Origin of the sequence: Wolbachia endosymbiont of Culex quinquefasciatus Pel (genome assembly GCF_000073005.1) — a bacterium.
In the GTDB taxonomy this organism is placed as follows: Bacteria; Pseudomonadota; Alphaproteobacteria; order Rickettsiales; family Anaplasmataceae; genus Wolbachia.
In genome coordinates this window covers 1,038,215-1,268,900 of record NC_010981.1, presented here as the reverse complement: position 1 = coordinate 1,268,900, position 230,686 = coordinate 1,038,215, and the positions used below count along the sequence as shown (strand labels likewise).

209 protein-coding genes, 8 tRNA genes, 3 rRNA genes and 13 pseudogenes (2 of these 233 cut by a window edge) are annotated in these 230,686 nt (G+C 34.2%); 82 read left to right on the top strand and 151 right to left on the bottom strand.

Going from position 1 to position 230,686, the window contains the following annotated elements; genetic code table 11:
• The 33 genes from atpA to carA form a co-directional block, all read right to left on the bottom strand.
• A protein-coding gene (gene atpA / locus WP_RS05975) for a F0F1 ATP synthase subunit alpha (RefSeq protein ID WP_007302558.1) crosses the window boundary here: on the bottom strand, positions 1–1,452 show its 5' portion. It extends 90 nt beyond the left edge of the window; 1,452 of the gene's 1,542 nt are visible here — the first part of the coding sequence; its start codon is at positions 1,450–1,452; its stop codon lies off the left edge, out of view.
• Entirely contained in the window at positions 1,449–1,997 is a 549-nt protein-coding gene (gene atpH, locus WP_RS05970; RefSeq protein WP_007302557.1) for an ATP synthase F1 subunit delta, read from the bottom strand. The genes atpA and atpH overlap by 4 nt, the downstream gene beginning before the upstream one ends.
• Before the next feature lie 38 nt (positions 1,998–2,035).
• A complete protein-coding gene (locus WP_RS05965; protein ID WP_010404733.1) occupies positions 2,036–2,389 on the bottom strand; it encodes a YraN family protein in 354 nt (117 codons plus the stop codon).
• An 11-nt stretch (positions 2,390–2,400) separates the two neighbouring features.
• Positions 2,401–2,829 (bottom strand): 50S ribosomal protein L17, encoded by a 429-nt coding sequence (rplQ, locus tag WP_RS05960; protein ID WP_010404731.1) that lies wholly within the window; start codon positions 2,827–2,829, stop codon positions 2,401–2,403.
• Between the two features lie 7 nt (positions 2,830–2,836).
• The gene (locus WP_RS05955; RefSeq protein ID WP_007302554.1) at positions 2,837–3,904 is read right to left on the bottom strand and encodes a DNA-directed RNA polymerase subunit alpha; all 1,068 of its coding nucleotides are present in this window, start codon (positions 3,902–3,904) and stop codon (positions 2,837–2,839) included.
• 20 nt (positions 3,905–3,924) lie between these two features.
• Complete coding sequence (gene rpsK, locus WP_RS05950; protein ID WP_006012273.1) at positions 3,925–4,311, bottom strand: 30S ribosomal protein S11; 387 nt, start codon at positions 4,309–4,311, stop codon at positions 3,925–3,927.
• A gap of 24 nt (positions 4,312–4,335) precedes the next feature.
• The gene (rpsM, locus tag WP_RS05945; protein ID WP_007302553.1) at positions 4,336–4,704 is read right to left on the bottom strand and encodes a 30S ribosomal protein S13; all 369 of its coding nucleotides are present in this window, start codon (positions 4,702–4,704) and stop codon (positions 4,336–4,338) included.
• A gap of 59 nt (positions 4,705–4,763) precedes the next feature.
• Positions 4,764–5,405 (bottom strand): adenylate kinase family protein, encoded by a 642-nt coding sequence (locus WP_RS05940; RefSeq protein ID WP_007302552.1) that lies wholly within the window; start codon positions 5,403–5,405, stop codon positions 4,764–4,766.
• Positions 5,402–6,730: a preprotein translocase subunit SecY gene (secY, locus tag WP_RS05935; protein ID WP_007302551.1), complete on the bottom strand. Its 1,329-nt coding sequence runs from the start codon at positions 6,728–6,730 to the stop codon at positions 5,402–5,404. The genes WP_RS05940 and secY overlap by 4 nt, the downstream gene beginning before the upstream one ends.
• A gap of 3 nt (positions 6,731–6,733) precedes the next feature.
• Positions 6,734–7,204 (bottom strand): 50S ribosomal protein L15, encoded by a 471-nt coding sequence (gene rplO / locus WP_RS05930; RefSeq protein WP_007302550.1) that lies wholly within the window; start codon positions 7,202–7,204, stop codon positions 6,734–6,736.
• Between the two features lie 3 nt (positions 7,205–7,207).
• On the bottom strand, positions 7,208–7,720 hold the full coding sequence (gene rpsE, locus WP_RS05925; protein ID WP_007302549.1) for a 30S ribosomal protein S5: 513 nt from the start codon (positions 7,718–7,720) through the stop codon (positions 7,208–7,210).
• 12 nt (positions 7,721–7,732) lie between these two features.
• Positions 7,733–8,104, bottom strand: coding sequence for a 50S ribosomal protein L18 (rplR, locus tag WP_RS05920; protein WP_007302548.1), 372 nt, complete (start codon positions 8,102–8,104; stop codon positions 7,733–7,735).
• A 5-nt stretch (positions 8,105–8,109) separates the two neighbouring features.
• Complete coding sequence (gene rplF / locus WP_RS05915) at positions 8,110–8,655, bottom strand: 50S ribosomal protein L6 (protein WP_007302547.1); 546 nt, start codon at positions 8,653–8,655, stop codon at positions 8,110–8,112.
• Between the two features lie 16 nt (positions 8,656–8,671).
• Complete coding sequence (rpsH, locus tag WP_RS05910) at positions 8,672–9,067, bottom strand: 30S ribosomal protein S8 (protein WP_007302546.1); 396 nt, start codon at positions 9,065–9,067, stop codon at positions 8,672–8,674.
• A 22-nt stretch (positions 9,068–9,089) separates the two neighbouring features.
• On the bottom strand, positions 9,090–9,398 hold the full coding sequence (gene rpsN / locus WP_RS05905) for a 30S ribosomal protein S14 (protein ID WP_007302545.1): 309 nt from the start codon (positions 9,396–9,398) through the stop codon (positions 9,090–9,092).
• Between the two features lie 12 nt (positions 9,399–9,410).
• The gene (gene rplE, locus WP_RS05900; protein ID WP_007302544.1) at positions 9,411–9,947 is read right to left on the bottom strand and encodes a 50S ribosomal protein L5; all 537 of its coding nucleotides are present in this window, start codon (positions 9,945–9,947) and stop codon (positions 9,411–9,413) included.
• A gap of 6 nt (positions 9,948–9,953) precedes the next feature.
• Positions 9,954–10,271 carry a 50S ribosomal protein L24 gene (rplX, locus tag WP_RS05895; RefSeq protein WP_007302543.1) on the bottom strand — a complete coding sequence of 106 codons (318 nt, stop codon included), beginning with the start codon at positions 10,269–10,271 and terminating at the stop codon, positions 9,954–9,956.
• Complete coding sequence (gene rplN, locus WP_RS05890; RefSeq protein ID WP_007302542.1) at positions 10,271–10,630, bottom strand: 50S ribosomal protein L14; 360 nt, start codon at positions 10,628–10,630, stop codon at positions 10,271–10,273. Before rplN ends, rplX begins: the two co-directional genes overlap by 1 nt.
• 18 nt (positions 10,631–10,648) lie before the next feature.
• Positions 10,649–10,879, bottom strand: coding sequence for a 30S ribosomal protein S17 (gene rpsQ, locus WP_RS05885; protein WP_007302541.1), 231 nt, complete (start codon positions 10,877–10,879; stop codon positions 10,649–10,651).
• On the bottom strand, positions 10,872–11,075 hold the full coding sequence (gene rpmC / locus WP_RS05880; RefSeq protein WP_007302540.1) for a 50S ribosomal protein L29: 204 nt from the start codon (positions 11,073–11,075) through the stop codon (positions 10,872–10,874). The genes rpsQ and rpmC overlap by 8 nt, the downstream gene beginning before the upstream one ends.
• 11 nt (positions 11,076–11,086) lie before the next feature.
• Positions 11,087–11,500, bottom strand: a complete 414-nt coding sequence (rplP, locus tag WP_RS05875) for a 50S ribosomal protein L16 (protein ID WP_012482006.1) — start codon at positions 11,498–11,500, stop codon at positions 11,087–11,089.
• A gap of 11 nt (positions 11,501–11,511) precedes the next feature.
• Positions 11,512–12,132: a 30S ribosomal protein S3 gene (rpsC, locus tag WP_RS05870; RefSeq protein WP_007302538.1), complete on the bottom strand. Its 621-nt coding sequence runs from the start codon at positions 12,130–12,132 to the stop codon at positions 11,512–11,514.
• 39 nt (positions 12,133–12,171) lie between these two features.
• Positions 12,172–12,522, bottom strand: a complete 351-nt coding sequence (gene rplV, locus WP_RS05865) for a 50S ribosomal protein L22 (protein WP_007302537.1) — start codon at positions 12,520–12,522, stop codon at positions 12,172–12,174.
• Between the two features lie 9 nt (positions 12,523–12,531).
• Positions 12,532–12,816: a 30S ribosomal protein S19 gene (gene rpsS, locus WP_RS05860; protein ID WP_010404687.1), complete on the bottom strand. Its 285-nt coding sequence runs from the start codon at positions 12,814–12,816 to the stop codon at positions 12,532–12,534.
• A 3-nt stretch (positions 12,817–12,819) separates the two neighbouring features.
• Positions 12,820–13,644 carry a 50S ribosomal protein L2 gene (gene rplB / locus WP_RS05855; RefSeq protein WP_007302535.1) on the bottom strand — a complete coding sequence of 275 codons (825 nt, stop codon included), beginning with the start codon at positions 13,642–13,644 and terminating at the stop codon, positions 12,820–12,822.
• 1 nt (position 13,645) lies between these two features.
• Positions 13,646–13,933, bottom strand: a complete 288-nt coding sequence (locus WP_RS05850; RefSeq protein ID WP_007302534.1) for a 50S ribosomal protein L23 — start codon at positions 13,931–13,933, stop codon at positions 13,646–13,648.
• The gene (rplD, locus tag WP_RS05845; protein WP_007302533.1) at positions 13,930–14,544 is read right to left on the bottom strand and encodes a 50S ribosomal protein L4; all 615 of its coding nucleotides are present in this window, start codon (positions 14,542–14,544) and stop codon (positions 13,930–13,932) included. The genes WP_RS05850 and rplD overlap by 4 nt, the downstream gene beginning before the upstream one ends.
• Positions 14,545–14,546: 2 nt before the next feature.
• A complete protein-coding gene (gene rplC, locus WP_RS05840) occupies positions 14,547–15,269 on the bottom strand; it encodes a 50S ribosomal protein L3 (protein ID WP_012482005.1) in 723 nt (240 codons plus the stop codon).
• 9 nt (positions 15,270–15,278) lie between these two features.
• Positions 15,279–15,599: a 30S ribosomal protein S10 gene (gene rpsJ / locus WP_RS05835; RefSeq protein WP_012482004.1), complete on the bottom strand. Its 321-nt coding sequence runs from the start codon at positions 15,597–15,599 to the stop codon at positions 15,279–15,281.
• Between the two features lie 14 nt (positions 15,600–15,613).
• Positions 15,614–16,786, bottom strand: a complete 1,173-nt coding sequence (gene tuf / locus WP_RS05830) for an elongation factor Tu (protein ID WP_007301992.1) — start codon at positions 16,784–16,786, stop codon at positions 15,614–15,616.
• Between the two features lie 78 nt (positions 16,787–16,864).
• Positions 16,865–16,935: transfer RNA gene (locus WP_RS05825), tRNA-Gly, on the bottom strand.
• A gap of 4 nt (positions 16,936–16,939) precedes the next feature.
• Positions 16,940–17,021, bottom strand: a tRNA-Tyr gene (locus WP_RS05820).
• Between the two features lie 109 nt (positions 17,022–17,130).
• Positions 17,131–18,219 (bottom strand): glutamine-hydrolyzing carbamoyl-phosphate synthase small subunit, encoded by a 1,089-nt coding sequence (gene carA, locus WP_RS05815; protein ID WP_007302530.1) that lies wholly within the window; start codon positions 18,217–18,219, stop codon positions 17,131–17,133.
• Positions 18,220–18,421: 202 nt separating this feature from the next.
• On the opposite strand from carA, the gene WP_RS05810 reads away from it, so the two are divergent.
• Both WP_RS05810 and WP_RS05805 read left to right on the top strand, forming a co-directional pair.
• Positions 18,422–19,138 carry an SDR family NAD(P)-dependent oxidoreductase gene (locus WP_RS05810; RefSeq protein WP_007302529.1) on the top strand — a complete coding sequence of 239 codons (717 nt, stop codon included), beginning with the start codon at positions 18,422–18,424 and terminating at the stop codon, positions 19,136–19,138.
• Positions 19,139–19,270: 132 nt separating this feature from the next.
• Positions 19,271–19,738 (top strand): hypothetical protein, encoded by a 468-nt coding sequence (locus WP_RS05805; protein WP_007302528.1) that lies wholly within the window; start codon positions 19,271–19,273, stop codon positions 19,736–19,738.
• Between the two features lie 774 nt (positions 19,739–20,512).
• Here WP_RS05805 and fsa read toward each other — a convergent pair.
• Positions 20,513–21,157 (bottom strand): fructose-6-phosphate aldolase, encoded by a 645-nt coding sequence (gene fsa / locus WP_RS05800; protein ID WP_007302527.1) that lies wholly within the window; start codon positions 21,155–21,157, stop codon positions 20,513–20,515.
• 409 nt (positions 21,158–21,566) lie between these two features.
• Between fsa and WP_RS05795 the strand changes: the two genes are divergently transcribed.
• Positions 21,567–25,013, top strand: a complete 3,447-nt coding sequence (locus WP_RS05795; RefSeq protein WP_012482003.1) for a hypothetical protein — start codon at positions 21,567–21,569, stop codon at positions 25,011–25,013.
• 130 nt (positions 25,014–25,143) lie between these two features.
• Here the strand turns inward: WP_RS05795 and WP_RS05790 are convergent, their stop codons facing one another.
• The 3 genes from WP_RS05790 to pstC all read right to left on the bottom strand — a co-directional run bounded on the left by WP_RS05790 (position 25,144) and on the right by pstC (position 28,112).
• Positions 25,144–25,485, bottom strand: a complete 342-nt coding sequence (locus tag WP_RS05790) for a F0F1 ATP synthase subunit epsilon (protein WP_012482002.1) — start codon at positions 25,483–25,485, stop codon at positions 25,144–25,146.
• A gap of 5 nt (positions 25,486–25,490) precedes the next feature.
• Positions 25,491–26,927: a F0F1 ATP synthase subunit beta gene (atpD, locus tag WP_RS05785; protein ID WP_007302524.1), complete on the bottom strand. Its 1,437-nt coding sequence runs from the start codon at positions 26,925–26,927 to the stop codon at positions 25,491–25,493.
• A 96-nt stretch (positions 26,928–27,023) separates the two neighbouring features.
• Positions 27,024–28,112 (bottom strand): phosphate ABC transporter permease subunit PstC, encoded by a 1,089-nt coding sequence (pstC, locus tag WP_RS05780; protein ID WP_012482001.1) that lies wholly within the window; start codon positions 28,110–28,112, stop codon positions 27,024–27,026.
• Positions 28,113–28,219: 107 nt separating this feature from the next.
• Here pstC and rpmH point away from each other — a divergent pair, with 107 nt between their 5' ends.
• The 3 genes from rpmH to WP_RS05775 are packed head-to-tail and all read left to right on the top strand — an operon-like array spanning position 28,220 to position 28,997.
• Positions 28,220–28,354: a 50S ribosomal protein L34 gene (rpmH, locus tag WP_RS07230; RefSeq protein WP_010404613.1), complete on the top strand. Its 135-nt coding sequence runs from the start codon at positions 28,220–28,222 to the stop codon at positions 28,352–28,354.
• Positions 28,338–28,715, top strand: a complete 378-nt coding sequence (gene rnpA / locus WP_RS07225; protein ID WP_081439702.1) for a ribonuclease P protein component — start codon at positions 28,338–28,340, stop codon at positions 28,713–28,715. The genes rpmH and rnpA overlap by 17 nt, the downstream gene beginning before the upstream one ends.
• A gap of 60 nt (positions 28,716–28,775) precedes the next feature.
• On the top strand, positions 28,776–28,997 hold the full coding sequence (locus tag WP_RS05775; RefSeq protein ID WP_007302521.1) for a hypothetical protein: 222 nt from the start codon (positions 28,776–28,778) through the stop codon (positions 28,995–28,997).
• On the opposite strand, the pseudogene WP_RS07745 reads toward WP_RS05775, so the two are convergent.
• From WP_RS07745 to WP_RS05765, 3 genes and pseudogenes are all read right to left on the bottom strand, one after another.
• Positions 28,976–29,833 (bottom strand): annotated as a pseudogene (locus tag WP_RS07745) (IS66 family transposase); the annotation flags it as partial. The gene WP_RS05775 and the pseudogene WP_RS07745 overlap by 22 nt on opposite strands.
• Before the next feature lie 191 nt (positions 29,834–30,024).
• A 5S ribosomal RNA gene (gene rrf, locus WP_RS05770) occupies positions 30,025–30,131 on the bottom strand.
• Positions 30,132–30,198: 67 nt separating this feature from the next.
• Positions 30,199–32,963: ribosomal RNA gene (locus tag WP_RS05765) — 23S ribosomal RNA — on the bottom strand.
• 325 nt (positions 32,964–33,288) lie between these two features.
• On the opposite strand from WP_RS05765, the gene WP_RS05760 reads away from it, so the two are divergent.
• The 4 genes from WP_RS05760 to WP_RS05745 all read left to right on the top strand — a co-directional run bounded on the left by WP_RS05760 (position 33,289) and on the right by WP_RS05745 (position 37,141).
• Positions 33,289–34,359, top strand: a complete 1,071-nt coding sequence (locus WP_RS05760; RefSeq protein WP_007302520.1) for a methyltransferase domain-containing protein — start codon at positions 33,289–33,291, stop codon at positions 34,357–34,359.
• 48 nt (positions 34,360–34,407) lie between these two features.
• Positions 34,408–36,192 (top strand): ribonucleoside-diphosphate reductase subunit alpha, encoded by a 1,785-nt coding sequence (locus WP_RS05755; RefSeq protein WP_007302519.1) that lies wholly within the window; start codon positions 34,408–34,410, stop codon positions 36,190–36,192.
• Positions 36,193–36,249: 57 nt separating this feature from the next.
• Entirely contained in the window at positions 36,250–36,717 is a 468-nt protein-coding gene (ruvX, locus tag WP_RS05750; protein WP_012482000.1) for a Holliday junction resolvase RuvX, read from the top strand.
• A 166-nt stretch (positions 36,718–36,883) separates the two neighbouring features.
• Positions 36,884–37,141 carry a hypothetical protein gene (locus WP_RS05745; RefSeq protein WP_007302517.1) on the top strand — a complete coding sequence of 86 codons (258 nt, stop codon included), beginning with the start codon at positions 36,884–36,886 and terminating at the stop codon, positions 37,139–37,141.
• Here WP_RS05745 and WP_RS05740 read toward each other — a convergent pair.
• A complete protein-coding gene (locus WP_RS05740) occupies positions 37,131–38,003 on the bottom strand; it encodes an IS982-like element ISWpi16 family transposase (protein WP_007301954.1) in 873 nt (290 codons plus the stop codon). The two genes, WP_RS05745 and WP_RS05740, sit on opposite strands and share 11 nt — an antisense overlap.
• 136 nt (positions 38,004–38,139) lie before the next feature.
• Between WP_RS05740 and WP_RS05735 the strand changes: the two genes are divergently transcribed.
• Positions 38,140–39,078 (top strand): ankyrin repeat domain-containing protein, encoded by a 939-nt coding sequence (locus tag WP_RS05735; protein ID WP_231834403.1) that lies wholly within the window; start codon positions 38,140–38,142, stop codon positions 39,076–39,078.
• Positions 39,079–39,263: 185 nt separating this feature from the next.
• Here the strand turns inward: WP_RS05735 and ruvC are convergent, their stop codons facing one another.
• From ruvC to pheS, 13 genes are all read right to left on the bottom strand, one after another.
• The gene (ruvC, locus tag WP_RS05730; protein ID WP_012481999.1) at positions 39,264–39,761 is read right to left on the bottom strand and encodes a crossover junction endodeoxyribonuclease RuvC; all 498 of its coding nucleotides are present in this window, start codon (positions 39,759–39,761) and stop codon (positions 39,264–39,266) included.
• Positions 39,762–40,589 (bottom strand): cytochrome c oxidase subunit 3, encoded by an 828-nt coding sequence (locus WP_RS05725; RefSeq protein WP_007302514.1) that lies wholly within the window; start codon positions 40,587–40,589, stop codon positions 39,762–39,764.
• Between the two features lie 47 nt (positions 40,590–40,636).
• Complete coding sequence (locus WP_RS05720) at positions 40,637–41,296, bottom strand: TenA family protein (RefSeq protein ID WP_007302513.1); 660 nt, start codon at positions 41,294–41,296, stop codon at positions 40,637–40,639.
• A gap of 39 nt (positions 41,297–41,335) precedes the next feature.
• Positions 41,336–42,001 carry a TenA family protein gene (locus WP_RS05715; protein WP_007302512.1) on the bottom strand — a complete coding sequence of 222 codons (666 nt, stop codon included), beginning with the start codon at positions 41,999–42,001 and terminating at the stop codon, positions 41,336–41,338.
• Between the two features lie 109 nt (positions 42,002–42,110).
• Positions 42,111–43,277, bottom strand: a complete 1,167-nt coding sequence (gene metK, locus WP_RS05710; protein WP_007302511.1) for a methionine adenosyltransferase — start codon at positions 43,275–43,277, stop codon at positions 42,111–42,113.
• Between the two features lie 39 nt (positions 43,278–43,316).
• Positions 43,317–43,393: transfer RNA gene (locus WP_RS05705), tRNA-Ile, on the bottom strand.
• Between the two features lie 8 nt (positions 43,394–43,401).
• Complete coding sequence (gene rpmA, locus WP_RS05700) at positions 43,402–43,671, bottom strand: 50S ribosomal protein L27 (RefSeq protein ID WP_006012184.1); 270 nt, start codon at positions 43,669–43,671, stop codon at positions 43,402–43,404.
• 10 nt (positions 43,672–43,681) lie between these two features.
• Positions 43,682–43,984, bottom strand: a complete 303-nt coding sequence (rplU, locus tag WP_RS05695; protein ID WP_007302510.1) for a 50S ribosomal protein L21 — start codon at positions 43,982–43,984, stop codon at positions 43,682–43,684.
• Between the two features lie 218 nt (positions 43,985–44,202).
• Positions 44,203–44,664 carry an outer membrane beta-barrel protein gene (locus tag WP_RS05690; protein WP_007302509.1) on the bottom strand — a complete coding sequence of 154 codons (462 nt, stop codon included), beginning with the start codon at positions 44,662–44,664 and terminating at the stop codon, positions 44,203–44,205.
• A gap of 234 nt (positions 44,665–44,898) precedes the next feature.
• Positions 44,899–45,369 carry a P44/Msp2 family outer membrane protein gene (locus WP_RS05685; protein ID WP_007302508.1) on the bottom strand — a complete coding sequence of 157 codons (471 nt, stop codon included), beginning with the start codon at positions 45,367–45,369 and terminating at the stop codon, positions 44,899–44,901.
• Positions 45,370–45,604: 235 nt separating this feature from the next.
• Positions 45,605–46,165 carry a P44/Msp2 family outer membrane protein gene (locus tag WP_RS05680; protein ID WP_007302507.1) on the bottom strand — a complete coding sequence of 187 codons (561 nt, stop codon included), beginning with the start codon at positions 46,163–46,165 and terminating at the stop codon, positions 45,605–45,607.
• 60 nt (positions 46,166–46,225) lie between these two features.
• Positions 46,226–47,452, bottom strand: a complete 1,227-nt coding sequence (locus WP_RS05675; RefSeq protein WP_012481996.1) for an NTP transferase domain-containing protein — start codon at positions 47,450–47,452, stop codon at positions 46,226–46,228.
• Entirely contained in the window at positions 47,453–48,496 is a 1,044-nt protein-coding gene (gene pheS / locus WP_RS05670) for a phenylalanine--tRNA ligase subunit alpha (RefSeq protein WP_007302505.1), read from the bottom strand.
• A gap of 681 nt (positions 48,497–49,177) precedes the next feature.
• On the opposite strand from pheS, the gene WP_RS05665 reads away from it, so the two are divergent.
• From WP_RS05665 to WP_RS05655, 3 genes are read left to right on the top strand one after another with little or no spacing between them, the layout of a single operon-like run.
• Complete coding sequence (locus WP_RS05665) at positions 49,178–50,911, top strand: hypothetical protein (RefSeq protein WP_007302504.1); 1,734 nt, start codon at positions 49,178–49,180, stop codon at positions 50,909–50,911.
• Between the two features lie 40 nt (positions 50,912–50,951).
• Positions 50,952–51,548 (top strand): riboflavin synthase, encoded by a 597-nt coding sequence (locus WP_RS05660; RefSeq protein ID WP_007302503.1) that lies wholly within the window; start codon positions 50,952–50,954, stop codon positions 51,546–51,548.
• Positions 51,549–51,605: 57 nt separating this feature from the next.
• Positions 51,606–52,193, top strand: coding sequence for a CvpA family protein (locus WP_RS05655; RefSeq protein ID WP_007302502.1), 588 nt, complete (start codon positions 51,606–51,608; stop codon positions 52,191–52,193).
• Between the two features lie 130 nt (positions 52,194–52,323).
• On the opposite strand, the gene WP_RS05650 is transcribed toward WP_RS05655, so the two are convergent.
• Complete coding sequence (locus WP_RS05650; RefSeq protein WP_029237536.1) at positions 52,324–53,649, bottom strand: phosphomannomutase/phosphoglucomutase; 1,326 nt, start codon at positions 53,647–53,649, stop codon at positions 52,324–52,326.
• 129 nt (positions 53,650–53,778) lie between these two features.
• On the opposite strand from WP_RS05650, the gene WP_RS05645 reads away from it, so the two are divergent.
• From WP_RS05645 to WP_RS05630, 4 genes are all read left to right on the top strand, one after another.
• Positions 53,779–55,827 (top strand): coiled-coil domain-containing protein, encoded by a 2,049-nt coding sequence (locus WP_RS05645; RefSeq protein WP_007302500.1) that lies wholly within the window; start codon positions 53,779–53,781, stop codon positions 55,825–55,827.
• 193 nt (positions 55,828–56,020) lie between these two features.
• A complete protein-coding gene (locus tag WP_RS05640) occupies positions 56,021–57,550 on the top strand; it encodes an actin-bundling T4SS effector WalE1 family protein (RefSeq protein ID WP_007302499.1) in 1,530 nt (509 codons plus the stop codon).
• A 235-nt stretch (positions 57,551–57,785) separates the two neighbouring features.
• Entirely contained in the window at positions 57,786–58,493 is a 708-nt protein-coding gene (locus tag WP_RS05635; RefSeq protein ID WP_007302498.1) for a uroporphyrinogen-III synthase, read from the top strand.
• A complete protein-coding gene (locus WP_RS05630; RefSeq protein ID WP_007302497.1) occupies positions 58,493–59,275 on the top strand; it encodes an exodeoxyribonuclease III in 783 nt (260 codons plus the stop codon). The genes WP_RS05635 and WP_RS05630 overlap by 1 nt, the downstream gene beginning before the upstream one ends.
• Positions 59,276–59,312: 37 nt before the next feature.
• On the opposite strand, the gene WP_RS05625 is transcribed toward WP_RS05630, so the two are convergent.
• Entirely contained in the window at positions 59,313–60,263 is a 951-nt protein-coding gene (locus tag WP_RS05625) for a hypothetical protein (protein ID WP_007302496.1), read from the bottom strand.
• A gap of 755 nt (positions 60,264–61,018) precedes the next feature.
• On the opposite strand from WP_RS05625, the pseudogene WP_RS07985 reads away from it, so the two are divergent.
• The 5 genes and pseudogenes from WP_RS07985 to uvrC all read left to right on the top strand — a co-directional run bounded on the left by WP_RS07985 (position 61,019) and on the right by uvrC (position 67,823).
• Positions 61,019–61,959: pseudogene (locus tag WP_RS07985) on the top strand (IS5 family transposase).
• A 308-nt stretch (positions 61,960–62,267) separates the two neighbouring features.
• A complete protein-coding gene (locus WP_RS05605; protein ID WP_007302495.1) occupies positions 62,268–63,026 on the top strand; it encodes a hypothetical protein in 759 nt (252 codons plus the stop codon).
• Between the two features lie 44 nt (positions 63,027–63,070).
• Positions 63,071–63,910 (top strand): glycine--tRNA ligase subunit alpha, encoded by an 840-nt coding sequence (locus WP_RS05600; protein ID WP_007302494.1) that lies wholly within the window; start codon positions 63,071–63,073, stop codon positions 63,908–63,910.
• A gap of 3 nt (positions 63,911–63,913) precedes the next feature.
• Positions 63,914–66,022, top strand: a complete 2,109-nt coding sequence (gene glyS / locus WP_RS05595) for a glycine--tRNA ligase subunit beta (protein ID WP_007302493.1) — start codon at positions 63,914–63,916, stop codon at positions 66,020–66,022.
• Positions 66,006–67,823 (top strand): excinuclease ABC subunit UvrC, encoded by a 1,818-nt coding sequence (gene uvrC / locus WP_RS05590; RefSeq protein ID WP_012481994.1) that lies wholly within the window; start codon positions 66,006–66,008, stop codon positions 67,821–67,823. Before glyS ends, uvrC begins: the two co-directional genes overlap by 17 nt.
• A gap of 11 nt (positions 67,824–67,834) precedes the next feature.
• On the opposite strand, the gene WP_RS05585 is transcribed toward uvrC, so the two are convergent.
• Positions 67,835–68,326: a Smr/MutS family protein gene (locus WP_RS05585; RefSeq protein ID WP_007302491.1), complete on the bottom strand. Its 492-nt coding sequence runs from the start codon at positions 68,324–68,326 to the stop codon at positions 67,835–67,837.
• Positions 68,327–68,418: 92 nt separating this feature from the next.
• Here WP_RS05585 and rlmB point away from each other — a divergent pair, with 92 nt between their 5' ends.
• On the top strand, positions 68,419–69,186 hold the full coding sequence (gene rlmB / locus WP_RS05580; RefSeq protein ID WP_007302490.1) for a 23S rRNA (guanosine(2251)-2'-O)-methyltransferase RlmB: 768 nt from the start codon (positions 68,419–68,421) through the stop codon (positions 69,184–69,186).
• Between the two features lie 90 nt (positions 69,187–69,276).
• Here rlmB and WP_RS05575 read toward each other — a convergent pair whose 3' ends face one another.
• The 3 genes from WP_RS05575 to WP_RS07740 form a co-directional block, all read right to left on the bottom strand.
• Positions 69,277–70,587 (bottom strand): hypothetical protein, encoded by a 1,311-nt coding sequence (locus tag WP_RS05575; protein ID WP_007302489.1) that lies wholly within the window; start codon positions 70,585–70,587, stop codon positions 69,277–69,279.
• Between the two features lie 298 nt (positions 70,588–70,885).
• Positions 70,886–73,150 carry a hypothetical protein gene (locus tag WP_RS05570; RefSeq protein ID WP_019078546.1) on the bottom strand — a complete coding sequence of 755 codons (2,265 nt, stop codon included), beginning with the start codon at positions 73,148–73,150 and terminating at the stop codon, positions 70,886–70,888.
• A 29-nt stretch (positions 73,151–73,179) separates the two neighbouring features.
• Positions 73,180–74,349, bottom strand: a complete 1,170-nt coding sequence (locus WP_RS07740; protein ID WP_231834402.1) for a collagenase — start codon at positions 74,347–74,349, stop codon at positions 73,180–73,182.
• Between the two features lie 529 nt (positions 74,350–74,878).
• Between WP_RS07740 and WP_RS05565 the strand changes: the two genes are divergently transcribed.
• The 5 genes and pseudogenes from WP_RS05565 to WP_RS05545 all read left to right on the top strand — a co-directional run.
• Positions 74,879–74,951: transfer RNA gene (locus WP_RS05565), tRNA-Val, on the top strand.
• A 27-nt stretch (positions 74,952–74,978) separates the two neighbouring features.
• Positions 74,979–75,875: a cation diffusion facilitator family transporter gene (locus WP_RS05560; RefSeq protein ID WP_007302486.1), complete on the top strand. Its 897-nt coding sequence runs from the start codon at positions 74,979–74,981 to the stop codon at positions 75,873–75,875.
• Positions 75,876–75,930: 55 nt separating this feature from the next.
• Positions 75,931–77,742, top strand: coding sequence for a hypothetical protein (locus WP_RS05555; protein WP_007302485.1), 1,812 nt, complete (start codon positions 75,931–75,933; stop codon positions 77,740–77,742).
• A gap of 65 nt (positions 77,743–77,807) precedes the next feature.
• A complete protein-coding gene (locus tag WP_RS06940; RefSeq protein WP_007301954.1) occupies positions 77,808–78,680 on the top strand; it encodes an IS982-like element ISWpi16 family transposase in 873 nt (290 codons plus the stop codon).
• A gap of 12 nt (positions 78,681–78,692) precedes the next feature.
• A pseudogene (locus WP_RS05545) lies at positions 78,693–79,184 on the top strand (IS982-like element ISWpi16 family transposase); the annotation flags it as partial.
• 45 nt (positions 79,185–79,229) lie between these two features.
• Here the strand turns inward: WP_RS05545 and plsY are convergent.
• The 5 genes from plsY to WP_RS05520 are packed head-to-tail and all read right to left on the bottom strand — an operon-like array spanning position 79,230 to position 84,097.
• Positions 79,230–79,805 (bottom strand): glycerol-3-phosphate 1-O-acyltransferase PlsY, encoded by a 576-nt coding sequence (gene plsY / locus WP_RS05540; protein ID WP_007302484.1) that lies wholly within the window; start codon positions 79,803–79,805, stop codon positions 79,230–79,232.
• 12 nt (positions 79,806–79,817) lie between these two features.
• Positions 79,818–81,284 carry an alanine/glycine:cation symporter family protein gene (locus WP_RS05535; protein ID WP_007302483.1) on the bottom strand — a complete coding sequence of 489 codons (1,467 nt, stop codon included), beginning with the start codon at positions 81,282–81,284 and terminating at the stop codon, positions 79,818–79,820.
• Between the two features lie 2 nt (positions 81,285–81,286).
• Positions 81,287–82,624, bottom strand: a complete 1,338-nt coding sequence (locus tag WP_RS05530; protein WP_007302482.1) for an alanine/glycine:cation symporter family protein — start codon at positions 82,622–82,624, stop codon at positions 81,287–81,289.
• A gap of 22 nt (positions 82,625–82,646) precedes the next feature.
• Positions 82,647–83,417 carry a CDP-alcohol phosphatidyltransferase family protein gene (locus tag WP_RS05525; RefSeq protein WP_007302481.1) on the bottom strand — a complete coding sequence of 257 codons (771 nt, stop codon included), beginning with the start codon at positions 83,415–83,417 and terminating at the stop codon, positions 82,647–82,649.
• On the bottom strand, positions 83,414–84,097 hold the full coding sequence (locus WP_RS05520; protein WP_007302480.1) for a phosphatidylserine decarboxylase: 684 nt from the start codon (positions 84,095–84,097) through the stop codon (positions 83,414–83,416). Before WP_RS05520 ends, WP_RS05525 begins: the two co-directional genes overlap by 4 nt.
• A 234-nt stretch (positions 84,098–84,331) precedes the next feature.
• Here WP_RS05520 and WP_RS05515 point away from each other — a divergent pair, with 234 nt between their 5' ends.
• The 5 genes from WP_RS05515 to polA all read left to right on the top strand — a co-directional run bounded on the left by WP_RS05515 (position 84,332) and on the right by polA (position 93,385).
• Positions 84,332–85,195, top strand: a complete 864-nt coding sequence (locus WP_RS05515; protein ID WP_007302479.1) for an ankyrin repeat domain-containing protein — start codon at positions 84,332–84,334, stop codon at positions 85,193–85,195.
• 70 nt (positions 85,196–85,265) lie between these two features.
• Positions 85,266–86,498 (top strand): hypothetical protein, encoded by a 1,233-nt coding sequence (locus WP_RS05510; RefSeq protein WP_007302478.1) that lies wholly within the window; start codon positions 85,266–85,268, stop codon positions 86,496–86,498.
• Positions 86,499–86,719: 221 nt separating this feature from the next.
• Positions 86,720–89,092 (top strand): DNA topoisomerase (ATP-hydrolyzing) subunit B, encoded by a 2,373-nt coding sequence (gene gyrB / locus WP_RS05505; protein ID WP_007302477.1) that lies wholly within the window; start codon positions 86,720–86,722, stop codon positions 89,090–89,092.
• Between the two features lie 186 nt (positions 89,093–89,278).
• Positions 89,279–90,745: an Asp-tRNA(Asn)/Glu-tRNA(Gln) amidotransferase subunit GatA gene (gene gatA / locus WP_RS05500; RefSeq protein ID WP_007302476.1), complete on the top strand. Its 1,467-nt coding sequence runs from the start codon at positions 89,279–89,281 to the stop codon at positions 90,743–90,745.
• A gap of 111 nt (positions 90,746–90,856) precedes the next feature.
• Positions 90,857–93,385 (top strand): DNA polymerase I, encoded by a 2,529-nt coding sequence (polA, locus tag WP_RS05495; RefSeq protein ID WP_007302475.1) that lies wholly within the window; start codon positions 90,857–90,859, stop codon positions 93,383–93,385.
• Between the two features lie 237 nt (positions 93,386–93,622).
• Here the strand turns inward: polA and WP_RS05490 are convergent.
• Positions 93,623–94,058 (bottom strand): annotated as a pseudogene (locus WP_RS05490) (transposase); the annotation flags it as partial.
• A gap of 95 nt (positions 94,059–94,153) precedes the next feature.
• On the opposite strand from WP_RS05490, the gene WP_RS05485 reads away from it, so the two are divergent.
• Positions 94,154–95,026 (top strand): IS982-like element ISWpi16 family transposase, encoded by an 873-nt coding sequence (locus WP_RS05485; RefSeq protein WP_007301954.1) that lies wholly within the window; start codon positions 94,154–94,156, stop codon positions 95,024–95,026.
• Here WP_RS05485 and WP_RS05480 read toward each other — a convergent pair.
• The 12 genes and pseudogenes from WP_RS05480 to secB all read right to left on the bottom strand — a co-directional run.
• Positions 95,018–95,549, bottom strand: a pseudogene (locus tag WP_RS05480) (transposase); the annotation flags it as partial. The gene WP_RS05485 and the pseudogene WP_RS05480 sit on opposite strands and share 9 nt — an antisense overlap.
• A gap of 218 nt (positions 95,550–95,767) precedes the next feature.
• Positions 95,768–96,640 carry an IS982-like element ISWpi16 family transposase gene (locus WP_RS05475; RefSeq protein ID WP_007301954.1) on the bottom strand — a complete coding sequence of 291 codons (873 nt, stop codon included), beginning with the start codon at positions 96,638–96,640 and terminating at the stop codon, positions 95,768–95,770.
• 378 nt (positions 96,641–97,018) lie between these two features.
• Complete coding sequence (gene hemB, locus WP_RS05470; protein ID WP_007302474.1) at positions 97,019–98,017, bottom strand: porphobilinogen synthase; 999 nt, start codon at positions 98,015–98,017, stop codon at positions 97,019–97,021.
• Complete coding sequence (gene nuoH, locus WP_RS05465) at positions 98,010–99,035, bottom strand: NADH-quinone oxidoreductase subunit NuoH (RefSeq protein WP_007302473.1); 1,026 nt, start codon at positions 99,033–99,035, stop codon at positions 98,010–98,012. Before nuoH ends, hemB begins: the two co-directional genes overlap by 8 nt.
• Positions 99,019–99,468: a hypothetical protein gene (locus WP_RS05460; protein WP_012481992.1), complete on the bottom strand. Its 450-nt coding sequence runs from the start codon at positions 99,466–99,468 to the stop codon at positions 99,019–99,021. Before WP_RS05460 ends, nuoH begins: the two co-directional genes overlap by 17 nt.
• Positions 99,452–101,500 (bottom strand): NADH-quinone oxidoreductase subunit NuoG, encoded by a 2,049-nt coding sequence (nuoG, locus tag WP_RS05455; protein ID WP_007302472.1) that lies wholly within the window; start codon positions 101,498–101,500, stop codon positions 99,452–99,454. The genes WP_RS05460 and nuoG overlap by 17 nt, the downstream gene beginning before the upstream one ends.
• A gap of 5 nt (positions 101,501–101,505) precedes the next feature.
• The gene (locus WP_RS05450) at positions 101,506–101,718 is read right to left on the bottom strand and encodes a hypothetical protein (protein WP_006279675.1); all 213 of its coding nucleotides are present in this window, start codon (positions 101,716–101,718) and stop codon (positions 101,506–101,508) included.
• A gap of 257 nt (positions 101,719–101,975) precedes the next feature.
• Positions 101,976–103,472, bottom strand: coding sequence for a leucyl aminopeptidase (locus WP_RS05445; protein ID WP_044475428.1), 1,497 nt, complete (start codon positions 103,470–103,472; stop codon positions 101,976–101,978).
• Positions 103,473–103,568: 96 nt separating this feature from the next.
• Positions 103,569–104,210 (bottom strand): protocatechuate 3,4-dioxygenase, encoded by a 642-nt coding sequence (locus WP_RS05440; protein ID WP_012481990.1) that lies wholly within the window; start codon positions 104,208–104,210, stop codon positions 103,569–103,571.
• A gap of 166 nt (positions 104,211–104,376) precedes the next feature.
• Positions 104,377–107,517 carry a bifunctional proline dehydrogenase/L-glutamate gamma-semialdehyde dehydrogenase PutA gene (putA, locus tag WP_RS05435; RefSeq protein ID WP_007302469.1) on the bottom strand — a complete coding sequence of 1,047 codons (3,141 nt, stop codon included), beginning with the start codon at positions 107,515–107,517 and terminating at the stop codon, positions 104,377–104,379.
• 121 nt (positions 107,518–107,638) lie between these two features.
• Positions 107,639–110,260: an aconitate hydratase AcnA gene (acnA, locus tag WP_RS05430; protein ID WP_007302468.1), complete on the bottom strand. Its 2,622-nt coding sequence runs from the start codon at positions 110,258–110,260 to the stop codon at positions 107,639–107,641.
• Positions 110,261–110,266: 6 nt separating this feature from the next.
• Positions 110,267–110,770, bottom strand: a complete 504-nt coding sequence (gene secB / locus WP_RS05425; protein ID WP_007302467.1) for a protein-export chaperone SecB — start codon at positions 110,768–110,770, stop codon at positions 110,267–110,269.
• Positions 110,771–110,934: 164 nt separating this feature from the next.
• Between secB and WP_RS05420 the strand changes: the two genes are divergently transcribed.
• The 3 genes from WP_RS05420 to WP_RS05410 are packed head-to-tail and all read left to right on the top strand — an operon-like array spanning position 110,935 to position 112,933.
• The gene (locus WP_RS05420) at positions 110,935–111,594 is read left to right on the top strand and encodes a Tim44/TimA family putative adaptor protein (protein WP_007302466.1); all 660 of its coding nucleotides are present in this window, start codon (positions 110,935–110,937) and stop codon (positions 111,592–111,594) included.
• A complete protein-coding gene (dnaQ, locus tag WP_RS05415; protein WP_007302465.1) occupies positions 111,594–112,298 on the top strand; it encodes a DNA polymerase III subunit epsilon in 705 nt (234 codons plus the stop codon). The genes WP_RS05420 and dnaQ overlap by 1 nt, the downstream gene beginning before the upstream one ends.
• A gap of 35 nt (positions 112,299–112,333) precedes the next feature.
• Complete coding sequence (locus tag WP_RS05410; RefSeq protein ID WP_007302464.1) at positions 112,334–112,933, top strand: SCO family protein; 600 nt, start codon at positions 112,334–112,336, stop codon at positions 112,931–112,933.
• Positions 112,934–112,985: 52 nt separating this feature from the next.
• Here the strand turns inward: WP_RS05410 and rnc are convergent, their stop codons facing one another.
• The 19 genes and pseudogenes from rnc to WP_RS05320 form a co-directional block, all read right to left on the bottom strand.
• Positions 112,986–113,678 (bottom strand): ribonuclease III, encoded by a 693-nt coding sequence (rnc, locus tag WP_RS05405; protein WP_012481989.1) that lies wholly within the window; start codon positions 113,676–113,678, stop codon positions 112,986–112,988.
• Positions 113,679–113,770: 92 nt separating this feature from the next.
• Positions 113,771–114,838 (bottom strand): quinone-dependent dihydroorotate dehydrogenase, encoded by a 1,068-nt coding sequence (locus WP_RS05400; RefSeq protein WP_007302462.1) that lies wholly within the window; start codon positions 114,836–114,838, stop codon positions 113,771–113,773.
• A gap of 72 nt (positions 114,839–114,910) precedes the next feature.
• On the bottom strand, positions 114,911–115,708 hold the full coding sequence (locus WP_RS05395) for a hypothetical protein (RefSeq protein ID WP_007302461.1): 798 nt from the start codon (positions 115,706–115,708) through the stop codon (positions 114,911–114,913).
• Positions 115,709–115,815: 107 nt separating this feature from the next.
• Positions 115,816–115,887: transfer RNA gene (locus WP_RS05390), tRNA-Cys, on the bottom strand.
• 5 nt (positions 115,888–115,892) lie between these two features.
• Positions 115,893–116,783: a class I fructose-bisphosphate aldolase gene (locus WP_RS05385; protein WP_007302460.1), complete on the bottom strand. Its 891-nt coding sequence runs from the start codon at positions 116,781–116,783 to the stop codon at positions 115,893–115,895.
• 58 nt (positions 116,784–116,841) lie between these two features.
• Positions 116,842–117,840: a hypothetical protein gene (locus WP_RS05380; protein ID WP_007302459.1), complete on the bottom strand. Its 999-nt coding sequence runs from the start codon at positions 117,838–117,840 to the stop codon at positions 116,842–116,844.
• 56 nt (positions 117,841–117,896) lie between these two features.
• Positions 117,897–120,176 carry an AAA family ATPase gene (locus tag WP_RS05375; RefSeq protein WP_007302458.1) on the bottom strand — a complete coding sequence of 760 codons (2,280 nt, stop codon included), beginning with the start codon at positions 120,174–120,176 and terminating at the stop codon, positions 117,897–117,899.
• Positions 120,177–120,473: 297 nt separating this feature from the next.
• On the bottom strand, positions 120,474–121,700 hold the full coding sequence (locus tag WP_RS05370; protein ID WP_012481988.1) for a DEAD/DEAH box helicase: 1,227 nt from the start codon (positions 121,698–121,700) through the stop codon (positions 120,474–120,476).
• 34 nt (positions 121,701–121,734) lie between these two features.
• Entirely contained in the window at positions 121,735–121,986 is a 252-nt protein-coding gene (locus tag WP_RS05365; protein ID WP_007302456.1) for a cold-shock protein, read from the bottom strand.
• Between the two features lie 174 nt (positions 121,987–122,160).
• Positions 122,161–123,495 (bottom strand): TldD/PmbA family protein, encoded by a 1,335-nt coding sequence (locus WP_RS05360; RefSeq protein ID WP_007302455.1) that lies wholly within the window; start codon positions 123,493–123,495, stop codon positions 122,161–122,163.
• Positions 123,496–123,513: 18 nt separating this feature from the next.
• A complete protein-coding gene (gene atpG / locus WP_RS05355) occupies positions 123,514–124,386 on the bottom strand; it encodes an ATP synthase F1 subunit gamma (protein ID WP_007302454.1) in 873 nt (290 codons plus the stop codon).
• A gap of 166 nt (positions 124,387–124,552) precedes the next feature.
• Positions 124,553–125,772, bottom strand: a pseudogene (locus WP_RS05350) (tetratricopeptide repeat protein).
• The gene (locus tag WP_RS05345) at positions 125,769–126,500 is read right to left on the bottom strand and encodes a hypothetical protein (protein ID WP_007302451.1); all 732 of its coding nucleotides are present in this window, start codon (positions 126,498–126,500) and stop codon (positions 125,769–125,771) included. Before WP_RS05345 ends, WP_RS05350 begins: the two are co-directional and overlap by 4 nt.
• Positions 126,493–127,722, bottom strand: coding sequence for a lipoprotein-releasing ABC transporter permease subunit (locus WP_RS05340; RefSeq protein WP_007302450.1), 1,230 nt, complete (start codon positions 127,720–127,722; stop codon positions 126,493–126,495). Before WP_RS05340 ends, WP_RS05345 begins: the two co-directional genes overlap by 8 nt.
• Positions 127,723–127,838: 116 nt before the next feature.
• Complete coding sequence (locus WP_RS05335) at positions 127,839–129,140, bottom strand: sugar phosphate nucleotidyltransferase (RefSeq protein ID WP_012481987.1); 1,302 nt, start codon at positions 129,138–129,140, stop codon at positions 127,839–127,841.
• A 118-nt stretch (positions 129,141–129,258) separates the two neighbouring features.
• Positions 129,259–130,491, bottom strand: a complete 1,233-nt coding sequence (locus tag WP_RS05330) for a hypothetical protein (protein WP_007302448.1) — start codon at positions 130,489–130,491, stop codon at positions 129,259–129,261.
• A 76-nt stretch (positions 130,492–130,567) separates the two neighbouring features.
• On the bottom strand, positions 130,568–130,933 hold the full coding sequence (gene sdhD, locus WP_RS07215) for a succinate dehydrogenase, hydrophobic membrane anchor protein (protein ID WP_012481986.1): 366 nt from the start codon (positions 130,931–130,933) through the stop codon (positions 130,568–130,570).
• Positions 130,930–131,301 carry a succinate dehydrogenase, cytochrome b556 subunit gene (gene sdhC / locus WP_RS05325; protein WP_012481985.1) on the bottom strand — a complete coding sequence of 124 codons (372 nt, stop codon included), beginning with the start codon at positions 131,299–131,301 and terminating at the stop codon, positions 130,930–130,932. The genes sdhD and sdhC overlap by 4 nt, the downstream gene beginning before the upstream one ends.
• Positions 131,302–131,403: 102 nt before the next feature.
• Positions 131,404–132,907 (bottom strand): 16S ribosomal RNA (locus WP_RS05320).
• 153 nt (positions 132,908–133,060) lie between these two features.
• On the opposite strand from WP_RS05320, the gene WP_RS05315 reads away from it, so the two are divergent.
• Entirely contained in the window at positions 133,061–133,678 is a 618-nt protein-coding gene (locus WP_RS05315) for a hypothetical protein (RefSeq protein ID WP_012481984.1), read from the top strand.
• Positions 133,679–134,386: 708 nt separating this feature from the next.
• On the opposite strand, the gene WP_RS05305 is transcribed toward WP_RS05315, so the two are convergent.
• The 9 genes from WP_RS05305 to WP_RS05260 all read right to left on the bottom strand — a co-directional run bounded on the left by WP_RS05305 (position 134,387) and on the right by WP_RS05260 (position 139,896).
• Positions 134,387–134,530 carry a hypothetical protein gene (locus tag WP_RS05305; protein WP_007302443.1) on the bottom strand — a complete coding sequence of 48 codons (144 nt, stop codon included), beginning with the start codon at positions 134,528–134,530 and terminating at the stop codon, positions 134,387–134,389.
• A gap of 777 nt (positions 134,531–135,307) precedes the next feature.
• Positions 135,308–137,206, bottom strand: a complete 1,899-nt coding sequence (gene rpoD, locus WP_RS05295; protein ID WP_007302441.1) for an RNA polymerase sigma factor RpoD — start codon at positions 137,204–137,206, stop codon at positions 135,308–135,310.
• A 139-nt stretch (positions 137,207–137,345) separates the two neighbouring features.
• Positions 137,346–137,648 carry a cation:proton antiporter subunit C gene (locus WP_RS05290; RefSeq protein ID WP_012481982.1) on the bottom strand — a complete coding sequence of 101 codons (303 nt, stop codon included), beginning with the start codon at positions 137,646–137,648 and terminating at the stop codon, positions 137,346–137,348.
• Positions 137,645–138,064, bottom strand: a complete 420-nt coding sequence (locus WP_RS05285) for a Na(+)/H(+) antiporter subunit B (RefSeq protein WP_007302439.1) — start codon at positions 138,062–138,064, stop codon at positions 137,645–137,647. The genes WP_RS05290 and WP_RS05285 overlap by 4 nt, the downstream gene beginning before the upstream one ends.
• Positions 138,057–138,581, bottom strand: coding sequence for a DUF4040 domain-containing protein (locus WP_RS05280; protein WP_010404272.1), 525 nt, complete (start codon positions 138,579–138,581; stop codon positions 138,057–138,059). Before WP_RS05280 ends, WP_RS05285 begins: the two co-directional genes overlap by 8 nt.
• Positions 138,582–138,592: 11 nt before the next feature.
• Complete coding sequence (gene mnhG, locus WP_RS05275) at positions 138,593–138,865, bottom strand: monovalent cation/H(+) antiporter subunit G (protein ID WP_012481981.1); 273 nt, start codon at positions 138,863–138,865, stop codon at positions 138,593–138,595.
• A 6-nt stretch (positions 138,866–138,871) separates the two neighbouring features.
• Positions 138,872–139,117 (bottom strand): monovalent cation/H+ antiporter complex subunit F, encoded by a 246-nt coding sequence (locus WP_RS05270; RefSeq protein ID WP_012481980.1) that lies wholly within the window; start codon positions 139,115–139,117, stop codon positions 138,872–138,874.
• 29 nt (positions 139,118–139,146) lie between these two features.
• Positions 139,147–139,539, bottom strand: coding sequence for a DNA-directed RNA polymerase subunit omega (gene rpoZ / locus WP_RS05265; protein ID WP_007302435.1), 393 nt, complete (start codon positions 139,537–139,539; stop codon positions 139,147–139,149).
• A gap of 60 nt (positions 139,540–139,599) precedes the next feature.
• The gene (locus tag WP_RS05260) at positions 139,600–139,896 is read right to left on the bottom strand and encodes a helix-turn-helix domain-containing protein (protein WP_007302434.1); all 297 of its coding nucleotides are present in this window, start codon (positions 139,894–139,896) and stop codon (positions 139,600–139,602) included.
• Positions 139,897–140,748: 852 nt separating this feature from the next.
• Here WP_RS05260 and purE point away from each other — a divergent pair.
• From purE to WP_RS05215, 9 genes are all read left to right on the top strand, one after another.
• On the top strand, positions 140,749–141,249 hold the full coding sequence (gene purE, locus WP_RS05255) for a 5-(carboxyamino)imidazole ribonucleotide mutase (protein ID WP_007302433.1): 501 nt from the start codon (positions 140,749–140,751) through the stop codon (positions 141,247–141,249).
• Positions 141,249–143,078 carry a DNA mismatch repair endonuclease MutL gene (gene mutL / locus WP_RS05250; RefSeq protein WP_007302432.1) on the top strand — a complete coding sequence of 610 codons (1,830 nt, stop codon included), beginning with the start codon at positions 141,249–141,251 and terminating at the stop codon, positions 143,076–143,078. The genes purE and mutL overlap by 1 nt, the downstream gene beginning before the upstream one ends.
• A gap of 414 nt (positions 143,079–143,492) precedes the next feature.
• Entirely contained in the window at positions 143,493–144,518 is a 1,026-nt protein-coding gene (gene hflK, locus WP_RS05245; protein ID WP_007302431.1) for an FtsH protease activity modulator HflK, read from the top strand.
• A gap of 2 nt (positions 144,519–144,520) precedes the next feature.
• A complete protein-coding gene (gene hflC / locus WP_RS05240) occupies positions 144,521–145,393 on the top strand; it encodes a protease modulator HflC (RefSeq protein WP_007302430.1) in 873 nt (290 codons plus the stop codon).
• A 3-nt stretch (positions 145,394–145,396) separates the two neighbouring features.
• Positions 145,397–146,860 carry a DegQ family serine endoprotease gene (locus tag WP_RS05235; RefSeq protein ID WP_007302429.1) on the top strand — a complete coding sequence of 488 codons (1,464 nt, stop codon included), beginning with the start codon at positions 145,397–145,399 and terminating at the stop codon, positions 146,858–146,860.
• Between the two features lie 371 nt (positions 146,861–147,231).
• On the top strand, positions 147,232–150,708 hold the full coding sequence (locus WP_RS05230) for a collagen-like domain-containing protein (protein ID WP_007302428.1): 3,477 nt from the start codon (positions 147,232–147,234) through the stop codon (positions 150,706–150,708).
• Between the two features lie 4 nt (positions 150,709–150,712).
• Positions 150,713–152,029 carry a hypothetical protein gene (locus WP_RS05225; protein WP_007302427.1) on the top strand — a complete coding sequence of 439 codons (1,317 nt, stop codon included), beginning with the start codon at positions 150,713–150,715 and terminating at the stop codon, positions 152,027–152,029.
• A gap of 230 nt (positions 152,030–152,259) precedes the next feature.
• Positions 152,260–153,261 carry an AAA family ATPase gene (locus WP_RS05220; RefSeq protein WP_231834398.1) on the top strand — a complete coding sequence of 334 codons (1,002 nt, stop codon included), beginning with the start codon at positions 152,260–152,262 and terminating at the stop codon, positions 153,259–153,261.
• Positions 153,262–153,803: 542 nt separating this feature from the next.
• Positions 153,804–154,676: an IS982-like element ISWpi16 family transposase gene (locus WP_RS05215; protein WP_007301954.1), complete on the top strand. Its 873-nt coding sequence runs from the start codon at positions 153,804–153,806 to the stop codon at positions 154,674–154,676.
• A 259-nt stretch (positions 154,677–154,935) separates the two neighbouring features.
• On the opposite strand, the pseudogene WP_RS05210 reads toward WP_RS05215, so the two are convergent.
• Positions 154,936–156,025: pseudogene (locus WP_RS05210) on the bottom strand (alpha/beta hydrolase).
• A gap of 61 nt (positions 156,026–156,086) precedes the next feature.
• Here WP_RS05210 and terL (WP_RS05200) point away from each other — a divergent pair.
• Together terL (WP_RS05200) and WP_RS05195 are read left to right on the top strand one after the other, a co-directional pair.
• The gene (terL, locus tag WP_RS05200) at positions 156,087–157,484 is read left to right on the top strand and encodes a phage terminase large subunit (RefSeq protein WP_012481978.1); all 1,398 of its coding nucleotides are present in this window, start codon (positions 156,087–156,089) and stop codon (positions 157,482–157,484) included.
• A 122-nt stretch (positions 157,485–157,606) separates the two neighbouring features.
• Positions 157,607–158,128 (top strand): pyrimidine dimer DNA glycosylase/endonuclease V, encoded by a 522-nt coding sequence (locus WP_RS05195; RefSeq protein ID WP_007302421.1) that lies wholly within the window; start codon positions 157,607–157,609, stop codon positions 158,126–158,128.
• Positions 158,129–158,336: 208 nt separating this feature from the next.
• On the opposite strand, the gene trmB is transcribed toward WP_RS05195, so the two are convergent.
• Positions 158,337–158,981 carry a tRNA (guanosine(46)-N7)-methyltransferase TrmB gene (gene trmB, locus WP_RS05190; protein ID WP_007302420.1) on the bottom strand — a complete coding sequence of 215 codons (645 nt, stop codon included), beginning with the start codon at positions 158,979–158,981 and terminating at the stop codon, positions 158,337–158,339.
• 103 nt (positions 158,982–159,084) lie between these two features.
• On the opposite strand from trmB, the gene WP_RS05185 reads away from it, so the two are divergent.
• Genes WP_RS05185 through WP_RS05175 form a run of 3 tightly spaced genes read left to right on the top strand, consistent with a single transcriptional unit; the run spans position 159,085 to position 161,396 of the window.
• Positions 159,085–160,737, top strand: coding sequence for a 30S ribosomal protein S1 (locus WP_RS05185; protein ID WP_007302419.1), 1,653 nt, complete (start codon positions 159,085–159,087; stop codon positions 160,735–160,737).
• Between the two features lie 19 nt (positions 160,738–160,756).
• Positions 160,757–161,035, top strand: coding sequence for an HU family DNA-binding protein (locus WP_RS05180; RefSeq protein WP_007302418.1), 279 nt, complete (start codon positions 160,757–160,759; stop codon positions 161,033–161,035).
• 43 nt (positions 161,036–161,078) lie between these two features.
• The gene (locus tag WP_RS05175) at positions 161,079–161,396 is read left to right on the top strand and encodes a cell division protein ZapA (RefSeq protein ID WP_007302417.1); all 318 of its coding nucleotides are present in this window, start codon (positions 161,079–161,081) and stop codon (positions 161,394–161,396) included.
• Here the strand turns inward: WP_RS05175 and WP_RS05170 are convergent.
• On the bottom strand, positions 161,374–161,640 hold the full coding sequence (locus WP_RS05170) for a succinate dehydrogenase assembly factor 2 (RefSeq protein WP_019236875.1): 267 nt from the start codon (positions 161,638–161,640) through the stop codon (positions 161,374–161,376). The genes WP_RS05175 and WP_RS05170 overlap by 23 nt on opposite strands.
• Positions 161,641–161,739: 99 nt before the next feature.
• On the opposite strand from WP_RS05170, the gene rseP reads away from it, so the two are divergent.
• The 7 genes from rseP to ffh all read left to right on the top strand — a co-directional run bounded on the left by rseP (position 161,740) and on the right by ffh (position 172,498).
• Positions 161,740–162,855 carry an RIP metalloprotease RseP gene (gene rseP / locus WP_RS05165; protein ID WP_007302416.1) on the top strand — a complete coding sequence of 372 codons (1,116 nt, stop codon included), beginning with the start codon at positions 161,740–161,742 and terminating at the stop codon, positions 162,853–162,855.
• 7 nt (positions 162,856–162,862) lie between these two features.
• A complete protein-coding gene (gene bamA / locus WP_RS05160; protein ID WP_007302415.1) occupies positions 162,863–165,196 on the top strand; it encodes an outer membrane protein assembly factor BamA in 2,334 nt (777 codons plus the stop codon).
• The gene (locus WP_RS05155; protein WP_007302414.1) at positions 165,197–165,757 is read left to right on the top strand and encodes an OmpH family outer membrane protein; all 561 of its coding nucleotides are present in this window, start codon (positions 165,197–165,199) and stop codon (positions 165,755–165,757) included.
• A 4-nt stretch (positions 165,758–165,761) separates the two neighbouring features.
• On the top strand, positions 165,762–166,193 hold the full coding sequence (gene fabZ / locus WP_RS05150; protein ID WP_006014455.1) for a 3-hydroxyacyl-ACP dehydratase FabZ: 432 nt from the start codon (positions 165,762–165,764) through the stop codon (positions 166,191–166,193).
• 45 nt (positions 166,194–166,238) lie between these two features.
• On the top strand, positions 166,239–169,307 hold the full coding sequence (locus WP_RS05145) for a WPE palindromic element domain-containing protein (protein ID WP_012481976.1): 3,069 nt from the start codon (positions 166,239–166,241) through the stop codon (positions 169,305–169,307).
• Positions 169,308–169,610: 303 nt separating this feature from the next.
• Complete coding sequence (locus WP_RS05140; RefSeq protein WP_007302412.1) at positions 169,611–171,170, top strand: proton-conducting transporter transmembrane domain-containing protein; 1,560 nt, start codon at positions 169,611–169,613, stop codon at positions 171,168–171,170.
• Positions 171,155–172,498 (top strand): signal recognition particle protein, encoded by a 1,344-nt coding sequence (gene ffh, locus WP_RS05135; protein ID WP_007302411.1) that lies wholly within the window; start codon positions 171,155–171,157, stop codon positions 172,496–172,498. Before WP_RS05140 ends, ffh begins: the two co-directional genes overlap by 16 nt.
• Before the next feature lie 221 nt (positions 172,499–172,719).
• On the opposite strand, the pseudogene WP_RS07205 reads toward ffh, so the two are convergent.
• Positions 172,720–172,908 (bottom strand): annotated as a pseudogene (locus WP_RS07205) (transposase); the annotation flags it as partial.
• A gap of 99 nt (positions 172,909–173,007) precedes the next feature.
• Between WP_RS07205 and WP_RS06975 the strand changes: the two are divergent.
• Positions 173,008–173,880 carry an IS982-like element ISWpi16 family transposase gene (locus WP_RS06975; protein ID WP_007301954.1) on the top strand — a complete coding sequence of 291 codons (873 nt, stop codon included), beginning with the start codon at positions 173,008–173,010 and terminating at the stop codon, positions 173,878–173,880.
• Between the two features lie 2 nt (positions 173,881–173,882).
• Here the strand turns inward: WP_RS06975 and WP_RS05130 are convergent.
• The 3 genes and pseudogenes from WP_RS05130 to WP_RS05120 all read right to left on the bottom strand — a co-directional run.
• Positions 173,883–174,578 (bottom strand): annotated as a pseudogene (locus tag WP_RS05130) (IS982-like element ISWpi16 family transposase); the annotation flags it as partial.
• A gap of 171 nt (positions 174,579–174,749) precedes the next feature.
• Positions 174,750–175,451 carry an ABC transporter ATP-binding protein gene (locus tag WP_RS05125; RefSeq protein WP_012481975.1) on the bottom strand — a complete coding sequence of 234 codons (702 nt, stop codon included), beginning with the start codon at positions 175,449–175,451 and terminating at the stop codon, positions 174,750–174,752.
• Positions 175,444–176,226, bottom strand: a complete 783-nt coding sequence (locus WP_RS05120; protein WP_012481974.1) for an MlaE family ABC transporter permease — start codon at positions 176,224–176,226, stop codon at positions 175,444–175,446. The genes WP_RS05125 and WP_RS05120 overlap by 8 nt, the downstream gene beginning before the upstream one ends.
• A gap of 231 nt (positions 176,227–176,457) precedes the next feature.
• On the opposite strand from WP_RS05120, the gene rpmF reads away from it, so the two are divergent.
• From rpmF to WP_RS05100, 4 genes are all read left to right on the top strand, one after another.
• On the top strand, positions 176,458–176,640 hold the full coding sequence (gene rpmF / locus WP_RS05115; protein WP_006014434.1) for a 50S ribosomal protein L32: 183 nt from the start codon (positions 176,458–176,460) through the stop codon (positions 176,638–176,640).
• An 8-nt stretch (positions 176,641–176,648) separates the two neighbouring features.
• On the top strand, positions 176,649–177,686 hold the full coding sequence (gene plsX, locus WP_RS05110; protein WP_007302406.1) for a phosphate acyltransferase PlsX: 1,038 nt from the start codon (positions 176,649–176,651) through the stop codon (positions 177,684–177,686).
• A complete protein-coding gene (locus WP_RS05105; RefSeq protein ID WP_012481973.1) occupies positions 177,679–178,635 on the top strand; it encodes a beta-ketoacyl-ACP synthase III in 957 nt (318 codons plus the stop codon). The genes plsX and WP_RS05105 overlap by 8 nt, the downstream gene beginning before the upstream one ends.
• A gap of 93 nt (positions 178,636–178,728) precedes the next feature.
• Positions 178,729–179,601 (top strand): IS982-like element ISWpi16 family transposase, encoded by an 873-nt coding sequence (locus WP_RS05100; RefSeq protein ID WP_007301954.1) that lies wholly within the window; start codon positions 178,729–178,731, stop codon positions 179,599–179,601.
• Between the two features lie 77 nt (positions 179,602–179,678).
• On the opposite strand, the pseudogene WP_RS07200 reads toward WP_RS05100, so the two are convergent.
• The 4 genes and pseudogenes from WP_RS07200 to WP_RS05075 form a co-directional block, all read right to left on the bottom strand.
• Positions 179,679–180,535, bottom strand: a pseudogene (locus WP_RS07200) (IS630 family transposase).
• Between the two features lie 76 nt (positions 180,536–180,611).
• Positions 180,612–181,495: pseudogene (locus WP_RS07195) on the bottom strand (IS256 family transposase); the annotation flags it as partial.
• A gap of 244 nt (positions 181,496–181,739) precedes the next feature.
• Positions 181,740–182,195 (bottom strand): outer membrane lipid asymmetry maintenance protein MlaD, encoded by a 456-nt coding sequence (mlaD, locus tag WP_RS05080; RefSeq protein ID WP_007302404.1) that lies wholly within the window; start codon positions 182,193–182,195, stop codon positions 181,740–181,742.
• 2 nt (positions 182,196–182,197) lie between these two features.
• Positions 182,198–182,503, bottom strand: a complete 306-nt coding sequence (locus tag WP_RS05075) for an NADH-ubiquinone oxidoreductase subunit NDUFA12 family protein (RefSeq protein WP_007302403.1) — start codon at positions 182,501–182,503, stop codon at positions 182,198–182,200.
• Positions 182,504–182,567: 64 nt separating this feature from the next.
• On the opposite strand from WP_RS05075, the gene WP_RS05070 reads away from it, so the two are divergent.
• Positions 182,568–184,016 (top strand): proton-conducting transporter transmembrane domain-containing protein, encoded by a 1,449-nt coding sequence (locus WP_RS05070; protein WP_007302402.1) that lies wholly within the window; start codon positions 182,568–182,570, stop codon positions 184,014–184,016.
• A gap of 45 nt (positions 184,017–184,061) precedes the next feature.
• Positions 184,062–185,165 (top strand): rod shape-determining protein RodA, encoded by a 1,104-nt coding sequence (rodA, locus tag WP_RS05065; RefSeq protein WP_007302401.1) that lies wholly within the window; start codon positions 184,062–184,064, stop codon positions 185,163–185,165.
• A gap of 48 nt (positions 185,166–185,213) precedes the next feature.
• Here the strand turns inward: rodA and WP_RS05060 are convergent, their stop codons facing one another.
• The 8 genes from WP_RS05060 to mnmE all read right to left on the bottom strand — a co-directional run bounded on the left by WP_RS05060 (position 185,214) and on the right by mnmE (position 193,344).
• Entirely contained in the window at positions 185,214–186,455 is a 1,242-nt protein-coding gene (locus tag WP_RS05060; RefSeq protein WP_007302400.1) for an IscS subfamily cysteine desulfurase, read from the bottom strand.
• A 171-nt stretch (positions 186,456–186,626) separates the two neighbouring features.
• Positions 186,627–187,517 (bottom strand): ankyrin repeat domain-containing protein, encoded by an 891-nt coding sequence (locus WP_RS05055; RefSeq protein WP_007302399.1) that lies wholly within the window; start codon positions 187,515–187,517, stop codon positions 186,627–186,629.
• 121 nt (positions 187,518–187,638) lie between these two features.
• The gene (gene terL, locus WP_RS05050) at positions 187,639–189,072 is read right to left on the bottom strand and encodes a phage terminase large subunit (protein ID WP_012481972.1); all 1,434 of its coding nucleotides are present in this window, start codon (positions 189,070–189,072) and stop codon (positions 187,639–187,641) included.
• Positions 189,073–189,223: 151 nt separating this feature from the next.
• Entirely contained in the window at positions 189,224–190,096 is an 873-nt protein-coding gene (locus WP_RS05045; protein ID WP_007301954.1) for an IS982-like element ISWpi16 family transposase, read from the bottom strand.
• Positions 190,097–190,161: 65 nt separating this feature from the next.
• Positions 190,162–190,320, bottom strand: coding sequence for a hypothetical protein (locus WP_RS07575; protein ID WP_007302396.1), 159 nt, complete (start codon positions 190,318–190,320; stop codon positions 190,162–190,164).
• A 388-nt stretch (positions 190,321–190,708) separates the two neighbouring features.
• A complete protein-coding gene (locus tag WP_RS05040) occupies positions 190,709–191,713 on the bottom strand; it encodes an NAD(P)/FAD-dependent oxidoreductase (RefSeq protein WP_007302395.1) in 1,005 nt (334 codons plus the stop codon).
• Positions 191,714–191,883: 170 nt separating this feature from the next.
• A tRNA-Ser gene (locus tag WP_RS05035) sits at positions 191,884–191,968 on the bottom strand.
• A 47-nt stretch (positions 191,969–192,015) separates the two neighbouring features.
• The gene (gene mnmE, locus WP_RS05030) at positions 192,016–193,344 is read right to left on the bottom strand and encodes a tRNA uridine-5-carboxymethylaminomethyl(34) synthesis GTPase MnmE (RefSeq protein ID WP_007302394.1); all 1,329 of its coding nucleotides are present in this window, start codon (positions 193,342–193,344) and stop codon (positions 192,016–192,018) included.
• A 197-nt stretch (positions 193,345–193,541) separates the two neighbouring features.
• On the opposite strand from mnmE, the gene nuoI reads away from it, so the two are divergent.
• From nuoI to infC, 3 genes are all read left to right on the top strand, one after another.
• On the top strand, positions 193,542–194,024 hold the full coding sequence (nuoI, locus tag WP_RS05025) for an NADH-quinone oxidoreductase subunit NuoI (protein ID WP_012481971.1): 483 nt from the start codon (positions 193,542–193,544) through the stop codon (positions 194,022–194,024).
• A 185-nt stretch (positions 194,025–194,209) separates the two neighbouring features.
• Positions 194,210–196,111, top strand: a complete 1,902-nt coding sequence (gene thrS, locus WP_RS05015) for a threonine--tRNA ligase (RefSeq protein ID WP_007302392.1) — start codon at positions 194,210–194,212, stop codon at positions 196,109–196,111.
• A 12-nt stretch (positions 196,112–196,123) separates the two neighbouring features.
• The gene (gene infC / locus WP_RS05010) at positions 196,124–196,642 is read left to right on the top strand and encodes a translation initiation factor IF-3 (RefSeq protein ID WP_007302391.1); all 519 of its coding nucleotides are present in this window, start codon (positions 196,124–196,126) and stop codon (positions 196,640–196,642) included.
• Between the two features lie 22 nt (positions 196,643–196,664).
• Here infC and nuoF read toward each other — a convergent pair whose 3' ends face one another.
• Positions 196,665–197,918 carry an NADH-quinone oxidoreductase subunit NuoF gene (gene nuoF / locus WP_RS05005; protein ID WP_007302390.1) on the bottom strand — a complete coding sequence of 418 codons (1,254 nt, stop codon included), beginning with the start codon at positions 197,916–197,918 and terminating at the stop codon, positions 196,665–196,667.
• Between the two features lie 17 nt (positions 197,919–197,935).
• Positions 197,936–198,008: transfer RNA gene (locus tag WP_RS05000), tRNA-Lys, on the bottom strand.
• Positions 198,009–198,308: 300 nt separating this feature from the next.
• Between WP_RS05000 and WP_RS04995 the strand changes: the two genes are divergently transcribed.
• The 4 genes from WP_RS04995 to WP_RS04980 all read left to right on the top strand — a co-directional run bounded on the left by WP_RS04995 (position 198,309) and on the right by WP_RS04980 (position 201,079).
• Positions 198,309–198,384: transfer RNA gene (locus tag WP_RS04995), tRNA-Ala, on the top strand.
• A 200-nt stretch (positions 198,385–198,584) separates the two neighbouring features.
• Complete coding sequence (locus tag WP_RS04990; protein ID WP_007302389.1) at positions 198,585–200,030, top strand: magnesium transporter; 1,446 nt, start codon at positions 198,585–198,587, stop codon at positions 200,028–200,030.
• Between the two features lie 46 nt (positions 200,031–200,076).
• On the top strand, positions 200,077–200,520 hold the full coding sequence (locus tag WP_RS04985; RefSeq protein WP_007302388.1) for a hypothetical protein: 444 nt from the start codon (positions 200,077–200,079) through the stop codon (positions 200,518–200,520).
• 94 nt (positions 200,521–200,614) lie between these two features.
• On the top strand, positions 200,615–201,079 hold the full coding sequence (locus WP_RS04980) for a hypothetical protein (RefSeq protein ID WP_007302387.1): 465 nt from the start codon (positions 200,615–200,617) through the stop codon (positions 201,077–201,079).
• A gap of 75 nt (positions 201,080–201,154) precedes the next feature.
• On the opposite strand, the gene ccmE is transcribed toward WP_RS04980, so the two are convergent.
• From ccmE to WP_RS04945, 8 genes are read right to left on the bottom strand one after another with little or no spacing between them, the layout of a single operon-like run.
• Positions 201,155–201,547, bottom strand: coding sequence for a cytochrome c maturation protein CcmE (ccmE, locus tag WP_RS04975; protein WP_012481969.1), 393 nt, complete (start codon positions 201,545–201,547; stop codon positions 201,155–201,157).
• On the bottom strand, positions 201,531–201,668 hold the full coding sequence (locus WP_RS07570; RefSeq protein ID WP_007302385.1) for a CcmD-like small membrane protein: 138 nt from the start codon (positions 201,666–201,668) through the stop codon (positions 201,531–201,533). The genes ccmE and WP_RS07570 overlap by 17 nt, the downstream gene beginning before the upstream one ends.
• Positions 201,665–202,501 carry a biotin--[acetyl-CoA-carboxylase] ligase gene (locus WP_RS04970; RefSeq protein WP_007302384.1) on the bottom strand — a complete coding sequence of 279 codons (837 nt, stop codon included), beginning with the start codon at positions 202,499–202,501 and terminating at the stop codon, positions 201,665–201,667. The genes WP_RS07570 and WP_RS04970 overlap by 4 nt, the downstream gene beginning before the upstream one ends.
• Before the next feature lie 4 nt (positions 202,502–202,505).
• A complete protein-coding gene (locus WP_RS04965) occupies positions 202,506–203,891 on the bottom strand; it encodes an NADH-quinone oxidoreductase subunit N (protein ID WP_012481968.1) in 1,386 nt (461 codons plus the stop codon).
• Complete coding sequence (locus WP_RS04960; protein WP_012481967.1) at positions 203,888–205,330, bottom strand: complex I subunit 4 family protein; 1,443 nt, start codon at positions 205,328–205,330, stop codon at positions 203,888–203,890. Before WP_RS04960 ends, WP_RS04965 begins: the two co-directional genes overlap by 4 nt.
• 3 nt (positions 205,331–205,333) lie before the next feature.
• The gene (nuoL, locus tag WP_RS04955) at positions 205,334–207,181 is read right to left on the bottom strand and encodes an NADH-quinone oxidoreductase subunit L (protein WP_012481966.1); all 1,848 of its coding nucleotides are present in this window, start codon (positions 207,179–207,181) and stop codon (positions 205,334–205,336) included.
• The gene (nuoK, locus tag WP_RS04950) at positions 207,178–207,486 is read right to left on the bottom strand and encodes an NADH-quinone oxidoreductase subunit NuoK (protein WP_006012916.1); all 309 of its coding nucleotides are present in this window, start codon (positions 207,484–207,486) and stop codon (positions 207,178–207,180) included. Before nuoK ends, nuoL begins: the two co-directional genes overlap by 4 nt.
• Positions 207,477–208,064, bottom strand: coding sequence for an NADH-quinone oxidoreductase subunit J (locus WP_RS04945; protein ID WP_012481965.1), 588 nt, complete (start codon positions 208,062–208,064; stop codon positions 207,477–207,479). The genes nuoK and WP_RS04945 overlap by 10 nt, the downstream gene beginning before the upstream one ends.
• A gap of 186 nt (positions 208,065–208,250) precedes the next feature.
• On the opposite strand from WP_RS04945, the gene WP_RS04940 reads away from it, so the two are divergent.
• The gene (locus tag WP_RS04940) at positions 208,251–208,676 is read left to right on the top strand and encodes a WD_0964 family protein (protein WP_007302379.1); all 426 of its coding nucleotides are present in this window, start codon (positions 208,251–208,253) and stop codon (positions 208,674–208,676) included.
• 113 nt (positions 208,677–208,789) lie between these two features.
• A complete protein-coding gene (locus tag WP_RS04935; protein WP_007302378.1) occupies positions 208,790–210,703 on the top strand; it encodes an ATP-dependent helicase in 1,914 nt (637 codons plus the stop codon).
• A gap of 42 nt (positions 210,704–210,745) precedes the next feature.
• Here the strand turns inward: WP_RS04935 and WP_RS04930 are convergent, their stop codons facing one another.
• Both WP_RS04930 and WP_RS04925 read right to left on the bottom strand, forming a co-directional pair.
• The gene (locus WP_RS04930; protein ID WP_007302377.1) at positions 210,746–211,501 is read right to left on the bottom strand and encodes an alpha/beta hydrolase; all 756 of its coding nucleotides are present in this window, start codon (positions 211,499–211,501) and stop codon (positions 210,746–210,748) included.
• A 1-nt stretch (position 211,502) separates the two neighbouring features.
• Entirely contained in the window at positions 211,503–212,027 is a 525-nt protein-coding gene (locus WP_RS04925; RefSeq protein ID WP_007302376.1) for a c-type cytochrome, read from the bottom strand.
• 299 nt (positions 212,028–212,326) lie between these two features.
• Between WP_RS04925 and ruvA the strand changes: the two genes are divergently transcribed.
• From ruvA to WP_RS04905, 5 genes are all read left to right on the top strand, one after another.
• Complete coding sequence (gene ruvA / locus WP_RS04920) at positions 212,327–212,899, top strand: Holliday junction branch migration protein RuvA (RefSeq protein ID WP_007302375.1); 573 nt, start codon at positions 212,327–212,329, stop codon at positions 212,897–212,899.
• On the top strand, positions 212,896–213,885 hold the full coding sequence (ruvB, locus tag WP_RS04915; protein ID WP_007302374.1) for a Holliday junction branch migration DNA helicase RuvB: 990 nt from the start codon (positions 212,896–212,898) through the stop codon (positions 213,883–213,885). The genes ruvA and ruvB overlap by 4 nt, the downstream gene beginning before the upstream one ends.
• Positions 213,886–214,153: 268 nt before the next feature.
• Positions 214,154–215,368 carry a hypothetical protein gene (locus WP_RS04910; protein ID WP_007302373.1) on the top strand — a complete coding sequence of 405 codons (1,215 nt, stop codon included), beginning with the start codon at positions 214,154–214,156 and terminating at the stop codon, positions 215,366–215,368.
• A gap of 227 nt (positions 215,369–215,595) precedes the next feature.
• Positions 215,596–215,760 (top strand): hypothetical protein, encoded by a 165-nt coding sequence (locus WP_RS07565; protein WP_007302372.1) that lies wholly within the window; start codon positions 215,596–215,598, stop codon positions 215,758–215,760.
• A gap of 26 nt (positions 215,761–215,786) precedes the next feature.
• Positions 215,787–217,196: a hypothetical protein gene (locus WP_RS04905; RefSeq protein ID WP_007302371.1), complete on the top strand. Its 1,410-nt coding sequence runs from the start codon at positions 215,787–215,789 to the stop codon at positions 217,194–217,196.
• Positions 217,197–217,240: 44 nt separating this feature from the next.
• Here WP_RS04905 and WP_RS04900 read toward each other — a convergent pair whose 3' ends face one another.
• The 14 genes and pseudogenes from WP_RS04900 to WP_RS07980 all read right to left on the bottom strand — a co-directional run bounded on the left by WP_RS04900 (position 217,241) and on the right by WP_RS07980 (position 229,897).
• On the bottom strand, positions 217,241–218,482 hold the full coding sequence (locus tag WP_RS04900; protein WP_007302370.1) for a citrate synthase: 1,242 nt from the start codon (positions 218,480–218,482) through the stop codon (positions 217,241–217,243).
• A gap of 79 nt (positions 218,483–218,561) precedes the next feature.
• On the bottom strand, positions 218,562–218,831 hold the full coding sequence (gene rpsT, locus WP_RS04895) for a 30S ribosomal protein S20 (protein ID WP_007302369.1): 270 nt from the start codon (positions 218,829–218,831) through the stop codon (positions 218,562–218,564).
• 43 nt (positions 218,832–218,874) lie between these two features.
• A complete protein-coding gene (locus tag WP_RS04890; RefSeq protein ID WP_012481964.1) occupies positions 218,875–219,600 on the bottom strand; it encodes a lysophospholipid acyltransferase family protein in 726 nt (241 codons plus the stop codon).
• A gap of 56 nt (positions 219,601–219,656) precedes the next feature.
• Positions 219,657–220,643, bottom strand: a complete 987-nt coding sequence (locus WP_RS04885; protein WP_007302367.1) for a site-specific tyrosine recombinase — start codon at positions 220,641–220,643, stop codon at positions 219,657–219,659.
• Between the two features lie 371 nt (positions 220,644–221,014).
• Positions 221,015–221,650, bottom strand: coding sequence for an HdaA/DnaA family protein (locus WP_RS04880; protein ID WP_007302365.1), 636 nt, complete (start codon positions 221,648–221,650; stop codon positions 221,015–221,017).
• A gap of 18 nt (positions 221,651–221,668) precedes the next feature.
• Positions 221,669–221,830 carry a hypothetical protein gene (locus WP_RS07560; protein WP_012481963.1) on the bottom strand — a complete coding sequence of 54 codons (162 nt, stop codon included), beginning with the start codon at positions 221,828–221,830 and terminating at the stop codon, positions 221,669–221,671.
• Complete coding sequence (locus WP_RS04875; RefSeq protein WP_007302364.1) at positions 221,827–222,582, bottom strand: group II intron maturase-specific domain-containing protein; 756 nt, start codon at positions 222,580–222,582, stop codon at positions 221,827–221,829. Before WP_RS04875 ends, WP_RS07560 begins: the two co-directional genes overlap by 4 nt.
• 32 nt (positions 222,583–222,614) lie before the next feature.
• Positions 222,615–223,859 carry a group II intron reverse transcriptase/maturase gene (gene ltrA / locus WP_RS04870; protein ID WP_007302363.1) on the bottom strand — a complete coding sequence of 415 codons (1,245 nt, stop codon included), beginning with the start codon at positions 223,857–223,859 and terminating at the stop codon, positions 222,615–222,617.
• A 52-nt stretch (positions 223,860–223,911) separates the two neighbouring features.
• Positions 223,912–224,052, bottom strand: a complete 141-nt coding sequence (locus tag WP_RS07555; protein ID WP_019078704.1) for a hypothetical protein — start codon at positions 224,050–224,052, stop codon at positions 223,912–223,914.
• Positions 224,053–224,370: 318 nt separating this feature from the next.
• Positions 224,371–225,222, bottom strand: coding sequence for a reverse transcriptase domain-containing protein (locus tag WP_RS04865; RefSeq protein ID WP_007302362.1), 852 nt, complete (start codon positions 225,220–225,222; stop codon positions 224,371–224,373).
• 677 nt (positions 225,223–225,899) lie between these two features.
• A pseudogene (locus WP_RS04850) lies at positions 225,900–226,523 on the bottom strand (AI-2E family transporter); the annotation flags it as partial.
• Between the two features lie 131 nt (positions 226,524–226,654).
• On the bottom strand, positions 226,655–227,998 hold the full coding sequence (gene ltrA / locus WP_RS04845; RefSeq protein WP_007302360.1) for a group II intron reverse transcriptase/maturase: 1,344 nt from the start codon (positions 227,996–227,998) through the stop codon (positions 226,655–226,657).
• A gap of 500 nt (positions 227,999–228,498) precedes the next feature.
• Positions 228,499–228,960: pseudogene (locus WP_RS04840) on the bottom strand (AI-2E family transporter); the annotation flags it as partial.
• Positions 228,961–229,009: 49 nt separating this feature from the next.
• Positions 229,010–229,897: an alpha/beta hydrolase family protein gene (locus tag WP_RS07980; protein ID WP_425383939.1), complete on the bottom strand. Its 888-nt coding sequence runs from the start codon at positions 229,895–229,897 to the stop codon at positions 229,010–229,012.
• Between the two features lie 101 nt (positions 229,898–229,998).
• Between WP_RS07980 and ispD the strand changes: the two genes are divergently transcribed.
• Positions 229,999–230,686 carry the 5' portion of a 2-C-methyl-D-erythritol 4-phosphate cytidylyltransferase gene (gene ispD, locus WP_RS04830; protein ID WP_012481959.1) on the top strand. It continues 518 nt past the right edge of the window, so only the first 688 of its 1,206 coding nucleotides appear in the window; its start codon is at positions 229,999–230,001; the stop codon falls past the right edge of the window.

The following is a 230,686-nucleotide window of genomic DNA, read 5'->3' as shown; positions in this document are numbered from 1 at the left end:
TAAAACTCCAGGGTGAACAGTTTGAAAATAATTGATAAGATCACACTCGAACCTATTGATGTTGCTCACCTGTACCTTATTTAATTGACCATACAGATTAGAAAAGATATACATAAGCAATACTTGCTCTTCTATTTGCATAGGTGAATACTGTTTTTGCTTTAATAATTCAATAAGGTATTTACCTTTGTTTAAGGACAATTGAACAGTAGCATCAAGATCAGAACCAAATTTAGCAAAGTCTTCCAGTTCTCTATATTGGGCCAAACTCAGCTTTATAGAACCAGCAACTTTTTTCACAGATTTCAATTGTGCAGCAGAGCCAACCCGAGAAACCGATAAACCTATATTCACTGCAGGGCGAAATCCTTTGTGAAACAATTCAGACTCAAGAAAAATTTGTCCATCGGTAATTGAAATCACATTAGTTGGAACATATGCAGATACATCACCAGCCTGAGTCTCAATAATCGGCAAAGCAGTCAAAGATCCCTGTCCTTTTTCATCAGACATTTTGGCAGCTCTTTCAAGCAAGCGAGAGTGTACATAGAATATATCTCCAGGATAAGCTTCACGACCAGGAGGACGTCTGAGCAATAAGGACATCTGCCTATATGCCACAGCATGCTTAGATAAATCATCATATACCACCAAGCAATGCATTCCATTATCACGGAAAAATTCTCCAATAGTGCAACCGGTATAAGGTGCTAAAAATTGCATAGGCGCGCAGTCAGATGCGCTAGCCACAACTACGGTTGTATACTCTAATGCTCCACTTTCTTTTAGCTTATTCACCACTTTTGCTACTGTCGAAATTTTTTGTCCAATAGCAACATAAACACAGTAAATTTTTTGATTTTCGTTTACCTCATCATTAATCTTCTTCTGATTGATAATAGTATCAATCGCAATAGTGGTTTTACCAATTTGTCTATCGCCAATAATTAATTCACGTTGCCCTCTACCTATAGGAATCAACAAATCTATAATTTTAATTCCTGTCTGCAGAGGTTCATGCACAGATTTACGGTCAATAATACCTGGCGCTTTAGATTCTATATACATTTTGTTCTTGGCTCTAATTTCTCCGCCATCGTCTATAGGATCGCCTAATGCATTTACAACTCTCCCTAATAATTCATGACCTACAGGCACCTGTACAACATCACCACTACATTTTACAACGTCCCCTTCTTTTACATCACGGTCATTGCCAAGCACAACTATTCCAGCTGTATCATGATCTAAATCAAGAACTATTCCTTCTACACCGCTTGCAAAAGATACCTTTTCACCAAACTTTGCTTTTTCCAGCCCATAGACCAATGTGATACCATCGGTTACTGAAATTACTTCACCTATATTTTCTCGTTTTATAGGATTATCAAATGTCTCAACCTTCTCTTTTATTATGTTTACTACTTCAGAGGCATTTATGCTATTCTTCATATACAATTCCTTATTTTCAACATTTCCATTTTACTCAAATCAACCAATCTATCCAAATAACTCTTAAGCGAAGCATCAATCACGTTAAAACCATACCTAACTACAAAGCCACCTAGTATAGAAGGATCAACCACATGACTGACTTTTATTATTTTACCAAGAAAGTTCAAAGATTCAGTAATTATTTTTATATCAGGTTTCTTTAAAATCTCTGCTGATTTTATAGTAATTTCCAATTCATTTTCACTTTCCCTTACAAGATTTAAGAATTTTTCTAATATAAGGATTAATAAACGGGAGCGCTTGTTTGCAAGTGTAACCATAATAAATTTGACTAAGTTTTCACTCAAGTTCTCCTTTATAGAAAGTATCGCTTCTTTTTTGTGCAAAAGAGAAACCATAGGATGAGATAGATACACAAAAACATCTTGATCTTTAAAAAAAGCTAACAAAAATTCTACTTCTTTTCTTATAATACCTAATCTGCTTCCTGAGACATGAAACAGTGCTCTAGCATAAGATGAAACTAAATTATTGTTTTTCATATTCAATTACCTGTTCTAGTAAATCTAAATTATTTTAGCTACCATTGTTCAATCCAAGCATTTTTTATATAAATAGGTCTTCTCCTTAAGGAAAGAAAACATAAATCATATCTGACTGAATAATCTAAAAAATCAAGATTTTTACTTAAGAAATATTTAGAAGAATTTATAATAGACTGACACTGAAAATGAGATATCGGTACTTCTTTTCCAAATAAACTTGTTTTAACTTCTATAAAAATCAGCTCCCTTTTTTTAGATACAATTAAGTCAATTTCACCCAACTTACAACGGAAGCGACGTTTTATAACATTATAGAATTTCAGCTTTAAATATATCGAAACTAACAATTCTCCAAAGTAACCTACAAAATAGCGTAACCTACTTACCATAAAAAGAATAATTAGCTTTGTGTAACTACTTTGCTTCCTTTTTTATTTTTACTATAAATCTCACCTTTTGCTGAAATATCTCTATCAACTAGCTCTATCACTGCCATTGGAGCGCAATCACCCTTTCGAGTACCAAATTTTATTATTCTAGAATATCCACCTTTACGGTCTTGATAACGATTAGCTAGAACGCTTAATAATTTATCAACTACTAACTTACTATTATGAAGACGTGAAAGCAAAAGCCTTCTACCATGTAAAGAATCGTTATTCTTAGCAATTGTAATAAACTTTTCCACATATGGACGAAGTGCTTTAGCCTTTGGTAAAGTAGTTACAATCTGCTCATGATTAATTAACGAGATAGATAGATTCTTTAACATTGATAACCTATGCTCGGTACAACGAGACAGTTTATTTTTCTTTATTCCATGTTTCATATACTACCTAATCCTCATCAGTATGTTGTTTAGCCAGTTCATCTATATCCTTAGGCGGCCAATTTGGTATATTCATACCCAAAGACAAACCTGAATTATTTAAAATTGCCTTGATTTCATTCAAAGACTTTCGGCCAAAATTAGCAGTTCTTAACATTTCAACTTCCGTCTTTTGCACAAGATCACCTATATAAGTGATATTTTCATTTTTCAGACAGTTATGAGATCTAACAGATAATTCCATTTCATCTACTTTACGCAATAGAACAGGATCATAGCCCAAATCTTTAGCACCACTAGACAAAGAAACTTGCGATTTTTTATAACTCATATCAGAACTAATAAAAGGCTGAAATTGCTCCTGTAATATTCTTGCAGCATAGTCAACAGCTTGACTTGGAGAGATTGTACCATCAGTTTCAATTGACAATATCAGCTTATCTTTATCAGTAACTTGACCAACACGACTATTCTCTACTCTATACGAAACCCTCTCAACAGGACTATATAAAGCATTAACTGGAATAAAACCAATTAAATCTTGTTCATTCATAGACTTTAAAAATTCATTTTCTTTATATTTATTTACAGAAAGATAACCTTTTCCACTAGCAATATATATAGTAATGTTAAGCTCCACATCTTGACCTAGTGTACATATCACCAAATCTTTATTAACAATAGAGCATTGGTCATCAGTTTCTATCATTCCAGCTAATACTTGACAAGGCCCTTTAGCGCTCAAATTTAAGCACTTATTAGACGTGTTATTTAACTTACATCTCAACATGCCCATATTTAATGCTATATCAGTTATGTCTTCCCTAACTCCTTGGATCGAAGTAAATTCATGATTCACGCCTTCAATTTTTATTCCATAAACAGCACTACCGCGAAGAGAAGACAACATTACACGCCTTAATGCATGACCCAACGTTAAAGCAAAACCACTTTCCAAAGGTTCTAGAACTATATCACTTTTTTTACTTGAATCACCTGATATTACCTTAATCGCATTAGGCTTAGTTAATCTATCTAAATTTCCACAGAAAGAGACATTATCACTATAATACATACAAAAACCTTCCAAATATCCTATACTCTTCTTTTTTTCCTTAGTCTACACCCATTATGAGGTATCGCCGTTTTATCTGCAATTGAAGTGACAGTCAATCCACAATTCCGAAGTGCTTTAACTGCAGCTTCTGCACCAAAACCAGGACCACGAATTATTACAGAAACAACCTTCATACCAAATCTCTCTATTACTTTCTTCGCAGCAGAATCGGCAACCTTACCTGCAGCATAAGGTGTGGATTTTCTCGAACCAGAAAAACCACATGCACCAACAGAAGTCTGGTAAAGCGTATTACCACAAACATCAGTCACATTTACAAAAGTATTATTAAAAGTTGCACGAATATGGACAATACCAGTAATAAACCTTTTTGTATTCTTACCAACCGTTTTAACTTTTTTCATAAAAACTCACGATAATAACAAATTTTATTTTTTTCCAGCAATAGGCAATTTAGATCTGCCTTTACGAGTTTTAGCATTAGTATGGGTTCTTTGTCCCCTCACAGGCAAACCTTTTCTATGCCTTAATCCTCTATAGCAACCGATTTCCATTAAAGATTTTATATCCATAGCTACTTTTTTTCTGAGCTCACCCTCTATGACATATTTTTGCCTAATAAAACTACTAATTTTCTCTATATCTTCATCTTGTAATTCTAAAACACGCTTACGCTCATCAATTTTACAGCTACGACAAATTATATTCGCAGTAGTAATACCTATACCATGTATATAAGTTAATGCAAAAGGAACACACTTCTTCACTGGAACATTTATGCCTGCAATACGTGCCACTGATACCTCGATACTTTATTAATAATAACTCTTAATTTATACCATAAAACAACTTATAGTCAAATCAAATTACAAGAAATTTTACTTTCAATCTCTTGCATTACTCTATCAACACTCAAATTAGCGTTAATTGTTAACAACTTGTCCTTATAATACTCGCGCAAACCCTCTATCTGAGAATGATATTCTCTTATCCTCTTATTAATTGCAAGCATATTAGCATCATCAATTCTCTTCTCCAATCTCGTACTTTTACATTTAGCACAAGTAGTATTCTTAAAAGAAGATATACTATATATACTTTTACAATCCAAACAAGTAAGACGATCTTTTAATCTATCAATTGCAATATTATCGTCAAGCTGCAACTCAATTACAAGATCAACATCCCTATTGCATCTTTTTTGCAAAACTTGAGTTAAAAAATGAGCTTGATTTAAATTTCTTGGAAAACCATCTAACAAAAAATCACCATCTATTAATGCAAGCTGGTCACACAATAATTTACATATAACTTCATCTTGAATTAAATTACCAGATTCAACAGTATCCTTTATTCCTTTACCTAATTTACTCTCACTAGATATAATATTCCTTAATAAATCTCCTACTGAAACTAATTTAAAATTATACTTTGCTATTAACAAACTGGACTGAGTACCCTTACCAGAGCCAGGAGGACCAAAAATTGTAATAATCACTTTAGTCTCCTTGTTTTAGACTCATATTTCTTTATCCAACTATCGTACCTATTTGAAAAAACATAAGATTGTACTTGCATAATAGTATCAGTAATAACGTTAACTATAATCAGCAAGCTCGTCCCACCAAAAATAAATGGTATATCATAATGATACCTCATAATTTCAGGTACAGTACATATTACCACCAAATACGCAGACCCAATAAATGTTAATTTAAAAACTATATCTTGAAGATAATCAGAAGTATGTTTTCCAGGCCCTCTACCAGGAATAAAACCACCATTTTTCCTAAGAAAATCAGCATTTTCCTCTGGATTAAATATAAAATTGGTATAGAAAAAATTAAAAAGCACTATGAGTATTAAGTAAGTTATAATGTACATCACTTTATTTGCCATAAAGTAGTTTAAAATAAAATCAGCAATGGCATGACCTTTATAGAAATTTGCAATTGAAATAGGCGTTAATAGAATTGCGTTAGCAAAAATAGTTGGTATTACACCAGATAAATTGATCTTCAATGGAATGTAAGTAAAATCATCATTATGTAATTTTTTAAACTGTTTTTTGGGATATTGAACAATTACCTTTCTATAAGAAGATTCTGTAAAAATGACTAAAAGGAGCAGTAAAAAAAACAATGCTATAACAAAAAGGGTAATGAAAAATGACATACTACCATTTTTATTTAATGTTAGCAGAGATGATAAAGCATTATGTAATTCAGATGTTATGCCAGTAAAAATGATTAATGAGATACCATTTCCTATACCGCTCACACTGATCCGCTCACCAAGCCATATTAAAAATATAGTTCCACCTAAAAGGCTAAAGACACCTATAGTACGAAACATAATACCAGGTTCAACTACAACTAATACCCCTTCTCTATTCATTCTTTCTAACCCTATTAAGATCGTAATTGATTGAAAGATACAAAACACTATAGTCATATAGCGTATATAAGAGTTCATCTTTCGACGTCCCAACTCTCCGTCATTTTTAATTTCATTGATTCCTTTAACGGCAGAAGATAATAATTGCATAACTATGGATGCAACTATGTATGGCATAACGTTTAACGCCAAGATCGTCATTCTAGCTAAAGCGCCACCAGAAAATAAATTAAATACTCCAAAAACACCAGAACTCTCTTTTGGAAATATATCATTGATTATATCAAGATTAATTCCAGGAATAGGAACATAAGTGCCTAAACGATAACAAACTAAAGCCATTAGAGTAAAAAATATACGCTTTAGTAAATCACTTTTATATAACAGCGTAGAATCCAAACTATTAAATGCAAATTTACTGTTCATGATTTACGATAGTATTTCTACACTACCACCAACTGAAGCTACAGATCTTTTTGCAGCTTCTGATGCAAAATCAACATGAAACACAAATTTTTCCCTTAATTTACCCTTATTAAGAAGTTTGATTTTACTTTTAACAGATCTGATAAAACCTAACTTATGCAGTAGCTCCTTATCTATGATAGAATCCTTGACTATTTTTTTAGCTTCCATTAAGCACTGTACATCCCCAACATTAAATATAGAGTATAAGTTTTTGCGTATAGGCTTAAAACCTCTTTTAGGTAAACGAGTATATATAGACTGCTGTCCACCTTCAAAACCATTTATAGAAACGCCACTTCTCGCTTTCTGCCCTTTATGCCCCCTACCGGATGTTTTACCTTTACCACAACCAATACCTCTACCTAATAATTTAGGCTTCTTTTTCTTAGATAATTTGGTAAATATAGAATTTAATTTTACAGCATCATTCATAGTTTACCTATTTCCAACTATCTCACTAATCTTTTTACCCCTCTTACCTGCCACTTGGCGAGGAGATAACATAACATCAAAAGCCTTAAATACTGCACATATAATATTATGAGGATCATTTGATCTAGTAGACTTAGCTACCACATCCTTTATACCTAATACCTCAAAAACCGACCTCATTGCTCCACCAGCAATAATACCTGTTCCAGCTCTTGCAGCTCTTAAAACTATCTCACCAGAACAGAATTTAGCTTTAATATCATGATGTAAAGTTCTACCTTCACGTAAGTACACCCTAATCATCGACTTCTTTGCAGCATTTAAAGCTTTCACTCTTGCTTCAGCAACCTCTGCGTGTTTACCTATTCCACATCCTACCCTACCCTTACCATCACCAACAACAACCAAAGTTGAAAATGAAAATCTTCTACCACCTTTAGTAACCGTTGTTACCCTTCGGACTGAAACCAAAAGTTCTGATAAATCATTATTATTTTGTAAATTCTTTACAGCCATATTTAAAACCTTCTAAAATTTAAATCCAGAGCTTCTTAAAGCCTCAGCAAATTGAGAAATCAATCCTGTATACTTATATGCTCCCCGATCAAAGACGAACCGCTGCTGCAATTTTGTACTAGGCAGACGCTCAATCAATAAAGAAGAAACCTGTTTTATAGTTTCAGCATTAACCCTACCTTTACATACATTCCTAATTTTATCATCCAAAGTAGAAGCAGAAGCTAGGGTTGTTCCTTTTGCATCGTTAATCAACTGAACATAGAAATGTTTATTAGACTTAAATATGGATATACGTAAACGCCCAGCGCTCTTATCGAGCTTCGCTCTATTACGAAGTTTCCTTTTTTCATAGCTACTTAAAAAATTATACAATCTTTTCATTTTAATTACTTCTTTTTATTTACAACCTTACGCAGCATAAATTTGCCTTTTATTACAATACCCTTACCTTTATAAGGATCATATTTTCTAATTTTGCATATATCAGAAGCCACCATATAGACTTTTTGCTTATCCATACCGCGAATCACTAAATGAGTTGGCTTTATACACTTAATCTCAACGTCTTTAGGCACTTTATACTTAATATTATGACTATAACCAAGATATAAAGTCAAATACTTATCATCACATTCTGCTTTATACCCCACACCATTAATCTCAAGATCAACAGAAAAATCATTAACCATACCGTTAATCATGTTATTAATATTACTTCTATAAGTGCCCCATATAGATTTTATTTTATCATAATCATCCCTGCCTTGATCAACAGAAAGTAACAATTGATTATCAACTATCTGACACAGAATGCCACTACACAAGTTCAGCTCTTTTTCTGCCCTAACACTTCTTATTAATACCCTACCATTATTATATTCAACTGAAAGATCAGCAGGAATATTGATAGGTGCGGCACCTATACGAGACATACATTTCTCCTATCATTTAAAATACACGACACAAAACTTCTCCACCAACTTTTAATCTACGTGCATTATAATCGGTCATCACTCCTTTCGGTGTAGATATAATAAAAATTCCAAGACCATTATATGCTTTAGAAATGTCCTTACACTTAGAATAATAACGACAACCGGGCTTTGATACCCTAGCTATATCATTAATCACAGGTGATTTATCATAATACTTCAACTGCACAACAAGGGAAGGGATACTATCACTCTCTTGCTTTTCATAATTAAGAATATACCCTTCCTCTTTTAAGATCTTCAATATAGAAGAATTCACTTTAGAGAATAGGACTCTTGTTTCCCTATGCATTGCCAATTGAGCATTACGTATTCTTGTTAAAAAATCACCAATACCATCAGATAACGACACTATTACACTCCTTATATCACATTTACCAACTAGATTTTGTAACCCCTGGAACTTGTCCAAAAGAACACAAATCACGTAAAACAATCCTACATAAACCAAATTTTCTATATACTCCTCTCGGCCTACCAGTTAAAGCGCATCTATTCCTAATTCTGATTTTAGAAGAATCTCTAGGCAATTTTTTAATCAGCTTACTTTGAGCTGCAAACCTTTTTGCAATAGATAAATCCTTATTATTCATTATAGATTTTAATTCTTCCCTTCTCTCCCTATATTGATCGCATAACTTTATTCTACGAAGATTCTTCTGTATCATGGATTTTTTTGCCATATATATTTTCTCTCAATTATCAAAAAAAGGGAATTTAAGAGCCAGTAATAATTCCTTTGCTTCCTTATCACTAACTGCACTTGTTATAATATTAATATCCATACCTCTAATTTTACTTATTTTATCATAGTCTATTTCTAAAAATGATATATGCTCCTTGATACCAAAGGAAAAATTACCATGACCATCAAATTGCTTCACACTAAACCCTCTAAAATCTTTTTCCCTTGGCAAAGCAATATATATTAATCTTTCTAAGAATTCATACATTTTGTTTCTACGCAAAGTCACTTTACAACCTACAGTTGCACCTTTTCTAATTTTGAAACCAGAAATAGATTTTTTTGCAAAGGTTAACACAGGCTTTTGCCCAGCAATCGAATGTAGATTATCAAATGGCTCATTTATCGCTTTATTGTCCGTAGCAGCATCTCCAACGCCCATATTGATACACACCTTGACAAGTTTAGGCACTTGCATTACATTGCTGTAATTAAACTTATCCTTTAAGGATTTTACTATATTATCTTTATACAATTGTTTAAACATATCAACCTAATCTATCACTTCTCCAGAAACTTTTGCAAAACGCACTTTTCTACCATCTATAATCTTAAATCCTACTTTAGTTGGAGTTTTATACTTAGGATCCAATATTGCAACATTGGATACATCAATAGCTAACTCTTTATTGAATATACCACCACCACTACCAGCTCTTGGTTTAGTATGTCTCTTACACACATTTACGCCAGAAACAACTACTTTCTTTTTAGCATTACGTATTATAACTTTGATTACCTTACCAATTTTTTTCTTATCTTTACCAGTTAAAACTATAATATCATCACCACTTTTTATTTTAGCACTCATTATAAAACCTCATCAGCTAATGACATTATTTTCATAAAAGAACCAGATAATAACTTTTTTACTGGACCAAACACCCGAGTGCCAAGTGGTTCACCTTGATCATTAATTAAAACCACAGCATTGCTAGAAAAACGAATTACAGAACCATCAGATTTCTTAACACTATTTTTTACTCTAACAACAACTGCTTTATATACTTTTCCTTTTTCAACTTTACCTTTTGGGTTAATAGACTTAGTAGATATAATAATCGTATCACCTACAGATGCAGATTTCCTACCACCTAACAAGCCAATACAAAGCACTGCACGCGCACCAGAATTATCAGCTACTTCTAACAATGTATTTTTTTGAATCATATAAATACCTATTCCTTTTTAGCTATTGATAACAACCCATTTTTTAGTAACAGAAATAGGCTTATGTTCCTGTATTAAAACCCTATCTCCCTTTTTGCAACTATTATTCTCATCATGTGCTGTATACTTCTTGTATTTTTTAATAACTTTTTTATACAGCCTATCCTTATACACTTGTAACACCGAAACCTTTACAGTCTTATCAGAGTCAGCCTTAGTTACGACACCATAAAAAACCTTCTTAGGCATTTTTTCCCTCTCTCTTTCTTCTATTTAATACAGTTAGACTACGAGCTATGCTCTTTCTTATTAAGCTGAAACGCGAAAAATTGTTGCACTGGCCAAGTTTTTTTTGAAAAGCCAAATTAACAAATTCTTTCCTCAAATTCACAAGAAGTTCATGTAATCCTTGTGAAGATTCTGATTCAAATTTAACTATATCCATTGCAACTCCATTCAATTATGATTAGATATAAATTTACACTTCATAGGAAGCTTAGCAGTCGCTTTTTCAAGGGCCAATCTTGCTAAATGCATGGGAACATCACTACTAATTTCAAACAAAACCCTACCGGGCTTAGCTTTAAATACCCAAAATTCAATACTACCTTTCCCTTTACCCATACGTACATCTGCTGGCTTTTTACTAACCGGGGTATCAGGAAAAATTCTTATCCACACTTTACCAGAGCGTTTTAACGTTCTAGATATTACGCGCCTTGCAGTTTCAATATGCTTAGACTGAACCTTACCTACTTCCATAGCTTTTAATCCATAATCTCCAAAAGACAGCGTGCTACCACCCTTAGCATTACCCTTGATTCTCCCCTTAAATACCTTTTTATATTTACTCTTTTTGGGAACAAACATTTCAATATACCTTAACTACCAACATAAACCCAAACTTTAACTCCTATAATACCGCATATAGTCTTCGCTTCACAAAAAGCATAATCTATATTAGCACGCAAAGTGTGTAAAGGCAAACGACCTTCTTTGTACCATTCAGTACGAGCTATTTCAGCTCCGCCAAGACGCCCAGAGCAACTTACTTTAATACCCTCAGCACCCATCTTCAAACAATTTTGAATAGCTTTTTTCATCGCTCTTCTACATGAAATCCTTTTTTCTAGCTGATGTGTAATACTCCTTGATATTAAAACTGCATCTATTTCAGACTTTTTAACTCCTACTACATTCACTTCAACACTACTTTCTACTTTTTTAGCTATTTTTTGCTTTATCTTCTCAACATCCAAACCTTTCTTACCTATTATAACCCCAGGTTTAGAAGAATGTATTATTACAGACACTAAAGTAACTGTACGCTCTACAGTTACTTTAGAAATACCAGCATGCTTAAAGGATTCATTTATATAACTGCGAATAAATAGATCTTGATGCAATTTCTGTTTATAATCGTCCGTAGCACACCAAACAGAATCCCAGGTATTACTATTTATTTGCAATCTAAATACTTTAGGATTAACCTTCTGTCCCATATTTTTACACTTTCCTTATTAATTTTCCATTTCTATAAATCATACAATTTCTTTCAATTTTATAGTTATATTACTATAAAATTTGCTCATTCTATTAGCCCTACCCATAGCTTTTGGATATACTCTACGCAAAGTAAGTGACTTACCTATTAAAATTTCCTTTATATATAAATTATCAACGTTCAATCCATAATTATTTTGAGCATTAGCAATTGCAGAATTCAACACCTTCATTATAAAACCGGCAGCCTTTTTTTCACAAAATCTTAATTGTACATTAGCAAAAGAAACTTTTTTATTACGCACTAAATCAGCAACCAAATTTAATTTGCGAGGAGTTGATCTTAAAACCTTAGAACCAGCCTCAACTATTATATCCCTATTTTTCATATCAATTGCCTACCTTCTTGTTGCCTTTTTATCACCACCATGCCCAGTAAATTTACGAGTAGGTGAAAATTCACCGAATTTATGACCTATCATATTCTGATTATCAACACTAACAGGAATGTAATCTTTACCATTATAAACAGCAAATTTTAAACCCAAACAATTAGGAAGAATTACAGAAGCCCTGGAATGAATTTTTATCACCTTATTAATAGAACCCTCTTTTAAAGCTCTCTGAACTAATCTTAGTACAGATGGGTGTAAAAAAGGTGGTTTCCATACAGATCTACTCATAAATTAACCTTTCAATTTTTTTATATACTTATCACTAGATTTATTTTTTTTCCTAGTTTTTTTTCCTTTTGTTGCAACACCCCAAGGAGTAACAGGATGACGACCGCCAGAAGTTTTTCCCTCTCCACCTCCATGAGGATGGTCAACCGGATTCATTGCAACTCCACGCACAGCAGGTCTAATTCCAAGCCACCTACTTCTCCCAGCCTTACCCAGCTTTCTATTTTTATGATCAAGATTAGACACTACACCAATAGTAGCCTTGCAAGAAGATAAAATCAACCTAATTTGACCAGACCTGAGTCGTAATAAAACATATTGGCCATCACGACCAACGATTTGTGCATAACAACCAGCAGCTCTAGCAATCGCAGCACCATTACCTGGCTTCAGCTCAACATTATGAACGAAAGAACCAACAGGTATATGCTTGAGTAGTAAACAATTCCCTGGCAAAATATCAGCATCATCTCCAGCTGTCACAACATCACCAGGCTTCATACCTTGAGGAGCTAATATATAAGATTTAGTATCATCTTCCTTATATGATATTAATGCTAAAAACCCACTTCTATTTGGATCATACTCTATTTTCTCAACTATACCCTGATCACTTCTATTACGTTTAAAATCTATAACTCTATACTTCTTCTTGTGACCACCACCCCTGTGACGAGTTGTAATTCTACCATGATTATTTCTTCCACCACTGGATTTCTTGCCAAATACAAGAGACTTCTCCGGCTTATCTTTTGATAAACCAATTTTACTTATTAATATAGTCCCACGAGAAGACGGAGTAACAGGATTAAAAAATTTCATACCCATATTAAACGCTCATTATATCTAATTTTTGACCATCCATCAAAGAAAAATAAACCTTTTTTCTCTGTTTTTTACAACCAACCACACCCCTGAAACGTCTATATTTAGGTTTAACTCTAATAACATTTATAGAAGAAATTCTGACATTAAATAAAGACTCTATTGCCGATTTTATTTGACGCTTATTTACATTTACAAAAACATACAAAGAGTATTTATTAAACTTCTCTCTTAAAAGAGAAGCCTTTTCTGTGATTACAGGAGATTTTATTATATTATTATATTTAATCATAACAATCTACCTTCAAGATGCTTTAAAGTGTCTTTTGTTAACATCACGCATTCATGATTCAATATATCAAAAACATTTAACCCAATAGGTTTGATTAAATCTACATAATGCAAATTTTTAGCAGCACGTAACAAATCATCTCCATAATCACCAACTATTAAAAAAGAAGAAAATTTAAAATTTTTAATATATTCACACATTTTAGATGTTTTCTTCACATCAACATTTAAACTATCAAGAACAACAACTTGATTATTTAAATATTTTAGAGATAAAGCAATTTTCAAACCAAATTTACGTACTTTTTTATTAAGAGAATAAGCATGACTCCTCACAACAGGACCAAAAATAATTCCACCACCTCTAAACTGAGGAGATCGCAAGCTCCCCTGTCTCGCCCTACCGGTACGTTTTTGACCATACGGCTTAGCTGTTGTACCAGAAACATCACTGATACCCTTTGTTTTATGAGCACCAACTCTTCTCTTTGCTAATTGCCATCTCACTATATCATGCAAAATACTCAATTTTTGCTTGGCAGAAAATATCAAGGGATTAAGCTCAACACTACCTACATTATTATTAGATAGATCAACTAATTCACATTCCATAACTAACTCACCAAATTATTAGCATCATCACTCATATTCAACAGCAGACCTACTGGAAAAGGAACATCTTTATGTAAAGGCTTTTTAACTGCATCTCTCACAAAAACATAAGAGTTTTTAAACCCAGGAACATTATTACCCTTTACAGCAATTATGCTATTTTCATAATCAATGGATAATATTTTCATATTCTGTACAGTCACTCTGCTATTACCTAAATGACCAGCCATTTTCTTCCCCTTGAATACTCTACCAGGATCTTGACATTGACCAGTAGAACCTTGTGATCTATGAGCAATAGAAACGCCATGAGATGCCCTAAGCCCACTGAAGTTATGCCGCTTCATCACACCAGCAAACCCTTTGCCTAAAGAATAACCCGTAATGTCAAGATATTGACCAACTACAAAATGATTAACCCCCACCTTTTTACCACATTCTATTCCGAATAGATCAGTTAATCTACTTTCGTATAATTTACATTTACTATTTATACCCTTTTTCTTTAAATATTCCAACTGAGGTTTTGCTATTTTTTTTAAATCCCCTGTGCCTAAAATGACTGAATTGTAGCCACATTTATCTTGTCCTTTTATATCGATAATATAAGTTTCGCTGAGATGCAATAAGGTTACAGCCATGCGACTATTATCAAAATACATAGCAGTATGGCCAACATTGGTCATTAACAAACCAATTCTCCTAAGCGAATTTATTCTCTTCATTTCCTTTTCCTAAATATTGACTTCCTTAACCTTTAAATCCACTTCTACACCAGCAGAAAAAGATAAATCTGCAAGCATCTTCATCATAGTAGAAGTAGGATTATGTACAATAATTAACCGCTTAGAAATTCTCATTTCAAATTGCTCACGAGATTTTTTATCAACATGAGGAGACCTATTAACAGTAAATTTAGAATCTTTTCTTGGCAACGCAATCGGACCAGATAAATCTGCATTAAACTGCTTTAATTGATCAATAAACTCGCGAATACACTTTTCCAACAAAGAACAATCGAAAGCTTTGATTCTAATATATATATCTTGCTTCATCTTAGTTATTATACTCATTCTAAAATTTCCGAAACAACGCCAGAACCAACAGTTCTACCACCTTCTCTTATCGCAAAACGTAATCCTTTATCCATTGCTATTGGTACTTGCAACTCCACTTCTATACTTACATTGTCCCCTGGCATTACCATCTCCTTTCCATCTAGCAATTTTATGCTCCCAGTTACATCCGTTGTCCTTAAATAAAACTGTGGCTGATAATTTCCAAAAAATGGTGTATGCCTTCCTCCTTCTTCTTTCTTCAATATATACACCTCCGCATTAAATTTCTTATGCGGGGTTATTGTCCCTGGTTTTGCCAATACTTGCCCTCTCTCCACTTCTTCTCTCTTTGTTCCTCTTAGTAGTATTCCTACATTGAGTCCTGCACTTCCCTTATCTAGCAACTTCTTAAACATCTCAACACCAGTACATATCGTCTTTTGCGTCGCTTTCAGACCTATTATCTCTATCTCATCCCCTGTCTTTATCTCCCCCTTCTCTATTCTTCCTGTTACTACCGTCCCTCGGCCCGATATTGAAAATACATCTTCTATTGGCAACAAAAACGGCAAATCTATAGGCCTTGGAGGTACTGCCACATACTCATCTAACTTCTCCATCAATTTATCTATTGATTTCTTTCCATACTCACTACTATCATCCTCTAATGCTTTTAACGCAGACCCAACTATCATAGGCACTTCATCACCTGGAAATCCATACTTACTCAGCAACTCTCTCACTTCCATCTCTACCAAATCTATCATATCAGCATCAGCAACATCAGCTTTATTTATATATACCACGATATATCCAACACCCACCTGTTTTGCCAGCAATATATGCTCTCTCGTTTGTGGCATCGGCCCATCAACCCCTGACACTACCAATATCGCTGCATCCATCTGTGCTGCACCTACTATCATATTCTTTACATAATCAGCATGTCCAGGGCAATCAACGTGTGCATAGTGTCTCTTTTCTGTTTGATATTCAACATGCGCTGTTGCTATTGTTATCCCTCTCTTTCTTTCTTCTGGCGCTTTATCTATTTGATCATATGCTACAAAATTACCATAATGCTTTGTTATCGCCGCTGTTAACGTTGTCTTCCCATGATCCACATGTCCTATCGTTCCCACATTTACATGCGGCTTTCCAAATGCTTCTACTATCGCTGTCATAATTTTAACTCTTCTACCTAAAATATAAATACATCAACAAATAATATGTTGATTTTATATAAATACAACAAAAAAAAGAGCGGATAGTGGGAATCGAACCCACGTCACTAGCTTGGAAGGCTAGAGCTCTACCATTGAGCTATACCCGCACAATGGAGGAGGTAGGATTCGAACCTACGTACGCAATGCGGACAGATTTACAGTCTGTTACCTTTAACCACTCGGTCACTCCTCCACAAAAATCTGTTAAGAGAACACTACCTTAACTTAAGTTTTATTATTCCTAATATTAAACATCGAAATCCAAAAGATCAAGTAATAAAAGCTAATCTAACTGATTTCAGTTAGATTTTACTTTTATATAACAAAATATTGTCAATAAAACGCCCAAATAAGTAATGTGAATCATGTGTACCTGGCGCTTCTTCTGGATGGTATTGAGTAGAAAAGACTGGGTAATCCTTCATCATTATCCCCTCTACACTATTATCAAATAGAGAAATATGAGTAACTTCAACGTTACTTGGAAGAGAAGCTGAATCAACAACAAAACCATGATTTTGGCTAGTTATCTCAACTTTTTTACTCTCCAGATCATAAACTGGATGATTACTCCCTCGATGACCAATATCCATCTTGACAGTCTTTGCTCCCAAAGTAACTGCAAGTAATTGATGGCCCAGGCATATGCCAAAAACTGGTATTTTAGATTTCACAATAATTTCTATTTCTGAAGTTACACTCTCTCCTATCTCTTGTGGATCACCAGGGCCATTTGAAAGCACTATACCATCTGGATTCATGCTTAATATTTTGTGAGCAAAACCTGTATCTGGTTTGACTAATTCAACCGCACAATCAAGTTCTACTAAGCGTGAGATTATACTATTTTTTACACCGAAATCAACAATTACAACCCTATATTTTGCATTAAGAACGCTTTGAAAGTTATTACTTAAACTGACTTTCTTAGTTATTTCTATTCCATTTACAGATTTGTATTTCTTCAATTCATCTAATATATGTACCTCACTTGACGGACATATCATTCCATTTTGAGATCCATGTTTTCTCAAATATCTCGTCAAAGCTCTAGTATCAATTCCCGATATCCCAACTACATTATTTTTCTCCAACCAATCATTTAAACTAATATATGAAGAAGAGTGAGACATAGGAGAAAGTTCACGCATAACCACACCACTTGCAAAAACTTTTTCTCCTTCATTATCTTTGTGATTTATTCCAACATTACCAATATGAGGAAAAGTGAACGCTATTATTTGATCAGCAAAAGAAGGATCTGTTATAGTATGCTGATAACCTGTCATACCGGTGGTAAAACAAACTTCACCTATACATTTGCCTCTTTTACCTACCGATTTTCCCAAAAAGTACTTGCCATCTTGTAAAACTAAAGCTGCATCCTGCATTTAATTCTCTCAACTCATTTAAAATATTATATAAGAATTTTAAATTACAAGTAAGCAAATACTAAATTTCCCTTTAAGTTTATATAAAATTCAAAATTATAAGTAGCTTTCTTTTTTTATTATTTAGGAAAATTATAGCAAACTTAACTTGTGTGAATAGGCAATAGTCATTACATTCATACTTCATGTTATATAAATTCACATGGATAGAAAAACTTGTCTCATTACAGGAGCATCATCTGGCATTGGAGAAAGTCTAGCACGGTTGCTCATTAAAGATCGATGGTTTGTGGTTGGCATTGCAAGGCGCACTGAAAAACTGGAAAAATTAAAAGAAGAATTAGGTAGTAATTTTTTACCTATAACATGTGATGTAAGCAAAAGTGAAAATATTAAAAACTCGTCTGATTTTTTAAAAAAGCAAAATATTATACCAAATCTCTTTTTTCTTAATGCAGGATGTGGCGAAATAGAAGATAAGTTTCATACCAACATTCATAGAAAAACATTTGAAACCAATTATTTTGGCGTTATCAACTGGATTGAAGAATGGATTCATCATAATTCCTTGGCAACTTTTGCGGTTATATCTTCTCTTGTTGCTATGCATGCAACACCACATGCTTCTGCATACTGTGCCAGCAAAGCAGCACTAAAAAGTTGTTTTCAATCACTAAAAATCCAATATTCTAACAGTAGCACAAAGTTTATCACCATAATGCCAGGGCCAGTAAAAACAGATATGTTTAAGTCTAATAAACCACTTCCCTTCATATGGGAGCCAGAAAAAGCTGCAGCATATATTTTAAAAAGTATATTTAAAGGAAAGAAAGTTATAGCGTTTCCAATTTTCTGGCGGTTATTTTTTCATATTTTACAAATTCTTCCCACTAAAATGACTGCAAGAATCTTACGATAATCACCAAATCTATCATCTTGTAAAGCTAAAGCTCTTCAAAACTCAATCGCAAGCTTCTCCACACAAAAACATCTTGACTATCGCATGTTTCATATTATATGAATAAACTGTTAATGAAAGTGGAGGGTTGCAATGCCTAATAATACAGATCAGTCTAAAAAAATAAATGAGAAATGGTTATTTATAGGAGGTGCTTCACTGTTTCTTGTAATAATGCTACCATCAATTTTTCTCTTAGCAAAAATAGCTATGATGTTTGTTATAATCTCAACTACAGCAATAGCAATAAAAATTGCCTCAAAAGCAATATCAAACGTTTTAGAGGATAAAGAGAATCAATCAACACAAAATAAAATTATAAACCTAGCTATTGGAGCAGTGTCCATACTTGCAGGTGGGCTATCATTACTTATTACAGCAAAAGTTGGTTTCATCGCAATATGTTCAACTATAGCTATTTTAGCTCTGTATGAATATATTAAAGATGAAAAAATAGGTAAGGATATAAATGATAAATTCGATGAAATAGCTAATAATACAACTGAGTTTTGCGTCAACAGCATTGAAAAACTTATTCCATCACAAAGTTGTGAAGTGTAATCTTTTGTTTATAAATTTTTAGATGCATGGCTAACGTATAAACACTGAAATCAGCACTTCCTTTCTTGTTATACTAGTAATGGCTTCCATCATCAAAAATGTTGTATTACTTTTATACTCGCAAATCTAACTGGATTCCAATGCTGGAATAACATTACCTTGAATGGAAATCGGTGCGTGATGTACATCTGTATAGAGATTAAATATGTCATTCAGTTTGTTATCATTCTAGTACTGCCATTCTATAGGTAACAGCTGTACCTGGAGCTCCTCTCTTGTCATTCCAGCACTGGAATCCAGAAAACTTAATTTCAAACCAGTACTTTCCCTCTTTTCATCCCAATTTCCAAAATGTTACTCCAGTACTGAAATCCAGCTTTTTTATAACTATCGAAAACACTGTATTACTTTACAAATTTAACTAGATATAATTACTGGCATGGCACGTTCGTAAAATTACGATAAAAAATTACTTGACAAACTCTAATAGTTTTGTTACCATGCACGGTGAAGGTCTTCTAGAGCTCGGAATCTATCTTCGTCTGCAGACTTTTCAATTCAATTAATCTATAATCTTCAGTTAAAATATATTTTAGCTATACTTCGGTCGTAGCTGTATACATTTTTCTCAATCTTTTTTATTAGTGGAGGACTATCATGTTTAAAACACTGAATTACGCATATCATTGACCTACATGTCTTTAAAGGACAGATGGTACCTATGTCCTTTTTATATAAATTATTGTGTTTTTATGTCTTTTTTAGCAATGTCATTTATTGTTTTACGCCCCAGTCTTTTTCAAATATTGCGAGCCCTTGATCAGTAAGTGGATGATTAATTAACTGTCTAAGTATTTTTGCTGGCACAGTAATTGAATGAGCACCAAGCCGTGCAGCTTCTATTACATGTGCTGGACTTCTTACTGATGCAACAAGAACTTTTGTCTTAAAATTATAATTAGAATATATAGTGCATATATCTTCTATTAGCGATAAGCCATCATAGCTTATATCATCAAGGCGACCAACAAAGGGAGAAATAAAACAAGCACCGGCCTTAGCGGCAAACAGTGCTTGTCCAGGAGAAAAACATAATGTAATGTTAGCAGGTATTTTATGTTCTGTCCACAACTTTTTACAAGAAATTAATCCTTCATGTGTAAGAGGTAACTTTACTACGATATTACTAGCGATTTTCGCTAACTTAAGGCCTTCCTTAACCATATCTTCATGGCTATCTGCAACAACTTCAACACTAACAGGTCCTTTTATAATAGAACATATTTCGCTTACTAAATCTTCGTACTTATCTTTATGTCCAGATTTTGCTATTAAAGAAGGATTAGTTGTTATACCATCAATGAACTCTTTTAGCTCCTTAATTTCATTCAAATCAACACTATCAAGAAAAATTTCCATATTATTGTCCTATTAAAAACCTATTTTTACAAAATATTGTCATCTTTGAAAAGTATTAAATAAAATCGGATTTTTAACTCAACTCAATTTTCAGTCCGTTAGGAAAGAAAATATTGCACTGAGACACAGTATAGCGCTTTCCTTAATTGGTTGCATTTTATTAACAAAATTAGCATAACCAATTTCTGAAGTTTACTAGCTTTACGTTCAATAGAAATTCTTGCATAGCCTAAAACTTAGTGCTACTATTAGTATAGTAACACAAATAGATAGTGGGGAACAATAAACAAAATGACTAAGATCTAGTTTAACGCTCGCAATTAAATTCAACTAAAAAGGTTAATACAAAAGGAGTTAATCACTCCCAAAGTAAATATATTATCAAAACAATAGTAATAGGGGGTATACTATGTCAACAAATTTCCTGACATTGAAAAACATATTAGCAGAACTGAAAAGAAAAAATAGCATTACTGTTTTAGAAGAATACTATCAGGACAAATGGGAGATTTATGACTTGCTCATGGATTTGACAAATGATGAAAATTTTAAGCAAGCATATATAGATCTATCTTTCAACAAGAGCTTTAAAAAAAACTTTATAGAATTAGCAAATCAGGCAAAAAAAGCTGTAAGTAAGTATTTTAGAGACAAAGACATAGACCTTCGAGCTTTTTATGTAGAAACTAACAATTCTGATAAAGTGTTAAACATTAATCTTATTAATTACAATAGAAGTGAGCCAATAAGAATTAGTGATATCTTACAGCAAGAAAGGGATATTAGCACATTGAATATTTATTGCAATAAAAAGCATGACATATACGCTTACCGAAAAGGTAAGGAAAGACATTATGAATTTAAAGAGGGTGCATATTATGAAATGACAAGCACTTGGCCTGTGCAGGACAAGGATGGGAAAACTTTTACCTGTACTATGGTTATGAATGTAAGTAATTCTGGTATAACTAAAGTACTACAGTTTAATGGTAAAGATTTTGAATCGCCACCTGAGGAGTTTTGGGAATTAATAAGACAAAATGAGGAATTATATATTCAAGACCTCTCTCTACATGATGCTGTAAAAGCATTATTGAAAAAGAACAAAAATGCTAACATTGCACCGGCTGTTAGTAATCTGCAAAATAACGAACATATCGTAATCAATCAAGACGAAAAGATGAAAGATCTTGAAAATGATGCTAAAAGCAATCCTATTCTTTCTTTCACTAGCAACAATGTATCAGAGGTTAATCCACAGCAGATTGCAACTCAGGCAATTGCAACTCAAACAGAAGTTAATTCACAGCACACTGAAACTCAAACAGAGGTCTCTGTGCAACACGTTAAGACTCAAACAGAAATTGGCTCTCAACAGACTGAAACTCAGACAAAAGTTGATTTACAAGAGGTTGCAATTCAAACAGGAATTAGTTTACAGCACACTGAAACTCAAACGAAAATTGGCTCTCAACAGGCTGAAATTCAAAGTTTACAAGAAGTTGCAACTCAAACAGAAGTTAATTTACAGCACACTGAAACTCAAACAGAGGTCTCTGTGCAACACGTTAAGACTCAAACAGGAATTGGCTCTCAAGAAACTGAAACTCAGACAGAAGTTAATTTGCAAGAAGCTGCAGCGCAAACAGAAGTTAACTCACAACAACTAGATCAAAAGCTTACAAAAGCTGAACAAGAAATTAGAGAATTAAATGAGCAGAGGAACGAATTACGATATAGGTTCGACAAGGCTGAACAAGAACTTGAAGAGTTAGAAAAGCACAATAGTGACTTACAGAATGAACTTGGAGAAGAAAAGCAAGAAATTAGAGAATTAAACGAGCAAAAGAATAAATTACAATATAGGCTCGATGAGGCTGAGCAAGAAATTAGAGAGTTAAATCAGCAGAGAAACAACTTACAATGTAGACTCGAAGATGCTGAGCAAAAATTTGAAGAGTTAAAAAAGCATAATAGTGATTTACAGAATAAACTTGAAGAAGAAAAGCAAAAAAACGTAAAATTGCAAATTGGACTAACACAAAAAGATGAGAAGCTAGAAAATATATCAACAGAGCTGCAAGAGAAAATACAAGAACTTGAAAGTGCACATGAAGAAAAGAAAGACCTGAAGAAAAAGCTGGAAGTTGCCAATGTAAAAAATAAGAAACTGGAAGATACATTGCAGATAGAGAGCGAGCAAGCAGAACGTATAATGATCGAAGAGAATGAGCGCTTAACGAATTTAAAATATAGGCTCGACAAGGCTGAGCAAGAATTTGAAAAGCATAATAGTGATTTACAGAATGAACTTGGAGAAGAAAAGCAAAAAAATGCAAAGCTAGCAAATATGTCAACAGAGCTGCAAGAAAGAGCGCAAGAACTTGAAGGTGCATATGAAGAAAAGAAAGACCTGAAGAAAAAGCTGGAAGTTGCCAATGCAGGAAAAGAAGAGTTGATAAGTGAGTTAAGAAAATTGCAAGAGGAATTAGACCAGCTGTTAAGTAATTGCATAATAAAGCAAAAAAAATCAGAACAGGAACTCATGGAGGCTAAGCAAGAAATTGAAGAATTAGAGAAGTGCAATAGTGATTTACAGAATAAACTTGAAGAAGAAAAGCAAAAAAACGTAAAATTGCAAATTGGACTAACACAAAAAGATGAGAAGCTAGAAAATATATCAACAGAGCTGCAAGAAAGAGCGCAAGAACTTGAAGGTGCATATGAAGAAAAGAAAGACCTGAAGAAAAAGCTGGAAGTTGCCAATGCAGGAAAAGAAGAGTTGATAAGTGAGTTAAGAAAATTGCACGAGGAATTAAATCAACTGAAAGAAGAAAAGTATAGTTTGGAAGACAAGCTTGATCAATTAGAACACTATAGCAATAGTACAAAAGAAAGCAGTGAACAACAAATATCAGATTTGAAAGAAGAGTTATTATTACTGAAAGAAGCAAATCAAATGTTAAAAGCAAAGCAAGTAGAATCAGAACAAGAACTCGTGGAGGCTAAGCAAAAAATTGAGGAATTGGAGGAACAGTGCAATGATTTACAAGTTGAGTGTAAAGAAAAGGAACAAAGACTTGAGGAAGAAATGAGTAAAACAGATGAGCGAATAATCCAGCTCAATAAGGAGCAAGAGCAGAAAATTCAAGAAATTTATGGAAAAAATAAGGAACTGGAAGAAAAGGTAGAAGAACTGAAGGAAAAGCTAAAAACTGCTAATGCAGAACAAGAGAAACGACAAGGTAAATTGAACCAGTTTGAAAAAAAAGAGGAAGAGATAGAGGAAGCAGAACACATGATAAGTGCAAGGGATAAGTGTATAGCGAGTTATAAATCTCAAATACAAAATTTAGAAAATGAGCATAACGCACATTTGGAATCTGATGAACAAGAGGCAGATCAGCTAACGTGGGATTTTGAAACGTTAAAGAACGAGCTAGAGCTTAAAGATGAGCAGATCGAGACAATAAGAGGGCAATTACGGCAGGAGATAGAAGAAGAAATAGTTAATAAGTACCGTCCATCACTGGAATTAAAGTTTAAAGAATATGAAGATGAGATTGAAAGATTAATAAGAGAAAAAAAAGAGCTAAACGATAAAGTACAATACTTAAATAGCCAAGTAGAACTGTTAAGTCCAGTAATTGATCAAGTACTTGTTAATAAAAAGGAAGTTTTTGATAATAATTCAAAAATGTTTTACCAGCTTACAGAGAAAATTGATGATTCAGAAAAAAAATCTAGGTCTTTAAGCCTTGATAGCGCATTTCATAGCGATCACTGTAATTCACTTCTAGACTTAATCAGCAGTCCCTCAAAGGTGTGTAGCCAAAGTCAGCGTGAAAATGTTTAAAGATGCACATGAGACCAGCGGCTTCTTTATTCAAGTAGCCCCTCTTGTCATCCGAGTTGTGTGTCAGCTACTTGAACGACAAACATTGAGATGACAAGAGTAGACTTATTTCTTGAACAAAAAAGAGCCCCTAAAGAGATTTGACATCAAGATAACTTAAATATATACCAACTCTCTTATCTTTTAATGATTCCTCATCATGAGTCAAATGATCAAAAACCTGAATTTGATTCGTTATAATGCTACAATTATTATTTGCAACCTCTAATATACCATTATCAATTACAACTTTTTCCTTTGTCTGGTTACTCATTTGAGCAGTAATTATACCAGGCAATAAATAAATTAAGTAAGGAGAATGGTAAGCTAAAATCACTAGCTCTCCTTCAAGCCCATTCACTGAAAGCGAAACCACTTCATCGAATGAAATTCGATTATCAGGAGAAAAAAATTGCACCTTAAAAGTGTTCATAATCTTTAATGTCCGGCTCCAACTTCAGCTTTTATTGATTCAGCCTTTTCTATTGCTTCACTTATACTTCCCACCATATAAAAAGCAGCTTCTGGCAGATGATCATATTTACCTTCAATAATTCCTTTAAAACTAGAAATAGTATCAGAAAGTGAAACAAATTTGCCAGACATGCCAGTAAATACCTCCGCAACATGAAAAGGTTGAGAAAGAAACTTCTGAATTTTACGAGCTCTATCAACAATAATTTTATCTTCATCAGATAGTTCATCCATACCAAGTATTGCGATAATATCTTGCAGCGACTTATAAGTTTGCAATATACGTTTCACCTCAGAAGCCACATTATAATGTTCTTCACCAATGATTTCAGCAGATAAAGACTGAGAAGTTGAGTCAAGTGGATCAACAGCAGGATATATACCCATTTCAGCTATCTGCCTTGACAACACTGTGGTTGCATCAAGATGAGAGAATGTCGTTGCTGGAGCTGGATCGGTCAAATCGTCTGCAGGAACATATATAGCCTGTACAGAAGTAATAGAACCAGCAGTAGTTGAGGCTATTCTCTCTTGCATAGCGCCCATATCAGTCGCAAGAGTTGGCTGATAACCAACAGCCGACGGTATTCTTCCAAGCAAAGCAGAAATTTCAGAGCCAGCTTGAGTAAAACGGAAGATATTATCTACAAAAAATAGAACATCTTGATTTTCATGATCACGAAAATACTCCGCCATAGTTAGTGCTGTTAAAGCAACCCTAGCCCTTGCTCCAGGAGGTTCATTCATTTGACCATAAACCAAAACGGCTTGAGATTTTTCGTGCTCATTTATATCTATTACATTCGAAGTAATCATCTCGTTATAAAGATCATTACCTTCACGCGTTCTCTCTCCTACTCCAGCAAACACAGAAAATCCTTTATGAGCTTTTGCTATGTTGTTAATCAGCTCCATTATCAGAACTGTTTTACCAACACCAGCTCCACCAAATAAGCCAATTTTTCCTCCTTTAAGATAAGGAGCAAGAAGATCTATAACCTTTATTCCTGTAACTAAAACTTCTTCCTGTATCTTCTGCTCAGTAAAGCTTGGAGGTGATCTATGTATAGGTTCTAAATCATACTTTCCTTTTAGCGGACCACACTCATCTATAAGCTCCCCTACAACATTAAAAATCCTTCCTAAAGTTGAGCGTCCAACCGGAACTGATATTGGTGCACCTGTATCAACAAACTCATCACCTCTTGACATACCATCTGTGCTATCCATAGCAATGCAACGAACTATATTGTCACCTATATGCTGTGAAACCTCTAAAACTAGCTCCTTGCCCTTATATTTTAGTTTGCTTTTTAAAGCATTAAATATCTTAGGCAACCCGTCTTCAAATTTTAAATCAACAACTGCTTGAGTTATTTTAACTACTTTACCTGTACTCATCTCTTTCATCACCTAACACTACAATTCTATAAAAGAACTTCTAAAGAAAATAAATCTTATATTATTAACAGAAATTTTGCAATATTAAAACACTTACTAGTTACGTTTCATTATAAACAATGCAAATGCATTCAATAGCCAAGTAATAACAAACAGCACCAAACTAAGCGCATAAGCAGCAAGAGTTTGCACACTATTGAAATCCTGATCTCCGGTAAGTAATGTAGCAATTTGTACAGTGATAGTAGTAACTGAATTGAGAGGATTAAAGGTCAAATTTGCATTGATTCCCACAGCCATTAGTACAATCATTGTTTCACCTATTACTCTTGAAATTGATAATAAAATTGCACTTAAAATTGTAGGCATTGCATAAGGTATTGTTATATGCCATATAGTTTCCGCTGGTGTTGCGCCAAGCGCCATAAAACCATAACGTAAACTTTTTGGAACAGATCTTATAGCATCTTCAAGCAAAGAAATAATAAAAGGAAGAATCATTACCCCGATCGATAAACCAGCAATCAAAGCACTTTCTGAGTGTATACTTAAATTAAAAAAATTTGCTACCTGCTTTATAAAAAAAGACAAAAATATAACTGAGAAGTATCCATATACAACAGTAGGAATAGCAGACAAAACCTGTAAGGCTGTATTAATAACATAACGCACTTTTTCACTCGCATACTCACTAATATATATTGCAGAAAATAAACCAAGCGGCACCGCAACTAACATTGCTACAATAGTTATAAGTAATGTCCCCACTAAAAGTGGCGCTATACCAAAACACCCCACCTCTCCTTCACCAATAATAGCTACATTATGCTTCCATTTTAAGCAAAATAAGAATTCTGAAATAGCTACTTTATTAAAAAAAGAAATGGACTGAACAAAAATAGATAGCATTATAAATAAAGTGATAAAAAGTGATATTGCTAAAGCCATAAATAACAAAAATTTTACCATCTTATTTCTTTTACCTTTAAGGATAAAAATCAGCATAAAAAAAAGTAACGCTATAGAAATAGAAGTTATAAAATAACCATCATAGAATGCTAACAAACAAGGTAGCATCCACATACAACTCAAATATATATAAGACTTAACTTTACTTACTGCTTGAAACTTACTCAAACAAAATAAAAGGACTAGTAAAACAAGTACGCCTATAATTAAATTCATTTTTCCATATATCAAATTTTATTCAACAAGAATGCCACAGAAGTTGACCATTATTTGACAATAGAGCAAAATAGTTTAAAATAAATAGTCATATTAATATAAAAACAATGAAAAGAACATTTCAACCAAAAAATTTAAAAAAAAAGCACAAACATGGATTTCGTTCACGTATGTCAACAAAAGCTGGAAGAAAAATTCTTAATAAGCGTCGCTCATTAGGGTGTAATAAATTATGCGCATAGTAAGCATAAAAAAAAAGAGTTTTCCTTTGCTTTTAAAAACAGATTAGCATCTTACAGTCTTTTTTATCGAGGGGTATATATATCACTATATGCTATAAAAGAAAGAGAACCTGAAAAGTATATTCATGTTATTAGAGTAGGTCTGGCTATCAGTAAAAAAGTCGGAAAAGCAGCAAAAAGAAATAAAATAAAAAGGCAATTACGAATGCTAGCTAAAGTTAGCATTTCTAATATAAGTAATGTAGGATACTATTACATAATACTAACCCATCAAAACATTATGCAAGCAGGCTATAAAAATTTACAAAAAGACCTCAATATTTGCTTAAAGAAAGATAAAATAAGAAGGAATTTTCACTAAAGTATTTACAGCTATATTTTTTATGATAAGATAAGTGAGGTTTTTAAAATAAATTAATAGATGTGGGTGCTTGAGGTAGAAAGTATAAAAAAACAAGATAAAAAGCTCGATACAAATAATGCTGAAGAGAGTTTTTATGAATATAGAAAGTCTAGCTATCGTACACAATGGGGAATGGCATTTGAACAAAGCCAATATTTAGAACAAAATAAAGATAATCCTAGAGGGAAATTGCTAAATTTTAATATAGAAGCAACTCATTACAATAAGAGAATAGTTTGATAAAAGTACCCGTTCAGGGAAGTGGTTGAAGAAACGATAGGTAGGGGATTGTATAGTTCTCTTTGTTTCCATGTTAAGTATAATGAAATTATCCTTTCAAGTTCCTAGCTCTGATTACGTAAAATATGAGCTTTTACAGTAAACGATATAATGCCTAATTTGCTGTTCAGCGTGATAGTGGAATACTTTCTGGTTTACTTAAAAAATTTCACATCATTCTTTCAGATTTTAAAATATTTTTCGCAACTTGAGAAGCTCCAGTTGCTTCAGATAGGTAGCTTCAAGTAATACCTTATACGTTTTGCAACTTTCTTACACTTCTGTTTCATTTTTTAATAAAGCTTTTTTTAGCATAAATAATTCAGTGGATGCGTTTTTTAAGTAACAGCCCAGAATTTTAACTTCAATAGTCCAGCTATGTTTCAAAGTACCTTTCAGCGACTATTACGATTGCAACATACACTGTCTTTTAAATCTTCTTTCCCTTTAAAACTTGCAGTATTGCTTCAGCACTAACCAAGTTTACCTTTATTATAACACGTTGATGCGCAAAACCTCACTTTTCTTATTCGATTTGCTCATACACCTTTTTGCATTTGAGGGAATTCTATATTCACTATTTGATACGCTTTCAATTCACATTAAAAACATCACTTATAATTTTCACGTTTTGAATTTTTATAAGATCCACTGAGTGCTACAATTATCACCTAACTATTGGACCAAATGTATCTGCTTTTTGGTAGTTTGCTACTTCTTCTTTCTCCTCATCTCCAACAACTTAATTAATATTCAATTATATAAAGTTTGATTTTCGGAAGATCAATTGTTTGATGATTTGTTAAATGTTGCTATCTCTCCTCCTAATTTGGAAATAAGTGACAAATTCTACTTTTAAATTTTCTACTTTTATCTTAAAGTTTTCGCAGAGTTCTAAAAGATCAGTTATATTACCTCACAGCTACTCTATGTTTACCTTGTTTCATCGCTCTACTGAAAAGATATAAATAAGAAGAAATTTTTATAAACTTGGCAACGACCTACTTTCCCTTTTTAAGTATCATCGGCGCTAAAAAGTTTCACTTCCGAGTTCGAAATGAGATCGGGTGGTTCATTTTTGCTATAGCCACCAAGTCAACAAAAATTTCTGACTTAATAAATTTTAACTTAATATTTAACACTGCATATGCACATATAGAAAGCAAATAAATCAATCAGGCTATTAGTACCAGTTAGCTTCACATGTTACCATGCTTCTACACCTAGCCTATCAACGTGGTAGTCTCCCACGGCCTTAATTGGGAAATTTTTTTGAAGAGGGTTTCTTGCTTATATGCTTTCAGCAATTATCCCATCTATACATAGCTACCCAGCGATGCTATTGGCATAACAGCTGGTACACCAGAGGTATATACATCTCGGTCCTCTCGTACTAGAGTCAGATCTTCTCAAATTTCCTTCACCCACGGCAGATAGAAACCGAACTGTCTCACGACGTTCTAAACCCAACTCACGTAACACTTTAATCGGCGAACAGCCGAACCCTTGGGACCTTCTCCAGCCCCAGGATGTGATGAGTCGACATCGAGGTGCCAAACGGTGTCGTCGATATGAACTCTCGAACACCATCAGCCTGTTATCCCCGGCGTACCTTTTATCCGTTGAGCGATAACCCTTCCATACAGAATTACCGGATCACTATGACCGACTTTCGTCTCTGCTTGGCTTGTCAGCCTCGCAGTCAGGCAAGCTTATGCCATTGTACTATCAAGCTGATTTCCGACCAGCTCTAGCTTACCTTCGCACGCCTCCGTTACTTTTTAGGAGGCGACCGCCCCAGTCAAACTACCCACCATACAATGTCCTAGTTCCAGATAATGAAACATAGTTAGATATCAAAAGTGTAAAGGGTGGTATCTCAAGGTTAACTCCATTATAGCTAGCGCCATAACTTCAAAGTCTCCCACCTATCCTGCACATCACATTTTTAATAGCAATGTAAAGCTATAGTAAAGGTGCACGGGGTCTCTTCGTCTAACCGCGGGTACCCCGCATCTGCACGGGGAATTCAATTTCGCTGAAGTGATGTTGGAGACAGTGGAGAAATCGTTACGCCATTCGTGCGGGTCGGAACTTACCCGACAAGGAATTTCGCTACCTTAGGACCGTCAGTGTTACGGCCGCCGTTTACTGGGGCTTCAATTCAGAGCTTGCACCCCTCCTATTAACCTTCCAGCACCGGGCAGGCGTCAGACCCTATACTTCCACTTACGTGTTTGCAGAGTCCTGTGTTTTTAGTAAACAGTCGCTACTCCCTATTTTGTGCCACCTACTTATAGTTGCCTAAAAGCAGGTTACCCTTCTTCCGAAGTTACAGGTATAATTTGCCGAGTTCCTTCAACATCATTCTTTCAACACCTTAGTATACTCTACTCATCCACCAGTGTCGGTTTACGGTACGGCCTCATAAATATAAGTGCTATTTCCTGGAGCTTCTTTTAAGCATAGATCAATCCAATAAGACCTATACAAATACAAAACCCGTCACACTTAAGAGGTTTAGGAATATTAACCTAATTGCCATCGACTACTCCTTTACGGACTCGCCTTAGGAACCGACTAACCCTACGCAGATTAACTTAACGTAGGAACCCTTAGATTTTTGGTGAGAGTGTTTTTCACACTCTTTTACGCTACTTATGTCAGCATTCTCACTTCCGATATCTCCAGCAGTTTTTACAAACCACCTTCACAGACTTACGGAACGCTCCGCTACCGCGCCTATTAATCGAAATTAATAAGCACCCACATCTTCGGTATACAGCTTTAGCCCCGGTACATTTTCGGCGCAGAAAAACTTATTTAGACAAGTGAGCTGTTACGCTTTCTTTAAAGGATGGCTGCTTCCAAGCCAACCTCCTAGCTGTAATGGTTTTTCTACTTCCTTTCCCACTTAGCTGTAATTTTGGGACCTTAGATAGTGATCTGGGCTGTTTCCCTTTCCACCACGGACTTAGCACCCATAGTGTGTCTGCTGTATAATTAATTATTGGTATTCGGAGTTTGGTTAGATTTGGTAAGATGATGAATCCCCCTAGTCTATCCAGTGCTCTACCCCCAACAACATAAATACAACGCTCTACCTAAATAGATTTCGCGGAGAACCAGCTATTTCCAAGTTTGATTGGCCTTTCACCCCTAATCACAACTCATCCAATAATGTTGCAACATTAACTGGTTCGATCCTTCAGTATGTTTTACCATACCTTCAATCTGGTCATGACTAGATCACTTGGTTTCGGGTCTAATCCATAAAACTAAACGCCCTATTCAGACTTGCTTTCGCTACGCCTACACCTATCGGCTTAAGCTTGCTTCATAGATTAACTCGCTGACCCATTATGCAAAAGGTACGCTGTCACTCTAAATATCAATAAATTGATATAGAGCTCCAACTGTTTGTAAGCACTTGATTTCAGATTCTATTTCACTCCCCTCCCGGGGTTCTTTTCACCTTTCCCTCACGGTACTTGTTCACTATCGGTCGTTAAGGAGTATTTAGGCTTGGAGGATGGTCCCCCCATATTCAAACAGGATTTCACGTGCCCCGCTCTACTCAAGGATTTAAAAACTTTCTATTTGTACAGGACTATCACCTTCTATGGTTACCATTTCCAGAGTATTCTAATTCTTATTTTTAAATCACTAGCCTTTTCCGCTTTCGCTCGTCACTACTAACAGAATCTCGGTTGATTTCTTTTCCTTTGGCTACTTAGATATTTCAGTTCACCAAGTTTGCTTTATATACTTAGTATATAATAACTAGCTAAGCTAGTTGGGTTTCCCCATTCGGAAATCTGCGGATCAAAATTTGTTGACAATTTCCCGCAGCTTATCGCAGCCTGCCACGTCCTTCATCGCCTCTTAACGCCAAGGCATCCATCAAGTGCTCTTAATAATTTATTTATCTGACTATATGTAGAATATGCAGAGTTAAATATTAACTTACAATTGAATTGAGATTAAATAATCTCTACCATAAAACTTTTCAAACATCTAAAAACTAATCTTTTATATGTTACAATCTGATAAATCATATGTCAACGCCTTTTTACACAAAACATTTACCTATTATTATCAACAACAATATACCAGCAATCTTAAACATTATAATCTAAGAAATATTTGACAAATTGATATGTACAGAAAAATTAATGAAAAAGATATTTTGTAAGATAAAATGTGTTAAAATTAGTTACCTAAAAATGAACATTTGGAGTATTTCTAATGTATGAAAAGTAATCTATCTTTTATAAAAAACTTTGCTTTAAATTGTATATCCAAGCTCACTGGCTTATTAAATAGTAAAAAAGTAAAAAATTTCATTATGGATAAATACAGTACTCTCCATAAAGAAATTGTAGTGTTTCTTGAAAAATCTAAAAACCTGTTAAATACCAACACTGAAATCGGGTTATATCACTTCTATAAAGGTAATATATCAGATGCAAAGTTAAGATTTTGGTTAATTAGCATATTCTACCCTAATTTACCTCTAGTCTGGTATAATATCGGAAGATGTCATTTTGCAGTAGGCAATACTAACAAAGCTTATAATTATTTAACAAAAACCCTAAAATTAGATAGTAGTCATAAAGAAGCTTCTTACTATATAAAGAAAATAACAAACACATCAGATATTGTGGAATTGCCTGAAAATCTCATAAAGCAATATTTTGATTACACAGGTGAATATTTTGTTGAGCATTGGCTAATTGCCAAACAATACAGAGGGCATGAACTAGTACACATGATAATTACAAAAGTCTTTAACAACTCCACTTCTAAACTGAATATACTCGACCTTGGTTGCGGTACTGGAATATGTGGTCACTTCCTAAAAATAAGTAATATTAGAAGTCGCATAACAGGAGTTGACATCTCAAATAGAATGCTCAATATTGCAAGAGGATGCCTTATAAAAGGTAAACCTGTTTACGATGAGTTAATACATACAGAAATGAAAGAGTTTCTTAAACAAGAGAAGAACCAGCAGTATGATGTAATTATCTTTGCTGAAGTGCTACACTATCTACATGATTTTCTAGCAGAATTGGAACTAGCAAAAGGATTGACAAACAAAAAAGGGGTTATTGTATGTTTAGTAAGAAGAAAGGAAGGTAAAGGTATTGACTTTGTAAACAAAGGAGATTATTTTCGTCACTCAGAAGATTATATTCAGCATGTTGCAAAAGAAACAAATATGCAAATAAGTCAAATGAGTTACTGTAAAATATATGGCAGCCAAGTTGATGGTATCTTGTTTGCATTACAGTATCCACAAAAAAATTTAACAACTTAATCGAGAAATCGCTCAAATAAATGTCTATATTATCATAAAGGGAGTCTTATGAATTACATTGCTATTAACTACGCAAAGGATAGTAAATTAACTGATTTTGGAAAAGCAGTTCTATTGGACAGGTATTTAATAGAAAATGAAAGTTATCAAGATCTCTTTATACGTATTGCCAATTACTACTCTGATAATAAAGAGCATGCACAGCGTCTTTATGATTACATGAGCAATTTATGGTTCATGCCTTCAACTCCAATACTTAGTAATGGTGGTACCAAGAGAGGATTGCCTATTTCCTGCTTTCTTAACGAAACTGAAGATAGCTTGCAGGGAATAGTTGATTTATGGAATGAAAATGTTTGGCTCGCTGCACGTGGTGGTGGAATAGGTAGTTATTGGGGAAATTTACGTTCAATTGGTGAAAGTGTCAAAGGTAGCGGTAAAACATCAGGAATTGTGCCATTTATCGTAGTACAAAATGCTCTGACGCTTGCAATCAGCCAAGGATCCTTAAGAAGAGGAAGCTCAGCAGTTTATCTTCCTGTATGGCATCCAGAAATAGAAGAGTTTCTAGATTTACGTAAGCCAACTGGTGGTGACCCAAATCGCAAAGCATTAAATATACATCATGCTGTAATAGTAACAGATAAGTTTATGCAAGCTGTTGAAGATGATCAAGAATGGGATTTAATAAGCCCTCATAACAATAAAGTTATTTCAACAGTAAAAGCACGGGATATATGGATTAAAATATTAACAGCAAGAGTTGAAACTGGAGAACCTTACATTATTTTCCTTGATGCAACAAATAACAATAAGCCAGAATCTTACAAAAAACTCAACTTAGACATCAAAATGTCAAACCTATGCAGTGAAATAACTTTAACTACAGGTTACGATCACCTGAAAAAGTCACGCACTGCTGTATGTTGTTTATCATCCGTAAATCTTGAATACTACGAAGAATGGAAAGATAATGAGCTTTTCATAGAAGATATAATGCGTTTTCTTGATAATGTATTAGAGGATTTCATAAACCAAGCACCAAATGAAATACAGCGAGCAAAATATTCCGCAATAAGAGAGCGTAGTATCGGTCTTGGCGTGATGGGTTTTCATTCATTTTTACAAAGTAAAATGGTTCCTTTTGAATCAGTAACAGCCCAACAATGGAATAAAAAAGTATTTAAGCATTTGCGCGAGCAAGCAGATGTAGTTTCTAAAAAATTAGCAGAAGAAAAAGGTCCATGTCTTGATGCTAAAGAAATCGATCTAATGGAAAGGTTTACACATAAGCTCGCTATTGCTCCAACTGCCTCAATTTCGATTATCGCAGGCAACACTTCCCCTGGAATAGAGCCATATGCAGCAAACGTATTTATACAGAAGACACTTACAGGTTCATTTGTAGTACGAAATAAATTCTTGCAAAAACTACTAGCAGAAAAAAATCAAGACAATGATGAAATATGGTCCTCAATTTCAACAAATGAGGGTTCTGTTCAGCATTTAGATTTTCTTAGCAAGCATGAAAAACTGACATTTAAAACAGCATACGAACTTGATCAACAATGGATCATAGAACATGCAAGTGATAGAACTCCTTATATTTGTCAATCTCAATCAGTAAATCTGTTCTTACCTGCCAATGTGCATAAACGTTACTTACACAAAATACATATGCTTGCTTGGAAAAAAGGATTAAAAAGCTTGTATTATTGCAGATCACAATCAATGCAGAGAGCTGACAAGGTCTCACATGACATATTCAAAAAAAGTGAAATATTGCAACAAAAAACAGATATTAATTATGATGAATGTCTATCATGCCAGTAGACTGTACATAACTTACTGTCACAAAAATACAATTGTACAAAAGTTATGTTTTCATAGATGCTACATAGAAATCCAGATGAATTTCTAAAGTCTATTCCAAGAGATAAACGTATAATGTGCCTTGATATGGGAGAAAAACAAATAGGCATAGCATTTAGTGATAAAACACAGCTTATAGCTACAGCTCATAGTATATATTATAGAAGAAATATGAGCAAAGATTTAGGTTATCTAAATAGAGTGCTTAAAGAAAATGAAGCTGGATCAATGGTAATAGGACTACCATTCACAATAGATGAACAAGAGACCGAATGGTGCAAAGTAATAATCCAGTTTGCAAATAAAATAATAAAAAAATGCAAAGTACACATATACCTACAAGACGAAAGTCTATCAACATCTCTTGCAACTCACGCACTAAAAATTACTGGAATATCAATCACAAAATCAAAAAAAATAGATGATAAAATTGCTGCATGTATTATTCTGCAACGAACATTGGATAAGATAAATGCAATTAAATAGCTATTGGTTCCGTTTCTGTCATTTTTTTAGCTTAATTCACAACACTAACTATTAAACAAGAGAGAGATATATTAAGTTATTATAATTATAAATGAGATAATTAATCTAATTATTGACAATATTAAAAATATTGGTATAATTTAAGCATGTAAATGAGAAGATAACTATGAATGAAACCGTGAAACAGCTCATAAAAAATACTCAACCTTCATTAAAATACTTTACAGAACCGTCATCAAAGCTAGATGAAAAGAAGTTTAAAGAAATATTGTATAAACATCTTTCGTTGCAAAATCATGAATTTGGTGCACATAAAGAAAAAATTGATCAGATTGTTAGAGAAGGTTACCAAGATTACTATGATACGTGTGAATTAGTAAGCAAGGGAATGTACTATGTACCTCAGTTATGGATTAGCCGATAAAGAAAGGCATAGAAATAGAAGGCTTTTTGGACTGCATGGAGTAGGAAATCAGAACAGAAAAAACATGAATTAGGAAATTTGTTGGCGATCTATGTCTTGTATGCTCAATCTCAAATTTGTTTTTCAAGGAATCAAAAACAGTCTCAATAATCGACCTTTTCCTTAATAAAATCTTCTCTTTAAGTGAAATTAGTGCGTTTTTCATACCTTTTTTTACTTTAGTGACTAACTTTAGGCCTCTATCGAAGAGTTTCTCAAAAAGCTCTTTCTTTATATAGCCCTTATCTCCAAACAAAAGTCCGGTCAGTCTTTTAGTGAGAGTTGGTAAAGGTTTTCTGTCATCAACGTTACCTTTGGTTAGGGTAAGTGCTTGAATTTCACCAATTTCGTTAATCACTAAGTGCAACTTGAAGCCAAAAAACCAACCATACGTACTCTTACTAATTTCTGCTAGATGATTAAAAACTTTATTCCTAGAGATCCTTTTTTTGTGGCAAACGGCAATCGTAGAGGTGTCGATGTAGGAAGTGCCGGTCATTTTCGCTTGTTCACAGAACCATTGCAAAAGTAATGCTAAATACCACAAAACTCGCGGCTTTAAGGCAATAAATCTGTGATATGAAGGCAGCTTTGAAAACTCTGATCTATAGAATAACTGAAGATAACAAAGATAAAAAGCCTTGAAGTTTTTACATGGTGATTTATGGTATAACAGGATTATGGTTAGAATTTCTGAGTGCGCTATTTCTGGTACTCTGGTTGGTTTTTTGCCGTTTGATAAGAACCTATTTGCAAAATTATCATCTACCGCACGACAAAAATCCTCGACGCAACAGTACAGTTCTGTAATATCTTTCTTCATGGGTAACCTCTTATTATTACTAAAATACTCGAGTTTACCCTGTTTCCCTCTTCTTAGTTATACTTTTATCTATTTTCTAATCCATAACTGAGGTTATGTGTACAGAATATACTATTGTGAAGAGAATGGGAAACTTGTGGCCCGTACCCTCAAATATCTTGCACAGAATAAACTAAAACTTAGCAAGTACACAGAGATTTGCTATTTACAGGAGGAAGGGCAACTTAAGCTTTTTAGAGAGTTTGAATCTCCTCAAAGTTATCAAAAATTTCAGAGAACTGGCGGAGATCTTGGATTAGTAATATGTCGCTTTCATTTCGATAATAACCATATTAAATTGTTATCTCCAGAAAAATATGATATGCCTCGCTTTACTGATGGTAGTATTACAGCTGCTATAAGTGACAATACTCAGCTTATGATGGATATATCAAATTCAAACAGCAAAAGAATTGGATATCTCATTAATCAAACCAAAAACATTAATAAGTATAACCTACGATATGGAAATAATCCTATTCTTCTTTCTATAGCCAAAGGCTACAATCATGCCAACACTGAACATAAAGGCCCTCAACCCTCATTACAACAAAAAAACATTATAAATAAATTACTAGAAAGAGAAGATCTTGATATAAATTGTATTCATCTCGGTAACGGTATGACACCTTTACATATAGCATGCCTGAGGGGCGACTCTTCCGAGCTAATACAAAAATTATTGGATAAAGGAGCTGATTTAAACGCTGTTGATTATTACGGAAACAAGCCTAATGATCTGCTTAGTTATAGTTATGAAAAGGTCCAGATAATTATACAAAATATGACTGGAAATTATAAATTTGGTGGTAAAGAGCATTCTTATATAAAGCTGCGTGAAGATCAGTCTTATACTGCAACATTACCGACTCGAGAAGAAAGAGAGAGCAATATTCAAGAAATAAGAAAGATACTGTCCAAAAATAGGTCACGAGAGAAAGAACAGTCATCCACAAATTCCAGCACAATAGGTAAACCTTTAGCAACGAAAATAAATAGTTTACAAATTGAAGCTAAAAACTCCGTAGAAAGATAGTAAAGCTTAAACAGATAAAAAGTGAATCGCAAATAGTGATTCACTACTTGTCTTCATTATAGATAGAAGATAGTTATATTATTGCTGCAGCAATTTCTGCTATATTCTAAATCTGATAACTGATATGTATTTATAATTAGATGCAAGATTTCAAAAATCCACGCCTTACAAGTTTAAAATTTGAATTAACTACCAATTCCCATAAAACAAAAATTTTTCGTATAAGCATGACAAATTGCTGTAGCAAGAGCATCAGCAGTATGGTGACATTTTATATTTGAGCTTTTAACTATTTGCTTGACCATAAATATAATCTGACCCTTATCAGCATGACCATTTCCAGTAATGCTCTTTTTTATATAGTTTGCATCATATTCATTCATGGGTAAATCCGTCATTCGTAATATTAAAATTGCAATTGCTCTTGCATATCCTAAAGTTAGCGAAGATTTTGGATTCTTATTAATAAAAATTTTTTCCACAGCAGCTTCATTTGGAGAGTATAGGAAAATTACTTTCTTTAATTGTTCAAAAATTATATGTAGACGTTCACCTACACCCAATTTACCATCAGTTGATATGGTACCGCCACCCAAAAATTTAATATTATTCTTTTCTTCCAGTCTAATAATGGCCCAACCAGTCTTACTCATCCCTGGATCTAGGCCTATTATTTTAATCACTTAATAAAGGCTTAACCAATAAATAAACAGAAATAAAAATATCCATACTAGATCGACAAAGTGCCAATACCAAGAAGCAAACTCAAAACATAAATGATCTTGAGGTGTAATCTGATTTTTTCGAGCTCTAAATAAACATACTGACAAGAATATTATCCCTATTATAACATGTACACAATGAAAACCAGTAATCATGTAAAAGTTGGATGTATAGATAAGTTTCTCTCCCGCTTCTTGTAGAGAAAAACTTGCTTCATAATACTCAATTGCTTGCACTATTATAAAGAACATCCCAAGCAATATAGTTATAGACAGCATTTTAATCATGCTCTTTTGATCATTTTCAAGTAAAAAATGATGTGCTGAAGTAATCGTTGTACCAGAAAGTAATAATATTAGTGTATTCATAAATGGTAACGACCACGGATCCGGTGGTAAAATCCCTTCAGGGGGCCATTCAACTTTTTTTGTAGGAGAAAACGCTTCAAATAAAAAAACCGGATCAAGCCAGGCTTTAAAGAATGAACAAAAGAACGCTATAAAAAACACAACTTCCGAGAGGATAAATAAGTACATTGCAAGCTTGAGTCCATGTTTTACAATGGCAGTATGGCATTTATCATAAATTGCTTCTCTTATTACATCTCTCCACCAATAAAACAGCACTCCTGATACCGCAGAGATTCCCAAAACTAAACCAAATATTCCAGAAATTTGTTTATGGAGTGTACCAACTAATCCAAGTGCAAGAACAAGAATTGCTGCTGATATAGCAATTGGCCAGGGACTTGGGTCCACTAAATGAAAATCATGTTCTTTACTTTTCATATCACCTTCAAAAATACATATCAAGCATACAAATTAGCTTAAAATTGTCAATATTTCTTAAAATCTTGGTCAAATTTTGAAAAATTATATGCGCTATTCCAAAAGTCTAACTCAAATTGTGCAGTTATTTTAAATAATTCAAGCATTCTGGTTCTTTCACTTTCCCTTGCTTTGTTACAATACTCGTCAACAATATCTTCCAAAGCAACACATCCAGATTCCATCAAACTACCGCCAAAAAAATCAAACCAATCCTTATATCTATTATTTTTTTTAATTTTATTTCTCATATTATCAACAATAATTTTATATATAAAATGGCAAGAGTAAAGAACTGTTACAGCTTCATAAATGTCGCTATACGAAGTAGACAAAAGAAAGTTAGTAAAATTGAAACATTCAAGCGACTTTTCTCCACGATTTATGGAGTATACAGTAAAGTAGTGGTCGTATAACACTCTCATAATCTCTATTCCTCCTTTAGCCACCCCAATCAATGGAACAATGTTATTACAACTCTCCATTTTTGATGCAGTCATTAAAACAGTACGAACATAATCAGCTAAAAAGAATGCATCTTGTTGTATATAAAATTTGAAGTTTTCTATGTTTAAAGTATTATTTGCTAATTCAACATTGAAAGGATGCTCAATAATATCCTTTAAAAGATTTGACCCATAATAACTCTTAATTATACCACTAAACATCACATAAACTAGAATATAATTTAGTGTTAATACTACAGATTATGCTAGAGAATACATCTCATCCCAAAACATTATTTCTAGCTCTAGACCTCTCTTAAAAAACTCACGCATCTTTTTCCTCTCACAATCACCAGCCTTTGCATATAGATTATTTGCAACGTCAGTAACTTGATTAATCGTAGCATTCATTACTGTGTTATTATAGATATCAATCCACCCTTGATATCTGTGATCTTCAACTTTTTTAGGCATAACCTCTCCTACCATATGATTTATAATAATTTGGTATATATTAAAACAAGGATAAGACGCTGCTAAAGCTTCAGCAACAGAATTATGATATGCAGCACGCATAAAAAAATCAGTAAAAGCAGAACAAGATTTTGATTTTTTATGATTATCGGATAAATCACAAGTCTCAAAATATTCAGTATACTGCTTTCGAACCGCAAATGTTCCCCTTGCTACATTAACCAAACTGCCCATTATTTCAATGTCATCAACTTTAGCTGCAATAATCAATAAAGCACGAGTACAGTCCACTAAATATAAAAAATCCTGCTGAAGATAAATTTTGAACTTTTCATAATCTAGCGTATTGTTTATCAATTCAACATTGAAAGGATGTTCTTTTATTTCTTCAATAAGATCAGATGATTCTTTTATAGCAATATCATAAAATTCTTCTTTTGGTTTGTTGGACATCTTGTAAGCCTCATAAATATTAAAACTAGTATGGTTACTAAAAAGTTACTTACAATTTATAATAAGTTATTATATCAGTATCAAGCTAGAAATAAAAGAGTTTAATAGTTTAAAGAAATTCTCTCTTTTCTTCTTCTATATTAAATTCTTTACAAAAATCAGTAGATAAGTCCACACCTTCCCAAGAAAATCCACCATCACTTTCTAACTTTTTACCAAAATGCCCATAGCAGGCTGTACGTTTATATATAGGACGATTAAGTGATAAATGTCTTATTATGCCTTTAGTTGATAAATCTATGTTACCTTCAATAAACCCTTTAATCCTCTCTTCATCTATTGTATTCGTGCCAAATGTATCAATGTAAAATGAAGTAGGTTTTGAGACACCAATTGCATAAGAAAGCTGCACAAGACAACGTTCAGCTAAACCTGCAAAGACAATATTTTTAGCAAGGTATCTCGCCATATAAGCTGCGGATCTATCAACTTTTGTTGCATCTTTTCCAGAAAACGCTCCTCCACCGTGTGGAATATAGCCTCCATAAGTATCAACCATAATTTTTCGTCCGGTTAATCCACAATCACCAACTGGTCCACCAATAACAAATCTACCTGTTGGATTGACTAAGAGATTTTCTTTAGGGCACATCCACCCTTTAGGTAAAGATGAAGCTATGTAAGGATAAATTATTTCCTTCACTTTCGATTGACTCAGATCCTCAAGATGCTGTATTGAAACAACAATACTTTCAGCACGCACTGGAAGGTTATTCTCATACGCCAAAGTGATTTGCGATTTTGCATCCGGACCAAGCTTTACCTCTTTGACCATACTCATGATATTTCTCAGAATCGAGTGTGCATAAAAAATGGGTGCTGGCATGAGGCTTTCTGTCTCTATTGTTGCATAGCCATACATTATGCCCTGATCCCCAGCACCTTGATCCACACCTATTGCAATGTCATTTGATTGTTCATGTAGTAATATATTTACTTTCACTGTTTCCCAGTGGAAACCATCATGCTCATAACCAATATCTTTTATTGTATTCCGTACAATACTTTCAATCTTGCTATTTTCAATGTTCGGCCCAAATACTTCCCCAGCTATAATAACATTATCTTTAGTAACTAAAGTCTCTATTGCAGTACGAGAGGAAGAGTCATTAAAAAGGTATTCGTCAAGTATTGCATCTGAAATCTGGTCTGCTACTTTGTCTGGATGACCGGCTGCTACTGATTCACTGGTTACTGAATTCTTATGTAAAACCATCGTTTAGTTACACGATATCAAAACTATTGCAAATTTAAATGGTGGGTCTGGGAAGAGTTGAACCTCCGACCTCACGCTTATCAGGCGTGCGCTCTAACCACCTGAGCTACAGACCCGTATCTATTCAAGCCAAGGCTTGCATATCATCTGTAGGCACAACATCAATAAACGTTTTTTTATTTGCTGATTTTCTAAAACTCACCCAGCCTTTCGTTTTAGCAAAAATCGTATGATCTTTACCCATACCAACATTCTTTCCAGGATGAAATTTTGTACCTCTTTGACGTACAATTATGTTACCTGGAATAACCTCACCATTCTTCTTTATCCCGAGTCGACGCCCTGCCGAATCTCTACCATTACAGGAACTACCACCTGATTTTTTAGTTGCCATATCTTACCTCTTACTTTTGAAGACTAATTTCATTGATACGAAGAACAGTAATATACTGCCTATGACCATTTTTCCTACGGTAATTTTTTCTTCTCTTTTTCTTAAAGATTATAATTTTTTTATCTCTACACTGCTCCAGTACTTCAGCTTTAACAACAGCATTAGATGAACAAGATAAGCCATTGTTTGAAACACAAATCACTTTATTGATTTCCACTTCCTCTTTTTCTTCAGCTTGTAATCTTTCTACTTTAATTATGCTGCCTTTTTTTACTAAATACTGCTTTCCACCAGTTTCGATTACTGCAAACATGACAAATATCAATTATTGTTATTAACACTAATCGTAAATGATGTTACACATACTGTCAATATAAATAAAAACATGAAATACTTCTACCTTTATCTGCTTTTCCTCGTGGAGAGTAGTCAAGTTTTAAAACTTGACTACTCTCAAATTCTCTTAGTCTCATGAAAACTTTACGACGTTAATAAAAACTCAAGCTTTCACTAAAAACATTCAATCGGAGCTTATAAATTAAAACTCATTCCAAGTTCAAACCCATGAGAAAAATTACTGAACTTGTGAAGTTTATAGCCAGCGAAAACATTCGTTCTCTCAGAAAGTGGAAGATTAATACCAGCACCTATCTGGTAGGAAAAAAATCCTTCTTGTTTTTGAGACATTGCAATAATGCCTCCTGTGCCAAAAGTAATATAAGGAGTAATATCCGTACTTTCAAATTGATGATGATAATGAAGCTTTGCCATAAGTCCCACCTCTAGTCCAGTAAGGTTATACTGACTATTGAGAGTAGGTTTAACTACAGAACCAACCGAAATTTTAACACTATCTGTATAATGATAGCCAAGATCAACATTAGCACCAACCCCACCTGAAAAGGAAGTGTAGATTCTATCTTTAATCCAATCAACTCCAAAAGATGGTGCTGACAAAGAACAGCAGATAACCAAAGTAAGTAATTTTTTCATTTTCACCCTCTAACCATGAATATACGCATATATACTCACAGAAAAGTTAAAAATCACATAACTTACATAATAAAATCGGAATCACTTTCTTAGCTACTTGCCTTTCTCTTGCAATTGCCAAACTTCTCTTTGTCACATTTTGTTACCTACCGCAATCATCATTTTAGCCTATATCACTTGCTTTTTTTCAACAAAAATTCAAACCAGACTTCACTAAAAACATTCAATCGGAGCTTACAAATTAAAACTCATTCCAAATTCAACCCCATGCGAAAGTTCATGAAACTTCTGCAGCTTGTAGCCAGCAAAAACACTTGTTCTCTCAGAAAGTGGAAGATTAATACCAGAACCTATTTGATAAGAAAAAAATTCTTCTACGTCTGGCCCTTGATTTTCTGAAAGAGGAATTTTAGCAACTCCTCCTACACCAAAAGTAACATAAGGAGTAATATCTGTATTTTCAAATTTATAATGATAATGAAGCTTTGTCATAAGTCCCGCGTCTAAAATCCCTTCACTCATAACAAGTTTAACTGCAGGACCAAATGAAATTTTAATGCTATCTGTACAATGATAGCCAAGATCATAATTAATACCAAGCATACCATACGACGAAGAGGTGTAGGTTCTATCTTTAACCCAATCAACTCCAAAAGACGGTGCTGACAAAGAACAGCAAGCCAAGAAAGTAAGTAACTTTTTCATTTTTATCCTCCAAAGATTAATATATGCATATACAAGCATATAAATATTAAAAATAGTATAAATTGCAAGTAAAAAATTGGAATTATTTTATTTTTTTTGTTATTTGTCTTTCTCTTGCAATTGCAAATTGGCATATCTTTCACTATCTGCTGCAATCATCATTTGAGTCTACATCACTTACTTTCACTTCAATATAATTTCCCACTAGCCTTTACTAAAAATATTCAATCAGAGTTTATAAATTAAAACTCACTCCTAGCTCAATTCCATGGAAAATTTTATGAAACCTTTGCAATTTGTAGCCAGCAAAAACACTTGTTCTTTCAGAAAGTGGAAGATTAATACCAGAACCTATTTGATAAGAAAAAAATTCATCATTGACTACAGCTTTGAAAGCCTCTCCAAGTAGAGCACTTATGTTTTCACCTATACTATCAGCTCTACCTACATTAGGTTTAGCCTTCATTGTACGCACTATAACAGCACCAACACCAGCAGTAATATAAGGAGTAATACCCGTATTTTCAAATTTATGATGATAATGAAGCTTTGCCATAAGCCCCACCACTGCTCCAAATTCTTCATCAAGAGTAGGTTTGATTAGAGAATTAATAATAGGTTTGATTACATAGCCAACTGAAATTTTAACGCTATCTGTATAGTGAAAACCAACGTCATAATTAACACCAAGTCGGCTATATGATAAAGAAGTATAGATTCTATCTTTAATCCAATCAACTCCAAAAGATGGTACTGAAAGAGAACAACAAACCAACAAGGTAAATAATTTTTTCATTTTTATCTAAGATCTCAGCATATGCATATATAAGCATAACCATCAAGAAAAAAATTGGAATTATTTTATTTTCTTAGTTATTTGCCTTTCTCTTGCAATTGCAAGACTTTTCTCTGGCACATCCTCTACTATAACGCTACCTGCTGCAACTAGAGAGTCATCATGAACATTAAGCGGTGCAATGAGTGAGCTATTGGCACCAATAAAACAATTGCTTCCAATATTTGTTTTATGTTTCTTTTTCCCATCATAATTACAAATAACGGTACCTGCACCTATGTTACTCCCCTGCCCTACCTGAGTATTTCCTATATAACTTAAGTGCTTTATCTTAGTATTTATACCTATATCACTTGCTTTTGTTTCAACAAAATTACCTATGATTGCACCATCACCTATTGTTGTATTTTCACATTTGGCAAATGGACCAACCCTAACACCAGATCCTATTTTTACTCCAGGACCAAAAAAAACGTATGGGTAAACAATCGAATCCATACCAATTTGCGTATCAAGAGAGAAGAAAACAGTTTCTGGAGCAACAAGTGTTACTCCAGAGTTAGTGAAAAACTTTCTTTTTTCTTCTTGAAAGTAAAACTCGGCCGTTGCAAGGTCATTCCTATTATTTATGCCAGTTGCCTCCTCCTCATCAGCAATAACATAGCCGACATTTAAATTACTCTTTACTGCAATGGAAACGATATCGGTCAAGTAATATTCATGAGCTTGGTTATTACACTCTATTTTCTCCACCAATTCACGTAGATTCTTTTCACGTGCAACCATTATTCCGGCATTAGCAAAATCATTATTTCTACCATTTTGTGCTTCTACGATTTCTCTTAGGGAACCGTTCTCAATAATTAGTCTACCGTATCCTTTATTATTAGTTTTAAACCCAAGACAAACTAAAGCATTGCTCTCTCCTAAGCAGCTTATCATTTTAGTTATTGTGCTGCTTTTTATTAGTGGAGTATCCCCATACTGCACAACAACTATATCTGACAATTCTTTCAGGTTCCTCATTGCAATTTTGACTGCATCTCCCGTGCCGAGCGTTGACTCTTGTGTAATTAGTTTTATACCCTCAAAGCATTTCAGCCTTTGAGTTAAAGGCAAATCGACTACAATAACTATTTTTTCAGGATTCAGCTGCTTTGCATTGTAAATGACATGCTCAAGCATGGAGAAATTACCTATTTTGTGCAGAACCTTAGGCAAGCTTGAATTCATTCGTTCACTATGCCCAGCAGCAAGTACAACAAATGTATAAGATTTATTTGTCACTTATCTTAAAGACGAAAAATGAAAACCATAATGGTTGAGCCAACTAACTCTATTGTCGTAAAAGCTCCTTAGATCACTAATTTGATATTTCAGCATTGCTAGCCTTTCTATACCAATCCCAAATGCAAAGCCACTGTATTTAGTATGGTCTATTCCAACATTTTTAAAGACATTTGGATGCACCATACCACATCCAAGTACTTCAATCCATTTACTATCTTTATAGCTTATGTCCACTTCCGCAGAAGGTTCAGTAAAAGGGAAAAAACTATTACGAAAGCGTATTCTTAGACCCTTATCTCCGAAAAATTTACTAAGGAAGCAATGAATAGTAAATTTTAATTGGCCCATATTGACATTTTCATTAACATAAAGTCCTTCTATCTGATGAAACATAGGAGTGTGAGTTGCATCAAAGTCATTTCTGTATACCCTGCCTGCAGCCACTATTTTAATTGGAAAAGTTTTTGTCTTTTCCATGGTTCTAATCTGCACAGATGAGGTATGAGTGCGCAGCACCATTCTTTTATCATTTATTTTATTCCTTAAATAGAAGGTATCTTGCTCCTCTCGTGCAGGGTGGTGACTTGGAGTATTTAATGCATCAAATACGTGAAATTCATCTTCAATATCAGGACCATCAACTGCTTTAAAGCCCATATGCGCAAAAATGAGCTTCACTTCACTTATAACTTTACTGAGTGGATGAATCTTGCCAATTCTTTCTGGTCTGACAGGCAGTGTGATATCAACTGCTTCATTTTGCAGTTTTAACTTAACTTCTTTATCTTTCAGTTCATTTTCTTTGCTTGTTATAAGCTGGTCTATCTTATTGCGTAAAACATTAATCACTGCACCTAGGTCGCGTTTCTCTCCTGCATCATCTATATTCTTTAAGTCATCGAAATAAGCTTTTACTACACCCTTTCTCCCCAAGTATGACAACCTAACTTTTTCTAAATCCTTCAAAGAAGCAGCATTTTCAATCTCAGAAACTGCCTTATCTTCAAGTAAAGGTATTTCACTTATTAGCTCTTTATTCACCTTAAAAACGCTAGCTTAAACTTTCATTATAGTGCAATCTTTAATATCATCAATAAAACTATTTGGATAAAAAGTTATCATCAGAGTAGCTGATCTCTATGATGGTATCATTAAAATTGCCCCTATCCGAGTGTTTCCTTCTTCTGTCATTCCAGTGCTCCGACACTGGAATCCAGCCTTTACTTAACAATAAAAACTTAGCATAACTTTCGTGCTCAAAAAATTCCTGAATTCCAGCATCAAGTGCTATCTCTATAGGACTACTAACTAATCCAGAATATTAAAAAATTCACCAAGCGAAAAAAAGGCAAAAGAATCCCCCAGTAGTGAGTTTTGACCCTATAATAATGTAAATCGGCATTGTAATAATGTGCTAACGCTTATTTTAAGCGCATTTTGGCTGAATGTAGAAAAAATAAAAAAGACATGCAGCCGCTATAATTTTATGTAATCTGCCAATATATACCTGAGTTTTTTACTGAATTTTGTTGTTAAATCTGCAGAGATTAAAAACAAGGATAAATACTCTTATTGATATGATAAGAAGATTGATGAGATTTGTAAAGTAACTTTTTCTGCTCTTATTGAATCCAACACGCTACTATTATGTAAGAGTGCTATAATTATTAATTTATTGACTAATTATGTTTTTTATTTCACTCTACATTAAAAAATTTACTCATGCATAGTAGTAACATAGAAACTAAGAAAAAATACGAAATTGAGGGTTTACCTAAGTTTTTTAAGGATAGATCTAAAGAAATAAGTAAAGCATTTTCTAATGAAGTGCTGGAGATTAGCACCATTCGCTCAAAAAATATTACAAGTGATACGCAAGAGTTTTCATTTAAGCTCAAGCTACTGACAGAGGTAAACCCTAATACAATATTACCTCAAATAAAACATTTGATTGACTTTTTTGAAACCAGCCTTTCTCAGGAGAAAAACTTCACAGCCAATATAAAAGTAGCAAAAGAAAGTGAAGAATTATATAATAACTACCATAAAGCTAATAAAACTGTAGAAGAATTCATAAATAATGCTCCAATTCAAATCCTCATGCAGGGCATAACGATAACGCTACAAACAAACGTTAAAAACATCAACCTCAATAGCTTGCAACAAATCGAGATATTCTTGAATAAGCAGCTAAAACATGTAGAAAAAGCCAAAAGTGAGGAGCAAAGTCAAGATACATTACAAATAGAAGAAACTGAAAATAAAAACGAAAATGTGATTGAAAAAAGAAACACGCAAGATAAACAAATTGTGCAAGGTTCGTTTGGCTACAATATAGCAAGTAACAGAAAGCAAATTACACGTGCACCAGTAATTGTTGCTACAATGCATGAAAATATTTCCTGGTTTAGGTCTCTTTTTCAGCCATTCAATTTTTTTAATACGGCACAATTCTTTTTCCCACAACTGCCCAAATTTTCTATACAGAGTAACAATATGCCACCTGGTGTTATTCCAGCACTTGACCAAGAAGAGAAAGAACCAGTGTCAGCCACTCGGATAACAGAGGGTAGTATAGGAAATTTAGTCCCTCAAGAAACAGAGCGGGATATAGGTCAAACCAGGTCGCACACAGATTATTTTAAAACTAACAGAAAAAAGAAGTCAAAAAAGCAAGCTCAAGAACTATCAGAAGAAGAAAAACAATCTATCGTAAAACAAGCTCAAAATGATGCTAGAGTAGCTATGATAGATAACCAGATTGAGCGTAGAGAAAAAAAACTCGATGAAATATTTATTGAAGTGATGAATGGATATAAAAATCAAGACCCAGAGACATTTCACAATATTTTCAACTTAATATTTAATATTGTTTACTTTCAAGATAAACAATTACATGAAGTATTAGAATCAGATGAGATATCAGAAGTGCTAGAGGTACTCAAAAGGCCACAACCTCCTAATAACTCACTTCTAGGTAAAGAATACTTACAAAAGCAAGTATATAGAAAAACAGTGCAATTGCTCAAATTAGTTTCGGGCATTCCTATACAATCTTCTCCACAGCCTCGAAATATTTCTCATGAAATTTTGCCAAGCAAAGCTGTAGAACATTTACCAAAAACAAATGAAGCTAAAACTCGATTGCCTACTAATATTGGGCTCAAATCACCATTAAAAACTGTATTTTCCTCGAAAGAGACTTATCTTTGTCTATTTTTAGTAGCAGCTTCTATATCAGCACTCTGGCTATGGCACTTGCCGCTGGGAAAAGTGTCAATTTTAAAGGAATTGGTGCCAACAGAAAAAAGGAAAAGTATCGGTCTAACATTAAACATAGGGTTACCGATATTAATTACACTGTGCGTTTTGAACCTGGCTTACTTTCTATATTCTGAATATTCTGTAGAATCTATTGAGCAGATAAGTGAAAAAGATCTTCCTTTGCACATCTAACAAATAAGATCTTTTGTGATATAATTATTTATTTTATTGCATGTTTAAAGGAATTATCCAAGATATTGGCACTATAACTGATATCACTATCCACCCTAACTCTGATCAAATCTTCCATATTGAGACACAAAATTTATCCTCTATAAACAAAGGAGATTCAATATCCTGCTCCGGAGTGTGTTTAACTGTTGTCGACATAATGAGCAATGTATTCACAGTTCAAGTATCTCAAGAAACTATGAAGGTTTCTAACTTAAATATGTGGAAAATAGGAAAAAAAATAAACCTAGAACAAGCAATGAAACTGAGTGACAGAATTGACGGCCACTTGGTTCAGGGTCATGTGGATGACACAACAGAAATTTTAACAATCAATCAAAATTTAGAATCTCATGAAATCAGACTATCATGCCCACAAGAATTAATTAAATTTATTACAAAAAAAGGTTCTGTAACGCTAGATGGAGTTTCCCTTACAGTAAATTCAGTTGTCGATCAAGAATTCACTGTGAATATAATTCCCTATACATGGAAAAACACAACTTTTCAGCATAATAAAACAGGTAATTACCTAAATTTAGAAGTTGATATGATTGCCCGGTACTTAGACCAGCTGATAAAATATCAATACAATTAATTTTACAACTTTGTTATTTACAACTATTATATCTTGAAAATCATATAGATACAAAATATGTTTTTCGATAGCCTAATTATCTTTATTATTGTCTTGTGTGTAATAATATCGATAACTAGAGGTTTTATAAAAGAGCTATGTGCATTAATGTTCTTGCTCTTATCAGTCTTTTTGACAGCTAGTTACTATGATTTTTTTATTATAAATTATAGTAAGTATTTTAACTCTAAAGTTACACAAAACATACTTTCTACAATCTCTGTATTTATTATACTTAATCTTACATTCATGACAATGAATAACTGGCTAATGTACATATTATCACCTATAAGGTTGGGATTAATGGATAGAGTTACTGGAATCTTTGTCGGAGCACTCAGAGGAATATTGCTTTCTTATGTACTATTTTTTGCTGTGCACTTATATTGCCACACAGTATATGATAAAAAAGAGGGAGAGTCTAAAATAGACGCAGAAGACATATTGCCCAATTGGATAATAAATTCACACTCTTATCAGGCTTTATTTGTGACAACAGAAGAAGTAATTAACATGTATGTACCAGAGTCATTGATACTAAAAATAAAAGAGATTGGTGAGGAAATGGTTGATCAAGAAAAACCTCAAAACAATAAAGAAAAGTGAGTGTTGATTTTCTATAGCTAAACTAGCCTAGACAGCTATTATCCACAGCAGTGCGCCATAGGTTACCAATTCCTATTACTAATCAAACAAAACTGCAAACATTGACGAATAAGTAAATCATCAAAAAAATTTAAATGTATAATTTTAGTTCATCAATGTAATAAAACAAAACTTTTTTAGTGAGTTCAAAATCTTCTAAGGTATTTCCTTCACATCTTGCTGTTATGCAGTTTTGCGTATTTGATACTCTAAGAAGCCACCAACCTTTATCATCAGTTACCTTAATTCCATCAAGCTCTGAAAATACAATGTTTTGCTGCTTTAGTGTCTCCTTGATTGATTCAATTATTTGAAATTTTTTCTCATCCTTCACCACAATTTTCACTTCATGAGTGATATATAACTTTGGTAAATCTTCAATCGCCTCAGATAGGCTTTGGTTTTTCTTAAGTAAAATGTCAATGGCTTTAATAGCAGAATATAGTCCATCATCAAAACCCAGCTCAGAAAAGAAAAAATGCCCACTCAGTTCACCGGCAAACTTGGCCCCTTCTTCTACCATCTTTTTCTTAACTAGTGAGTGTCCAGTGGCACAGGTAATTATTTGTCCTCCTAATTTGCTAACGAAATCATGCACTTTCATACTCATTTTTACGTTGGCAATAACTTTGCTTTTTGGGTATTCCGCCAATACTTCACGTGAAAAAATCATAAACAAGTGATCATTGGAAACAACATTACCTTTATTATCAATCAAGCGTACCCTATCACCATCACCATCAAGTGCAATACCAAGATCACATTTATCTTTCTTGACAATACTGATTAACTGAGCAAGATTTTTTTCTTCTATGGGATCTGGGTCATGCAGTGGAAACGTCCCATCTATAGAGTTATTGGTTATGATGTGTATATGACTTGGTAAAACTTTTTCAATATACCTTACAATTGTTGGACTATTGCCAAAATCCCAAGCTATTTTTAGTTTTTGTGTAGCGTTATTCTTGAGCGCATTTTTTAATATGTTAACGTACTCACTATATATATTCGTGTTAATTAAGCTTCCAATTTTCGTGCTGTTTTTAATTGTATTGCCTATAATTTCCTTCATTTCTTGATCTGAGTAAACTTTTTTACTACTGAAAAATTTAAAGCCGTTATATTCTCTGGGATTATGAGAAGCAGTGATCATAATCCCAAGATCTGCCTGCATTGTTGCAGCGTAGAGCATAGGTGAAGAACAGAGCCCAACGCGTATAACATTCGCACCGGATAAAATCAAGCCTCTGATTAATTCTTTTTCTATGCTTGGTGAATCTATCCTGCTGTCATAGCCTACACAAACGTTAGCTGCAGTTTGACCAAATTTTCTGCCTATTTCATACCCATCACTGATCTGCAGGTCTCTGCCTACCACACCTCTAATATCGTATTTTCTTATAATAGTATTGTCCATACTGCACTTCTTGGAGTGGTTAATATATAACATTCCCGCCAAATACTCAAGTTTATTTAACTATAAGATTAGTTGATTTTTTAAGAAAATATGCTAATATTATAATATAGTTCTCTAAAAATAAAAATTATGACAAAAGAAAATTTACTTGTAACTGAAAATCAAGGTCTAGATTTAGATGAGCAGAAGAAAAATGATATTTTAAGTTTCATTAAATCTTGCAAAAATTTTCAGGATTTTATCAGAAAACTAGAAGAAGAAAATTTAATCTGGTACTTTATCAGCCCTTTACGCAAAGATGAAAACGTTAAAGAACAGATAAATTTAAAGTGGGAAAATGAGTTTCAAAAGTTTGAGCAATCAATAACTGCAGCACATAAAAAATTCGCAGAATCTCTACCAAGTGAAAATTTCTTAGTATATACAACAAAAGATAATGACTTTCAAATTAGGTTTAAAAATAAAGAAAAACCAATAGAGATTAGCACCCTTTTAAGAGCCAGTGACGAAGGCAAGGTTTATAACCTATCTTTAGGGAAAGATAGTCAAATAACTGCAACCAAAAAAGGCAGCGAAAGGCACTATGATTTTACTGGTTCAAGCTCATGTGAGATGACCATTAACTGGCAAGCTAAGGATTCTAAAGGCAATAGCATAGATTGTAGCATGACTGTAGAAGTAAATTCTAAGGGCATAAAAAGAGTGATTGGTGAACCAAAATTTGGAGGAATAACGAGTTCAGAAGAAGCATTAAAATTAGTTGAGCAGAATAAAGAAGTTTTTATCAATGGCAAAACTCTATATCAAACTTTCACTGACATGGTCAAAAGTGTGAACAATCAGCAAACACCAGCAGAGGAAACATTTACAAAAGATTCACCACAGTCAGCTACACCAAGTAGCAGTGGATATTCTTCTCTTAATACACCTTCTTCACGCAGAAGTTCTTTGTCTATTAGTAGTGAATTTAATGGTGAAGATGAAATATTTGAGAGTGATACGTTTAGTGATGAAGAAGAGAACAAACAAGAAGGAAATGAGTTAGAGGAAGAAAACACATATCTCAAGAAGGAAAACGCGGAGTTAAAAAGCCGTAATACGAAGATAACAGAAGAAGGTGAAGCAGAAGCAAGTCAATTAATCGAGGAAAAGCAAGATTTGGCAAAAGAAGTCACAAGACTTAAAGATGAATTGAAAAGAAAGGAAAAAGAGTTAGCTGAAAAGGATAAAGAGATAGATCGATTAGCACAAAAAGTAACCGTACTAGAACAAAGTCAAAAAGATAAAAATGCTAGAATAAAAGATTTAATTAATCAATTGAAAGATAAAGAAAGTGAGATTCAGTCAACAAATAGAATAAATGCGGAACTACAGGAAAAATTTAAGCAAAGTGAAGCTAAGTTAAGTACACTAGAAAAAAAGAATACAAATTTTGAAAATGATCTCAAGAAAATATTGGTAGAAGGTTCACAAGATAATCACGAAAAGCAGTTTGTAGAACAATGGATGGAAGCAAAAAATGAAAACGAAAAATTGACTGATAAAGTAAATCAATTAGCTGAAGAATTAAATCAACTGCAAAAAGAAAAGGGAAATTTAGAAAGGGAAATTTGGCAACTTAAATCTGGAAGATCACTTGCGGATGAGTTCAGTGAAGTAAATGCGAAAGTAGCTACTTCAACTCAAACTGAAGTTGAATATGAAAGTAGAAGAATCCAGGCAAGTGATCACGAAACTACAGTTCCTAAAACACAAGACCAAGGTACACAAGCTGCGGATAAATCTTCAAGCAAAAGAATTAGTAAATTAGGAAAGGAAAATAAAAGTTTGGCTAGGGACAAACTAATGATATCTGAACAATTAAAACAAAAAACAAAAGAGATTGATGAGTTAAAGAAAAATTTAAAACAATTACAAGAAGAAAACACACAACTAAGACAAAAAGCTACTAAAGGTACAGGTGTTGATGCATCATCTTCAACAGATCAAAAAAAGACTAAGGAAGAAGAAGCTCGAACAAACATACCACAAAACATTATGGATTGGCCTGTTCCAATTCCGAATGATAAACCGGAAAAACAGCAAACTCCATTAGAACCAACTAAGGTCAATACAGAACTATCAAATCCAAACACAGTTCCTGCTAAGACTACGGAAAAATCTACCCCTTTAGGATGATGAGTTTTTACTTCAACTATAGCTAATCCAAACGAGATATTATATTGCAATAATCACTAATTTTCTGTGCTTTCAAAAAAACACATCAAGCAAAATCATTTGAGAGTAAGTGGACATTGTTAGATGAATTAACCCTAACTTAAGAATCAGATATATACAATATTAGTATGTTTAATTAATAGTGAGGTTTAAAATGTCACCTAGTGAAAAAAACTCTTCAAATTTTGTTGAAACTAAGCAAGATGATCTTAAAATGATTCAAGATTCTTCATTAAATTCAGATATCATTCACGATCCCAAGAAGCTAAAAGACAGAATTATGGATCTGTTAAAAGGAGATACAGAATTCTCCAAGATGAAGCAAGGAGATAAGGCCCTTGTAGTAGGTACAGCAAGTGGATTATTTGCAGCAGTGTTACCATTTTTGGCAGTTGGTGCAACACTTGCTATACCAAGTGCTATAGTTGGTCTTACTCTATTTTTCGCTGCGAAAGTTGCTGTAAAAGCAGTTCAATCTGGATATAAAGGGCTCAAATGGTCAGCAGAAAAAACAGTTGAAGGAGCGAAGCATATTGGCGGAAAAATCAAAGATGGTGCTGTATATGCCAAGAATTCGGTAAAAGAAACTGCAAGTTCTGTAAAACAGGCAACACAAGAGAGAGCTAGCTCTACATTAAGAAAAATGGGGGATAACATTCAAAACCTTGGAAGGAAGATGAGTGATAGTGGTGCAAGCATGTCTAGTTTAGATGGCATCGCATATTCAATAGGTAATGAAGATCAAACTGTTATTTTGAAAACAAAAGAAAAAACGAGAAGTTTTAATAGTGTAAAGGAAATGTTTGTCAAGGAAGTTTTTGAAGACAAAGGTGTGAATAGCTCTGCTTTAACTAGGAAAATATTTTCTAAGCTGGGGGAAAAAATATTAGAGAAAGCTTATTCTGTTGATGGTCAACACAGTGCCAAAAAGGACCAGTTGATCAACCGATTGAAGCAGCAAATAGATTTTATCAATAAATTAGATGCTAAGAAGTTGCAACATTTGTTAGCTAAAGATAATAGCAGCCTATATGAAATTTTTTCTGAACATCATGATGAGATTAAGGAAGTTATTAAAGAATGCAAGGAAGAGCATACTCGTTTTAATACTTTAGAAAGGCTTAATAAGTCAGCAAAAAGGCATAAAGCAAGTTCTATGAATTCACTGGAAAATAGCTTATCAGGTAGTAGTTCAACGAGTTCTATAAGTACTGTTAGCAGCAAAGCAGAATTATTAAATCCTAATGAGCATAAGGAAGTAAAAGAACCTACTTCATTTTGGAGCAAGTTGTTACCATCACTAAAAGGTGGCAAAAAGCCAGAGGAAGCTACTTATATAAGATATCAAGATTCTGAGTTGGATCAGATACAATCTGCGGAGATAGGAAATAGCCGTTTTTATGTTGCTCCGGAGAAACCGCCAAGAAGCAATTCAATGGGTTCTATAAGCACTGACAGTACTGCTACAACTTCTAGCTTTGCCAGTTACCGTCGTAATTCTGATAGTGGGTTCAATTCACCAAGTTCTTCTCCGGAACATGGTATGTTCACTGAGAAAAATGGCAAGTTAAAAACCCAAGCTGACTTAAGAAAGACAGGTTCTTTGGACAAATTGGTGGGACCTTCTTCAACAGTAACTGCTGAAGTCGATGTAGAGCATCAAGCTCCAAAAATGAAGATATAGAGAGTAAACAAAACTATCTATCTTCTTAAAAAAGATGTTACTCAGTGAGTAACATCTTTTTTTCATTTTATCAAAAACATTCGCTTATTTAAGATCAGTTTTCTAGCACTGGGCCAATTTATGGAGTTTCTCTTGCCTTTTTCATAGGTTACGTAAGAAACTTAAAAAATAAAAGTTTTTATTCAATAATTTGTGTATAAGGGATATTATTTTACTGCTAGTGAAATAAACCAGAATGAAGTCTATTTTATTGACAAGGCCTTTATTAGATTCGTTGAGCACAAGAAGCACGCTAAAAAAATATGGATACAAAGTTTTTATAGAGCCAGTATTCACAATAAAGTACTTAAATCCTGATATATCCGCGCACGAATTTGATGTTGTGATATCTACAAGTAAAAACAGTGTAAAGGCTTTCAGTCAAATATGTAAAGAGTATGGCTTTCCAATTATTACGGTTGGTAATTCAACCATGCAGGCTGCAAAAAATTTGGGATTTTCCGATATAATCTCAGCAGACAGCAACGTTGATGGTCTGATATCATGCATAAAATCTCATTATTCAAATACAATAAAGTTCTTATATATAAGGGGACAAGAAGTATCATGTGACCTAAAAAAAAGATTATCTGAAGAAGGTTTTAACGTAAGAGAAGTTGTACTCTATAAAACAATTACTAAAAGGAGTCTAACTAATAGGTGTAAAAATTTACTATTGGACGGTAAAATTGATAGCGTTGCTTTTTTTTCCTCACAAACTGCAAGGGTATTTTGTTCATTAGTTCTAAAAAGTGGGCTATCTCCTGTGATGAATAATACAGTTGCATATACCATGAGTAAAAACATTGCTGATAGTTTAAAGTTAATCAAGTGGAAAAAAATTATAACATCGAGGTTGCCCACAGGGGAGAGTTTAATTGATATAATTAATAAGGATTGTTGATGCTAAAGATTGCAACTTGGAATGTAAACTCCATACGTAAAAGAATTAACCAACTTTGTAGTTTTATAGTTGATAGTCAGATAGATATAGTTTTGCTGCAAGAGATAAAATGTACAGAAGAGCAATTTCCTTATGCAGAGATAGAAAAGTTAGGATATGAATATGCTGTCTATGGACAGGTTGCAAGAAATGGTGTTTGTGTTTTATCTAAATATCCAATACTGGAAAAATTAAAAATTGATATTGTAGAGAGTCATCAAGAAGCACGTTATATAGAGTGTGTGATAAAACACTCCAATAATAAGGTAAGGGTAGGAAGTGTATACGTTCCAAACGGTCAAAGCCCAGACTCTCATACTTTTGAGTATAAACTCAAGTTTTTTGATAACCTATATGAAAGGATGGGCACTTTGTTGAAAAATGAAGAGTTAACTATTATAGCTGGCGATTATAATGTTGCACTGGATGAAATTGATGTTTTTGATTCAAATTTATTAAATGGCCAAGTGTGCTTTCATATAAAAGAGCGTGAGAAATTAAGAGCGATCTTGAATCTTGGTTTTAAAGATGCATTTAGAATATCTCACCTCAACTTACAACAATTCACTTGGTGGCATTATCAAGGTAATTCACTCAGAAACAATCAAGGAATGCGAATAGATCATATGCTGCTATCGCCACAAGCTGCAGATAAATTGGAAACATGTTACATAGATGATAGGTTGCGTAAACTAGAAAACCCATCTGATCATACTCCTGTTGTATGTGTTATAAAACAATAAAAGACCTATTACACAATTCACCTTTGGCAAATAGGTCTTACTTGACTGCTGTCTTTTCTGTGCTTTTGGCTGGCTGATCTATAGTAATTTTTCCATCAAGCATAGTAAGCTGCTCACCCCCTTTATTTCCCACCTGAGGAGCTTGTTCCGGAGTAGGTTGTTTTTTACTCCCGTCAGCAATTGTTTCAAGAGAGCTTTCAATTGGGGTTTTTAAAATATCATCAATACCCTTGCGAATTTTTTCATTCAATTTTGCTCTCTTTTCTGTATCATCTTTATCTGGTGAGCTAGGGTCATATAAAGTACCTGGCCTATTATTTGAAAAAAGAACTTCAATTCCTCCCTTTACAGCAAATATTGTACCAATAACAGCAGCAACTATCGCAAGTGTAGTAGGACCAAAAATTAATATTGAAGCAATGGAAAAAAGAATAGGAAGAAAAACCTTACGTAAGCACTTTGTTACCATCTCTTGATCACTAAGTAGTGGTTCATCCTCTTCTTTTTTATCTCCACCTAAAAATGGTATTTTTTCTTTCACTCCATCCATAAAGGAGCCAGAAATATTTTTCGGGTCTATTTTTATTCCCAATGGGAACCCAACAAGTTTTATTAGTAAATCTTTAGCTTCTGTACCACGTACATCATCTAAGCATTCCTCTACTACTTGCTTTACTTTACTATCTTCCTCTCCAGCCAATTTTTTCTCTCTAACTTCTTTAAATATAGAAAGTAAAAACTGACAAAAATTCTCTTCACTGAGTGGTCTTATTTTTTCCGGATTGACATTAGTTAGTAGTATCTTCTTATAAGCTAATATAAAATAATCAGTTATTCCTTTGCTCTCCTTTAATTTGGCTTTAACTTCTAATACTTTTACAAAGTAATCGTAAATTTCCTTATGTTCCTTCTTGAAGAGCATCTCATTTTGCCCGGTCACCTGAGTAGATGACTCTAAAGGCTTATTTTTTGCTTTTGGAACTGTCATAACGATCTATTTGTACTAACCTATGCTATAATTATAGCATATTTTTCGCATTAATTCAAATTTCTTAGAACCTGTCTTGAAAGGGAAAAAAGAAAAGAATAAAGCAAGAAATAGAAAAGTAACAAATGATAAGGGAATGTAAAAAATTGCTTCCATATATTTTAAATCTGATTATAATTACAGTTAGAGATATTTTAAGAGCTCAAAATCTATCTTTGTCTGCAGACTTTTCAGTCAAATTTTTAATCAAAAAGCGTAGCGTATCTTCTTTAGTGCATGTAAATATGCTTAATCTCTGTTGTATGTGCGCTGCACTTTTTTCTAATCTTTTTTTTACACAGGGGGATTTTATGTCCAGAATTCCAGATATTTGACCTTTACTTTAGCTAAAAACCAATAGGCGCCTATTGTTTAACGCTAATTAAAATAAAAATTTTTCTAATATATAGAAAAATCACTGTTTACTGAAAACGGGGCAAGAAAGCTGCTAATGTCACAGAATTTTAGGTAAACGTTGTTTGCTTAACGTGCTCTCCTTACTTCAAGAACTCTTTAATATGACTACTATTATACTTGCGAAATTAACCACTCAAGGCATCCGTTCAGGGGTGTGGCAAAATAAGGTAAAAGTGAATTTACAACAATAAGGCAGTGCCCAGACACTGGAATGGCTTTGTTGCACCACTCAAGGAAAGAACAGGCAGTTACTGATGGAATTTGTTATAAAATAGATATTTAGCCGACAAAGGAAAAATATGCCAATAAGAATGAAAGTCAGTAACTGCAATGAATATAACAAATTTCTTCAAGAAAGGGGAAATGTTTTTCATTATATCAACGATGCCATTGAAAATTGGTACGAAAATAGTCCAAAAGTAGCAGGTGGCAACAATGTCTACAGCGACAAAGTAGTGATTCTAATTCACATAATAACCTATCTATTCAGGATTGGTCTTAGGCAAACAGTGGGATTTATAGAGAAATATCTTGAGCAAATAGGGAAAATTTTGCAAATTATCAGCTATTCGCAGGCTTCAAGAAGGTTTAAAAAGCTTAATATCAAAATCAACGACTGCAGAGTTGATAAGAACGATATGGAAGATATTGAAATTGCTATAGATAGTACAGGTATCAGCATCTACAATAATATTCCAAGCCATAGTAAGGCAAATGGTACAGATAGAAAGTATCGCCGCTATGAGCAAACAAGATGTAATGCTAGAGATAGGTAGTAAAAAAGTTATAGCTGCAAAATACAGTAGTGGAGTTTATTCCGACCACTATGGAGCCTGTGATCTTATTGAAAGAGTGGATACCAAGTATAACATAAGCACGATATATGCAGATAGATCGAAAGAAGTTATACAAACTGTGCGATGAGCTTGACATAAAGACAAGGATTCCTCCGCAAAATAATGCAGTAGAGCATCCAAAGTTGGATTATATGAATGAGAGAAATTCTACAATCAAGCTCATAAAGTCATATGATGAAGATGGTATGAAGAGGTGGAAAAAAGAGATAAATTATTGGAAGAGATCTTATATAGAAAGTTTTTTCTCGCGACTGAAGCAAATATTTGGATTTAGTTTTAGGAATAAATCTGAGATTAATCGTGAGAAGGAACTGCTACTCAAGTGTTATTTGCTTAACAAATTTACTGAAATAGGCATGGCTAAGTTTGATATAGCTTCATGAATTTATTATACATTACCCACTATCCGAAGAGCTGTGCAACAAAGCCCACTGGAATCCAGGAATTTTTTGAGCACAAAGGAGATCTTATTCTAAGTTTTTATTGGTAAGAAAGGCTGGATCCCAGTGTCAGCTACTTGAATGACAAGAAGGGGATAGCACTGGGATGACAAAAAAGGAGGCTACTAGTATAAAGGGGCAACGGTTTAGATCGTTTTTAACTATTTGCCTTTTTTCTATGCAAGAAGTGTATTGATAAGTCCATTACAATTCAGTATTGTGAAAAATATAAGTCAAGTGTTAGTTAGGACATGGGGATTTTTTTTCAATTTTTGGGTAAGATGCTAGGCAAGGTTTTTCCTGCCAAAATAGTAAGCTCTTTTTTAGGAGTAGGATATTTACCGGGTTGGCAGCATTATTGGTCTTCTTTTCTAATATTATTTATTACCGACATTATATTAATGCTTACATACGGAGGTGATTTTATACTATATAAAATGCCGAATTCAGGCATAGTTGTAGCTGCTATTTTTACCAAGCTAGCAATAGTTATGTTAGTGCTGCAATTAGTTGGCATATCTATTTTTCATACTCAAGATCCTTCAGCCAGCAGTGATGAGAATATAGTAATACAAATAGCATCAGGACAGGTGATGACTGTTGCGTTTTCGATGCCGGCAATAATGTCAATTTATTATATTGTAAGTAAATTCTATTTAAGTATATGCAAGGCAATACTTCAATGTCCATTTTGGTTTAATGATCTTATGCATTTGTTCTTTTTCTTTATAATACCTTATTTATTTTTTAATATTGTAGAAGTAATAAAACCATGGCCGATAAGTACGATACAGCTTAGTTATAACAATGCAATATCAATCACATTTGAAGGGATTTTTCATGTGTTTTATGCAGTGATTTTATTGTACTTGACTGCATTTATATTCTGCGATCTGACTATGCATGATGCGATTGTTTTAAACAAAAGCATATTTGAGTATGTAAAAGAAAGTTCAATAGCCTTGAGTGACTATTTTCATGGCACTATTAAAAAAATAAGTATAGAATAGTACTTATTTGCTTATGTATTCAGTTTAAAAGATATACAGTTTGCGTGAATCTACAGGATATAATAAAGGGATTACAAGATTTTTGGGCAGATGAAGGGTGTACTATACTTCATCCATATACGTCTGAAGTTGGAGCTGGAACACTACATCCCGCAACAATCATGTCAGCGATTGACGAAAAATCAACAAAAATTGTGTATCTACAACCAGTAATCAGACCTGCAGACGGACGCTATGGCGACAACCCTAATCGTTTATATCAGCATCATCAATACCAAGTTATAATAAAACCATCTGGCAGCAATTTGCAAGATATTTACTTAAATAGCTTAAAAGCTCTTGGTGTATCGACAAAAGAATATGATATTAAGTTTATTGAAGATGATTGGGAAAACCCAAGTGTTGGCGCATCCGGTCTTGGTTGGGAGGTTACATGCAACGGAATGGAAGTAACACAACTTACTTATATACAGCAAGTGGGAGGTATTGACTGCAGAATAATTCCTGGTGAAGTAGCATATGGGTTAGAGCGTTTAGCAATGTGCATACAGGGTGTAGATAATGTTTACGACATAATGTGGAACGATAATGGTGTAACTTATGGAGATATTTTTAAACAAAGAGAGCGAGAGTTTTCTTACCTGGCACTTGATTATTATGATACTAAAGTAGTACAACAGCAGTTTGAGGATACAGAAAAACTGTGTAAATTCCTTGTTGAAAAAGAATTGCCGATAGCAGCTTATGACCAATGTATTAAAACGAGCCATCTACTTAATCTACTTGATGCAAGAGGTGTGCTTGGTGTGAATGAACGTACAGCCTATATTGGTAGAGTGAGAGAGTTAACAAAAAAATGCTGTGAATTATATAGAGCAAAGTAGAATATGTTGTCACAATTATTGTTTGAATGTCTTTCAGAAGAAATTCCATCAAGAATGCAGAATTCATCTGCAGCTCAGGTTAAGAGCTATATCACTAATGCTTTTAGTAAAAATAATGTGAAATTTGCATCTATAGAAGTTTATGTGACTGCACGTCGCATTGCTCTTTTTATTGATGGCATAAGTGCTTTAGAGCTAAAAGATTCTAACAATGAAATTAAAGGACCAAGAGTTAATGCACCGAAAAGTGCTATCGAAGGTTTTTTGAGAAAAAATCGGAAAGGTGAAGAAGATTTACTCATTCGCAAAGTAAATGATGAAGATTTTTACTTCATTAAGAGAGAAAGCTGCTTATTTAACATCAACGGGTTTCTCAAAAATCAACTGGAGGAAATGCTAAAAAACTTTTCTTGGCCAAAGAGTATGAGATGGAGTGAAAGAAAAGAGAGATGGGTTAGGCCAATTAAAAATATTCTATGTATTTTAAATGACGAAATAATACCTATATCTTTTGCAGGGGTTACAGCATGCAACGTGACGTATGGTCATAGGTTTCTTTCAGGTGATGCAGTACTTACTGTTAAAACGCCCAAAGACTATTTTGAATTGTTAGAAAAAAATAATGTCATTCTCCAGTTGGACAAAAGAAAGCAATTTATACTAGATCAGATTAATAAGTTTACAAAAGAGGAGAACTTACAACTTGAAAAAAATGATTATTTACTTAATGAATTGGCAGGGCTTATAGAGTGGCCAATAGTATTATTTGGTAAAGTAAAATCATCAGAATTACCGAAGAAAGTAATACTTAGTATAATTAATACGCAGCAAAAGTATCTTGCTTTAAGTGATGGACAGAAAATATCACATTTTGTTACTGTTGTAAATGTTAACAACAATGAAGTTGTCAAAGGCCATGAAAGAATATTAGAAGCACGTCTTGCTGATGCCCAGTTTTTGATATCTCAAGACAAGAAGGAAAACCTAGATTACTATGTCAAAAAATTGAGCTCTATTTCATTTCATGCTTCGCTCGGTAGCGTAGAAGAAAAAGTGAAGCGTATTATCGCTCTTTCAAAGTATATAGCGATATTTATTCCACATGCTTCATTAATTAAAGTTGAACGTGCTGCATATTTAGCAAAGGCAGATCTTGCAACGTTGATAGTGAAAGAATTTCCGGGATTGCAAGGAGTAATGAGTGGATACTACGCTTCTTATTTTCAAGAGGATAAAGAAGTAGTGGAAGCTATAACTGAGCACTATAAGCCAATTGGATCGGACCAAGAATGCCCTAGATCTCCTACTGCGATTGCTGTAGCTATTGCAGACAAAATGGATAGTTTGGTTGGCTTAATTGCAGCAGGTGAGAAAATCTCTGGTTCGTATGATCAGTTTGGTTTGCGTAGAATGACAATTGGTATAATTAGAACAATACTTGAAAATAATTTGCATATTCCAATTAGATTGCTGATAGATAAGTCAGTATCTTTATGTTCAAGGCTTCTATTGAATAAAAATATAACTCCAGTTGATAAGCCAAGTGAAAAACAAATTTTAGAACTAGTATTTAAATTCTGCTTAGAAAGGTTCAAGATTATTTTAAAAAATAGAAATATAAGGCAAGATGTTGTAGATTCAATACTATATAAAGTCGATATTAATGATCTGCTGAAAGCGGAAAAGCAAACTGTGATATTGGATCGTTATCTTAGTACAAAAGAAGGTGAACAGGTTCTAAGCACTTATAAAAGAGCCAGTAACATGATGAGCAAAGTGAGAAAAAGTGATGGCACTACTTATAATGCATCTTACAGTAAGAAGTTTTTGATTGAAGATGAGGAGATTGCGCTATCAAATTGTGCTATAGCTGCTTGTAAAAACATCAAACAAGCGATAGAAAATAACGACTTTAATACAGCGCTTGATGAACTTGCTCGTTTTGCTCCATTTATCAATCAATTTATGGACAGTGTAAAGATTAACTGTGATTCTAATGAGCTTAGAATAAACAGGTTATCTTTGCTTGCAAATGTTGTTTCTACCTTTCATTTAGTAGCAGAGTTTAACCTTATACAGGTTAAACAATTGATAAATGCTCAGGCAATATAAGGAACAAATCAAATCATCTCCACAATCCTGTGGCGTTTATAAGATGATTGGAGATAAGAGTAAGGTTTTATACATTGGTAAAGCAAAAAACTTGAAGTCGAGATTATCTGACTACCTTCAATTCGAAAACCTTTCTGAACGAATCAGAGTAATGATCTCACAGGTTATTAAGGTTGAAATATTCATCACTGAGAATGAAATCGAAGCATTGCTTCTTGAAGCACAGTTAATAAAATCGTTAAAACCATCTTATAATATTTTGCTTAGGGATGGAAAATCTTATCCTTATATAACAATTTCTAAGCATGATTATCCAAGAATAGCGAAATATAGAGGTAAGTTTAAGAAGAATGAGTTTCATTACTACGGCCCTTTTCCATCTGCTGCTGCTGTTAAGAACACTATATTATCATTGCAAAAAGCTTTTCTCTTAAGAGTATGTTCAGATCAATATTTCTCTTCAACAAAAAGACCATGTCTTGAGTATCAAGTTAAGCGCTGTTCAGCACCATGCGTAGATAAAATTACAAAAGATGATTACTGCAAATCAGTAAAACAAGCACAAGATACTCTGCTAGGAAGGAATAAAGAAGTGCAAAGACAGCTATTTTCTACAATGGAAAAGTGCAGTAGGGAGATGAACTACGAGCTTGCTGCTGTCTATAGAGATCGATTGAAATTTCTTCAGCAAATTCAAATGCAGCCAATGGATTTTTCTTTTGAAGAAGATGCAGATTTCTTTAGCGTTGTACGTGAGGCAGACTTAGCATGCATTGGTGTACTATCTTTCAGAGATAAAGGTAACTATGGAAGCATTCCTTACTTCATTGAGAATTGTAGTGATCATTCAAATGATGAAATTTTATCCACCTTTTTGGTCAATTTGTATAATCCAGTTAACACACCACCAGCGCAAATTTACGTTCCCGATTTTATTAAGGATAAGGAAATTATAGAACAAGCACTTTATGCTCTTACTCAAAAATCAATAAAAGTTTTGCATGCGAAAAATAGTAAAGAACGTGATTTGTTGAATTTTATTTACAATAATTCTCAGCATAGTCTAGAACAGAAGCTTACTGATTATAGAAATAACCTAGAAAAGCTCGAAGAGCTTAGGAAGATTTTCTCGTTACCAAATATTCCAAAGCGTATCGAGGTTTATGATAATAGCCATATATCTGGAAATCAACAAGTTGGTGTGATGATTGTTGCAGGGCAGGAAGGTTTTTTAAAAAGTGAATACAAAAAATTTACTATAAAAGAAGAAATTTCAGGTGATGACTATAAAATGATGAGAGAAGTGCTGACTAGACGTTTCTCTGGCAATATAAAAGATATAATCCCTGATTTTTTACTGATTGATGGCGGTCCAGGACATGTTTCCATAGTGCAGAATGTGTTGGAAATATTGAATATAAAAGTTCCTTTTGCTTGTATGGCAAAGGGTCATGATCGTAATGCAGGAAATGAAAGATTTTATGTGCCGGACAGAGAAGAATTTACTCTAGCAAGTGACAGTAAGGTCATGCTTTATTTACAATTGCTGCGTAATGAAGCTCACCGTTTTGCGATAACTTCGCATAGAAAAAAACGCGATAAACAGTTTTTTGCTTCACAATTAAGTGAAATATCCGGTGTTGGCAGTAAAAGAAAGAAGGCACTCATGTCTCATTTTGGTTCTGTAGAAAATATAAGCAAAGCTTCTCTAGCTGAAATTCAAAACGTACCTGGAATTAGTAAAGGTTTAGCAGAAATCATTCTTCAACACGTGAATTCTAAGAAAGGTACTCCTAAATAGGTACTCTAAAATTAACCTTTATTTCTTCTTAATAAGACATAAAAAGCTCCTTTGCCACCATGTTTTTTTATGGCTTGCTGATAGTATAAGATCATATTTCGAACTTTTGTGTCATTCAACCACTTATTTAAGCTATTCTTTATAGTGTCTATTTTATCTGTACTATTACCATGCCCCGTAATTACCAATAAGCACCTATTCCTTGCTTGATAATTTTTGATAATAAAATCTATCAATTTACAATAAGCATTATCTATACTATAGCCATGCAAATCGAGTTTATCGCTTATAAAATATTTGCCCCTATCGATCTTTAATTTTGTATTGTAGTCAAGACAAAATGATGAATCACCATTATCAGTATTAAGAAAATTTTCTTGTAAACTAGAGGCACCTTTATCAATCATAGATTTTATATTTACTTTGTGATCAACTTTCAAAGTAACTTTTCCACATTCTATTGGCTTAACATTTTTTTGCCAATCTAACTCATCATCTGACATAAATTCATTAATTGAACTGCATAATTTTACAACAATATATAAACACAGTAAAATATTGCTTATTCTATAAAAAACTGATTTTCAATAATGAGATGAAATCATCAAAAGCTAATGAAAACTGTTGGATATATGGAAAGCACACTTGTATTTCAGCATTAAGAAACAAAAATAGGCGGTGTATAGAACTGTTAGTAACAGAAAATTTCTACAGAGAATTTGAGAAAGAAATTAAACAATGTGCAGATAGTAAGGGCATTAAACCTCGACTGGTAGAGAACAAAATGTTCAATGATGTTTTACCCAAAGGTGTCAATCATCAAGGAATTGCTTTAAAAGTTGCTCCTATTTTTCACAGCTTAAATATCGAAGAAATAGCTGAAGGTTCAGGTGACAGCTCTACTATAGTCATTTTAGATCAAATTACTGATACACACAATATAGGGTCGATTTTAAGAACCTCAGCTTGTTTCAACATTGATGCACTGGTTTTACCACATCACCATTCACCGAGCGAAAATGCATCTATCGCAAAAGCAGCAAGTGGAGCACTGGATATTGTTCCTCTAATATACGTTACAAACATAGTAAAAACGATGGAGTCTTTAAAAAAGATAGGCTACTGGTGTTATGGGTTTGATTGCAATGCAAAGGAAAATATAGATGAAATAAAGAATTTTGGGCAAAAAAGAGTAATTATTTTTGGTTCTGAAGAGAAAGGAATGCGGAGATTAGTGAAAGAAAGTTGTGATTATCTTTTAAAAATTCCAATGTCAAACGTAATTGATAGTCTAAATGTTTCAAACGCAGCAGCAATAGGACTATATTCCATTTACATTAAAACAAAAATCACTGCAAATTAGTTGCAATAAAACAAGGATGTCATTCCAGCATGTGATACTGGAATGACAACAGTGAATGACATCTTGCGATGTCATTCACTAGCACTTACATTACCAATCCCAAGAAAGAGGTGAACTTGAATCTGTTGGAATCTCGAAGGATGGCTGTGACACTATCTCTTTTATCTCATTTTTAAGCCATTCGCTACCATCTTCTCCAGCTTCTTTAATAGCTTTCTTGAAACTGCTCTCTAGTACAGCTTTAGCAGCTTCAGTGACGTTACCATTACCATTTATAGCATTTCCTATTGTAGTTAACTTAATTAACTCAGCGTTTAAGTCAGCAGGCATCTTATCAGTCTTAGCCTTTATAGCAGTGACATCAGCTCCTAAGGTATCTGTAATCTTATCAGTCTTAGTTTGTATTGCAGTAACCTTATCTCCTAAATTAGCAGAATTTGTAGCAGTTTCTATAGCAGTTACTTTAGCTGTTAAGTCAGCTGGAATAGTATCAGTTTTAGCCTTTATAGCAGTAACATCAGCAGATTTAGCTAAAGGAGCTAGTTCAGCAGATTTAGCTAAATTACCTAACTCAGTTCCTAAATCAGCAGGCATCTTATCAGTCTTAGCCTTTATAGCAGTGACATCAGCTCCTAAGGTATCTGTAATCTTATCAGTCTTAGTTTGTATTGCAGTAACCTTATCTCCTAAATTAGCAGAATTTGTAGCAGTTTCTATAGCAGTTACTTTAGCTGTTAAGTCAGCTGGAATAGTATCAGTTTTAGCCTTTATAGCAGTAACATCAGCAGATTTAGCTAAATTACCTAACTCAGTTCCTAAATCAGCAGGCATCTTATCAGTCTTAGCCTTTATAGCAGTGACATCAGCTCCTAAGGTATCTGTAATCTTATCAGTCTTAGTTTGTATTGCAGTAACTTTATCTCCTAAATTAGCAGAATTTGTAGCAGTTTCTATAGCAGTTACTTTAGCTGTTAAGTCAGCTGGAATAGTATCAGTTTTAGCCTTTATAGCAGTGACATCAGCTCCTAAGGTATCTGTAATCTTATCAGTCTTAGCCTTTATTCCTGATATCAGATCTGTTCCGACTTGAGTTTTTATGGTAACTAAGTCAGCGCTTAAGTCAGCTGGAATAGAATCAGTCTTAGTTTTTATTGCATCTACATTAGTTCCAATACCTAATAATGTAGCAATTGCACCTCCAGTCATGAACTTTGTTGCTGTAGCACTGTAATCTATTTCAGCAGCACCATTAGGTTCATACTTAAAAGTGTTGAAAACATTAGTAGCATTGTCTACACCAAAGGTATACTTATTCTGTGCAGCATCTTCATAAATTATGCTTTTAATGTTAGGGGATGGTACATTTCCTCCAGAGTTGTCTTTAAAAGTTAAACTAGCCATATCACTTTCCGTTAATTATAAAAACCATAATGTGCATGAAAATAATATAAATTCCGTAAATACTAGATTTTGCATAAGATTTCCTTGAAGCTTTTCGCTTCAGAATTCTTCTCTTGTGATCTAAGTATGTAGCAGACGATGTCATCCTAGTAGCCCCTTTGGTGTTATTCCAGTGCTTGACACTGGAATCCATTTTTCCATCATAAGAAACGTTGATTACTTTTATACTAGCAAATTTACTGGATGCCAGTGTCTGGGCATTGGAATAACAAAAAGAGGGCAGGGCCCTCCTTATATATTAGATATAGGCTGAGTTATGATCGTGATAAACGTGATCGCTTGCGCAGTCGAACATTTTCACAAAACCATTCTCTAGATAGAGATTATATTCATGATGTTGATCTAATAACTCAAAGTTATCTTGTGTTTCTAAGCTGAAGTGACTTGAATCTGATAGCAATTCGTAATTTGGATTATCTATTTTACTAATGCTGCTTATTACTTTGCCATTACCATTTGATATAGCCAAACTATAACTATCACCATCCTTCATTATTTTGATGGATACCTTATCTTCAGGTAACACTATAAGCTTTTTCGTGTCACTATCGTGAATTAGAAATTTGCCATCTTTAAAGTAATACTTGTCTTCCGGCAAAGCACCAATCTTATAATCCGATGTATGCAGTTTGTTCCAAAAATCTAACACAGATTGCTTATCTGCTCCTTCTGCTCTATTATACAAGGCTTTCACATCATTATAATCTATGATTACATTTGCCTTATGCTTTCCTTCTACATCTCTATCATAGCTCTTTTCTATTTTCAAGATTGTGTCTTTCAACACTACCTGCTCTTTCTCCTCCACTGAAGCTGACCTTTTTGCCCTTGTTGGAATTTGTGGTTGATCAGACTGTATTTCACTGTTGTCGTTTCTCTCTTCAGCAACAACATTAGTAGTACTATGAACTTCTGTCTTAGTTTCACTTACTTGCCCTTTTGGACTTTCGGTTTGTTTCTCTTTTGTGAATATTCTCTGATAGTCCGTGTAGCCTCTGTTAGTATCACCGATATCGCCACTGCCTTGATCGAAAGTTATTTTTTTGCTTCCATTTCCCATATTCTCAATTTCAACTTGAGGAGAAACAGATGCGAGGAAATCATTATAGCTGTAGTTATAATCAGCAGAAAAGAATATTTTTCCTTTGAAGTTATGGAAATTATTAGATAACATTCCTATTTCTTCATCAGTATCACCATCAAATAGTTTTACTTTAGTGAAATATCTTTGATTGTTGATTCTCACTATTTCACCACTCGAGTTTCTTTGTATCTGATAATCATTTGGATCATGTTTAATGGTAAAAAGTTTACCAGGGGCATATTTTTCTAAGTTTATAAGGCCCACATTTATATGTTTATGAGAATAATCTCTCTTTTCATATTCATGTGCAAATACTGGGTTGATATATTTGTATTCTTCTGGTATAGTATTACCTTGAGCATCATACCTATATTCATTACCACGTTCATCAGCTGGCACTAATTTGTATCCTTCATCCTTTTGCACTAACTTTAGATGAGTAACTTCTTCAGGTAACTGATAGCGTACATTTTTTCCGTGATCATGAATGAATAAGTTACTCCCATTTACAACTTCACCTCTTTCATTTTTCATCTCTTCAGTGATATAGAAGCCCATATTTTTGAATGCATGTAGATTTTCGCCTCCTTGCTTTACAACCGCTTCGTATACATCGTCGTCTGTTCTATCAGTCCCTTTATCATCCAATAATGTTCCTTTTTCTACGATTACACCGCTTTCTCTTTGCTCATCAGAATATTGAGCATGCTTTGAATCCTGATGATTTAGAATTTTGGTCCCTCTAAGAAGCAGAGAATCTAAATCTTTTTGAATGTGTCCAGTGCTAGGATGCAACAATTCATTTTCATGTAAATGTGCTTCATCAAAGTATTCATCACGTTCAACTGTTCTGCCATCTATCAGAGAAGCTTTATAATGACCATTTTCTTTTGTAATAGCCATATAAGCACCACCGTCATATTGAGTATTCAAGTTGTGCAATATGTCCTCAAAAACAAAAGTTTCTTTAGTTTGACCTTCAACTTGCTTAAAAAAGCCCGATTCGCTCGACAACTCTCCAAGCTTTGTATTCCCATCATATATAGATAGTGCACCCATATCTCCGTGACCAAGAGCTTTGATAGAGAAAACTTTACCTTCTTGTAGATTAATATGAGCACCTCTGATTAGGTTTGGATCGATATTAACCATCTCTTCTAACATCTTTTCTACGTCAATGTTCTGAGTTTCTTTTACTTGTTTCAAGCCAGCGTTTATGGTTTTATCAAGCAAATCATCTTTCAGTTGTGTATATTTGTCCTGTGTAGCATTATATAATCTCTTACCTTCATTATGATAATTAGTGCTGGCTGAATTGCATTTTTCTACAAATTTCTCATAAGAGATCTCTCCTCTTTTGTATTGCTCGTATGCATCATGACGCTGTGTTTCTTCCTGTTCACGAAGGCTTTTCAACACATCATTATATTTTATATCCTTCTGCTTATCTAAGTCTTCTTTCCCATCATAGTAAGATTTTCACCATATTTTGATAATATCCTCAAAGCTTGCATTTTATACTCTTGACTGTTTTGATATTCATTACCTTGTTGATCAGAGTAAGTCAGCTTAACCTGCCCATCAGTAGTTTTTACTGCCTTTAAGAAATGATATTCCTTTGATATATCGAGGGTATCATTTGTTGCCCTATTAACAGCACGAGCAACATCATAAAATGCAACATGTTCTACAGGAGAAAAACTTCCAACGTTTTCTCCATCTATCTTTTCTATATTTGCTTTATAGTAGGATATGTTTTTAATTTCTCCACCCACTATTTCTTGACCAGTTGCTATAAAATCTCCTTTTGTAACTTGCAAAGCGTTGAGATGTTCCATTGCAGTTTCTGTATCATTCTCAGCAAGCCAACTTTTGAAGTCAGCATCATGTCCTTTTATGTCTTTCAAGAAACTTTTTGATTCATCTGAGTTACCTTGACGTAAAGCATCTAGGTAGTCTCTTAATAAACTAGGATCTTTTTCCTGTAAGTACATTATCAACGCATGACCAGTTTTATACACTAAACTGTTTTCTTCACCATTGGCTGAGTATTGTAAATTTAAAATTCCACCTAGATCCAAATTTGCGGCTTCAGTTTTATCAATGCTTGACCCTTGAGCATTGAACTTGTGATCTGAATGATGTTCAAAGTAATCTGCAATTCCCTCCATTAATACTGTAGGTAGAGATTTTCCTCCTGTAGCCAAGTAAGTTAAACCATGTGCAAATTCATGCTGAAGGTTATGAACGCCACCTTGCTGATAGACATACATCTCAGCAAAAACATCAGCTTCTCCTTTGTAGTAACATTTACCACCCTCATCTCCAAGGTAAGAACCAAAACGTTCGCTTCCGCCAAGATGAGTGTAATCAGCCTTATCATCAAACACATAAATTTTGAATGTTTGTTCTGAGCTACCAGGCTCCAGCTTAAATGCATCTTTAAAATTAGTAGCTGTTTCTCTTATCTCACTTTCAATGTGAGCAACTTTACTTGTTCTTAAATCATGAGAATGAACCTCTACTTTGATATTTAAATCTTTAACTTCTATGATATGCTTGTTGTTAAAATATTCATCTTTAGATATATTTTTATTTACTTGTCGATTGATTGTCATTACTTTAACCCCTAATTTATTAGTCTTTACAATATCAAGCATAAAGCTACTTCCGCTAAGAAAGTGTAAATTCTCATATTGATATAATTTATATCTTAATAAAAAAGTATAGATAGTTAACTCAATATGAAAAATCGAGAATATAGCTAAAATTCCATGGCTGTTAATAAGTAGCGGAATTATAATTAAGAAATTTACTGAGTAGAAAAAAAGGTAAAAAAATCCTTTAGTAGCGAGTTTTATAATGTAAATTGGCGTTGTAATAATGTCCTAACAAGCGCGATTTGGCTGAATGTAGAAAAAATAAAAAAGACATGCAGCCGCTATAATTTTTATGTAATTTGCCAATAAATATCTGAGTTTTTTACTGAATTTTTGTTGTTGAACCCGCGAGGATCAAAAACAAGGATAAGTACTCTTATTGGTATGATAAGGAAAGTGGGAAGGTTTGTCAAGGAGTTTCATTCAGCAAGAAGTCTAAAAGCAAATTGACTTTCATTTCACTGAAGCACTATACTAAAGCTACGATGGGTAATTAGCTCAGTTGGTAGAGCACTTGCTTGACGTGCAAGGGGTCGCTGGTTCGAGCCCAGTGTTACCCACGATTTTTGCTCATAAAAAGATTTTATATGACAGCAGTGCACAATGGCAAACACTCAATAGCAGAGTCCAAGCGCTTAATTTATTCCATAATAATAGTCGCAATAACAATGCTTATGGAGATAGCAGGTGGAGTAATTTCACATTCGCTTGCTCTACTATCAGATGCAGGACATATGCTCACTGATCTTTTTGCCTTGGTTTTAAGCTGGATAGCACACAAATTTTCAGCTAAGAAATCTGATTTACAGAGGTCATATGGGTATCACAGATTGCAGATAATTGCAGCATTTGTTAATGGTTTAACTCTATTTTTCATTGCAGCGGTCATTATAATTGAATCAATAAAGAGATTCATTTGTCCGGTCAATGTTGAATGGAAAGTAATGCTAATAATTGCCACACTTGGCCTGATCTCTAACATTATAGTCTTTTTTATATTACATAGTAAATGCGAAAGTAATATAAACATAAAAAGTGCTGTATTGCATGTTATCGGAGATATTTTAGGTTCTGTAGCTGCTATACTTGCATCCATAATTATCATGTTTACCGGATGGCAAATAGTGGACCCTATTTTGTCAGTATTTGTCAGTGTAATAATCTTAAACAGTGGCTATAAAATTCTCAAGAATTCTTGCCATATACTCCTTGAAGGTACACCTGAGAGTGTATCTGCTGAGGAGATAAAAAGTGAGATTGTATCTAAGTTACCTGAAGTGATAGATGTGCATCATATACATGCATGGTCACTATCTGATAATTATTTTATACTTACTATGCATGCCAAGATAAAGCAAAATGGGCAACATACTAATATTCTGTATGAGATAAAAAAAATACTATTAAATAGATTTGAAATTGCACACTCTACAGTTGAAATTGAATACGATGAGTGCGTAGACAGTAAAATACTTAAGCATTGACATCTATAGGCTATTTGTTATTACTACAATATCATAATATTATAGAGAGTAGACTATGATAGGTGTTTCCCAAATACAATTTCCTGGAAAGGATTCTTACAGATTAAAGACAGCAAGTTACTTCGCAGCTTTTGTTTCTTTAAGCATTTTAGTTAATCCTGCCAATGTCTTTTTATCTTTTGCCACATTGTTTTTTAGATCTGAAATAAAAACTTTTTACGTTTATAAAGACATAAAAGCTGCAAAGCAGGAAAAAATAAGTAAAAAGGAATATTGGGAAATATTTTTTGAGAAAAATAAAATTAAGATAGCATCTTTCCTTTTATTTTTTGCCTCTATAACATATATAACTTTTACAACTACTTTCCTGCTTGTTTCGTTACTTGCAACAATACCACTTGCAATGATTTTAATTCTATTACAAAGTGAATTAAGGCCAAAGGATTTTAATCCATTTACGTTACTCAAAGCTGCTATTAGTTTCTTTTTAGAAGGCATAAAAGAAAACTCACGTGGGCTAGTCAATAGCTTTGATATTAAGCTTGAACATTTACTACCCCATCAATTAAATAATGATATCATTAAAAATATTGACAAATTAAAAGATAAATATACTGAACAAGTATCTGAAGACACTATTAATAATGAGGGATTTAAAGAATTTATTGAATATATAAATCACTTACATATGCTTGATGGCCAACCATTTAGTAATGAGAATAAGGGAAAATTAGTAATGTTTTTGCAAGATTTTTGCAAAGGTAATGAGAAACATAGCTCTGGCTTCACTGGTGGACAAATTCTTCTGTTAGTTCTTAGAGCCTGCAATGATGGAGATAGAGAAGCTGTAAAAAATAAAAAAGACGCGTTGATTGCAAATTTACTAGATAGCCAAACTTTCTCTAGAAAAGAACGAATTCCTAACACATGTTTTACTGGTGTTATCTACAGAATGTTAAGTACATTAGAGGGTATTCATTCCGATCCAGAGATTAAATTTACACCACCTAGACAAATGCTCCTTACAGAAGCAGAAAATGAAGCACGTAAGTTTATGTTAGACAGGCTAAAAAATAAGAAGAACAGTAAAGAAATTCTTAGGGCTTGGCATAACGCCCAAAATAATTATGAAGATGATAAAAGTCAAAAAATAGTTGATGATTTTATTGCAGAAGTAAGCGTTCCTTTAATGAGAAGGTTGCTAAGTTTTACTTCTCAGTATAGTGAACAAATTGTGCTGACATTAATGAAAAATATCAGCTCTGTAAAGTTAAATAAATTAGAGCACTTTGTGTTGGGTCAGCACATGAGAGATAGACTGCAGGAGCATGCTTTAGATGACCAACTCGAAAATATCAAAGAAAAAGTCTTTTTGAAGCTTTTAAACCAAAATTTACTTAGGATAGATTTTTCTCTTAAGGATTCATTTTTGAATGAAGCTAAGGGAATAGCTGACGAAATAATAAAAGAAGAAGTAGAGAAATTTAGGTCAGAAACTGCTGAAAAGGCTAGGAAAGTTAACCCTATAGAAGCTCAAATAGATGCTACATTGCAAAATCTGTCAGCCTTGCCACGAGAAAGGAAGTGTTGCATTGCATATAACAGACTAAATGGACAATATAAAGGTGATAAAAGAGAAATAATGGAGAACATCTTACTAAAAAAATTAGAGATAACGAAAGAAGAAATGAATAAGATGCTAGAAGAGTATGATATACGTAAGCTAAAATTAGCACTTGATGATGCATGTAAAAAAAGTGGAAAAAACATGGAAGAAATAATAAAAGAAGTAGAAGAAGTAGTCTCAAGTCATCTCTCACATGGAGTATCCGCTAGTAACCTCAGTTATGGATTAGAAAATAGATAAAAGTATAACTAAGAAGAGGGAAACAGGGTAAACTCGAGTATTTTAGTAATAATAAGAGGTTACCCATGAAGAAAGATATTACAGAACTGTACTGTTGCGTCGAGGATTTTTGTCGTGCGGTAGATGATAATTTTGCAAATAGGTTCTTATCAAACGGCAAAAAACCAACCAGAGTACCAGAAATAGCGCACTCAGAAATTCTAACCATAATCCTGTTATACCATAAATCACCATGTAAAAACTTCAAGGCTTTTTATCTTTGTTATCTTCAGTTATTCTATAGATCAGAGTTTTCAAAGCTGCCTTCATATCACAGATTTATTGCCTTAAAGCCGCGAGTTTTGTGGTATTTAGCATTACTTTTGCAATGGTTCTGTGAACAAGCGAAAATGACCGGCACTTCCTACATCGACACCTCTACGATTGCCGTTTGCCACAAAAAAAGGATCTCTAGGAATAAAGTTTTTAATCATCTAGCAGAAATTAGTAAGAGTACGTATGGTTGGTTTTTTGGCTTCAAGTTGCACTTAGTGATTAACGAAATTGGTGAAATTCAAGCACTTACCCTAACCAAAGGTAACGTTGATGACAGAAAACCTTTACCAACTCTCACTAAAAGACTGACCGGACTTTTGTTTGGAGATAAGGGCTATATAAAGAAAGAGCTTTTTGAGAAACTCTTCGATAGAGGCCTAAAGTTAGTCACTAAAGTAAAAAAAGGTATGAAAAACGCACTAATTTCACTTAAAGAGAAGATTTTATTAAGGAAAAGGTCGATTATTGAGACTGTTTTTGATTCCTTGAAAAACAAATTTGAGATTGAGCATACAAGACATAGATCGCCAACAAATTTCCTAATTCATGTTTTTTCTGTTCTGATTTCCTACTCCATGCAGTCCAAAAAGCCTTCTATTTCTATGCCTTTCTTTATCGGCTAATCCATAACTGAGGTCTCTAGGAATAAAGTTTTTAATCATCTAGCAGAAATTAGTAAGAGTACGTATGGTTGGTTTTTTGGCTTCAAGTTGCACTTAGTGATTAACGAAATTGGTGAAATTCAAGCACTTACCCTAACCAAAGGTAACGTTGATGACAGAAAACCTTTACCAACTCTCACTAAAAGACTGACCGGACTTTTGTTTGGAGATAAGGGCTATATAAAGAAAGAGCTTTTTGAGAAACTCTTCGATAGAGGCCTAAAGTTAGTCACTAAAGTAAAAAAAGGTATGAAAAACGCACTAATTTCACTTAAAGAGAAGATTTTATTAAGGAAAAGGTCGATTATTGAGACTGTTTTTGATTCCTTGAAAAACAAATTTGAGATTGAGCATACAAGACATAGATCGCCAACAAATTTCCTAATTCATGTTTTTTCTGTTCTGATTTCCTACTCCATGCAGTCCAAAAAGCCTTCTATTTCTATGCCTTTCTTTATCGGCTAATCCATAACTGAGGTTAGTAATGTAGTAGAAGGAATGAGACATAGCTCATAAAAACTTACGTTCTCTGCCTTGCAGAAGATTTGCAATATTTTTGTAATGCTTCAAGAAAATTAATATCGCTACAGTGAGTAGTATAAGGAATAACTCCTTTTGAAAAAAGAAAGATGCTATAACAGCTGCTGCAGTAGCAGCCAAGGAAGCAAGAGAGGAGTACCGAAAGATAAAAAATACTATTAGCCAGACAAATACAAATGCTAATGCTATAGAAATGTTAAGTGCTATCAAAACTCCCAAAGTTGTTGCAACCCCCTTTCCTCCATTGAACCTTAGCCAAATAGGAAACATATGACCTAGAACTGCTAAAATTGCAGATACATATATATATAAATCGTTATTATCACAAAATTGTTGTGCTGTATAAACCGCGACAAATCCTTTCAAAGAGTCTAAAAATAATGCGAGGACAGCAAGTCTCTTATTTCCTGTTCTTGCAACATTTGTAGCACCAATGTTTCCTGAACCTACTTCTCTTAAATTTATACCATTTATTTTTGCAATAATTAAGCTAAACGGTATTGAACCGATTACGTAAGATAATATAAGAATTATATATTTCTCCATTATACTAAAAATCTAGTTGATCTTGTTATTCCTCAGTCTTTTTAGATAGCATTGAACTTCATCATTAATCTGATTGCTAAACAGTATAAGTGCTGTCATATTGATGAGTGCTAAACAAGAGAATAAAGCCCCACCAATATTAGCAATAGCCATTATATCTTTAGACAAACCTGACAAAAATGCAACTACCACCACCGCTATACGATATATTACTACACTTTTTACACCAAACAAATACAGCCATCCCATTTCACAACAATATACAAATGAAATTACTGAGGAAAACGCAAACAAAGGCGCAGCGATGGTTAAAAGTATAGGAAACCAAGAAGAAACTGTTTCAAATGCTTTTTGGGTGATCAATATTCCCTCGCCAATGCCAGTCTGGTATGCGCCTGTTATTACTATTGTTATTCCTGTCAAACAACAAATTAACATTGTATCGAAGCATGGTTCTATCATAGCAACTAGACCAGTCCTAACCGGCTCCTCATCTTTAGCTACAGCGTGAGTAATTGCAGCAGAACCAACACCTGCTTCACTGGCAAAAATTGCCCTTTGAATCCCAGCGACAAATGCTCCTACTACTCCACCACCAACAGCATTGAAGTCTATCATACTGGAAAACAATATTTTTAATGTATTGCTAAAATTGTGAATATTGAATGCAATAATCGTGAAACAACTCAAAATATATATGAGTGACATAATAGGCACCAGCGCAGAAGAGACTTTAGCTATTCTCCTGATTCCACCGATAATCACCAGAGCAAGTAACGTAGAAATTATGGAAGAGAGAAACCAAGGATGACCATCTATCCAATTTGAATAACCAGATAATATTGAAACCATTTGGTTAGTTTGAAACGCTACACTTCCACCAAGACCTGATAATACAAAAACCGCTGCATATATTGCAGCCAGTACGATACCAAGTTTTTTAAATCCAAATTCCTCTAGCCCATTTCTTATATATTGAAAAGGACCACTAAATAACTGCTCTTGACCTTCTGTTCTGTGCCTGAATGCTAAAGTCACTTCAGCGAATTTTGCAGACATACCAAAAAAGCCTGTGATCATCATCCAAGGTACCGCTCCTGGCCCTCCCATTGAAATTGCAATTGCAACACCAGCAACAGTTCCAAGACCTACTGTGCTTGATAGCGCGGTTACAAATGCCTGAAAATGCGTAATGTGACCATCATGATGATCTGTGTCATATTTTCCACATAAAATAGCGAACGCATGCTTAAACATCCTTATGTTGAGAAATCTAAAACGTAGTGTTAGAAATATATAACCAAAGGCCAATAAAAGAATTATAAATGGTACGTGAAAGATCTTGAAAAACAACACTTCATTCATGAAGTTGCTTACTCCATTTAATGCAGTGTCATAACTTTTATGAAAAACTGAAGCAGCGTATACATCGTTAAACGATAGGCAAAATAACATCATGCAAAGCAATCTATAAATCATGTTTAATACCTTTTGTAATAAGAATCTATTGTATTTAAGACTTCCCTTCTCAGTAGATATATTGCAACAGCATTTGGAATCATAAGGCACATAAACAGGCTATCGCCTAAATAAGATATAAATTCTATATTTTTTGACATACAACTGATATACACTGAACCCACTATAAGAATTTGGAACAATATCAGTACTTTTTTGTTACCAAATAAGTACAACAGGGCAACTTCACAGTAGTAATAGTAAGCTATTATTGTGGAAAATGCAAAGGAAAACATTATCAGCGGAAGAGCTAGCTTGCTCAATAAAGGCAAGGCTGTTGAAAATGCTGAGCTAACTAACGTAATATCACCTACAGTATTAGTGATATGCATATCGGTGATAATTATCACAATACCAGTCAAAAATGAGACTAATATTGTGTCTACAAATGGTGCAATCATTGCAACACTTCCAACTTTAACTGGGTCTTTCTCTTTTACAATCGAATGTGCTATAGCTGCTGTTCCAGTACCTGCTTCATTAGCAAACACTGACCTTCTTACCCCTGCTATTAATCCACTCAATACTCCACCTCCTATAGCTGATTTGTTAAAGATATCTTGAAATATTATAGATAGAGCATTCAGTAGATTATTTCCGTTCACACAGATTAAATATATACACATGCCTATATATAACATTATCATGATCGGCCCTAAACCTGTTGCAACTAAAGCAATTCGCTTTATTCCTCCCAGTATTACAATTAATACAAATAGCGAGATAATAACAGATGTGTTGTATTCAAATAAGTTACTTGACAACGCTGCAATTTGATTTGCCTGAAATGGTATGCCGCCTAGAATCATTGCAACAAGCAGCATAACTGCGTAGATAAATGCAAGGAATTTGCCAGTCTTCATAAATCCAATCTTTGCAAGTCCATGTTCCATATAATAAAAAGCCCCACCAGTTGTGTTTTCAGAGCGATGAGTAAATGCAAGCACTACTTCAGCAAACTTTATCGACATACCGAGTATTCCAGTAATTATCATCCAAAAAATTGCACTTGGGCCCCCTATTGTAATAGCTATTGCAACTCCTGATATTGTTCCAAGGCCAACTGTTCCTGAAATGACTGTTGTAAACGCTTGAATATGAGTGATTATACCATTGTTATTACCATTACATTTTAGGTTGAATAGCGTCTGTATTCCATACTTGAATAATCTAAAGTTAATGAATTTGAACCGAACCGTACAAAAAACTCCAGTTGCAATTACCCAAAGAATTATAAATGGAATGTTGAATATCTTTATATACAGAAGAGAGTTTAATAGATCAGTTGCTTTTACAATCATGCTGCTCACTACTTTTATATAGCTAATGAGTTTTATATGTGTAGTATATATAAAGTCCAGTGCTTATTGGAATAGTAAGTATATACAATGCACCTAAAATTGGTAGTGTTATCCAGGGCTTGCTTATAAACAGTATGATCAATATTCCAAAAAACGACACAAATATATAGGATAGGCTTCTAGGAACATAAATGTGCTTTGCAGAGAAAGTTGGAATATGACTTATCGAAAAAAATGAAATGGCCAAAAAGTAACAAGCTGTATTCTTTACGTTAAAAAATTGCTCTATAAGAAGTAAGTATTCACTCTCATGAGAGTGAAAGGTAATAATTATTGGTAACAGAGCAAGTAAAGCGCATACAGGAGCTGGAACGCCGGAAAAGAAAAATTTTTTCCAGTATAATTGTTCTGAATGTAGTAAAACATTGAATCTTGCAAGTCTTATTGATATGCAGATTACATATATCATTACTAAGATCCAACCTACAACTTTAATTTCCTTTAATTTCCAAAAATATAAAAGAAAAGCAGGTGCTGAACCAAAATTTAGAAAATCTGCAAAAGAATCAAGCTGTGCTCCAAAATCGCTAGTTGATTTTAGAATTCTTGCTATTCTGCCATCCATTCCATCTATTATTGCTGCAATGATAATAAAAATTGCTGAAAATTCCCATTGTTCATTAAATGTGAATTTAAGTGAAGTAAGGCCAGCACATAAACCTAGTAAAGTTATAAAATTTGGAAATAACTTGGTAATAGGTAAGGATTTACCGTTACTTTCATCGTTATTCATACAATGTCAAAGGTAAGCTTCTCTTGTTTATTTAAATCTGCTATAACTGTCTCACCACCAATAACAGTTTGGCCTTCTGAGACTCTTACCTCTATTCCAGCAGGGATATAAATATTTACTCTACTGCCAAATCTTATAATTCCAAACCTTTCACCTGCTTTTACATTCTGAGACGCTCTTAAATTACAAACAATGCGGCGTGCGATAAATCCAGCTATTTGTTCCACAATGATTTCTTTTTCCTTTTCATACTCAATCACAATAACCTGCTTTTCATTTTCATTACTGGACCTATTACTCATTGCAGAAACAAACTTGCCTTTTTTATAACTCATTTCCTTTATTGTACCAGATATTGGTATACGATTAACGTGGACATTCAAAACGCTTAGAAATATGCTGACAAGTGTAAATTTCTTTTCTTCTTCATTCTCTTCTGATAAAGAGTAACTAACTTCTTCTATCTTTGAAATTACACCATCAGCAGGACTTAATATAAAGTCCTTATTGTTTGGTACAGCTCTTGCTGGGTCACGAAAAAAATAGGTACATAATAACGTTGGAAATAAGCAAGTAATTCCAGCTCCCCAAGATATAGAGAATGCTATACATGTTACGATAAAGGAAACAACTATAAATAAATAACCTTCTCTGTTTATGTTAGGTAAACCAAAGCACATAATTTATTCTCGATAATTCATTATTAACAATTTATCATTTATAATTTCTCATGAAAAGCTTTTTTTCACTGCTTCACTTTTGGAATGATTATATAAGCAAGTGCTTATATAATCATTGATGGGTATTAAATTTTTAATAAAAATTAAAGATTTTTAGCTATTATTAATATTATTTTAATAAAAAATTAATAATAATTATTAACAATATATAAATTAACATGTCCACAATTTCGTATGATCAAGGAGATAAAAGATGAGTTTCTTTCCTTGTATGCTGCAATTCAGACAGGTGATATTGAAACTGTAGGACTACTAATAAAATCTGGCGCAAATGTCAATGATAATTATGAACGTAATCGTACACCACTACATATTGCTATCGGGTATAAGCGGTTTGAAATAGCGAAATTGCTGATAAATAACGGAGCAAACGTTAACGCAAAAACTGGAAATCATGGCAAAGATGACTTAACACCAATGCACCTTGCAATTTTTGCAAACACGCCAGAGTTTATAGAATTGCTAGCTAGCAATGGTGCGTTAATTAATGAAAGGGAAAGCACTGAAGGACATACACCTTTTCACCTTGCTGCTTTATATGGGAATAAAAGTGTAATACAAGCCTTAGTTGATAAGGGACAGGATATTGAAGATATTGATAATAATGGGCGGACAGCTTTATTTTTAGCTATTAGACAATGCACTGAAGCAAAGGATGATAGCAGAGTAGAAGTTATCGAGTATTTGATAAATAAACTCAAAGCAGACATAACGAAAAAAGATAATAATAACAACACAATACTTTTCCCTGCTGCTAATAATTGTCCTGGAAAAGTAGTGGAACTCATCATTAAACAATATATAGAAAGCTTTGGTAGAGATCGGTTGAAGAATTTTATCAATCACAAAAATAATGCTGGAATGGATGCTTTGGATATTGCACTCAATAGTGGAAATGAAGAGGCCATTGAAGTACTTAGATCATATAGAGCAGATATCGAGAATAAAGTAACTCCCAAGATTACTGTAGAAAAACCAAATAGTACCTTAGATGGAGCGGAAAGTATAGAAGTGGTATCCCCAATCAAACAAAAATAAAAGCAGCTCTAAATTCCTTGCTTTATTTACATTCTTTCTATAGCATGACATATTAATGTTAGAATAGGGTATGTTTGCAGGTCAAAATAATAATCAACAGCAAAATAGAAATAGAGTACAGGCTTTAATAGAAAGAGTGCAAAATGCTTACAACAACACTAATAAAATTAAAAGATTCATTAATATAGTTTTATTAGTAAGTATGATTCCTTCATTTTTTCTTCTTGTACAGCTCTCTTTGTATTTATCATTAGTAAATTATTTTTTCAAACCAAGGGAAAATGAAAAAAGATTATCAGCGTGGCCAAAAAATGTTATTAGAATAACATTAAGCATTTTTTTAATTATACACATTATTAATTCCTGTGTGCTTTTGGTACTGCCTATATTGTGCTTATGGTTGCTAAACAAATCACTCATTGAAGAAATACAGCAGTTTAACGATTTAATACAACAAATTCCAGAGGAAGAAAGGCCTATTTTCTTTCAAGATTTAGCAACCATTCCTTTTATGGCACAAACTACTCATGACCCAAGTGCAGTTGCTAGTATAAACTTGAGTGTTGATAGACTCGTAGAAAAGTATAAAGAGAATTTAAGCAAAGATGAATTCTATGTACAGCTAAATAGAGGTAACACAACCGGCATTGAAGAGTACATCAAACAGTCAAATGAATTTACAGAAGGCGATAAATCTCATGCACTTGAATGCTTAAGATTTATCAATAGAACAGGAGATAATTTTAAAGACAATCATAGTAAGTTAACACTAAAGCAAGCAGCTATTTTATGTTGGAAAGCCTGCAATGATAGAAATACAGGGACAGAAAATCAAAGAACTCCTTTGAATGATGAAGACATAAAAAACAGAAAAGATATGTTTTTAAAAGGTCTTGTAGACGCTGCAACAACTTACGGTAATCAAGGTCAAAGTTGTGCAGGTGGAACATACAATAAATTATTTGAGTCTTTATCTGGCTTACATCCATCAGTGGTTATTACACTCGATGGAGAAGAGGCTAGAGAAATGATAAAAGAAACGATCACACAAAAATTCCCTGAAATGGCCAGAGCCAATTTCACCAATTTCTCTGGAACAGAACAAGAAAGGATCCGTAGCGAGTTACCAGAGTTATCATCTGAAACAGTAAGGTATATTATGACTACGCATTCAGCTCTTGAGAGAAGGTGTCAAGAGTTCAGCAATAGATTAAACAATGATAAAAAGAATGAAATATTAGAAGAGTGTATGAGCAACTTATCCTGTGTTGAGCTAGAAAGTCCAATTGAAAGGAGAAGGTAAATTGTATTTGATTGTCGCCATTTATTTTAAAATATGAAGCAGAGTTTTGTATGATTATTTGAACTTAAGTTTATGTATTGAAATAACATGTAAAACCACTTCGTGTAGGTGATATGTTATGTTTTATCTACATGTCAAGGATCCTTCTCTCAACTTAAAGATGTTGCTAATCAGCACATACAAATGTAATATTAATTAATATTTATAAATAAAGCAATTCCATGGAAAGTAACTACAACGCCGACGCAATAAAAATCCTAAGAGGTCTTGATGCTGTAAGAAAGCGTCCAGGTATGTATATTGGTGACACTGATGATGGATCAGGCTTGCACCATATGGTGTATGAGGTTGTTGATAATGCGATAGATGAGTCTTTAGCTGGTTATTGTAGTAAGATTGAAGTTAGCATAAATGAAGATGGTTCAGTTTCTGTAACCGACAACGGTCGTGGCATTCCAACAGACATTCATCCAGAGGAAGGAATATCGGCAGCAGAAGTAATAATGACCCAATTGCATGCAGGAGGTAAATTTGACAGCAATACCTATAAGGTTTCCGGAGGATTACATGGTGTTGGAATTTCAGTTGTGAATGCATTATCAAGTTGGCTGGAATTAACCATCTGGCGCAATAAAAAAGAACATTTTATGCGCTTTGAAGATGGTGAGTCTATTGAATCTTTAAAGATAATTAATGAAAACACAAATAAAAGAGGAACTAGAGTAACGTTTATGCCATCAACGGGGACTTTTAGTAGTATTGATTTTAGTTACTCCACTCTTGAGAGTCGCATCAGAGAATTGGCATTTTTAAACTCAAATATTGAGATAATTTTGCGTGATCTCCGTAATAAACCACATGTAGAGTCTCATTTTAACGATAGTAAAGAGTCTGAAGATAATTTTGGTACAGCTAATTTTGTACGGTACTTAGACAAGAATAAGACACATGTTACTAAAATTGCCAGCATTAGAGATAATGTAAAAGATCTAGGTACCAGTGTAGAAATATCAATGGAGTGGAATGATTCCTACTATGAGAATATGCTATGCTTCACAAATAATATAAGACAACGGGATGGTGGTACGCATTTGGCAGGGTTTAGATCTGCACTAACCAGATGTATCAATAACTATGCAAACAATGAAGGTTTTTTGAAGAAGGCAAAAGTGAATTTGACTGGAGAAGATGTTAGAGAAGGCTTAACTTGTGTTTTATCTCTCAAGATGCCTGATCCTAAATTTTCTTCACAGACAAAAGATAAATTGGTCAGTTCTGAAGCGCGGGCAGTTGTAGAGAGCATAGTTTTTGACAAGTTGAGTACAATACTTGAAACTGACCCCAAGTTAGCAGCAAGTATAGTAGAAAGAGCGATTAGGTCAGCAAAAGGAAGAGAAGCCGCAAGAAAAGCACGAGAGTTAGTTAAAAATAAAAACAATATTAATATTGCAACTCTACCGGGAAAGCTTGCCGATTGTCAGGAAAAAGTTCCTGAGTTATCGGAATTGTTTATAGTAGAGGGTAATTCCGCAGGTGGTACTGCAAAGCAGGGACGTAATCGTAAAACACAGGCGGTACTTGCTTTAAGAGGGAAAATTCTAAACGTAGAACGTGCAGGGCTGGATCGTATTTTTTCATCTGCAGAAATTGGCTCTCTGATCACGGCAATTGGGGCTGGAATAGGGAGTGAGCACTTCGATATTGAAAAAACTAGGTATCATAAAATTATCATTATGACAGACGCAGACGTTGATGGCTCGCATATAAGAACTTTGATTCTAACTTTCTTTTTTAGACATATGCGTGAAGTAATTGAGAAAGGATATTTATACATAGCGCAGCCACCGCTCTATAAAGTTACAAAAAATGCTAAAGATACTTATATCAAAGATGATGAAACTTTTGAAGAGTATATAGTAAATTCAGCGATTAAAAGATTAACATTAAATGGTGTAGGCAAAGATTTGCGTTTCGTTTTGAATAAGTGCCTCAGTATTTCAAACATTAGCAAAAATTATGATAGGGAAATACCAAAAGATCTCTTAGAATCATTGCTAATTTTAAGCAAAAAGAATGCTCTATTGTCTGCTGATGAGATATTAAAATATTTAAAATTGATGTATAGTGAATATAATTGGGAAGTAGAAGTAAAAGATGAGGAAATTCACATTGCTAAATTGTTTCAAGGGTTAGCAGACAAATATGTATTCTCGCTTAGTATGCTTGAAAGCAAAGAAATACGGAATATATTGAGTTCTCTTGATAACATAATTGACTTATTTAATGGTGATTCATTTTTACAGTCGCAAGAAACTGAAATAAAAATAAAGTCTCCAAGTACACTCGCAAAAATAGTGATGGATTATGGTAAAAAAGGTTTAACTCTGCAGAGATTTAAAGGCCTTGGTGAAATGAATGCTGATCAGCTTTGGGAAACTACACTCAATCCAGAAACTAGAACTCTGCTAAAAGTTGAAATAAAAGATTGTGAAGAAGCAGATAGCATATTCTCGGTGCTAATGGGTGATATAGTTGAACCACGTCGTGACTTTATAAATAACAATGCACTTAACGTGCATGATGTTGATATTTGATTTTAGAAACGCTAAACCCTTATGGCTTAGCATTGTGTGCCAAACCGGCTATTTAAAACGTACTACTAACCAATCCATTTCAGAAATCTGAATTGATCTTGATTGTATTCCCGTTTTCGATCATAAATATATAGATTTTCTGTCCTATTGTTGTTATAATTAATGCCTCGCTAAAATTGAATATTAATGAATGAATTGAGAAGGCTCACTATTACAGAGATGCATGATGGACTTAGGAGGAGGAATTTTTCTGCTGTTGAGCTTGTAGAAACGCATATTAATGCAGTTGAAAATGAGCAACTAAATGCATTTATAACAAAAACTCCAGAAATCGCAATAAAAGCCGCTAAAATAGCAGATGAACATTTCTTAAAACAAAAAGATGATATTCCACCACTTATGGGCATACCAGTTGGTGTTAAAGATTTATTCTGTACAAAAGGAATAAAAACAACAGCATGTTCAAAAATGCTGGAAAATTTCATCCCGACTTATGAATCTACGGTATCTAATTTGCTTTTAAAAAGTGGAGCAGCCGTGCTTGGTAAGCTTAATATGGATGAATTTGCTATGGGTTCTGCGAACACAAATAGCTATTTTGGTCCTGTTGAAAATGTGTGGATTAGAAAAAGTGATGGAGCAAAAGTTGTTCCTGGTGGATCTTCCGGTGGGTCTGCAGCATCAGTTGCTGGGTTTTTATGTGCTGGAGCATTAGGAAGCGATACTGGTGGGTCTGTACGTCAACCAGCAGCTTATTGCGGAGTAGTGGGAATAAAGCCAACTTATGGAAGGTGTTCGCGTTTTGGTATGATTGCGTTTGCAAGTTCTCTCGATCAAGCAGGAGTAATTACTCGTTCCGTTTCTGATTCAGCATTAATGCTTGAAATAATTTGTGGCTATGATGAAAAAGATTCAACATCGAGCAAAAGGACAGTGCCTAAATTTTCCAGTTTTATAAATGGTGATATTAAGGGTAAGCGCATTGGTATACCAAAAGAGTATAAGATGGATGGAATTTCAGATGAAATAGTTCATAATTGGGAAAAAGTTTCTTCCAATTTAAAAGAAAATGGTGCTGAAGTTGTTGACATTACTCTGCCTCATACTAAATATGCGATACCGGTTTACTATCTAATTTGTTCTGCTGAAACTTCATCTAATCTTGCTCGCTATGATGGTGTACGTTATGGATTCAGGGTTGATGCTGATACCCTTGAAGAAATGTATTCGCTAACAAGAGCAGAAGGTTTTGGTAAAGAAGTGAAAAGGAGAATTTTAATTGGTTCTTATGCTCTTTCTTCAGGTCATTACAATGAGTATTATGAAAAAGCACAGTGCATTAGGGCATTAATCAGAAATGATTTTATAAAAGCGTTTGAAAAAATAGATTACATACTTGTGCCATCTGCTCCAACAGAGGCTTTTGGCTTAAATGAAAAGCCAGACCCGCTAATTATGTGCATCAATGATGTGTTTACCGTGCCGGCAAGCTTAGCAGGGTTACCTGCTATTTCTGTTCCTGTTGGACTTTCCAATGCAGGCTTACCACTTGCTTTACAAGTAATTGGAAATTATTACGATGAAGCTGGAATATTAAATATGGCAAGTGTGATAGAGCAAAATTGTGGCAGAATAGTTAATTCCCTTACGTAATATGTTTTCTTATAGTAACTATAGCATTATGATTATTTTGGCTATAGGAAACAAGAGCTTGATTTTTACAGCTAAATAACAGACCATCAAAGGCACACATAAATATCTACAATGAAAGAAAAAACTTTCACAATCATTGATGGTTATGGTTTTCTTTTCAGAGCTTATTACGTTTTGCATCATTTGACTACCACAGCTGGTATTCCAGTAGGTGCTGTGTACGGTTTTCTTAATATGGTTCTGAAGTATATTTCCCATTCGGACTACTTAACTATAGCACTTGATTCTGGCAAAAAAAATTTCAGGCACAGTTTATATTCTGAGTATAAAGCAAACAGAGTAACACCTCCTGAGGATCTAATTCCACAATTTACAATACTGAGAGAAGCGGTAGAAGCTTTTAACTTCAGCTATGAAGAGATTGAAGGCTATGAAGCAGATGACATAATTGCAACACTAGCTGCAAAATATGCCAACCACGAAGACTTTAAAGTAGTAGTAGTCTCATCAGATAAAGACTTATTTCAACTTTTGAATTACAACATTCTAATATTTGATCCTATCAAAAATATATACGTAGATGAAAAACAAGTGATAGAAAAATTTGGTGTAAATTCAAATAAGCTTCTTGATTTATTTTCTCTAACTGGAGATGCATCTGATAACATTCCAGGTGTTCCAGGAATAGGCCCAAAAACTGCAGCTAAATTGCTGGATAAATTTGATTCGTTGGATAACATTATAGAAAACATCAATAACATTGAGCAAACAAGAGTTCGTAATATTCTTACTGAGCATAAGGAAAAAGCACTAATTTCAAGAGAACTTTTGTCACTATGCAAAAAAGTAGATCTTCAACATGATATTGTAAAATATGAAGTTCATCCTCCAAATATGGAAAAATTGTTATCCTTTTTGAAGAAATATGAATTTAATTCATTGATAGGAAAAGTAGAAAAGCTCTTTTCTTATAGTGGATCTAGCACAAAAGAGAAAACAGAATATAGTAGTGAAGAATTAGAAAAATTTTTGGAGCATTGCAGATATGAAGGTAAAATTGCAATTCATTGCCACTTTGAAAACAATAGATTGAACAAAATCTCCTTATCTTGTAGTGAGGATAATATTTTCTACATAGATCAAAGCTGCCTACAAGATGCACTTACTATAATAAATTCAACTTTATTTTCAAATGGGGTGCTTAAAATAGTACATGATATTAGAAAGATCAGAGAAATATTTCCTACAATAGAGAGAGTGCTAGACTCAATTGATGACCTGATGATCATGTCATACAGCCTTGACACAGGTAAGCATGATCACAGCATTCCAAACATAATTGCACACAATTTAAGTAAAAATGTAGAAACTTTCTCGGCAAAAATTTTAATAGCGATCCATGAGAAACTGACACAAAGATTATTTCAGGAAAAACTTTTTACGATTTACGAGCGCTTTGATAGACCTCTCATGAAAGTAATATTTGATATGGAGCAAAATGGAATACTGCTCAATATTCAAAAACTACAGGAATTGTCTGATAAGTTTGAGCAGCTAATTGCTGTACTTGAAAACGATATACATAATTTAGCAGGAGAAAAATTCAACATTGCATCGCCAAAACAATTAAGTGATGTTTTGTTTAATAAAATGGAGCTAAGTAAAAAGAAAAAGTCAAAATCTGGGTCGTATAGCACCAATTATGAAGTTCTAGAGGCTCTTGAAGAAGAAGGGGTAGAAATTGCAAGTAAAATTTTAAATTGGCGACATTTAAGTAAATTAAAGGGTACCTACACTGATGCGCTAATAAAGCAAGTTGATCCTATTGATGGTAGAATACACACAAGTTTCTCAACAACTGTGACTGCAACTGGAAGGCTGAGCTCGAGCAACCCTAACTTGCAGAATATTCCTATCAGGAGCGAAGAAGGAAATTTCATCAGACAAGCATTTATTGCACCAAAAGGTTGCAAGATAATTTCTGCCGACTATTCACAAATAGAATTAAAACTCCTGGCACACGTTGCAAATGTTACCGCATTTAAAGAAGCTTTTGCAAACAGGCAAGATATTCATGATATCACTGCAAGACAAGTTTTTGGAGTGCAAGAAATAGATGAGCAATTAAGACGCAAAGCAAAAACCATTAATTTTGGCATTATATATGGCATTAGTCCATTTGGCCTTGCAAAGCGACTTGGCATTACCTTTCAAGAGGCTGCTGAATACATTAATTACTATTTTTCTTGTTACCCAGAAATAAAGGTCTATATGGAAAAAGCAGTATCTATCGCGAGAAATCATGGTTATGTAGAGACTTTGTTTGGTAGAAGATGTTTTGTAAGAGACATCAACAATAAAATTCCTTATCTAAGACAATTTGCAGAAAGGGCAGCAATAAATGCACCACTGCAGGGAACTGCCGCTGATATAATAAAACGCGCGATGATTCGGCTTTTTGATCAGTTAAAGTCAGGTAAAATAATCCTCCAGGTTCATGATGAATTACTTGTAGAAGTGGAAGAGAGCAGAGTGCAAGAAACAGCAAAACTTATGAAAGATATAATGGAAAATGCAGTAGAAATTTCTATACCACTTGAAGTAGAAATAAAAATTAGCGACAACTGGGGCTTTTCTTAATTATACCGTAGACCCTAAGAACCTGTCTTGAAAGGACTTAAGTAGTATCTGTTCAGATGCATGGCTAATGTGTAAATATTGAAGCAAAAGTAATGTCATCCCAGTGCTTGACACTGGTGCTCACAAGCAACCTAATCATAGATATTAAAAGCAACGCTTTCAATGAGACTACAAAAGGCTGGATTCCAGTGGGCTTTGTTGCACAGCTCTTCGGATAGTGGGTAATGTATAATAAATTCATGAAGCTATATCAAACTTAGCCATGCCTATTTCAGTAAATTTGTTAAGCAAATAACACTTGAGTAGCAGTTCCTTCTCACGATTAATCTCAGATTTATTCCTAAAACTAAATCCAAATATTTGCTTCAGTCGCGAGAAAAAACTTTCTATATAAGATCTCTTCCAATAATTTATCTCTTTTTTCCACCTCTTCATACCATCTTCATCATATGACTTTATGAGCTTGATTGTAGAATTTCTCTCATTCATATAATCCAACTTTGGATGCTCTACTGCATTATTTTGCGGAGGAATCCTTGTCTTTATGTCAAGCTCATCGCACAGTTTGTATAACTTCTTTCGATCTATCTGCATATATCGTGCTTATGTTATACTTGGTATCCACTCTTTCAATAAGATCACAGGCTCCATAGTGGTCGGAATAAACTCCACTAACCTCAGTTATGGATTAGAAAATAGATAAAAGTATAACTAAGAAGAGGGAAACAGGGTAAACTCGAGTATTTTAGTAATAATAAGAGGTTACCCATGAAGAAAGATATTACAGAACTGTACTGTTGCGTCGAGGATTTTTGTCGTGCGGTAGATGATAATTTTGCAAATAGGTTCTTATCAAACGGCAAAAAACCAACCAGAGTACCAGAAATAGCGCACTCAGAAATTCTAACCATAATCCTGTTATACCATAAATCACCATGTAAAAACTTCAAGGCTTTTTATCTTTGTTATCTTCAGTTATTCTATAGATCAGAGTTTTCAAAGCTGCCTTCATATCACAGATTTATTGCCTTAAAGCCGCGAGTTTTGTGGTATTTAGCATTACTTTTGCAATGGTTCTGTGAACAAGCGAAAATGACCGGCACTTCCTACATCGACACCTCTACGATTGCCGTTTGCCACAAAAAAAGGATCTCTAGGAATAAAGTTTTTAATCATCTAGCAGAAATTAGTAAGAGTACGTATGGTTGGTTTTTTGGCTTCAAGTTGCACTTAGTGATTAACGAAATTGGTGAAATTCAAGCACTTACCCTAACCAAAGGTAACGTTGATGACAGAAAACCTTTACCAACTCTCACTAAAAGACTGACCGGACTTTTGTTTGGAGATAAGGGCTATATAAAGAAAGAGCTTTTTGAGAAACTCTTCGATAGAGGCCTAAAGTTAGTCACTAAAGTAAAAAAAGGTATGAAAAACGCACTAATTTCACTTAAAGAGAAGATTTTATTAAGGAAAAGGTCGATTATTGAGACTGTTTTTGATTCCTTGAAAAACAAATTTGAGATTGAGCATACAAGACATAGATCGCCAACAAATTTCCTAATTCATGTTTTTTCTGTTCTGATTTCCTACTCCATGCAGTCCAAAAAGCCTTCTATTTCTATGCCTTTCTTTATCGGCTAATCCATAACTGAGGTCACTACTGTATTTTGCAGCTATAACTTTTTTACTACCTATCTCTAGCATTACATCTTGTTTGCTCATAGCGGCGATACTTTCTATCTGTACCATTTGCCTTACTATGGCCTGGAATATTATTGTAGATGCTGATACCTGTACTATCTATAGCAATTTCAATATCTTCCATATCGTTCTTATCAACTCTGCAGTCGTTGATTTTGATATTAAGCTTTTTAAACCTTCTTGAAGCCTGCGAATAGCTGATAATTTGCAAAATTTTCCCTATTTGCTCAAGATATTTCTCTATAAATCCCACTGTTTGCCTAAGACCAATCCTGAATAGATAGGTTATTATGTGAATTAGAATCACTACTTTGTCGCTGTAGACATTGTTGCCACCTGCTACTTTTGGACTATTTTCGTACCAATTTTCAATGGCATCGTTGATATAATGAAAAACATTTCCCCTTTCTTGAAGAAATTTGTTATATTCATTGCAGTTACTGACTTTCATTCTTATTGGCATATTTTTCCTTTGTCGGCTAAATATCTATTTTATAACAAATTCCATCAGTAACTGCCTGTTCTTTCCTTGAGTGGTGCAACAAAGCCCACTGGGATCCAGAACAGGTAATAAGAAGCACTGAAATGACATCTCTATAGAACTCCTAACCAATCAAAAATATTAAGAAATTTACCAAGCAAAAAAAGGCAAAAGAATCCCCCAGTAACCTCAGTTATGGATTAGCCGATAAAGAAAGGCATAGAAATAGAAGGCTTTTTGGACTGCATGGAGTAGGAAATCAGAACAGAAAAAACATGAATTAGGAAATTTGTTGGCGATCTATGTCTTGTATGCTCAATCTCAAATTTGTTTTTCAAGGAATCAAAAACAGTCTCAATAATCGACCTTTTCCTTAATAAAATCTTCTCTTTAAGTGAAATTAGTGCGTTTTTCATACCTTTTTTTACTTTAGTGACTAACTTTAGGCCTCTATCGAAGAGTTTCTCAAAAAGCTCTTTCTTTATATAGCCCTTATCTCCAAACAAAAGTCCGGTCAGTCTTTTAGTGAGAGTTGGTAAAGGTTTTCTGTCATCAACGTTACCTTTGGTTAGGGTAAGTGCTTGAATTTCACCAATTTCGTTAATCACTAAGTGCAACTTGAAGCCAAAAAACCAACCATACGTACTCTTACTAATTTCTGCTAGATGATTAAAAACTTTATTCCTAGAGATCCTTTTTTTGTGGCAAACGGCAATCGTAGAGGTGTCGATGTAGGAAGTGCCGGTCATTTTCGCTTGTTCACAGAACCATTGCAAAAGTAATGCTAAATACCACAAAACTCGCGGCTTTAAGGCAATAAATCTGTGATATGAAGGCAGCTTTGAAAACTCTGATCTATAGAATAACTGAAGATAACAAAGATAAAAAGCCTTGAAGTTTTTACATGGTGATTTATGGTATAACAGGATTATGGTTAGAATTTCTGAGTGCGCTATTTCTGGTACTCTGGTTGGTTTTTTGCCGTTTGATAAGAACCTATTTGCAAAATTATCATCTACCGCACGACAAAAATCCTCGACGCAACAGTACAGTTCTGTAATATCTTTCTTCATGGGTAACCTCTTATTATTACTAAAATACTCGAGTTTACCCTGTTTCCCTCTTCTTAGTTATACTTTTATCTATTTTCTAATCCATAACTGAGGTCAGTAGTGAGTTTTAACCCTATAATAATGTAAATCGGCATTGTAATAATGTGCTAACGCTTATTTAAAGCGCGTTTTGGCTGAATGTAGAAAAAATAAAAAAGACATGCAGCCGCTATAATTTTATGTAATCTGCCAATATATACCTGAGTTTTTTACTGAATTTTTGTTGTTAAATCTGCAGAGATTAAAAACAAGGATAAATACTCTTATTGATATGGTAAGGAAAGTGGGAAGGTTTGTCAAGTCACTTCGGCCAGCTACCTACTTAGATGTTCCACACTGCTAAGTAGATACCAAATTTTTTGCAACATCAAGTGCAGCATAGGTAAATATTGCACTTGCACCTGCACGTTTAAAACCAATTAAGGACTCATAAATCACTCTGTTATAATCCAACCAGCCATTATTTGCTGCAGCTTTTATCATTGCGTATTCACCGCTTACTTGGTAAGCAAAAATCGGAAAATTGAACTTGTCACTTGCTGTTTTTATTATATCTAAGTATGGCATACCCGGCTTTATCATAATAAAATCTGCACCTTCATTTATATCCATTTCAATTTCGCAGATTGCTTCGCGTGCATTTCGATAATCCATTTGATAACCACTTTTGTCGATGAAATTTGATGATGCGCACGAACCGACAACTTGCCTGAATGGCGCATAGAAGCTAGAACAGTACTTTACTGCATAGGACAATATTGACACATTCTGAAAGTTATTATCATCCAATGTTTTTCTTATTTTTCCTATCCTGCCATCCATCATATCAGAAGGAGCAACTATATCGCATCCTGCTTTTGCTAAAACAAGCGCTTGCTTACACAATATTGACACAGTTTCATCATTTTCCACATCCATCTTGCCGTCTTTTAAAATGCCATCATGACCGTGAGTAGTGTATGGATCTAGTGCAATGTCTGCAATAATGCCAATATCAAGTACCTTCGATTTTACAGCATGAATTGCTTTGCAGATTAAATTATCAGGATTATATGCTTCCTCAGCTTTTTCAGATTTTAGTTTACTATCAACTACAGGAAAAATTGCAACAGCATTAATCCCCGAGTCCTTAGCTTTCTGAACTATAGAAATTAATCCATCTATTGAATAACATTTGATATCAGGTAAGCCAGAAATTGGCTCAATTGTTTCTTCTCCGTCATGAACAAATAAGGGAAAAATCAAATCATTTACTGATAAAGTGATTTCACTTGTTAAATTGCGAATCCACTTGCCTGAGCGCCTGCGTCTTAATCTTATGTTTGGAAAGTTAAACATTGGACCCAGGCAAGTTCCCAGTAAAAAGCAACACTCCTGAAATGAGTATTACCCAAAGCACTGATATCGGTAGAAACACTTTCCAACCAAGACGCATTAGTTGGTCATATCTGTAACGGGGTATTGTTGCCCTGATCCAAATAAATATGAACAATAATAAAACTATCTTCAAAACGAACCAAATCAAACCTGGAATTTTATATAGTAAACTAAGCTCTAGTGGAGGATACCACCCTCCTAGAAAGAATATTGTCATCACAGCGCTTGCTAAAATCATATTTGCATACTCTCCTAGAAAAAAGAGAGCAAAAGGCATTGATGAATATTCGACGTTATACCCAGAGACAAGCTCTGCTTCAGCTTCTGGTAAGTCAAATGGGTGACGGTTAGTTTCTGCAAGCAAAGAAATAAAAAATATTATTCCTATAGGCATCATCAGCAAATCAATCCAAAATGGCATATTATGTTTCGCTACCACCATCTCTGCAAGATTCAACGTACCAGTTGTAATAACAACTGTAGCAACTATTAGACCTATTGAAACTTCATATGAAATCATTTGAGCAGCTGACCTTATAGCGCCAAGAAATGCATAATTAGAATTACTAGACCAGCCTGCAATAATAATGCCATATATTCCCAAAGAGGATATAGCTAGCACATAAAGCACTCCAACATTAATATTTGCTATTACCTTAGGGATTATTACCTGCTGTCCATTTTCTGTAATTATTTCAGCTCCAAATGGTATAACTGCCCAGGAAATTAATGCTAAAATAAAGGTGAGCATTGGAGCCATAATAAACAGTATGGTGTTTGCTCTAAATGGTATTATCGGCTCTTTAATTATCAATTTGATAGCATCTGCAAATGGCTGTAGTAGCCCAAATGGCCCTACTACACTTGGACCATGCCTTAGTTGAATTGCACCAATAACTTTACGCTCAAAGTACACTAAATATGCTACTGAAAGCAAAAGTGGAATAAGAAGAAAAAGAATATCAAATATCAAGTACATGCAACCCTAAATCAAAAAAATAGTTCATAATTGTGGCAATAAAAAATACAGCAAATGCTCTAGACACACAAGACAATGTCCCTATTGAAATCAATAGGACAACACTTTTCTGTACAGCATTTAGCTTAATAGAATAGTAAAATGATATGCATATGAATGACACTAGTGACATCATAATTAAGATCATTGTGAGAGGCAAATAATTCCCTCTTCCCTCGGTAACTATAATAAATGTTATTGCCATCCATACATATCCTTCCGTAAATAGTGCAATAATATCATTGATAAAATCAACTAGCTTATAAACGAACTGTTTTTCTAATGTATTTTGTTCTTTACACAAAAATATAGAGTTTAATTTTCGTTGAAAATATACCAGAGTTATTAGTAATAATGGTGTTAGAATAAATAAAATATTAAGTAGAGTGTTCATAAAAATCCTTAGTACAATCTGCCATTATTTTTGAAGCGCGACTTATTGAGTCTGTCATATAAAAATTACACTTTTTTAGAGTGAAAGAGATATTACTTAATTTTATTTCATCACAGGTAATTGGTACCCATTTGTTTTTCACCACTTGGTCAGCATCTCTAAACTGTGGACCAATAGTGTATAATTTCTTCCTCACATCAAATAAATTATCATATAGTAAGGAAAGGCCCAAATATTGGGATAAATTTTTTATAATCAACCAATCTTCCTTTGCTTCACCAGGAGGAAAAACAGCTAAATTTGTTCTCTGTACTCGCCCTTCAGTATTTACATAAGTTGCATATTTTTCTGTGTATGCAGCTCCAGGTAGAATGACATCTGCTATATGCGCTCCCCTATCACCATGGTGGCCTTGATAAATTACAAATGTACTTTCTAACTTTGATATATCAATTTCATCTGCGCCAAGAAGATAAACTACTTCTATCTCACCACTTTCTGCCTGTTTTAGCATCTGATTAATGTCTTTTCCACCTTTGCTAGGAACGAATCCAATATCGAGTCCACCAACCCTTGCTGCAGCCTTATGCAGTACGTTAAAGCCATTCCAGTCATCTCTGATCATGTTAAATTTTTCTGCAATTTTGCCAGCTAGAGCTAAAACTGATTCAGAATCATCTCTTATTAATGCATCTTGACCGATAATTAGCATAGGGTTCTGAGCCGCACTCAGTAACTCGCAGAATTTGTGATTTCCCTCTTCTATTTCTTTTAGAACGTTTGGACCATCACCTAATCTTTCAACATTATATAGATATTCAAGATTAGGACCAATATTTGCAATAGTGAAATTACCTTGTAAATATCTCTTTCTCAATCTTGCGTTAATTATTGGTGCTTCTATTCTTGGATTTGTATTTATAAGCAGACATAAATCTGCATTTTCTATACCCTCAATAGTGGTGTTGAATACATATGACCCACGATTATTTGGTATAAGCTTTGCTCCATCTTGCCTACAGTCTATATTCCCCGAGCCGAGCTTCTGCATCACTTCTTTGAGTAGAAGCATAGACTCACAATCTGCTAAATCACCTGCAATTGCAGCTATTTTATTTGATTTTGTATTTTTTAATTTCTTTGCAGCAACAGTTAGTGCTTCATTCCAATCAACTGGGGCTAATTTACCATCTTTTTTTACATAAGGTTGATCAAGACGCTGAACTTTTAGTCCATCATAGGCAAAACGGGTTTTATCTGATATCCATTCTTCATTTACCTCTTCGCTCAGCCTTGGTAATATTCGCATAACTTCCAGGCCACGATAATCAACTCTAATGCTACTTCCCACAGCATCTAGCACATCTATAGTCTCACAATGTGATAGCTCCCATGGACGCGCTGTAAAGGAGTAAGGCTTTGAAGTTAAAGCCCCTACCGGGCAGAGATCTATAATATTCCCAGATAATTCAGAGCTAATATGCCTTTTTATGTAAGTACTAATCTCTATATTTTCTCCCCTGCCAATTCCTCCAAGTTCATTTGTACCTGCAACATCGGACAAAAATCTAACACATCGAGTACAATGAATGCATCTATTCATTGCAGTTCCAATCAGTGGACCAAAATGTTTTTTTGGCACAGCTCTTTTATGCTCATCAAGTCTGCTTATTCCTTTCCCATAAGCCATTGTTATATCTTGCAAATCGCACTCACCACCTTGATCACAAATTGGACAATCAAGTGGATGATTAATTAGTAAAAATTCGAGCACTCCTTCACGCGCCTTTTTTACCTTGGGAGTATCCGTGTGAATAACCATACCCTCTGCAACTGGCATTGCACAAGAAGCTACTGGTTTTGGAGGGCCACCCTCAACTTCAACCAAACACATTCTGCAGTTACCAGCAATTGCTAAACGCTCATGATAACAAAACCGCGGAACTTCAACGCCCACAACTTCACAAGCTTGAATTATAGTGAGCCCATGCTCTACTTCACATTCCTTAGAATTAATAGTAACTTTAACCACAACTACTATACAGCTTCCCACTTTATAGGATTGCCGCTTACCTCATCTTCAACTAGATTGCCGTTATCGTATTGAGCAGACATATAGTTCATACGTGAATCACGGTCTATATATCTAACCGGCTTTACCGGTTTATCCTTATACATTTTTTGTTCTGCTTTCTTACGCTGAGTAGGGTTATTTTTACTAGCTGTTTTCGCTTTTCCGCCTGCTGCCATATAAACTCCTAAAAACTTCCTATTTTATTCTAACACTTAAGTATATACCGTCAATACCCAATAGCTTTAAAGTTTTAATAGTCCATCATTACAATCATCATTTGAACAAAATACTTTCTCTTGATGCTGCTCAAGTGTGTAACTTTAGAATCTCCAAAAAAGAAAATGTAAGTTACTTTGATGATATCATTTTCTACGTCTTATAAATAGACATTCATGTAGCCGTAAATTAAGCTATAAACTCAATACAAAGATCCTTAATTATTAATCTCATAGTACTTCTCAACCAACTTATTTAGCAACCTTACACCGAAACCTACTGCCCCTCTTGGAGAAATATCAGTGCCTTTTTCGTGCCAAGCAGTGCCTGCAATGTCTAAATGTGCCCAACAAGTGTCGTTTACAAAACGCTGTAGAAACTGTGCAGCCATTATACTATCTCCACCAGAACCTGCAGGAGCTATATTTTGCACATCAGCAATCGGCGAATCAATAATTTTGTTATAAGTTTCATTCATAGGAAAACGCCATAATTTCTCATTTACTTCATTTCCTACATCAATCAGATGATTCGCTAATTCATCGTTATTTGAAAAAAGACCAGCATATTCATTATTTCCCAGTGCAACCACTATAGCACCAGTTAAAGTTGCAAGGTCGATCATAAATTTCGGTGCAAATCTATCTTGTGTATACCATAAAGCATCTGCAAGTATGAGCCTTCCTTCTGCATCAGTGTTCAACACTTCTATCGTCTGTCCAGACATCGAAGTTACTACATCACTTGGTCTTTGAGCATTACCGTCCACTGCATTTTCTGCAAGTGCAACTACACCAACTGCATTTACCTTTGCTTTTCGTCCAGCTAGAGTACGCATCACCCCAACCACAGTAGCAGAACCCGCCATGTCATATTTCATTGACTCCATGCCACGCGAAGGCTTGAGTGACACTCCACCAGTATCAAACGTTATGCCTTTACCCACAAAAGCTACAGGCTTTTGTTCCTTGAAAGCTCCATTCCATTTGATCACTACTAATTTTGGCTCTTTACTACTTCCCTGTGCTACCCCAAGCAATGCTCCCATTTTTTTCTCTTCCATCTGCTTCTTACCAAGCACTTCGATTTCAAGGCCAAGCTTAGTAAGCTCGGTTTTTATATAATCAGCATAGGATTCTGGATATAAAACATTAGGTGGTTCAATGGTAAGAGTACGTGCAAGAAATATGCCTTCACCTTCTTGTCTTAAACGCTCAAATGATTTTTCAGCACTACTGAATTGCTCATCTTTCGTTAGCACTGTGATCTCCTCTACTTCTGTAACTTTTTCATCCTTTTTGGTTTTATACTTATCAAATTTAAAACTGCGCAAAAATGCACCGTATGCAACATTTGCTGCATTGCCTTCGATTGAGATTGCCGCTCGCTTGATTCTTAATCTGCTTAGCTCACAATATATTTTACCACCAATATTTAATCCTTTGCTTTCATCCCATTCATCTCTCATTCCAAGACCAGCAACTATAATATTTTTTCCCTCTGATGAAGTAACGGAGAAAAATTCACCAAAACCTCCATTAAAATCACTAAATTTCTTGATGTTATCTATAGCTTGCTTATCTTGTAGAACATTAGTTATGAGCTTATCACCCTCAAAAAAACCTACCACTAGCGTCTCAAAATCGGGTAAAGCTTTAGAAATTGTTATCTTCATCGTTGACATCTCCGTTGCAAATAATTGTAAGCTGCACATAAAGCATAGTAAAAACATTAGTAAGATATTTTTCATATACATTTTAAGTACAATAGCGCTTAAGACTACTATGAACTCCGCTGATATGCAAGGGCTTTATCTTTTATCAGAAAATTTGTTATGCCCACCTAGGGTTATATTAAATGTGTAGGTCTTCATAGCCTGATTGTTATAAGTAAATGGTGCTATCAGAAGGCTTGCAAGTCCACTCTCAATAAGATTACCAAGAAGAAGATCATCACAGTTATCGCAATTATGATCAGCAAAAAACATTTGTGTTGTGAATTCTGGAAAATCTGGATGTTGGACCAAAAAGTTGATGTGTGGAGCCCTATCACCAATTTTACCTGGTACTATTGTAATAAAATTATAATAGCCAAGGTTATTTACTACAAATCTTCCTGATCCAGCAAAATTTGGATCAAGCTCCACATTTTCATCATAATAGCTCATGCCAAGTGAGTCTGCGTGCCATATAGAAACCACAGCATTTTGTATCGGTAAGCAATTTACATCAGTAACTCTACCCACTACATTTATTAATTCTCCTGATGCATTATTTGGAGAGCCAGGTTTTCTTCTTAAATTATTTGAAGAGTTAAAGCTTTTTGGCCTTGTTTCAAGATCATAAATCCCTGGAGTTTCAATACAATTAAGCAAAATAGGATCAGCTGCAAATAATGACAAATCGAATATAAATTGTACTAAAAACGCTAATAAGATATTTTTTACATTCATTTTGTTTATAGTGCTTTTATCAGAATTATAGCAACCTTTTTCTTTTATTAAAGACAAGACTTTCTTTGAAGCCTCCTTAGAATCACAACTATCCTTTCAATGTATGAGTTTTAGGTTTTAGTACTGCATACACAACTGCACGGACTTCCAATTTAGAAATTGCAAATCAATCCAAACACGCAAGTTTAATGTTACCGCCACATGCTGTAGTGTTGACACTTACAACCTTTTCTATAGAAAAACGTTGCAGATAATTAGGACCACCAGCTTTTGGTCCGGTACCTGACAGTCCTCTACCGCCAAATGGTTGTGTTCCAACTGCTGCACCTATTTGATTGCGATTGATGTATACATTTCCAACTGATATTTTCTTGCTTATTAAAGCGATCTGACTTTGTACACGGCTTTGCAAAGAAAACGTAAGTCCATATCCTGTATTGTTTATATCACTTATAACTTCATTTAACTGCGACTTATTAAAACGTATGATATGTAAAATAGGCCCAAACACTTCTTGCTTTAATTGCGAAATTTTTTGTATCTCATAAATGTACGGAGGAAAGAAATAACCATTATAAGAATTTGTATCCATTGGTACCTTGAACAAAAGGTTTGAATCTTCATCCCTTGATATTTTTTCCGTATGTTTAGTGAGCATATCAATAGATGCTTTGTCAATTATTGGACCAATATCTGTGCTCAGTTGTATTGGGTCACCTATCTTTAGTTCTTGAGCTGCATTGCATATCATTTTTACCTGTTTTTCTGCTATATCTTCTTGAATAAATAGCACTCTGAGAGCAGAACAACGTTGACCGCCACTGCGAAATGCAGAAATTAAAACATCCTTAGTTACCTGCTCTAAAAGAGCAGAACTATCAACAATCATAGCATTTAATCCACCAGTCTCAGCGATAAGTGGCACAATAGGACCATCTCTACTAGCAAGCATTCGATTAATTATTTGAGCAGTTTGTGTTGAACCAGTAAAAGCTACACCGGAAATTCTATTATCTGGTACTAATGTTTTACCTAAATACCAACCATCCCCTGGAATAAGGTGTAGCACATTTTTTGGTATTCCAGCTTCGTGTAGTATCTTAACGGCTTCATAGGCAATAATCGGCGTTTGCTCTGCCGGTTTTGCCAGCACTGCATTACCTGCTGCAAGTGCAGCTGAAACCTGTCCAATGAAGATAGCGAGTGGAAAATTCCACGGTGATATGCATAAGAAAACTCCTCTGCCTTCAAAAAAGATGAAGTTATCTTCACCTGTTGGACCTGGCAATTTTTTCCAGTCATTCAGTTCATTTTTTGCTATCATTGCATAATAGCGCAAAAAGTCGATTGCCTCTCTTACTTCTGCTATTGCATCGGATAAAATTTTTCCTGCTTCTACAATCAGAATATAAATTAACTCTTTCATCCTTTCCTCAAGCAAATCTGCAGCTTTTTCAAGGCATTTAGCGCGCTCTTCTGCTGAAACATTCTGCCACTTAGTAAAAGCACTATGTGCTATTTCAAGAGCATTTAAAGCATGAGCACTTGTTGCACTTGACACTTCCCCAATTACATTTTCCAAATGTGCAGGATTCACTACTTCGGTAAATTCCGCACTGTCAAGAAACGACTCTCCATCAATTATTGGGCCAACCTGCCATTTCTTTTCACTAAATTCCCTTACATCATTTGCAAATTGTGAAACTGCAATTGAATCGCTAATATCCATTCCCAAGGAGTTTTTTCTTTCCTCTCCAAAAATATCTCGTGGCAACGGAATGCTTGGATGAGGCTCATATTCTAAGCTTTTTACTTTTTCTAATGGATCTGAGACTAATTCTTCAATTTTAACGTCAGAATCATTTACTTGATTGACAAACGAGCTATTAGCTCCATTTTCAAGAAGACGCCTAATAAGGTATGGCAATAAATCACTATGTTTACCAACTGGTGCATATATACGACAATTGATGCTTGTTGCAAGTTCTGAAATTGCATAATCATACAAACTTTTACCCATTCCATGTAAGCGCTGAAACTCAAACCCAGGATGATTTTTATCGGCAAGCTCTATTATAGTAGCAAAAGTATAAGCATTATGAGTTCCAAAACATGGATAAAAGTGATTCTCTTTGCTTAAAAGTTTCTGCGCACAGGCAAGGTAGCATACATCTGTGTGGCTTTTTCTAGTAAACACCGGATAACCAATTAACCCTAATTCTTGTGTGCGCTTGATTTCCGAGTCCCAATATGCTCCTTTCACAAGTCTCACCATAACCTTATGCTTTGATCGAATGGCAACATCTTCAACAAAATCAAGAACAGACAAAGCACGTTTTTGATACGCTTGCACAGCTAGACCAAGCCCTTCCCACTCAGAAAGTGACTCATCAAGACGCAACTGTTCAAATAACACGAGCGACATCTCAAGCCTTTCTGATTCTTCTGCATCTATACACAATGAAATATTATACTTTTTTGCTTCATGACAAAGTTCCAGTACTTTAGTTCTCAGTTCTTCAGCCATATTATCAAATTGGCTAAATTCATAACGTGAGTGCAGCGAAGACAATTTGATTGAAACCCCCTGAGATTTAAAGCAATCATTTATGTCAGCAGATTCACCTATGGCTTTTATTGCATGCATGTATAAATTAAAATACTCTTCCGCATCCTCAACTGTGCAAGCAGATTCACCAAGCATATCAAAAGAGCATAAATACTTACTGTAGTCATCTGATTTCACACTTTCCAATGCTTTTTCTATAGTTTCTCCAACAATAAAATGCTTGCCAAGAATGGATATTGCTTGTTTTACCGCTTTGCGAATTATTGGCTCTCCTAAATTTTTCAATAACCTGGAAATTATGTTATAGAATTTTGAATCCTCTTCATTGTTTCTTAATATACTGCTTCCTATAATTAAACTCCATGTAGAAGCATTAACAAACAATGAAGAGGAACGCCCCAAGTGTTTATTCCATTCTTGGTTGGCAATTTTATCTTTGATCAATTCATCTATTGTGTAATCGTCTGGTATTCTAAGTAATGATTCAGCAAGACACATTAGTGCTACTCCTTCATCATTAGAAAGTGAGTACTGTTGTATAAAAGAATCTATAATGCCTAATTTACTACCTCTAATCTTTTCGACAATTTGTTTTGCAATATTGTAAATTCTGTTTTTCGAATCAACCGAAAGTTCTACTTTTTCTACGAGATAACGTACACAGCTTTTTTCATCAGTACGATAAAATCCTTGTAAACGTTTTCTGAGTTCATTAGGTTCTTGTATAGAGCTAATCATAATTATCTATAAAACACCTTTACTATATGTAAGGTAAAATTATATCATAACTTCGCATAGAACAAATCATTATTTAAAAGGACCAGGGCTGGAGCTAAAAGAAGTCTAGTACTTACTTTTACTAAGTCGAAAGAAGTATGTAGCTTAACACTCCACCACTCATTAAGTATTTAATCTCAGTTGCGGTTTGTACACAGCATTTGAGTTGTATTGATTGCTTTGAATTATCCTGTCTTTTAATGATACATTCTAGATTTCCATTTGATACTATTTCACCTTTTATGCTTATTATCTCACTACCATCAAATATCTTTCTGGTTATTCCATTTTGGAATATAAGTGGAAGAACACCCATGCCGACCAAGTTGGACCTATGTATGCGTTCAAAACTTTCTGCAATCACAGCTTTAATTCCCAGTAATGCAGTACCCTTTGCTGCCCAATCCCTACTTGAACCTGTACCATATTCTTTTCCTGCAATGACAACTAATGGAACAGCTTCTCTTTTATATTGCATTGCTGCATCAAAAATTGACATAGTTTCTTGAGAAGGAATATGTTTTGTATAGCCACCCTCAGCGCTCACCATTTTATTTCTTATTCTGATATTAGCAAAGGTTCCACGCATCATTACGTTGTGGTTACCGCGGCGAGATCCATATGAATTGAAATCTTGCGGTTCAACTCCAAGACCTTTTAAATATATGCCTGCAGGACTATTTGAGGCAATATTTCCAGCAGGGGAAATGTGGTCGGTAGTGACGCTATCGCCAAACATCGCTAGTATTTGCGCATTCTTTATATCAACTATGTTGCTTCCATTGTTCTTAGTCGATAAATTATCAAAATAGGGAGGGTTTTGTATATAAGTGCTTTTCGTGTCCCAATCATAGATTTCACCTTTCTCACACTTTATCTTTTGCCAATGCTCATCACCAGAAAAAACATCCTTATACTTTTGTATGAACATTTCACGCGTCACAACACTTTTAACACAGCTCTCAACTTCATTATTTGTTGGCCATATATCTTTGAGATAGACATCATTTCCATTCTTATCTTTGCATATTGAATCTTTTGTCAAATCAATTTGCACAGTGCCTGCAAGTGCATATGCAACAATAAGTGGCGGAGATGCCAAGTAATTAGCTTTGACTAACGGATGAATTCTTCCTTCAAAGTTACGATTGCCAGACAAAACTGCAGCAACAGTTAAGTTTTTGTTTTTTATATCATCCTCTATATCCTTATTAAGTGGACCAGAATTTCCAATGCAAGTTGTGCAGCCATATCCAACTAGATTAAAACCCAAAGCATTTAGATCTACCTGCAATCCAGACTTTTCTAAATATTCTGTCACAACTTGTGACCCTGGAGCAAGAGAAGTTTTAACCCAAGGCTTTGATTTTAATCCAAGTTTAATTGCATTACGAGCTACAAGACCTGCAGCAATCATCACACTTGGATTTGAGGTGTTAGTGCAGCTTGTTATTGCTGCAATCACTACGCTGCCACTCTGGAGCTGATCGCCATAGATAGGTTCCAACTGAGGTCTGTTTGTCTCATTAATAGGAAAAGATGTAGAAAAAGATTCCGCTACTTCTGAAAGGAAAATCTTATCCTGTGGTCTTTTAGGACCAGCCATCACTGGCTTTACGCTTGATAAATCAAGCTTCAGTGTGTCAAAGAACGCCAATTCTTCATTACTACGCCACAGCCCTTGTTCTTTTGCATAGACTTCAGCTAATTTAACCAACTCTTTTGGCCTTCCGGTTAAGTTTAAATAATCTAGTGTCTTCTGATCAATTGGAAAGAATCCACAAGTTGCACCATACTCTGGAGCCATATTAGCTATGGTTGCTCTATCTGCCAAAGATAAACAATCTAAGCCATCACCATAAAATTCCACAAATCTGCCAACAACGCCTTTTGTTCTCAGGATATTAGTAATCGTTAGCACTAGATCAGTTGCTGTTACTCCCTCTGAAAGTCTTCCTATTAATTTAAATCCTACTACTTCTGGAATTACCATACTAATTGGTTGACCAAGCATCACAGACTCAGCTTCTATTCCACCAACACCCCAACCAAGAACCGATAAACCATTTACCATAGTAGTGTGACTATCTGTACCGACTAAGGTATCTGGATATAGAACTCCGCTATCGTTACATACAACTTGCGCTAAATATTCAAGATTCACTTGGTGGCAAATTCCAGTACCTGGTGGCACTACTCTAAAATTTGTGAAGGATGACTCTCCCCATTTTAAGAATTGATACCTCTCCAAATTTCTTTTTACTTCCAGTGCAACGTTTTTACCAAATGCAGAAGTGCTTCCGTAACTATCTACTTGAACAGAGTGATCGATCACAAGATCAACAGGTACAGATGGATTTATTTTGCTGGGGTTACCTCCGTTTTTCTTCACATAATTACGCATTGAAGCTAAGTCAACGACAGCAGGAACTCCTGTGAAATCCTGCATCAAAACCCTTGCTGGCTTGTAGCTAATTTCGTGATTAATGTGTTTCTTGACGCAATTTGCTAATATCTTTATGTCATCTAATTTAACGCTTACTCCATCTTCGTTGCGCAATAAATTTTCAAGCAATACCTTGAGTGAACAAGGCAATTTTGTTAAATTTACTCCTAAAAATTTACCAGCGTTACTTAGGTTAAAGTAGTTATATAACCTTCCATCAATATTTAAAGTCGTCTTTGCATTTAAAGAATTGTTCATCCTGTATTAGTTAAAATTGGAATTACTAGCGCTACTTTTTTGTTGTTGACTTTGCTGCTGATACATAGTTTCAAAATCTATAGGATCTAGCATAAGTGGAGGAAACCCACCACTACTTGTAGTTCTTGCAATTATTTCTCTTGCAAAAGGGAAAAGAAAAGTAGGTCCACCAATAAATAAAGCTTGTCTCACCTCTTCCTCACTTAGCTCTGTAAAATTTTCTATTGAAAAAATACCGCAATACTTTACCTCGCAAATGAAAGCTATATCATCTTTTACATCTTCATCTTTTACCGTTGCTTTGGCTTCTATATGCAAAGTAATTTCATGAAAAGGCTTTTCTTCACTTATTCCTTTTTTATTTTCTGTTCCTTCTAATTTTGCTGAATTAATATTAACCATTACATTAATATCAGGAGCTTTACTAGAAGGAAGGAATGGCGAATTTGGATTCTCAAACGAAAAATCTTTGACATACTGACCATGAATTTTCATTTTGTGTTGTGACATTTCTTACGTCTCCTTTAATTAAGTTGAGATGTTTAATACTTTCTTATATAATATATTCATTTACAAATGAATAGTAAACCTAACTATAGGTTAATATGAAAAACATATTTTTATCAATAATTAATAATATTTAGATACTTTATATATCAAGGAGTTAAGTTACCATGATAGAGCTTGTAATATATGCTTTACTAGCGGCGTTTATTTTTTCACGCTTATATAATTCTTTAGGAAGATCAGCCAGTCTCAACCTAAAAAAGCTAACAGGTGTATTGGATGTAAGTCAAAGTAAAGAAGATGTGGTAGAAAATATCGAAGATTATATTTATAGCAACGACAAAAGTTCAATAGAAACTACTTATGAACAAATATTACAAAAAAACAAAGAGTTTTCTATTTCCAATTTTATAGAAGGTTCAAGCATAGCTTTTGAATTAATAATAAAATATTTTAACCAAGGAAATTTACCTCAATTAAAATCCCTTCTGGACAAAGACTTATATAACAGTTTTGTGGATAAGATTAAACATCGTAAAGAGACACATGAGTCCATAATTGTTTCTATCGTTTCACAAAAGATCTTAGAAATAAAGTTAGTAAAAAACGTAATATTTATTGCAGTATATTTCCTTTCAGAGCAAATTAACTTCGTTAAGAATAACGAAGGAAACATCACATCAGGTAGCATGTCTACTATTAACAAAGTTGAAGATGTATGGCAATTCAAAAAAAATATTAATTCATCAGATCTAACTTGGTTACTTGTTTCTATTAACTATAAGAAGGCAAGTACTGATAAAAATTTAACAACAAATGACAACTGATGAAAAGTAGGCTACGAGAAATAGTACTTGATACTGAAACTACAGGTCTTGATACTAAATCTGGACATCGAATTATTGAGATAGGATGTGTAGAACTAATTAATCGTATTCCAACAGGTAAAACATTTCATCGATATCTCAATCCAGAAAGAGATATACCTTACCACTCATTTAAGATTCATGGTATTAGTGAGGAATTTTTGGAAGATAAACCACTATTCTCAGATGTTGCACTTGAATTTCTTGACTTCATATCCAATGACATTTTGGTGATTCATAATGCTGAATTCGATGTTAAGTTCCTTAATATGGAGTTAGGCAAGTTAAATGCTGGGTTAATTTCCTCAGATAGAGTGCTAGATACATTACCACTTGCAAGAAAAAAGTTTGTAGGATCACCTGCTTCTTTAAATGCATTATGCAAGCGTTTTGATATATCGCTAGAAGGTAGAGAGTTACACGGAGCATTAGTTGATGCTCAATTGCTTGCAAAGGTCTATGTTGAGCTTACAGGAGGATTGCAAACCTTTTTATTTAATAATGAATGTGCTCAGGACAATAACTCTACGTTTATTCAACATAAAGTGCGTAATTTAGCTCGCAGAGAACATTCACCAAGTATTAAAGAAATTGATGAGCATAAGAAATTGTTAGATAAAATTAACAACCCACTTTGGAAGGAATATATTGAATCAATCAACTAATCAATATATGATTTAACTTTATTGGAAACGCTTTAATGATAAAGTTTATAAGGTTATTGTCTAGTTTGCTAATAACAGTAGCAGCTATCTTCTTAGGTTATTGTTATTTTACTAAGCAAGGCATATTTGTTTCACAAAATACAGAAATTAAAATAGGTGGGGATTTTTCTTTGATTAACCAAAACGGGCAAATAGTACGCAGTAGTGATTTCAAAGATAAGTATATGATGATTTTTTTTGGATTTTCCTCATGTAAAAGAATTTGCCCTATGAACCTTGGAATAATTTCAGAAACACTTGCAAAGTTAGACGAGAAAACTGACAACAAGCTACAAACATTTTTTATCACAGTTGATCCTGAGCGCGATAATACAGAAAGGCTTAAAGAATTTCAGCAGCAATTTGACCATAGAATACAAATGCTCACTGGTGAAAGACAAAAAATAGATGAAGTAGTTGCAAAGTATAAAGTATATGCAAGTAAAGTAGATGGAGAAGAGGAAATTAACCATTCTTCAATGATATACCTTATTAGCCCTGAAGGAAAATATGTCACACACTTTGTAGCTGATTTAAATTCAGATGAAAGTCAATCTGATAAGATTCTGGCTGAGATAAAAAAATATGTAAGCTGAACTAAAGAGCTTAGCTTACTTTAAATTTATGCTAACAGCTATTTTGATTAAACTAAGTCGTTTTTTTAATTTTTTCTAGGATCAACTCAGCAGCTTTTTGTTCAGCAATTTTCTTACTAGGAGCGCATGCAGAAACTTTGTCATAACTCTCTATGCAAACTGATATAGTAAATTCAGGATTGTGTGCTGGTCCAGTTTGTTTTACAAGCTCATACTTCGGTAAAGGTAATTTATTTCTCTGAGTCCATTCTTGCAGTGAAGTTTTAGGATCTTGAGGAGGATCGAGGATGTCCTTAGCTAGCTTTTCCCAATGTCGGATAATAAATTTCTCAACACTCTCAAGTCCGCCGTCAATATAAATTGCACCTATTAGTGCTTCAAGCGAATTTTCTAAATTTTTTAAGTTACATTTTCCTCCGTTACAACGTTCACTATTATTCATGATAATAAAGTTACCTAACTCTATTTCTTTAGCAACATTAGCAATGGTACTGCCACAAACTAAATCCGTTTTTCTTTTTGCCAATGCTCCTTCTTTTTCTTCAGGAAACATTTTAAACAGCATAACAGACACAACCATATTCAAAACACTATCGCCCAAAAACTCTAGCCTTTCGTAGCTTACAACCTGGTCTTCGCTATTTCTCTTATTTACGCTTGGGTGGGTTAATGCCTCTTCTAATATTGCATAATCTGTAAATTTATAATTAATAACTTTAGATATTGTATCGTTCAAAACTCTCATATTAATCATTCAATAGAAAAGCACTCTCTATCATACCTCTACACTAAAAAGTTAGCTCTACTTTACTAAAACAATATCAATAACTTCCAAAATTAATGTATACAACCCACTGCTTCAGTAATGTTACTAAATCCATCTCTTTTTACCAATTCTGCAAGCTCCAGATTGATTTTGTTCACAACTTGATGCCCCTGGTATACAAGAGCAGTGTACAGTTGTACTAAAGAGGCTCCTGCCTTTATTTTTTCATATGCATCAACACCACTTGAAATTCCTCCGCATCCTATCAATAGAATTCTGCTTTTAGTAAGCTTGTACATGTCACTCAATAACTCGGTTGAAAGTTGAAATAATGGCCTGCCGCTCAACCCACCACTCTCATTATAGTAAGAATCTCGACTTATCGTAGTGTTGCTTACTATTAAGCCGTCAATTTTATATTCTAGTGTAAGCTCAGCGATATTTTCTTTTGTTTGCTGATCTATATCTGGAGAAATTTTTAATATTATCGGTATGGATTCAGAGCTATCGATTGATTTCCGGGTTAGAGTGATAGATTTCAACAATTTGGATAATTCTTGTTTATTGTGCAAATCGCGCAAGTTAGGTGTGTTTGGGGATGAGATGTTCAGTACTATATAATTGCTCTTTCCATATACTATCTTTATTAAGTCAACATAATCGCTGATTTGGTCCTTTGATGTACTGTTTCTTCCTATATTTATACCAAAAATACAATTACCAAGTTTAGTTTCACTTATCTGTTTAAGAAAATAGTCTACTCCTTTATTATTAAATCCCAATCTATTAATTATTCCTTCATCTTTAATTAATCGAAAAATTCTCGGTTTTTTGTTTCCATATTGGGGATGTTTAGTTACAGTACCAGCCTCAATAAATCCAAAACCAAATGAGAGCATCGGCTTTACAACTTCCGCATTTTTATCAAAACCTGCAGCAAGACCTACAGGACTCCTAATTTTATTACCAAAAAAGTTTACATTTAAAGACTTAGGTAGTTCTATAGGTTTCCTACAGGGCATCTTTTTTAACGCCGTTATTACCAAGGAGTGAGCGATTTCAGGCGGCAGTAAAAACAATAAATTACGTAATATCATTTTGTAAAACACTTTGCTTATTTTTAGTTTATTTTTTACCATGCAACAAGAATAACTTAGAAAGCTTGAGGTTTATCAAAATAGTAAGTATATAGTTTCTATGGGTAGTAAAAACTAATTTTTCTGAAGGGAAACCAGAACTTGATCAGTATTTTCATCTACTAATTCGAGGTAGCCAAATTTGTTAATTTGAGATTTTATTAGTATAGGAATCTTATTTCGATTTAAATAAAATCCCTGTTTTGATTGTTTATTAATCCGCAACCTTACATCCCCATTTTTCCAAGCAAGCATCTTATTTATTCCAGATTTTTCTTTACAATTATCTTCATTTACAAATCCTAAGTATTCATCTTCTGAAGAAGATATTGCAATCTCGCATATTCTATACCCTACCCAATTCCCTAGATATGGATCAGTATCGTCTTTTTCGTGAAGCTTGAACTCTCCTTTGACATATTCCCATGGAGCTTTTGCATCACCTAACTTTTTTAGAAAGAGTACGTCCTGATCAAAGTTTATAATGGTCCTTGTATGAAATGTTGTTAAGCTTGTGTCCCATAATAGTTTTTCTGTGATGCTAAAATGCTCTTTATCCTTTTGCATATTTTGAAATGATACGATTATCACATCTGCTCCAACTTCTCTTCCATAGTTAACATATTGACTAGCACGCCCATGTTTGGCTGTGAATGATGACTTACCTATTAACAGAAAGTCATTAAATAACGCATTATATATAGTCTGTGCACTGTAAGCTGTACCGACGTAAACCGGCTGTTTGTTGGATGAAGGGTACTTTTCTGGTGCAAGATGAGTATACGAGCTCTTTAATAAATAGTGAAAAGTGCAACTGGTAAGCAAGAAGGGCAAACCAATCAATAATAAAACTTCTGTTAATCTCTTTGGCATTTTACTGCTTATATTTTGAATATAGTATCTTATTTTTTTAAATATTTCATTAAAAGCCACACTTCTTGTTAAAATTTGAGAAGAAAAAACGATCTAATTGGAGTAAGAGGCCGGGACCGGAATTGAACCGGTATAAAAGGATTTGCAGTCCTCCGCATAAGCCATTCTGCCACCCAGCCGTTTTTTATGCGTAGATATTAATTATATCTTTTAGCATAGATAAAGCATCCTCTTTTTTTCTTTGAAAAGTGTTGCGCCCGATAATTGAACCATTACCACCACCTTGCTTAATTTCTTTTGCCTCATTGTATATATCATCCACTGACTTTGACTCACCACCAGAGAAAACTACTATTCTTTTTCCTGCAAAGCAAGACTTTTTAATATATTCAATTCTTTTAGATAATGATTCAATATTTTCTATTTTTTCTCTTTCCAGATGATTGGTTGGAAGTTTTACTTTTATTATGTTGGCACCGAGCAAAGCCGCTATATGCGCAGCATAGGCAATCACATCAACTGCTGTTTCACCTTCTTTGGAAACCCCTTCACCACGTGGATAAGACCATAGCACTACAACAAGGCCACAAGATTTAGCCTCAGCTATAATTTTGCGAGCTTCTTCCATCATATCAAAACACTTAGCAGAACCAGGATATATAGTAAACCCAACAGCCATGCAGCCCAAACGCAGCGCATCTTTTACAGAGGCAGTTATTGCTTGATCTGAAGTTAAGCTTTTTGAGTGCAAAGAGTTAGCGCTATTAAGCTTCAAAATAAGTGGTAGCATTCCAGCATAAGTTGAAGCACCAGCTTCGATCATACCAAGCGGAGCAGCGTATGCACTTACTCCTGAATCAACTGCAAGCTGAAAATGATAATGTGGATCGTAAGCATCAGGGTTAACTTCAAAACTTTTTATTGGTCCGTGCTCAAATCCCTGGTCTACAGGGAGAATTACTAACTTGCCAGTTCCACCAAGTTTCCCATGCATAAGAATGCGAGTAAGATTCGCTTTTACTCCAGGGTTTTCACTTTCGTAGTAACTTAGGATTTGTTTTACTTCTTCACTCATTAATATCTTCAAATTTACTCAAAGTGTAGCAAAAACTATAGTTGAAGCAAAGACCTTTTTATGCTCTTGTTCCTACGCCTATATTTAAAGGTGTAACTTTAGGATCAGTAGTATGCTGTTGTGGTTTTTCTTGAACTAAATCTTCAAAATACATTTTAACAATAGGAAGAACGAGCGGCATAAGTACTAATTTGTAGTCATACCATGCAAATTTTTCTTTATAACTAAATTCCGCATCTTCTTCATATAAACACTGGGTACAGTATTCACCATATAGTTCAAAAGCTTTCACAAAAGTCCTAAGTAAAGCAATAAGTAATAAATCTAATGCTAAATTAGCTATTAGCATCGTTCCATATTGAACAGGCCAGCCATTTTGTGCAACTTCCGACATTAAACTGCATACAGCAAACGCTGCTGATATACATATTACATAATTATCAGCAGCAATAAGTAGATTGTATCTTCTATTTAACCTATCTAGATTTCCTTCTTGTGAGCCTCTTTGTTTACTTGCTGCATAGATAATACTACAAAAGGATATAATAAATAACCATGGCCAAACTCCAATGCTGAATGCATAAAATTTATAAGCAATATTTTGCACTTTGCCACTGTTAGCAAGTTGTGATAAGCAATATTTGACTTGAGGCGACGGACCAAGTACCACATTTGCTAATATAAAAAATAAACATGCTCTATTCACAGCTTTCTCTCTACGCAATAGAATCTCATTGATTCTCCTTTGTTTTTCCTGCACTTCTCGCTGTAATGTTATAGATATGCCAGCTGCTTTTAAGTCGTTAAGATATTTCTCTAGCTTATCTTTATCTGCACTAAGTTTTTTAAACTTTTCTTCAGCTATTTTTTTCTCTTTCTCTCCTACTACTTTATCAGGGTGACATTTTAATGAAGCTCTTCTAAAGCGCCGCTCAACTAACTTAAGTACATCATCAAACTCCTGGCTTATTACTTCTTCCGCTTTTATTCCCAGCCTTGAAAATAAATTCCGTAAATCTTGATTACTGTAATATTGATTTCTGGTTAAACTTGCCACTATAGCCTCATTAAAAAATAGTGACTATACTACAAATTTAATACTCAAGCAAGAATTTAAACTATATCAAAAGCAATTCCGTGTTTACCAATATAAATCCTTAATTTCTTTCCTTTAATTAATCGACGATTCAGTATTTCTTCAGCCAAATGACTTTTTATCTCTTTTTCAATCAGCCTCTCTATTGGGCGTGCTCCCATTTCTTTGCTATAACCTGTTTGCGCAAGATAAGACTTTACTTCTTCTTCCACTGAGCAGCTTATACCCTTTTGCACAAGTTGTTTTTTTAATTCCTGAATAAATTTATCCACAATGTGCAAAATGACATCCGCATCCAAATCAGAAAAGGAAATGACTGCATCAAGACGATTACGAAATTCGGGGCTAAAAACCCGTTCCATTGCTTTTTCGCTGTCACTGATGTTAAAGTTTTTATACCCAAAGCCAATAGAACTTTTGTTACGTTCAAATGCCCCTGCATTGGTTGTCATAATTAAAATCGTATTGGAAAAATTAACCTTACGTCCGTAAGTGTCTGTAACACAACCATAATCCATGATTTGTAGTAATATATTATAAATATCACTATGAGCTTTCTCAATTTCATCAAGAAGTACTACGCTATATTGATTATTAGATACAGATTCTGTAAGCAATCCACCTTGGTCGTAACCCACATATCCAGGAGGGGAACCAATCATTCTAGATATTGTGTGAGGTTCCATATACTCAGACATATCAAACCGAATAAGGTTCATACCCATATTTTGTGCTAGCTGCTTCGCAAGCTCAGTCTTACCTACACCAGTTGGCCCTGCAAAAAGATACTTTGCCAAGGGTTTATTGTAACTTCTCAGACCAGATTTAGCAATTTTAATAGAATTAACGAGAAACTCTATCGCTTGCTCTTGACCAAAAATGGCCCTATTGAGATTTTCTTTCAAAGATTTTACTCTTTGCATATCATCAAACCCGCAAGGTACGTTTGTAATCCTAGCGATAGTACTCTTAATGTCTCTACTGTTTATAATTTTTCGCCTGCTTTTTTGTAACTTACAATATGCCCCTGCTTCATCTATAACATCAACTGCTTTATCGGGTAATATTCGCCCAGTAATATACTTGTGTGAAAGTTCAGCTGCAGATTTAATGGCATGTTTCGTGTAATATACTCCATGATACCTTTCATAGTAATGCTTTATACCATCTAGTATCTTTACTGTATCATTAATAGAAGACTCTTTTACATTAATTTTTTGAAACCTCCTTGCTAATGCTTTATCCTTTTCAAAGCTATTGCTATATTCTCTATATGTAGTTGCACCTATACAACGCAACGCACCTCTTGCAAGTGCAGGTTTGAGCAGATTGCCAGCATCAAGAAAGCTGCCACTTGTTGAACCTGCTCCAATAATAGTGTGTATTTCATCAATGAAAAGAATAGCGCCAGGTTTTGCCTCAATTACTTTTATTATAGATTTTATTCTCTCTTCGAAGTCACCTCTATAGCGTGTTCCTGCAAGAAGTGATCCTAAATCCAAAGCATAAATTATGCTGGATCTCAGTGCACTCGGAACACTACCTTCAATAATTTTCAATACCAAGCCTTCAACTATTGTTGTTTTACCAACACCTGGTTCTCCGACATATAAAGGGTTATTTTTTCTGCGTCTTAGCAAGATTTCTATAGTGCGATTTAATTCATAATCACGACCAATGACATAATCTATTTTTTTGCTTCTTGCATAATCATTTAAATTTCTACAATAATTTTGTAGAACTTCTTCATCTTTTAATAATTCACCTTTATTTGCTACAGTAGAGATATCGTTATTCTTATCAAGTTTTATCTTGCGATTAGTTACATATTCTTCTATATCACCTGAATATTTTATATTGGATATGTTATAAATCAAATTAGAATCCTTTGCATTCTGTTTGCATAATAGCTCTTCAATGTATAAATCTTGCTCAGACAGAATCTCTAATAGAATACTTGCTCCATTTATTTCTTTTCTTCCCAGACGATGAGCTCGTATCATGGCTTTATGTATTATGCGTTGAAATAGCACATCAGGCTCAACTTTATTGACAGTTAATTCGGAGTTGTCTTGTAAAAAACCTTTTGCATTATTACCACGATCATTCCTTAATATAATATTATCTATATTTATGATTTCACCAGCTCTGATGTTACATCTTGATAAAACATAATTTACATCCACATCTTTGGTTAATGCTAGCAACAAATGTTCCACTTTTGCATATTTAAGCTTACAATCAGAAGCAATCTGTAACGCTCTATTTAAACTTGCCTCTAAATTTTTAGAAATCATCTATTCTCTTTAAAAGTGTAAATTTATATATAATTAGTAGCACACAATTATTAAAAAAACTGAAATCTAGCAGCTCGTTGTAGCCAAATTGAATTAAGCTACAGATTATAGTCCACACAGCCTAACATTATACCGTTGTGATAATCTCAAAACGTTATAAGCAGCAGAATTAAGATTATCAAATTGTAGGTAAATCTAATTTGGGCTAGCTATATATTCTTTCTACCATCCTCCAATCACTTCACTTTGCAGCAAGTTTACTGGAGCTTTTAAAGAATAGAAGAATAGTTAAGTACATTAATACGCTTTTTCTAGTACTCTGCTTTTCTTCTTAAATACATTGATCTTTTTTCTACCGTATTTAGCCTTTAACGTACTTGGCCTTTTAAAGATCTTTTTGCTGTTACGTTTTTGAGATTGCATACTACAATCAAAATTTGGCTCTCCTTCTTTATCTGCTAGTGCAGGCAGTCTTCTCTTATCTTGAGGTGTAACAAAAGATAATGCAAATCCTTCAGCTCCCGCACGTGCAGTTCTACCTATACGATGAACATAATCAGCTTGCGATTGTGGTACATCATAATTGATAACATGTTGAATGTGCGGAATATCAAGACCGCGAGAAGCAACATCTGTTGCAACCATGATTTGATTGCGGCCACGACGAAAAGAATCAATGACTCTTTCACGCTTGTGCTGCCTTAAATCACCATGAATTGCCAAAGCGCTATAGTCATCTTTGTGCAATTTGTCAGCTAGCTGATCCGCTCCTCGCTTTGTTTTGACAAAAATAATGATTGATCCTTTGCGCTGACATAATTGTGTAACAAGCTTGCCATATTTTTCTGATTCTGATGCATAAACAACTTCTTGTTTAATTTTTACAGAAGTTGTAGCCTGGCAATCGACAGAAACACGCTCTGGTTGATTAAGATATTTTTCAGTAAGTTTTACTATTTCTCCAGGAAGAGTTGCAGAAAACATAAGAGTTTGCCTTATTTTAGGCAAATGCTTCATAATTTCTTCAATCTGAATTCCAAAGCCCATATCAAACATACGATCCGTCTCATCAAGCACAAGAATACCAACATTCCGAGTAACTAAAGTTTTACGCTCAATATGGTCTATAATACGACCAGGAGTACCTATTATAATTTGTGGTTTTTTCTGAAGCTGATTTAGCTGCCTAAAAATAGGCTCGCCTCCGATCAACAAAGCAACTCTTAGTAAAGAACTTTGAGATAAGAGTTTTCTTATCTCACTTGTTACCTGATGAGCAAGCTCTCTGGTTGGCACGATGACTAAAGCTGAACCAATGCTTGGCTCATTCATCAATTTAGCAACCAGTGGAATAGCAAACGCTAAGGTTTTTCCAGTTCCCGTTTGAGCAGACCCAAGAATATCTTTGCCCTGAAGAGCTAGAGGAATCGCTTGCACCTGAATCGGGGTTGGAACACAAAGATTATTTTTACTTAGAGCTTGCCTAAGCAAAGTTGGAAGCCCCATTTCATGAAAATTACTCACAATACATTACCCTATTAAAAAGCTTCACGATAGACTAATCTTCCAATCTTAAATTTATTGCAGACTTTTTATCTTCTCCGTTCCTACCACGCTCTTCTTTAAGCTCATAACTTACTCTTTCCCCTTTCATTCCTCTCTTTTTATCCTCTCCTCGAAGTTCATCAGGTCTTATTCCTGAACGTTCTAATGTACTAACATGTACAAAAACGTCCTCACCTTTACCTTCTGGCTTGATGAAACCATAGCCTTTTTCAACATTAAACCATTTTATATTACCAAATTCCATATGGATAACTCCTAAACTACTAACTAACATTATTAATGTGATGAAAAACTTTGAAATTACGATTTAGAATGCTTTAAGCTTAGTTACTGCAACTAAACTTCTATACTCCATAGTCTATTCTTAACATTACATAGTAATAGTACACAATTATTGTACTTAATGCAACTAAAATTTTTAATCACTAAGTGAACCTGCTACTGTCATTTCGCTAACTTTAATCGTTGGTGAATTAAACTGCCCACAGAAAGTTAGGTCATTTGCAACAACTAAATTGCTAAACATATTTTTCAAATTGTCGGCAACAGTAATCTCGTGTATTGGATACGTTATTTTACCATTTTCTATAAAAAATCCGCATGCACCTTGACTATAATCGCCATTGATTAAATTAACACCAAAACCAAATAAATCAGTTACATATATTCCTTCTTTTACTTCCTCAATTAATTCCTTAAACGATCTATTACCATTTTTGAAATAGAAATTACTAGCTGAAGGAATAATTGCAGCATTACTTGCACGAGTTGCATTTGCGGTCGTTTCCAAGTTTAATTTCCTAGCCGAATATAGATCTAAAATCCAGTTTTGCAGTACTCCATTTTTTACAAATTCATTTCTTCTGCTCATTATTCCTTCCCCGTCAAACGGTCTTGATGTTATACCCCTTGGTAACAATGGGTCATCAATAATGCTAATCTCAGTATTAAAAATTTGATTATTTAAACTATTTCTCAAAAAAGAGCTATTATTTACAATATTGCTACCATTTATGGCAGAAGCAAAGCTCTTTACTAGCTCTTTTGCTGCTCTTTTTTCAAAAACAACCGGAAATTTGCCTGTCCTGATTGTACATGAACCCAATTGATCTATTGCTCTTTTTGCTGCTTCTTTCCCTATTGACTCCGGTGTTTTTAAATCACTGAAGTTGCATGCTACATCGTAATCGTAGCCTATTTTCATTTCATTCTTTTCTCCAGCAACAACAGAAACCTGATTAACAAAAGTTGACTTACTAAATGAACCAACAAAACCAGAAACGGTTGATAATACTGTATTTACTGAAGTATGTGAAGATGAAGCTCCTTCGGAATTAATAATATTTTTATGTGCAAGAGCTGAATTTTCTGTAGCTTCAGTAATTTCTTTTAAGTTATCAATTGTTACAACATTATTATCTGAGATATTTAAATCTGCAGAAGAGATATAATTACTGCCATCTACAGCAAAACTAATATAAGGATCTTCCTGGGCATTCTTTGCCATTTCCACCACTTGGCTCACTGCACTACTAAGATTATTCAAATCGTTTGTGGAAATATACGCAGCTTTGTTCTTACCTGCTATAGCTCTAATTCCGACAGTACAGTTTTTAGATTGTGATATTTGTTCAATTTTTGATAGACGCTGAGAAACCGAGGTCTTATTAGTTTCATATATTGTAACTTCTGCGTCTTGATTCTGCTTTTTTATTAGTTTAGTGATATCTGCTGCAATATTTAATATATTCATTTTTCATTCCTTGAGTTTCTATAAAGATTCTGCACCACCTATAACTTCAATCAAATCAGTTGTAATTGCTGCTTGACGAGAACGATTATAAAGTAATGCTAGTTTATTTAGCATTTCTTTTGTATTTCTGTTTGCTGATTCCATAGCAACCATCCTAGCACTATTTTCACTTGCTGCACTTTCAAGTAAAGCAGAATAAAGAGAAGCTGTAACATAATCTTGAGTCAAAGATTTTAAAATAAACTCAATATTTTGTGGTTCATACTCATAGCTGTAATCTGTTAGAGGACTAACTACAGAATTATCAATTAATAATGAGTCTTTACTCCATGGTTTTATTGTTTCTAATATTGGCTTTTGCATGAAGGTATTATAGAATTTACTGTAAAAAACCTTAACTTTATTGTATTTACTTAGATCTATATCACTAACCAAGGCTTCCACACGCTTTAGTGTGATTCCCTTACTATTTTCAACCTTCAAGATATTTTTAGAATTAAATCTATTTTTGCCTGTCTCAAAAGCTTTCTTACCAAAAAAAACAATGTCTACTTTCTTATCATTTGCAATTAATTTGTTTATATGCTCCTGACTAAATTTAACAACAGAGGAGTTGAAGCTGCCACATAAACCACGATCAGATGCAATAATAAATACTAGGAAAGAATCTTCATTATTGATATTTAGAATTCTTGCTAGTAACTCTTGATCCGCTGATAGCGCTAGTGAAGAAATAATGCTATGCAGCTTAGATATATGCAATTTTGAATTTGATAATTTCTTTTGGCTTTGTAATAATTTTGCTGCAGAAACCATTTGCATTATTTTCGTGATTTTCTGCACAGACTTAATATTTTTAATTCTTAAGGATAATTCCTTTAAGCTCTTCATTTTATATATAATTCTAATTTATTAAAATATATAACTGGTAATGTCTAAAAACAAGTTTTTTTGACATTGGAATCAAACCTAACTAAGAAACTCACAGATTTACTGTTTTGAGATAAAGATTATATTAAAGCAATCTCGATGTAAAAGTATCACACCTTATGGAGTCTTATAATATAAGGTAAATACAATTAAGACTATTGCAACTTGAGCACTTATAATCCCATTGCTTTAGCTCTTTATTACAATCAACACATTTCCAACCTGGATCAGGCACAGCTTCTGAGTTCATCTTATTTAGCCAGTAAATTGCTTGATCATACTCTTGTAGCATAATCTTGAGCTGTACCATAACAAGGTAGATTGATATGTAATTAGCTTTTTTCATAGCAATATCTAAATGCTGACTTGCAAGATCATATTTCCCTAAGCTAATTGAAGACAAAGCAAGCAAGCAATAACTAAATAATAATCAGGGCGTAAGTTATATAGTCTTTCAGCGCCTTTATTATTTAACTTGATATACATTCTAGCTGATTGAGGAGTAGGATTTACTCTATACTCTTCCTCTAATACTGTGGAAGCTTTTCTGATTTTTTCAAGCTTGATATATAATTCTGCCTTTAAATAATTGATGGGCTGAAAAGTTGCATAATAACTTTGTGCTTTAGCTAAATAATCTATAGCTTTGCAAAAACTTCCTTTACTTTCGTATTGCTTTGCTAAAGCGCAATAAAAAACCGCTAACATCTTTTTACGATCAAAGGGAAGAAAAATATTGAATTTGATAGCTTCCTTTAACTTTGAAATTGCATTTATCCAATCTTCTTGCAATATACAATGCTCTATTTGAAAGGGAATAGACAAAATTTTATCATTAATTGAACTAGAGCAATATTCTATAAATTTTTGAAAGACTAACCTTTCTTTCTTTAGGTGAATAATCAGTTTATTGATCAGAAGTAGAGCTAAGTTGCGATTTTTACTTGCAATACTCGTTAAATTATGGCTGAAAAAGCTGTAATTTCCCGTTTTACCTGAATTAAAGAGCTTTACTAAAGATAATTTATCACTTTCTTCATTTAGATTTTTAATTAGCTTATTGGTGTTCTCTATATTACCTAAATCTAAGCTAAAGAAAGCTTCAAAGAGAAGCAATTCTTCCCTACTTCTTCTTCTATTTTTTATGTTAGCAAATGTTGATGAAATAGAAGAACAAAAACGTGCAACTGCAATCAATAAAAATAATAAGACTACGCAAGCAAGAATAACGAAATATAGATCAATACTTATAGTGTAATTGCCTAATTCCAATTTTATTACTTCACCACTTACCTTGATCCATATGCCAAATAAAAACGAAAAAGCAAAAATTATAAAATAAATCATGAGATGTATTGTAATAAGTGACGATATATTATTGAAGTATTCTTGAAAGCTACAATAAAATCATTCAATTTATTAAGCCATGGTTTGAATTCTGGGTATGTTAAGTCACTTATTGCGGTGGCTATGCTCTGCCAATCATTATCGCTTATTAATTCTTCAATTTCCGCAAGCTTTAACCTGAGTGGATCACTACGATCATCTATCTTGATCCAATTTGAAATGATTTTTTTAAACAAGTTACTTTTATTGTAGTTAATAACAGTCATGTTCTTCTCAAAAGACAATTTCAACCCGCATAAAGTATCTACCTCTTTCAAATTTTCCAATTCATTGACTGCATTTTCTATTTCTGGATCGTCAAGCTCTGATATCAAAGGCTTTATTGAATTTATATGATTATCAAACTTGGCTTCTTGCAATAACGAATTCTTCATCTTAATCACAAGTAGCAGCAACTTTGCGAGGTTCTTATGTCTTGAACTACCGTCACCTTGCTCACATTGAGTGTGCAGATTTCTCTTTAAATCAAATATCTTTTTCTCTACCTTAATTTGATTAACTTCAAGCAACATTTTAAGTTCATCTATCTTTTCCGTTACAATACTTATACTATTTTCACTCTCTTGCTGATTTATTTTAAAAAATATTATGTTATTTATTGTAATATAGCTAACAAACAACAATATAATTAAGAACCAACCTATGCATTTTCTCCAAGTATCATTCATAACGTAATATCTCCACAGGATCTTGAGCAGCTGCTTGTAATGCAGGAGGAATTGTCGCTAAAAATGATAAGAACAATGCAAGTGCAGAAATGTTAATCACATCTTGAGAGACTAATATCACTGGCAAACTTGAAAAAAAGTATATCATAGGATCAAACAGTTTGATGTTGGTAATGTTTTCTAAAAACACTCTAATACTTTCAATATTGAGAGAAAAAACAACCCCTATAATAGAGCCAAGACAAGTTCCTGTAAAACCAATCAGCAATCCACAAGCACAAAATATGCGCATAATGCTTCCGCTTGTTGCACCAAACGTACGCATAATTGCAATTGCAGATTTCTTTTCTTGCACTATCATCATCAAATTTGAAACAATATTAAATGCTGCTACAACTATAATTAAAGTGAGAATTAAAAACATCACATTTCTTTCAGTCTTTAAAGCATTAACATAATGGCTTTGCTGAGACTGCCAACTTTCAGCTCTCATTCCTGTTTCTTTTGCTATAGCGTTTGCTAGCTTATTAGCCATAGCAATATCATCTACAAACACTTCTATATTTCTCACATTATCTTTATAATTAAAAAAAGCTTTAGCTGACTTTATGGGCATATACATTAAGGTATTGTCGTACTCAAACATACCCATATCAAATATTGCTACAACTTTATATTCTTTCATTTTTGGTATTTCACCAGACAGTGCATCAAATCCTTCAGGTGATATAAGCATAATGTTATCACCATAATCAATATTCAAAGCTTCTGCTAATCTTGCCCCTATTATGATACCTTCATCGAATTTTTCCACGTTACCCATAATTACATTATTCTTAACGATAGTATTATTAAGTAAGTCTTTAGTTGACACACCACGGACTACGCTACCCACAATTCCACTATTTGCTGCAACGATCACTTGATCATTGGTCATAGAAGTAGCTTTTAATACACCTGGGATTTTCTCAATAGATTTTAACACTGCGTGGTAATCTGAATTTATGCTTCTATCAAAGTAAACATTAATATGACCATTAATGCCAAGTACAGAGTCGAGCAGCTTTGCTCTGAACCCATTCATTACAGACATTACTACTATTAGCGTTGCAACTCCAAGAGCAATACCAATAATAGAAAACAAGGCCATTATAGAGCAAAATCTAGAATTCTTTGCTCGCAAATAGCGAATAGCCATAGTAAATTCAAAGGCAATAGACATTATACTAAGATTTAAATATCATACTTTTTATGCTTCATATAACTGTAATTTTTCCTTTACCTCAAATGAGGTTGTCTAAATTTAGCAAGCTTATAGAATATATTCAATGTTCTATATTAAGACCTTCCATATATATCGTCCAATCTTACTATATCATTATCAGATAAAAACTTTCCTACCTGAAACTCAACTATCTCAAGAGGAAATCTTGTACTTTTATTCTCAATTTTATGAAACACCTTCCTTGGAATCTCTACTACATGATTTTTTGTTATAGCATATGTTTTGTCATCTAAACTCACGCATCCAACCCCTGATAGTATTATATGGTACTCATCTCTATAGTGGTGAAATTGCTTAGAAGTGCAGCTCAGTGGATTTATAAAAAGGTATTTTATAAGAAAATCCTTGCCCATTAAAACTACACTATAAAATCCCCATGGCTTAACCTCTTTCCTTATTGGCTTTACTTCCTTAACTTTATTAATGAACAACATTAGGCTCTTACTTGGCCGTTTATAAACTCTACCTAGTAAATTTTTTGCATCATTTTCTGTCATCAAAACTGGCTCTCTTCCTTTGATTACAGCTTGAAACGACTCAAAATTCTTATTAAATCTCTTACTTAACTCTAAAACTGAACCCCAAGTTCCAACATCCATCCAATCGAAATTGGCTTCTATCATTACAATATTTTCTGCTTTTTCTATCACTAGGTGATCAATAGATGTATCACCCATTCCTGCACAATTTTGCTGTTCTAAATACAGAAATCTCTCTCGTGATACAAAATGCTTCATACTTTCACAACATAAATTATAGAGAGTCGGAGCAATTTTTTTTATCTCATCTATATAGCGTTTTGCTCTAAACACAAATATTCCAGAGTTCCAATAATGATCGTTACTTACCTTACGCTCGGGTTTTTCTGTAAAATCTTTTACTATATGACATTTTTCTTTCTGACCATATACTGCATTTATATAGCCGTATTCAGAATTGAATTCATGAGGCTTTACCCCAAAAGTGACTATAGAGTCAGTTTCAGAGGCTAGCTTAGACGCTTTCTCAATAGAAACATAAAAACTATTCAAATCACCTATAAAATGGTCTGAAGGCAGAACTAAGATTGTCTCGTTCCTATCGCAGAGAAGCACAGCAATTAGTATTGCTGCCGCTGTCCCAATTTTAACTGGTTCAAAAACTACTTTACATTCCTGTAATGCATGTAATTCCTGCATCAATAATGACTCATATTGTATATTTGTGGTAATGATGGGTGGCATATAATCGCCTTTTAGCCTCAACAAAGTGTTGTGAAACATAGTATTCTGACTAAATATTTTCTGAAATTGCTTTGGCTTAGATAGAGGCCAAAGTCTGCTGCCACTACCACCACACAGTATTACAGGGCGCATTTAATTAAGATATTAATTATTTGATTAATATCTTATACTAACGGCAAAATGCATGCAAGTTTTTATTGTGAGATGATTAAAGTAAAAAGTAATTTAAAGTGATGGTTGACTACGAGCATTATGGAATCCCTACATTTCGTGATGAGTCTTGTCTTCTTTCTATCTCTCTATCAATATGAGGAGTGCTGCTTTTTTGATTAACGGCTGCAGCTATTTTTTTATCAGTTTTGTTTTGCGGCTTCTCCTTTAAGCTTTCTCCAACACCTGGTTCTCTGGATTTATCTATACTTTCACTACTTTTATTCAGCGCCTTTTCCAAGTCTCTTTCAATACCTAGACTTCTAGCATCAAGCTCATCCCATGTGCCCACTATACTGAGTGGCTTATGATCCTTCTGCTCCGGCTTTAGCCCTTCTTCACCTTTAATAATATTAAAGTCACTTTTTGCCTCTTTCCAACATTCTTTCAATTGGTGTTTCGACATAGTAAGATAAGCATTACCATACTTTTTCTCATTTTCTACAAATAATAAAATTGGAACCTTAAGTATTGTAGCTCCCATATTTACTAAATTTTTTACTACCACTGCAGGAGTGAAAAAAAGATAACCAAAAGATTTTGCAACTCGATTTTTTCTAGCTATCAAATTCTCTCCTAATTTCATAGGAATAAAAGTCAGCATTCTAGCACAAATCTTAGCTAAACCCGCAACAAAAACAATAGGAACAGATATCAGACTTTTATCTAGCTCTAGATTACCATCCTGATCTCTAATTTCTGAAAAATGGGTGCTTAGCTTCTTGTAATCACTAGCGTATAGTAATTTTCCATTTCTTCCTTTTTCATCTCTATCTTTCTCATCAACTTCTCCCGTGTCATCATTGATGAAGCAGCCTTTTTTAGCAAGAAAAGAGGAATTAGTTAGCTCAAACTTATCATCTTTTTCCCGAGCTTCAAAAATTGGAATATGTTTTTCAAGATCAATTTTTGAAAACCCAAATGGTTTATAGTAGCCATCATAATGCTTAACATCCTTGTTTTTTTCCCGATTAACTAAAAAGTCAATGGTAAAATAGGACCTATCATCCGTTTTCTCGACAAGAGCTAATTCAAAAGTTTTCTTGTCATACAAAAGTTTATATATAGTCTCACCATTACTATTCTTACTTTCTACAACTTTCCCAGATTTCACAATCTGATCGTAATTCTTTGGATATTTGCATTTTCTTCCATCTGTATATGTCATTACCTTCCTAAGATCCTTGACATAAATTTGAGATTCAGATGAAGCAAATAAACCTTTTGCTTTAAGCGTAAAGTCTGCTACTCCTTTTTTTAACACTCCAAACATGTTGTCAAACCAAAATCACTATAGCTCAATAATAAAATTAGTAAACTAATAATATACTAACACAGAACTAACAATTTTACAAGAAAATATGCCTATAAAAGAAAAAAGTCGTAAAAGCAAGGACTATATAAGTAATGCTTGATAAGTATTTTATGCATGTAATTGTAAAAATCCTTAGAAGTACGCTGTCTATATAATCTTCACACACTACCTGCATTCCAAGAACTGCATGCCAAAAAATGCAAAACACCAGTATAACAAAAAACAAAAGCTCTAGTGGATGATTAATAGCCTGAAATAATTTTTCATTAAAAGATAAAGGGCTATCAACATAAAATGTGCAAGAAAATGAGTAAATAAACCAAGGAAATAAAAATAACAAAATCACCGCAGAAACACGCTGGATCCACCAATGATGTACTGAATTTACAGATTGACTCATATAAATATAAAAGCCATAGTAGAAAGAAATAGCATTATTGTTAGTAATATAGCACTTTTTAAAACACTAGCAATTTCTAAATTAAGCCCAGCATCCCACAATAAATGACGAATACCATTGAGAAAATGATACATAAAGCTTACAAAGCATAAGATATAAGCTAATTTAGCAACAGGAGTGAACAATAATGCATTTAAGCACCTTACTATAATTAACTTAGGGGAGTAAACATATAATATAAAATACCAAGAAAGTATGATTAATAAAAGAAATAGCAAGATACCAGTCAATCTATGCATAATAGAAAAAAAACTAGTAACTTGTACTTTATATATTTGTAAATGTGGGGAAAGAGGCCTGTTACTCATAAAATTTCGTTATCGAGAAATTAAAAAATAAAGTAGAAGTAAAGACAGCAGTATAGTACATAATGACACTATTATTTGAAATGGTGAATTACGTACAAAGCCTAAGGAGGTAATCCAGCTGCAGATTCCCCTACTGCTACCTTGTTACGACTTCACCCCAGTCACTGATCCCACTTTAAATAACTCCTTCCTTGCGGTTAGGCCATTAGCTTCGAGTGAAACCAATTCCCATGGCGTGACGGGCAGTGTGTACAAGACCCGAGAACGTATTCACCGTGGCATGCTGATCCACGATTACTAGCGATTCCAACTTCATGTACTCGAGTTGCAGAGTACAATCCGAACTGAGATGTCTTTTAGGGATTAGCTTAGGCTTGCGCACCTTGCAGCCCATTGTAGACACCATTGTAGCACGTGTGTAGCCCACTCCATAAAGGCCATGATGACTTGACATCATCCCCACCTTCCTCCAGCTTATCACTGGCAGTTTCCTTAAAGTACTCAGCATTACCTGATGGCAACTAAGGATGAGGGTTGCGCTCGTTGCGGGACTTAACCCAACATCTCACGACACGAGCTGACGACAGCCATGCAACACTTGTGTAAAATCCGGCCGAACCGACCCTATCCCTTCGAATAGGTATGATTTTCATGTCAAGAAGTGGTAAGGTTTTTCGCGTTGCATCGAATTAAACCACATGCTCCACCGCTTGTGCGGGTCCCCGTCAATTCCTTTGAGTTTTAATCTTGCGACCGTAGTCCCCAGGCGGAATGTTTAACGCGTTAGCTGTAATACAGAAAGTAAACTCCCCATATTTAACATTCATCGTTTACAGCGTGGACTACCAGGGTATCTAATCCTGTTTGCTCCCCACGCCTTCGCGCTTCAGCGTCAGATTTGAACCAGATAGACGCCTTCGCCACTGGTGTTCCTCCTAATATTTACGAATTTTACCTCTACATCAGGAATTCCTCTATCCTCTTTCAATCTCTAGATTAATAGTTTTAAAAGCAATTCCAAGGTTAAGCCTCGGGATTTCACTTTTAACTTATTAACCAGCCTACGCGCCCTTTACGCCCAATAATTCCGAATAACGCTAGCCCTCTCCGTATTACCGCGGCTGCTGGCACGGAGTTAGCCAGGACTTCTTCTGTGAGTACCGTCATTATCTTCCTCACTAAAAGAGCTTTACAACCCAAAGGCCTTCTTCACTCATGCGGCATGGCTGGATCAGGCTTTCGCCCATTGTCCAATATTCCCCACTGCTGCCTCCCGTAGGAGTCTGGACCGTATCTCAGTTCCAGTGTGGCTGATCATCCTCTCAGATCAGCTATAGATCATTACCTTGGTAGGCTATTACCCCACCAACTAGCTAATCTAATATAGGCTCATCTAATAGCAATAAATTTTTCCCCCGTAGGGCGTATACGGTATTAGTTGTCGTTTCCAACAATTATTCCGTACTACTAGGTAGATTCCTATACATTACTCACCCGTCTGCCACTAAGTTATACCATAGCAAGCTACAATATAACTCCGTTCGACTTGCATGTGTTAGGCCTGCCGCCAGCGTTCATTCTGAGCCAGGATCAAACTCTCAAATTTAGACTTCAACCTATAAAAGGTTGAGGGTACATCGGATAAATCCGACAAAAAATAATTTAGCTTAATACTGCTGTCTTTATTTCTACTTTAGAAATATTTTAATCTCCAACTATTCAAACAACTTTAAGGATATTATTATGTGATATAATCACTATGTCAATATGTTTTTGCAAATCAAAAGCATTAATGTATAAATATATAACTATTTGGAATATTAACATGAAAAAATACATCTTTCTGCTTACACTTGCGCCAATGTTAGTTGGCATCACATTATACTTATTGCGCAACATTGATAACACAAAACAATCTATAACTGCAGGTGACAAGTTTTACGAAGTATTATTCTTAAAAAAAGATAATAAGTCGCTGCTAGAAGAAATAGATTCACATTGGGAGTATTTAGCAAATTTTGAACGCGCATTCAATCATATCTCAGATTCAATGCCAACAGACACAGCATCTATTATTTATAATGATTTGGCAGACGATAAAGATGCTCCTGATGTTTTACGTGAGTTAGCACAATACTTAGAAGTAATGAGCTTACTTCACTCCAGCGGTGAAAAAACAAATAGAGATAAAATTAGTAATTTAGAATCAAATGCAGTGTACCCTTATTCAAGCCAAGAAGCTATCGCTATAGTAAAGATACACAGTAACGACATTAAAGGTGCAATTGAAATATTGCATTCATTATTAAATGATAGAGAATGTCCGACTCTAATCAAGGCCAATGCACAAGAATTACTTCGGATATACGAAAACTAAAAAACTTGCTTGCATAACAATTTGGCAGCGCATTTAATGAAATAAAGAACTTTACTTGACAAACCTCCCTATTTTATTATGGCACTAAAAGTATTTATGACTCAAAATTTGTTTTTGACTGTAGGATCAATCACAAAATCCAGTAAAAACTTAGGTGTTTATTGGTAGATTACATAAAATTATAGCGGTTTTTTAAATTTTTTCTATATTCAGCCAAGTCGCGCTTGTTAGAACATTATTACAGCACCACTTACAGCAATATAGAGTCAAAATTTCACTACTCAGAGGTTCCTTTTACCTTTTTATTTAGTAAGACTTCTCTATATTTATAGTTAATATATCAAAGAATAAACTTCACTAGCAGAATGTCATTCTAGCACTAAAATGACAAAAAGAGGATAAAATCGCAATAGTATGTATCAAGCACCGTTGTATTTTCTCTATATTTTAGATTATTTTGTTTACCCCCCTCCCTTTACCATTCAGCTACGCAGATAGTTACTACAAACCGTAAAGATGTTTAAAAGAAATCTAATTTTTTATCAACTCATACATTTCATTACCAACTTCACAACAAGGTTCTGCAGTTGGATAAAAATAATCAAAAAAGAAATAATCCTTTAGTATTTCTGTGCTGCATCCAGAATTATAGTAAGTATCAAGCCTTCCTTTAAATATCAACAAGAGTATCTTTATACTTTTTCCAAATCACCCTACCCTAAACTGGTCTACGATGTTTGATAGGTATGCATCTCGATCATTTAACCCTTTGCTCTTATATTTACCAAGCATACTTTTCATTTTAGAGTTAAGATCGAATGCTTTTATTTCAAGATCTGCACCTTTCTTCATATAATCTAAATTATTAGCTAATTTTGTATTAAAACTCTGTGTAAGCTGTTGCAGCCAGCTCTCTTGCTTTTCGTCTTTATTAAAGCTAGTATCAAACCAACCTCAGTCACATTTGCAACAATCACATGCTTTACACCATATTCATTTAGAACCAAATGCATTACATATTTCACTAACCGCTTTATTTCAATACTTTTTCTGCTTTAACATTGTTATAAGCAGTGGCACCCATAATATTATTTCCTCGATTATAATGAAAAATAAAATCTCCTTTACCTACGTCTGGATGATGTTTAATTACTGCGTTTAGTTAATCAGCTAAACGAAATTTATTGAGGAAATAAGAAAAAATAGGGTTAAGAATTTCAGATGCTGTTGCATATAAAATCGCATAGTTATGACCTTGCTGTTCATAGTATCGATCAAAAAATGAGCATCTCCATGATGACTTAAATTCTTCTAAACCTAAATACTTTGATACATATTCAACAACAGTAAGGCCATTGCTAAAAATCCTCCTTAATAAAAAGGGGCATTAAGTTTCACGTTTCTTACAAAGGATAAGTTATTAAAATTTCAATAATTACACCATTATCAGATAAACTATCACCCAGAACACAAAAATTTTTACACTTTGAATTAGAGTTATTATTTTTATTTGCCATAACATTCAATATCTAATCATACTGCTCTATAAAGCCTATAAAAAAAGAAAAATAGGGTGAAATTATAGAACTTTGGCTGAATTTTACCTATTTTTTGAGCAGCCCTTCTGCCTTAAAAGAAACCTCTAAGTTTTTTAGCACGGCTTGGATGTTTCAACTTACGTAGTGCTTTTGCCTCTATTTGCCTAATTCTTTCACGTGTAACATTAAAAATTTTTCCTACTTCTTCTAAGGTATGCTCCTTTCCATCTTTACCAAGGCCAAAGCGCATCCTTAGAATTCTTTCTTCTTTTGGTGTTAAAGTTGCAAGAACATTGGTCGTAATACCACGCAAGTCGGCAAGTATTGCAGCATCCTCTGGTTTAGAAACTCGCTTATCTTCTATACAATCACCGAAGGTACTACTATCATCCTTTCCTGTTGGAGCTTCAAGACTTACCGGATCTCTTGCTATCTTCATAACTTTGCGTATTCTTTCTAGCGGCATCGCCAATTCTATACTCAATTCCTCTAATGTAGGCTCTCTACCCATTTCATGAGTCATCTTTCTTAATGCTTTGTTGATTTTACTGATAATTTCCACCATATGTACTGGTATTCTAACTACTTTAGACTGTTCAGGTATTGCCCTAGTGATTGATTGTTTTACCCACCAAGTACCATAAGTCGAAAATTTATACCCACGTTTGTAATCAAACTTATCCACAGCCTTCATAAGACCAATATTACCTTCTTGTATCAAATCAAGCAGATCAAGGCCTCTTTTTGAATACTTTTTAGCAATCGAAACCACCAGCCTTAAATTAGCCTTAATCATTTCTTGCTTTGCTTGAGAGACTTCTTGTTCATGTTTCTGTATTCTCTTGATTACCTTCTTAAACTCCTGAACTCTATCTCCTTGTACATAACTCTTAATATTGCTTAAGGCACTAGCTATATACTCATAGCTATCGTTTATAAACCTTAAGAATTTATTTTTTAATTCACCTGTAAAAAGAGATTGATTTTCATTAATCTTGAGAAAACTTATTTCACTAAACTCGTGCTCTAAAAGCACATCATCATAAACATTATAAAAACTTTCTCTATCAATATCGTACTTTCTAGCTTCAGTAATAAGATTAGCTTCTTCAAACGTGATTAGTCTATTTATTTCGTAAAGTTTTTGTGTAATTCTGGTAATAGCAGCATCACTAAACTGAATTTGTAATGCTACAGACCATATTTGATTATATAAATTTTCTAGCTCATTAGAGAAATCTTTAGAATTTTTTTTCAATACCAATGCTTCATTTGTTAAAGCAATGATCTCATCCAATGCCGTGATAACCTTTGGCAATAAATCACTTTCCATTTCAAGAACAGAAATATTTAAGTTAGCTGAACTTATGTCTTCACTCTCATTTCCCTTTTCATCATTACCTTTTTCCTCATCATTAACACAATCTCTAACATCTTCAGCTTCACTTTCTTCTTTGTCTACCATATTGAAATCAGAGTTATAAATTGCATCCAGATTTATAATTTCTCTCAGTAAAAAAGTTCCACCACTTAAATCATCACGCCATGTTTTGATTATTTTGAATGCCACTGATGTTTCAATTATTGCACGTAACATGTTATGCTTTTCAGATTCAATTTTTTTTGCTATCTTAATTTCATCTGCTCGTGACAAAAGCTTTACAGAGCTCATATCCTGTAAATAAATCCTTACTGGATCATCGTTTTGCACTAAAGTTGTAGTAGTATTCAACGATGTCTCATCATCATCAAGCTTATTACCATCATTATTAGAAGGAGCTTCTTCCTCATCTTCACTACTTTCGAGTATGTTAATTCCAGAGTCTTGCAATAAAGCTATAGTATCATCTATAAAATCAGTTGAAAAATTTTCATCTGACAACTTATCATTTATATCATCAAAAGTGATAAAACCGCCCTTTCTTATACTTTTGGTTACAAGATCTTTGATGATCTTTTTCCTATCTTCCGTACCATTAATAGTTGACATCATTACCTTTACAGTTTATAATTTTATTTCTTATTTATCAAATAAACTTACAATTAGCAAGCTTATAGTTTTATTCTTAATTTATAGTTACTTGCTACTTCATATAGTTTAAGATACTATCAATTTATTCACATTCTTCTTAATCAACTAGTCTCTCTATTCTTACTAATATGGACAATCCAACTGAAAATGTTGCAATTCCAACCACTATAGCAGTAAGCATTAAGACGTGAGGTATAGGATTGGTATATAAGTGAAAATTTGAAGTCAATATAGGAGGTAAAGAATTTTTTACATACCCTAAAGATATGTAAAACAACAAAACAGATGATTGTAAGACACTTAATCCCATCATTTTTTTGATTAAGTTTTTATCATTTACAATGATATAGAAACCTAGCACCATTAATATAGTAATGCCTACATAATTATATAGAGTCATTGTTTTTTCTTGCGAGCAAAATTTATATATATGATTAACATGGAAGAAGAGACGGTAAGCAATACACCCAGCTCCACTAAGAAAATACCCAATTTTTGACCTGTTCTACTATCAGCTGACAATATACTATAGGATAAAAAATTTTGGCCAAATAAAACTGTTATAATACCAGCTCCTCCATAGGTTAAAATACCTAGTACGTTAGTAAATTTGATAATAGAGTAAGGTATTGCTTTTAAAGTTGTAGGTATATCAAATAACATAGAATATAATATTATCCCAGAAGCAATAATTATTCCCGCCTGAAAACCTCCACCTGGAGTATAGTCACCATGAAACTGTATGTATAAACCAAAAAAAATGATAAAAGGTATCATCAAAAATGTTACTGCACTTAATACCGGATCTTTAATCACTTTCTTTCTCTTCTAATATTAACATTATACAAAGTGCAGCAGTAAAAACTACTATAGTTTCTCCAAATGTGTCATAGCCACGAAAGCTTGCTAAAACAGCTGTCACTATATTAGGAATACCAATAGCTTTTTCAGTATTTTCTACATAATAAGGAGCAACGTGCAAGTGAACTGGAGCATTATGACTGCCAAAATCTGGTAATTGAATCATAAAGTATGATAAACATGCAGTCAAAAATAACATAAAAAAAAGTGTTGTGGGGCTATGAGATAAATTTGCTTTGTAATTCTTTACCAAAGAGAGTGCTGCAAACGTAAAGACTGTGCTCAATCCTGCACCAACAGAAGCTTCAGTAATTGCAACATCTGGCGCATTCATAATCAAGTACATAAGTGCAATAAGTGAACTAAATACACACATTAGAACAGCACTTACAACCAAATGTTTCGAAAGAACTATAAAAACTGTAACCGTGAGTAACAGCAAAAGTAATATTAGATTCAGTATTTCTAGCATCTTAACCTTCTTTAATAGTCTTTACTTTTATAATAAGTACGCGCTAAAATATAACTGTTAGTTGAATTGGCTATCCATATTATAAAAATCAATAATATAACTTTAATAGTATTGATTGAAAATTCATTTTGCCAAGCAAAACCAATCAACAACAACATTGCGCCACTAGAATCTGCAATACCTGCAGCATGTAGTCTAGTATAGAAATCAGGAAATACTACTACTCCTACGCTTGAAATGACTATTAAACAAACACCTAAAAATATGAGAATGGATGCTACCATAAATTATCAAAACAACATTAATCTCATTAGCGCTATAGTTGATATAAAGCTGATGCTAGCATATAGTAATGCTATATCAATTAAAAAAAAATCATTCAGAACAATCGATATTGCTGTTATGAGTAAAACTAATTGTGTTGATAAATTATTGAATGCTAAAATCTTATTGTAAACGTCACTTGACCTAAATACTATACAACATAACATTACACTCATACAGAACAAAAGCACATAGATAGCAATACTAATCATTTATAAACTATTATAACCTCTGTAGATTTCTAAATCGGTACTTCTTCACCACTATCTTGATCATCTATTTCATCATCGTGGCTTTCTTGACTTACATCCAGACTTGTGTTAAGTTGATGATCAGAAAAATTTAACAAATTTGCTAGCTTACTTGGACTATTAATATAAGTATTATCTGTGTTTCCTTTCATGTGCTCCTTGCACCTTTTCACCAAAAGGTTAAACAACTCATGAGTATTCACCTTCTTTTCTGCTATTTCATATAAAGAAACTATCGTATCCTTATGATCTTTAAACTTAACCATTTCAACGGGATCGCTTGCCCCTGTACTCAAATCATGCGTTCTTTGACTTGCTAGCAGAACCAATTTAAAACGGTTGTGTACCTGTTCTACACACTTTTCTACAATAGACTCAACCATAAAATACCACCTTGATAAGCTTTATACTATATCACAAAAAATAAGATGTCAACTTCAGATCTATTGAGATCCAATTCTACATTCTACTTTTTCTTCTTTAGCTTTTACTGATTGATTTTCTGTTATTGTAATTGTTATCTCATGATCAAGCTTTTTCAAAAAACCTAACAGTCTCTCTAAAGAAAAACCACTTATCTTACCACTTTTAATTTGTGACACCTTTGGTTGATCAATACCAAGTTTCTCAGCCGCACAAGCTTGAGTCCAAGTATTTTTTCCTATAATTTTACTTATTATGCTCAGCAATTTTTTTTTTATTGCTTCACTATCCAGATTGTTTAATGATATTGTTTCCATAATTTTTACTCTCACATACCAACTAGCTTTATTAAATATTATATCATAATATTTAATATACCAATATATTAATAGTATATAACTTGTCAATAACTATCTGATACTCAAAATTTTAAATTGACTATAATTTTTATCAAAATACTAGTAATTTCAAACTATTATTTTGTAAAAAACTTACTATTAAAGAGAATAAGTTGAAATTGCAAAGTTTAAAATACAGAAATAATCATTTTACAAACTCGTTTTAGAGACTGTACATGATCTCAAGAAAGGAATAAACCGGAGATAGAGTATGTAAATTATGAAAACAGAGCAAGATGAGTAGGAGAAAAACTGAGTAGAGTTCTGTAGAAAGAAACAAAATCAAGAAGATTTAGGATATATTTTACATAGTGTTACAGGTCCTAAAAAGTGGCTTCAGTGAATCAACAATGTTTTCAAAATGGCAAGATTATTTTAATAAATGAAGTAAAAAACATAGCGGAAGTAAAGAAAGTGTTTTGAAATATATATAAAAAAGTAATTGCAAAGAAACAAATAAAAGGATGTAACTGTAGAAATCTTTGCCGTATTGTCAAAAGGTAAGTCTCTAATACTCTTATAGAAAAGTGTAGACAATTGTGATAAGCAAAATTCAATACTAGCTTACAAATCGTCTTCTTGCTTCCACCGCTTTGCTTCTAAAAAGATTATGAATAGACCCTTATATCCGAAATTTATACCTCTATATTTTAATATAGGGATTCATTTCAATTTTTAAAGTTTCTATTTAATAAGAATGCTATATCATATTCGTAATTTAATTTAAATATCTGTTGCTTCTGAAATACTATTTGGTTAGTAAATAAAATCATGTCTAATACAGAAAAAATGAAAAAGGATGTTGCTGTAATTATGGGAAGCGAGTCGGATTATGGCACTATGGTGCATGCTATTAACCTATTAAAAGAATTGGAAATTTCACATGATGTATTTATAATATCCGCACACAGAACACCAGAGAGACTCTTTAATTTTACTAAGTCTGCTCAAGAAAAAGGCTTTAAGGTTATTATAGCTGGTGCAGGAGGAGCGGCTCATTTACCTGGTATGACTGCATCGCTTACTTATTTACCTGTTATCGGTATTCCTGTGCATAGCAAGCAATTAAATGGGCTAGATAGTCTATTATCTATAGTGCAGATGCCAAAAGGTGTTCCAGTTGCAACAATGTCTATAGGAGAGAGTGGAGCATGCAATGCCGCTATTACTGCTGCATCTATATTGTCGATTTCTAATAGTGAAATTGCAGATAGATTAAAAAAATGGAGAGAGGGGCAAACTAAAGCAGTAAAAGAAAAACCAACATTATAATGGCAATAGTTCTTTTAGATACAAAAACCATAAATCGTATAGCAGCAGGAGAGGTAATAGAAAGGCCTGCAAGTGTGGTAAAGGAATTAGTGGAAAATGCAATAGATGCCAGAAGCTCAGAGATAGAAATTAAGATAGAAAGTGGTGGGCGTAACCTCATTACTGTAATCGATGATGGTAGCGGAGTAAAAAAGGATGATTTAGAACTTGCGTTTATGCGCCATGCTACTTCAAAATTGAGTGACAGTGAATTGATAGAGATCAAGCATCTTGGCTTTAGAGGAGAAGCTTTGCCTTCAATTGCAGCAGTAAGCAGAATAAAATTATCATCTAAGGCAAGCAAAGCAGATCAAGCATGGTCTATAAGGTATGAGGGGGGAGAAAAAATAGGAGAGCTTGTTCCTTATCCTTTATCGATAGGAACATATATTGAAGTACGAGATTTATTTTTTGCCACACCAAATAGACTAAAATTTCTCAAAACCGAAAGGGCAGAAACACAAAGCATTGTTGATATTGTAAACAACTTAGCAATGATCAATTATGGAATTGAGTTTACTCTTATCTCCGATAATAAGAAGCTTCTTAAGTATGCTAAGCAGAACTCATTATTTAGCAGGCTATGCGAAGTAGAAGAAGAATTTCATGAAAACTCTTTGCAAATTAGTGAAGAAGAAGATGGCATTAGACTTACAGGATACATCTGTAAACCTACTGTCAATCGTAGCAATTCAACTCAGATCTATACATTTGTTAATGGTAGACCAATTAAAGATAATCTACTTATTGGTGCAATTCGTTATGCGTATCACGACCTTATTCCAAGCAATAGATATCCTTTTGCAGCGCTGCACTTAGAGATACCGTATGATCAAGTTGATGTAAATGTGCATCCAAATAAATCAGAGGTAAGGTTTCAGAACAAGAGGCTAATATATGAAATAGTGAGAAGAGGGCTAATAAAAGTGCTATCAAAGAGAATAGATCTTGCAGAAACTGTATTGGCCCAGAATGGAACAACAACGAATCATCTATCATCAGATCCTTTTAGTAGGTCTAGTCTTAAAAATGAATTTTATGGAAGAAGGTCGGATCCTTTTGAAAACCAGTTAATGAGAAAATTTACTTCTCCAAATATAGAGACAAAAAGCTTATCAGAACATTCAAAATCGTTTGATTATACTGGTATGCAAAAATCTCCTCCACGAGCAGAAACTACAATTTTGGAAAGGAAACAAACCGATCTAATAAGGGACTATCCACTTGGGTTTGCACACTGTCAAATCTACAATACTTATATTATTGCCGAGGTAAGAGACAAACTAATTATAGTAGATCAGCATGCAGCCCATGAAAGACTAGTATACGAGTGCTTAAAGGAGAAATCAAGTATAAAAAGACAAAAACTTCTTTTGCCTGAAATGGTTGAAATCAAAAGTCAAGCCGGTATGGAAATGATAGAAGTTTATAAGGATAAGCTTTTCGAAATGGGCTTTGATATCGAAATTAAATCAGAAAATGCGATCATAGTAAAAGAAATACCTGCAATCTTAGGGTCAATAGATGTGAAGAAAATGCTAATTGATATAGTGGATAGATTAATAGAAATAGAAGATACTCTACCTATAGAGGATAAAATAAATAAAATACTAGCTACAATTGCTTGTCATGGATCAATTAGAGCAGGTAGAAAGATGAAATTAGAGGAGATGAATGAGTTGTTGAGGCAAATAGAAAAAACACCATATTCTGGACAATGCAATCACGGAAGACCAACCTATATAGAAATGAAATTAAGCGATATTGAAAAGTTATTTGAGCGAAGGTAAGAAATTGTCACAAATGTGTATAGATTATACAACCCTAGTTTCGTCATCTCAAAACTCAGATACACAATTGTTCGAACATTGCAATTTGCAGGTAATTTGTATAGTAGATAATGTCATTCTATTACTTGACGATGATTTATTATGCAGCTACTTGATTAAAATTAAGTTTCTTAAATCCCAGGCATTGTCTTTTATGTTAATAATTAATATACAACTAAAGATACTTATCAAAAACGACAATAAAGAATTCAAAAAAAGCCAGAAATTCTGTAGAATTGACCATATCATATAGAGAAAAAGGAAGTGTATGATCACATCCTTCACTCCGATCATTAATCTGCAAACAAAATAGTTTTGCATTTTTTGATAAGATTAAGTAATATCATCGTATTAGTTATACAATTAATAATTTTTATGGATGAGCGTAATCCTTGGAATCTTGGAAAGAAACCGTCAGGTTCAAGTAATGAAGATATTTTAAGTAAAGCTGTGTCTGATATAAGATGCTTTTTTAATGGCTTAACCAGAAATAGAGGGAAAAAACCTTATTTCATCATTTTTATTGTTTTGTTGTTTTATCTTTGTACTGGTTTCTATATTGTCCATCCGAGTGAGGAAGGTATAGAACTTACTTTTGGCAAATATTCCAATACAGAAACATCTGGTTTGCGTTATCACTTTCCCTACCCTATTGGTAAGGTTTTTAAAGTGAATGTTAAAGAAGTAAATCGTGAAGAAATTGGGATAAGCAGCTCTTATGGGCGAGATACAGATCGTGGTGAAGGAGTGATGCTTACCGGAGATGAGAATATAGTCAACGTTAACTTTGAGGTCCAGTGGCGAGTTAGAGATGCCAAAGATTATTTATTCAAAGTGCGGGATTATAAACCTGGTTTCAGCGTTAAAAATGCTGCTGAAAGTGCTATGAGAGAAATAATAGGTAAAAATACGATCTCTTTTGCACTCGAAGGTCAAGGTAGGGCTGAAATCTCCAGAGATACTAGAATTTTATTGCAACAGATTCTTGATGGATATCAAATGGGTATAGAAATTTTATCTGTTCAAATGAAAAAAATTGACCCACCAGAAAAAGTGATTAGCTCATTTAGGGATGTACAAAGTGCTCGTGCAGATAAGGAGCGTACTATAAACGAAGCATATGCTTACAGTAATGATATTATACCTCGTGCAAAAGGTGAAGCAATAAAGATAAAATTAGATGCAGAAGCATATGAGAACGAAATAATAAATGAAGCGAAAGGTAATGCAAATCGCTTTTTATCTCTTTATGAAGAATATAGACAAAATCCTTCTCTTGTTAAGAATCGTATTTATCTTGAAACTATGGAAAATATTTTTAGCAAGGTAGATAAATTTGTTATAACAGACGATCTGAAAGGTATGTTCTCTTATTTACCTCTTACAAATCTAGGAAAATAGTCATGAGTAGTAATATTAAAATTGTTTTTGCTTTTGTATTTGTTGCATTATTGATTGCATTATCTAATTCAATCTTTGTTGTTCAAGAAACAAAACAAGCAATAGTTATACAACTCGGTAAAGTCGTAAAAGATGTTAGGGACAGTGGTTTATATTTTAAATTGCCATTTATAAATAACGTAGAATTTCTTGATAAGAGAATTTTAGATCTAAGTCCTGATAAAACTCCAAGGGAAGTGATAACTGCAGATCAAAAGCGTATTATAGTAGATGCTTATGCAAAATATAAAATAATAGATCCTATCACTTTTTATCAGACTGTGAAAAATGAATCAGGGCTAGTTAGAAGATTATATCCTGTCATAGAAGCTCACATAAGGGAGAATATAGGAAGATTTTCATTAATTAGTTTATTGAATGAAAAGAGATCAGAAGTTATGCAATTAATTCAACGTGGAGTTTATTCTGAAGCTGGAAAATTTGGCATAGAGATAATAGATGTAAGAATTAAGAGAGCAGATCTACCAGAAGAAAATAGTTCTGCAATATTCCGCCGCATGCAAACTGAAAGAGAAAAGGAAGCAAAAGAAATTAGAGCAGAAGGAGAACAAGCTGGACAAGAAATTAGATCAAAAGCTGATAAATTAAAAAGGGGGATTGTCTCTAGTGCAGTAAAAGAATCACATGAAATAAGAGGCCGTGGTTATGCTGAAGCAACTAGAATCTATAATGAGGCATTCAAGGTTGATGAAGAGTTTTTTAACTTTTATCGCTCTATGAAAGCTTACAGTAAATCATTTGCTGAGGGTAATACTAAATTTGTGCTTTCACCAAATAATAATTTCTTAGATATTTTGAACAAGGGATGGAAATAGTTTATGAAAAGTAAAGCATTTATTTTATCTATATTTGCATATTTTTTAATTTCATTTGCTTCATATGCTAATCTGTTTGCAAAAACAGTTGCAGATCCTGTATGTAGTTGTAATAAAGGGCTTGCTGATATAGTGGAAGAACTTATTCCCGCAGTTGTAAATATTTCAAGTGAGCAAATAGTTAAGCAAGAAAATAACAGTAGAACTAAAATTCCCTTTACGCCAAGAAATAATTTCTTTGATGACTTTAGAGAATTTTTCGAGCATTTTGATCAATTTTTCGATAGAGCTCCTAGCATTAATAGAGAAGTGACGTTACTTGGGTCTGGATTTATTATAGATAAAAGTGGAACCATAGTAACCAACTATCACGTTATTAAAAATGCCCAAGATATTACAGTTACTATGAACGATAATACTTATTTCAAAGCAGAAGTTTTAGGCTATGATGCAAAAACTGATCTTGCTGTGCTTAAGATTAATTCTGATAAAGATCTTCCTTTTGTTGAATTTGGTAATTCTGATAAAGCAAGAGTTGGTGATACAGTTATTGCAATAGGCAACCCTTTTGGTTTAGGTGGCTCTGTAAGTACAGGAATTGTGTCTGCAAGATCTAGAGACATTAGTATTGGTACTATGAATGAATTTATTCAAACTGATGCTGCAATTAATAGAGGTAACTCAGGGGGACCACTATTTCATCTAAATGGAAAAGTTATAGGCATTAATACTGCTATTTATTCCCCATCTGAATCTGGCGGTAACGTGGGTATAGGCTTTGCTATACCATCTAATCTAGCTATTTCAATTATTGACACATTAAAAAGTGGTAAAAAAATAAAACATGGTTGGCTTGGCGTGCAAGTTCAGCCTATAACAAAAGAATTTGCTGAATCCTTGGGTTTAAAAGATATCAAAGGTGCATTAGTTGCAAGCGTAGTAAAGGGCAGTCCTGCAGAGAAAGGAGGAATCAAAGTAGGTGATATACTATTAGAGTTTGACGGCAAAAAAATTGATAGAATGACGCAATTACCTCATATGGTTTCACGAACTGAGCCCGGAAAGAAAGTACAGGTTAAGTTACTTAGAAAAGGTAAAGAAGTCAATATCAAGGTTGCAATCGAGGAATCTACAAATGATGATTCAGGTAATAATCAAGAAGAAAATAAATCAACATCTAGTTATATAAGTGGTTTAACCGTTTCAAATTTGCCAAAAGAACTAAAAAACAATGCACCCACAAAGGGTGTAGTAGTTACTAGTGTAGATAGTAGTAGTAATTCTACACTACGTGTTATTAAGAAAGGTGATATAATTATTCAACTAGATGGAATCGATATTGAAAATACTAATGATTTTCAAAAACAAATTGATTCAGCAGTAAAAAAAGACGGCAAAGATTCAGTAATGCTGCTTATTTACCGCAACGGCAATCAATTTTTCACCTCAATCAAATTGAAGAAGTAGCTATTTATCTAGCTGGTCATGAAAAATTGCTTGACAAATTTAACTAGCTTCTTTATCCTGAGGGTAAGGGTGTTTCTGTAGATTAATAAAATTTGTCCCTATACTGAAAACCTTTCCAACGAGGTTATGGAAGAACTAGATTTCAGTATCAAGCACTGGAACGATATCATCCATAAGATGAAAGAGCTGGAGTGGTAAGAAGTTCGATAATACAAAGCATTTTTATGCTCAGTTGTAAAAAAACAACTTTCTTTCACAAGTTAATTTATAACTAAATTAGTGTAAAATATAATTATATTTACTGATCATCAGTATTAATCAATAATTAATACCCATAAATTAATTATATCTAATCGCAAAGGGAGGTGGAGATGCGTTTTAAACTAGAAAAGGAAGATATTCCACAAAAAGATTGTAATAATAGAACTGGTCGTAGGATACCTGCACAAATAAGATTAAATAACAAAACAACATTTAGCCTGCCTAGTGTATCTTACATTATTCAGGATGACGCTACTGGTCAGCGTTTTGAAATTTGGGATTTCAAGCATGACGTGGGAAGTATATTAAACGACTTATCTCAAGGGCTACAACTAAAGCTAGAAAGCGTAAGAAATGATTACAAATTCGCTTTAGTTACTACCTCTGATCAACCTTATTATTATTACTATGATGGCAAAGATACTATGATAAATACTATTGATCGTATACCTCATGGTTACACAAATGGTTTCTATGTTAACGCATATAATCGTGAAAGCTGTAGTATTTATTATGAATTGCTAGAAAACAGGAAGGTTTTAATAGATCCAAAAGACATAATTAGTAGCGAAAATGTCAGTCTTATTTTGGAAGATCTTAAAAGTTCACCTGATAAAAGACTCAAAATAAAAATAGGAGACTATTTGTTTAAAGAATCAAGAAATATATACAAATTATATAGGAGCGCTCAGGTATATAATTTAACTGGTGGAAAAGTTGGCATATTGAATGATATCCTTTCAGCATTTACTCGTATAAGCAATACATTCCAGTTATTCCCTTTTCATGAAATGGAGAGCTTGAAAGCACAAGATACCTATTTCGCAGTAAAAAAGTTAGGCAATAGTTATGTTGGTTGCATATCGTATGAAAATAGCACATGCAAAAATTTTTATAATTTTAACCCTAATTCTTTTGGGTATGAGCACGACAATAGACCAGGTCCATATCCTTATTATTATAACTTAGAAAATTTTGATAACTTTTTGGAGGTTGATGTGAATATTCAAGAACATATAAATTTAGAAACAGAAATTGAACTTTTAAAACGCAGAATAGACAGATTAGAACGTACTGGTGTACAAGGTCCTAAAGGTGAGCCAGGTGAAAGGGGACAAAAAGGTGATAGAGGCTTCGATGGAGCGCCTGGTCCTCAAGGTAACAAGGGGGATACTGGATCGTCAGGTGCGCATGGATCAAAAGGTGATCAAGGACCTAAAGGAGAAAAAGGGAATCAAGGCACTAATGGAATAACTCCAAGTATTAGTCAAGTTGTTACCGAATTTTCTTCTAACAGAGCCCATCTATATCCTTTAGCAGCAGCTATAATGGAAGAAGATCAGAGTAATTCCATGGGATTTTCAGAAAGAATAGCACATCTTTTTGGTGAGCGTGTAAAGCGAGAAGATTCTTTAAAAGCGTTAGTTAAAGGCGTACAAGGTCCTCCAGGCCAAAAGGGCGAACCAGGTCGTAACGGTCAACGGGGGTTAAAGGGCGAACAAGGTCCCAAAGGTAATAAGGGTGACCGAGGTTTTCCTGGTCCAGAAGGTTCTAAAGGAAATACTGGCTCAAAAGGTGAGAAGGGAGATGCCTCAAGTGCTATAGAAATTGCAACTGAATTAGTTACCAGTAAAAAAGCTGAGCTAGGAGAAGCAGTTCTTAACGCAAATGGTATCACAGGTGAAAATCTTGCAACTCAGATTGCCGGTAAAATTAATCTTAATTCGCAGGAACTTGTGAATAAAATTGATGTAGCAAAACTTACTGAAGGAGTAGTAAGTAAACTTTCTTTAGAGGAAGCAAAAAACATTATAAAAGATACTGTGAGTAAGATAACAAGCGATGCCACAAAGAAAAATAATCCCGATCCTATAGCCTTCCAAAAATATGAAAAATTTGCAGAAAAGCTTGCTAAACTACTTGTTGATAGAAGCAGTATGAGCGAGATAGAAGCTCACAATCTTATAAAAGGTAAGGTGAGCGATTGGGCACTTGCTAAGTATCTTCTGCTTCATAGTGATTTAAATAATCAGCCAAAGGCTCTAGAAATCGTGAAGCAAGAAATAGACAAGGAAAAATTAGTTGAGTATTTGCTTGAGTATGCCAAATTAAAAGGCGATGTGAATGCAGCAAAAACAATAGTTGAAAATATTGTTCATCAGTTCTTTGACACTCAAAAAGTAGGTGAATTAGGAAGAGCAGTACTAGAAGCAAAAGATGATCAAGATAAAAAAGTGCTGGTAAATGATCCAGTCTTACGTGAAGGAATAGCAGAAGAATTGAGACAAAATCCAGGAAAGATAAAAGGTCCCAAAGGAGATACTGGTTCTAAAGGTGATAAAGGAGATACCGGAACAGATGGATTGCCAGGTGCACAAGGTCCTAAGGGAGAGCCAGGCATAAAAGGTGAGCCAGGCATAAAAGGTGAGCCAGGCATAAAAGGTGAGCCAGGTATAAATGGAACAAAGGGAGATATTGGTCCTAAAGGATTAGACGGAGCCATGGGAATAAAAGGTGATATGGGTGAGAAAGGAGAGATAGGTTCTAAAGGTGACAAAGGAGAACCAGGTGCGAATGGGTTGCAAGGACCTAAGGGAGAGATAGGTTTGCAAGGACCTAAAGGTCAAGTTGGTAGATCTGGTCTTAAGGGTATGCCAGGTCCACAAGGTCCAAAAGGAGATACCGGAGCTCCAGGTGCGAATGGATTGCCAGGTTCCAAGGGAGAAGATGGAATAGGTGCTACATTAGCTGATCAGTTTTTACGTGAGATAAGAAAAGCAAAAAATGAAACTCTGGATGCTAAAAAAGCAGCAGAGGCAGCTAAAAATGCTTCAGAAGGTTTTGCCAAACAAGCTAAAGATACGGAAGATAAGGTTAAAATACTACACAATCAAACAGTGAATCTTACAGGAGAAGCTGAAGATTCTGCTGATCAAGCACTTCAATCCGCAGAAAATGCGGAAGCATTGCATAGTAGCGTAAGAGATATGTTTTGTACAACAAATCCTGCAGATCAAGTTTGTAGTGCACGCAGAAGAAGGAGGGAAACTAAAAAATCATCAGTGACAAGCGGAGCAAGCAGACCAACTTCATTTATATCTCAAGTAATAAATTTCTTTTACCCTGCGGTAGGACAGGACAAATATAAAGTAAAAAATGAAATAGAGGAGCTTAATCGAGTGACAAAAATAATAGATGCAGTAGATATTGTAAAAAAATTTGAAGAAGTATTAGGAGAAACAGCTGTGAAATGCGGCATTTCAAAGAAAAGTCTAAATTTTAATCCAGTAGAACTGCAGTCAACCATTATCAATAAGTCATTACTTAATGATGAAAATCATAATGAGTTGTTGAAGTTCTTGTGTGTAGCTGCGAAAAAATCATTACCTGATTACAAACAAACTAGTAAATGTTTGGCTACTTTCAAAGATCATATGGAAAAAAGATTAAATGAGCAGCAAAGAGCTTTCGTTAATACTGAAAAAATAGTGGCAGATAATGAGCAGCCAAGGAGTTTTATGAGTTATGTCTCTCCTCCTAGTAGCCTAAGTGCCATTAATCAGCAAGTTGTTGGTTATTTAAGGTAATATCATGGAAAAACATATATTTAAAATGGAGGATAAAAATCCGCTCTATAAAAAATTGATTAAACTTCCTGCTGAATATTATATATTAAACAAAAATAGTAAGGTTATCAATTCACATATTGGTACAATTAAAGTAGAGGATATTAATGGTTTGAAGTTAAAGAAGCAGGGAGATAAAATATCTTTATATGAAGGAAACTTACCCCTGCAGGCAGAAAGATCTGATGAAAGTGGAAACTCTATTAAAGAGGATCTTATTGTAGAACAAGAAGCTATAATAAGTACAAATAGAAACAATATTATAGAAAAGCTTGAATCAAAACCTATCTTGATTTCGCTTTACAACATAAAAGATAGTCCTAACTTTGGCCTCAAATTGTCTGGTAGAGATATAACTGGAGTACTCAATTTTATCAATTTTAACGATGAAAATGACCCAGTACTACAAAAAATTCAAGAAGAAAAAGGTGGACTTTATTTTACAATAGAAGGTGATTATATCTATATATCAGATGAAGAAGGAAAATGTCTTCCAGTATGTGAAGATGGTAGTTGCTATAAGTATCAATACACAAAAAATGAGCATGATATATTAGAAATTAGTGAGATATCAACAATAATAAAAAACTTAACTAAAACTGAGCAATGCAGTGCACCAGCTAAGGCAGGGCAGAATTTTACTTTGCAAAAGGGAAAAGAATTATCGGATAATATCTATCAAGCAGATATCATGTTAAACGGTAAGCTTGTAGCTACTTTACCAAAAATAGGTTACTGCATGCTTGATGACCAATTGGTCATACATAATCACGTTACAGAAGAAGAGATAAAAATTCCTAGAAACTTTCATTATCTTAAAGTCGTTAAGTCTAGTAATAATGATGATTATAAATTAACATTTTGTAATTTCTTAGGTAATGAGTTTTTTGAACATAAAAAGTATGATTCTCAATACTCAAATGTTCCAGATGAATACCAGTATACAAGTTTAAACTATATGAAAAAGGGATATAAGCCAAATTTCTGCAAGTTACTTAACGATAAACCATCTTTTTTTATTGCAAAAGGAACTACTAATCAAGATTCTTCAGGCCACTGCCCAGCTGATGTATTTGAATTAGCAAAACGTGAGAAAATGGCTACATTAATTGATCAATTTGGCTTTTTCAATAAAGAGGGTAAGTTTCAATATTGTGATTACCATACAAAAGCAGATTACGATGTTTATGATTCTTATAAAATTAATAAAGAGTACAAAACAACAGATGAATTTCTCTTCAATGATGACATAGTTCTTTATACTATTCCAGAGCTATCTTAACCACGCACAAAGTATATTATAATTGCTTTTTAAAAGTGAATTTAGTAGAATTCAAAGAAGTGTAAGGGTATATTTTTTTAGTATTTAATCTAAATAAAATTGTTCTCAGTTTAAAATCGATATAAGACAGTAAGATGAAAAAAATTGAAATCTCAGAATTACTCAAAAGAATTGCTATCTGTTTACTATGCATAGCAATTATGGTCTCTATTGCTCTTTTGTTTGCCTATATGCATACAATGTTTCTCAGTAAAGGATATGAGCTGGCTGCACATTATATTAGCGAAGCTATGCCTTCTGTGTTACTCACTGTTTTCTTTTTTATCGCTTGGTTTATATATGATCAAATATTTAGTAAAATGAAGGAAGTAGAGCTGCCTATAGAAATAGAATTAGCTAATTCAGATAATAAAACAACATTTGCTAATGTTATAATTGACGATTCCTTAAAACAACGATTGCAGATTATTTGCTGTAACCAAATGACAGAAGAAATGCGTGAGATGTTTGGAAGTGAAAGTATTAACTCACTAAAAGGTTATATACTGCACGGCCCTCCTGGAAATGGTAAAACACTTATCGCCCGCGCAATTGCAGGTGAATCAAATATGAATTTTATAAGTATCTCAGGTCCAGAACTTATTGGAGTATATATTGGTCATGGTGCACATGCTGTACGCGAGCTTTTTAAAGTAGCGAGAAAATATTCTCCTTGTATAGTATTCATAGATGAAATAGATGCAGTTGCCCAAAAAAGAAGTACCGCTAATAACTCAGCTTACCACTGTCGAGAGAGCTTAACACAGTTACTAACTGAAATAGATGGATTTAAGAGCAGAAAAGATATAATAGTAATTGGTGCAACTAACCTGGTCAATGAGATAGATCCAGCACTTATTAGGCCTGGACGCTTAGGTCAAAGGGTTCATATACCTAATCCAAATGTGGAAACGAGACAAAAGATATTGGAGCTTTATACCAAAAATACAAAAACTGATGGAAGGCTAAATATTCAAGATATTGCAGAAAAAACAGAAGGCTATTCTGGAGCTGAGTTAGAACAACTAGTTAATGAAGCAAAAATATACGCTGCTCTTGAAAGAAAGTCCAAGGTAGTGAGTAAGGAAGATTTCAACCACGCGTTTCAAAAGCTAAATCCAGTACAAGAAAGAGGGAGAATAACATTAGCTTCATGTCAGACACAGACGACAGAAGCCCATTTTGTACAATAAAAACTGGAAGTGTAGCAAGATGTGCCAAATTTCGTTATTGAAAATAAAATTTAAAACTTGCTATCATTTTGCCACTCGTTAGTACCACGGTGGTTTTGTAATAGAACACAAGCTGCAAAAACTTAAGGAAAAAATGGGTCAGTGCTTGACACTGGCATCTAGTTCTTTCTATCAAAAATGCTGTAAAGTGTTCACCAATTTAGTTGGATACCAGTACTGGTATGATATTATGAAGACCTAGCAGTTTATGACGGTGTCATTCCAGCGCGTGGCGCTGGAATCTAGTTCTTATTACCTGAGTCTTCTGGGTCCCAGTACTCGTATGACAAGAAAAGGGAGTATTGGTTTCAGCATTAGCCATGCATCTGGATCCCAGTATCAAGTACTGGGATGACAAGAGAAAGAGGACACTGGGATGAAATTATGAAGGCCGGGATAAACACTATGAACCTCAGTTATGGATTAGAAAATAGATAAAAGTATAACTAAGAAGAGGGAAACAGGGTAAACTCGAGTATTTTAGTAATAATAAGAGGTTACCCATGAAGAAAGATATTACAGAACTGTACTGTTGCGTCGAGGATTTTTGTCGTGCGGTAGATGATAATTTTGCAAATAGGTTCTTATCAAACGGCAAAAAACCAACCAGAGTACCAGAAATAGCGCACTCAGAAATTCTAACCATAATCCTGTTATACCATAAATCACCATGTAAAAACTTCAAGGCTTTTTATCTTTGTTATCTTCAGTTATTCTATAGATCAGAGTTTTCAAAGCTGCCTTCATATCACAGATTTATTGCCTTAAAGCCGCGAGTTTTGTGGTATTTAGCATTACTTTTGCAATGGTTCTGTGAACAAGCGAAAATGACCGGCACTTCCTACATCGACACCTCTACGATTGCCGTTTGCCACAAAAAAAGGATCTCTAGGAATAAAGTTTTTAATCATCTAGCAGAAATTAGTAAGAGTACGTATGGTTGGTTTTTTGGCTTCAAGTTGCACTTAGTGATTAACGAAATTGGTGAAATTCAAGCACTTACCCTAACCAAAGGTAACGTTGATGACAGAAAACCTTTACCAACTCTCACTAAAAGACTGACCGGACTTTTGTTTGGAGATAAGGGCTATATAAAGAAAGAGCTTTTTGAGAAACTCTTCGATAGAGGCCTAAAGTTAGTCACTAAAGTAAAAAAAGGTATGAAAAACGCACTAATTTCACTTAAAGAGAAGATTTTATTAAGGAAAAGGTCGATTATTGAGACTGTTTTTGATTCCTTGAAAAACAAATTTGAGATTGAGCATACAAGACATAGATCGCCAACAAATTTCCTAATTCATGTTTTTTCTGTTCTGATTTCCTACTCCATGCAGTCCAAAAAGCCTTCTATTTCTATGCCTTTCTTTATCGGCTAATCCATAACTGAGGTTTTGAGGACTGGAATGACATTATGAAGGCCTAGCAGTTTATGACGTGTCATTCCAGTGTGGAATCCAGCTTTTTTGTAACTTCATTGAAAATATCGTATAGCTATTTGTTCACAATTAATTCTTCTGGATCCCAGTACTCGGATGACAAGAAAAGAAACACTGGTTTCAATATTTGCATGCATCTGAACAGATACAGATGGCTAAAATGTTGAAAAAAGCATATGCGTCAAAAGTTTAAAGCTCGCTACCCTAGACTTCTTTGACTTGTTAAGAAAGGTCTTTTTTCCCCAGATTCTATTGTCACATGCTGAAATGACATCTCTTGCTTCTTCATGTAATTATGCAAAAAGTCCTTTGAATTTTTACAGCTTGAAAAATCTTTATAAAATTTACTTTCTTTAAATGCTTTAACTTTCTCTTCATTATTTAATGAGCCACGTTTAGAAAAATATTCATCTGTAATGTGAATATATAAACTAATCAACTCAGGAAAAGTGTAATCAGTTTTGTTGGAAGACTTTAAACACGTAATTGGCAATTTATGTATATCTTTATCAGCTTTTTTAGAATCAATACATTTATCATTCTTTCTTAATGTTGTATGCTGCTTGAAAAATTCTTCATATTCCTCAAATCCTTCAAATACTTCTTTTTTTTGGTAATCTTTTCTTCTACCGCTTTGATCTATTTTTTCTATTTCTGTTGCAAGTTGCGCTGGCTGTTTTATCGTTTTATCTCCCTCTCGATTAAAGTACATTGTATAAGGAGTAATTGAATTTACGATTTTATATGTCTTCCAGTGGCAGCCAAAAATCTTCAGTACCAATCTGATTATCGGAGCAAGAAAAATTTTTAACTTTGCCATAAAACCAAAGTAATAAAGAGACGCTTGTTTAAGTGAACTAGCGGCATTGCTAACGATACATCTTAAATGTATATCCTTACCCTTAAAATTTTTATGAACCTCTGCAGCCACATGTCCACCTAGGCAGTCTCCAAACAATATGATATCATCTGGCTTTATACCTTTTTCCAATAAGTTAGTTACAACTGCTATACCAGATTTAACTCTATTGCTACGTATCAATGAACTGTTTTTACTTAAACCAAGTCCAGGATAATTAAAAAGATGTACATTGCTCTGTGGCCCAATTCCAATTTTGGGAATAATCTTTACCAGGGCTTAACGCTCTATTTCCACCAATAAAGTATATCAGATGTTTTTCACCTCGATTATTGTTTTGATTTTTACCAAGAAGCGTAATTGTCTCTATTTTTATCCCGTTTTGAGTTTTTATAAATTCTCTCTCAGTTTGCTCTCTTGTTTCTTTCATATTTTAACTCTCACTATAATTATACAAAAAAATCTTAAAAAATCAACAAAATCTCAATTTTATGAACAATATAAACTTTTTAAAATTCATTGAATTATGCTTTCAAACGGTAGTACCGGGGTGTGAGTATAATGATTATCAATATATAAAAGTCATAGCGGATAGGCTTGAAGCGGCAAGTTCAGGTGAAGTGAAAAGAATAATATTCAATATGCCTCCGCGTTCAATGAAGTCTATTTGTGTAAGTGTTGCATGGCCCGCATGGATACTCGGAAATCAGCCAACTGCAAGAATAATAGTTGCAAGTTATTCTCGGCTCCTCAGCGAAAAGCACTCACTCGATACCAGGTGCATAATGCAATCTGATTGGTATAGAGAGCTATTTCCGAAAGTAGAATTATGCAAAGATCAAAACACTAAATATAAATTTCAAACAGTGCAAAGAGGATGTAGGATTGCAACATCAGTTGGGGGAACATTAACCGGTGAAGGTGGAGATTTCATTATCGTGGATGATCCACTAAGTCCCGCACAAGCTTTGAGCGAAACATTTAGAAAGCGTGCTGCAAACTGGTTTGATCAGGCTTTAGTAACCAGGCTCAACGACAGAAAAAAAGGAGTTATCGTTCTTGTGATGCACAGACTCCATTTAGAAGATTTAACTGGTCACCTCCTCTGTAAACCAAGAAACATATGGCATCATGTCTGTTTACCAATAATAGCTGAAGATAAGGAGATTATTTATTCAGTTAATAATCATATTCCAGAGCATGAACAGGAAATATACTCAAGAAAAGAAGGTCAATTGTTGTATTCCCTAACTGAAGGAAAAGAAGAAATTGAGATGATAAAAGCTGAACTTGGGAGTTATGGTTTTGCTGCTCAATACCAACAAAACCCTCTACCACTTTCAAGTGCTATAATTAAACGAGAGTGGTTGAAGCGCTATAAAAATTTTCCTGATAGCCTCTTGCATGTAACACAAAGTTGGGATACTGCAATTTCAACAAACAATACAAGTGACTTTAGTGTCTGCACTACCTGGACAAAAGTAGATAATACATTCTATTTACTCGATGTATATCGCGCAAAACTTGAATATCCAAAACTTAAAGAGAAAGTTCTGTCGCTGGCTGCAAGGTGGAAGCCACACGCAATTTTAATCGAAGCAAAAGCAAGCGGTCAGCAATTGGTTCAGGAGCTCAGGAAAAACAGTGATTTACCTATTATTCAAATAGTACCACATGATGACAAATTAACTCGATTTCACCGAATTGTCCCAATTATAGAATCTGAGCGGGTTTTTCTCCCTAACCAAGCAGTATGGCTTAGCGACTTTGAGTATGAGATTTTAATGTTTCCAGAAATCCGTCACGACGATCAAGTAGACAGTACCGTGCAATATCTTCAGTGGGTGAGAAATAATATTGCTAGAGTGGTAGCTATACGTTCATTGTAGCTTGAAAAGGTTCCTCGGAATTGTGTATAATTTTTTTAACTGAGTTTTATCCATTTTCTGAATGATATTTTAGGGTTTATTGAAATAAATACTACGCAAAAATTCTATCTCTGGGTGCTTAGATGAATATCTTTATATTAGACGAAAATCCTGTAACTGCAGCACAAATGTTATGCGATAAGCACATAGTAAAAATGCCGCTAGAAACTGCTCAATTGCTTAGCAGTGTTTTTTCAATAGCATTAAAAGAGCCAAATCCTTTAGTCAGCATTACAAACCAGAATATAGAAGTTCCATATAAACTTACTCACAAAAACCATCCTTGTTCTTTATGGGCTAGACAATCAAAAGGAAACTTTGATTGGTTAATAAAACATGGAAAAGAATTGTGTATAGAATATAGCTTGCGATACAAAAGAACGCATAAATCCGAAGAAGTTATAGATTGGTGCGATAATAACAAGGATTTGCTAATATTTCGATCAGCTGATATACAAGCTTTTACACAAGCGTTACCTGATCGATATAAATGTAATAACCCAATAGAAGCATATAGAGAATATTACCTAAAAGAAAAGATGAGATTTGCTAAGTGGGAAAAAGGTAGAGAAGCACCAGATTGGTTGCTAGACAAAATGCTATAGGTTATAAAATTATCCAAACCGATCATAAAAAAGGTAGAATTGAAGTTGCAAAAGCAATGCTGGCTGATAATGTTGATGTTTATCAAGTTTATTGATCTTTCTATTTGTGAGATTAAAGAATTCAGTAAACTGTTATTCCCAGTATATGGTAGGCTACTTGCACTATAGAGTGTCATGTACACATCTGTACTAACAAGCAGAGGTAAATCTAAGTCAGTTTAGATATAACATTTACTTTAAAAAACTTTATTTTACGCTGATATTCTAGCGCTTTTCTGTGGTATTTTGTTGGGGTATAATTTGCAAAACTATCTTCCTTATAGGTTAAAAAATTACACTGCTTTATATGTAACTCTATCCACTCTGCATAATCCTGATGATCAGTTGCAATAAATATTTCACCTGTGACAAGTATTTTTTTTGCTAATAAATTTAAAAATTCCGTATTAATTAACCGTCTTTTGTTGTGACTTCTTTTTGGCCATGGATCTGGAAAGAGAATAAAGAATTTTTCAACACTGTTGTCAGGAAAATTGGCAATTAATTCTCTTGCATCTTCTGTCCATATTAAAATATTTTTTATGCTGTGTGCTTCTATGCTTTTTAGCAAGGAAGAGACCCCCTTTAAATAAGGCTCACATCCTATAAATAATAGATCAGATTCATTGAATGCCTGATGGAGCATATTTTCACCATTACCGAAACCTATTTCTACTCGTATTCTTTTTTGTAAGTCTACGATCTTTTTTATAGATTCCTTGCTGTTTTTAATAGAATACTTCTCCAAAACATTCAACTTCAACCTAGATCTTCTGGAAAATGACCTAATCCAATTATTATTCCTAGATAACATATCTTACATAACTTAATCTTTTATAGCTTAAACAATTCTCGAAATGAATTAATGAGAATTTACTTGTCACTAATTATTAATATTATATAATATATGAGTTCTAATGAAGTTAAAATTAAAAGGTATGGAAAGTACAGTTGCTATCAAGAGGCTATCATCAAATAGGTTCATAGAAGAGATATTTCAAGATCAATTTGATAATCAAGACAATGACTTTTGTGAAGATTCTTTTGCTAACAAAATCAAAGAAGGAGATGTGGTAGAAGGTATAATCACAAGAAGAAATTCTAATGATATTGTGGTTGATGTTGGTTTAAAGTCAGACGGAAGAATTCTGATTAAGGAGCTCAGTTGTAATGATGATATCACTGTTGGCTCGAAAATTAGAGTTTATGTTGAAAGAATTGAAGATTACCATGGTAATGTTGTTCTTAGTCGTGAGAAAGCAATCAGAGACGAAAAATGGAATAAATTGGAAGAAAGCGCAGTTACAAAAGATGAAGTAACAGGAATCATTAAACGCTCAATTAAATGCGGTTTTATTGTTGATCTTGGTGATGGAATAAGTGCGTTTTTACCGCTGAGTCATGTGGATTTGAAGCAAATAAAAGATGCTAATCACCTTATTGAAACTGAACAAAAATTCATCGTGCTTAAAATGGATAAGAAGCAGGGGAATATTGTAGTATCAAGAAAGCTGGTATTAGAGAAATTGCATGCTGGTGAAAAAATTAAGTTTTTAGAATCTTTAAATGAAGGTGATGTCGTAGAAGGCAAAATAAAAAGCATCACTCACTACGGTGCATTTGTTGGCATTCATGAATCAGATACAGTGGGAGTTATAGATGGGCTGCTACATATTACAGATATCTCTTGGAGTAATGTAAGTCATCCATCTGCAATTTTTTCTTATGGTCAGCATATAAAAACTAAAATTATAAAAATAGATAGAGAAAATGGAAAAATCTCCCTGGGTGTAAAACAATTAGGAGACAATCCTTGGCAAGATCTAGAGTCAAAATGTCCAATTAACAGCGTACACAAAGGATGTGTAACGGGTATAAAAGATTGTGGATTCATTGTTGAGATTAAACCTGGGATTGCGGGTTTGGTACACTCATCAGAAATAACTTGGAGCAAGAGTAATTTACCAATTAGTAGTTTTGTAACAATAGGACAAGAAGTGGATGTAAAAATTCTCGGTATTGACATTATTAAAAATAAGATGAGTTTAAGCACAAAAAGGTGCGTAGAGAATCCTTGGCAAGTATTTATTGATAAATATCCTCTTGGTTCTATTGTTTCTGGTAAAGTTAAAAGCAACAATGGTTCACAAATATCTGTGACTTTTGATAATTCTGAGATATCTGAGGACGTAGAAGGAACAATTTATATGCAAAATCTAAGTTGGTCGAAAAACAATTCAGATGAGATAAAAAAGTATAATGTAGGTGATGAAATAGAAGCAAAAGTGATAAGGGCTAACGTAGATCGGACAAGAATTTATCTTGGAGTAAAACAAATAGAGTATGATCCTCTTGAAGAACTGATAGAGAAAGTTAAAGTAGGGGATAAAATTCAGGTTACTGTAAGTAAGAGAGAGGAAAATGGTCTAATCGTTGAAATTGAGAACAATGTAACCCTTTTAGTAGATCAAGAGCATTTACCAGAAAATAAAAAGTTTTCTATATCAGAAAAAATACAAGTTGAAGTAGTAGGTGTTGAAAAATATAATATAATATTATCTGCCAAATAACTTCTTGTGCTTCATATAAATGGCAACGAAATCTGATATAATAGCAAAAGTGGCAAAAAAAAACCTTTTGTTAGATAAGGTTATTATAGCAGCCATAGTTGATAGTTTTTTTCGAGTGTTTTCAAACACGTTAAAATATCATAATAGAGTTGAAATCAGGGGGTTTGGTTCTTTTTCAATTAGAAGCTATAACTTGAAAGAAGCAAGTAATTTGACGTCACAGAAGGTTGCAAAACATCAATACTTTAAAACTTATTTTCGTAGCAGTAAAAAGTTATCCCTCTTGATAAATGAATGAAAATCTATATTGTAAATTTGAAAGTTGTACAATATAGCATCATATGCAAGTAGTAGAAATAGTTATACATAATAACACATATAAAATATCTTGCGAAAGTAAAAAGAAGGACCATTTATTACAACTTGCTAATAGCTTCAACAAGCTAGTTAGCTCCATATCTCAAAGAACTGGAGGTAAGGGCTCAGATGCATTAAATTTCTTACTTGCAGCATTGACTCTCGAAGACAAAATTTTAGAATTAACAAAGCGATTAGACGAAATAAATCAAGAATGCAAAAAGTATAAGGAGGAAAAAAGAGTAGAATATGCTGAAGTATTAGATAGGGTAAACAAGATTATTGGGTGCATAAGTGATTAAAGGAAGCAATCAAATCGACTACCTCACTACTCAAATCAGGGGGGAGAAGTCTCTTACGAGTTATGTAACAATATAATTCGCAATCATCAAGATCAACTATTTTTTCGTATTCAATTAGTTCACTTAAGGAAAATTTATCAAGATATTTCAATGCAAAATGCCCTAAAAGTATATCAGTTTCTTTACAACCCCTATGCCAACTCCTATACATCAGTTTTCTTCTTAATAAGGAGATATCTATCATTGTCATTAAACTTTTTTTTAATTTAAAGACTAAACTAAATACTTGTCAAGCAAGGCGCATTTTAATATACTCAACGTTTGATTAAGATTTAAAACATAGGTGGAATTAATTTCTCATCAACTTAGCGCTGGAATATATTATTTTTTATCGTTTTCTTTAATAATTTCTATCATAGTATTCGTGCATGAATGTGGGCATTATATTGTCGCTAAAGCATGCAAGGTTAAAGTTGAATCTTTTTCTATAGGCTTTGGTCCTGAAATTTTTGGTTTTAACGACAAGTCTGGAACTAGATGGAAATTAAGTGCCTTTCCATTGGGTGGTTACGTTAAAATGTTAGGGGATACTAATGCAGCAAGCGTTCCTGTTGATCAACAAAAATTAACTGAAGAAGAAAAATTATACTCATTCCATACAAAACCTCGATATCAAAAAGCAGCAATAGTTTTTGCAGGGCCTTTTGCAAACATGATATTTACCGTTATAGCCTTCACAATATTTTTCAGCGTGGCAGGTTATTATCGTACTCCACCAGTAATTGGTAATGTAATTGAAGAAAGTGCAGCAAAGCAAGCTGGCCTATTACCAGGTGACACTATTACACAGATCAATGAGTACAAAATAAAATACTTTGAAGATATTTCACGCGTGATAATGTCCAACCCTGAAACAAGAATAGAAATTAAGTATAGCAGAAATAACGAAGAGTACAGAACTATTCTAACTCCGTTTACAGTTGAGGATAGAGATGTCTTTGGTAACATAATAGAAAGAAAAACTATAGGAATTACCTCAATTAATATGATAGGGTTAAAACAGTCATCTTTTCTTGGAGCTGCTAGCCTATCAGTGAATGAAACCTACCACACTATGTGTTTAACAATCAAAGCACTCTTTCAAATTGTTGTTGGTAAAAGGAGTATAAATGAAATAGGTGGGCCAATAAAAATTGCAAAATATTCAGGGCAATCAGCTAAAAAGGGACTTATTATGGTTCTATATTTTATGGCAATTATTTCAGCGAATTTAGCTGCAATTAACTTGCTGCCAATACCACTACTAGATGGTGGGCATTTATTTCATTATATTATAGAAGCAGTTATACGTAGAGATTTGAGTTTGAAATATCAAAAATATGCAGCCACTTTTGGTGCTACCATACTGTTTTTGTTGATGGCAGTTGCAATCACAAATGATATTAGGCATCTTTTTTAAGATACATATGAAAAAGTTATTTCACATACTAATAATAATATTTATTTCTTTTCCCACTCTACTTGTTGCTCTAGAAAATAAGGAAAAAGTACAGATAAAAAATATTAAGTATATTGGCAATGAGCGAGTAAGTGATCAAACAATAAGGTTTTATACAAAATTAGAACCAGGTAATCATATAAATGATGATGATGTAGATTCAGTTATAAAAGATTTATATAAAACAAAGTTATTTGCTAGTATTAACGCCTATATCGATGATAAAAAAAACTTAGTAGTAAAAATTCATGAGAATCCATTGATTAACAAAGTAATATTGAAAGGCAATAAGTTATTTAACAGTAAAGAGTTGCTAAATAACGTTATCCAGTCAAAATCACTAACTATTTTCACTGAAACAAAATTACAAAACGATTTAATAAATCTAGCTACTCTTTATAGGAACAGTGGTAAAATTGGTGTTAAAATTGCATATGAGCTAGATAAGCTTGGTAGCAATAGGATAAACCTAATTTTTAAGATAAAAGAAGGAAGAACTTCTAAAATTAAGGGTTTACGATTTATAGGTAATAAAAACTTTTCAGCAAATGAGTTAGAGCAAGTTATCAAAAGGCATAGCAATGATATATTTAGTAAGTTATTTAGAGCCATTTTTAAAAGCGGAACTCATTATTCACCTCAATATCTACTGATTAACACAGAACTGCTTGATCGCTTCTATTCATCTAAGGGATATATTCAAAATAATATCCAACCAATTGTTGAGGTTGATAATAATAACCAAATAGAGTTAACTTTTTTGATTGATGAAAAGCAGCAATACTTATTTGGAAATAATGAAGTTGATATTGAAACTGAGATTAAGGATTTAAGTTTAAGGGAAGAAATATTAGAATTTATCAAAGAGGAAAATAATCAAATATTTAATAGAGTTAAAATTAACAATACAGCAGAAAAAATAAGTAAACATTTAAACGAAAAAGGATATATATTTGCAAAAGTTAATCCAGAATATACACAACATAACAATATTGTAGATGTAACTTACAAAGTGCTACCAGGTAAAAAGATTTATATAAACCAAATTACTATTGATGGCAATGACCGCACTTTAGATAAAGTAATTAGAAGAAAACTTAGCATGGCAGAAGGCGACGCATATAACACATCTGAGATTCAAAAATCACGTAGAAAACTTATATATAGCGATTTTTTTGAAACAGTAAAAATAAATAGTTATATAGTGGATGACAATGCAGTGAATCTTGATTTAAATGTTAAAGAAAAAAGAACTGCCTCGTTATCTTTAACAGGTGGTATGTCTCTTCCTGGTGGAGTATTTGTTAAAACCGATTTCACAGATCGTAATTTATTTGGTAGTGGTAAAGAAGTATCTTTTGCTCTTGAAAAAAGTCAATATGTTCTTTCTACTAGTATAGACGCTGTTGAAAATAATTTTAACGACTCTGATACTTCACTAGGCATGGGTGTTTTTTATGAAAAACAAGACAAACCAAACACTACTTTCGATACCTGCAACTGGGGAGGAATAGCAAAAGTATCATATAAAATCTCAGAAAATCTAACCAATTCCTTTCAATATTCTTATAAGTATAATCACATACACATGGACAATAAGGGTGGAAAAGATGAGGATATCTCTGAGATAATAAGAGATCAAGAAGGTGAGTATCAGGTTTCATCAGTGGGATACACGTTAGCGTACAATAAACTGGATAACCTCTATACTCCTAAAGAGGGATATTTATTGCGCTTAAATCAGGATATTTCAGGATTGGGAGGAAATGTAAATTTCCTAAAATCTGAATTCTTATCTTTTTATACACATCCTATATTAAGCAAAATTGATGATGATATAACACTGCGCTTTAAAGTAGCAGCAGGTCATATTTTTTCTTATACCGATGAAGATCTAAACATTGGCCAGCACTTCTTTAAAGGTGGCAATGAGATTAGAGGATTTGACCTTTCCGGCATTGGACCAAGAGCAGAAGACAAAAATCAAAGCTCATTGGGAGGCAAAACTTATTTTAATTTAACACAGCAAGTAGATTTTCCACTATCTAAATTATACGACTATGCTGGTATCAAAGGCTCACTATTTGTTGACTATGCAACACTTTTTGGTTTAGATGAAAAGAAGGGATATAGTGGGAAATATTACGATAGTAAGCTTATAAGAGTATCACCAGGTTTTGGCTTTTCAATGCCTTCTCCTTTTGGTAGAATTAGATTAGATTTTGGGTTTCCTTTAGTAAAGGAAGCTTATGACATAATACCATCGACAAACGTTAAAATTTCTATTGAAGCGGGGATTTAAATGAAATATATACAGTTATTTACATCAGTTATTGCCTTAATTATTTCCTTATTTGTGGGGTATAAGTTTGTAGGGTATCAACCTCAGAGCACGCTTAATACAAAGGCTGCCATTATTGATAGTGATAAGGTTATCAATGAATCTCTGGCTCTGCAAAATATACAACAACAAATAAAGGAGCAGAATTCTAGATTACAGAAGGAATTTGAAAATGAGTTAGAAAAATTTAAGCCATCGAAAGAAGAATTTGACCTTTTGTCAGAAGAAGCAAAAAAAGAAAAGACAGAACAATTTAGTAAGCATACTGTAAGTGTTAGGGATAATTACGCTAAGAAAATGTCACATTTAGAAGAAAATTATAGAGAAGCAGTAGAAAGTGTCTTTAACAAGATAAAAGAAGTTGCTAAAAGAACAGCAGAAAAAAACAACATAGATTTGGTACTATTTATTTCAAAAAAGAATCAAGTTTTATACTCTATGGATGAAGTAGATTTATCGGATGTAGTATTAAAAAATGTAAACAAGGAAATACCCGAATTTGCTTTGCAAAACATTGAATAGACTTATGCAATGTAATATCAATGATATTATAAAAATACTACCACATTCTTATCCTTTTCTCTTAGTAGATAGGGTCATAGAATGCGATCCTGGTATGAGTATAAAAGCAATTAAAAACGTGACTTTCAACGAGCAATTTTTTATTGGTCATTTTCCTGGCCATCCGATAATGCCAGGAGTTTTGATAATTGAGTCTTTAGCTCAAGCATCTGCTATATGTGTTCTCGGTAAAAAAACAGTAGAAAATAAAGTTGTATACTTTATGTCCATTGAAAACGCAAAATTCAGAAAGCCAGTCACTCCAGGAGATACCTTAATTCTTCAATCTAACTTTGAAGGTTTGCGTTTAGGTGTATACAAATTTAAGTGTGTTGCATCTGTTGGAAAAGAAGAGGTTGCAGGAGCAACAATCTTAGCAAAACTGCAAGATAAATAAAATCTTCATCTATAAGAAACAGTATGTACACTGTATAGTATAAAGATGCAACTGAATTTCAAAGTCTCATTTTCAAACTTATACACTCGTAATGAATTAATAAAGTTAGATAAGGCGTTTTTGGATTACATAAAATCGTGCGATGAAAGCTTGTTTTATTCATTAGTTGAAGCAAGAGAAAAAGCAGCTTCTTCTTCGATGTCATCCCAGTGTTCATCCCAGTGCTTGACACTGGAATCCAGAAAACAAGAAGGATGGATTCCAGCTTGGATGAAAGATGGTTGTAATAGCCAGTTAATAATGGATCTCTCACATTTACTTGATGAATTTATTGCAAAATTTTTCAATATTGAAAAAGAAGTAGAAGAGTTAAAGGAAAAACACAATGACTTTGCTGTAATATACAGATGCAAAAGATTATTTGTTCAGCGTTATGCATTGAAGAAATACACTGATGTAGCAAATATTGATTATGTCACTAACAAATTAAATAGTTTCATTACTTTACCGACAACAGAAAAAAACTTTTCTGAGCAGGTAATGAGTTGGCTTGAAAATAAAGAGGATCACAAAGAAGAAATAGAACTTGCGGCTCAATATGCAGTTTGGAGAGTAAAAAATAAACAGAGTATACTATTTAGCATACATAAGAAAATTGATTACGAAAATCTCGTATCATTCTTGAAAAAAGAAGTAGACGAGGTTGAGGTTCTGTATTCAAATGAGGTGAAAAGAAGATATGGTTTTGATCTAACAAGCAAAAAGGTGAGTTTGAATAAAGCACTAGATAATGCTCACTACTGCATATTTTGTCATAAGCAAAGTAAGGACAGCTGCTCAAAGGGGCTAATCAATGATGACAACACTTTCAAAAAGTCTCCACTTAGAGTTGAGCTGCACGGCTGCCCACTAGAGCAGAAAATATCAGAAATGAATTTGGTAAAAAGCGAAGGATATAGCATAGCAAGTCTTGCAATTGTGATGATAGATAACCCATTATGTGCAGCTACTGGGAATAGAATATGCAATGATTGCATAAACTCATGCATATATCAGAAACAAGAGCCTGTAAATGTGCCAGTGGTTGAAACAAGGATTTTGGACGACGTACTCAATTTGCCGTACGGATTTGAAATATATTCTCTGCTTAGCCGTTGGAATCCTTTAAATTTTCAGCGTCCATTGCCAAAAGAAAATACTGGAAAAAACGTTCTAGTTGTAGGACTTGGTCCTGCGGGTTTTAATTTAGCTCATCATTTATTAAACGATGGGCATAACGTTATCGCCATTGATGGACTAAAGATTGAACCTTTGATCGATAATTTTCAGCTAATTAAAGATTTCAAACACGAAAAATTGAGTGAACGCATGGCAGATGGGTTTGGTGGGGTGGCAGAATATGGCATTACTTCCCGATGGGATAAAAATTACTTAAAGATTATTAGATTACTACTGGAAAGGCGTGAGAATTTCGCACTTTATGGAGGCATTCGTTTTGATGGCACGATTAATGTTGATGATGCCTTCAACTTGGGTTTTGATCACATCGCACTAGCACTTGGCTCTGGCAAGCCACGAATGATCAAAATAAAGAATATGCTGGCTCGCGGAGTGCGCATGGCATCTGATTTTCTGATGTCATTACAACTTACCGGTGCTCTTAAGTTCGACTCCATAGCAAATCTGCAAGTTCGCATGCCGATAGTTGTCATAGGTGCAGGACTCACTGCAATTGATACTGCCACTGAAGCTTTAGCATATTATCCAATTCAAGTAGAAAAATTTCTTCTTCGTTATGAGATATTAGTTGATAAGTATGGAAAGAAATATGTTGAAAAAGATTGGACGGAAGAAGAATATGAAATTGCAAATGAGCTTATATCGCACGCAAAATTGATCCAAGCAGAGCAAGAGTTAGCAAAAAAAGAGAATAGAGAAGCAAAAATATTGGAACTAACTAAGAGCTTCGGGGGAGTGAAAATTATATACAGAAAAGAGCTAAAAGATTCACCGAGCTATCGATTAAATAGCGAAGAGGTGCAAAATGCATTGTCAGAAGGAATCTACTTCATTGAAAACTTAGAGCCTATTGAAATTGTTACAGACAAATATAATCATGCTGAGTTGATAAAACTGATTGATACAAAATCCCACGAAATTAAATGTATCAAAGCACGCTCTATTCTCATAGCAGCAGGCACTGAACCAAACACGGCTATTGCAACAGAAGATAAAAAGCATTTTCAACTAAGTAATGGATATTTTATTCATTTAAACTCATTAGGAAAAGAAATAGATCCAGTATTTTCTCCTAAGATGCAGGATAAAGACAGGATATTGGTATATAAGCAAGACAATAAAACAATTAGCTTTTTTGGTGATCTTCACCCTTCGTATAGCGGCAGCGTCGTGAAAGCTATGGCAAGTGCTAAGAACGGCTACCCTATCATTTCTCAGCTTTTGAATAGAGTTAGCTTCATTTCTCCCACTCCAGCTAGAATCTCGGAGTCATATGCACACTTGTATGAATGTTGTAATGTAAGAGTAACTTTCACCAAAAAAGATGTCATTCCAGTGCCCAGACACTGGGATCCAGAAAACTTAATTTTGAATGAGTACATCAGATGGTTGTATAGTCAGAACTGGATTCCAGTGTCAGCTACTTGCATAACACCACCTACTATGCGAATTACCTACAAATTGCAGCATTTGTACACTAAAGCGTCACGCGCTGGAATAATATCAGAACACCTGGCTAACGAAAAATTTTTTAATAGAATCAAAGAGCAATTCACCGCAAAGATTATAAAAATTCAATATTTAACTGACAAAGTTGTGGAAATAGTGATCAAAGCACCACTTGCGGCAAAAAATTTTAAACCCGGACAATTCTTTAGGTTGCAAAATTTTGCAATCAATAGCAGAAAAGTCAATAATACAACCCTTGCTATGGAAGGTATAGCTGTAACCGGCACTGAAGTAGACAAAAAAAAAGGAATTATTTCCACTATTGTGCTTGAAACTGGCGGTTCCACTAATTTATGTAAATGTTTTAAAGAAGGTGAACAAGTAATTCTTATGGGTCCAACTGGCAGCCCTACTGAGGTTTACTAAGTCTGGATATTAAAGTGATGCCAAATTTTATTTCAAAAAGTAAATAATTTACTAACGCTCGTGCACAAATTAAAAATAAATTATGCACGAGTGTAGCACTGTGAATTAGGAGTGCTATATTAAAGCTTACCTCACTATTAAAGCTATCGGTCAGATTAGATTAAAAACCTAATCTGACCGGTTTCTCTATAACCTTCTAAACCCTGATATAATTATATGGTAATTAGCTTAACTAGTGGTTAATATGCAAATTGATTTTATTTGTATGTTGAGGTAGCATAAACCATACTGTTTTACATCATTGTGCAACTTTATAAATTTTTATTGCTATTTCTGTTGACTACATTAATAGTGATAGTCCTAATATTACCTGAAAATTTAGGTACTACACTGAATTGCTCTCATCCAGTTCTAAATTTTGATTTATCTTTTCGTATCGTACTAATATCTTTTTTATCAGTTGCATTTTTAGCTGTTCTACCAACACAAAATTTGACTTTTTCAGAGATGCTATCTTTTGCTGCTTACACTACCTGTTCACTCTGTGCAATTTTATCCAAGCAGATGATATTGGTTATAATATTCTGTGAATTAATGACCGTCAGTGCATTTTTTACTATCGCAGCTGGCTGTAGAGATAGTGGACCTGCAATAAGGTACGCTTGTGTACACTTTTTCGTTGGAGTTATATTAATAGCAGGATTGGCACTTCAAAGCACTAACCTGATAATTTGGGGTTTGTTGATAAACTGCGCTTGTTTTCCTTTTTCATTTTGGGTTGTTGATGCATATCCTGCTGCATCGCTACATGGCACCACATATCTCTCTTTATTTACCACTAAAGTCTCTTTTTTAGTGATGCTTTTACACACTTATAACCTATGGCAAGATTGTACTGAAATATTAGCGCTTGTAGGCGCCATCACTGCAATTTACAGTATTATATTTGCTTCTCTTGAGCAAAATATTCGCAGATTTTTATGCTATAACGTTGTAGGACAAATGGGCTTGCTGATTATTGCAGGAAGTTTGCTCAGTCCTTCGGAAAAAGCAATACCAATTTTGATACTGCATATAATCTTCTCTCTTGTTTATCAATCATTATTGTTTGTGGTCAGTAATTCGATTATTTCACGAACAAGAACAATTAGTTTTAATGGAGTAGGTAAACTGATGTCAGTGGAAGGCATGTGTGCTATAATTGCAATACTTACAATGGCTGCATTTCCTGGAACCGCTGGATTTATTAGTAAATCATACATTACAGCCGAGATTGAAGCAAGTAGTGCTAATTTAGAAGTGTATAAAAACTTATACAAGACTCTAAATTTACTGCTTTATTTAAGCGTGGGGCTCAAGTTTCTTTACTACATATTTATTGCAAAAAGTAAGTCGAAACCTTTAGCAGATAAGGGAGGCAAAATGACTATGATTATTTTAGCATTTATATGCGTAATCGCTGGCAACCCTTACTTACCTATTTACAATAAACCTTCAATTTTTGATCTGGTGTACAATACACAAAACATTTGGTCTCAGTTTTATTTATTACTATGTACCACTTTATTGTTTATTCCTTTACGCAAGTTATTTTTGCCAAGAATAAATTTTAAAATGGATGTTGATTGGATTTTTAGAGCTTTCATACCTTATACTGTCTTGCTGTTCAATCAACTGGTCTTTAAAGTGAGAGAAATGTCTGCCACCGTACTGCAAAACTTGACTAATTCACTTGCTAGTTTATACTTTAATAATATTACTAAACTTAAAGAAGTGCTGAGTTATAACTCAGTGAGTTTTGTTTCAGCTTCTTCTCTCTTTTTAATGAGTATTCTACTAGCGCTATTATGTTTAAATCGTTAACCGAAAGTTTAAATTCTGTATTTAGTAAACTGAGAGGAAAGTCAATCATTTCTGAAGATGATTTTAACCTTGCCATGCGTGAAATACGTATAGCTTTAATTGAAGCTGACGTTTCACTTGAAGTTGCGAAAAAATTCATCAATGACATTAAAGATAAAGTGATTGGGGAAAAAGTCATAAAAAGCGTTTCTCCATCGCAAATGATAATCAAAATTGTGCAGGATAATTTAGTTGCAGTTCTCGGATCAGAGAAAAGCGACTTAAACCTAGCAGCTAAACCCCCTGCTGTGATTATGATGGTGGGCCTACAAGGTGCGGGTAAAACAACCACCTCAGGGAAGCTTGCTTTAAAGTTAAAAAAACAAAAGAAAAAAGTGATGCTCGCTTCTTTAGACATTTATAGACCGGCTGCCCAAAAACAACTTGAAGTGCTAGGTAAACAAATAGATGTGCAAACTTTACCTGTAGTAATAGACGAGAAGCCCGTTACAATTACAAAAAGGGCACTGGCAGCAGCAAAGAACGAAAATTATGATGTATTAATACTAGACACCGCAGGCAGGCTTCATATTGATAATAATATGATGAATGAGTTGAAAGCCGTAAAGGAAATAGCTTCACCTGCAGAAGTTATTTTAGTAGCCGACGCAATGATAGGCCAGGATTCGGTCAATATTGCCAAATCATTCAATGAGATAATAGGTGTAACCGGCATTATTCTCACCCGTGTTGATGGTGATGCACGTGGTGGTGCTGCTCTTTCTATGAAAATGATCACCGATTGTCCAATTAAATTTATTGCTTGTGGTGAAAAATTAAGTGATCTCGATGATTTTTATCCCGATAGAATTGCAAAAAGGATACTTAGCATGGGTGATGTTGTATCATTGGTTGAAAAAGCTGCTGAGATTGTTGGTCAGGAAGAAATTGATAAGTTACAAAAGAAAGTAAAAAAGGGTAAATTCGACCTAAACGACCTAGTGGGAATGTTAAAGACTCTGAGTAAAATGGATGGCATTAGCAACATAATGAAATTCATTCCTAGTTCATTCACAAAAAAGCTAAGTAGCAGTGTGCCCGATGACAATAAAGTGAAAAAATATATAGCCATCATAAACTCAATGACCGAAAAAGAAAGGCAAAATCCAGATATTTTAAATGGCAAAAGAAGACTTAGAATTTCTAAGGGGTCCGGAACAAGTGTAACTGACGTTAATCTTCTAATTAAGCAGTATAATCAAATGAGCTCTATGGTGAATAAGTTCAGTAAAATTGACCATAGTAAACTCAAAGAATCTGATTTGATGGATATGCTAAGCAGAAAGTAAGTCAGCAGGTAGTGGAATGAAATAAAATCATCAGTTGTAATTGCTGTTGAATAGTAAAGTATATTATTTTAGCGTGAAGTAATAAATTCAATAAATTTCTTCAGTTGGAATTGGCATGATAATCAAAATTGATACAAGTTACTTTATCTATATTTAATGCGCTGTTTTATAGCTAACACACTATACCACCGTAGCACTACACTAGTAACCTCAGTTATGGATTAGCCGATAAAGAAAGGCATAGAAATAGAAGGCTTTTTGGACTGCATGGAGTAGGAAATCAGAACAGAAAAAACATGAATTAGGAAATTTGTTGGCGATCTATGTCTTGTATGCTCAATCTCAAATTTGTTTTTCAAGGAATCAAAAACAGTCTCAATAATCGACCTTTTCCTTAATAAAATCTTCTCTTTAAACCTCAGTTATGGATTAGAAAATAGATAAAAGTATAACTAAGAAGAGGGAAACAGGGTAAACTCGAGTATTTTAGTAATAATAAGAGGTTACCCATGAAGAAAGATATTACAGAACTGTACTGTTGCGTCGAGGATTTTTGTCGTGCGGTAGATGATAATTTTGCAAATAGGTTCTTATCAAACGGCAAAAAACCAACCAGAGTACCAGAAATAGCGCACTCAGAAATTCTAACCATAATCCTGTTATACCATAAATCACCATGTAAAAACTTCAAGGCTTTTTATCTTTGTTATCTTCAGTTATTCTATAGATCAGAGTTTTCAAAGCTGCCTTCATATCACAGATTTATTGCCTTAAAGCCGCGAGTTTTGTGGTATTTAGCATTACTTTTGCAATGGTTCTGTGAACAAGCGAAAATGACCGGCACTTCCTACATCGACACCTCTACGATTGCCGTTTGCCACAAAAAAAGGATCTCTAGGAATAAAGTTTTTAATCATCTAGCAGAAATTAGTAAGAGTACGTATGGTTGGTTTTTTGGCTTCAAGTTGCACTTAGTGATTAACGAAATTGGTGAAATTCAAGCACTTACCCTAACCAAAGGTAACGTTGATGACAGAAAACCTTTACCAACTCTCACTAAAAGACTGACCGGACTTTTGTTTGGAGATAAGGGCTATATAAAGAAAGAGCTTTTTGAGAAACTCTTCGATAGAGGCCTAAAGTTAGTCACTAAAGTAAAAAAAGGTATGAAAAACGCACTAATTTCACTTAAAGAGAAGATTTTATTAAGGAAAAGGTCGATTATTGAGACTGTTTTTGATTCCTTGAAAAACAAATTTGAGATTGAGCATACAAGACATAGATCGCCAACAAATTTCCTAATTCATGTTTTTTCTGTTCTGATTTCCTACTCCATGCAGTCCAAAAAGCCTTCTATTTCTATGCCTTTCTTTATCGGCTAATCCATAACTGAGGTTTTAAGTGAAATTAGTGCGTTTTTCATACCTTTTTTTACTTTAGTGACTAACTTTAGGCCTCTATCGAAGAGTTTCTCAAAAAGCTCTTTCTTTATATAGCCCTTATCTCCAAACAAAAGTCCGGTCAGTCTTTTAGTGAGAGTTGGTAAAGGTTTTCTGTCATCAACGTTACCTTTGGTTAGGGTAAGTGCTTGAATTTCACCAATTTCGTTAATCACTAAGTGCAACTTGAAGCCAAAAAACCAACCATACGTACTCTTACTAATTTCTGCTAGATGATTAAAAACTTTATTCCTAGAGATCCTTTTTTTGTGGCAAACGGCAATCGTAGAGGTGTCGATGTAGGAAGTGCCGGTCATTTTCGCTTGTTCACAGAACCATTGCAAAAGTAATGCTAAATACCACAAAACTCGCGGCTTTAAGGCAATAAATCTGTGATATGAAGGCAGCTTTGAAAACTCTGATCTATAGAATAACTGAAGATAACAAAGATAAAAAGCCTTGAAGTTTTTACATGGTGATTTATGGTATAACAGGATTATGGTTAGAATTTCTGAGTGCGCTATTTCTGGTACTCTGGTTGGTTTTTTGCCGTTTGATAAGAACCTATTTGCAAAATTATCATCTACCGCACGACAAAAATCCTCGACGCAACAGTACAGTTCTGTAATATCTTTCTTCATGGGTAACCTCTTATTATTACTAAAATACTCGAGTTTACCCTGTTTCCCTCTTCTTAGTTATACTTTTATCTATTTTCTAATCCATAACTGAGGTTAGTAACAGACCGAAGGTTATCGATATCTCAAGTTAGGCTAGTTACAGCATCCATAATATCGTTTGTAAACCTGTAGCTATATACAATAAATGAACTTTTTTATATATTCGTTGTTAGTATTTTGTATTTCCTGAACAGTTCCGTGAGAAATGATCTCCCCTTCATATAATACTGCTATTTTGTCAGCTATTTTAAATGCACTATGAATATCATGTGTAATCGTGATAATTGTAGGACGAAGATCTTGAGATAATTTTATTATTATCTCGTTTACTACATCTGACATGATTGGGTCTAATCCTGAAGTTGGCTCATCCAATACAATAATTTCTGGGTTGTGTGCAATTGCTCTTGCAAGTGCCACTCTTTTCTTCATTCCACCTGATAGTTCTACTGGAAACATTTCTGCTATGTTTTCTTCCAGCCCAACATCATTTAACTTCTCAATTGCTAGGCGTTTTGCCTCCTTTATGCTGATATTAAAGCGTTTTTTATAATTAAAAGATATATTTTCCCACACTGTAACGTAGTCAAACAAAGCGGAATTTTGAAATAAGACTCCAAATTTATTTTTGCTTTTACTATTTATTTTAATAGACCCTGAGTCTGGTGTCAGTAATCCAATAATTATTTTTGTTAATACAGATTTACCACTTCCTGAGCCGCCAAGTATGACTAATGATTCTCCTTTCGATATATTGAAAGTTATGTTGTTTAATATCGTTCTATCATCAAAGGATAAGCTTATATTCAATATTGATATTATGGGGCTATGCATGTATTAAAGTAATTAAGTAATTTGCTAAAATTATCAATATAGAGGATATAACAACAGTTGATGTTGTTGCAATACCTACTCCTCGTGCACCTTCCCTACAATGGTAACCGTAATAACAACTTGAAACAGAAATTATGGCTCCAAAAGCAGTCGCTTTCATTAGCCCAACAATAAAATCGTACATATTAAAGAATTGAGCTGTATATTTTATGTATATATTTAAATTGTGGTTAAATTCAAAGACTGCGGTGACATACCCTCCAAATATTCCTATTAGATCTGCACATACTGTAAGTATTGGAAATACTATAACTGACGCTAGAATTCTTGGTACAATTAAATATTTGAAAGGATTGATGTCCAAAGTTGTAAGTGCATCTATTTGTTCAGTGATGCGCATCGTGCCAATTTCTGCTGCAATTGAGGACCCAACCTTTCCTACCATTATTAAGCTGATCAAAACTGGCCCTAACTCTTTAATGATAGTGATCGTAACAAGTTTAGGTACTACTTGTTCTTGATTAATCAATATACCACTTAAGCTACTCTGTAAAACTATCACTGCTCCTATAAAAACTCCAGTGAGCCCAACAATTGGCAAAGAGAAAAAGCCTATCTCTATAATTTGTCTTGCCACATTGCTAAAATAATATGGAGGAATAAAGCAGTGGTATAGAGATTGAATAAAAAATACAAATGCGTTACCAATCCTCAACAGAAAGTTCATAAAGCATCTACCGATTATTCTAACGCTGTCTATATTAAAGGAACTCACTTTACATTTATCTTAGCTAAAATTAGTTTTACTGATTTTATTAAAATTTTTATTAACTTCGCCAGAGTATAGTCAAGATATGTCTTAAGTTCAATATACTTTGATCAAAATGCTTGAGTTTAAGTTTATAAGACTGAATTGTATAAGAAAACCTTATTTATTTTGCTATTTACTCCTTGTAAAAAACATGCTACTAATAAATTGTGTTATATAATTGAATTGGAGTAAGTTTTGGCAGTTCCGAAGAGAAAAAAGTCAAAGTCAAGGCGTAATATGCATCGTTCTCATCATGCTATTAAGCCTAAGAATATTGTAGTATGTGCAACAACTGGAGAATTCATGTTGCCTCACAACATAGCAGTTGACAATAGTTACAAAGGAAAACGTGTTTTCATTAAACAAAAGGCGGAGTAACTCATGATATGTTACCCACGGTCAACAACAACATAGTTATCGCACTTGATGCTATGGGAGGGGATTTTGCACCTCTTTCCGTAATTCAAGGTGCTAGTTTTTTCTTGGATAATCTTGTTGACCCAGGTGTTGAAGTTTTTTTTCATATTTATGGAGATCAGAAAGAAATATCTCCTTTGCTTTCAAAATACAAAAAAGTAAGCGATAACTCCGAATTTACCCATTGCTCTGATAATGTTCTTCCAAATGATAAACCCTCTTTTGCACTTAGACATCGCAAAGATTCAAGTATGAAGGCAGCTGTTGAAGCAGTGAAAAAAGGTAAAGCTTTTGGGATGGTGTCTTCAGGCAACACTGGAGCATTGATGGCTGTCTCCAGATTTATTTTAGGAACATTACCCAATATCTATCGTCCTGCTATTGCATCTGTCTGTCCAACTAAGACAAAAAGCTTTGCATTGCTTGATCTTGGTGCAAATGTTGACTGTAATACTGACTCATTATTTCAATTTGCATTAATGGGGAGTATATTTGCAAAAATAGCATTAAAAGTTGAAAATCCTGAAGTCGCTTTGCTAAACATTGGTACAGAGGAAGTGAAAGGTACTGACTCAGTAAGAGGAGCTTTTGAGTTACTCAAAAATGCTCCAAGTATTAACTTCAAAGGATATATAGAGGCAAGTGAATTTTTAGATGGTAATATAGACGTAATTGTTGCTGATGGTTTTGTTGGTAATGTAATGCTCAAGACAGCTGAGGCAACTGCTGGTACTTTTATCAGTCTAATAAAACAGGAAGTATTTAATTCATGGATGACAAAAATGCTTGTCGGCATATTGTTAAAACCCAAGCTAAATAAAGCATTAGAGCGTTTTAATCCTAAAATTAGAAGTGGAGCTATGTTTTTAGGGCTAAATGGTATCATTATAAAGAGCCACGGAAATTCTGATGCTATTTCTTTTGCTCACGCTATAAAATTTGCAGTAAATGCAATCAGTGAAAATTTGAACCAGAAGATAATTAACGGGGTAAGTCATATTGAGTAAAAGTTTCATATTGAGCACTGGTTCTTACCTACCAAAAAAAATTTTGAGTAATAACGAAATTGCATTGATAGTTGAAACAAACGATGAATGGATACGGCAAAGAACAGGAATAGTTCAAAGACATATAGCAGATGAAGGAGAACTAACGTCAGATTTAGCTGTTAATGCAGCAAAAAATGCTATAGAAAAAGCGAAAATTTCAATAGATGAAATTGGTTTGATCATAGTTGCAACAACAACACCTGACAAAACTTTGCCTAGCTGTGCAACGATTGTACAAAGTAAGTTAAAATGTAAAAATGCATTTTCTTTTGATGTACAAGCAGCATGCTCTGGTTTTATATATGCAGTTACAGTTGCTGATTCGCTCATAAAATCTCACAATAGAATAAAATATGCGCTCGTTATTGGTGCTGAAATAATGTCTAGGATTGTTGACTGGGAAGATAGGTCAACTTGTGTACTCTTTGGTGATAGTGCTGGTGCAGTGATAATAAAATCAGAAATGGGTAGCAGCGGCATCATATCAACAAACTTACACTCTGATGGCAATGTGGACATACTATGTACGAACGGAGGGGTATCCTCTACTCGTGATTCTGGAAAGATACTTATGAATGGAAGAGAAGTGTTTAAACATGCAGTGGATAAGTTAACAGCCTCAGTAGAGGAAACTCTGAAATGCAATAATTTGAAAATCATTGATATTGACTGGTTAATTCCCCATCAAGCAAACATTCGTATTATTGAAGCAGTAGTAAAGAAATTAGATTTTCCTATAGAGAAAGTGATTAATACCGTTGATAAGCATGCAAACACCTCAGCAGCATCAATTCCACTGGCCTTAGACTATGCAATACAAGAATCAAAAATAAAATCAGGAAATCTGGTACTGCTGATTTCAATAGGTGCAGGCCTGACCTGGGGTTCTGTGTTACTGCGCTATTAACCTCAGTTATGGATTAGAAAATAGATAAAAGTATAACTAAGAAGAGGGAAACAGGGTAAACTCGAGTATTTTAGTAATAATAAGAGGTTACCCATGAAGAAAGATATTACAGAACTGTACTGTTGCGTCGAGGATTTTTGTCGTGCGGTAGATGATAATTTTGCAAATAGGTTCTTATCAAACGGCAAAAAACCAACCAGAGTACCAGAAATAGCGCACTCAGAAATTCTAACCATAATCCTGTTATACCATAAATCACCATGTAAAAACTTCAAGGCTTTTTATCTTTGTTATCTTCAGTTATTCTATAGATCAGAGTTTTCAAAGCTGCCTTCATATCACAGATTTATTGCCTTAAAGCCGCGAGTTTTGTGGTATTTAGCATTACTTTTGCAATGGTTCTGTGAACAAGCGAAAATGACCGGCACTTCCTACATCGACACCTCTACGATTGCCGTTTGCCACAAAAAAAGGATCTCTAGGAATAAAGTTTTTAATCATCTAGCAGAAATTAGTAAGAGTACGTATGGTTGGTTTTTTGGCTTCAAGTTGCACTTAGTGATTAACGAAATTGGTGAAATTCAAGCACTTACCCTAACCAAAGGTAACGTTGATGACAGAAAACCTTTACCAACTCTCACTAAAAGACTGACCGGACTTTTGTTTGGAGATAAGGGCTATATAAAGAAAGAGCTTTTTGAGAAACTCTTCGATAGAGGCCTAAAGTTAGTCACTAAAGTAAAAAAAGGTATGAAAAACGCACTAATTTCACTTAAAGAGAAGATTTTATTAAGGAAAAGGTCGATTATTGAGACTGTTTTTGATTCCTTGAAAAACAAATTTGAGATTGAGCATACAAGACATAGATCGCCAACAAATTTCCTAATTCATGTTTTTTCTGTTCTGATTTCCTACTCCATGCAGTCCAAAAAGCCTTCTATTTCTATGCCTTTCTTTATCGGCTAATCCATAACTGAGGTTTACAGGGCCGGAATATTTAAAATAACTAGACAGATTTTCCCAAAACTAAAGTATAGCTGTTCTCATAATAGTGGAAACAAATGAAGAAAAGCAGAATCGACAGCTTGACGAAAAGATTTAAAAAGAGGAATGTTTTTCCTGGCTCTGTTTTTTATAGCAAACCAATGATGCTCAATTTTATTGAAATCTGGAGAATATGGAGGCAGATACAGAATGTCTGCACCAACCCTTTTGGCAAATTCGACAATCTTTTTAGACTTATGAAAAGTTGCATTATCTAAAATCACTGTTTGTCCAGGCTATAAAGTTGGTGCCAGAAATTGCTCGAACCAGCCATTAAAAACCTCTGTATCACAATAGCCTTCAAACGTCATAGGTGCAACGATTTTTCCCTTATTTAAAGATGCAATCATGCTAACTCTCTGAGTTTTCTTGCCTGATTTTAGTGCATGAAACCTCTCTCCCTTTCTGCAATATCCGTATGGGTAATCTTCTGTATTGTCTATACCAGATTCATCAATATATACCAAATTTTTAGGGGATTCTGCCGATATGACTTTCAGAAATTCAGCTCGTTTTTCTTCGTTTCTTTCTTCATATCCATAAATCTTTTTTTGCGTGTAAATCCAAATTTTTTTAGAGCTCTATGAATCGTTTGACGACTTATATTGCCCCAGAGTTTGGCCACCTCTGATTGTGTTTTACCGCCGTGCTTTTTTATAAATTCTACAAACGCATTCCAATCGGTGATTTTATGATTATAGCCTCTATTTCCCAGTTTCTTCGATTCCTGTTTCTTTCCGCCTTTTCTCCCATTTGTACAATGTCACTCTACCGATTTTGAACCTCTTTGCTACTGCTGTTTTACTCTCTCCTTCATGGCTTTTTTCCCTAAGTCATAACTGTATGCTACTGGCACTTTTACCTTCTTATTACCCTAAGTCTCTATTTTATCCTGTTTCCACTATTATGAGAAGAGCTATATATTTTTCTCACCATTTTTCCTCTAGCTCAAGCAAATAATTTTCGGCAGTTTCTCTACTTGCAGCACGGTATATTTTTTTCAAATCATTCATGAAAATTTTCACATCTTTGCTCGATGCATATTTCAGTGAATTTCTTATCTGATGTACAATACATAGTTGTATTTCTGCTTTAGGAAATACACTGTTTATTGCTGTAGGAAAGCTTTTAGCCCATCTACACATACAATCAGGATATCTTCTACTCCTTTCTCTTTTAAGTCATTTAACATCCCTAGCCAAAAGTTAGCTCCCTCACTTTCTGCTATATAAAAACCTAAAACTTCTTTCCTTTCATTCTGCTAATATATTCTACATGTATTTACTTACGCAATGCCTGTCTTCTTTGACCTTAAAAAACATAAACACTATTGGATACACTGATTGCAGTGGACGACTACGCCACTCATTGATTACAGGCAATAATTTATCAGTAATACTTGATATCTCTGCTACAGATATTTTATATCTTTTCTACATGCGACGCTATATCTCTATATACCATGCCACTGGCATATACTTAAAACCTTTGCTTCAAGTTCGGTTGTTTGCCTTTTTCTGATTACTTGTGGCTCAAAGCTTCCTTCCCTATCCCTTGGTGTCAATAACTCAAATGAACCTACACTTGTCCGTAAAGTCTTTGAATTTCTTCAATTTCTTCGGTTATTTTCTTCGCTTTTAGCCGACAAGTGATTTTTTATTTCACCTTCCAGACTCGATTCCAGTAGCCTTTTTACAAACGGTGTTAATGCACCATCTCTTTCCGTCAATGGTCTTCCTTCTCGTATAGACGATAAGATATTTGTTTCTAATTCTTTATAGTCTACCAAACCGGTAGTTCTGTTTGCTTGACTCATTGTCAAACCTCCATTTTTTGTTTCTATTTTATTATTACTTCTCGGTTTGATACAGTTTATTTAACACTTCCCTAAGTACGTAAAAAAAACACTCCTATACTGAAAGTACAAGCATTTGTTGAGATTATTAGGAATGTAAAACCTAGCAGAAATCTTGATAATTCAAACGCTGAACAACTTCAAGCTATTGATAGAAAAATCCCTTAATTGTACATAGGCCAAGTTGGCTTATGTGTTCTTATTCTCACTTTGTAAACATGCCAATAATTTTATCCACTATTCCACCCATATTTGCTTCAGCTTGAGTATGCGCTATTTTACCACCGTGTGAAATTAATTTAGGATCTGCACCAGGTAATATATTAACAAATTTACTACCAACAACTCCACTACTAGCGATTAGAGCTGAGCTATCAATTGGCAACTTTATGTCTCTGCTTATGCACATATCGATTCGTGCTATGTAGGTAGCTTTGTCAAGTGATACACCAGTTATGCTTCCGATTTCTACACCAGAGATCTTGACACTATCACCAACCCCTACACCGTTAGCATCAGTAAAAAGGCCATGTATTTTATAGCAATCCTTATAATTTCTCTTTATGTAAGATAGCTTATTAATAGCGAAGAAGACAAGAAAAATAGTGAAAATTAATACAAATGATCCAGCAATTATTTCAAGTATATTTGACCTTCGCATCTTTAATTATTAGGATTCCAGCTTTCATAGTAGTTTTTCACCTTTTGATTTGGGTAGTATGCACCTTTCGTACCTGTTAAATTAGGAGTTTTTCTTTTGTTATTATTAACTGGTACTTCATTATTAGTATAATGCAGCCATATATGCCATTCTGGAGGAATTGTTGTGGGCTCAGAAACATTACCATATATTACCCATCTTTTCCCTTTACTTGACTCATAGTAAGAATTTACGTTTTCATCCCTACCTATAAGTTTACCTTTTCTCCTTAATAAGTTTGTTACTGCATTATAAATTTTAGATAACATAAAGGTATTAAAACAAAAAGTATTATATATACTAATACTTTAACGATGTATTAACAACAGTTTAATGCAATTACCAATTCTACAAGTTATTATACCAATAATTGCATCGATGTTCTGCTTTCTTACCAGGAAACATAAGGTGTCCTGGTTTATCTCTTTTTTTACAACGGCAGCTACTTTCTTTATTTCATTAATGTTGCTAGTGAAAACATACAATGGTGAAATTATAACTTATTATCTTGGAGATTGGGCTCCTCCATACGGAATAGAGTTGAGAATCGACATATTGAACTCCTTGATTCTAACTTTGGTGAATTTTATAGCGCTGATTAGTGTGCTTTATAGCTTTCATATTAATGAAAAAGAGATTAGCAAAAACAAAATCATTGGTTTTTATTCTCTATTTTTACTGTGCTTGAGTGGATTACTTGGAATTTTAGTAACAAACGATATATTCAACCTTTATGTCTTTTTAGAAATTTCATCTCTTTCTTCTTATGTTTTAGTTTCAATGGGAAGGGATAAGAAAGCTTTAGTTGCAGCATTTGAATACCTCATTAGTGGTACTGTAGGAGCAACATTTTACTTGTTTGGCATCGGCCTTTTATACTCTATGACCGGAACGCTCAACATGTCTGACATGGCTGAAAGAATAGTACCATTATACGATAATAACATCATAAGACTTGGTACATTATTCATTTTTGTTGGTCTCTCAATCAAAATGGCACTGTTTCCACTCAGCAGATGGCTGGTTAACGCATATAGTGAAGCACCTAGCTTCATTAGCATATTTTTTTCAGGTACAGTAACCAAAGTGATGATATATGTTTTTATTAGAATCTTTTACACTGTTTTTCAGCAAAATTTTTTCTTACCACTAAGCAACGTGATGATCATCCTTGCGCTTTGTGCTGTTGTATTTGGATCAATATCTGCAATGATCGAAAAAGATATAAAAAGACTGTTTGCTCACTCCAGTATCAGTCAGATTGGCTATATAATTTTAATGCTGGGTTTAAATTCAAAAGCAGGTTTGTTTTCAGTAGTTCTTCACATAGTAAATCATAGCATGATAAAAACGTCTTTATTCATGACTGCAGGGTGTATTTCTTATAAGTTTGGTATGACAAAAATAGAAAATTTATCAGGACTAAAAAAGTCAATGCCCTATACAACACTTGCATTTACTCTACTTAGTTTCGCATTAATCGGTGTACCTTTGACAAATGGCTTTGTAAGTAAGTGGTATATGATGAAAGCAATTATCGAATCTCATGCATGGATTTCCCTTGCAGTTTTTGCTGCTGGCTCTTTTCTTGCACTAATATATATGTGGAGAATGGTTGAGAAAATATATTTTGAAAACAGTACAGCATCAAACGCTGGAATGACACTTAATGAGGTACCATTGCTTATGCTCTTTTGTCTATTATTTATGGCAATTTTAACGGTAATAACTGGGATATATAGTAGTCCAATTCGGTTGGTAATTAATAAATTTGCTTTTTGATTTTCTTATGTTTTATTGTATCTCAAAGTCTGTAAAGTTTTTGCTGTGGATAAGCTGAAGAAGATTCACTTATTATTAGTCATTAACGTAATAGCTCTGTTTTGCGTTGGCATTGTTGTGCAATATTCTTCTGCTGGAGGAAAGTGGGCTCCATTTGCAATTCACCAATTGGTCATATTCTCTTTCTTCTTTTTGCTTGCTATAGCTATGTCATTTATAGAGCTAGATTTTTATTTGAAGCACGCTTATTTTTTTTACATAGCAGCAGTAATTGCGCTGTTAGCAGTAAATTTTTTTGGCTCGCATATAATGGGTGCAACGAGATGGATAAGAATTGGGTCAATTAGTTTACAACCATCAGAATTTGTAAAAGTGGGCTTAATACTTGCACTTGCTCGTTATTTTAATAAACAAAGTGTGTATAAAATGATGAAATTTCAAAGTTTATTTAAGCCACTTATAATTATTTTCTTACCTGTATTCCTTGTATTGAAGCAACCTAATTTAGGAACAGCTGTAATAATATTGTTTATAGGAGCATCAATTATATTCACAGCAATAATGGAAAGACCTCATTTAATAATTTTTGGAGCGCTTGGCATTTTCGCAATACCAGCTATTTGGCCTTTTTTGCGCCCTTATCACAAGCAAAGGATATTATCATTTTTGGATTCATCAGTAGATCCACTTGGAATAGGTTATAATGCACAGCAATCTCAAATAGCTATTGGTTCAGGAGGTTTATTTGGTAAGGGATTTGTTAATGGGAGTCAAACTCAACTTGGATTTTTGCCAGAGAAACGCACAGATTTTGCTTTTGCGGTACTGAGTGAGGAATGGGGTTTTTTAGGCAGCATAACTTTGATTTTACTCTATACCACATTCCTCGCTATAATATTCTCTATCGCTTACAGGTCAAAAAATTATTTTTCTAAGTTAATATCTATCGGGGTTTTCGCCTTTTTTGGTGCTCATTTCTTTATAAACATTGGAATGACAATAGGCCTTTTACCTATAATAGGTGACCCACTTCCATTTCTATCCTATGGCGGAAGCACAACTGCTGCGAGCTTAATATGTATAGGATTGCTACTTAGTTCCGTGGCATCTACAAAGAACTTAAAGCTAAGTTTCCGATTTCACCCATAGAAAGAGCTTAGACAACCATCACTCTGCTAATGGTTAACGTCTTATTCTTCAATGAGAATCCCATTTTACGGTGCTTAAATCTATTCCCTCTTGTACCATTTCCAAAAGTGGGCTCATTTCTCTTAGCCGTCCAACATTTTTAGTAACAAGATCTGCTGCATATAGAACTTCATCTTTAGTTGTAAATCGGCCAAGGCCAAATCTAATTGATGAATGCTCAAGATCGTGGCCATTGTTTAGTGATCTTATGACATAAGAAGGTTCAAGAGATGCAGATGTGCATGCAGAACCAGAGCTTACTGCTAAATCCTTGATTGCCATGATAAGAGACTCACCCTCAACATAAGGAAAACTTAAGTTAAGGTTACCTGGAATCCTATTTTCGTAGTCACCATTTAAAACAACATCAGGAAATGCCTCTTTTATTTTGTTGTACAAAATATCTCTCAACTCTTCTAATTTGCTTGCTTCTATTTCCATTTCTTCTTTAGCGATACGTGCCGCTTCACCAAAACCAACTGCAAGGGGAGTAGGAACTGTTCCAGAGCGCATGCCTCTCTCCTGTCCACCACCACTAATTAGTGGCGTCAACCTAACACGAGGATTTTTTCTACGGACATATAATGCACCTATTCCCATAGGTCCATAAATTTTATGGCTAGAAAGGCTCATAAGATCAATGTTCATTTCATTTACGTCTATTGGAACTTTTCCAAAGCTTTGAGCAGCGTCTGTATGAAAAAATATATTATGCTTTCTACACATTGCACCAATTTCTTTGACAGGTTGCATTACTCCGATCTCATTATTTGCCATCATCACTGAAATCAGAATTGTTTTATCAGTGATTGCCTCCTCAAGTTTCAACAAATCTATAATTCCGTTTTGCTTAACGGACAAATATGTAACTTTAAAGCCTTCATTTTCCAGATGTCGACAAGAATCTAAAACGCACTTATGCTCCGTGCAGACAGTTATTATATGATTTCCCTTATTCTTATAAAAATGAGCAACACCTTTGATAGCCATGTTATTTGATTCGGTTGCACCCGAGGTAAAGACGATTTCTTTGCTGTCTGCATTCACTAAATCAGCAATGTGCTTCCTTGCTTTTTCTACTGCTTCCTCAGCTGTCCAACCAAATGAATGACTACGAGAGTGTGCATTACTAAACTCACCAAAATAAGGTATCATCACCTCCAAAACACGAGGATCTACTTTAGTAGTAGATTGATAATCGAGAAATATTGGTAATTTTATTTTAGCATTGCGTATTTTTTCCATATTCATAGTCAGGTTTCAGCATAGAAGTTACAATATTTAGTAGCACTAAAGCTTAATTTTTTCAAGATATAATCTTGCCTAAACGAAAGTTGTCAGCGCTCTCTCCTACGTTATTCCAGTGTCCCTGTAATGTCATTTTCTATGATCAGTAGTTTATGCAGCTAGGTCGAATACGTGCTAGGTAACCCTACTAGTGCTAGCAGCTTCTTGACGCCCATCCATTAAGACTGCTACTCCATCAACTTTAGTACTGGGCTTTAACATCATATATGTAGCACCACCAACTGCTAGTCCTGTTGCTATAACTGCAACCACTGCTATTGGTGTAGAGGGTTTTGACTCAGCTGTAACTATTCCAGTTGCAGAAAGTGCTTTCGCTATTAAAACACCTGATAATGCAGTTGCACTACCGGCAAAAAAACCTTTCGCAATTGCTGATGTGCGTTGTTTTTCCTCTTTAGCTAAATTCCTAGAAGCAGTTCTAGCATGATTTTTCACATTAACATAGGAGCCTTCACGTTTTTTTGGCGGAGTAAATACATAATCTCTTTGAATAGCCAAAGATGAAGGTGTCACTCTATAGTCATCTTTTATATTAACATCCGCACCGTTTCTTACGAGAGAGTATACCACGTCTGCATGGCCAATTATAAGAGCTAAATGTAAAGGAGTCCATCCCTCCTTATCTTCTTGTTCATTAATCCTGATTTCATCTTTTTCCAACAGAGCATCTACTACCTCTTTATAACCATTTTCAGCAGCTAAATGTAAAGGTGTCTTTTTATTTTTATCTTTTATATTAACATCTATCCCTTTTGTTACTATTAAAGCCTTTGTCAAGCTCGTATAGCCTAACTTAGCAGTTAAATGTAATAATATGAATTCATTATCTCCAACTTCAAATTTATAATTTACATAAAAATTACTCTCTTCCCACTGTTTAAATACCTCTTCATTGCTTGCCTTTAGCTCTTCTTTTACTTTTTCAATTACGTTCCTTTTATCTAATTTATTATCACTATTAACCGTACTTAATATTTCCCGCCACTGCTGATAATTTATTGTCATAATTTTTACCCTAATCTTAAATAATTTATTTTAATTTTTAAATAATTAAAATAAGAAATCAATATTTATTTTAAATGAGCTTATAATCGAAATTGTGGGTAGCAAATTATTGCCTCTTGAATCACAATGTTCGTATAGCTGCAACCCTGAAGCTACTATCTCTCATCCACTGAAGGTATTGCACAGTGCTGTCTACTTGATCGTCGTGGCGGGTTTCTGGGAACATTAAAATTTCATACTCAAAATCGCTGAGCCATATTGCTTGATGCGGCAGAAAAACCTTGCCGGATTCTATTATCGGAACAATCTGGTGGAATCGAGCGATTTTACTGTTATGCGGCACTATCTCAATAACAGGTATTGTCTTTAGCTCTTGAATCAATTGTTGACCGCTTGTTTTTGCTTCGATTAAAATTGCGTGTGGCTTCCACCTTGCAGCTAGTGATAGAACTTGTTCTTTAAGTTTTGGATACTCAAGCTTCGCACGGTATACATCGAGTAAATAAAACTTATTATTCACCTTTGTCCAGGTGGTGCAGACACTAAAGCCGCTAGAATCGTTTGTTGAAACTGCAGTATCCCAGCTCTGAGTTATATGTGAGAGATTGTCAGGAAAATTTCTATAGCGTTTCAACCATTCTTGCTTAATTATACCACTTGAAAGCGGCAGAGGATTTTGTTGATATTGAGCAGCAAAAGCGTAACTCCCAAGTTCAGCCTTTATCATTTCAATTTCTCCTACATCTAGGGGATATAGCAGCTGACCTTCCTTTTTTAAGTATAAAATCCTTGAAGATGTAGCGCCTGTTGAGCTTTTGCACTCATTTGTAGTTACTTGAATAATAGGAACAGGAGAAGGGAGAATGGATCTTTTGATTGAATAGATAATTTCCTTATTTTCAGAAATCATTGGCAAACAAACATGATGCCATATATTTCTTGGTTTGGAGAGAAGATGCCCAGTCAAATCCTCTTGATGTAGTCTGTGCATTACAACAACGATAACTCCTTTTTTCCTGTCATTAAGCCTGGTTATTAGAGTCTGATCGAACCAGTTTGTGGCACGTTTTCTAAACGTCTCGCTCAAAGCTTGAGAGGAACTCAGTGGATCATCCACGACGATAAAATCTCCACCTTCACCAGTCAGTGTTCCACCAACAGATGTTGCAATCCTACATCCTCTCTGCACTGTTTGAAATTTATATTTAGTGTTCTGGTCTTTGCATAGTTCTACCTCTGGAAATAGCACTCTATACCAACTAGACTGCATCACGCACCTGGTGTCAAGCGAATGCTTTTCGCTAAGCCGCTGAGAATAGCTTGCAACTATTATTCTTGCGGTTGGCTGATTACCAAGTATCCATGCGGGCCATGCAACACTCACGCACATAGACTTCATCGAGCGCGGAGGCATATTGAATATTATTCGCTTCACTTCACCAACACTTGCTGCTTCAAGCCTGTCTGCTATGATTTTTATATACTGATAATTGTTATACTCACATCCCGGCATCACCGTTTGAAAGCATAGTTCGATAAATTTTAAAAAGTTCATGTTAGTCTCCTATAGTGTTAGTGGAATTTACTTTATGGTGGTGTCAGCCTCTTTGGTGTCATATCAGCGTCCTTTTTCTTGTCATCCAAGTAGCCCTTTCCTTGTCATTCCAGTGTTTGACACTGGTTCACCTTATGACCTCAGTTATGGATTAGCCGATAAAGAAAGGCATAGAAATAGAAGGCTTTTTGGACTGCATGGAGTAGGAAATCAGAACAGAAAAAACATGAATTAGGAAATTTGTTGGCGATCTATGTCTTGTATGCTCAATCTCAAATTTGTTTTTCAAGGAATCAAAAACAGTCTCAATAATCGACCTTTTCCTTAATAAAATCTTCTCTTTAAGTGAAATTAGTGCGTTTTTCATACCTTTTTTTACTTTAGTGACTAACTTTAGGCCTCTATCGAAGAGTTTCTCAAAAAGCTCTTTCTTTATATAGCCCTTATCTCCAAACAAAAGTCCGGTCAGTCTTTTAGTGAGAGTTGGTAAAGGTTTTCTGTCATCAACGTTACCTTTGGTTAGGGTAAGTGCTTGAATTTCACCAATTTCGTTAATCACTAAGTGCAACTTGAAGCCAAAAAACCAACCATACGTACTCTTACTAATTTCTGCTAGATGATTAAAAACTTTATTCCTAGAGATCCTTTTTTTGTGGCAAACGGCAATCGTAGAGGTGTCGATGTAGGAAGTGCCGGTCATTTTCGCTTGTTCACAGAACCATTGCAAAAGTAATGCTAAATACCACAAAACTCGCGGCTTTAAGGCAATAAATCTGTGATATGAAGGCAGCTTTGAAAACTCTGATCTATAGAATAACTGAAGATAACAAAGATAAAAAGCCTTGAAGTTTTTACATGGTGATTTATGGTATAACAGGATTATGGTTAGAATTTCTGAGTGCGCTATTTCTGGTACTCTGGTTGGTTTTTTGCCGTTTGATAAGAACCTATTTGCAAAATTATCATCTACCGCACGACAAAAATCCTCGACGCAACAGTACAGTTCTGTAATATCTTTCTTCATGGGTAACCTCTTATTATTACTAAAATACTCGAGTTTACCCTGTTTCCCTCTTCTTAGTTATACTTTTATCTATTTTCTAATCCATAACTGAGGTTTATGATGGTGTTATTCAAGTAGCCTCTATCCAAGTGCCCCTTTGGTGTCATCCGAGTAGCTGACACTGGTTTCTTACCAACAAAACCTAGCATAACTTTTGTGCTCAAAAGATTTCTGGATTCCAGCATCAAGTGCTGGCCTGAAGCTTTAGTTACAAGTATTAAGAAATTCACCAAATGAAGAAAAAAGGCAAAAGAATCCCCGTGTAACGAGTTTTGACCCTATAATAATGTAAATTGGCATTGTAATAATGTGCTAACGCTTATTTAAAGCGCATTTTGGCTGAATGTAGAAAAAATAAAAAGACATGCAGCCGCTATAATTTTATGTAATCTGCCAATATATACCTGAGTTTTTTACTGAATTTTGTTGTTAAATCTGCAGAGATTAAAAACAAGGATAAATACTCTTATTGATATGATAAGGGAGTTGGGGAAATTTGTAAAGTAATCTTTTTCGTTTGTATTCCCTTATGCTTGAGATAACTGCATGCAGGTTCATGGATCTCTTTACTCTTTAATTTCGATGAATTCCCTTTGAAGTTGAATATTGAAAATTAACTGGAGAATTGTGAATTACTTTGTATATGTGATAACAAGCCATGGCGCTCTCAGCAAAACCATTTAGTATCAATTTTAGTTTGTCTGGATAAGTAGCTATATCTCCGATTGCATATATTCTATCTCTACTGGTTCTAAGTGTAGCTGGGTCGACAATTATGCGGCCATGTTCTAACTCTATACCCCAATTGTTTATTGGACCAAGATTCATTGATAATCCAAAAAATGGCAGCAAAAAATCAGCGGATATTTCTCTTTCTTCCTTAGAGGCAATGTTTTTTACTATCACTGCTCTCAACTGCCCATTACCTCCTGCTAGTTCGTGTAATTGATATGGCACTACCAGTTCTATCTTTCCGTCATTTTCAAGTGATTCTAATTTATTTCTAGTTTCAGGAGTGCAGCGAAATTCCTTTCTCCTATGTATCACATAAATTTTCTTCGCAACTTTAGAAAGTTCTACAGTCCAATCAGCCGCAGAATCACCCCCCCCTGCAATGACTATAGTTTTGTCCTGAAAATCAGAAATTTTATTTACACTATAAAATACAGATTTATTTTCATATTCTAATATACCACTTAAGGGTGGACGGTTAGGTTCAAACATTCCGTTACCTGCAGCAATGATAACGGCTTTGCATTTTACCTCTGTACCTATGTTCGTTATGATAGTAAAGTTTTCACCTTCGTTATTTGAAATCTTTTCCACTTTTTGACTTAAATGGTAAACAGGCTCAAACGGTGAAGCTTGCTCCATTAACTGCTCAATTAATTTTTGGGCAGTAATTACAGGATAACCAGGTATATCATATATTGGCTTTTCTGAGTAAAGAGCTGTGCATTGTCCTCCTGCTTGATCCAAAACATCTATTACATGACATCTCATATCAAGCATTCCCGCTTGAAAAGCAGTGAATATTCCAATAGGCCCTGCACCTATTATTACTATATCGGTTTCCATATTCAGATGGTGATCTATTTATAGATATTAGCTTTCTTTGCTAACAAGGTCAATTTACAAAGGGATGTATTTTTAAAAGATGTGGCTAGATTAGATAAGATTTCCAGCGTTATGAACCATCTAAATAAGCTCTAAAAATTAACTAACATTTTAAATCTGAGAAGTAAGTGCGGACGGAATGGGATTCGAACCCATGGTACGTTTCCGTACGTCAGTTTTCAAGACTGGTGCCTTAAACCGCTCGGCCATCCGTCCACCTCTTTTTTACCACAATATTTAATTTCAAGCAATCTATAAAAATCTTACTTGCCTACACAAAAGCTACTAAACACACTATCCAATATTTCCTCAACATTAATAATTCCAATCACTGCACCAAGTTCAAATGCAGCAAGCCTCAAGTCTTCAGATATCAACTCAATTGGATTATCGATTTTAAAACGTTGTAAATGTTCCAGTGCTTTCTGCATGTGACTCCTATGTCTTTGCCGAGTAATCACAGGAGTGTCTCTATCATGCCCAAATTTTTCCTCTGCCTTCTTTTTTATGAGAGAGATCAACTTGTTTGTACCTATTCCCTTTAAAATAGAAATAGGTAGAAAATCTACACCGCCAATCAGTATATTTCTGTCATTAATTGCATCGTCAGCTTTGCTCAATACATAAATAGTATCGCTATTTACAACGTTGCAATTGATATTATGACGCTGTTCAAAAGGAAATAGTTCTATTCTTAAATCAGCTTCAAAAGACCTTTTTTTCGCTCGACTTATACCTTCTGATTCTATTGGATCTGAACTCTCACGAATTCCAGCAGTATCAGAGAGAATGATTGGGTATCCCCCAATGTCAATATGAGCTTCAAGTATATCTCTTGTTGTGCCTGCATATTCAGAAACAATAGCAATATCACGCTTGGCTAAGAAATTAAACAGAGTTGATTTACCGACATTTGGTTCACCAGTTATTACAATATGTAAACCCTCACGCAACCTTTCGCCCCGTCTATTATCATTTAAATGCTCTTGTATCAACTGCACGAGAGATTGCACTTCATTATTAATTTTTTCCAATTCACTTTTTTCTGCCCAAATGTCCTCTGGAAAGTCTATATATGCTTCGATTTTGGATTGTATCGTTATTAATCTTTGCCTCCAATTGCTGTATAGTCTCTCCAATTCTCCTGATATCTGCTTAATCGCTTGTTTAGCTTGCATTTTCGTTTCAGCATCAATTAAGTCTGCAATTCCTTCTATTTGCGTTAAGTCAAATTTACCATTTAGAAAAGCCCTAAGTGAGAATTCTCCAGGCCTGGCCATAACGAAAATTTTTGATAATTTCTCTAAGATGATTTTTATGACGGCCTTGCTTCCATGCACTTGTAACTCTATAACATCCTCGCCAGTGAAACTGTTTGGAGCAGGGAAATAGATGATTATTCCATTATCTATCAATTGATTGGAATCATCATATAGATCAACTAAAGTAGCAAATCTTGGTTTGATTTTTTTCTTAATATGAAAATGATTTAAAGCTTTAAGGGTGTAGTTGCCTGAAATTCTGATTACTGCAACTCCTGACTTACCAAATACGGTCGACAAAGCAAAAATAGTTTCATTTGTGTTTGTCATTATTTATATAAACTACTTAGCAATTTAAGAAATCGAAATACCTAATCTAAAAAATTTTTGCTTATATTACTTATTCATATTAATGCAGTATTAGTAAATATATTGTATAGAAAAACTACAAAAGTCATCCAGATGAAAATATTTATTTTGAAAACTGATAATATGATTTATAATGACTGACACAAGTTTTAAATATTATGCTCAAGAAATTAGCTTGGTATTGGTCTTCTGTAGAGTTAATTAAAGGGTTTGTTATTACATTAAAATATATGTTCAAACCAAAGGTTACTTTGAGGTATCCTATGGAGAAGGGCCCTTTAAGTCCAAGGTTTCGTGGTGAGCATGCGCTGCGTAGGTATCCAAATGGTGAAGAACGATGCATAGCTTGTAAGTTATGCGAAGTTATCTGCCCTGCTCAAGCAATAGTTATTGAAGCAGAGGAAAGAGAAGACGGTAGTCGCCGCACCACACGCTATGATATTGACATGACAAAATGCATATATTGCGGACTTTGCCAAGAAGCATGTCCAGTTGATGCAATTGTGGAGGGTCCTAACTTTGAATTTGCTACTGAAACAAGAGAGGAGCTAATGTACAATAAAGAAAAGCTATTGCGTAATGGTGAAGTTTGGGAAGAAGCAATTGCACTCAGGTTAAAAAAGAATAGGCCGTATTATTAACTAGGTATGTCAACAATTAAAATTTCTTACAGCAAGTATGTAATAGATCTCTTGTACAACTGTTATTTAACTGAAAGATCAGTAGCTCACCTTTTGGTGTCATTCCAGCGCGTGGCGCTGGAATCTAGAAAAGAAAGAAACATGGATCCCAGTGTCAAGCACTGGGATGATAAAAGGTCTAATGAATGATAAAAGTTACCTTTTTAGCCGAACAAAAAGTAAAAGAATACAGTGGTAGAGTCACTGGCTTTGATATATTACAACCGGATGCTTTGAGAGAAGCAATTGCCTTTAAGGTAAATGGTGAGTTGTATGATCTCTCACGTGAAATTGAATCTGATACAGAGATAGAGGTAATACAACTGAGTGACGAAGCGGGTTTAGATATAATAAGGCATGATGCTGCTCATATAATGGCGCAGGCAGTAAAAGAGCTCTTTCCTAATACTCAGATTACTATCGGGCCAACAATTCAAGATGGTTTCTACTATGATTTTGCTACAGATCGTACCTTTACCACGGACGATCTTGCTGCAATAGAAAAAAAAATGAAGGAAATTATAAAAAGTAACCACAGATTCGTCCGAGAAGTTTGGACTCGTAAGCAGGCAATTGATTTCTTTAGTGATATAGGTGAAAGATACAAGGTTGATATTGTCTCATCAATACCAGAAAACGAAAACCTAACTGTTTATAAACAAGGCAACTTTGTAGACCTATGTCGTGGTCCGCACTCACCATCAACTGGCAGAGTTAAAGCGTTTAAACTTATGAAAGTGGCAGGTGCATACTGGCGTGGCGATTCTAAGGGCCCAATGTTGCAAAGAATATATGGCACCGCGTGGAGAAATAAGGATGAATTAAATACTTATCTTAAACGTCTGGAGGAAGCAGAAAAACGCGACCACCGCAAAATTGCTAAGGATATGGACTTATTTCACATTCAAGAGGAAGCTGTTGGGCAGATTTTTTGGCATGAACAGGGATATACTTTATATAATGTTCTTGAGTCTTACATCAGAAAAAAGTTAATGAACAATGGCTACTTTGAGGTGAAAACCCCTATTTTAGTAAGCAAAGAGCTGTGGGAAAAATCGGGACATTGGGATAAGTTTCGTGAAAATATGTTCATTATTGATGAATCTGAAAGTAAAAAGCTAGCAATAAAACCCATGAATTGCCCTTGTCATGTGCAGATTTTTAATTCTCACATCAGAAGCTATCGTGATTTACCGATACGTATGGCAGAGTTTGGCACATGCCATAGAAATGAAAGCTCAGGCTCATTGCATGGACTGATGCGAGTGCGTGGTTTTACGCAAGACGATGCACATATTTTTTGTATGGAAAAACAAGTGAATTCTGAAACTGTAAAGTTTTGTGACCTTTTAAAAGAAGTATATTCAGAACTTGGGTTCAATGAAATTTCTGTGAAATTTTCAGACCGTCCAGATACTAGATCAGGTAATGATGAAGTGTGGGATAGAGCTGAAAGAGCACTGCTTGAAGCAGTTAAAGAAGCAGGGCTTAGTTATGAACTTAATCCTGGTGAAGGTGCATTTTATGGTCCAAAGTTAGAGTTTATTTTGAAAGATGCAATAGGTAGAAATTGGCAATGTGGAACGTTGCAAGTTGATTTTATTTTACCGGAGCGGCTTGGAGCTTTTTATATAGGAACAGACGGGCACAAGCATCACCCTGTCATGTTACATAGGGCAATTCTTGGAACTTTTGAGCGTTTTATTGGAATTTTAATAGAAAATTATGCAGGAAAATTTCCAGTTTGGCTTGCTCCAACACAGCTTGCTATTCTGACCATTACAAATGAGTCTGACGGTTATGCTACAGAAATCAGCAACGTTTTAAAAGAACAAGGTGTGAGAATCAAAACTGATTTGACCAATGAAAAAATTAGCTATAAGATACGTTTGCATAGTTCAAGTAAGGTACCTATATTATGGATCATAGGCAAAAATGAAGTTACAAATAAAACTGTGTCAGTGAGAAATTTAGGATCGGAAAAACAGGAGTCTTTTTCTTTGGAGAATGCTACTGAATTGCTGTTAAAGATTATTAATTTGAATTAATGGAGCTAAAATTTGCAAGTCAAAAAGAACAATAAAAACAGAATTAATGAACTCATCACAGCTAAGGAGGTACGCTTAGTTGATCATAGTGGTGAAATGGTCGGAATTGTTCCAATAGAAAAAGCTTTGGAAGTTGCACAAAGTGTTAATTTAGACTTGGTAGAAATCGCACCTGATTCAACTCCTCCAGTATGTAAAATTCTGGACTATAGCAAACAAAAGTATGATATAAAAAAGAAGGCAAGTGAAGCAAAAAAGAAACAAAAAACATTAACTATAAAAGAAATTAAACTGGGTCCTAATATTGGTGATCACGACTACGAAACAAAATTGCGTCAAGCAAGGGATTTTCTTGTGCATGGACATAGAATTAAAGTCACAATGAGATTTAGAGGGAGAGAGCTTGTAAACACTGAAGTTGGACTGAAAAAATTAGAACGGCTAATTAGAGACGCTGAAGATATTGCAAAAGTAGAATTAGCACCTAAAAGGGAAGGAAATCAATATTCTTTAACTTTAGCTGCTAAGTAGTAAAATCATTTAAAAGTATAAGTTAAGTTACTATCCTCTCTTCAATTATATGACGAAAATGTCTGATTAATCCTTGAACTGGCCAAGCTGCAGCATCGCCAAGTGCACAAATTGTATGCCCTTCTATTTGAGTTGTAAGGTCAAGTAGCTTATCTACTTCACCAGGTTTAATATTTCCTGCTACCATTCTTCTCATAATCCTCCACATCCATCCAGTGCCTTCACGGCATGGTGTACATTGTCCGCAGGACTCATGCATATAGAAATGTGATAATCTTTCTATTGCAGCTATTATGTCAGTTGATTTATCCATCACTATTACAGCAGCAGTACCAAGCCCTGATTGTGCAGCCCTTAATGAATCAAAATCCATTTCAATAGTATCACATATAGATTTTGGAATTAGTGGGACTGAAGACCCACCAGGTATTACAGCAAGTAAATTATCCCAACCTCCTCTCACTCCACCTGCGTATTTTTCAATTAATTCACGCAGTGAAATTCCGAGCTCTTCTTCAACATTACATGGATTATTTACATGCCCTGAAATGCAAAAGACCTTAGTGCCAGTATTATTTGGTTTACCAAGAGATGCAAACCACTCTCCTCCGCGATTTAGAATATCTGGAACCATGGCTATAGTTTCAACATTGTTTATTGTAGTTGGACAACCAAAAAGTCCAACACCTGCAGGAAATGGAGGTTTCATGCGAGGAAAGCCCTTTTTTCCTTCAATGGATTCGAGTTGAGCTGTTTCTTCCCCACATATGTAAGCTCCTGCACCCCTATGGATAAACACATCAAGATCATAACCTGATTTGCAGGCATTTTTTCCAATTAAGTTTTCTTTATAGGCTTCCTCAAGTGCCTTTTTTAGAACTAAATATTCATTATAAAATTCACCCCTGATATAAATATATGCAACTGATGCGCTGATCGCTCTGCCAGCTAGAAGAATTCCCTCAAGTAACTTATGTGGCTCATATCGTAATATATCTCTATCTTTACACGTACCAGGTTCTGACTCATCTGCATTGACTACTAAATACGCTTTTAAAGGATTTTTAGGCATAAAGCTCCACTTAAGGCCAGTAGAAAATCCTGCACCCCCTCGACCTCTCAAGCCAGATTTCTTTACTTCATCAATGATTTTTTCTGATCCTAAATCCAGTAATTCCTTTGTTTTTTGCCAACTACCACGTTTTTTTGCACCTTCAAGTAGTGGTGTTTCTTTACCATTTAAGTTTATGAATATTTTATCCTGTTCTTTTAGCATGCTTTTAAGATTCTAAGTGATCCCGACGCGATTCGAACGCGTGACCCACTGATTAAAAGTCAGTTGCTCTACCGGCTGAGCTACGGGATCATTTTATTTTTCAGCTACACTAAACAGTAATATAGTTTTTATCCGTTTTAATCAAACTAAAATTTTCATGTGTGGTTAAATAAATTACATAATGTACTGCATTAGTGATAATTTAATTAAAAATTTTTGAAGGAAAACTTCTTGTTAATTCAAAGATTCATTTTGGTAAAGCTGACGTACAACTCTAAAAAGATAGAGAATTATACATAAATGCAGAATTTGTGCACTATTTAGCAATAGCCTCACAAATAAATATTTCTTGCATTTCAGCGTGAGTGATTTATGCTTTAAGCAAGAATTGGGGGCATAGCTCAGCTGGTAGAGCATCTGTTTTGCACGCAGAAGGTCAGCGGTTCGATCCCGCTTGCCTCCACCAATATAGGTTCTAGCGTATCATAAAGTCAGCTTATTTTAATCTAGGAGTGTTTTATACTAGTTTCCTAAAAAATCCCTCTTTCTATAACTTTTCTTTATGCAAGTAATGTGTGTTATTATAATTCTGATATATACTAACTTAACAATAAATTAATCAATAAATGTTAGAATAGCTATAATTAAGTTGATTAGGAAATACTTATGAGTAGCAAGAAACGCGTTTTTAAGATGGTACCCGGAGAGGAATTATCAAAAGGATTTGGTAACAACGTCTATTGGCCTGAATTTTCTCTTTTTCAATCGGTTAAAAAAGTTAAGCTTGTGCAACTGGGAAAAGAAGATGAAACGATAGAATTACCAATAAGATTATGCGGCAATAACATCCTTGGAGATACCTTTTATTGCATAAGGAACGAAGAGGGAAATACTTTGAAAGGTAGTTTTTCTAGAGATAAACCATGTTATACAAAAAACAGTTGTGCATTTGTATATTATAATGATATGTTAGTCAAGCTATCAATGAAATCGTACTTTGTAGACTGCGAAGAAGGTTGTTCTGGTACTTTGCGTAATGATATTAAATCTGAGAGATCTAAGTACATTTATGTAACACAGGAAGAATTGTCTGATACTTATAAATATTATTTCTCAGATTATCAAGGAAATATTGTTAATTCACCTGACAATCAGGCATTACAATATATTGGGCTGGACGTCAGTGAAGAAACAGTAAAAAATATATTATCTAAAATACCAGAGAATATAATACTATCAAAGGTGTTTGCTAAAATTTTTGTTGGGGGACTAACAGAAGATCAGTTAGAAACTCTTACCCATACTCTTAGTGAAGTCCAAATAGAGAACTTAGTAAAGCACTTAACAGATAATCAATGGAAAACTTTGGTGAGTCATTTAACCAATCACCAATTACATATTCTTGCTTATGAACTAAATCCAGAAAAATTACAAATAATTATTCCTATTTTAAATGATGATCAGCTTGGAGCCCTAGTGAGAGAATTAAATCCAGAGCAAGTAAGAGAAATTTTACCTCATTTAAAAGTCGATCAGTTCAAGGCACTTATCAATAATATAGACGATTATCAGCTTGTAGAATTAGCAAAAGATTTAGATGAGCACCATTTGACCATTCTTTCCAAGGAATTGTGGTCTGAGCAACTTCCAGCCCTAGTACACACTTTAGAAGGAGATAGGTTACATAATTTAATTAATAAACTAGACCACGATAAACTTGCAATAGTAGCTCGAGATTTAACTGATTCTAATAAGATTCAGATTATCATTAAGTCTTTAGCTGACAACCCAGACAAACTTCAAGCTTTTGCTCGCAATATGTCTAATGAGCAGTTTAAAGAACTTTTGGATAATTTAGGTGCAGGAGAGCTGAAAGATATTATTCACAAATTGCCTCACGAGAAAGTCATGTCTGTGATTGGTGATCTTAGCAGTAAAGATCAGTCCAATGCTATTATTGATGCATTGAAAGAGAAACTTGAAGAACAGAATAAACATAACGAGGAAATCAAGGAGATGCTCAAGCAAATCAAGGATGATATGCCAGAAATTGGACAGGCCCCAGACTTCACAATAGTAGACATTAATAATGACTCACTGTTATTTGTATAGTAGTGATTTATAAAGATAAGTAGTTTTTTTATAGGAGGTAACTATTATGAGTAAAAGTACAAAATTATATTCTAGTGAAGGAGTTGAATTAAATAGTACATTACAACTTCAGAAGCCGGCGTTTAATAAACCAGATTTTGTAACACCAGAAATAAAGAAGATTACTACTAAAAGCAAACCGGATGGGATTGATATAACCAAGGTCATGAAAGAAGAAGAGATTAATGCTATACCGGCAATCACGATAAGCGTTAAGAATCTTAAAAATTTTTATGATGGTCTGATGAAAAGTATTAATAAATATAACGGCGATATAAGTGAGGCGATTACAAATGGCGTAGTAACACCACTGTCATTAACTATAGAAAACATAGGCGCAAAGACAAGCGAGATAGACGATAAACTTAAAGATCTTCAGACTAGACTTGATGATATACCAGAGATTGGAGGAGCTCCTGCATTTACTGGCGAAGAGAACGGATTGCTTTAATAAAAAAGGTAGCAGCTTGCTAGCAGGCTGTTACCTCTTTTCACATACCATTTCAATGTAGCTGAGTTGATTTTAAAATTTTATAGGAGTTAGCATGAATAATAGTAAACAAGAAAGCGAAAATAACTTTGAAGCAATAAACCAAATGAGCGATTTCAACTTTAAAGAAATAGACAATATAGAAGTTGAAGTTAAGCCCACAAACTTTGAGGACATTGAAGATAAAATTGCAACAATTCATTACGTCTATCAAGTTATGGATAAGTTAGTCTGCGATTTAAACGAGAAGTTTGTTTCGGGCTTGCGTGTCTCAATTATGGAGAACATAGCACAACTTAGAGGAGAGTTTATTGATATGAACCAACACTTGGCCGAAGGTTTATCTCATTTGAATAAGTTAATTCAGCAGGATGGATTTATTGATAATAATCAAAACTATAGAACATGGGCAGAAGAACTTGATCACCTAAGGGGCGAAGTTGAAGGATTAAAAGCAGCAATAATTGACCATAATGACGTAGAATGGGAAGCACCAACTCACTCTGATATATTGTGGTAGTTAGGAAAGTAACAGCTTGCTAGCAGGCTGTTGCTTTCTTTCACATACCATTTCAATACAACTGAATTAGGAAATCTATTTTAGGACTTTCGGCTTATAGTTCTCATCATGTTTTGCAAACACCGTATCTGCAAGAAAGGTACCATTATCAAACATTTTACCTTGTACAACAACACCACTTTTTTCTGAAAACATTGGTGGAAGTATTCCCTGATATTTCACCATAACGCTCTTATTAAAATCTGTCATCTGAAAAATTACTTCGCTTTCGCTCCGTATCACGCTATTTTCAACAATCATTCCACCAACACGGATTGGCTTTTGATTATTTGGTAAAACTATTGCCTCACTTACTGTATAGAAAAATGAGATATTTTCTTTGAGCGTTGTTAAAATAAAAAAAACTGCACAACTTAAAAAGCAGAAAATTCCTGAAGTTATAAGTAATCGCTTATGTTTCTTCTTCATTATTATCTTTCAGGCTTTCTAGAATTTTTTTACTTTTAGTATAGCAAGAAACGGTAAAAATCAAATTTCCACCAATCAGTATGAAACTAATAAGGTAAGCAAAAATTACATATGTATTCATAATGCACTGCCAATAAATAACTCACCTGCATCAAAATAAATTAAGCTTCCATCCTTTTGCTGCAACACCAATTTACCACTTTTATCTATATCAGCAAAAATTCCTTCATACAATTTGTCAGCTAACTTTACACTGATTTGCTCATTCATTTTGAATGCTTTTTTTAACCACATTTCTCTTATAGCATAAAACCCATCAAATAGCCATTGCTTTCTTAGCTTATTAAAATTTATTATTAATTCCTTTAACAGATCCATGTTAGACACAGATTCACCGTAATTGCTAATGCACGTTGTGCCTGGAAGTGGCGCATGATTGACATTAATTCCAATTCCTATAATGAGCCAATTTGAATTGGATTTTTTTTCAACCAATATTCCGCTTATTTTCTTGCCATCGATTAGAATGTCATTTGGCCATTTATGTTGAAGATTGAGATCGTTTATGAATTGATCTCTTGTCATCCCAGTGCTTTGACACTGGGATCCAGAAGAAAAAGTATGGATTCCAGTGTCACGCACTGGAATGACACCGCAGTGGGTTTGATTATTCAAGAAATTTAACGATAATAAAGTATTTCCAACAGCAAGAGCAGTCACAAAAGTCAATTCTGTCAATTTGCTGACATCCTTTTCTTGGTTAATTATCAAACTCGCATAGAGATTACCCTCTGGAGAAATCCAGCTTTTTCCAGTGCGTCCCCTGCCTTCTGTTTGTTTATCAGCAATAATGACAGTTTCATTTGATATCCCTTTCTCAATTAAACCCAATGCTTCTTTATTAGTACTTGGAACTTCTTTGTAATGATAAATACGAAAACCTTCAAGGATCACCTTGTCAGCCCTTTAGTTTAATGAGTGAGTCAAGATCTTCTACATACAAGAAAAGAACGAGATTGATCAGTGAAGCCACTGAAGTGATAATGAATAGACTCTTAGAATAAGCAACCTTATTACCACTAGCTTTATCAAAATACATAACTTTCATGATATTTAAATAATAGTAGCATGATATCACACTCGATATTACAAGGATCAAAGACAGGCTGATAAAGCCAGAATTTATTAAACTTTTGAATATAAAAAATTTAGCGATAAAACCTGCAAGTGGAGGTATTCCCGACATCGAGAGTAATAGTATAGAAAGATGGAATGCTAAAATTGGTTGCTTTTTTCCTATACCAGATAAATTTGCAATATCACAATCATCATCGTCAATTTGTACGAGATATGAGAATAGCCCTATGCTTGTGATGATATATATCACCAGATACATTAAGGCACTATCTGTTCCTGCTTGTGTAAAAATAGAAAGTGAAGCAAATATAAAACCAATGTGACCAATTGAACTGTAAGCAAGCAGCCTTTTTAAGTTTTGCTGACGCAAAGCCCCAAAAGCTGAGATAAGCACAGACAATGCTGAAACGTATAAGAAAATAGGCTGAACATAACTTTTTACATTTACTAACTCTTCATTCATCAATCGAATTAAAAATGTTACAAGTGCAGCTTTTGGGGCCGTAGAAAAAAACGCAGTTACTATGGTAGGTGCACCTTGATAAACATCTGGAGCCCACATATGAAAAGGAACAATAGCAAGCTTGAAACACAAACCAATTAGAACAAAGACTAACCCAAAGACTATTCCATAAGTTATCTGATGGTTTTGCAAGAATGAACCGAGCTCAGAGAAATTGACTTGTCCTGTATATCCATAAAGCAGCGACATTCCATATAGCATAATGCAGGAAGATAGTGCACTGAGTGTAAAATATTTCACTCCCGCTTCACATGAATAAATCGAATCTTTATTAAAGCTCGCAAGAACATACAAAGATATACTCATCAACTCAAAAGCTAAATAAAAAGAGATCAGACTATTTGCTGAAACCAAAGTTATCATGCCAAACAGTGCAAAAAGAATCAGTATTGAAAATTCATATTTATAGTCATATTTTGATAAATTCAGCATCAAAAGTATTAAAATTCCTGTGCTGAGAATTAACCCTTGGGCTGACCTGATGTATAAATTGAGTTTTAACAACGAATTAAAGAGAAAAATTTCATTGTTTTCTGCCGAAAGAATTAAAATAATTAAAGTTACCACTGTGCAGCCAAGTGCTAATAAGTTGATAGTTCTGCGGTTAAATATAATCCCAAGCAGTAGCAACACTAACGAGGAGATAATAGAGAACATTTCCGGCAATATCTGTATATAATTCATAGCGCATTATATTTGACTAACAAATTTGCCATACATGGCTTCAAATAATTCAGTGCAAGGGTTGGGTAAAATCCAAGCAAAATAACAAACACTGCAAGCAGAATTAAGACAGAAAATTCTATGCTATCCAAACGGTTATTTAATAATTTAGAATAGCTAACCCCCCATATTATTTGCTTACATAAATTCAGCATATAAACTGCGCTTAAAATAGTGCCAAGTGCGATAAATCCTGTAAAAAACCCTATGCTCTTAAACATCCCAACCATAGCCAAAAACTCACCTGCGAACCCAGATGTTCCAGGTAGCCCTATTGAAGCCATTGAAAATAAAATGAACATAAAACCAAATTTTGGCATTGTGTTTACTATGCCAAAATATTTTGCAATCTCCAAAGTTCCAGTTCGAGTATATAGCATTCCAACACATAAAAATAAAGCAGCAGAAATAAGGCCATGACTAATCATTTGAAATATGCTACCCAGTACTCCTTCCTCACAAAATGAAAAGAGGCCAGCAGTAACGATCCCCATATGTGCTATTGAAGAATAAGCTATTAACTTCTTTATATCATCTTGAGCAAACGCAACTAGAGAAGCATATATCACCGCAATAATGCTCAGCACAACAACGAAATTTGAAAAATACAAACTTGCCTGAGGAAGCATTGGAATAGAAAACCTTAAAAATCCATATCCCCCCATTTTAATAAGCAAGCCAGCTAAAATCACAGATCCAGAAGTTGGTGATTGCACATGCGCATCAGGAAGCCAAGTGTGAAATGGAAACATAGGTACTTTTATTGCAAAAGAAATAAAAAATGTAATCCACAGCAATGACTGCACTTCAAGATCAAGGCTTGGCACTAATGTAGCTAATTTTTGTATATTAAACGTCCCAAAAGTACTATAGATATACACCAATCCAAGCAGAAATAATAATGAGCCAGTTAATGTATAAAGAAATAACTTAAACGTCGCATATATCCTTTGCTTCCCTCCCCAAATGCCAATAATAAAGAACATTGGTATTAAAACAGCTTCAAAAAACACATAAAAGCTTATAGCATTCAGTGAAACGAAAAAACCGACTACAAAACTCTCAAGCAGTAGAAATAATGCCATATAGGCTTTTAGGGTCGTATAACTCATTTTGCAGTTATAGAGTATACAAATTACAAACAAGAAAGTTGTAAGCAGAAGGAAAAGCAACGATATACCATCTATCCCTATTCCTACATTCTTGATTGGATAGCTGACAAACTGAAAGTCCGCATTGTTATAATCAAATTCTATACAAGCTACAATGCTAAGCAAAAATGGAAGTATAGCAAAAAATAGGGCAAGGAATTTTAGGTGTATAGATTGATGATTAATCCTGATCGAGGATAAAATCAACGCTCCTATCAGTGGAAGCAAGAATATACTAAGTAACAACACCTTCTATTTAATTCCAATAATATATAAAGCACCGATTATTAGAGTAACAAACATAATAAATGCATAATCAAATATATAACCAGTCTGCAACTTTATAGAACTTTTTGAACATTCATTAACCAACCTTACAACACCATTTGGCCCAAATGAATCAATAACCTTAACATCAAATTTCCATAGAAGCCTAGACATAAACCTTATCGGTGCAATGATAACAAACTCATACACCTCATCAAAGTACCATTTATTCTGCAAAAACTTAAGTAAAAATTTACTCTTAATTTGCCTAATTACTTGATATTGGTAAATTAGGTACGCAAGTGCTATTCCACTTAGGCTCGCCAAGGTTGGTAGCAATTTTATAAAGAAATTACGCACTCCATGCTCATCAATAACTACTAAACTTGATTTCCAAAACGCATTACTAGTTATGTTCAAAATATTTGCTCCCCATATTCCAGAAAATACTGATCCAAAAGCGAGTATCAGTAATGGTATAAGCATAATCTTTGGTGCCTCATGTATATTAATTTTACTTTGTTTTTGGCTGTGGAACACAAGAAGCAATAACCTCCAAGAGTAAAACGCTGTGAAGAATGCAACAACTAAGCTTATTACAAAAGCAAAGCTATCCGTGCTATAAGCATGTTCAATTATCAAATCCTTTGAGTAAAAACCTGCAAATGGAAATATTCCAGAAAGCGCAAGAGATCCAATCCACATGAGAGTATAAGTGCAAGGGATTTTCTTCCAGCAATTTCCCATTTTCTGAATGTTTTGCTCATGATGCATTGCATGAATCACATTGCCAGCACCAAGAAATAGTAGAGCTTTAAAAAAAGCGTGTGTCATTAAATGAAAAATAGCAACATTGTAAGCAGAAAGCCCACATGCCATGAACATATAACCAAGTTGACTGCAGGTTGAATAAGCAATTATTTTTTTTATATCGTTCTGAGTAATCGCAACCGTAGCTGCAAAGAAAGCAGTAAGTGCCCCAACAATAACTATTAATTCTCGTGCCACATTTGATAGCTCAAATAATGGAGAACATTTTGCTACTAAAAATATACCTGCTGTTACCATCGTTGCTGCGTGAATGAGTGCAGAAACAGGGGTTGGCCCTTCCATTGCATCTGGCAACCAAACATGTAAACCAAGCTGTGCAGATTTACCCATACAGCCAATAAAAAGTAATATGCATATTATATGAGTTACTTTGAATTCACAGCAGAATGCCCTAATGTTCTGCGTGCCAAGAAGATCAGTTGTGTCAAAAACTTCAGTAAAATTCAAAGAGTGAAATGTATAATAAATAAGAAAGGTTCCAATCAATAGTGCAAAGTCTCCTACCCTATTCACAACAAATGCTTTAATTGCTGCATTATTTGCAGAATATTTTTGGAACCAAAATCCTATGAGTAAATAAGAACATAGGCCAACCCCTTCCCAGCCAAAAAAAAGCTGCACGAAATTATCGCTTACAACCAGCACAATCATACAAAATGTGAACAGCGATAGGTAAGAAAAAAACCTCGACTTCCCCTTATCATGCTCCATATAACCGATAGAATAGAGATGCACTACCAGCGAAACGGTGGTAATAACAATCAGCATTAAGGATGAGAGAGCATCCACACTAATTGCCCAATTTACTTTTAATACACTTAATGAAAATAAAGGAAATAAACTCAAGTGATAATTTTCAGAGAAGGTGAGAAAAACATACCAAGATAAAACTGCAGATATTCCAATCCCTGCCGTTGTAACTAACTGACTTTTTCTAAAAAGTGCTGCAAACAGCGAACCAAAGAGTGGCAAAAATACTATTAATTTCAGTATATCCATCATTCTTTCATTAAATTTGCTTGTTCAACATCTATATTGCCACGGCTTCTATAATATACAACCAATATTGCAAGCCCAACTCCTGACTCTGCTGCCGCAACAGTCAACACAAACATCACAAAAATTTGCCCAACTATATCATTCATAAAGGCAGAAAAAGCAACTAAGTTGATATTAATTGCCAGCAATAATATTTCTATTGATAACAATATATTGATTATGCTCTTACGGTTGATGAAAATACCGCACACTCCAATAGTGAACAAAACAGCAGCAACTATCAAAAAGTGATTTAATCCTATTTCCATTCTACTCCTTTTCCAAATTTAGCCTTAACTAATTTTACAGATGAAGATTGTGTCAATTGCTTTAATACATTCTGTTTTTTAACTCCTTTTTTCTTGTCCTGCAAAGTAAGAGCAATTGCACCGACAATTGCAACAAGCAGCAGAATACCAGAAAGATGAAAAGCGTACATGTAGTCGGTATACAGCAAATTACCAATAGCTTTCACATTATTGGTATTATAGTTTATAACATTGCTTATATTCGGTGCTGAGCTGCGGATTACAAAGCTGATGACTAGAAAAAACACAACACACAACATAGCACCAAGAGTGCAATGCTTTGCAAAACCCTGGCGCAACCTTATGTAGTCAATATCGAGCATCATAACTACAAAGAGGAACAACACCGCAACCGCACCGATGTATACTATCATCACCATCATAGCAATGAACTCAGCTCCAAGGAGAATGAAAAGAACTGCAGAGTTAACGAAGGTGAAAATTAAAAATAATACTGCATGCACAGGATTTCTTACACTAATTACGCATACAGCAGATAAAATGCTGAGAATTGCAAAAAAATAAAAGAAAAAAGGCATCGATACTTTAACTGCAACAATAGTTACTAACTTAAGGTAATTGTTGCTGTAAAGTCAATACTATATTAAAGATTTGAAAATATCGTACTACAAGCTTCAACTCCTCAGTAATGCAATAAACACTCTTGACAATCTTGATTTATTAATATATAATGTATGTATATTAATAGTCAGCGGTAGCTCAAAATGTACAACATATTTGGTTACTTCAAAAGCAACAATAGTTCTAACGCACAAAATAGCAGATTAAATGGAGAAGGTTATCAATACACCACAAGAGACTATATGACAATTTACTTTAATAACACATTAGCAAGTTTCAGTAGATCATTGATAGAATTTAAAGAAAAAGCATATGGTTTTATATATGATATTGGAGCTTGGTTGAAAGCAACATATGAAAATTTCACTGAACGAGCTGAAATTCATAACTTCTATGTTCCAGAAAAACTTCCTATTAAAGCTGAGGAAATAAAGATGAAGGAACCGAATCGTAAGCCTAAGCCATTTCAAACTCCACCTATTCATCAAACAAGCAGAAGTTTTGATGCCAATATCTCAAATCAAGTTGTTGTTACTCACCATACACTTGAAGCTACCCCAACAAGATAGATCTACGCTTAAATATCTAGTACTTGAATGAGTTGAATGTTATGTTCAATAAGACCTTTACAATATTTGGATCATAGGTTTAACTTTATAAAGTTATAATCTATAGAGCTTCAATGAACGATTATCTCTCACTGTTAAATCCAGAACAGCAATTAGCTGTAACTAACATAAATGGGCCAGTTTTGATACTGGCAGGAGCCGGAACCGGAAAAACAAGAACGATTACTTCAAGAATAGCACACATAATTAGAAACGGTCACGCTTATTCTGATGAGATATTAGCAGTTACATTTACAAATAAAGCAGCAAATGAGATGGTATCAAGGGTACTTGAGCTAACGGGCACAAACATACCATGGCTTGGCACTTTCCATGCAATTGCAGCAAAAATTTTGCGCATGCACGCAGAAATTGTGGGCTTAAACCCCAATTTTACAATCATTGGTGTGGATGACCAATTACAGGTAATAAAAAATATTATCAATGAAATAAATCCTGATTACCTATCAGAAAAATATAAGACCATTATGAATATTATTCAGCAATGGAAAGAGAAGTGCTTATTGCCGTCTGAAGTGGAAGATGTTCAATCATTTAGGCCAGTTTACGTAACTGCACTTAAAGTCTATTACCAGTATCAGGAAAGGTTAAAATTCCTTAACTCTGTTGATTTTGGTGACTTATTGTTATATAACATACAACTTTTTAATAAAAAGACCGAGGTTCTGTCCTACTACCAAAACAAGTTTAAGTATGTCATGGTAGATGAGTATCAAGATACAAATGCAATACAATATCTTTGGCTAAAATACCTTGCAAAAGAGCATTCAAATATTTGCTGTGTAGGAGATGATGACCAGTCGATATACAGTTGGCGTGGTGCAGAAGTTGAAAATATTTTGAAATTTTCCGATGATTTTAAAAATGCAAAAACCGTTAAACTGGAGTGTAACTACAGGTCAACATCCCACATAATTGCAACTGCATCATATGTGATCAATCACAATAAGACTCGCTTAGAAAAAAAATTGTGGACAACAAACATTGAAGGCGAAAAGGTAAATCTAATCAAATTGTGGGACGGAAAGGCTGAAGCAAGGTTCATAAGCGAACAGATATTAAAACTCAATAAATACAGATTTAGTGATATTGCAGTGCTCGTCAGGGCTACTTTTCAAACTAGAGTTCTCGAAGAGTATTTTATAAAATATTCAATTCCCTATAAGATTATAAGTGGCGTAAAATTCTACGAACGTCAAGAAGTAAGGGATATAATTGCATATTTGAGGCTTGTTACAAATAATAATGATGATCTCGCTTTTGAAAGGATCGTAAATCGTCCAAAAAGAAGCATAGGAGCTACAACTCTAAAGAAAATATACACGACTGCTCAGGATAACAAAATTTCTTTTTTTGAGGCAGCAAAAATATTGGTTAATAGTGATCAAGTAACCGAAAGAATTAAACTCTCACTAAATGATTTTTTAAATAAAATTAAAGCTTGGGAAGAAATAGTAAGCGTAAAACCACTGCATGAATTTGTTAAAATCGTAGCAAATCAATCAGGATATATGGAAATGCTTGAGAATGAAGGAGTGACGGGTTTAGCGCGAATAGAAAATGTTAAAGAGCTCATTTCATCTTTGAAGAATTTTGACAGCACTATAACCTTCTTGGAGCATATTAGTTTGGTGATGGAAGTGGATAATATGAATAGCGATGACACTGTATATGTTATGACTCTTCATGCGGCTAAAGGGCTTGAATTCCCGTGCGTGTTTTTACCTGGTTGGGAAGAAGGATTATTTCCTCATCAAAGATCTTTTGAAGATAAAAGTGGTAAAGCTTTGGAAGAAGAGAGAAGACTTGCATATGTTGGCATAACTAGAGCAAAAGAAAGGTTGATCATTTCATGTGCAGATAGGAGGGAAATTAATAATCAGTGGCAACCAATGAGCACTTCTCGATTTATTAAAGAATTGCCAAGAGAAAATGTTGAGGTGATCAAGAATAGTGCCTACTGTTGAAGCTATAACTGCAGCTCTTACGACAAACACATCTGAATTACTTCAATTATATATTTCTCCTGGCAAAAATTCTCTGATGGTCTTAAATAAAATTTTCAGTGAATGATTATCAGACATGTTGTGTTCTGCTGATTTTATTAAGTGTACTTCAACGTCTGTTGACTTAATTTTTTCAGCTAAATTCAATGAAGTTTGATAAGGAACATCTTTATCATTAATGCTATGCAATAAGCGCACAGGACAGTTTATATCTATTGCTTCTCTGTTTAAAAGAAGGTTCTTTCTACCGTCTTCGATCAGATTTTTAGTTATTTTGTATGCACAATGCTCCGAAGTAAAATCTATTACACCTTTAGAACCTAGTTCTTCTTTTTGCTTGCCTGACAATTGCTTGAATATCAAATCTTCAGTAAAATCAGGAGCAGACGATATGCCGATTAATGCTGCAATTTTTTCTGGAAATTGAAGAGCAGTGAGCAGCATCAGCCATCCTCCCATACTTGAACCTATAATTATTTGTTTATTGCTAGTTAATTCACTTATCACTTTAGCACAATTTTTTTGCCAATCACTTATTGTATAATCAGCAAAATCACCGCTTGAATTACCATGGCCAAAATAATCAAAGAGCACAAGTGCTATATCATTTTCTTGGCAAAATTTGTAAACGGCAGTTGCTTTAGTTCCATCCATATTGGATGCAAAACCACTAAAAAAAACTATAGAAGCCTTCTTTCCTTGTAGCTTTCGATATGCTATATGGCCATTACTTCCATCGAGTAATTTACAATAATTCATACTACTTTGGCAAGGCAACCGGACTATCGCTCATCGAACGCAAATAGCTGACTAGATCTGCAATCTCTTGTGGATTGGAAATGCCTGCAAATGCCATACGTGTACCTTTTATGTAGGCTTTTGGATTTTTTAAAAAAGCAAATAACTCCTCATACTCCCATTTCCCACCTTTTTCAAGTAGTGCTTTTGAGTAATTGAATGAGCTGCCAAGATGGGCCTTTTTATTTCCAACCACGTTCCATAAGTTTGGCCCCACTTTATTCATTCCACCTTTCTCAAAACTATGACAAGCTATACATTTTTTTGCTGCTGACTTGCCTTTTTCAAAGCTAGCATTCTGCATGAGCTCTCCAATATCAAGTGCCACTTGTTCAATCTTTTGTTGAGGCTCATTGCTGGCTGCTACTATTGTTTGGTGTTCAATTTTATAATCCTCTGGGTTGTAGAGCATATCAACTACATTACTAACTATCATAATTATTAATCCAGAAAGTAAAATCGATGCTGCAATCTTATTAAGCTCCATAGTTAATTCTTATCAAGTAATGTTACTTAAATTATGCAAATATTTTCGCAAACAGTAAACAATTACCTTTATTTCACCAAAGATAGAAATTTCTATTACTTAGCTAAGTTAGGAGACTGCAATTCTATTTCTATCGGAGTAACTTGTGGTTCAATTACATAATGATCTGGAATAACATATTAAAATAGATTTCCTGCAAACTTGTCTGCAATGATTGAAACTGGAACTACTTCTATAATGTTCGTTTGCTTGACCTAAGATTCAGGAGCATTTAAACTGAATTTTATAAAGTACTAGAAATGATAGGAAATCTAAGAGGAATAGTTGATGAGGTGTGTAGCGATCACATAATCCTGAATGTGAATGATGTTGGCTACATAGTATATCTTTCAGCCAAAACTTTAAGTGCTTGTTCGATTGGAAGTAGAGTAAAATTACTTATCGACACTTATGCAAATAGCAGAGAAAACGTTACTCAGCTATATGGCTTTATAAGTAAAGAAGAACAGCAGTGTCTGCGCTTATTAGTTAAAGTGAGCGGTGTCAGCTATAAAACCGCAATGTCAATTTTGAGCAAATTAACTCCAGAGCAACTGTTTTTGGCAATTATAAATGAGGATAAACTAGCACTTAAGGTGAGTGGACTTGGCCTGAAACTCATAAATCGAATTATTACTGAGCTGAATGGCAAAGTAAGTAAATTAGAGATAAATAACAATCATTTTCACTCAATTAGTGAAGATGCTCTTTCAGCTTTGATCAATCTTGGATATGAAAGAACAAAAGCTTATGATACAATAAAAAAAATAGAAGATGAATCACCAAACTTGGACACTAAAGATATTATTCGTATGGCGCTTAAAACAATATGAAGTCAATATCATGTAGTAAGGAATACTCTGAAGATGTACGTAATTTAAATATCCGGCCTGAGCAACTTGATGATTTTGTCGGGCAAAAAGACTTAATACAAAATTTAAAAGTGTTTATAAATGCTGCACAGACGAGAGCTGAAGCTTTGGATCACGTATTGCTCTATGGTCCTCCAGGGCTTGGTAAAACAACTTTAGCACAAATTGTCTCTAAGGAGTTAAGGGTTAGCTTTCGTGCAACTTCTGGTCCATTGCTTAGTAAAGCTGGGGACTTAGCTGCAGTGCTCACTACTTTAAATGCAAAAGATGTTCTATTTATCGATGAGATTCATAGATTAAATCGTAGCATTGAGGAAGTTTTATATACTGCTATGGAAGATTTTTGCCTAGATATACTAGTAGGTGAGGGCCCATCTACCAGAACTTTAAGAATAGATTTACCACCATTTACACTGATTGGGGCAACAACACGGCTTGGACTGCTTTCTGCACCGCTGAGGGATCGTTTTGGTATTCCCCTGCATCTTGAGTTTTATTCTTTTGAGGAACTGGTTGATATTATAAAAAGAGGTGCAAGAGTTCTTTGTGCTGAAATCGAAAAGGATGCTGTGCAGGAAATTGCCTGCCGCGCCCGTGGTACTCCAAGAATTGCTTTGAGATTACTCAGAAGAATAAGAGATTTTGTTGAAGTAAAAGATGATAAAAAAATTACCTGTGAAATTGCCGGTTCTGCACTATCAAAATTGGGTATAGATAAAATGGGACTAAATAAATTAGATATGGATTATCTGAGATTTTTGTTTAACACCTCAGGACCTGTTGGAATTGACACCATATCTATTGCACTGTCTGAAGATGTTGGCAATATTGAAGAAACAGTAGAACCTTATTTAATCAAGGTCAGTTTTGTAAAGCGCACACCAAGAGGACGTGTTTTAACTGATCAAGCAAGGGAATATCTCAGCATTAATTCAGTGGTATGCTAGTATTATACTATATTTTATAACATTGTATAGTATTACATTAAACATTATAATATTCTTTTATTATATGATTTGCAGGTGTTTTAGAGGCAAATAAGAAAGTCTTCTGTTATAGTGAATATGTTCTTGAAAAATTACGTAATATATGCTAGGCTGTATATAGTATGAATGTAAAAATATCAATAATTTATTGATATTTTTTAAGATTAATACTTATTAAATACTTCATATTGTAAGATTGAGTTATTGTATTTTATAGACTTAAGATAAAATGGTAAAAAGCCTTCTAAACAATTATAGAAACAGTAATTCAATTAATGGAGAAAAAGCAATGAAAAATTTTTTAATCAATAACAACGAAGAGGACGGTAGCTCAATCTACATTAATCGAATCAGAGAGCAAGATCTCTCTGCAGAGCAGAAGCTCAATGAATTAAAAGGATTCATGGAGGAGCTTGCTAGGAAAGCTGAGCTCAAGAGAATAGAGCTTGAGCGTCAGGCTGCGAGTTGCATTGATGAAACATTATCTCAAGTAGAGCTACATATACAAGATAATGAGGATTACTTTACTGATGATAATCAAGGGGTATTCGCAAATTTCTTTGAATCCCTCTTTAATCTTTTTGAAGTAAATGTAGATCCGAAAGTCTACAAAATGCTCAAGGAGAAGAAAGAGAAAAATCTGCTTCTTTCGATAATTAAGTTTTTGCGTGATAAGCTTAAGGAATTAGTTAAAAAGATCTTCAAAAAAGATTTAGATTTAAGTTGGGATAAAAGGCTAGACAAAGAGATAAAAGAATTGCAGGAGAAATTACTCAGCGGTGAGTTATCTCCTGAAGAAGAAATAGCAATACTCGAACGTTTGCAAGCGTTGCAAAATTTAAAATTGAAGCTTCAAACTTTTCTCGTGGGCTCAGTCATTGCAATGTTTGCAGAAATTTTTGCAGTTGATTTAGCAGCAGTAGTAGAGCAAGATGTAACTGAGGAAAAAAGAGACAAAAAAGCAGAAAAAACAGAATCAAAAGAAGTTCGTCAAGAAATAGAAACAAAAGTGAATGAAATCACACCAATTTCCCTATTTAATTTTTCATCTCAAGTTCCAATGCCAATTGTTCTAGACAAGCAAGAACGTGCTATTTTACCAAAGCCTATAGAAAAATTAGTAGACACTCTACCTAAACCTGTTATAAGTCACAAAAATAGTGAAGTACCAAAACTGGAAAAAATGAATAAAGAAAAGAAAGAAGCAAAAGAAGAGAAAACTGAAAAACCAAAATTAGCTGTCTGTCCACCTGCTCCAGGGCGACACAGGAGAGTTAAAAGAAACACATCGAATGATCCTTCTGGGAAGAAACGTAAAATAAAAGAGTCTTCTGCTAAGAGTCAGCAAAAAGCTGCTAATGCTGATGTGGAACTGCCAGGAGGATTAACTGATGGTGTAAGAGTTGAAAATCATGCTTCTTCAGTCAAAGAGAGAGGTGTGTAAAGGTTCTCTCTCTTTTTTTCATTCCAGACTGGTTTTTTATCTGGATTCCAGCATCAAGTGCTGGAATGACATGGCGGAATGTCATCTAAGTAGCTCTCTCTCTTGTCATCCCAGTCTGGAATCCAGGAGTATAAAAATGGTGAATAAAATTTATGTTAAAAAACTGCTTGTGCTAATAATTGATTCTTAATATACTCATTACATAATAATTTAATTTAGAGGTTGATATGCATGGCAATAATGATCCAAATAAAAAAGTACCTGATTCAGGGAGAATAAAGATTGATCTGAGTAAAATAGATCCAAAGAAAATAGATGACTTTAGAGACATGATTAGACGTGAAGAGGAAAGAAAGAAAAATCAATCTAGTGGTCAGGGCAGCAGTAAATAATTATATTAGTTTAGGGGGGTGGCGTTATGCCTAATAAAAGTAAAATAAATCGAGAATTAGTAAAAGCGTTTAATAGTGTTCTTCTTTCTGATAATACTGCTATTACTAATCTCACTATAGAAAAAGATCATGTTGTTCTCTCATTTGATAAAAATATGAATATTGATCAGCGTAGAGAGTACTTGAAAAATATGAGAGAGAGTATAGTAGAAAAGTTTTGTGGAAATGAAAGGGCTGCCAATGATCTTTTTTATACAGACTCTTTTCCTTTTAACTTTAATCAAGGAAAATGGACTACAGATAGTAGCAGACATAGGTTTTCAGTGCCAATTGAAAAAGAGGTAGTTTGTAATCTAAAATATTTGCTAGCTAATGAACTTATAAGATTCACAATAGAGAGTATTATAGACGATCATCCTAAAGGTCCAGATTATGTGGAAAACAATTTATACGATGTGGGTTTTGAAAGAAAATATTATTTATACTGTAAGGGCTTTGATGATCGAGAATTAAAAGACTCTTTTGTAAAATCATTCTCATCGAGAATGGAAAGTTATGAAAATAGTCCTAAAAGATTTAAGGGTTTTTTAGAAGAGAAGGGGAATGATGTATATTTAAAGAAAGGCGTTTTTGATGATCTTAAGTTCGTCAAAGACATAGTAAGGCATGAAATATACTTGACATGTCGTTGTTTTGATACTCCAAAAGGCGAGATTGGAGTTAGTGACATGCTGAAATTTGCAGTGGTTGATTTGCTTCGTAAAGCAAACATACCAGTTGATCGTATATTGCGTGACTCTTACTTGAACAGTGACGAAGATTCAATTTTAATTCCTATTGTAAGTTATAATAATAATGAGGAGGGATATTTAACAAGAGAAGAAGTGAATCACGTTAATAATATGTTTGGTATGGATATATTAAATAGCTTTGAAGGTCGGACTTCACAGAAATCGCTATTGGGCAGTAAAGGAGTGTATGGAATAGATTTTGCTAACCCAGACATTGCTTACTGTGTGATGGATAAGATCATAGAGAGCTCTGTAATCAATAAGGATTATAAACTGTCCATTGATCCTGCACGTGTGCCAGCTATGAAACCACAAATTCTTGTCCCTCCTGAAAAAGTAGGGACGGATGGACCAAGTGCAGATACAAGTGCAGATAGTGGTTTTGGTGATTCACCTAAGAATTCAGTTATAGGTAAATCACATAATGGAAACACAAGCAAATTCCTTAGGCCCGACTACTATGGTGAAGGTAAAGGTGGGGATGATGCTTCGGCTAAAGATAGTGGCTTTGGCCCTTCTTCAGCACGATCTTCTTTTAATAAGCCCGAAATAACATTTAACCAACCTTCTATATCACAGCCTGACCAATGTTCTGCAAAAAAGCAGACATCAACTAATAAAAAATCAATTTGTTGTATTTTATAGCTAAAGGAAATTAGGCTATTCAAAGATGAATTGTGAATGAAAGTTTATTTGCCAAGGTAGAGCTGCCTTGGCCTACAAATCTTGGTTTCTTTATCGTTTACCATTTCATACCACTGGGCAACCCAACCAGTGGTTCTTGCAAGTGCAAAAATGGGTGTAAACATACTTGAAGGGATACCGATAGCATTCATTATTATACCTGAATAAAAATCAACATTTGGATACAACTTACGTGTAATAAAATACTCATCCTTTAAAGCTATTTCTTCAAGTTTTTTTGCAATTTCAAGTAATTCATTGTTTTGCTCTAGTTTGCTTAAAATCTCATGACAAGCATCCTTTAATATAAGCGCGCGCGGATCATAGTTTTTATAAACACGATGTCCAAATCCCATTAGCTTAAATGGATCTTTATCATCTTTAGCTTTCTCAATGAATCTATCTACATCTCCACTTTGCTCTATCTCTTTTAGCATATTTATAACTGCCTCATTAGCTCCACCGTGTGCTGGACCCCAAAGTGTAGCAACTCCTGCAGACAGGCTTGCAAATAGATTAGAACCAGCTGACCCTACCAATCTGACAGCTGCTGTAGAAGCATTCTGTTCATGATCAGCATGGAGAGTAAATATTTTATCCAGAGCTTTTACAAAAAGGGTATTATTAACAGCACTGCCAAATATCATATTTAAGAAATTCTCACTATAACTTAATTTATTATTAGCATTTGTGAATTCCTGATTGTTGATATGTCTATAAATCATTGCAACAATTGCAGGAACTTGTGCTATTGCAGAAATTCCAAAATCTAAATCTTCACCATTGACATTGTTGCCATGTGTTTCATGGTAAGATGCTGACAAATTTGCAAAACATGCAACTAAAATCGACATAGGGTGAGCAGTTTTTGGAAATGCTTTGATTACATTTGTAACTTGCTCTGATACTTTGGATGATTCTTGTATTTTGAGAAGAAATTTTTTGTGTTGCTCTGAACTGGGTAGTTCACCATAGAGCAATAAATAAATCACAGCAGTAAAACTATTATTCTCTGCCAAATCAGCTATATCATGTCCCCTATACTTAAGAACTCCTTCATCTCCATCAATGAATGTAATTGTGGAAGAGCATGAAGCTGTGGAAACAAACCCCGGATCATAAGTGAATAATCCTGTCGTCTTATATAAATCCTTAATATTTAACACGTCAGGACCTACTGTTCCACTTAATACGGGCAGATCAATTTTTGACCCATTACTTAGTTCCAATAATGCTTTTTTATCCATCACTTGAGCTACTTAATTTTATACAGAATATACAAACTGAAAAGTATATATTAATATAGTTAACTTTACATTAACCGTATTAAGCGGTCATCAATGCTTTTACTTTTGCATTTAAGCGACTTATTTTACGTGCAGCAGTATTCCTATGAATGACACCTTTATTTACACATTTGTGTAAATTGGATTCAGCATTCCGAAATGCCAAGACAACATTCTCTTTGTCACCAGACTTGATTATATCAACTAATCTTCTAATAGCAGTACGAGTTTTGCTTTTTCGCATCTTATTTACTAAAGTACGCTTTGCTATTACCTTCATCATTTTTTTAGCACTCTTATGATTTGCCATATATTAATACCTGTACTTTTCTTTTAATTATAAAGTTTTTTTGTTAATTTGCAATATCAGTTTTTTCTGCAATTAATCTACTACTTCTTTCTTCAATGATTTTTTCTAAACTTTGCAAGAATTCATTTTTGTTTAACCCAGGATATATGGGAGGTAATATTTCTATTACCGCCTTTCCGGGATTCTTTCTCAGAGAAAGTATGCTTTTTGGCCAAAACAAACCAGTGTTTAAAGCAATCGGTAACACAGGAACAGATAATACGCTATATAAAGCAGCAATACCCGATTGATATTTTATATTTTGGTTTATAGTCGTTCTTGTGCCTTCAGGAAATATTATTATGCTTCTATTTTCTTTTATATGCATTTTTGCTAGTTTAATTATATGGCGTATAGAACTGATACCATCTGAACGGTTAATAAAAATCATTTTCAGCGCTATAAGATGTAAACCAATGAATGGAATCCATTTCAATTCACGTTTTAAAATAAAAACTGCTTTTCTAAAGAGTAGTATAAAAATAAATGTTTCAAATGGAGATTGGTGTTTAGATGCAATTATAAAAGGTTGCTTAGGAATGTTTTCCATTCCCCTCACTTCATATTTAATGCCACATAATAAACGCAACATGAATAATACAACTCTCACCGAGCAAACAAGGAAAATGGTTATTACACACTCAGGAAAGAAAATTACAGGGAGAGTAATTAAAGTATAGAATACTTCCCATAATATAAGGAGTAAATTAAACAATAAACTTGCAATCACAAACACACGTAAACTTATTTGAATTTAACTTTACTACAAAACTAAAAGCAATAAGTTTAATTATTGATCATCTGAGTAATAGGATGAGAATCAGCTAATTTGTCCTTTAACTTTTCATTAGCAATATGAGTATATATTTGTGTTGTAGAAAGATTAGTATGGCCAAGAATTTTTTGTATCAGCACAATATTTGCTCCGCTATTCAGTAGATGGGTAGCAAGAGAATGCCTAATCACATGTGGAGAGATTTTATTTTCATCAATATCGCACTTTCTTGCTAATTCCTTTATTAATTGACCAACTCTTTGCCTTGTAATGGGTTTATTAGGTTTATCACCTGGGAATAGCCAATCAGATTTTTTGTTGTTAGGAAGCAGATTGTCACGAATTGATAAATAATTTTTAAGACTTTGCAATGCTTGCTCATTAAAAAGGATTTGCCTTTCTCTGCTACTTTTTCCCTTTATTATTATATAGCCTTCTTTACCATTACCGTTTACTAAATGTAATACTTCACATAACTTCATATTAATTAGTTCAGAAACACGCATCCCGGAAGAGTAAAGAATATCTAAAATTGCACATAGCCTTTTACTGCTTATCTCTTTATTCGATCCGCTTGCTGATTTTTTTACTGTTTCCATGAGCAAAAATATTTCTTGAACACTTAAATACTTAGGCAAAGGACGGGAAACCTTTGGATTTCTTAATTCATTATCATTAGCCGGTGCTGGATTAAAATCTATTATTCCATCATTAAATAGGCACTTATAGAAATTTTTGATAGCAGATATTTTTCTTGATATAGAACTAGTTTTATATTTCTTTTGTGTACGTAAAAAGTTTACATAATCTTTAATATTAGCTTTACTTGCACCAACTAAGGTAGTGCCTCCTTCTAATAAAAATTTTTCAAGTTGGTGTAAATCTGAACGATAACTTTCCAAAGTATTTTGTGTAGAGGATTTTTCAGAAACCAAAGCATCTATGTAATACGTGATGTAAAGATTCTCTTTTTTATTTTGTGGTTGTTTATTTTTCATTATCAGCTCCTATATTTATTTCTTTGACTATAATTTGATTGAAAGTATTTTTTGTGTTTTTTATAAGAAAATATGAGATAAACAAAGCATTTATCAATAAAGTAAGTACTACAAACCTTTGTTTTAACCTTTTTTTTAAATTTGATCTTATTTTTACCATATTTCAATTATCACATTGAGTCTATAAAAAACATCCTGTAAAGTAAGTTTTACTATCGTATAAAATTTCCCTTAGCTATGTCTGTTTATTCTTATTATATCATAGTATTTATTATAATTTTAACATAAAGAAATAGTGATTTCAACTTCATTATTGTATGGGTATTAATAAATTTTTAATATATGTAATAAATACCTTACAAAAAAAGGAATCAATTTGCACTTTTTTTTAATAAAGTGTTAATAAAAGGAATGGTTACATTTGATCCTATAGATTCATTATCTATTTTTTCTATAACTTTATTAATGCTGTGGAAAGAACGTTCTATTCTTGCTAGAATATAATCAATTACCTTTAGATCAATTTTTAACTGTTTATCTGAAAATTGTTTTATTAGCATAATTCTTAATAATTCTTCGCTTGCAGGTAAAATTTTTACGCTGATAGTTGATAATATTCGCGAGCTTAAATCTTTTAGTTTGAAGTTAAGCTTTTTCGGTAAAATCGAAGAAGTAATTAGCAGTCTCTTATCATTTTCTTTCATGTAATTATAACAATGTAACAACATTTCCTCATCTTTAATGTTTTGTACATCTTCTAAAATAAACGCATCGCTGTACCTCATTTCGCTTACAAAATTATTTACATCAATGAAAATAGCATCGTTTTTTGATTGCCAGATATGAGCAAGGTGAGTTTTCCCAGAGCTGTTAGGTCCAAAAAGAATCAGGCATTTCCAAGATAAATCATTAACTATTGAGTTATATACGTGCTTATTTTCATCTAAGGTGATATAATTTTGCCAACAATAATCAACTTGATTATTGTTAAATAAATTTAATTGCACGTAAAGCCTCTTACATTACTACTTTTTGATAATAATTTTTGCATAAAAATTTACTTGGTCAGGTAAGGAAGCAGTATTACTACTACCCCCTCCCTTAGAAACGCAGCATGCAGGTTTCCCCACACTACGCTTGAGCCCCTTATCTAAGTTCTTCTTTTCTAGAACCGGCTTGTCCTTCATGATTCCTCAGGAAACATCATTCTTAATGGTGACACCAACAGTAGAGAACCTTCTCTTGAAAAGGAGCTTGCTAACATTCTTGTTCGTTTCACTCTCTCATCAAAATACTTTTTCCATTTTAAGTCAAGGGGATTTGCATCCGCTCTGATTTTAACATGTCGTCTGATAGGTATATCAATCAGCTTAAGCAGTCTTAAATACCGTATCTCTTTTGGTTTGTTCTTGCATATGGGTGCAGCAAAAACCCATTGGCGTTGACCCATTACTTTGAAGTAACGATTCTTTATCCAACGTAATCCTTTACGAGGATGTCTTTTCTTTGCCCATTTCCATAAACTATGCCAAATTTCATTGTCGATCTTTCTAAACGCTTTTTTAGCACACACATGGTGATAGTAATTTCCCCATCCTCTCAGTAGAGAGTTGAGTGACTTAATTACTATAGCCTGAGTGTTCGCTATATTTGCTTTTATCAATGTACGTGCTTTATTAAGAAGTCTTTTAATACTTTCTTTCGAAGGTTTAATAATTAACTTCTTATTATATCTACGTACATTACAACCAAGAAAGTCAAACCCTGTTGTAATAGATGTAATCTTTGTCTTCTCTTCTGACAGAATTAAACCTCGCTCATGAAGAAAAGATGATACTAAAGGCTTAACTTCCTTTTCCAGTACTTCATGTGTGAAACCTGAAATAATAAGGAGAGTAGACCGGCGGAGCTTCCCCACCAGTCTCTCGCAGAACTGCACGGAAACCTCTCGGCTTATACAGCTCCCATTATTTAGCCTTTTGATCCTAACCCAAGTGTCCAATGATAGAAAATACTTGGAGACCTCTTTCTCACTTTTCCTAGAAATTGCTTTGCTAGTCTTCCGTGATCACGAAGTTTCTTATATTTTGTCCTGACCCATCTTATGAGGTATCTCTCTATATTTCTAAGAGATGGATACATCTCTGATTTATAAAACCTGCCATAGTACTGAAACCAGCCTCTGACTATTGGATCTATCTTCTTCGATATTTCCTCTAGTGTGGTCCATGTAATCCGATGTATTCTCCATGACTTTATGGTTTTCTTGATCTTCTTCTTGGCTTTGTTACTAATTGCAGGTAGAAATGAGATGAAATAATTCCTCATCTTATTCTTTGCTACTCTAGGTCTAAAAGTATAACCTAGAAAATCAAAGCTTTGTTTAGGAAATTGTTCTTTTCTATCATCATCCTTACTGTACACAATCTGTGTCTTTTCAGGATGTAACTTCAATTTACACTTAGCCAATCTTTCTTCAATCATTACTTTCATAAATCCTGCCTGTCTTTTAGTTCTGCAGTGCACTATCGCATCATCTACATATCTTTCAAATGGTACTGTTGGATAATTTTGTTTCATCCACATATCAAACGCATGGTGCATAAATATGCTTGAAATGATTGGGCTTATTGAACCTCCTTGCGGAACTCCTTTATCCCTTGTTACCCTACTGCCATCTGCTTGCTGAATGGGGGCTTTCATCCACCTCTCAACATACAGTATGACCCATTTGCAGTCTGTGTGTTTCTTGATAGCCTGCAGTGCTAAATCGTGGTCCAGATTGTCGAAAAATCCAGATATATCAAGATCTACCGTCCAATCATTTTTCCAACATCTCTTCCGTGCTGTGTATACCGCATCCAGCGCAGACTTATTTGGTCTATAACCATATGAATCTTCGTGAAATTTCGGTTCTACTAACGGCTCAAGATACATTGTAGCTGCTGTTTGCGCTATTCTGTCGAATACTGAAGGCACACATAAAATTCTTTGCCCTCCTGTATCTTTTGGTATCGCAACAGCTTTTACCGGCTCTGGAAAATAACTTCCGGATGACATCCGATTCCATAATTTGTATAGATTATCCTTTAGATTTTCTTCAAACTTTGTTATCGAGACCTCATCTACACCTGCTGCACCTTTATTTTTCGATACTTGTTTATAAGCTCTCCAAATAAGTTGCTTCGGTATATCAAAAGACTTTGTTTTATTCATTAACTCCTCCCTTTCGGTTGATAAATAATTAAAACTAAATAACTTAGCCCCTTCACTCCATTTCCATTACAGAAACTTCTTCGCTACTACGAGCTAATCCGCCCCTGTTTTTCGCATCGGTACTCTCATCCTCAGAGATCAGCTCTTTGGACTTCTCCCTTTTCATCGAAACGACAGGTTCCCGTAGTTCCATGCAATAGCCTAAAATAGATTCACGCCACTTTTATGCCGGACGCCACCTACCCAGTAAACAAGCTCCCAGTAGATTCATCCCAGGTTAACGACTACCCCCTGGTTTTGACGTCGTCTCTACGCTTTCGACACTTCATCAGTGGTTCACTTGCGTTCGTCTCTCTATTTCATACATGACACATAATTGTGCCTTTTCCATAACGCTCACTACCTTAGCTCTTTACCAAAGCAGCTTATGGCTGTTTGAAGCCTGCTCTTGCAAACCGGCTCCGAGGGGCCCTCCCTCATCTACTGCACAGCTTCAACACTTTCCGTGTTTCTACGGCGCACAGTCGTCTGCGTACCTGATTACATTCACTCCACTTCTGATTTTTCCTCTTCTTTTGCTACCTAATTTACCAAAGCGACTTTCTAATAACTGTTCAAGACCATCTAAGGTAAAGTTAGCTAGTATTGGAGAAATTATACCTCCTTGCGGAGTGCCAGCAGTTGTGGGATACAAGGTTTTTGACTCTAGGAAACCAGCCTTTAACCAACTATGCAGAATTTTCTTCTCCATAGGAATATGCTTCATAAGCCATTCATGGTTAATGTTGTCAAAGCACCCTTTGATATCACCTTCTAGTATCCATTGTGGTCGATTGCGTCTTGCCAGTAATAAGTGACAAGCAGCAATAGCATCCGCGCAGGATCTTTTAGGTCTAAAGCCATAGGAGTGACGGTCGCTGATCGTTTCAGATACTGGCTCCAGGGCAAACAGATATAATGCTTGCATGGCTCTATCTTTTATCGTTGGTATTCCAAGAGGTCTTCTTTTGCCATTAGATTTACTGATATAAATCCGTTTTAGCGGAGAAGGTTTATATCCTCTTTGCTTTAACTGCTTTATTCCTTGAAATTTAGCATTGCAAGTTGACCATAGTTGACGATCTACACCTGCTGTGTTTTTTCCTTGGTTTTCAGTTACTCTCTTAACAGCCAAAGCTTTTCCGCTAAAAGAGCGTGTGAGAAGATGTTGTAAAGCTTTTACCTTACCCCATCTTCCTTCTTGGACAGCCTTAACAATACGTCTTTGTAGCCTTATAACAACTTTTTGGCACTTCTTCCATGGCAATTGCTTCCATGCTTCGGAGTTGTCGGTAGGTGCACTTACAGTTTTATCTGTAATCATCTGCTTTCCTCCCTTAAGTGGTTAACAAAGTTTCTTGTCACGAGGGACCAAATGGAAGTCTGCTCGTTTTCACGCGAATTAATGTTACAAATTCTATCCATTTCGTTACAAAATGGCATTCGCTTTCTCCATTCTCCTTTACCTGCACTTCCATCAGCATTCCTTGCGGTTTGCTTGCCATGTAGGCGAAAATACAGGCTTACCCTGTTCCTTCTATCATACAACAGTGGGTTAGGTGGCTTCTCTATACCGGTGGAGTTATTATTTGCGTACATCTAGAAATGAAAAATGTAACTTATCCACATTACCTTTTGGTCAGAGCTTATCAGCATCTTTAGCTCTTTCATCGTATCGGTACTTATAAAGCTTCACTTACGTTCACCATACCACTAGCCTAGCCCTCCAACCACATGATGCTTGCAGTTTATGCCCCTCTCACGATTGAGCATCTTCTTTTTCAAGAGGAGGTTCATTGTCTGCATCGCTTGGCACCAACCGGTTGCCCGATTCGCACTGATGCGTAGACTCAGACGGCAAAACATCTGGTTTAATAAGTTTTAGAATCCTTTCAGTTTCTTTCTGAATGAATTCCTCTCCTTTTAAACAATATGACCGAAGACTTTCAGGTCGCACCATCTCTCAAATGTATCAGAGATCCTTTTTTTATCGTGAACTAATTAGCCATTTTTATAAAGCTCACTTTCAAAATATTTATTGACTGCATATTCTACTAATACACTGAACATTGCTATTATTGGAATAAAAAATAATATACCTATAAACCCAAAATATGAGGTGCATATGACAACTCCTAAAATAATGATAGTTGGATGTATATGAACTTTTTTTCCTATTAATAAAGGCACTAATATGCTTGAGTCTATTAATTGACCAACACTAAATAATAGCAAGACAGCAGTACTTTCAAACCATCCACTAAATTGAGTAATGGCGCTCAAAAATCCGATAATAGTGTATAATAATGGCCCTATATAGGGTATAAATGTTAATGTTCCTGATAAAATTCCAATAGCTACAGAATGCTTCAGCCCAATTATGCTAAGGCCCACGGAGTAAAAGATCATCATGACTATACATACGTTTAACTGTCCCTTTAGGTAATTAGATATAATGAAATCTACTTTAGAAAAATAACCTGCAGCTTTTTCTCTGTAAAGAATGGGAATTAGTTTATTAGCCTTTTCTACAATTGCAGGCCAATCACGTAATACATAAAAAAACACCACAAGCGTAATAGCTATTAATGATACCATGTAAATCAAATTAAAGCTTGAATGTAGGGTCGAGAACTGGCGCGCCTCTTTAGGGTTTGGTGGCTGATCCATTATTTTCATCCTGGGCCTCAATCCAAATTCCCATGTTAACGTTTCCAGCTCCCGCCTCGTCAAACGCAGCATGCGGTTTTCCCGCACTACGCTTTCCTAGCAAGTTCTTTACCAAAGTTTATCACATATTGTGTTGGTGATGCTTTCGGTCTGTAATACCTTATTCTGTAGTCTGAATATAGACCCAGCGTTTTGTATATCCATTCGCTACTCCATTTCTTCCAACCAAACCCTTTCTTTGCTTTCCTGGCTCGCATTAAATTGCGTCTTACCTTCTTTTCCACCCAGTGTTTTACGTAACTGAACTTTCGACTAGAGTTTCCTATCCTAAAGTAGTTTACCCACCCTCTCAATATCGGATTGATGTCATTTATCACTCTTTTTATCGGTTGCGATTTATGGCGCCGAAATATTTCCTTCAACTTGCGTAGCAGGTTTGTTCGTGCTTTCATCTGCGGTGTTTTCCTGACATTCCACTTTCCTTGTTTTGTGATATTCTCTTGAAAATCAAACCCTAGGAAGCTAAATGTTTCTCCTTTCTTTAGGTTAATGACTTTTGTCTTTTCTTCATTTACTCTCACTTCTAGTTTTGCTAATTCTTCTTCCAACCTTCTGTATACTGCTCTTTCTAGCCATTCCCGTTTCGGGTATTCTCTGATCAGTATCACCAAATCATCTGCCCATCTGGCATATTCCATACGTTGGTACTTTCCTTCTTTGGTCACCTCTTTTGCTTTCTCCAACATTTTATCTACCTCATTTAGGTATATATTGCTTAGTAGTGGTGAAAGTGGTGATCCTTGTGCCATTCCTCGTTTTCCTCCTATTTTGAGGATTAGCTTAATCATGCGCATGATTTCTTTGTCATTTATTCTTTTGGCAATCTTTTCCATCAGAATATGATGTCGCACACTGTCAAAGTAGGATTTTAGATCTACGTCAATTACTTTTGTATTGCCTTTGATTGCTGCTTCCGTTACTTTTTGTACTGCTTCATGCGCATTACGCTTAGGTCTATACCCGTATGATCCTTTTTGGAAGTCTGATTCGAATATCGGTTCAAGTATTAGCTTCAGTGCTGTTTGCACTATTCTATCCCGGATGCAGGGTATGTTCAACGTTCTGAATTTTTCTCCAGATTTTGGTATTTCCTTTCTCCGGTTCCTATTTGGGCTATAGGTCTTGGTTATTAATTCGTGTCTTATTCGTTGAAGATACTTTCTTGAGCCCTCTGTCTCTATCGATTCGAATGTCACCCCATCAATCCCTGGTGCCCCATTACTCCTCTTCGTTAGTTTGTAAGCTTCCTCCAGTGTCTCCATTTTACAGACATGAACATGGATTCCCCAGAATCGCCATTCCGGTTCTGCCTTCGCTTTGGTGTATATCTTTCTTCTCAGGTCTTGTAATTTTATCGGCATTTTTGTCATTTTTACCTTTACCTTCCTTTTGTTAAAAGATCCCTGCTAGTAGGGTGCCTTTGCTCCATGAGCGTTACCTCACTTCTTCACTACTACGCACCCATCCGTCACCCTCTCATCTTCAGTTCACTTCCTGTTTTCCAGTTATAGAACCTACCTCTCCAAGGTGTTTCTCCTTGGGATGAGGAGGGCTTCTCCAGTTGCTTTGTATGTCCTCATTGCCATGCTGTTACTAACACCCCGCTGAAGTAGACCAATCGTTTCATTCGTTTTTCGTCTGGTCTATTCTGTCTTCGCCAGTACCAAGATGGCTCGACCTTCAGAATATTCCTTTCGAGGCAATCTGTGCATTCGCTTTCGCTACGGCCTGGTAATTCGCCATTATCCTACGATAATGTTGTCGGTAGGCTTCAACATTTTGGTTTCCCTTTATGCTGCTACCCAAGCTACAGGATTCCGACTTTTATCCTGGTAGGTCTATTTCCTACTGAACAATACTCGCCTTCTCTGGACGCACTTGGTACTTGAATTATAAGATTACTGCCCATGCTAAGAGCATTTATAAAATAAGATATATAATCACTGTAATTTTCTACTAGATTTTTAGACAAATGATCAAATAAACTATCTTCAGTTTTTATATTAAGAAATTCTAGCACAGAAGGAATCACTTTAAGCTTTAATGAAGGTATCTTATTTACTAAGAAATTTAATATTAAAGTAATTTGAAAATATATAATAGGTAAAACAAATGTAATAACTAATATAAAAGCTATCAATAAGGCAAGTGTTATAAAAACTACAGAACATGAACGCGGTATTCTATATTTTTCAAACTTGGTTACTAGCGGGTTAAATAGATGTGCAACAAAAACAGATATTAGACACGGAACAATCATAGGACGCATCAAAAATAATGCCCCTATTATGAAAAGCAGTACACAACAAATAGTTATATGACGTTTTTGCATGTGTTTAGAATAGTTAATTTACCGAAAAATATAAAGTTTTTTGTAAGTACTATCTATTCATTATTTTATTAGGCATGAGATCAGCCAAATTTTCACTCAATTGCCAACTAGATAAAACTCCGTTATGCGGGTTATCTGTAAAGCCTCTCAGATTAACGATCTTAATCGAATTTCTATTTAACAATAGATCATCTACTGCCTTTGCCAATTGTGCAGGATATGGTATTAAGGTGTCTCTTTCATGATTAATGACTACTATTGGTATATTATCATTTTGTAGCTTTTGTATATTGCTTATTATATCAAAATCTAAATTTAGGACCTTAAGCATCTTTTTCAATAAGCATGAGGGCAGTACACTTAAAATTTTTGCTTGAGGAATTGGAAAATGCTTTATTGCATTATGAAAAGAGCTGAAAGTGCTAGTAAAAATAACGCCTCCAAGTTTAATATTTTTGTCTGTAAAATATTTTAATACTTCTGATGCAACTGCTCCCCCAAAAGAATGGCCGAAAAGTATTATATTTTCCGATTTCACACCCTTCTCCATTAATTCATTGATTTTTTCTATTGAAGACTTAGATAAGCTTTGATTCTTATTTATAAATGGAATCATGAGTGGTGGTACAGATAAAAAGGTACAAGTTAAAGCTGCTAAGATGGCTAAACTTGCTGTACTAGATGTCATTGGATTAGTAAGTAATATTAAAGTTGGTAATAGTATTGATGTTCCTAAAAACAAGAAACTAGCTATTGCGTAAGTTATATAGTTTTGAAATGCAATTGGGTATTTATGTGCATGAGTGTGAAAATTAGACCTATGGAGATATGTAGATCTATCTTGTATATACCTGGCCGCATTCTTATAATTATCACCTATTCCATGAAAAAATATAAGATGTATCTCATTTTCTTTATTATACTTAGCAACGTGTATTATTTTCCTCTAGCATATATTACACCTAGTAAAAGAATATTCTTTTTTGAGAATTGGATCAACTTTTTTAAAATGCTAGATAACTTGTATTAACACCGAAAATGGTAAGCATGTACACTAACAGACTTGAGGAATACAAGATAGCAGCATTAATAGTTGCAGCAGGAGTAGGCAGTAGATGCAATGCCAAAATCCCTAAACAGTATATAAAATTGGCAGGTAAGTCTGTTTTATTTCACACAATTAGGAAATTCTTAGCTAATCAGTACATAAGTTACATAAGAGTGGTAGTGAATGAAAGTCAAAAAGATTTCTATAAAGAAGTTACGTCATCAACTATAGATACTAAATTGCTGAGTCCAGTATGTGGAGGAAAAAGCAGGCAGAGTTCAGTTAAACTTGGACTGGAGAGTTTGCAAAAGATCAATCCAGATTTTGTTATTATACATGACGCTTGTAGGCCTTTTGTATCAAATATTCTAATAAACAACTTGATTGAATCTATGATTAATGGTCAATATACAGGAGTAGTTCCAGCAATAGAAGTCGAGGATACTATATCGTTGGTGAGTAATAATTTCATTGAATCTACGATTTCAAGAGAAAAACTTAGAGCCATGCAAACTCCTCAAATTTTTAATTTCAGAGAATTATTATCGTGCCATCAATCAGTCAAAGAATTTACTGATGATTCATCACTAATGGTAGAGCATAAAAAACATGTTGCGATTATTGAAGGTGAGAAAAAGAATTTTAAGTTAACTACAAAAGAGGATATCAATATGGCAA

What these genes read in the sequence shown, in the direction of transcription:
- atpH (WP_007302557.1), bottom strand. Translation starts at nt 1,997, where the DNA reads ATGAAAAACAATAATTTAGTTTCATCTTATGCTAGAGCACTGTTTCAT.
- WP_RS05965 (WP_010404733.1), bottom strand. Translation starts at nt 2,389, where the DNA reads ATGGTAAGTAGGTTACGCTATTTTGTAGGTTACTTTGGAGAATTGTTA.
- rplQ (WP_010404731.1), bottom strand. Translation starts at nt 2,829, where the DNA reads ATGAAACATGGAATAAAGAAAAATAAACTGTCTCGTTGTACCGAGCAT.
- WP_RS05955 (WP_007302554.1), bottom strand. Translation starts at nt 3,904, where the DNA reads ATGTATTATAGTGATAATGTCTCTTTCTGTGGAAATTTAGATAGATTA.
- rpsK (WP_006012273.1), bottom strand. Translation starts at nt 4,311, where the DNA reads ATGAAAAAAGTTAAAACGGTTGGTAAGAATACAAAAAGGTTTATTACT.
- secY (WP_007302551.1), bottom strand. Translation starts at nt 6,730, where the DNA reads ATGAACAGTAAATTTGCATTTAATAGTTTGGATTCTACGCTGTTATAT.
- rplO (WP_007302550.1), bottom strand. Translation starts at nt 7,204, where the DNA reads ATGAATGATGCTGTAAAATTAAATTCTATATTTACCAAATTATCTAAG.
- rpsE (WP_007302549.1), bottom strand. Translation starts at nt 7,720, where the DNA reads ATGGCTGTAAAGAATTTACAAAATAATAATGATTTATCAGAACTTTTG.
- rplR (WP_007302548.1), bottom strand. Translation starts at nt 8,104, where the DNA reads ATGAAAAGATTGTATAATTTTTTAAGTAGCTATGAAAAAAGGAAACTT.
- rplF (WP_007302547.1), bottom strand. Translation starts at nt 8,655, where the DNA reads ATGTCTCGTATAGGTGCCGCACCTATCAATATTCCTGCTGATCTTTCA.
- rpsN (WP_007302545.1), bottom strand. Translation starts at nt 9,398, where the DNA reads ATGGCAAAAAAATCCATGATACAGAAGAATCTTCGTAGAATAAAGTTA.
- rplE (WP_007302544.1), bottom strand. Translation starts at nt 9,947, where the DNA reads ATGTTTAAACAATTGTATAAAGATAATATAGTAAAATCCTTAAAGGAT.
- rplX (WP_007302543.1), bottom strand. Translation starts at nt 10,271, where the DNA reads ATGAGTGCTAAAATAAAAAGTGGTGATGATATTATAGTTTTAACTGGT.
- rplN (WP_007302542.1), bottom strand. Translation starts at nt 10,630, where the DNA reads ATGATTCAAAAAAATACATTGTTAGAAGTAGCTGATAATTCTGGTGCG.
- rpsQ (WP_007302541.1), bottom strand. Translation starts at nt 10,879, where the DNA reads ATGCCTAAGAAGGTTTTTTATGGTGTCGTAACTAAGGCTGACTCTGAT.
- rpmC (WP_007302540.1), bottom strand. Translation starts at nt 11,075, where the DNA reads ATGGATATAGTTAAATTTGAATCAGAATCTTCACAAGGATTACATGAA.
- rplP (WP_012482006.1), bottom strand. Translation starts at nt 11,500, where the DNA reads ATGTTTGTTCCCAAAAAGAGTAAATATAAAAAGGTATTTAAGGGGAGA.
- rpsC (WP_007302538.1), bottom strand. Translation starts at nt 12,132, where the DNA reads ATGGGACAGAAGGTTAATCCTAAAGTATTTAGATTGCAAATAAATAGT.
- rplV (WP_007302537.1), bottom strand. Translation starts at nt 12,522, where the DNA reads ATGAAAAATAGGGATATAATAGTTGAGGCTGGTTCTAAGGTTTTAAGA.
- rpsS (WP_010404687.1), bottom strand. Translation starts at nt 12,816, where the DNA reads ATGAGTAGATCTGTATGGAAACCACCTTTTTTACACCCATCTGTACTA.
- rplB (WP_007302535.1), bottom strand. Translation starts at nt 13,644, where the DNA reads ATGGGTATGAAATTTTTTAATCCTGTTACTCCGTCTTCTCGTGGGACT.
- WP_RS05850 (WP_007302534.1), bottom strand. Translation starts at nt 13,933, where the DNA reads ATGATTAAATATAATAATATAATAAAATCTCCTGTAATCACAGAAAAG.
- rplD (WP_007302533.1), bottom strand. Translation starts at nt 14,544, where the DNA reads ATGGAATGTGAATTAGTTGATCTATCTAATAATAATGTAGGTAGTGTT.
- rplC (WP_012482005.1), bottom strand. Translation starts at nt 15,269, where the DNA reads ATGAAGAGAATAAATTCGCTTAGGAGAATTGGTTTGTTAATGACCAAT.
- rpsJ (WP_012482004.1), bottom strand. Translation starts at nt 15,599, where the DNA reads ATGAAGCAAGATATATATATTAGAATCAAAGCTTTCGATTGTTCTTTG.
- tuf (WP_007301992.1), bottom strand. Translation starts at nt 16,786, where the DNA reads ATGACAGCGATAGTAGAAGCATTTGGAAAGCCGCATGTAAATGTGGGA.
- carA (WP_007302530.1), bottom strand. Translation starts at nt 18,219, where the DNA reads ATGCAGGATGCAGCTTTAGTTTTACAAGATGGCAAGTACTTTTTGGGA.
- WP_RS05810 (WP_007302529.1), top strand. Translation starts at nt 18,422, where the DNA reads ATGGATAGAAAAACTTGTCTCATTACAGGAGCATCATCTGGCATTGGA.
- WP_RS05805 (WP_007302528.1), top strand. Translation starts at nt 19,271, where the DNA reads ATGCCTAATAATACAGATCAGTCTAAAAAAATAAATGAGAAATGGTTA.
- fsa (WP_007302527.1), bottom strand. Translation starts at nt 21,157, where the DNA reads ATGGAAATTTTTCTTGATAGTGTTGATTTGAATGAAATTAAGGAGCTA.
- WP_RS05795 (WP_012482003.1), top strand. Translation starts at nt 21,567, where the DNA reads ATGTCAACAAATTTCCTGACATTGAAAAACATATTAGCAGAACTGAAA.
- WP_RS05790 (WP_012482002.1), bottom strand. Translation starts at nt 25,485, where the DNA reads ATGAACACTTTTAAGGTGCAATTTTTTTCTCCTGATAATCGAATTTCA.
- atpD (WP_007302524.1), bottom strand. Translation starts at nt 26,927, where the DNA reads ATGAGTACAGGTAAAGTAGTTAAAATAACTCAAGCAGTTGTTGATTTA.
- pstC (WP_012482001.1), bottom strand. Translation starts at nt 28,112, where the DNA reads ATGAATTTAATTATAGGCGTACTTGTTTTACTAGTCCTTTTATTTTGT.
- rpmH (WP_010404613.1), top strand. Translation starts at nt 28,220, where the DNA reads ATGAAAAGAACATTTCAACCAAAAAATTTAAAAAAAAAGCACAAACAT.
- WP_RS05775 (WP_007302521.1), top strand. Translation starts at nt 28,776, where the DNA reads ATGTGGGTGCTTGAGGTAGAAAGTATAAAAAAACAAGATAAAAAGCTC.
- WP_RS05760 (WP_007302520.1), top strand. Translation starts at nt 33,289, where the DNA reads ATGAAAAGTAATCTATCTTTTATAAAAAACTTTGCTTTAAATTGTATA.
- WP_RS05755 (WP_007302519.1), top strand. Translation starts at nt 34,408, where the DNA reads ATGAATTACATTGCTATTAACTACGCAAAGGATAGTAAATTAACTGAT.
- ruvX (WP_012482000.1), top strand. Translation starts at nt 36,250, where the DNA reads ATGCTACATAGAAATCCAGATGAATTTCTAAAGTCTATTCCAAGAGAT.
- WP_RS05745 (WP_007302517.1), top strand. Translation starts at nt 36,884, where the DNA reads ATGAATGAAACCGTGAAACAGCTCATAAAAAATACTCAACCTTCATTA.
- WP_RS05740 (WP_007301954.1), bottom strand. Translation starts at nt 38,003, where the DNA reads ATGAAGAAAGATATTACAGAACTGTACTGTTGCGTCGAGGATTTTTGT.
- WP_RS05725 (WP_007302514.1), bottom strand. Translation starts at nt 40,589, where the DNA reads ATGAAAAGTAAAGAACATGATTTTCATTTAGTGGACCCAAGTCCCTGG.
- WP_RS05720 (WP_007302513.1), bottom strand. Translation starts at nt 41,296, where the DNA reads ATGTTTAGTGGTATAATTAAGAGTTATTATGGGTCAAATCTTTTAAAG.
- WP_RS05715 (WP_007302512.1), bottom strand. Translation starts at nt 42,001, where the DNA reads ATGTCCAACAAACCAAAAGAAGAATTTTATGATATTGCTATAAAAGAA.
- metK (WP_007302511.1), bottom strand. Translation starts at nt 43,277, where the DNA reads ATGGTTTTACATAAGAATTCAGTAACCAGTGAATCAGTAGCAGCCGGT.
- rpmA (WP_006012184.1), bottom strand. Translation starts at nt 43,671, where the DNA reads ATGGCAACTAAAAAATCAGGTGGTAGTTCCTGTAATGGTAGAGATTCG.
- rplU (WP_007302510.1), bottom strand. Translation starts at nt 43,984, where the DNA reads ATGTTTGCAGTAATCGAAACTGGTGGAAAGCAGTATTTAGTAAAAAAA.
- WP_RS05690 (WP_007302509.1), bottom strand. Translation starts at nt 44,664, where the DNA reads ATGAAAAAATTACTTACTTTGGTTATCTGCTGTTCTTTGTCAGCACCA.
- WP_RS05685 (WP_007302508.1), bottom strand. Translation starts at nt 45,369, where the DNA reads ATGAAAAAGTTACTTACTTTCTTGGCTTGCTGTTCTTTGTCAGCACCG.
- WP_RS05680 (WP_007302507.1), bottom strand. Translation starts at nt 46,165, where the DNA reads ATGAAAAAATTATTTACCTTGTTGGTTTGTTGTTCTCTTTCAGTACCA.
- WP_RS05665 (WP_007302504.1), top strand. Translation starts at nt 49,178, where the DNA reads ATGCATAGTAGTAACATAGAAACTAAGAAAAAATACGAAATTGAGGGT.
- WP_RS05660 (WP_007302503.1), top strand. Translation starts at nt 50,952, where the DNA reads ATGTTTAAAGGAATTATCCAAGATATTGGCACTATAACTGATATCACT.
- WP_RS05655 (WP_007302502.1), top strand. Translation starts at nt 51,606, where the DNA reads ATGTTTTTCGATAGCCTAATTATCTTTATTATTGTCTTGTGTGTAATA.
- WP_RS05650 (WP_029237536.1), bottom strand. Translation starts at nt 53,649, where the DNA reads ATGGACAATACTATTATAAGAAAATACGATATTAGAGGTGTGGTAGGC.
- WP_RS05645 (WP_007302500.1), top strand. Translation starts at nt 53,779, where the DNA reads ATGACAAAAGAAAATTTACTTGTAACTGAAAATCAAGGTCTAGATTTA.
- WP_RS05640 (WP_007302499.1), top strand. Translation starts at nt 56,021, where the DNA reads ATGTCACCTAGTGAAAAAAACTCTTCAAATTTTGTTGAAACTAAGCAA.
- WP_RS05635 (WP_007302498.1), top strand. Translation starts at nt 57,786, where the DNA reads ATGAAGTCTATTTTATTGACAAGGCCTTTATTAGATTCGTTGAGCACA.
- WP_RS05630 (WP_007302497.1), top strand. Translation starts at nt 58,493, where the DNA reads ATGCTAAAGATTGCAACTTGGAATGTAAACTCCATACGTAAAAGAATT.
- WP_RS05625 (WP_007302496.1), bottom strand. Translation starts at nt 60,263, where the DNA reads ATGACAGTTCCAAAAGCAAAAAATAAGCCTTTAGAGTCATCTACTCAG.
- WP_RS05605 (WP_007302495.1), top strand. Translation starts at nt 62,268, where the DNA reads ATGGGGATTTTTTTTCAATTTTTGGGTAAGATGCTAGGCAAGGTTTTT.
- glyS (WP_007302493.1), top strand. Translation starts at nt 63,914, where the DNA reads ATGTTGTCACAATTATTGTTTGAATGTCTTTCAGAAGAAATTCCATCA.
- uvrC (WP_012481994.1), top strand. Translation starts at nt 66,006, where the DNA reads ATGCTCAGGCAATATAAGGAACAAATCAAATCATCTCCACAATCCTGT.
- WP_RS05585 (WP_007302491.1), bottom strand. Translation starts at nt 68,326, where the DNA reads ATGTCAGATGATGAGTTAGATTGGCAAAAAAATGTTAAGCCAATAGAA.
- rlmB (WP_007302490.1), top strand. Translation starts at nt 68,419, where the DNA reads ATGAAATCATCAAAAGCTAATGAAAACTGTTGGATATATGGAAAGCAC.
- WP_RS05575 (WP_007302489.1), bottom strand. Translation starts at nt 70,587, where the DNA reads ATGGCTAGTTTAACTTTTAAAGACAACTCTGGAGGAAATGTACCATCC.
- WP_RS07740 (WP_231834402.1), bottom strand. Translation starts at nt 74,349, where the DNA reads ATGACAATCAATCGACAAGTAAATAAAAATATATCTAAAGATGAATAT.
- WP_RS05560 (WP_007302486.1), top strand. Translation starts at nt 74,979, where the DNA reads ATGACAGCAGTGCACAATGGCAAACACTCAATAGCAGAGTCCAAGCGC.
- WP_RS05555 (WP_007302485.1), top strand. Translation starts at nt 75,931, where the DNA reads ATGATAGGTGTTTCCCAAATACAATTTCCTGGAAAGGATTCTTACAGA.
- WP_RS06940 (WP_007301954.1), top strand. Translation starts at nt 77,808, where the DNA reads ATGAAGAAAGATATTACAGAACTGTACTGTTGCGTCGAGGATTTTTGT.
- plsY (WP_007302484.1), bottom strand. Translation starts at nt 79,805, where the DNA reads ATGGAGAAATATATAATTCTTATATTATCTTACGTAATCGGTTCAATA.
- WP_RS05535 (WP_007302483.1), bottom strand. Translation starts at nt 81,284, where the DNA reads ATGATTTATAGATTGCTTTGCATGATGTTATTTTGCCTATCGTTTAAC.
- WP_RS05530 (WP_007302482.1), bottom strand. Translation starts at nt 82,624, where the DNA reads ATGATTGTAAAAGCAACTGATCTATTAAACTCTCTTCTGTATATAAAG.
- WP_RS05525 (WP_007302481.1), bottom strand. Translation starts at nt 83,417, where the DNA reads ATGAATAACGATGAAAGTAACGGTAAATCCTTACCTATTACCAAGTTA.
- WP_RS05520 (WP_007302480.1), bottom strand. Translation starts at nt 84,097, where the DNA reads ATGTGCTTTGGTTTACCTAACATAAACAGAGAAGGTTATTTATTTATA.
- WP_RS05515 (WP_007302479.1), top strand. Translation starts at nt 84,332, where the DNA reads ATGATCAAGGAGATAAAAGATGAGTTTCTTTCCTTGTATGCTGCAATT.
- WP_RS05510 (WP_007302478.1), top strand. Translation starts at nt 85,266, where the DNA reads ATGTTTGCAGGTCAAAATAATAATCAACAGCAAAATAGAAATAGAGTA.
- gyrB (WP_007302477.1), top strand. Translation starts at nt 86,720, where the DNA reads ATGGAAAGTAACTACAACGCCGACGCAATAAAAATCCTAAGAGGTCTT.
- gatA (WP_007302476.1), top strand. Translation starts at nt 89,279, where the DNA reads ATGAATGAATTGAGAAGGCTCACTATTACAGAGATGCATGATGGACTT.
- polA (WP_007302475.1), top strand. Translation starts at nt 90,857, where the DNA reads ATGAAAGAAAAAACTTTCACAATCATTGATGGTTATGGTTTTCTTTTC.
- WP_RS05485 (WP_007301954.1), top strand. Translation starts at nt 94,154, where the DNA reads ATGAAGAAAGATATTACAGAACTGTACTGTTGCGTCGAGGATTTTTGT.
- WP_RS05475 (WP_007301954.1), bottom strand. Translation starts at nt 96,640, where the DNA reads ATGAAGAAAGATATTACAGAACTGTACTGTTGCGTCGAGGATTTTTGT.
- hemB (WP_007302474.1), bottom strand. Translation starts at nt 98,017, where the DNA reads ATGTTTAACTTTCCAAACATAAGATTAAGACGCAGGCGCTCAGGCAAG.
- nuoH (WP_007302473.1), bottom strand. Translation starts at nt 99,035, where the DNA reads ATGTACTTGATATTTGATATTCTTTTTCTTCTTATTCCACTTTTGCTT.
- WP_RS05460 (WP_012481992.1), bottom strand. Translation starts at nt 99,468, where the DNA reads ATGAACACTCTACTTAATATTTTATTTATTCTAACACCATTATTACTA.
- WP_RS05450 (WP_006279675.1), bottom strand. Translation starts at nt 101,718, where the DNA reads ATGGCAGCAGGCGGAAAAGCGAAAACAGCTAGTAAAAATAACCCTACT.
- WP_RS05445 (WP_044475428.1), bottom strand. Translation starts at nt 103,472, where the DNA reads ATGTGCAGCTTACAATTATTTGCAACGGAGATGTCAACGATGAAGATA.
- WP_RS05440 (WP_012481990.1), bottom strand. Translation starts at nt 104,210, where the DNA reads ATGAATGTAAAAAATATCTTATTAGCGTTTTTAGTACAATTTATATTC.
- putA (WP_007302469.1), bottom strand. Translation starts at nt 107,517, where the DNA reads ATGATTAGCTCTATACAAGAACCTAATGAACTCAGAAAACGTTTACAA.
- acnA (WP_007302468.1), bottom strand. Translation starts at nt 110,260, where the DNA reads ATGAACAATTCTTTAAATGCAAAGACGACTTTAAATATTGATGGAAGG.
- secB (WP_007302467.1), bottom strand. Translation starts at nt 110,770, where the DNA reads ATGTCACAACACAAAATGAAAATTCATGGTCAGTATGTCAAAGATTTT.
- WP_RS05420 (WP_007302466.1), top strand. Translation starts at nt 110,935, where the DNA reads ATGATAGAGCTTGTAATATATGCTTTACTAGCGGCGTTTATTTTTTCA.
- dnaQ (WP_007302465.1), top strand. Translation starts at nt 111,594, where the DNA reads ATGAAAAGTAGGCTACGAGAAATAGTACTTGATACTGAAACTACAGGT.
- WP_RS05410 (WP_007302464.1), top strand. Translation starts at nt 112,334, where the DNA reads ATGATAAAGTTTATAAGGTTATTGTCTAGTTTGCTAATAACAGTAGCA.
- rnc (WP_012481989.1), bottom strand. Translation starts at nt 113,678, where the DNA reads ATGAGAGTTTTGAACGATACAATATCTAAAGTTATTAATTATAAATTT.
- WP_RS05400 (WP_007302462.1), bottom strand. Translation starts at nt 114,838, where the DNA reads ATGGTAAAAAATAAACTAAAAATAAGCAAAGTGTTTTACAAAATGATA.
- WP_RS05395 (WP_007302461.1), bottom strand. Translation starts at nt 115,708, where the DNA reads ATGCCAAAGAGATTAACAGAAGTTTTATTATTGATTGGTTTGCCCTTC.
- WP_RS05385 (WP_007302460.1), bottom strand. Translation starts at nt 116,783, where the DNA reads ATGAGTGAAGAAGTAAAACAAATCCTAAGTTACTACGAAAGTGAAAAC.
- WP_RS05375 (WP_007302458.1), bottom strand. Translation starts at nt 120,176, where the DNA reads ATGATTTCTAAAAATTTAGAGGCAAGTTTAAATAGAGCGTTACAGATT.
- WP_RS05365 (WP_007302456.1), bottom strand. Translation starts at nt 121,986, where the DNA reads ATGGAATTTGGTAATATAAAATGGTTTAATGTTGAAAAAGGCTATGGT.
- WP_RS05360 (WP_007302455.1), bottom strand. Translation starts at nt 123,495, where the DNA reads ATGAATATATTAAATATTGCAGCAGATATCACTAAACTAATAAAAAAG.
- atpG (WP_007302454.1), bottom strand. Translation starts at nt 124,386, where the DNA reads ATGAAGAGCTTAAAGGAATTATCCTTAAGAATTAAAAATATTAAGTCT.
- WP_RS05345 (WP_007302451.1), bottom strand. Translation starts at nt 126,500, where the DNA reads ATGAATGATACTTGGAGAAAATGCATAGGTTGGTTCTTAATTATATTG.
- WP_RS05340 (WP_007302450.1), bottom strand. Translation starts at nt 127,722, where the DNA reads ATGTCTATTGCCTTTGAATTTACTATGGCTATTCGCTATTTGCGAGCA.
- WP_RS05335 (WP_012481987.1), bottom strand. Translation starts at nt 129,140, where the DNA reads ATGCGCCCTGTAATACTGTGTGGTGGTAGTGGCAGCAGACTTTGGCCT.
- WP_RS05330 (WP_007302448.1), bottom strand. Translation starts at nt 130,491, where the DNA reads ATGTTTGGAGTGTTAAAAAAAGGAGTAGCAGACTTTACGCTTAAAGCA.
- sdhD (WP_012481986.1), bottom strand. Translation starts at nt 130,933, where the DNA reads ATGAGTCAATCTGTAAATTCAGTACATCATTGGTGGATCCAGCGTGTT.
- sdhC (WP_012481985.1), bottom strand. Translation starts at nt 131,301, where the DNA reads ATGAGTAACAGGCCTCTTTCCCCACATTTACAAATATATAAAGTACAA.
- WP_RS05315 (WP_012481984.1), top strand. Translation starts at nt 133,061, where the DNA reads ATGTCAATATGTTTTTGCAAATCAAAAGCATTAATGTATAAATATATA.
- WP_RS05305 (WP_007302443.1), bottom strand. Translation starts at nt 134,530, where the DNA reads ATGAAGAAAGGTGCAGATCTTGAAATAAAAGCATTCGATCTTAACTCT.
- rpoD (WP_007302441.1), bottom strand. Translation starts at nt 137,206, where the DNA reads ATGTCAACTATTAATGGTACGGAAGATAGGAAAAAGATCATCAAAGAT.
- WP_RS05290 (WP_012481982.1), bottom strand. Translation starts at nt 137,648, where the DNA reads ATGACTCTATATAATTATGTAGGCATTACTATATTAATGGTGCTAGGT.
- WP_RS05280 (WP_010404272.1), bottom strand. Translation starts at nt 138,581, where the DNA reads ATGCTAGAAATACTGAATCTAATATTACTTTTGCTGTTACTCACGGTT.
- mnhG (WP_012481981.1), bottom strand. Translation starts at nt 138,865, where the DNA reads ATGGTAGCATCCATTCTCATATTTTTAGGTGTTTGTTTAATAGTCATT.
- WP_RS05270 (WP_012481980.1), bottom strand. Translation starts at nt 139,117, where the DNA reads ATGATTAGTATTGCTATCTATGTGCTTTTGTTCTGTATGAGTGTAATG.
- rpoZ (WP_007302435.1), bottom strand. Translation starts at nt 139,539, where the DNA reads ATGGTTGAGTCTATTGTAGAAAAGTGTGTAGAACAGGTACACAACCGT.
- WP_RS05260 (WP_007302434.1), bottom strand. Translation starts at nt 139,896, where the DNA reads ATGGAAACAATATCATTAAACAATCTGGATAGTGAAGCAATAAAAAAA.
- purE (WP_007302433.1), top strand. Translation starts at nt 140,749, where the DNA reads ATGTCTAATACAGAAAAAATGAAAAAGGATGTTGCTGTAATTATGGGA.
- mutL (WP_007302432.1), top strand. Translation starts at nt 141,249, where the DNA reads ATGGCAATAGTTCTTTTAGATACAAAAACCATAAATCGTATAGCAGCA.
- hflK (WP_007302431.1), top strand. Translation starts at nt 143,493, where the DNA reads ATGGATGAGCGTAATCCTTGGAATCTTGGAAAGAAACCGTCAGGTTCA.
- hflC (WP_007302430.1), top strand. Translation starts at nt 144,521, where the DNA reads ATGAGTAGTAATATTAAAATTGTTTTTGCTTTTGTATTTGTTGCATTA.
- WP_RS05235 (WP_007302429.1), top strand. Translation starts at nt 145,397, where the DNA reads ATGAAAAGTAAAGCATTTATTTTATCTATATTTGCATATTTTTTAATT.
- WP_RS05230 (WP_007302428.1), top strand. Translation starts at nt 147,232, where the DNA reads ATGCGTTTTAAACTAGAAAAGGAAGATATTCCACAAAAAGATTGTAAT.
- WP_RS05225 (WP_007302427.1), top strand. Translation starts at nt 150,713, where the DNA reads ATGGAAAAACATATATTTAAAATGGAGGATAAAAATCCGCTCTATAAA.
- WP_RS05220 (WP_231834398.1), top strand. Translation starts at nt 152,260, where the DNA reads ATGCATACAATGTTTCTCAGTAAAGGATATGAGCTGGCTGCACATTAT.
- WP_RS05215 (WP_007301954.1), top strand. Translation starts at nt 153,804, where the DNA reads ATGAAGAAAGATATTACAGAACTGTACTGTTGCGTCGAGGATTTTTGT.
- terL (WP_012481978.1), top strand. Translation starts at nt 156,087, where the DNA reads ATGAACAATATAAACTTTTTAAAATTCATTGAATTATGCTTTCAAACG.
- WP_RS05195 (WP_007302421.1), top strand. Translation starts at nt 157,607, where the DNA reads ATGAATATCTTTATATTAGACGAAAATCCTGTAACTGCAGCACAAATG.
- trmB (WP_007302420.1), bottom strand. Translation starts at nt 158,981, where the DNA reads ATGTTATCTAGGAATAATAATTGGATTAGGTCATTTTCCAGAAGATCT.
- WP_RS05185 (WP_007302419.1), top strand. Translation starts at nt 159,085, where the DNA reads ATGAAGTTAAAATTAAAAGGTATGGAAAGTACAGTTGCTATCAAGAGG.
- WP_RS05180 (WP_007302418.1), top strand. Translation starts at nt 160,757, where the DNA reads ATGGCAACGAAATCTGATATAATAGCAAAAGTGGCAAAAAAAAACCTT.
- WP_RS05175 (WP_007302417.1), top strand. Translation starts at nt 161,079, where the DNA reads ATGCAAGTAGTAGAAATAGTTATACATAATAACACATATAAAATATCT.
- WP_RS05170 (WP_019236875.1), bottom strand. Translation starts at nt 161,640, where the DNA reads ATGATAGATATCTCCTTATTAAGAAGAAAACTGATGTATAGGAGTTGG.
- bamA (WP_007302415.1), top strand. Translation starts at nt 162,863, where the DNA reads ATGAAAAAGTTATTTCACATACTAATAATAATATTTATTTCTTTTCCC.
- WP_RS05155 (WP_007302414.1), top strand. Translation starts at nt 165,197, where the DNA reads ATGAAATATATACAGTTATTTACATCAGTTATTGCCTTAATTATTTCC.
- fabZ (WP_006014455.1), top strand. Translation starts at nt 165,762, where the DNA reads ATGCAATGTAATATCAATGATATTATAAAAATACTACCACATTCTTAT.
- WP_RS05145 (WP_012481976.1), top strand. Translation starts at nt 166,239, where the DNA reads ATGCAACTGAATTTCAAAGTCTCATTTTCAAACTTATACACTCGTAAT.
- ffh (WP_007302411.1), top strand. Translation starts at nt 171,155, where the DNA reads ATGTTTAAATCGTTAACCGAAAGTTTAAATTCTGTATTTAGTAAACTG.
- WP_RS06975 (WP_007301954.1), top strand. Translation starts at nt 173,008, where the DNA reads ATGAAGAAAGATATTACAGAACTGTACTGTTGCGTCGAGGATTTTTGT.
- WP_RS05125 (WP_012481975.1), bottom strand. Translation starts at nt 175,451, where the DNA reads ATGCATAGCCCCATAATATCAATATTGAATATAAGCTTATCCTTTGAT.
- plsX (WP_007302406.1), top strand. Translation starts at nt 176,649, where the DNA reads ATGTTACCCACGGTCAACAACAACATAGTTATCGCACTTGATGCTATG.
- WP_RS05100 (WP_007301954.1), top strand. Translation starts at nt 178,729, where the DNA reads ATGAAGAAAGATATTACAGAACTGTACTGTTGCGTCGAGGATTTTTGT.
- mlaD (WP_007302404.1), bottom strand. Translation starts at nt 182,195, where the DNA reads ATGCGAAGGTCAAATATACTTGAAATAATTGCTGGATCATTTGTATTA.
- WP_RS05075 (WP_007302403.1), bottom strand. Translation starts at nt 182,503, where the DNA reads ATGTTATCTAAAATTTATAATGCAGTAACAAACTTATTAAGGAGAAAA.
- WP_RS05070 (WP_007302402.1), top strand. Translation starts at nt 182,568, where the DNA reads ATGCAATTACCAATTCTACAAGTTATTATACCAATAATTGCATCGATG.
- WP_RS05060 (WP_007302400.1), bottom strand. Translation starts at nt 186,455, where the DNA reads ATGAATATGGAAAAAATACGCAATGCTAAAATAAAATTACCAATATTT.
- WP_RS05055 (WP_007302399.1), bottom strand. Translation starts at nt 187,517, where the DNA reads ATGACAATAAATTATCAGCAGTGGCGGGAAATATTAAGTACGGTTAAT.
- terL (WP_012481972.1), bottom strand. Translation starts at nt 189,072, where the DNA reads ATGAACTTTTTAAAATTTATCGAACTATGCTTTCAAACGGTGATGCCG.
- WP_RS05045 (WP_007301954.1), bottom strand. Translation starts at nt 190,096, where the DNA reads ATGAAGAAAGATATTACAGAACTGTACTGTTGCGTCGAGGATTTTTGT.
- WP_RS07575 (WP_007302396.1), bottom strand. Translation starts at nt 190,320, where the DNA reads ATGCTGGAATCCAGAAATCTTTTGAGCACAAAAGTTATGCTAGGTTTT.
- WP_RS05040 (WP_007302395.1), bottom strand. Translation starts at nt 191,713, where the DNA reads ATGGAAACCGATATAGTAATAATAGGTGCAGGGCCTATTGGAATATTC.
- mnmE (WP_007302394.1), bottom strand. Translation starts at nt 193,344, where the DNA reads ATGACAAACACAAATGAAACTATTTTTGCTTTGTCGACCGTATTTGGT.
- nuoI (WP_012481971.1), top strand. Translation starts at nt 193,542, where the DNA reads ATGCTCAAGAAATTAGCTTGGTATTGGTCTTCTGTAGAGTTAATTAAA.
- thrS (WP_007302392.1), top strand. Translation starts at nt 194,210, where the DNA reads ATGATAAAAGTTACCTTTTTAGCCGAACAAAAAGTAAAAGAATACAGT.
- nuoF (WP_007302390.1), bottom strand. Translation starts at nt 197,918, where the DNA reads ATGCTAAAAGAACAGGATAAAATATTCATAAACTTAAATGGTAAAGAA.
- WP_RS04990 (WP_007302389.1), top strand. Translation starts at nt 198,585, where the DNA reads ATGAGTAGCAAGAAACGCGTTTTTAAGATGGTACCCGGAGAGGAATTA.
- WP_RS04985 (WP_007302388.1), top strand. Translation starts at nt 200,077, where the DNA reads ATGAGTAAAAGTACAAAATTATATTCTAGTGAAGGAGTTGAATTAAAT.
- WP_RS04980 (WP_007302387.1), top strand. Translation starts at nt 200,615, where the DNA reads ATGAATAATAGTAAACAAGAAAGCGAAAATAACTTTGAAGCAATAAAC.
- ccmE (WP_012481969.1), bottom strand. Translation starts at nt 201,547, where the DNA reads ATGAAGAAGAAACATAAGCGATTACTTATAACTTCAGGAATTTTCTGC.
- WP_RS07570 (WP_007302385.1), bottom strand. Translation starts at nt 201,668, where the DNA reads ATGAATACATATGTAATTTTTGCTTACCTTATTAGTTTCATACTGATT.
- WP_RS04965 (WP_012481968.1), bottom strand. Translation starts at nt 203,891, where the DNA reads ATGAATTATATACAGATATTGCCGGAAATGTTCTCTATTATCTCCTCG.
- nuoL (WP_012481966.1), bottom strand. Translation starts at nt 207,181, where the DNA reads ATGATGGATATACTGAAATTAATAGTATTTTTGCCACTCTTTGGTTCG.
- nuoK (WP_006012916.1), bottom strand. Translation starts at nt 207,486, where the DNA reads ATGGAAATAGGATTAAATCACTTTTTGATAGTTGCTGCTGTTTTGTTC.
- WP_RS04945 (WP_012481965.1), bottom strand. Translation starts at nt 208,064, where the DNA reads ATGCCTTTTTTCTTTTATTTTTTTGCAATTCTCAGCATTTTATCTGCT.
- WP_RS04940 (WP_007302379.1), top strand. Translation starts at nt 208,251, where the DNA reads ATGTACAACATATTTGGTTACTTCAAAAGCAACAATAGTTCTAACGCA.
- WP_RS04935 (WP_007302378.1), top strand. Translation starts at nt 208,790, where the DNA reads ATGAACGATTATCTCTCACTGTTAAATCCAGAACAGCAATTAGCTGTA.
- WP_RS04930 (WP_007302377.1), bottom strand. Translation starts at nt 211,501, where the DNA reads ATGAATTATTGTAAATTACTCGATGGAAGTAATGGCCATATAGCATAT.
- WP_RS04925 (WP_007302376.1), bottom strand. Translation starts at nt 212,027, where the DNA reads ATGGAGCTTAATAAGATTGCAGCATCGATTTTACTTTCTGGATTAATA.
- ruvA (WP_007302375.1), top strand. Translation starts at nt 212,327, where the DNA reads ATGATAGGAAATCTAAGAGGAATAGTTGATGAGGTGTGTAGCGATCAC.
- ruvB (WP_007302374.1), top strand. Translation starts at nt 212,896, where the DNA reads ATGAAGTCAATATCATGTAGTAAGGAATACTCTGAAGATGTACGTAAT.
- WP_RS04910 (WP_007302373.1), top strand. Translation starts at nt 214,154, where the DNA reads ATGGTAAAAAGCCTTCTAAACAATTATAGAAACAGTAATTCAATTAAT.
- WP_RS07565 (WP_007302372.1), top strand. Translation starts at nt 215,596, where the DNA reads ATGCATGGCAATAATGATCCAAATAAAAAAGTACCTGATTCAGGGAGA.
- WP_RS04905 (WP_007302371.1), top strand. Translation starts at nt 215,787, where the DNA reads ATGCCTAATAAAAGTAAAATAAATCGAGAATTAGTAAAAGCGTTTAAT.
- WP_RS04900 (WP_007302370.1), bottom strand. Translation starts at nt 218,482, where the DNA reads ATGGATAAAAAAGCATTATTGGAACTAAGTAATGGGTCAAAAATTGAT.
- rpsT (WP_007302369.1), bottom strand. Translation starts at nt 218,831, where the DNA reads ATGGCAAATCATAAGAGTGCTAAAAAAATGATGAAGGTAATAGCAAAG.
- WP_RS04885 (WP_007302367.1), bottom strand. Translation starts at nt 220,643, where the DNA reads ATGAAAAATAAACAACCACAAAATAAAAAAGAGAATCTTTACATCACG.
- WP_RS07560 (WP_012481963.1), bottom strand. Translation starts at nt 221,830, where the DNA reads ATGAAGGACAAGCCGGTTCTAGAAAAGAAGAACTTAGATAAGGGGCTC.
- ltrA (WP_007302363.1), bottom strand. Translation starts at nt 223,859, where the DNA reads ATGAATAAAACAAAGTCTTTTGATATACCGAAGCAACTTATTTGGAGA.
- WP_RS07555 (WP_019078704.1), bottom strand. Translation starts at nt 224,052, where the DNA reads ATGGAACTACGGGAACCTGTCGTTTCGATGAAAAGGGAGAAGTCCAAA.
- WP_RS04865 (WP_007302362.1), bottom strand. Translation starts at nt 225,222, where the DNA reads ATGATTACAGATAAAACTGTAAGTGCACCTACCGACAACTCCGAAGCA.
- ltrA (WP_007302360.1), bottom strand. Translation starts at nt 227,998, where the DNA reads ATGACAAAAATGCCGATAAAATTACAAGACCTGAGAAGAAAGATATAC.